Below are 230686 nucleotides of genomic sequence, written 5' to 3' on the forward strand. Positions count from 1 at the left end.
GACTTTCTTACCTTCTTTCTTTTCCCCGATAAATTTGGGATAACCCTTGCTTTCATTCCATTCGCCTTTGATATTCCTTGTTTTATGCTTTCCTTTATCATAGAAGCCTATTGATTCAAATTTTTTATCGAATGTATTTATAAAATTACGGTAGTCCTGTCCTTTCCAATATAAATAAATCAAAGGCATTGCGAGCGGAAAATATAAAGCAATATCTGCTACCATTCTGTATTGCAGAGGTACATGAATGGCTATTCTATTTCTTAAATAAAAAATAGCTGCTCCTATGGCAGCATTGATAGCAAGAAAAATGAAATTACTTGTTTTCTCCGGCAACTTTCGAATCCCCACACTAACATCAACAAAAAAGTCGAATACACCTTTTACAAATCCTATGATAAATTCACCTAACATTTCGACCTGCTTATCTCCTGATGATGACAATCAAAATCACTCCTTCAAATATATTTCTGTTGTGGAAACGGTTTCGTGTCCTAATTCCTTCTGAACGGTCTTTTTGGCTTGTCTCTGAGTTTGCCCGTCACTTACTTCATCCTTAAAACGGTTTCTTGCATTATGCCTTCTGAGATCATGCGACTCAAAACCATATTCAGCCGCTTTTTGTTTTAAATATGATCTGCTGTAAAAAAGCCTACCATCATCGGACTTCTCAGCAAAATCTTTCAGGCGTTCATACAGGTACGGATCTTCCCGAACATGGACATCTCTGGATTTACGTCCCTTTCCGCTTCTTATATGTATTGTGATTTGCCCGTTATCGTCAAAAGAGATATCTTCCTTTGAAAGGTCAGATATCTCTTTAACACGTAAACCACTTTTATGTTGAAGTCTGAATGCCAGCTTCAGTTTTTCATTTCTGATTGCATTGATTTTTCTAGCCACCGTTTCATCTGTTATTCCTGATCCGGCTGCTCTTGTATTACGGGGAATCTCTTTAAAATGATTGACTAGATTAATGTACGACTGTCCGAATAAGATTGATTCAGATTGTTTCAACACATATGTCTCATATTTTCTTATTGCGGATACATACTGTGAAAATTGCCTTTCATCCTTCAGCTTGTCTACAAGAAAAGCATTCAATGTATTGATATCAATTTTTCCGTCAGTATGCTTACTAATCTGATTTATACAGGACAAATATTTTACTGCGGTATCCTTGGTGATTTTCTTTTTACTGACAAGCTCCTTCAGAGCCATATCATAAACCTCAATGTCTATGTACCACATTTTCCTTCTTCCTTTTCCATATTCAATAAAAGTTCATATGCTGTTTTCTTCACCGCAACTACTTTCATTACCCTACTATCAATCTTTTGGGTTTTCGTAAATCTGGTTCGGTCTTTATCCGTTGAAATAAGCCCCAGAGTCTTGTAAATGTTAAGGTATTCTTCAATTTTTTTATTATATTTGCTGCTTTCGGGAGTAAACCTAGATAGTGCTGTCCTGAAAGATTGAGGCTTAAATAATATGTACTCTCCCTTTTCTATATACAGCTTTTTACCATTGGAAGGTACTTTCACTAAATAGCTTACTGTTTTTGTAAATGTATTCAAAGCCTCTATGATTTTCAAATTGGTGCCTCCCCCTCAACATGTATTTGTTTTACGAATGCCTATTCTTCCTTATCATCAGCCACTATATCAGCTAATTTTTCTTTATCCTCTGTAAGAATATAATTATCCTGTTTCTTTATCATACATTATGTAGATTCCTCTTTTTCTTAGTTGTTTGAAAACAAAATACACAAATTTTATACGTTTTACATTTTATTACATTTTTTACACATTTAATATGATACCATTCTTTCATTACATAAAAGAAAGGTGGTTCTTACCATGAAAAGATTTACAAAAAAGATGTTACTTTTTATCTGTGTTTTATCTCTAGCAATGGCAACGAGCATTCCAGCATTTGCACACTGCCCAACCGACCCAAATAACTGCAATAATTTTATTCCTGTTGGAACTGATAGTCCCAGTGGATGGTGGAGGGGCTTTATATTTGAGAATAATCTTTACCTCCCAAATGACGGCCCACTTTTTTTAGGTCAAGCAGACAATGAATTGAATTGGAGACTAACACAAAATGGAAGGCTAAGTATTAGTGCAGTTTTTACCACAAATTCAAATTATCGTCTTTTAGTTACATCTCCTGACTATATGAGGGCTTACTATGATAATACCTTTTCAAATGTTTCCAGTGTATATGCTAACGTATTTAATCTAAGCCCTGGGGAGTACCGTATACTTGTTTTTGATACTAACAATAATGCAATGTATGGGTTATATCAGTATACAATATGGGGCGCATATAATTAAATTTAGGAATGGGCTGTCTAACTATGGCAGCCCATTCCTATTCAAATGTCCTCATTGTTAGTCTAGTTGTCTAAAATATACACCTATTTATATATCTGTTCCAACTATCGTATATTCGCTCTTGTCTATATCTTTCCAAAATACTCCTTTCCATATGTAACATCAGCTAACTTACTACCTTTCTCAAAATATAAAGTAACGCTTTTTTTATTAATCCTGAATTGCATCCATAATGCGCCGTATAATAATTTCTTCTGCTCCAAAGTTTTTCACTTCCTCCTGGTACGTATTTGACTTATGATATGATATACTTTTTCTCATTTTCAATTTAATCAATTTACTTCCCCCTCTCATATTAAGCGCACAAAAAAGACAGCCTAATTTTCAAGCTGCCTTTGTGGCTCAATTCCCAAATAAAAAGAGATGTTATTTTTTTGTGTTAATCCAAGTAAATGGTGGGGCTTTTGGTGGGGAACTATTTATTTCTAACCATTTTATTGCCTTTCAAAAAAGGGAAAGCCTTTTGATTAGGCTTTCCCCTTTCAATTTAACTTACATATTTATTCCCACTCAATAGTAGCCGGTGGCTTCGAAGTGATATCATACACAACTCTGTTGATGTGTTTTACTTCGTTGACAATACGAGTAGAAACCTTCTCCAGAATATCGTATGGGATTCTTGCCCAGTCCGCTGTCATAAAGTCTGTAGTAGTTACCGCACGAAGTGCCAAGGTATAGTCATACGTTCTTTCGTCACCCATTACGCCAACACTTCTCATATTTGTCAAAACTGTAAAGTATTGGTTGATTTCTCTACCAAGTCCGGCAGCTTTGATTTCTTCACGGAAAATGTAGTCTGTATCTCTTAGAGTATCCAGCTTTTCTTTTGTCAAATCACCGATAACTCTGATAGCAAGTCCAGGCCCTGGGAATGGCTGTCTCCAAACCAAATCTTCAGGAATATCAAGTTCCTCTCCGGCCTTTCTTACTTCATCCTTAAAAAGATTTCTGAGAGGTTCTATAATCTCTTTGAAATCAACATGATCCGGCAAACCGCCTACATTGTGATGGCTTTTAATAACAGCTGCATCACCAAGTCCGCTTTCTATAACATCAGGATAAATTGTTCCTTGCACAAGGAAATCAACCTTTCCAATCTTCTTTGCTTCATCTTCAAATACTCTTATAAATTCCTCACCAATAATCTTTCTCTTGGTTTCAGGATCAGAAACGTCTTTGAGTCTATCCAAAAATCTATCTTCGCAATTTACACGAACAAGATTAATATCGTACTGCTTTCTGAATATTTGTTCAACCTGATCTCCCTCATGTTTTCTCAAAAGACCATGGTCAACAAATATACAAGTCAACTGCTTACCAACAGCCTTATGAATCAAAACTGCTGCAACAGATGAGTCAACACCACCGGACAATGCACACAATACCTTCTTGTCTCCAACCTTCTCACGAATTGCCTTTATTGAGTTTTCAACAAAAGCAGACATTTTCCAGTCGCCTTTGCAATCACATATATTGTAAAGGAAGTTTCTCAGTATTTCTTTTCCTTTAGGAGTATGCATTACCTCAGGATGGAACTGAACAGCATAGAGGTTCTTATCAACATGCTGCATTGCACCAGTAGGACAATTAGCTGACTTTGCTATTATTTCAAAGCCCTGAGGAGGGGTATCAACATAGTAAGTATGGCTCATCCAGCAGACTGTATTTTCTTCAATATCATTGAATAAGGGCTGTGATTTATCTAGACAAATTTCAACTTTTCCATATTCACGTTGCTTAGCAGCAGTTACACTACCTCCCAGCATTATACTCATAAGCTGCATTCCGTAGCATATACCCAAAACAGGTACTCCCAATTCAAAAACACCGGGGTCGCATTTTGGTGCTCCTTCATCTAAAACAGAACTAGGCCCCCCTGTAAAAATTATTCCTTTTGGGTTGTATGATTTTATACGTTCTAAAGATGCGTTATAAGGAATTACCTCGCAATAAACATTTGCTTCTCTTACACGACGTGCTATCAGCTGATTGTACTGTCCGCCGAAATCGAGAACTAAGACCATTTCATTGTTCAAAACTAACCGCTCCTCTTTATAAAAAAATTTTATATATACATTAATATACTTTTTTTGCACAGTATTTTTATATTATATCGAATTTTATCTTTTATGCATAGCAAAAAGTAATAAATTTAATCCTTAAACCTTTCTAAGGCACTTCCGTTCAAATAGTTAAACAACCTTCCCTGATAACTGCCATTTTCCACCATTCTAGCCTCTATTGTATCCTGAATTTTCCACCAACTAGTTGACCAGTTGCAAAATACAGTCCGTTCTGCAGGAGCCCTTCCCATTAATCTTTGTACAACTATCTGAGGCTTCAGGTATTCCAGAAAGGCTATCGTCCTGTCAATAAACTCCTCCATTGAAACAGGTACTATTTTACCTTGAGAATACATCTTTTCGAGAACGGTGTCCTTCAAAATATACAAGGAATGGCACTTAACCTGTTGAACACCCAGAGCGGACAGAATTTTAGCACCTTCAATAACATCCTCAATACTATCTGTAGGCAAATCAGTAATATAGTGGGCACAGACTTCAAGGTCGTATTTTTTTATTCTTATAACCGCATCTATAAATTCAGCCAAAGTATGCCCCCTTTGGAGAATTTTCAGTGAATGGTAATTAACTGTCTGAAGCCCCAGTTCAATTACAATATCAACGCCCTTTTCCTTTTTTATATCAGCAAGAAATTCCATATATCTGTCGTTAATACAGTCCGGCCTTGTAGAAATATATATTGCTACTATGCCTTCCTGACAGGCCTCAATAATATTTTTTCTGAATTCTTCAAAAGGAAGATATGTGTTTGAATAATTCTGAAAGTATGCAATGAAAATATCACTTCCATAGTTTTTGCCTATGTACCTGGCATTTTGCGCAAGCTGTTGTGATACCGACATTGTGCAGGAAAGGTTTTCAAAGCCTGCTCCCTCTTCACCGCAGAAAATACAGCCGGATATGCTGAGGCTTCCGTCCCTGTTGGGACAGGTAACGGGAAGATTCAACGGAAGCTTGTACACCTTGGAGCCATATCTTTTTTTAAGGTAATCAGAGAATTTATTGTACAGCAATATCGTAACCTTCCTGCTTGTATTTTTCATTTACCAATTCATATACTTCCTTTATGGGCATACCTGTTTTAAGGGCAATGCTCCTGCAATCTTCATATTCAGGCGCAAACTTCATTATGTCTCCGATATTTGCAACCTTTACACGAACGTCTCCATACTGAGTATTAACCTTTACCAGCTCCCTGTCCATGCAGAATCTTTGTGAATGGCTTATTCTGATGCCAAGGGTAGACGTTTCGCTGAAAATTATATCTGAAATCTTTTTTTCTTCTCCGCATTTAACCAGTACCGTCAGCATTGCTGAAGGCCTGCTTTTTTTCATATAAATAGGAGTATAGTAAACATCAAGAGCTCCGCTGTCAAGTAACTTTTCCATTGTGTAGCCCATGATTTCGGGAGACATGTTGTCTATATTGGTTTCCAGTATGCTTATTTCATCATTTGGAATCATATCCTGCTGATACAGACTTCCCATGACTACTCTCAGAGCATTAAACCGACCTGTTTCCCTTTTACCCATACCATAGCCTGTTTTTTCAATGGACATGGGAGGCATTTTACCAAACCCCGAAGATATGGTTTTAATAATAGCCAACCCGGTTGGAGTAACCAGTTCAAAGGGGATGTCTTCTGTGATAAGAGGAATTTTACTGCTGCACAGCATTTCCATTACAGCCGGAACAGGAACAGGCAGAAGTCCGTGGGCACACTTTACAAAGCCCTTTCCTTCATGAAGCTCCGAGGCAAATATTCTTTCAATCCCCAGCAAATCAAGGCATATACATGAACCTACAATATCCACAATAGAATCAACGGCCCCTACCTCATGGAAATGAACTTCATTAATACCCTTACCGTGAACCTTTGCTTCTGCTCGTGCTATCTCTCTGAAAATCTTTGTACTCATTGACTTTACTCTTGGCCTAAGCTCACTGTGATTAATAATATTCTCAATGTCCTCAAGATTTCTCTCGGAATTGTGTGTATGGGTATGCTCATGTTCTCCATGGTGATGGTGGTCAATATGGTGTATTTCACCGTACTGATGCTCTTCATCGTCTTCATGATGCCCTGTTTCTTCTAGCACTACATGTACATCAGTACCGCTTATTCCGTTTTTTAATTTATTTTTTATCTCAATAGAATAGCCGTCAACCTTCAATTTCTCAAGTTCTGCCAGAAATGCAGCTTTATCAATGCCAAGATCAAGCAGTGCGCCTAAAGTCATATCTCCGCTTATGCCTGAAAAGCAGTCGAAATATAAAACCTTCATTAGCTCCTCCTAATTTACATAAATAGTTTCATATATTAAACGGGACACATGAATATGTCCCGTTATAAGTTAAAGTTTGTTAATATTACTTGCAAGATATCCTGCCCCGAATCCATTATCTATATTCACTACTCCGATTCCACTGGCACAGCTGTTGAGCATAGTGAGTAAAGCTGACAGTCCGCCGAAGTTTGCACCGTAACCAACACTGGTAGGAACAGCAACAACCGGCTTGTCAACCAATCCACCTACTACGCTTGCCAATGCGCCTTCCATTCCGGCCACAACTATAATTACATTTGCCCGGGAAATCACATCCATCTTTGACAAAAGTCTGTGAATCCCCGCAACACCTACATCAAAAATTCTGTTAACCTTGTTTCCCAGTACTTCTGCGGTGATTGCAGCTTCCTCTGCAACAGGAATATCAGATGTTCCTGCCGTAATAACCGCAATTTCTTTTTCTGAAACAATAATCTTTTTTCTCTTTACAACAACAATCCTTGCAGCCCTATGGTATTCTGCATCACAGGTAATTTCGCTGATTGCATCATAAACCTCACGAGAAGCACGAGTAGCAAGAATATTGTTATTTTTTTTCATTAGCTTTTCAACAATTTCAACTATCTGATTAATAGTTTTTCCTTCACAGTATATTACCTCGGGATACCCGTTTCTTATAGCCCTATGGTGATCAACTTTTGCAAAGCCCAAGTCTTCATAAGGTAAATCTTTAATTTCCTTATACGCATGTTCAACATCAACAGAGCCGTTTTTAACATCTTCAAGCAACTTTTTAAGCTCATTTGAATTCATATTTTCACGTCTCCTATCAAGGCTTCATAGAATTATCAGATTTCTCCATTGAAAGGTATGCATTGATAAACCCATCCAGTTCACCATCCATGACCGCATCAACATTTCCTTCTTCATAATTGGTTCTATGGTCTTTTACAAGAGTATAAGGACAGAAAACATAGGACCTTATCTGGCTTCCCCATGCAATTTCCATCTGAACCCCTTTTAAATCCTCTATTTTTTCCTTCTGTTCACGTTCTTTCAACTCAAACAGCTTTGCTTTCAGCATTTTCATTGCAGTATCCTTGTTCTGGAACTGGGAACGTTCTGTTTGACATGAAACAACTACACCTGTTGGAATATGTGTTATTCTGATGGCTGAATCAGTCTTGTTAATATGCTGTCCTCCGGCACCGCTGGCTCTGTACGTATCAACTCTTAAATCATCCGGATTAATGTTTATCTCTATAGTATCGTCCAGTTCAGGCATTACATCTGCTGACGCAAATGACGTATGTCTTCTTCCTGACGAATCAAAAGGAGATATTCTTACCAAACGGTGAACTCCTTTTTCAGATTTAAGATATCCATATGCATTCTCACCAATTACGTGAATGGTTACGCTCTTTATACCTGCTTCGTCCCCATCAAGGTAATCAAGAATCTTTACTTCATACCCCTTTGCTTCTCCCCACCTTGTAAACATTCTCAGAAGCATTTGCACCCAGTCCTGAGCTTCAGTTCCTCCTGCTCCCGCATGCAATGTAAGAATGGCATTATTTTTGTCATAAGGCCCGGTAAGAAGAGTTTCAAGCCGCAGTGCTTCCAAATTGTGTTTAAGTAGTTGAAGACCTTCACCTACTTCGGGTATCACACTTTCATCCTGCTCTTCGAGTCCAAGTTCTGACAGTGTAAATAAGTCCTCCCACTGTGAGGTTATATTATTAAACCTATCTATCTTCGTTTTCAGAATTTTAGTCTTCTGCAATATCTTTTGGGAATTCTCCATATCATTCCAGAATTCCGGCTCAGAAGCTTTATGCTCCAACTCCGCTATTTCATCACTTATACTAGCGATGTCAAAGTGAAGCCCTCATTTCCTCTAAATTGCTTTTCAAGCCTTGAAGCTCCAGCTTATATTCTTCCAGTTCAAGCATTTAATCATCCCTTTCAAATTAAGTAATACTTTTATTATATCCGACATATCAATTTTCTGCTATTATTTTTATCCAAGAATAAATTTTTCTATTGCCTTGGCTACCCCATCTTCGGTATTTGTCGCAGTTATATAATCAGCTGCCTCTTTTGCACAGTCTTCTGCATTTCCCATTGCAATTCCAAGGCCTGCAAAATTAAACATAGGAATATCATTTTCATTATCCCCGATAGCAATCATTTCCTGAGGCGGAATCTTCAGTACCTCAGCCAAACGTTCAAGAGCCTTTCCTTTGTTGACACCCTTATTAACAACTTCAAAATTATTATAGTTAGAACTTGTTACGTCAACGGTTTCAACAACAGACAGTTTCTTTCTTACCGTTGCTAACAGTTCGGAGTCATCAGAAACCGCAACAAATTTAAGTACTTTACCGTCCAACTCCCTGAGCTTCCTTTCCATATCCGTAACTATGTCAATTTCCACTCTGTCCTTTTTAGGAAGAGCCTTGTTCTTTTCATAGTACTTTAGAGAGTTATAATCAAGTCTTTCAGTCAACATGGTTTCTCCGGCATATACATGAAAATATATGTTGTTCTCATGAAAAATATCAAGTATTCTAAGACAATCCCCTGTATTCATGAAATCAGAGTAAATCACCTTGCCATCAGTATTTTCCCTTATAATTGCTCCGTTGCATGCTATTATGGGATCCATAATACCCAGCTGCTTTGCATAAATCCTTGCACCTGAGTATACTCTTCCCGAGCATATAACTATCTTTACGTCCTTTTCCGTTGCCATATGTATAGCAGTCTTATTTCTCTGTGAAATTTCCTTGTTAGTATCCAGCAAGGTTCCATCCAAATCAATTGCTACCAACCTGTACATTTCATCCTCCGACTCCTTTGTACCTCTGCACAAATCAATATTTATCAGCAAAAGTCCTAATTCTTTTCATAGCTTCAATTATATTTTCCATTGACGAAGCATAACATGCACGCACATAACCTTCCCCACATTCACCGAAAGCTGTTCCCGGCACTACAAGCACTTTTTGCTCAATAAGAAGTTTTTCGCAGAAGTCCTCAGAACTAAGGCCTGTTTTCTTAATACATGGAAAAACATAAAATGCTCCTTTAGGCTCATAGCATGAAAAACCTGCTTTTCTGAAACCGTCAATTGCTACTCTTCTTCTCCTGTTGTATTCCTTTGACATCATATTTACATCATCTTCACTGTTCCTAAGTGCCTCAATAGCAGCATCCTGAGCAGTTGTAGGCGCACACATGATAGCGTACTGATGTATTTTCTTCATTTCATTTATTAAGTCCTTATGTCCGCAAGCATATCCCAAACGCCACCCTGTCATTGCGAAGGATTTGGAAAATCCGTTTATTACAAGCGTCCTATCCTTCATTTCAGGAAAACTTGCAATGGAAGTATGCTTTCCTTCGTAAGTTAATTCACAGTAGATTTCATCCGACAAAACCACTATATCCCTGTCCTTGAGAACCTGCACAAGTTCATAAAGGTCTTCTCTGCTCATTATCGCTCCGGTTGGATTGTTGGGAAACGGTATTATAACTACTTTTGTTTTTTCTGTTATTGCAGCTTCAAGCTGCTTTGCGGTTAATTTGAAATCATCTTCCTGCTTCAGTTCAATGGTAACCGGGGTAGCTCCTGTAAAACCTGTACACCCCTTGTAAGCTACAAAACTCGGTTCAGGAATTATTACTTCGTCTCCGGGGCCTACAAGAGCTCTCAATGCAGCATCAATTCCCTCACTTCCTCCTACCGTAACCAGAATTTCGTCTTCCGGGTTATAGTGGAGGTCAAACTTGTTGCTGAGATATTTGCCGATTTCCTCTCTCAGTTCAATAAATCCCGCATTTGAGGAATATTGTGTGTGTCCGGTTTCAAGAGAGTAAATACCCGCCTCTCTGATATTCCAGGGAGTAATAAAATCCGGTTCCCCTACACCAAGAGATATGACATCTGTCATTTCATTAATCAGGTCGAAGTATTTTCTGATACCTGAAGGCGGTACTTTTTTTATTTTATCCAAAATCATATCCTTCATTATCATAGGAATATCTGCTCCCTTCTATCTACAGTCTTTTCCTCAAAAATTGTACCTTTGTCCTTGTATTTTTTCAGAACAAAGTGAGTTGCTGTACTAAGGACAGATTCCAGAGGGGCAAGCTTTTCCGAAACAAACAAAGCTACCTCTTTCATAGTTCGTCCTTCAATAATAACTGTAAGGTCAAATCCCCCTGACATCAGGTAGCAAGCTGTAACCTCCGGATACTTGTAAATCCTGTCGGCAATTTTATCAAACCCAAGACCTCTTTGCGGTGTTACCTTTACTTCTATAAGAGCAGTAACCTTTTCTTTTTGAGTTTTATCCCAATTAATCAAAGTACTGTAGCCAACTATTACTTTGTCGGCCTCATATTTCTTAATCGCCGCCGCTACCTCTTCAACAGGCAGACCCAGCATAACCGCTATCTCATCCGCACTAGCCTTGCTATTATGTTCTAATATTTCCAGAATTTCTTCCATGAAAATCTCCCCTTTTCTTATTTTTTTAGAAGCCCAGCGGCTTAATCTTTTTTAGCAATAAAAAAAACCCGTGTCCTTGTATAAACAGGGACGAAGGTTTCCGCGGTACCACCCTAATTAATGCTATGTAGCATTCTCTTAAATAAAGTGCGGCAACATAAAAAACTATTGCTTACACCATCAGCCTGTAACGTGGCCTCAACGTCTTTTTCTACTAACAAAATATTGTGATAACATTCTGCGTTGGAAAAGCTACTCCAGGGCTGCCTTCAGTAATATCAGTACCGGACTCTCACCCACCGTTCTTTAACGGCCGCCGGCTCTCTTAAATCTGATGAATACTTACTCTTCCCATTCACAGTATTTAATTTATTCATATATGTATTATATTAATACACATCAAAAAGTTTACACCTAAAAAAGCTATTAGATAAATTATAGTTTAGTTTAATTCATTATTCAAGTTTTTTCTTCCTTGATAAAATCAGAAAGCTGACCTTCGTATTTTTTCAGTGTACCAACAACTTCAACTTTCAGAACCTTTAGCTCTTGCTTGATATCCACAAGCTTTTCTTTTTCCTTCTCCACCTGCTGCTCAAGCTTTTTCTTTTCATCAACAGCTTTCTTTTTGGCTTCTTCTATAATATTCTGTGCCTGCTCCTGAGCTGTAATCAACGCATTTGCCACTCTCTCACGGTTTTCTTTTATTTCAGAGAGACTTTTACTGATTTCGTCATACTTGTTTTTCATATCCCTATATTGGGTTTTTATATCAACAATTTCTCTCTCTTTTACTTTTAGTTTATCTTCGTATTCTTTGTTTATTTTTTCAAGATATGAATTAACATCCTTTTTGTTGTAACCAAAAAATGAGGTTGAAAATATTTTTTCTCCTGACATAAATTTTATCCCCCTGTTATATGGAAAATACTGTGTATATTGGTACTTATTCCATAATAACATGAAATGTCCTTCATTATCTACTAATTTTTTAGAAAACGAAAAACACGCCCCGAATCAGATAGCGTGTTTTTTATTGTATATTATATTATTTTTATAAATGTTTTTGAATTAATTCTGCAAATTCGTCTTTTGACCTGGCACCAACTATCTTCTCAACTGCTTCTCCACCCTTGAATACCATAACCGTAGGTATGCTCATTATCCTGAACTGAGCTGCAAGTTCGCCCTCTTCATCAACATTAACCTTTGCTATTTGGGCTTTTCCGTCAAATTCATCTGCAAGTTCTTCCATAATTGGAGCAACCATTCTGCAAGGGCCGCACCATGATGCCCAAAAGTCTACAACAACCGGTTTATCTGACTTTAAAACATCTGATTCAAATAACTCCTTTGAAATATTAGTAATTTTATCTGACATAAATTATACCTCCATCAATATAAATATTTCTTAAAACTTAATTTAATAATACCCTATTATTCAGGAAATAAACATAGATATTTTAGTATTCCTTCAAAGACGTAATATTAACTTTATTTTCGTCCTTTGATACAAGAACTCCTTCCAAAATCTCAATAAACTCACCTCTATACGAAGCCTTGAGATCATTTTTCAGGTTTATGACCTTGTTTTCATTTTTATTATTAATATATATATTTCCGTTTCCTGTGACAACAATATTTTCAGGAGATTCTGTTTCTTTCATACTGATTTTTGTCCATTTATCAGTTAGCTCACTGTTGTCTTCAATCTTCTGTGAATAAATCTCGGTTACCATGCCATTATCGTCCAATCCACCGATGTACAAAGTATCATTCAGATCAATTCCCAAGACTGTAACGTTTTTTACGTCTATAGGAACTTTGTTATTTGATTTCTTTATTCCGTCGTATATATTTATCTGTTTTCCTTTTTCCTGATAAACAAGTTTGTTTGTGTAAGTGCACTCTTTAATAACAATACTTGAGTCCACAGTCATAACACGAGCGTATTGACCCATTACATTAAACCTGATTATCCGCGCCCTTGAATCCGAAGTTTGCACCTTTGCATAAACCATATTTGTATAAGGTGAAAGTTCGATATCCTTTACCTGGCTTTTTGCAGGGAGTCCTGACAACTCAGGATAATCTCTCGACGTTTCTGAATCAGCTTCATATGTGGAAACCTGAACTGTACCGCTCTGTCCGCTTTTTGTATCTGAAGAGTAAATTACCATGTCTCTGTCAGGAAGCCAACGGAAATAGGTAATCTTGTCTTTTCCCGTTCCTGCCACAGTTTTGCTCTTTCCTTTGTCTACATCTATTACACGAAGTTCCCCGTCAATCAAATATGCTCCGAACTTTGCATTAAAGGACAGGCTAGTCCTTTGTGCTCCATCAGGCACTTTAAACTCACCTGTGGCAGGTTTTTGCTTTACAACCTTGTTTTCAGACACACTTACGTCAATATTTGTAGATAAAAAAACATTATTCATATACAATAACACTCCAAACTGGAATATCACTGCAAGGAGTATCCATTTATACCATTTAGCTATATTTTTCACAACGTTTTCTCCTTTTCTAAGGCATTACAACAAATGCCGTAGCTACTGTTCTTTCCCCTAAAGCATCCGACGGGGTATTTACAACTTTTCCGTCATAGAACATGGTTGCTGACGAACCTCCATCAAGGTTTGCAGCATTTACTGCTCCGTGTTCCAACATAATATCCTGAACTTCTTTTAACGTTGCTCCAAAGGACTTGAGGCTTCTTCCGTCAATAACCAGAAGCATTACCGAGCCATCCTCTTTTTGACCTATTGCAGTTCTTGGAGATATTCCCCAACCGCCGTCACCTTTGTTAATAGTAGGCTTTCCGTTTACAATCAATGGCGGGCCGAAACTTATTCCCTCTTTAACATTATATTTAGTTAATTCCGCTTGGGAATGTTTTCCTACAATCAACATCCCCTCTTTAGTAAATGCTATGGTATCTCTTTTTGTATAGTTATTTGTCAGCTTTCCGCTGATATATTTACCATTGTTTATTACAAAGCCAAGTGCAACTCCTCCGGTTCCTGCCCAACCTGTATCAATAAAGCCTCCTCCATTAATAGCGGCCACTGCTCCGGTTCTTCTTGCAATACTGCTGGTGGTTTCTCCTGCCCTCGGCATTTTGCTTGAATAACCAACCTTGATACGCGTAGGGTCATCAACTATAATCATTTTCCCTCTGAAATTTCTGCTCTCAACATCAAAGTATTCAAGATTGCTGTTATGTTTTACACCGAAGTTCAACATTTTTATGTCTTCAGTATTTACATTGGAGATTGCATATCCGTCGCCAAGTATATTTGCAATAGCTTTATCGGACAAAAAGGTTTTAGCTATAACCTGTTTTGTCATTGAATTCCACACCATTCCGGTGGCGGTTCTTTTTACATTATCAAAAGGCCCGTAGAATATTAACAGCGGTGTTGTTATTGACATAAAGATAAACTCAAATATTAAGAATCCTAAAAGACTTCTGAGCCTGCCTTTTTTCTTTTTCTTGTTATTGGCAGACTTCTTTTGTATGGTCTTTACCTGCTTTTCGTTTAAAGAAATAGTATCGTAATTCATTAGTCCCCCTAGATTAAACTCAAGCTTTAAATAATTCTCCAGCTTGAGAATATCAAATTCTCAATAATTCCCCTCACAACAAAAAAGTATACACATATTTAGTGTATACTATAGTTATACTAATTTTATATTATAATCCGCAAGTGTAATATTTTCAAACATTTAATATAAATGTAATATTTAAATTCAGTTTCTTTGTTTAATAACCACTCTATCTAGGATTCTATGAATCCTTTCAAAAAGCAATCCTGCTACAAACCATGCAGGTGCATAGTCTATCCGAACCAGCCCCTCTACGGCAAATTTTCCATAATACCTCCAAGGGTATACATGAAGTAGACTCAGCAATATCTTGCCTGTTGAATATTCTATTCCCCATATTATTACAACCCAAATGATACCTCTCAAAAATATATTCCAGCTTCGGATAATATCATGCAAAGGTTCCAGGAAAATAGCACTTCCATATATAAAAAACATCCAGAGGCTTGTATAAGCCTCAAGACTGGCATTACCGTGTGTCAGGGAATATAGCCCTGTCCAGACGATTTCCATGCTCCAGCCAACCATTCCATAAATAAAAAATCTCTTAATCATGCTATTATTATTTTCACAAACAGGTATTTTATTTATTATTTTTATACTTTGCAGCATGTATTATTTTCCATATACTTGAAAGGTTAATTTTTTGTAAATACTACCAATACGGGTTTCAATATGTTATGATAACAAATAAACATTTCTGGAAAACAGTACTTAGGTTAGGAGGATGAGTATGTATCTAGTCGGTAAAATCAACGTAATATCTACCTTACCAGAAAAATTCAAGAGATTGAATGATATCGCTTATAATTTGTGGTGGACATGGAATTCGGAGGCAATTGATCTTTATAGAGAAATTGATTTGGAGCTGTGGCAAAAGGTTGACAAAAACCCTGTTCGTTTTTTACAGGAGGTAAGTCAGAAAAAACTTCAAGCAAAACTTTCAGATGAGGAATATTTGAGCCGTCTTGATAAAGTAGTTGCTTCCTTTGACAGCTATATGTCAGAAAAGAACACATGGTTTTCTCAAAATCATTCGGAACTCACCGATAAAAAAGTAGCATATTTTTCGGCTGAATATGGTTTAAGTGAGGTTCTTCCCATATATTCAGGGGGTTTGGGTGTTTTGTCAGGAGACCATTGTAAGTCTGCAAGTGATTTGGGAATACCATTTACAGCAATTGGACTGTTTTATAAGCAAGGTTATTTCAGCCAGAGGATTAACAGAGATGGCTGGCAAGAAACCTGCTTTAACGATTTAAATATTTCTCAGCTGCCCATGCTTCCAGCTTTAAACGCCAACGGCGAACAGGTTCGTATAAGCATAACCTTTGCAGGCCGCACTGTGTATGCAATAGTCTGGAAAGTACAGATTGGCAGAATAAACCTTTATCTTATGGATACAGATGTTGCTGAAAACAGCCCTGCAGACAGGTCTCTGACCTCCAGACTGTATGGCGGAGATCAGGAAACAAGAATCCAGCAGGAGATTTTCCTTGGTATAGGCGGTATCCGTGTACTTGATGCTATCGGCATACAGGCAAATGTGTTTCACATGAACGAAGGACATTCCTCCTTCATGGGACTTGAATTAATAAGAAAACTGATTAACGAAAGACATCTTAATTTCAATGAGGCAATGGAGGTAGTGGCAAATTCCTCAATATTTACTACCCATACCCCTGTTCCTGCAGGAAATGATGTTTTTCCTTTGTTTATGATGGATAAATACTTTGGAGATTTCTGGGGTCAACTGGGCCTCAGCAGATATGATTTTCTTGAACTTGGTCTTAAAAATCCTGAAGATCAGAATTTCAACATGACTGTTCTGGCACTTACCCTTGCAGGCAGAAAAAATGGTGTGAGCAAACTTCATGGTGCAGTATCAAGAAAGATATTCGGTGACGTATGGCCTGAAGTACCCGAGGACGATGTTCCAATAACCTATGTCACTAACGGAATACATACACTTACATGGCTTTCACCAAAAATTAAAGCTTTATATGATAAATATCTGGATAGAGACTGGCAAAAGAAAATTTATTCTGAAGAAACCTTTGCGAATGTAAATAGTATCCCCGACGAGGAATTATGGGCTACTCATGTTGAACTAAAAAACAAACTTATAACCTTTATAAGAAACAGATTGAAAAAACAAAAGCTTGCCAATGGTGAATCCATGGAAGCTGTAAGACAGGTAGACAACTTTTTGGATCCAAACGCACTTACAATTGGTTTTGCCCGACGATTCGCAACTTACAAACGTGCCAATCTGATATTCAGAAATCTGGCAAGAATACAGAAGATTCTGAATGATCCTGAGAGACCAATGCAGATTATTTTTGCAGGAAAGGCTCACCCTGCGGACGGTCCTGCCCATGATGTCATTAAGAACATAAATGATATTGCCAAAATGGAAGGCTTTTACGGTAAAGTAATCCTTCTTGAAAACTACAATATGACGGTAGCCAGAAATCTGGTGCAAGGTGTTGACGTATGGATGAACAACCCCAGAAGGCCTTTGGAAGCCAGTGGTACCAGCGGTCAAAAAGTTTGTATAAACGGAGTTATAAACTTCAGTATACTGGACGGCTGGTGGTGTGAGGGCTACAACGGTGAAAACGGTTGGATAATCGGCGATGAATCCGAATTTGATAACGAGAACATACAGGACAATACAGACAGTGAATCTATTTATGATACACTTGAGCATAAGATTATTCCTCTTTACTACAATGTAAATGAAAATGGTATTCCTACCGAATGGGTACGCTTTATGAAGAACTCTATAAGTTCTCTTTCATGGAATTACAGTACCGACAGAATGGTAAAGGAATACACCGGCAGCATGTATGTTCCTGCAATAACAGGAAATTCAAAAATATGTGACGATAATTATAGCCTCGCAAGGTCCATGTGCGGGTTTAGGAGCCATTTAAATTCAAACTGGCATAACGTACAGCTCTTTGCAGAAAAATCAGCAGGCGACCTTAAATATTATAAAACAGATTCATGTCAGGAGATATATCTCTCAACAACTGTTTGCCTTGGTTATATAGACCCGTCAAATGTAATTGTTGAGGTATACTATGGTACATTGTCAAACGGCAAAATAGAAAATGCTCAAACTGCAGAAATGCATTGTGACGAAAAGACAGGTGAAGGTACCTACAGGTATTCGATTAATCTTAAAATCTTTGATGGAGGAGAATATGGCTATACCTTCCGTATAACTCCAAAACATGAGCATTTAATAAACAGATTTGATACAGGACTGATAAAATGGATTAGGTAAACCAATTCATGAAAAGGGAGTGTCGCAAAACTACTTAGAAAGTAGTCAGTGATGCTCCTTTCTTTTGCTCCAATATATATTATTGCTAAATTGTTGATTATCCTGTAGGATATTCCTGATTTTATTGAATTTGAGCGCACTTTAATAGGCCTATTAGATTTCGTTGGAATTTTAGCAGGCTTTTATTTCATGAAGTTCTTTTCCACATCGGTCATTTTGAATTTTGGAGTGTAGCTTGTTTATGTTATAGCCAAAACACAACAGCATAAATTCCGTTTTGACACTGGTTCTCCCTCTAGTTAAAAATCGTTTAAAATTATAGTCACTTTTTAGAACCCCAAAGGCTCCTTCAACTTGGATGGAACGATTTACTCTTAGAAGAATGCCTTTTTCCGTCAAGATGTTTTCATAAGATTTTTGTCTCTTTTTTACAAATGTTTTAGATACCTGCATTTTGCGATTTCCTTGGGCTTTTGTACACTTAGACTTATAGGGGCAATTACTACAATCTTCACATTCATATATGCTAATCTCGGAACGATATCCTGTTGCAGATTTTCTATGAGTTGTTCCTGACATTTTTAATTGTTTTCCATTATGGCACGTATACTCATCTTTATCTTCATCATATTTCATATTTTCACGTTTGCTGATATCTTTCTTGAAACTTTTCTTCTTCCATATCTTGTATGTTTGAGGTTTTATGTAGCTTTGCTGTTGCTTTTCTTCCAAGTACAGATAGTTTTCTTCGCTCTCATAGCCAGAGTCTGCAATTATATTTTCATAACACCTTCCTAAGTTTGATTCCATACTTTTTAGAAACGGGATCAGTGTAGCAATGTCATTCCTATCCTGAAAGACTCCAACGCCGGTAACATATTCGCTTTCTACACCAATCTGTACATTGTAAGCAGGTTTTAGCTGAGCGTTACGCATGTGATCATCTTTCATGTGCATGAATGTTGCATCAGTATCCGTTTTAGAATAACTGTTTCTCCCCTCGAACAGCCGGTTATGAGCATTGTATTTTTCCTGACGTTCTTTAAATTCCTTAAGCTGCTCTGTGAATTTCTGTACTTGAGTTTTACGTTTACCGATTCCATGAACGAATTCTATATTGTCTTCTTTTTGCTTATCCTTTAAATATTTAAGGACTTGCTCTAAATCCGCCAGTATACTATCTTTTGATACTGAAAAGTTAGTTAAATATGACTGGTTTATATCCACTAAGCAAGCTTTGATTTTCTCAAACATCTTTGCTTCGTTTTTATTGACTACTTTCTTCCATACAAAGGTATAGCGGTTTGCATTTGCTTCAATTTTAGTACCATCCACAAACAGGTTTTCGAATTTGACTTCTCCTATAGAATGCAGGTGCTGAACCATTTGATAGAATAGGTCTTCTATTGCTTCTGGAAGATAATCCTTGCGAAATCTGGCTATAGTTGAGTGGTCAGGCTTTGATTCCCCTTGGAGCAGCCACATGTAATTAATATCTCTTTTACATGCAGTTTCAATTTTTCTGCTTGAGTATATGTTATTTGAGTTTGCATATGTTATTATCTTGAACATAGTCTTTGGGTCAACTGCCGGTTTTCTTCCCGTAGAAGAGTAAGCCTTATACAACTTTGTGTAATTCAATCCCTCCAATATTTGGCTTAGCAGTCTGACAGAATCATCTTCAGGTATTAACATCTCCAAATTTAAAGGCAAAACTAATTGATAGTATCCGTTAAATCCGGTATAATTTTTATGTTGGATAAGTTTTTTCACAAATTAAATTATACAACACTTGCGGGCCCTACGGGACCCGCATTTTACTATTTTAGGTACAAAAAGGGGACTGCTGCACAGCGAATAAAATTTATTCATTGTGCAACAGCCCCTTTTATGTTATGTAGTTCTACTTTTCTGTATCCTTTTTAAAAGTAATTTCGCCTGTTTTAACAAAAGTCCCTTTAAAATCATAATACTTGCCTACACTGTCCTTTTTACCTTGTACGGTCAATACTACTTTTTCGATGTCAGGAACATTCTGAAGTGTAACAACAAATTCGTATGTCAAAGCATCTGCTAATCTCTTATTAGTTTCAAGCAAAGATGCAACTTTTTGAGGAAGGTCAGCAGTTATACACTTATTTTCCTTGTCAATTGCAGCGCTAAGCAAGTACAGCTCATCTGAAGCAAAAACTTCATTTAAAACATTTAATGTATCATTTTCTAACTTTTCTTTATCAAAAACTAACAACTCTGTTTGTGCAGGTTTATCTGTAACACCAACATCATATTTGTACAGTCTGACATTAACCTGCTTTGAAACTGCGTTTGTGTCATCTTTGGAGTCAGAGCAAGCAGTAAACAATGTAAGACTGACAGTTATTAAAACAAAAAGCAAAGCCAATGCCTTTTTTTTGTTAATTGTCATATGGTCCTCCTTTCAATTTAAGTTAATAATTTTATTTTATAACAAAATATGGACTTTTAAAAGTATATTTGACAAGAAATCCAATAGATTAAATAGTTATAGCCGGGAAACCTTACTCTCCCGGCTATAGTTTTAAAATTTTCGCTATGGTAATCTACACGGCTGTCCCGCTCCATTTTCCGCATCTGTCACCCCAGCACGCAACCGGGCTGTCATCCATTATAATCTGAACTATTTCGCACCCGTTGGAACAACCGTCACACTCAAGGCTTTTGGCGGTATAATCTCCCATGAGTCTGTCAAAGCCTGCAAACCCTGTTTTTTCATAGCTGCTTCCTAACCCTTCATGCGCAAGTATGGCAACCCCATATGCACCCATAACATCGTGATTTTCCGGAATAACTATTTTTGTACCCAATGCCATTTCAAAGGCCTGAATTATTCCTATATTAGCTGCTACACCCCCTTGAAACACCACCGGGCCTTCAAGTTTTTTGCCCTTTCCCAGATTTGCAAGGTAATTTCTTGCAAGTGCATCACACAAGCCTCTTACAATGTCTTCCCGTGAATAACCCATCTGCTGCTTATGTATCATATCACTTTCAGCAAATACGGCACATCTTCCGGCTATTCGCACAGGACTTTCTGACCTTACGGCGTACGAGCCGAAATCCTCAATAGAAATTCCCAATCTGGCTGCCTGTCTGTCGAGAAATGAGCCTGTACCGGCAGCACAAACTGTATTCATTGCAAAATCATGCACTACATTATTTTTCAACAAAATTATTTTTGAATCCTGTCCGCCTATCTCAATAATTGTCTTCACATCAGGAATTTCTTTCTGGGCTGCCACAGCATGAGCGGTTATTTCATTTTTTACAACATCAGCACCCACTATAGCTGCGGCTAACTGTCTTCCACTGCCTGTTGTTCCTACACCGATTATCTCAATACTTTGACCTAATCTCTCATACATATCCGTCAAGCCTGTCCTGATAGATTCTATAGGCTGACCGTCGGTTCTCATATAGAGTTTTTCCAACAAATTATTGTTCTCATCAATCAAAGTTATATTTGTGCTTACAGAACCTACATCAATTCCCATAAAGCATTTTACTCTGCCCATTCAAATGTTCGTCCCTTCTCTTTTTAAGTAAATCAATAAATGCTTCAACTCTTGTTGCAAATCCTGCTTCCCCAGTCATTTCATCCCTTATTACAGTCATAATAGGTATGCCGTAATCTTCCTCAATCTTCGGCAGAATTGCCTGAGATACTATTTCAGGCATACAGCCTAAAGGATAAAGGTGAATTACCCCGTCAAAGCCGCGCAAAGCATTCAAAACACTATTTCCGACAGTGTGCTGTGCATGTCCTCCAACCATGTGAGGCATATATTTCTTTGCAGCCTCTTCATATTTATTATCTTTGAGAAATGGCAATCTTTTTTTTACCATTTCATTAATAATCCATCCGCTTACAGTCACAGGCCTTGTAACCATTACTCCCATTTCGCCCAGCATTTTTTCCACCCTGAAATTCGCATATGGCTCAATTGTAGTAAATATTTCACCAACAATTCCTATTCTGAGAGGTTTTAAGTCCATGTTGACATCTACCTTATTTAATGCAAGCTCTGTATCTTTTATAAGCTTTTCTACTTGCTCTGAGCCTTTTACATTGAGAACATCCCTTTGAAAGCCTTGATAAATCTTGTCAACGCTCCCTCTCACCCTTTGAACTGCACGTTTTTCCCTTGCAAGCTGCTCCAGACTATCCAGCCTGACAGCAATATTTTTGGCAGAATTAATTACTCTGGCTATATTTAATACATTTGATGTTCCGCTTACCCTCCGAATACGTGATGCAAGCTCTTTTAAGCCCTGATCCGGTACCTCCAGCGTAATTAAATCCATCTTTATGCCAATATCTTGCGCCTGTTTTTTCAGCATCTCCCCGAAATAGCCAAGTCTGCATGGCCCGCAGCCTCCTGTAATAAGCATGGTGTCTGCTCCCATTTCATAGGCTTGTACCATATTTCCCACGAATAGCTTAAAAGGAAGACAATGAGCTTCCGCACAGTATTTCAGACCTATTTCCAGTGTTTTGTCACAATTTAGAGGAGGAACTACAAATTCTGCCCCAAAATCATCCAGAAAGGATTTAGCAATTATATAAGTGTTTCCCAGATGTGGAAATGTAAAAACCATTATCACGCCTCCTTACAATCATATCTATAAACGCCTCAAGTCTGGTTAAAAATCCGGCTTCTGCAGAATGCTCGTCCAGTACCAGTTTCATAAAAGGTATATCGCTTTCCTTTCTAATTTTGTTTTCAACAAGCTCATCTACAAAGCTGTCTACCCCACAGCCAAAAGATGTAAGTGCCAAAATACCGTCTATTCTGCCGCTCTTGATTAACTGTATGGCACCACCGTATGCCCTTGTGCCGTAATCCCAGAAGAATTGCTTATCCAATTCCTTACAGCTGTCTTTAGATACCAGATAATCCAGCATATCAAGCGTCACCACTTCTGCACCATATTTGTTCAGCTTTTTCGAAAGTTCCATATTGAGAAAGGTATCATAAACAGTGTAGCTGTGACCTATTATTGCAATAGTCAATTTATTCTTTTCCAGAGTTGAACCAAACTCCGTATCAGCAAATTTCAAGGCTCTTCTTTTGCCTTTATATTCATTTAAAGCATCCTTGTAAGCACTGCTTATTTTCTTCCTGTCCCCAGTCAAAAACTCCCCTGTGTAAAGAGCCGCATGCCATGAGTTTTTGGGAGAATCCCTTAAGTTTATTTCAGTATCGATTATTTTCGGAAGTTCTTTTACTGAATTACGTACCATGTCAGTTACTCCGCAAACTTCGGGACATATATACTGCTTCTTTGCAACACTGGTAAATCTTGGCATAAATATATAATCAACTTTGCCTATCAATTCCATTACGTGACCAAAATATGCCTTAATAGGAATACATGCTTCTGAAACACATGTATTTGAACCATTTGTCAGTATTTTTTTGTTGGTAGTATCAGAAACTATTACTTCTGCATCCAGGTTGCGAAAAAATGTTTCCCATAGTGTTGAATATTTGAAATAATATAATCCTTTTGGTATACCCACTCTTTTCATAAAAAAACCACCTCAATACAATTATTGACGTGGTTTAATTCTGTTATACAGGGATTGTTTTTTCTTCCCGTTTATTATTATCTTATTTCGATATTGCATTTGTATACGTCCAGTTTTCAATAGCTTTTCCGATAGAATTACCTATTTTAACCTGATTATTGTAATCCGCAAGCCATTCATACTCGGCAGGATTGGACATAAACCCTCCCTCAATAAGAATTGCAGGAGCTTGAGTAACAGTGCACACTGACAGGCTCTGCCATCTGTAGCCGTCGTCCTTCCTTTTGAGGTCAGTTATCAACTGGTCTTTTATATATCCTGCGGCTGCCTTTGAGCTGTCTTTCGAATACAGCACCAGCAAGCCCGTATGCTTTGTATAGTCAGCGGTTACATCCATTGAGTTATTATGGATTGAAACGGCAATATCAGGCTTTTCTTTCCTTATAAGATTAGCTCTGTCATTAAGGCTGACAGTCTTATCCGAAGTCCTTGTCATAACAACTGTTGCACCAAGAGATTGCAGATATTTTCGGGCATTTAGAGTTATTGAGAGATTTATCTGTTTTTCATATAGTCCGTATTTACCTATTGGCCCCGTGGCACCTGATTCCGAACCTCCATGTCCTGCATCAAGTAATACCTTTAAGCCCGTTAACGGTTTTGAGCCCATCCCTGAAATTCTAGGGGAGTTTTTAACGGAAAACACAAAGGAGCCATTTTTGTATTCTGCATAATAACCATAAAAAGTATTGGCTGATTTCAGCACAAAAGTATATTGTGCTCCACCGGAAACAGCCTTGTACTTAACAGAGGAAAAGGGTGCATCGGATGGTATTGATTTATTAACATTCATCCCTGACGTATTGTACAGAGTCAATGTAAAAGAGTTTGACTCAGCCGCCACACCAAACACCGTATTTACAGGCATCTTAAAGTTAACATCAATATAGCTTCCGTTTGAATTTACAGATATTGCTGAAATTTTGTTGGCCGTAAGTGCCTTATCGTTTACAACTTTTACATTACTTGTTGCTGTCCAGGCTCCGCTCTTTAAAAGGTAAAAACCGTTTTGCTGACCTACTATATGGTCTGTCGCACCATTTATCAACGGTGTTATTCTTGAATAACCCGTTGACGGTCCTGAACGAGCTACAACTTCTGCATCTTTTGTACTGACAACAGCATATTTATAGTATCTTGACGATTGTATACTTATTGTGTTGCGTTGCTTTGAGGTAATTTTTTTACCTTTGTATTCCATTACAAAAATCGGATTTCCAAGGCTTAAAATACGCTCTTTACCGGAGACTCCCGGCATAGTAAAGGTTCCTGAATATTTTGCAGGTGTCAGAGTTCCTTTGTTTGCGTCAACTGTAGCTGTCTGTTTCAACTCTGCCTTATAGCCTCCCATTTCAACCCATACCTTTGAACCTGAAGGAGCCTGACAGGAAAATACAATCTTTTGTCCTGTCTGCATAGTCATACTCTGCGTAGGAGAAAAGTAACCGTTTCTGAATTCAACCTTTGACATCTTGTACGTGCTTGAGGTTGTTTTCCCATTGCGTGTTATATTTAATACAGTTTGCTTACCTTTATGGGTAAATACAAATTTGTTTTCTCCGACTTTCAAATCAACATATACAGTAAAATAACCGTTACCTGAAACCTGAATTTTATTGCCATTAAGATATATTGGCTCTTTAGGGTCACCGCCACCCAAAATACTTATCTTTGACGCTGAAGTCTTATAACCGTTAGAAGGAGAAACTATATAAAGCTGTCTGTCCTCCGGTACGCCACTGCCGGGGTCTTTGCCGGATACAAATATTCCTCTGAGCTTGTCCTTTATACCAAGTGTATTATCTCTCAATTTTGCATATCCATAGAATATACTTCCGGCTACGGCATTGCTCTTCCTGTTATATGCAATTTGCTTTGGAATTTGCAAAGGATCAAGCCAGTCATTTGACTGTGTAGTATCATTTATTTTGTACGCTGCATGACCAACATACAGCTTCACTTTTGTACCGCTGCAAACATTTTTCCACCAGTTTACCAAAACAGAATAATCTGCAATTTTAAATCCCATATTCCAATAAATCTGAGGTGCTATGTAATCAATATATGCTTCCCTTACCCACTTTTTAGAATCAGCATAGTGATCATAATATGTTGATATACCGCCCTGTGTACTTGAACCTTCTATATTCCTGTCCTTGTTAGACCATATTGCAAATGGGCTTATACCGAACTGAACCTTGTTTTTTATATTTTTTACTGTATCATAGGTATTTTTAACAAGAGTGTTTATGTTATTGCGTCTCCAGTCATCCTTGTTTTTAAAATTACCCTTATATTTTGCAAAAGAGGCCGAATCGTTAAAATCAACACCCTTAGTTTCCGATTTAGAAGGATAGAAATAATCATCAAAATGTATACCGTCAACATCATAATTTTTAACTATTTCGGCAACCCCATCAGTTATCAGCTTTATAGCAGCCGGATTCCCCGGATCAAGATACAACTGCCCTGTAGGAGCCGCAACAACTGCGTCAGGTATTTTTCTGGCAGGATGATTAGCTGAAAGTACACTTACATTTTTGTCAGGTTTAGCCGTTGTCCCCATTGTAAGTCTCAGTGGATTAAGCCACGCATGAACCTGTATGCCTTCCTTATGTGCCTGTTTTATTATGTATGCCAAAGGGTCAAAACCACCATCATTTTCTTTCCCCTGTTGTCCCGTTAAGTATTTTGACCACGGGAAAATAGATGATTTATAAAGGGCATCCCCTGTAGGCCTTACTTGAAAAAAGATAGCATTAAGTCCCATATATTTGGTATTACTTATTATTTCATCCAATTCCTTTTTTTGTTTGTCGGCACTGATACCCGGCTTTGACGGGAAATCTATATTTGCAACTGATGCAATCCATACTCCCCGTAAATCCTCATTTTTAGATACCGTTTGTGCATTGGAGATATTTCCTTCGTAAGTTTTATCTGCAAACAGCCTGTAGCCGGCGATTGGCAGAATCGTTAGAAATACCAGCAAAATACATACTGCCACGATTTTTTTATTCATTTTAACCCCCAAAAACCCCCAATAGTTTAGAAATAACCAAAAATAAAACAATATTCTATATATTTCATATAATAAATATATAGCATTTATAGCAACATTAACAACAAGTGTACCAAAATTTAATATTCTTTTAATACTAAATAATTCTAAAAAAAATTGTATTTATCTTAAAGTTAATTTAAGGGACTTTTTGGGGCATACTTCCTCACACTTTCCGCACAAAATACATTCAACATTGTCAATTCTTTTTTTATTACTGCTTACGATTTTGCTGACTTGTATACTCATAGGACAATTGCTGTCACATTTTTTACAATTTACACATGACGATGAATCAATTTTTACATGTAAAGACGGATATCCTAGTCTGTTTTTAATTTTGCTCCCCAAAACCATAAATGGTGCCATCCAACAGACTGAGTGACAAAAGGATCTTTTTCCAAAGTTCAAGGATATTACAGCAATGAATATTACTACAAAAACATATATTATACATCCGTGAAGACTTGAGGCAGAAACACCATAGTCTGTCAAAAATACAGGATTGAATTCTTTTATTCCTCCTGCTGATATGAATCCTGCTATTACAGAGGTAAGCCATGGTACCCATATAAAGTATTTAATTAATTTCTGCTTTCTACCTACAGCTTTGTTATTAATATGTACACAACAATCCTGTACAGCTCCGGCAGGACATATCCAACCGCAATAGGCTCTACCAAAAAATAATGAAAAAAGAAATAATGCTAAAAAAAACAATGCACTTCCTGAAACAATCCCTGCAAAGCTTCCCTGTACAATAAGATATGGAGAGAAATAGTTCAGTGTTACAGGAAAAAGCAGCATGGAAAAAAGCAATAATGTATTTCTTATTTTTTGACGTCTCATTTTTAACACCCCTTGTCGTTGTCTTGATTTATATGATTTTTCAATAGTTTTTCAGCTTCATCCGCCCACTCAATATATGCTTTGTATATAAATTCTCCGAACAAAACCGTCAAAAAGTAGTATAAGTGATCGTCTTCTTTCTCAATAACCTTTTCCAGATTCGTCTTATACATCTGAATCATTTTCAAATCATTTATATGGCGCTCTTTGAAATTTTCTATTCTCTCAACATTCTCCCTGTAAGAAACCATGTTCCCAAAAAAAAGCTTCAATAGTATTTCATATTTTGTGTATTCCTTTGCTCCCGGTACACTAAGCCACTCCTTCAAAACCTCCCGGCCTTTTGCAGTAATAGAATAAACACTCTTTTCAGGGCCCTTTGAGTTTTCTCCCGTACGTTTTGTTACCATTCCGCCTTTTTCAAGCTGACTGAGGGTGGGATACAACTGGCCGTACCCAACCTCCCAAAATCTGCTTATCATATAATCAATTTTTTTCTTTAAGTCATACCCGCTGGAATCCTCGTGATTTAGTAACCCCAGTATTATAAAAGAGGTTGTATTTTCTTTCGCCATAATATCCTCCGTATGTATCAACATGATATAGTCTGATTATATCATGTTGATACAGATATAACAAGGGTTACTATAAATCACGATAAAATAAAAACCCGATTTGATTATTTGCAAAAACAAATAATCAAATCGGGTTTTCTTACTTAATAAATAATATTTTATTTATTAAGCTTTACCGTCACATCCAAGAACGTTAACAATCTTGTTCTTTACAAGACCCTTTATAGCCTCTCTAGCTGGCTTTAAATATTGTCTTGGATCGAAGTGATCAGGATGATCATTGAAATACTTTCTTATTGAACCTGTCATAGCAAGTCTCAAGTCAGAGTCGATATTTATCTTACATACTGCCATCTTAGCAGCCTGACGGAGCATATCTTCAGGAATACCTATTGCATCAGGCATTTTTCCGCCATTGCCGTTGATCATTTCAACAAACTCTGGGATAACGGATGATGCACCGTGGAGAACTATTGGGAAGTTAGGAAGTCTCTTTGAAACTTCTTCCAATACATCAAACCTCAACTGTGGCTTTGTTCCTGGTTTGAATTTGTATGCGCCATGGCTTGTACCGATTGCGATTGCCAATGAATCAACACCGGTTTTTGTAACGAATTCTTCAACTTCAGCAGGATTTGTAAATGCTGCGTCAGCCTCTGATACGTTAACTGCATCTTCGATACCTGCAAGTCTACCAAGTTCAGCTTCAACAACAACTCCTCTTGGGTGAGCATATTCAACAACCTGTTTTGCAAGTGCTATGTTATCTTCGAATGAGTGGTGTGAACCGTCTATCATAACGGAAGTAAATCCGCCGTCGATACATGATTTACAAAGCTCGAAAGTATCACCGTGGTCAAGGTGCAGACAGATTGGCAAACCTGTTTCTATAATAGCAGCCTCAACTAATTTCATAAGATAAGTATGGTTTGCATACTTTCTTGCTCCTGCTGATACTTGAAGAATAAGAGGAGCATTTACTTCTTTTGCTGCTTCAGTTATTCCTTGTACAATTTCCATGTTATTAACATTGAAAGCTCCTATTGCATAGCCGCCTTCATACGCTTTTTTAAACATTTCGGTAGAAGTTACTAATGGCATATTTATGCACTCCTTTATAAGAATAATTTTACCTTTATATTATATATTGTTTATCCAATTTTATCAGAAAACAATAAGGTAATTCTAATATTAACCAACATAAAAACTCACCGTTACTATTTTATGCAATATTATCTTTAAAATCAAGGGATATTTTGATATTTTTTTGACAAACCTAGGTAATGTATAATTGCATTTTCCAACTTGTTATGCTATATTTTAATTTGATTGCGGATTGTAATATCAGTCCTATTGAAGAAAGGTCTGGTAAGAGCAACGTATATATTAATAAATTAATATAAATATCAGGAGGTATATAAAATGACTGTTTTAAAAGGCGCCGCTATTTTTGGACAATCAGGTGGACCAACATCAGTAATTAATGCCAGTGCATGCGGAGTATTTCAGGAAGCATTAAAGCAAGATGCAATAACAGCTGTATATGGTGCAGCTCACGGTATCAAAGGTATTCTTGATGAAAAATTCTATGACATGAGCAAGGAAGATGCTTACGAGCTTGACTTATTAAAGACTACTCCTTCTTCAGCTCTTGGTTCTGTTCGTTACAAACTTAAATCAGTAGAAGAAGACGAAACAGATTACAAGAGACTTGTTGAAGTTTTCAAGAAATATGATATCAGATATTTCTTCTATAACGGTGGAAATGATTCAATGGATACTTGCAATAAGGTTAGCAAGTACATGCAGAAAGTTGGCTATGAATGCAAAGTAATGGGTGTTCCAAAGACTATAGATAATGACCTTTTCGGAACAGACCACTGCCCTGGATATTCAAGTGCAGCTAAGTATATCGCTACTTCAACTATGGAAGTTTACCATGATGCAAGAGTTTACAACACAGGTATGATTACTATACTTGAAGTTATGGGAAGAAACGCAGGTTGGTTGACAGCTGCAACTGCTCTTGCTGCTTACAAGGGTGCAGGTCCTGACTTGATATACCTCCCTGAAATTGATTTTGATATGGATCAGTTCCTTGCTGACTGTACTAGAATTTACAAAGAAAATGGAAACTGTATCGTTGCTGTTTCAGAAGGTATTAAGGACAAAAACGGTAAGTACATTTCAGAATACGGTTCAAACCTTGCTGATCAGAAAGATTCTTTCGGACATGCTCAGTTAGGCGGACTCGCTGCTACTCTGGCTGCAATTGTTAAGGAAAAGACCGGAGCAAAGGTTCGTGGAATCGAATTCAGTCTTCTTCAAAGATGTGCTGCTCACTGCGGTTCTGCAAGCGACGTAAACGAATCCTACATGTCAGGTCAAATGGCAGTAAGATATGCAGTTGAAGGTATGACAGACAAGATGGTTGGCTTTAAGAGAGCTGAAGGAAGCGAATACAAATGTGAAATTCAGTTACTCAATTTGGACGATGTTGCAAATACTGAAAAGAAGATTCCTAGAGAATGGATTAATGAAGCTGGAAATGGCTTAAAGCAAGAGTTTATTGACTATGCTTTACCATTAATTCAAGGTGAATCCACTCCTCCTAAGGAAGATGGTCTTCCTAGATTTGCAAAACTCAAAAAAGTTTTTGCAACTAAATAATAAAACTTACAATTATGACCACCCGTAAAACTGGTGGTTTGTGTTAGCTCTATAAGGGCTTATTACCGGCCAGCGTCTAAAAGACGCTGGCTTTTACTTTGCTAAAAACAACTATTGCCTGCACCGCCCCCTGCATGGCCAACCCACTATAAACATACTTGGAATATATCCAAATGAGTGAACATTTTGTATAATATAACCTATATCTACTAAGTTCTGAGATAGCGAGGAAAAATGAAAAGGAATCTGGCATTCAACAAAACAATTTTATCGGTAATCATACTCAATGTTGCTCAGGTAGCAATATTAATAGGCATAATGGTATTCCAGTATTTGAGGGATGCATCTGTTTTTATAACTTTTAACAGTGAAACCATTTCATATATAACAATTGTTTTGATTTCCTTTCTAAATACCTTTATCAATATAAAAGATATTCAACGTCTAGGGCAGATAAACTCTAAAAATGATACTCTTGTGCAAACACTGTTTCAGCTTGAGGAGCTGAACAAAACCCTGAGAGCACAGAGACACGATTTTATGAACCATCTTCAAGTGGTCTACGGACTTATTGAACTGGAAGAATTCAGTGACACAAAAGATTATATCGAAAAGGTTTATAACGATATTCAAAAGGTAAGTCGTGTCATGAGAACATCAAACCCTGCTTTTAACGCCCTGTTGCAGGCAAAAGTTCTTGCCGGAGAAAAAAGAGGGATTGAAACCAGACTAACGGTAAACTCCAGATTTGATAAAATCAAGATTCCCACTTGGGAGTTTTGCAGGGTCATAGGTAATATTATAGATAATGCCATTTATGCACTTGAAAACTCTCAAGGTAATAAATATATAGAAATTATTCTCCATGAAGACATTAAATACTACTATTTCACTATCAAAGACAATGGTTCCGGAATGCCACAGGATATTATCGACAAAATATTTGAAACAGGTTTTACAACAAAAGGCAATAAAGGTGAAGGCATGGGACTGGCTATTACAAAGGAAACCCTCCTTAATTACGGCGGAAGCATAAATGTACGAGTTGATAACGGTGAAACCATATTTGAAGGGCAAATACCAAAGTAAACTTTTGATGATGTAAACCGACATTTGTGACTATTTAATGTACTTTACGGCAATTACCCATTACTTATAGTAATTAGAACAATATAATATTACCAAAAGCATAAATAAATATGCACAAAAAGGGGGCAGTCTAATGTGGAAATATTGGATTTCATTGTACAAATAAGTTTTATACAGGGGCTTATACTGATAATAGGGGTTATACTTGTAATAGTAGAGATGTTTCATCCTGGGTTTGGCGCTCCGGGAATCACAGGTGCTATTCTGATAATCATAGGAATTATTTTTATAGCATCAACCTTCCAGCAGGCTTTGATTCTGATAGTACTTGTACTGGCAATTCTGGGAATTGCGCTTAGTATTATACTTCACTCGGCTACCAAAGGAAAATTGTCAAGGTCGTCTCTTATACTAAAGCACTCGCAGCAAAAATCAACCGGGTATATAGGTATGGAGGATCTGGAATTTTTTCTTGGCAAAGAAGGCATCAGCTACACTGTTTTGAGGCCATCCGGAGTAGTGGATTTTGATGGAGTTAAAATTGATGTAGTATCAGAGGGTTCATTTATTCCCCAAGGCAAAAAGGTAAAGGTAATAAAAGTTATCGGTAGGAGTATAGTAGTTCGTGAAATTTAGCTTTTCATTATAATGTTGCTCAAACGAAAAGGAGAGATTGTTATGAATTTAACAGGTTTTGTTATTATATTGTGTGCACTGGCACTGTTCTTTGCTTTGTTTTTCAGTCTGGTGCCCGTGGGTTTATGGATATCAGCTTTGGCTGCAAATGTAAAGGTCAGTATCTTCAACCTTATTGGTATGAAGCTTAGAAGGGTGAAGCCCTACAAGATAGTAATGCCTCTCATAAAAGCAGTCAAAGGCGGCATAGATCTCAATGTAAACCAACTGGAAGCGCATTACCTTGCAGGAGGAAATGTAGATGTTGTTGTTGATGCACTAATAGCTGCTCACAGGGCAAACATGAATCTTCCCTTTGAAAGAGCTGCTGCTATTGATTTGGCAGGCCGCAATGTACTGGAAGCAGTTAAGATGAGTGTAAACCCAAAAGTTATCGAGACCCCTAATGTTTCAGCGGTTGCAAAAGACGGTATTGAACTTCTGGCAAAGGCAAGAGTAACAGTCAGGGCCAATCTGGACAGACTCATAGGCGGTGCGGGAGAAACTACCGTCCTTGCCAGAGTCGGTGAAGGTATTGTAACAACTGTAGGTAGCTCTTTTTCCCATAAAGAGGTACTTGAAAACCCTGATAAAATATCCCAAACAGTTCTGTCAAAAGGTCTGGATGCAGGAACTGCCTTTGAAATTCTTTCAATTGATATAGCTGACGTTGATGTCGGCAGAAATATAGGCGCCCAGCTGCAAACTCTTCAAGCAGAAGCAGATAAAAACATAGCACAGGCCAAGGCTGAGGAAAGAAGAGCAATGGCTGTTGCAAAAGAACAGGAAATGAAGGCTGCTGTTCAGGAGATGAGGGCAAAGGTTGTTGAGGCGGAGGCTCTTGTACCGGATGCTATGGCTACAGCTCTCCGTGAAGGAAAGATTGGTGTAATGGATTACTACAATCTTCAGAATATGATAGCTGATACCCAGATGAGGGATGCCATTTCTAAGGCAGGTAACCCTGATGTTCCTGAAAACATTGATATAAAATCGTAGGATACCGGGAACGTTTATCAAAAGGAGTGAAGTGAAAATGGAACCAATTTACAAACTAATGTATTCAGCTCTTGGAGTTCCTATGAAATCCAGCGGCTCACAAGCCGCTGGTACACCTGTGACCGTTGAATCTGATAGTAGTAATTCACCGGAGGTTACTGAGAACCTCCAAAATGAAACTTCATCAGACTCTTTTATATCAGATAATGCTGAAAAACCTGAACCTGATGGTACGAACAGTCCTTCAGAAGATATTATAAAATCGGATGCATCAAAAAATTCCAACAAAGAAGTGAGTCTGAAAATTGACTTCAGCGATAACGGCCTGATACAGGGATTTATCATGTCGGAAATACTTGCTCCCCCAAAAGCGATGAAACGGAGAGGAAATACCCTATGGAACTCAAGGTTCTGATTGTTGATGATGATGATGGAATGAGACTTGTTCTAAAAAAGATAATTGAAAAAAACGAGGGTTTTGAGTTGGTTGGCGAGGCTAAAAGCGGAGAGACAGGCTTAGGCCTCGTTGAAGCCTTCTCCCCTCACATTGTTTTTTTGGATATTGAAATGCCCGGCATGGGAGGCATTGAGTGTGCCAAAAGAATAATGGATATTGCACCCAAAACCTTTATTATATTTGCTACTGCCTACGAAAACTATATGCCGGAAGCCTTTGAGGTATATGCATCGGATTATCTGATTAAGCCCTTTAAAATAGACAGAATACTGACTACCCTTCAACGCATAAAGGAGATATTTGTTAACAAAGAAGCTGATGCAGTTTCCCCCCCTCAAATCAACAGATACAGCCTTTCGAAGCTTATAATAAAGAGCAAGGAAGGCATCAGCTTCATTGACTGCAAGGATATAATATTTATTGAGCGTGAAAATCGGAATACGGTAATTCACACCCTGACAGAAAGCTTGACTACCTCTGAAGGCTTAAGCGAAATAGAGGAAAGGTTGGACAATTCGCACTTTTTCAGAAGCCACAAGTCTTACATTATAAATCTTTCCATGATTTACAAAATCTATCCATACGGGCGTTGGACATATACCGTCAAGTTCAAGGGCACAGACAAGGACGCTCTTCTCACACATGACAGATATGGTCAACTGGAGAAGCTCTTCAATGCATAGACTCCATTTGAAAGGTCTATCTGAATTTATCAATAAAATTAACCTCTTGACATATCCTAAAAATATTCTATACTAAAGTTATAAACTATTTTACAAGAACAAACTGTCATACAACTGGCGGACGTGGAGATTACCACAGGGAGTATGACTTTAAAAGCCGGCCGCCTGGGCATCATAACTGCTCAGGCGGCATTTGTTTTGTTGTTTCCACAAACATACAAAAAAGTGTTTCCTGGGGAGAAATTTTTCCGAGGGGGTACTAAATTATGAATTTAAACATTTCTGATTTCAAACCTGGTAAATGGCAGAGTTCCATAGACGTTCAGGACTTTATCCAGACAAACTACACTCCATACGATGGTGCCGAAAACTTTCTTTGCAGCGCCAGTTCAAAAACAAAACAGCTCTGGGATACTTGTAAGAGTCTTTTGGTTGAAGAGCATTTAAACGGCGGAATTCTTGATATCGACACAGAAACAGTAGCAAGTATAACAAGTCATAAACCCGGCTTTATTGAAGAGAAATACGAAGTAATAAAGGGGCTTCAGACCGATACACCTCTGAAAAGAGCTTTTCTTGCTAAAACCGGCTACAGAATGGCTAAACAGGCCTGCCAGCAGTTTGATACCGCACCATCACCTGACATTGATAAAATTTTCAGTAAAAGCATAAAAACTCATAATGATGGTGTTTTCAGCGCATATACTGATGAAATGCGTAAGGCAAGAAAATGCGGAGTTATAACAGGGCTTCCCGATGCATACGGCAGAGGCCGTATAATAGGCGATTACAGAAGAGTTGCCCTATATGGCACGGATTATTTAATAAATCAAAAACAAAAGGATTTGGACAGTCTCGGCGGCACTATGACCGATGTTGTTATAAGGCTTAGAGAAGAACTTCACGATCAGATTGCCGCACTTAAGGATTTGGGTATTCTGGGAAATTCTTACGGCTTTAATCTGAAGCGTCCTGCACAAAATGCCTTTGAGGCTGTTCAGTGGACATATCTGGCATTTTTAGGTGCATTAAAAGAAACCAACGGAGCTGCAAATTCTTTAGGCAGGCTCAATGTATTTTTTGATATATTCATTGAACGCGATATAAATAACGGAACCATAACAGAAACAGATGCACAGGAGCTGATTGACCAGTTTGTTATAAAACTCAGATTTATAAGGCACTTGCGTACCAAAGAGTATAATGAACTTTTTGCAGGAGACCCTGTTTGGCTGACTGAGTCCTTAGGTGGAATCAGCAGCGACGGAAGACATATGGTTTCAAAAACCGCCTACAGGTTCCTTCAAACTTTGAAGAATCTGGGAGCTGCACCTGAACCAAATCTCACAATATTATGGTCAGTCAAGTTACCTGAAAATTTCAAGAGGTTTTGTACCCAAACGTCTATTTCAACAAGTGCAATTCAGTATGAAAATGATGATATTATGCAGCCCCAGTACGGTGATGATTATGGCATCTCCTGCTGTGTATCGGCTATGCGTCTTGGAAAGGATATGCAGTTTTTTGGTGCAAGATGTAATCTTGCAAAATTGCTTCTATTGTCCTTAAACGGAGGACGTGATGAAATAAGCGGTGATCAGGTTGCACCTGAAATAAAGCCATATGAAGGAGAGTACCTTGACTATGACGAGGTTATGGAAAACTTTCTAAAGCTGCAGGATTGGATGACAGGCTTATATGTTAATACCATGAATATTATACATTATATGCATGATAAATACGCTTACGAGCGTCTTATGATGGCTCTTCATGATACAGATGTTAACAGACTTATGGCCTTCGGTATATCCGGGCTATCAGTGCTTGTGGATTCTTTGAGTGCCATTAAACATACCCGTGTCAGGGTAATAAGAGATGATCGCGGTATTATTACAGACTTTGATTTAGAAGGCAGTTATCCTCAATACGGAAACGATGACGACAGAGCCGACAGTATTGCTAAAGAAGTGGTTACAAGCTTCTATGAAAGCCTTAAAACTCATCCCACCTATCGCAATGCAAGGCATACTTTGTCAATCCTGACCATAACATCAAATGTTGTGTACGGTAAGAAAACAGGCTCTACTCCTGATGGCCGTAAAAAAGGAGAACCTTTTGCCCCCGGTGCCAACCCGATGCACAACAGAGATAAGTCAGGTATACTTGCAATGATGAATTCAGTGGCAAAGATACCCTATAGTGCGTGCAATGACGGTATATCCCTTACACTATCAGTTATTCCTAATGCTCTGGGCAAAGAAATAATCACCAAAACTGCAAATCTTTCCGCCATTATTGACGGTTATATTATGAGCGGTGGTCATCATATAAACATTAATGTACTTGATAAAGAAACTCTGGAAAATGCCATGAAGGAGCCTATGAAATATAACCAGCTTACAGTTCGTGTGTCCGGCTACGCCGTACATTTTATAAAGCTTACCAAGTCACAGCAATTAGAAGTAATATCAAGGACATTTCATGAAGCTATGTAAATTATAGAACGGAAAAGCCTTATGAAGGGGTTTTCAGCCACTTCATAAGGCTTAGTTTTACTAATCAATTAAATCTATTTTTGGTTTCTCTTGAGATTCTTCTTTTTGGTTATAGAATACCCGAAATAGCCCAAAGAATTTCCAAGGGGATAGTATTCACCATGTGAATAACAAATTAATTCGGCTTTATGTAAATCCAGTTTTCCCTTTTCATCCAACAATGATTCTTCAACATTTGTAGCTACTATTTCAGCCAAAAACAATACATGAGAACCCAGCTCTATTGACTGTTTCACCACGCACTCAAGATTCAAGGGACATTCCTTTATAAGCGGAACTTGTATTTTAGAAGCAGTTTCAGCCGTCAACCCCATTGTCTCAAATTTATCAATATCTCTGCCTGACTTAACACCGCAATAATCAGTTGCAAAGGTCAGCTTTTTAGTAGGAAGATTAATTACAAATTCGCCTTTTTCTTTTATGAGTTCATAGGAATACCGTTCTTTTCTTACCGATATTGAGACCATTGGAGGGTCAGAGTTAATAGTCCCCGTCCAGGCAAGAGTAATTATATTTGGTTTTCCCTCATTATCCGTACATGATACCATTACTACCGGTACAGGATTTAACATGGTTGATGGTTTCCAAACTTGTTTAGCCAAAGTCGTAACCTCCTTAAAGTCTAAAATATTTCTTTTTAATACCAATATACTATGAATCACTTTTTATTTTGATACCTGTTTAGCAATTTACTTATTTGAGTTTAAATAGCTTAAAATAAAAATCGCTGAGGAATTCCAGTAGGTAGCAACCTCATTTGTTGAAAAAGAGCCAACATCATCTATATAACACTCCGCAGGAGATTTACCCGATAGCTTGCTTTTAGCTACATCATCCTCTAAAGCCGAATCAGGTCCCCCTACCATTAAGCCGGGAACAGGTTTTAATGCAAGGTCAGCCGCAGATGGTCTGTGATGGGGTTTATTAACCTGTTTCGAACCAAAACCGGTTATATAGCTCTGGTTAAGTGTATTTCTGCCCAGCAGATAATGCGTACAGTCATCGGCTGACTGGGTATATTTTTCATCGGTTTTGAGTTTGTCGGCTATAAGCAGGTGCATGGCATGGGTTGCAACATTCATGTTACTTCCCCAGTTATACTCCATTTTATGCATTGCAACCAGATATCCGTCTTTTTCACCTGTAGCTGCAAACATATCTGCTTTTGCAAGCCATGACTTTTTAATTTCATCGGCTTTTTTCTGGTCTGTTCCAGATACATCTGAAAACATATATGCAATTGCTGCAAATCCGCTTACATTCTGCCATCCAAGTCCAAAGCCTTCAACTTGATAATTGTCTGTAAAATATTTGTTGTATTTCTCATCTCCCGTAGCTCTGAAAAGTTCAGCAGCTGCCCATGCCTTCTCATCTTTCCCTGAGCTGTCTCCATACTTTCCTGACGCCACATCTGAAGGATTCTTGAAGCTAACGAAATCCTTATTTTCTTCAAGCCATTCCCAGGCTTTTTTGGAGGCCTGCAAGCAATTTTGTGCAAATACGGGATCTATAGTCATATATATTCTTGAAGCCATTGCCGCAGTTGCTGCAAAATCAGCTGTAGCATTAGTAGATATGGGCATTACAAGCTGATCGTCAACATCTTTATCAGGCATTGTTGTCATTTCCGGAAATGCCCTTGATGTGACCTTGTGATATACCCCGCCAGACTCACTGTCTTGCATTTTGAGAAGCCACTGTATCCCATATTTTGCTTCATCAAGAACGTCCGGTATCTTATTGCCGCTTTCCGGAATACGTGTTGTATCCGTAAAAGCTTGCGGATAAAGCTCATATGCCAAAAGTAAGCCTGCTGCTGTGACAGATGCAGGTACAACGTATCTTCCGTAATCTCCAGCATCATGCCAGCCTCCGCTTACGTCAATTGTTTTTGTCTCATCGTTATATAATTTAGCTAATGCTTTGTGACAAACCGCATGACTGTATTCACCTGCAAATTCAGTTGTCAAAGCTGTTCCGCAACGTTGATAATACAGTGCTTTTTGCATAGAATCACCAAGCTTTGTATATACATTGTTATCTACTAAAAAATCAAATGATTTACCTAATCCTGATATTGAGATAAAGTACTTACCGGGTACTGTAATCTTACTAAAGTCTGCATAGCATACAGTATCTCCGCTGGAGTCATCATTTGAGCTTTCAGTCAAATCTCCTGTTAAAACCGCCACACCTGTTTTACTGTCAACCACCTGAAACTTTTTATATTCACCCTTAATTATAGCTATTTTTTTTGCCAGGGTTTTATAACCCAGCTGATCTACATGAATTTCATCACTTAACTCATTTTCCGTTTTTATGTTTTGTGATACTTTTGCTGTTGCTTGTGCAGTTTCCTCTGAAACATAGCTGCTTACGGGCCTGGAAGCACAAGAACTCATGGTAAAAATAAAACTGCCTGCCAGAGTAAGGCTTATAATTGTATTTTTCCAATTCATTATTTAACACTCTTTCTCATTTTGTATGTAAAGCAATATCTATTATATATTATTCGGGAAGAGAATGTATTAATTTTTTATTAATTAGGCTAAAGTTGCACAACTCTAGTTATGTTTTGTCTGCTTTAGCTCAACATTCTTATATTTCTTGGCGGTATTTTCCAAAGAAGCAGATGAATCTCCCAATAAATATTTATTAAAGAATGTTAAAGTAAAATCATTAATTATTTTGTGTACATCGTGAGGATTATAGTTAATAGCTAATAATGGGGTAAAAAGGCTTAAATCGGTATAGCTAAGGTGAATTATTTTATTTATTAAAAGAGAATACCCTCCATTTGCAATAGCGTTACTTCTTACGTTACACATTTTTGTATTTTGCTCTATAAATCTCTTACGTGAATCATCACTTACTCCACATTTGGTCAAATATTTGTCAAAATCCAGTCTATTATTCATAGTCACTTCAGCGTCCATCATCATGAATGGCTTCCCTAAACCCTTTTCAGAAATAGGAGTTCCCACAAAATCCCCATCCATGTTTATGCCCGCTTTAATTCTTGAGTCCTTCATAATAATCTGTCCTGCTGTTGCACCTCCATACGAGTGTCCGAACATACCTATTTTATTCAAATCAATCCTTCCGCTAAAAATATTAAGAGGATCTTTTTTATTAACTTCCTCAATTTTATCAAGTACAAATTGTACATCTTTAACCCATACTTTATTATGAGAATCCATGAAATCTATAAAGTCTGCCTTTAGCATTTCTTCATTTTTGTAGGTATATTTAGCAACCCTTCCGTTTGAAAATACTGTAGCCGCCGAATCGTAAGAGTGGTCAATTGCGACAACAATATAACCATGACTTGCTAATTCTTCCACTTCAAATGTGTTTATGTTTCTAAGAAGCCCAAAGCCGTGGGAGAATATCAGAAGTGGATATTTCTGCTGTTTAACAGAAATCTTTGCATTTACATAGGAATGACTTTTTACATATTTTAAATGACTAAATAGTAAGGATGGTATACCAGATTGCTTCTCAAGCCCTTTCGCTACCTCCGGGAGATCTTTTATATATGGTGCCCTTTTCAAGCTGTCAGATTTTTCAGAAGGGTACCACACCTGTACCATTAATTCCCTTTTATCATCTGGGTCTTTTGTTGCCTCTTCTAAACGGTTTTCATCAGTCCAATCATATGTAATTGTTCCTACTTGGTATGGCCCGGTTGGTTTTTCAAGAGAAAAAACAGGCAAAAGTACCGGAAATGCAACAGCTATTATAAGAAATAAAAGTGAAAATATTGACCCAAGAACAAGTTTCCAGGTTTTTCTGGGTTTTCTGCCTTTACGAAAGAAAATCAGTACATTTAAAAGAAGGCAGATGTATGCCGGTAACATTTGTATACGGTATCCTTCTGCAATTAATTGTATAAGTGTTATTACAAATGAAATTCCGAATAAAATACAAGGTATTTTATTTGCATTCTTTTTACTAAACAACAGCCATCCTAGCGTAAAAAAGTTAACAAAAATAAGTACTGTTTCAAATAACCTCAATTTATAATCCTCCTAACAAATTTTTTAACATAAAATTATTACTTACTGTAATTATATGTCACAACTATTTGTAATTCCATGGTATTATTGTAATAAATTTGTAAGTATAGTGGTTAAAAGTGCATAAAAAAGGCAGAGTATTAAGCTCTACCTGATTTATGCATTATATTCAAGAATTTCTTTTTCCCACTCATAATATGAAGAATAATCATTCTTATTTTCTAGAATCCTCTTTATCAATTCTTGTATTTCTCGTTTATCAAGGAGTTTGAACACACTTTCATATTCCCCCTCAAAGAAGCATTCACTTAAAACCTCTTCTAAATCCTCCAGACTTTTTACACTTTGCAAGACCATTGCAATTTTATCCTCTAAAAATCTGCAAGCTTTCATTTCATCAATTAATACTCTTAAATCTTCATCTTCCATTTTATTACCATCAACATATCCCGATATTAAGATTTCATCTTCCTCCTCGTATAGCGTTACAAAGACTTTGTCCAGCTTCCCCAAGTTTATATTATGTTTAACTCTTGAGATAATATTTTTTAAAGTTATTTTGAAATATTCAATAGTATCCTGTGATTCCACTTTGATAAATGACAATACTTCATAAAAAGCTTCCTCCATTTTTTTAACAAGTTCCATTTCATCGGTCTTTTTAAGTTGTATTAACAGCCACTCCCTGTCTTCCTCATTTATATCCAGTTCTTGGAGATTATAACCCAGCATTCTCCTTCCAAGTAAATTTGAAAGTACCAACTCAAATACATTTAGCAGGTCTTCTCTGAAATATTTGCTATAGCCCCTCATAAGACTATCTAAGTTATGGGCATCATACCTTGAACACAAAACATTCTCCATATCTAGGTGAGTTAAATATTCATGTATATACTCTATACCACTTAAATCCATTTCATCATAGGAAAGAGGATAATCCAAACTGCCATTTATCTCGTGTGCAGAAAATCTGTAGTCATACCAATCAAAAAATTCCTTCATTCCCTTGAATACAGTATCATTGTAAGCCAAATTACTGATTTTCGGACCTTCTGACTTTATTTTTATCCAAATACTTTTTGCATCCTCAAAATAATATCTGATTACCTCATTTCCTTTATTAAATAATTCTTCAATACTCTCATGTTCAAGCAATTCTGATGCAATAACAACGTTGTCCTGACTCTTCAATGCCATACTTATAGAGAAGCAAATTGATTTGAGCAAATTTGCAGCAATCTCTTCCGTTACAGAACTGCTTTCCCCAAAAGTAAACTTTTGTATTTGCTTTGAAAGCAGACCTAGCAGCCCCATTTGAATTTTCTTTGACTGCTCGCAACTGATTATACCCTCTTTTGCTGCACCCTGTAAAAGAGACTGAAAGTACTCGCTCCTCACAGTTTGTATATGCTGATATTTCTGTATTACGTCCATAACAATCTGTCCTCCTTTGGAGTTATTCTAATTCATCCTCGTAAGTATCAAAATACTTATACGCCTCCTGTCCGTATCTTATGCTTCTGCACACATCCTCCAAGCTAGTCTCCCTCAAGTATTCAATTGAACCCTGACACTCATTATCAAAGCTCTTGCGCATGTAGCGTATCAGTTCGTCATCTGTAAATTCATCAAGGGATTCGTTTTTAAAATAGTAAAATATGTCCTGTAGGTCAGACAAAGTATCCATATAGTTTTCCTGCCAGATAAACGGAGAATCGCAAAACTCAAAAATCAGTTTATCTAAAATGCCCTTTCCCAGTTCTACTCGGCCATACCTCTTTAGTGTATTATATCTCTCTTCTGAAAGAGTCCGGATTTGTGCATTTGTAAGCACTAAACCAAACTTTGACGAAAATTCATTGCATTTCTCAATTTGATTAATTTCGGACTCGTTCTGCGATAATAGTTTTTGGATTTGTAAAAAATCTTTCATAAAAATCCTCCTTTTATTAAAAAAGCCCTTGACAGCTATTTGCTTTTATGATATAGTATAGTTGGATAGTTTTGCTTGCAGATTAACCGTTTGCTAAATTTAATAATATAACTTTTTATATATTTTGTCAATAAAAAAAGATGCCGCAACTTAGGCGGGGCATCATAGGGACAAAAGGTGAATCGGGTATAAATCCCTGTGAAGGGGCAGACAGTTTCGGCTGTCTGCCCCTTTTCTTGCTTATGCGGCGGGAATACTTCTGTGATTTTTCACCCGCCACGATCCTTTCAATGAACAATTGCAGGGATGTAGGGTCAATTAAGGCTTGGACGGAAAAGCGTAAAGATGATGACGTTTTCAAGGTTTTACCGCTGCGAGTACAAAAAGCGCTTTAGCTGGATTAAGGCAGGGAGATTCGTAATGACAATACCACACATTTTAGCGTGTTTATTACACGCTAATTTTTTTACCTGTATTGGTAACATTTTGAATGGCTCAGGGGTGTTTATGGTGAAAGGAGGAGGATTTTAAATATGAAGCTACAATCATTGCGTACGGATGATTGTGTTGGAGATGTCATAAAGTTCTATAGCAATATGGTATACCGCCTTGCCTTTGCACGAACAGGGACAAGACACGATGCTGACGAAATTTTTCAGGAAGTCTTTTTTCGGTATATAAAAAAACAGCCGGTTTTTGAAAATGAAGCCCACAGAAAAGCATGGTTTATCAAAGTAACTGTCAACTGTTCCAAAAAGCTGTGGGGTTCTGCATGGAAAAGAAAAATTATTCCTTTGGAAGAAACCCTGCAATTTGAAACAAAAGAAGACATAGATCTTTACAACGAATTACAGCAATTGCCTGCAAAATATCGAGAAGTCATTCATTTATTTTACTATGAAGATATGACTACTGAAGAAATCGCTAAAGTATTAGAGCGGAAGAACACCACGGTAAGAACTCAGCTTACCCGTGCAAGGGTACTACTCAAAAATATTCTGAAGGAGGATTACGATGTTTAAAGAAAGATATAGCCATATGAATAATCAAATTCATCCAAGAGATCAGTTGCTGCAAGATATTTTAGATTCGGCTCATGATGGTGATTGCAGCAAGCGCATTGAGCCTTTGCGACTGAAAAGGCCTGTTGTGGCTCTGGTTGCCTTGTGTATCTGCCTGACGATGGCAATGCCTGTACTTGCAGCAACAGTAGAACCCATCTATCAGCTGATGTATATGGTCTCTCCAAGCGTGGCACAATTTTTTATGCCGGTACAAAAATCCAGCGAGAGCAACGGTATAAAGCTGGAGGTGGTTTCCTCATATATTCATGACAACATTGCCGAAATATATGTTACAATGCAAGATTTAACTGGAGACCGCATTGATGGAACCACTGATCTCTTTGACAGCTATTCCATCAATCGTCCCTTTGATAGTTCGGCCCATTGTCAATTGATAGGCTATGAACAAAACACAAAAACGGCTACCTTTTTAATTACGATAGATGAGTGGGGGAGCCAAAACATTGCTGGTGATAAAATTACTTTTTCTGTGCGGGAATTTTTAAGCCATAAAAATAAATATGATGGTCTGGAGATTCCAGTCGAGCTTTCCAGCATTCTTACTGCCGAGCGAACTCAAACCGTATCGTCCAACGGTGGCGGCGGCAAGGACTATCAAAGCTATTTGGACTTTGAGAGGAATCCCATTGCTTTAATTCCTTCTGACCCTATGGAAGCGTTTCCTGTTGACGGCATTGACCTAACCGGAATTGCCTATATTGGCGGGAAACTGCATATTCAGACTGCCGTAAAAGAACCGCTGGACAATGATAATCACGGTTCATTTTATTTAAAAGATGCAACGGGCACTGACATCAGCTGCAATTACAGTTTCTCCTTTTCTAATCAATATGAACAGCCGGGGCGCATTGATTACCATGAATACGTCTTTGACATTCCTCAGGAGTATGTTTCAAAATATTTACTGTATGGAGATTTTGTGACATCTGGAATGAAAACAAAAGGCGACTGGCGAGTTACGTTTCCGTTAGAAAGTACCGAATAACCAAATTATCTGCTTGTGTACCATCTCCGGCAGACTGTCGATGACGATGATTTTCCGTTTCACCGCCGTGTCTATTATAAATTCCGAGGCCGTTCGGCCTGCCAGTTTTGCTCTGCCGAGAATCGCCTCCTTTTCCTGAGGCGTCATTCGGATGTTGAATTATTCGCTTTTCATGGTTCATGCGCTACTTTCGTTCCACGGGGTGTGGGGCAGCACCCCGGTTTTTATGCTGTGTATCGGACTCACCTCCTGCGTAATAATGAATCGTAATTTGAAATTTTCCATTCACAGTGCTATCATTATCGTACAGACAAAATCCAGAGTACACAGGGAGCGCAAATGATGGGTTTTATCGAAATTTGATTATTTGCAGAAAGAAAAAAACATGGCGCAGTATCCATATATCCGGGTCTTATACGGCAGCGACGGACTGGTGCATTTAAGGTGGATATCGACACTCTGCGGGATATCCATGACTGGAAGCTAACCGAACAGGAAGACCTGCCGGAGATTATGCATTAGGACGTCAAGGGTGTAAGTCTGATGCCCTATTACCTGATCGAATATCTGGATGAGATGCTGTTCTTTGAATTTGCCGAGATGCTCAAAAACGGGCAGTATTTCGTGCTGTCGGATAAGCGAAAGCGGAATTTTTGCGACAGACCGTTTGAGGGCAAGCGAACCTGCAAGCAAGTGGGAGCAAAGCTGTTTTTTGAAAAAGGCGTTGAAGCTGACACGTTTTTATTGCAATATCTCATCGAGTACAACAAGGTCTATTCCCGCCGATACCGAGCGGCGGGGAAATATGCCGGGGAGCAGTTCAAGTCTTGGTCTGCCGCCGCCAGTCAGGCCAGGCGTGACTATGTGGAGGGTAAAATCTCCGGGGTGGAAATGCTGGCAAGGGTACGAGTGGATTAAAGCCAGAGAAAAACAGGTATGTAAGGATTCATTACACATCTGCCGCCTTAGCTTGGTTTTAATATTTGTAATCAAGGCTACAAGGCAGAACTATGGGGGTTAGACCACAATTCAGAATATTTAAGAAGTTATCTACTCTACTCCCCCTAATTTGGATGGGAACGGAAATGATACAATAGAGGACGGTGAGAACTTGGCTAAAATACTGATTGTAGAAGACGAAAAGAGCATAAGCGATGAGCTTGCCATTCTATTACAAAACGCGGGATACGATACGGCAGTCATTGAAGATTTTGCGGATACAGAGGCACAGATTAAAAAAACCATGCCCGATCTTGTTTTGCTAGATATTGGGCTGCCAGGACAGGATGGCTACCGTATCTGCACGGAACTTCGGAAAACCTCTCAGATCCCAGTTATCTTTGTCACCAGCAGGAACACCTCCATGGACGAGCTCAGAGCGCTGAGCCTCGGCGGCGACGATTTTATCTCCAAGCCATATGACCTGCCGATCCTGCTGGCCCGTATCCAGGCGCTTCTTCGCAGGAGCGGCCAGGCCGAAAAAGATATCTTGACGGTGAATGGACTGACCCTTTCGTTACCCAATTGGGAGATTGAACACAACGGGCAGCGTGCGGATATCACGAAAAACGAGGCAAAAATCCTGTCCTGCCTGATGAAAACACCCGGTAAAATCGTTTCCCGTTCCGACTTGATCGAATATCTCTGGGATAATCAGGTCTATATTGACGACAATACACTCAGCGTCAATGTCACGCGCCTGCGGGGCAAACTGAACAATATCGGACTGCCGGACTATGTTAAGACAAAGCGCGGATTGGGGTATAAAATATGAAGATTGGGGAGTTCATCCACGACCGGATTATGTCCCTGTTGCTGCACTTGTTTTGTATGCTAGCTCTTTCTGCCTTCCTGCTCCTCACAGGGACAAGCTGGGGAGTTGTTTTTATTATTCTGATTGTATGGGCAACCGGCCTTTGTGCAGTGACTGTGGCCGCTTATTTCAGGCAAAGGAATCACATTCGTGAGCTAAAGTCCATCATGGACGGTTTGAATCAAAAGTATCTCTTTATGGAATGTGCTCCCAAGCCAAATGATTATTTTGGGCGCAAAATCTTCGAGCTTTTCAAGTGCTCCGGAAAGTCGATGATCGAAGCCGTGTCTAATGCGGAGGAAAAGCAGCGGGATTACCGAGAATACATTGAAAACTGGGTGCATGAAATCAAGGTTCCCATTACGGCGATTGAACTCATCTGTGAAAACAATAAATCTGAAACCAGTCGGAAAATCCGTTCTCGGCTGGCGCTTATCGAAGGTCATGTGGAGCGTGCTCTTTACTATGCGAGGCTCGATTGCGTGGAGAAGGATTTTATTATACGGGAGACTTCCCTTGCAGAAACCGTTAAGAAGGCACTGTCGAGGTATCGCTTCTTACTGACACAGAAAAATATGCGAGTCGAAACTGAAAATTTGGACAAATTCGTTTATACCGACGGAAAATGGGTGGAATTTATGCTGGGACAGTTTTTATCAAACGCGGTCAAATACAGAAGTGCTTCACCGGTAATCCGCATCTGTGCGGAAGAATCTCACGGTAGAACAAGACTGACGATTAAAGATAATGGAATCGGTATTCCCATATCGGAGCTGCGGCGAATCTTCGACAAGGGCTTCACAGGCAGTAACGGCCGTGCGCTTGGAGGCTCTACGGGCATGGGGCTGTACCTTTGCCGAAAGCTTGCCGAAGCCCTGGGTGTATATCTGGAGGCTGATTCAAGAGAAAACGAATACACGGCGATTGCCATTTGCTTTCCGCGGCCGCTATCTTACGAAAATGAAAGATAGCGGAAAGAAATATCGCTACATCAAAAACTTCTTCTGTATTATCATAATGGAGGAAGGAGCGAATAGATTATGCTGAGAGTTTCACAGATTGAAAAATATTATGGCAGTAAAAATAACGTAACAAAAGCGCTGGATCGGGTCAGCTTTGATGTGGAGAACGGCGAATTCATTGCCATCATGGGTGCGTCTGGCTCGGGAAAGACCACACTACTCAATTGCATCTCCACAATTGACTCAGTAAGTGCGGGAAATGTATATCTGGACAGTGAGAACATCTCCGAAATACCGGAAGAAAAATTGGCGAGATTCCGCCGTGAAAAGCTCGGGTTTGTATTTCAGGACTTCAATCTGCTGGATACTTTGACTATTGAGGAAAATATCGCCATCACTCTGACGATAAACGAATATCCCCCTGAGCAAGTGAAGGAAAAAGTGAGAAGCGTTGCAAGGCAGCTTGGAATCGATGATATTCTTTCCAAATTTCCATATCAGGTATCGGGAGGTCAGAAGCAGCGCTGCGCCTGTGCCCGTGCTATGGTGTTCGGTCAGAGCCTGATTTTGGCCGACGAACCCACGGGAGCGCTGGACTCCAAATCCTCTAAAAACCTGCTGGAGTTGATGGGAAAAATCAACAGGGAAAACGGGACCACTATTCTGATGGTGACCCATGATGCGTTCAGTGCCAGCTACGCTCACCGCATTATCTTTTTGAAAGATGGGCGGCTTTTTAACGAACTGTATCATGGCGACAAGCCGCGCAGGGAATTTTTCCACGAGATTCTTGATGTGCTCTCCGTTCTGGGAGGTGACACAGACGATGCTCTCTAAACTCTCTCTGCGCAATGCAGCCCGGCAGATGAAAGACTATTTTATTTACTTTATCACCATTGCCATTGCTGCCTCGCTGATCTTTGCCTTTAACGCCCTTGTTTTTTCGCAGGAAATAAGAAGCCTTTCCAAACTTCTGGACACCTTGCCTTTGATGATTGGCATCGCCAGCTTTGTAGTTGTGTGCATCATCGGCTGGCTTGTCTTTTACACCATGCGTTTTATGATGAAACGCCGCAGCCGGGAATTCGGCACTTACCTCTTACTTGGCATTGAGCGAAAAAGAATCGTTAACCTGTTTTTCATGGAAAACCTCATCATCGGGGCAGTGGCTCTGCTAATTGGTTTGCTCACCGGGAACCTCCTATATCAGGGGCTTCGGGCGATGCTGCTGCGCTTATATGAGATACAGTACCACTTCAGCTATGTGTTTTCCCTGTCCGCAGCGCTACTCACCTTTGTTTATTTTGCGGTGATCTTTATAGTGGCGCTTTTTTTGAATCGGAGAAAAATCAAGAAATCTAAAATTAGCGACCTGATTTATATGGATCAATATAATGAGAAAGAGCTTGCTCCCGACAGCAAAAAACGTAAGAAGCTCTTCGTCGCTTCGATGACGAGCGGAGTTGCCGGAATCGGACTGCTGATCACCTACGATGCAACGCTTAGCCTGATCGGGGCCTTTGTCATCATCTTTTTCCTGTTTACTTTTTACATCAGCTTTTCTTCTGGAATAGCGGCCTATTTTGAAAAGCATGAGAGGAAGAAGTACGGCGGTAATACTCTTTACGTCTTTCGCTCTCTTACGTCTAAGGTCGGCAGCATGGGAATTACGCTGTCGGTTATATCCATCTTGCTGACCGCAACGCTGATTGCAGTTGGGACCGGCTTGTCCTTCAACCAACTTTTTATGCGAAATGCGGAGCTTGAAACCGCTCACAGCATCTATATAGGCTCGGAACAAGCAACGGATTTTACCGATTACAGGAAATATATTGATAGGAATCTTAATGTAAAAAGCGAATGGCAGTACAATGTTTACAAGCTGGATAGCGACTCTGTAACCCGGTATGTCGGTCCTTACCGGGATGACTTCCGTGCCTATGATTACGATACCATAATAGCGTTTTCAGACTACACCAAAATCAGGGACATGCTTGGATATCAAAAAGTTGCGCTGCCTGAGGGAGAATATATCATCCAGTGTCTGGATTATCTTGCAAAGCCTTTAGAACAGTATAACGAAACTGTCCAAATCGACGACAGAACGCTGGTCAGGGGCTCGGTATATCACGAAACTTTTACCCAGCAGAGCTGGAATGGAAACGGCAGCGGTTTTATCCTTGTGGTTCCCGATGAAATCGCAAAAACGCTGCCGGTATCTCACAGTGCCTATGTAGCTATGACCGATGTTCCCGTAACCACGACTGAGTACAAGACGCTGGACACGATACGCATGGACCGGCATGAAAACAATCACGATGTCGGTTATGATATGATTTACTCCAAAGAAGTTGTGAAGGAGCAGAACGCGTCGTTATACGCGGTCATTGTCTTTCCGCTGTTTTATGTGGCGCTGGTGCTGCTGATCGTCTCGGCGACCGTTTTGGCGTTCCAGATCCTCAGCGAAATGAAAAGCTATCAGAACCAATATGCCACTCTACATATGCTTGGAGCTGATAAAAAGTATTTAAACAACGCGCTTCGCAGGCAGTTTGCAGTATATTACGTACTGCCCATATTTCCCGCTGTGGTAATCAGCAGTATCTTCATATTTTTTCTGTGCATGGCTTTAGACCCCGGTGTGTTTCAGGGTATCGCTCAGATTTTCCTTGTTGTCGGCGCAACGCTTGCCATATTCTTTTCGGTGTTTGCCATCTACATCGCAGCCTCGTATGTAAACTTAAAAAGAAACGTTTGCCGGGCGCATAAAGATCCTTCTTCATAAGTTTAGCATTAAAAGCAAAATACGACGCTGTCAGATTCCCCTTTACCGGAGAAGTCTCAAGTTGCTGGACAAATAGTCATGACCACCCGTAAAACGGGTGGCTTGTGATAGCCCTATAAGGGCTTGTTACCGGCCAGCGCCTAAAGACGCTGGCTTTCACTTTGTTCAAGCTATTATTGCCCTTGCCGCTTTTGCTACCCCTGAAGGGACAAACGTACTACTGGCTACCCCTTAAAGGGGTCTTCATACTCTTTCACGCTTAGTTTATCTACCATAATATCGTGCTTTTCTTGCTCTTGTATATACTTCTTAATAGTTGCCTCATTGAGTCCTACAGTACTCACATAAAATCCCTCTGCCCAAAAGTGTCTATTTCCAAACTTATATTTTAAGTTTGCATGCATATCAAATATCATTAATGCACTTTTTCCTTTTAGATATCCCATGAAACTTGATACACTTATTTTAGGCGGTATACTTACTAACATGTGTATATGGTCTGGCATTAGATGCCCTTCTATTATTTCAACTCCCTTGTAATTGCACAGTCTCTTTAATATTTCTCTTATACTTTGCTTGTATTGATTATAAATTACTTTTCGTCTATACTTTGGAGTGAACACAATATGATACTTACACATCCATTTGGTATGTGCTAAATTATTTTGTTTTATTGCCATTGAAATCACCTTTCTTTAGTTAAACTAGTAGCTTGAACAACTCTATTTTAACGGTTAGGTGATTTTTTTGTATAACTTTTTGTCGCCACCCGCATAGCAGGTGGTTTATTGTTTCGCATGACTCATTTCTCTTGCGAGAAACTCGCCTAATGCTCAACAGGCTAAAGCCCATAATAAATGAAAATGCCTCATTCCCAGAAGGCTTCTTGGGAATGAGGCATTTTCTCTCCGTATTCAGTTCGCCTTATGTGGCAGGTTCATAATTTGTCCTTGTGACTTCCTGCCTTTATGTCCGGCATCTTTTTTGTATCTAATTTTTAATCCTTAACTGGATAATTTTCCCTTGAAATATAATGTGTGTGCAAAACTTCATGTGCCTTATGGCTTCCCGGTTTTCCGAAATATTTGTCATACATTTCTTTGATTACAGGGTTTTCATGTGACTTTCTGATTGGAAGACTTGCATCTTCTTCATAAATAGCCTTTGCACGTTCTGCACGCAAGTCAGTCCAGCTTCTTACCGAAGAAGGCTGTATCGGCTGTCCACCACCGTTTACGCATCCACCGGGACAGGCCATTATTTCAACGAAGTCATAGGAAGCTTCCCCTGCCTTTATACTGTCCAGCAGCTTTCTTGCACTACCGAGGCCATTTGCAACTGCTGCTTTAACTTTCATATCTCCTATAGCAACTGTTGCTTCCTTGATACCTTCTATACCTCTTACAGCAGCATATTCAATATCATCAAAGGATTTACCTGCAACTATTTCAGATACTGTTCTCAAAGCTGCTTCCATAACTCCTCCGGTTGCACCGAATATTACTCCGGCTCCTGTTGCATTACCCATAGGATCATCAAAATCCTTGTCTTCCAGATTGTTAAAATCAATACCAGATTCCTTTATCATTCTTGCTAGTTCTCTGGTTGTTATAACTACATCTACATCCGGCAAGCCTGTTGCGGAAAGTTCTGGTCTTTGTGCTTCAAATTTCTTTGCTGTACATGGCATTACTGATACTACAAATATTTTTTTGACATCTATACCCATTTTTTCAGCATAGTAGGTTTTTAACACCGCACCAAACATCTGGTGTGGTGATTTACAGGAGGATAGGTTTTCAAGGAATTCCGGATAATTATGCTCACAGAACTTTATCCACCCCGGACTACAAGAGGTTATAACAGGGAGCTTTCCGCCGTTTTTAATTCTGTTTAGCAGCTCAGTGCCTTCTTCCATTATTGTAAGATCTGCAGCAGTATCTGTATCAAATACCTTTGCAAATCCCATATGGTTCAAAGCAGCAACCATTTTTCCGGTTACTCTTGTTCCTATTGGAAGTCCGAATTCCTCTCCCAGAGCAACACGAACCGCAGGAGCTGTCTGTACTACAACATGAAGTTCCTGGTTGGCCAGTGCAGACCACACTTTTTCAGTGTCATCCTTCTCTCTCAAAGCTCCGACAGGACAAACGCTTATACATTGTCCGCACATTGTACATGGAACTTCTTCCAACGATCTGTCGAAAGCACATGAAATAGCTGATTTAAAGCCTCTTTCAGTTGCACTGATAACAGAGACAGTCTGAATGTTTTTACACATGCTTACACAACGTCTGCACAGTACACATTTATTTGGATCTCTTACGATAGAAGGTGAAAAATCGTCTAAAGGAAGATTTGTAGAAGCACCTTCAAATCTGATATCTTTAATATTTAGTTCTTCAGCTAAGCTTTGAAGCTCGCAGTTTTTACTTCTTACACAGGTAAGACATTTCTTGTCATGGTTGGAAAGGATAAGCTCCAAAGTTACCTTTCTTGCTTCTCTCACAGCCGGACTCTGAGTATAAATTTCAAGACCTTCTGCTACAGGATATACACAAGACGCCTGTAATGCTCTTGCACCCTTTATCTCAACCAGACACATTCTGCATGCACCTATTTCATTGATATCCTTGAGGAAGCAAAGTGTAGGTATCTTTATACTAGCCTGTCTGGCTGCCTCTAATATTGTTATGCCTTGTTCAACCTGAAGTTTCTTACCGTCTATTGTAATATTAACAGTTGACATTTTATTTCACTCTCCTCCCTTATCCCTTTGAAATTGCCTTGAACGGACATTTTTCCATACAGACGCCGCACTTAGCACATTTTGTATTATCTATAACGTAAGGAACCTTCTTTTCACCCTTTATACAGCTCATAGGACAAACCTTTGCACAGATTCCGCAGCTCTTACACTTACTAGCCTCAACAGTGTACTTCATCATTGATTTACAAACACCCGCAGGACATTTTTTGTCAAATACATGAGCCTCGTACTCGTCTCTGAAATATTTCAATGTACTCAAAATCGGGTTAGGAGCGGTCTGACCAAGTCCGCAAAGAGCAGATGCCTTAATATTTTTAGCCAACAGTTCAAGCTTTTCAATATCTCCTGCTTCACCCTTACCTTCAGTTATTCTTTCCAATATTTCCAGCATACGTTTTGTTCCTATACGACATGGCGGACATTTACCGCAGGATTCATCAACCGTAAATTCAAGGAAGAACTTAGCGATATCAACCATACAATTGTCCTCATCCATTACTATAAGTCCACCTGAGCCCATCATAGAGCCAAGGGCAATAAGTGAATCATAATCAATAGGAGTATCCAGATGTTCTGTAGGAATACATCCGCCCGAAGGTCCTCCGGTCTGTGCTGCTTTGAATTTTTTACCTTTAGGTATACCTCCACCTATATCGTAAACTACTTCTCTCAAAGTAGTACCCATAGGAACCTCAACCAATCCTGTGTTGTTTATTTTTCCTCCAAGAGCAAATACCTTTGTTCCTTTGCTCTTTTCAGTTCCTATGCCGGAGAACCAATCAGCACCTTTTAATATAATAACCGGTACATTTGCATAAGTTTCTACATTGTTCAGAATAGTAGGTTTGCCCCATAGTCCTTTTACTGCCGGAAATGGAGGTCTTGGTCTTGGTTCACCTCTATGACCTTCTATTGAGGTCATAAGTGCAGTTTCTTCACCGCAAACAAACGCTCCCGCACCAAGTCTTATTTCAAGATTAAACTTATGTCCTGTTCCCAGTACATTGTCTCCTAAAATTCCGTATTCTACAGCCTGATCAATTGCCATCTGCAATCTCTTAACTGCGATAGGATACTCTGCTCTTACATATATATATCCTTGTGTTGCTCCAATGGCGAAACCTGCTATAGACATAGCCTCTATTACAGAGTGGGGGTCACCCTCTAAAACACTTCTGTCCATAAATGCTCCCGGGTCACCTTCGTCGGCATTACAGCATACATATTTCTGTTCAGCTGTCTGTTTTGCTGCAAAATCCCACTTCATTCCTGTTGGGAAGCCTCCGCCCCCTCTTCCTCTGAGTCCTGACTTTTTCATTGTATCTATTACAGCTTCAGGAGTCATTTCAGTTAATACTTTTTCAAGTGCCTTATATCCGTCAAAAGCTATGTATTCGTTGATATCCTCAGGATTTATACGCCCACAGTTTCTTAATGCAATACGCATTTGTCTGTTAAAGAAATCCACACCTTCCAGTGATTTGGAAATATCTTCAGATTCCTTTTCACCAGCCAGTAGACGCTTAACTATACGTCCCTTCAACAGATGCTCTTCAACGATTTCTTTTGCATCAGAAACCTCAACTCTTGTGTACATTGCTCCTTCAGGATATACAACTACTATAGGTCCTTCAGCACAAAGACCGAAACAACCTGTTTTAACTATCTTAACTTCACTTTCCAGCCCGTTGCTTGCAAGTAGTGCTTCCATTTCATCCATAATTTTCAGGGAATTTGATGATGTACAACCTGTACCTGCACAAACCAGAACATGTGCTCTATATAATTGCATCTATAAAAACCTCCTTACAGTTTTGAGTTATATACTAAGATTTAATTACACGCCCTCCTGGGCACCTATGGTCAGGTCAGTACATACGTTACCGTTTACAATATGCTCAAGCACTACTCTTTCAGCTTTTTCAGGAGTCATATTTACGTATGTTACCTTTTTATCGTCTTTGTCAAGTATTTCCACTACAGGTTCCATTTTGCAAACTCCAATACACCCTGTAATAGATACGGTAACGTTTTCCAAATTCCTTTTGTTTATTTCTTCAATAAATTTGTTCATTACCGGTCTCGCTCCGGCTGCTATTCCGCAGGTTGCCATTGCAACGACTACTTTGATGCCTTTTTCATTGGATCTGACAGATAACTGGTTTAAAGTAATCTTTCTGATCTCATCCAATTCAGCTATCGACTTCATTAAGTACACCTCCAAAAATATTCTTTATACCTTCATCAATATACTCTTTCAACCATATAAGGATATCAAACTCCGTAATACTCACATCTCCAAGGGTTTTGGTCACCTCATCAGTATCAAGTCTGAAAAGATTTTTTCCGTTATTCAAATCCAAAACAAATGAAATCTTTGGGTTTGATGATATTGCTGCTATCATGGTTTCACCTATTTCCCCTATGGGAAGCCTGTCAATGTGATTTATTAAAAATGCAGCTAATATTTGTGTTCCTCCATTTTTTTCAGAAATGATGTTGAAATTTCCATTGCACTTTATTGCAGATTCTTTTAATAATGGTATTCCAAGCCCAACTTTTCTTGTGGTTCTTGACGTAAAAAAGGGATCCTGTGCCTTGAGTAAAATATCAGAATCCATCCCTGCCCCGTTATCACTAATATTGAGTAGTAGATAAACTTTTTGGGAATCTATGGAAATATGTATTTTGATTTTTGTTGCCTGAGCAGTGATTGAATTTTGAACTATATCAAGAATATGAAGTGATAAGTCCCTCATGTAAACCTCGTACTATATTATAAGTCCTTGTATTTCGCCAGTATTGCATCGACATCATCAGGCACCAATCTGCCATGAACATCATCGTTTATCATAATTACAGGTGCAAGTCCGCAAGCGCCTATACATCTGCAAGCATCCAACGAAAACTTTCCGTCTTCGGTACACTGTCCTACATCGATTCCCAGTTTCTGCTTAAATTTGTCAAGAATATCTCCTGAACCCTTTACATAGCAAGCTGTACCCATACAGATATTAATTTTGAATCGACCTTTTGGATTTAATGAGAATTGAGTATAGAAAGTAACTACTCCATATATTTCAGCTAGTGAAACATTAAGCTTCTCGGAAATTTCCTTCAATACATCTTCCGGTAAATAACCATATACTTCTTGAACTTCATGAAGTACCGGAATTAAAGCACCTCTTGTTTCTTTGTACTTATCAATAATTTTTCCGAGTTTCAAGCTATTTTCATCTGTGCAGCCACAGCAGCACTTGTTTTCACTCATTAGCCAAACCTCCCTTTAGTATGTGTTAATATATTCACAATATATGTTAATATTATAACAAAACCAGACAACATATTCAACAAGATTGTTAAAAATTTAATTAATTATGGATACGGTAAAATTTATTGGATTTTAGGGCCAAAAAAAAGTACCCTGAGCATTGCGCGGGTATTCATAAGGATACTTTATGAACCACCTAAAATGCGGGGTATAAGGCGGACAGTTTCGGCTGTCCGCCTTTTGTTATGCCTTAAATTGCAGCTGGCAGCTCATCATCAAACATCATTTCATCGTCGATTCCGTAGAACTTTTCCATGGATGGAATATCGAATTCTTCTTTGACATCGTTCAGCATCCCAATATCACGATAGTGAATCCAAATATCTTGCGGAGCAGTGCGGGAGTATTTCTCAGCCTTTTCGCCTACCACAACTTTTGCAATAAACATCCGAAGTAGTTCCGGCGTCAGTTCGGTAATGTCGGTATACTTTTTCGCCTTTTCAATAAACCTGTCCACGTTGGTAAGGGCGTTCTTGAGTTTATCCATTCTCACTTCAGCCTTTGGCATACGTTCCCGCAGGGCTTTCTGTTCTGCGGTGTACTCATCGGACAGGGTTCTATAGTGCTCATCCGGTATACGCCCCAGCACATTGTCCTCATAGAGTCGTTTGAAAAGTGCGGTAAGCTCCAAATCCCTTTTGCGCATAACCTCCAGCTCTTTTTGCAGCGCAGTGATTTCTTTTCTCGTATCGACAGTGTTTTTGCGGTTGATGCACTCTGCAAACAGCATTTCGTCTTGCCTTGCAAAGTGGGTAACACGCTTCAGGTCATCCAAAATCACCGTAGCAAGCTGGCTTTCCCGGATGTAATGGGCTGAGCAGGTTTCCTTGCCATACTGCTTGTAGGTGGAGCAGGCGAAATTGTTTTTGCTCTCGTCCATGGTGTGAGCACGATGCAGAACCAAAGGCTTTCCACAATCGACGCAGAATACAAGTCCCGAGTAAGGGTTGGGGTTCTCCATATGCTTTCGCGGACGCTTTTTGTGTTCCCGAACCGTATGGGCGATGTCCCAAATTTCTTGATCGATGATGCCCTCATGGGTGTTCTCAAACCTCAGCCATTCGGATTCCGGGCGGATAATCTGCTTTTTGTTTTTATAGGATGCGGTAGTGTGCTTCATGCTGACCGTGTGTCCGAGATAGGTTTCATCGTCCAAAATATTGACGATGGAGTTATCCCTCCACCTGTAAGGCCTGGTGGTATCCAAGTTCGTCAATGCCACTCCTGTCTGATTAAAATAGTAATTGCTTGGATTTACCACCTGTTCTTCCGTGAGTTGCCTTGCGATTTGCTTGGGCCCTCTGCCCTCGGCACACATCTTGAAAATATGCTTGACAACTTCAGCGGCTTCCGGATCGGGAACAATCTTTTTGGGATTGCTCTCGTCTTTTTTATACCCATAGGGCGGTCTTGTTCCAACTCGTTCTCCGCGCTCAGCCTGTGCTTTCTTCACCGATCGAATCTTTTTACTGCAGTCCTTTGCATAAAAATCATTAAATAAGTTCCGGAACGGCGCAAAGTCGTTGTCCCCATAGAGCGTGTCCACCGCATCATTGATGGCAATGAACCGAACATTGTGGTTGGGAAAAGTATGCTCCATGAGAAAGCCGGTCTGCAGATAATCCCTGCCCAGGCGGCTCATGTCCTTGACAATGAGGGTTTCCACCTGCCCGCTTTCAATCAATTCCATAATCTCATTCCACGAAGGACGATTAAAGTTTGTTCCGCTGAAACCGTCATCGAACAGAAAACGAATATTCTCGAAGCCCTTTTCCTCTGCGTACCTGGTGAGAATCAGACGCTGATTCTGGATGCTGTTGCTTTCGCCTTCCCGGTCATCCTCCTGGCTCAGTCTGCCGTACAGTATGGTATATTTTTCGTTGTTTGCCATCATATAAAAATCCTCCTTCTTGTTGTGGCAAACTGAATACGGTAACCTAAGCATACCGCAACAGGTTCCACAAGTCTATTGAAATCAAGCGTTTTTAAGCGCTTTTTCGAGGTCGCTTTCAATCACCGAAAGCATCTTTTTTGTGGGAGTAGAAACACTTTTTACCGGGAACACGGAATGTACACGGAACACTCTGTCCTCCACCACCATATCCCGTTCAATGGTGTGAGAGGATTCGTCTGTGTAAACAAAGCTGTCTGCAAAGGTGCGGTGAGAGGTGCCCTCGCTGTCGCTTTGCCAAATGATATCGGCGGTTTCGTAAGCGCCGAGAATATTGGTTTTCAGATAATGCTGTGCCGCTAATTTCTCGTTTGTCATATCGCATCTCCTTTACATCTTCATTTCAAAATCGTGCCCGCTGTGGTCATCTTCCTTTTGACCGACCGCTAATTTCTTCTTCCTGCCGGTATGCTGCGGTGGTTTCGTGGAGGCATTCTTTAGGGGAACAGGGTTGTCCAGCCGTTCCAAAGCGCGCCCCAGCTGAACCACACTGCCGCCAATGCCAGCAAGGTCAAGGGAATGACGATCCACAGCGGCGTCCATGTCAGGTGCGGCAGCCGCAGCTTCGGCAGAGAAAAATGCTTCTCTTTCTGTTTCCCAGCCTGTGACAACGTCTGCTGTATCTGCAGTAGGCTCTTGCTGATTTGCTCCAGCTCCGACCCCGCAGGTAGACTGTTCAGTTGGGTTTTGATGCTGTGGAGCTGCTGTTGTAAGGTTTTCTGCTGTTTCTCCAAGTTCTCGATTCCATCCCAAATCAGTCCTTGATTGTAGAACAGGTTGTCCAGCTTCTCCTGTGTCAGAGGACAAGACGGGCTGTTCTGCAATGGCTGCTGGGGAATCGGTTCGACTGGCTGCGAGCCTGCGTTGCGCTGTTTCAATTCTTCTAAACTCAAATTCACGCTCCATCATCTCCTTTAAATAGCGGGCGTCATGGAGCTTCAAATCCCGGCAGGACATGGTGTTGGGGCAGGTGTAAGTGATGTATTTTCTGCTGTTCTCCCATCTAACGGCATAGCCCTGTCGCTCCATATTTTCAATAAAATCTTTTTTTGTGCTGCTGATTTTCATCGCAGTATCAATTGCGTTCATCAACGAAAACTTCCAACTCTGTCCCTTGGCGGCAGCGCGGTATTCCCGGGAGGCGAGACTTTGGGCCTTGCCGCCTGTGTACGGTTCCAGAGTAGTCAGCCCATATTGCTGACAAATTTGGTCTGAATATGCCCGAAGCTTTAATAGTGTTTTGGGGCCTTGATGCAATTTCTTTCCTGTTTTAAAGCTGACCGAGTTGATAATAAAATGAGAATGCAGATGCTCATTATCTACGTGAGTGGCGATAACCACCTCAAAATCCGGATAATTATCCTCCGCAAATTTAACAGCAATCTCATGAGCGGTTTTGGGTGAGATGGTTTCGCCATCCTTAAAGGCTTGGTCGTAGTGATAGAACATGGTTTGGTCAGCCTTTTTAAAGCTGTTCTTGGTTGCCATGAATTCTTGAAACGCTGTTTCGGGACAGCAATCCTTGCCGGAGATTAAGCGGATACAGCCGGTCTTATCCGCATCGGTGGAATAGGTTTGGTAGTTGACGGTGTGGTCACAATTGAATTTCTCCGGTTCGATGCACACCTTGAAATCCTGCAAAATATATTCGATTTCATTTCGCATGGAGAAGGCATTTTGCTTTTTACAGGGGATGAAGTTAACCGTTGCCATTACCGATTCACCTGGCAAAGTGCGGACAGCTTTTCATAGATATCGCTTAGCTGTGCCTTGGTTTCGGAGAGATAAACGATATTTATCCTATCCATATTAGCCAGAGTGGTAAGCTGATTGAGGTTTCTGCCGATGGCTTTTAGCTCATTAATGAGCTCCTGTACTCCATCTACTACGACAATATCTTTATCGGTTATGGCTCGTTCTAAAAATTCCGTCATGGTAACATGGCCACGCTTGGCTTTTCGTTTCAGGGATTGATAGGTGCTTTCGCTGATGCGAAAGGCAAAGGGTTTCTTTTTCATTGGCGGTTCTCCTTTGAATTTTCATTGCGCCAACGGCGCTCCATAAAGTGGGGGCCGGGGCTTCTGCCCCGAGCGAGCTGTGGCGGGCGTATAGCCCGACGCTCTGCTCGCCTCACCCAAGGGGTGAGAAATGTAGCCGAAACGCCCTCGTTTTATCTGAAATAAGTGCAAATCCGAAGTTGTCCCGGGCAGTGGCTCAATTTGCGGTTTTATTCGGGTTAGGTGGAGTTATCCACTCCGCCGTCATTCTCGCCACACAGGGGCGAACAGGGGGCAACGGTAGCGAGATTGCAGCCCTGTGACGGTGCTGACGGCAAAGACGGCAAGTTTTGGGGGCTTGATTCTACCGTCATATCGTCATTGCCGTCATAGCAGAGAGTGAACTCTCGTCGCTCAAAAGTCCTGTTCTCGGAATAATGAATTCTATTTCTACCCAGATGCTCCATGTGCTTAATGATTCTCTTCTTCAGAATTGCGGGGCTGCAATCCAGATTCAAGTTTTCTATCAGCTCGGTTGCCGTCCCGGTGAAGCTGCCTGCCGATTTTATAAAATCACAGAGAAGAAAAATTTCATCCGGTATGATCAGCTGCTCTATTTCAATCGGTTCCAGCAGCTCCCATAAAAATTTGTTCTTGTTGAACTCCAAGAACAGTTCCCGCCCCTCAATATCTCTGCCCGTGCAAATCAGCTTTGCCGTGTTTTCAGTTCGCTTGTCTTTTTGCAGTACAAAGTTTGTATCTGCACCACCTGCAATACCGCTGGTGCCCGAAATCATATTGAGCGGATCAGCATCGCCTGTTTTTCTAAGATGATGTACGAGCAGGATGGCAAGATGGTGACGGTCCGCAATTTGCTTCAGTGCGCTGATGTCATCATAATCGGAGGCATAGGGATTGACATTTGCGGAAACGGTTTTGCGAACCTTTTGCAGGGTGTCAATCACAATCAATCCTATGTCGGGATGCTCTTTGATAAAGTTTTCAATCTGATGTTCCAAACCATGGCCGATAGCATCGCTCATAATGGCAAAGTGAAGTGTCGCCGGTTGAAGTGTCGCCGGTGCTTCATCGGTAATTTCAAACAGCCTGCTTTGGATACGGGCGAAGCTGTCCTCTAAGCAGAGATACAGGACTTCGCTTTTCAGAGTTTCAAACCCCCATACCTTTTCGCCCTTTGCCACCTGTAAGCAGATCCACAGCGCCAGCCAGCTCTTGCCTATTTTCGGTGAACCTGCCAGCACATGTAGTCCTTCGGGCAACAGACCGCTGACAATGAACTTCAGCGGCTCCATGGGTGTGGTCATCAAAGTTTCCGCATCCATGGTTTCTAACTTTTTTGACATTTGCGATTCCTCCTCTTAATTCAATTTGCTTTGAGATGTGCAATAAATCGAATATTGAAAACTTCTATTCCTTGTGATACCATTGTCCTATATCCAGAAACAGAAATACACAGCGAATCGCAGAAATGCCGTTTTGCAGAAAATCGATTATTTGCGAGAGGAGTGCCTATGGAACAGTACCCACTGATTAAAATTTTCGAGGGAAGTGATAAGCTGATTTACTCCATGGCTTACGCCTATCCGGACAAGGTGACTCAGTACGCGCAAAAGTTTATTGGGAATGGGCTAATTGAATTTGTAGAAATGGATTTAGAAGAATACACAACACTGTTCACTGAAACGAAGTCCATTCCGCTCACTATGGCGAACTATCAGACAATCAGAAGCAAAATATTTGATGTTGCGCAAACTATTGCGGGCAAGCACCGCTATGTCTATTTCTTCTTGGTGGGCTTGCTGAACAACATTTTAAAAGAACCCATCTATGCCAAAGACGAATTTGAGGCTGCCTTGCTCAGACCCCTTGCAATTTGCATAGAGGAATTGGAACACATTTTAGAACTACAGGAGGTATGCACGAAAGCGGTCACCACCTGTTTGGATAAAGAAAGCCGCTCGGACAAGGAAATGTCCCAGCGGCTTTGTGAGTTTGTATCGGAGTACCCCGGCTTTGCCGAGGCTGCTGTGAAAATAAAATACGAGCTGCTGCCGAAGAAAAATGGCAAGGTGGATATGGATACGCTTAAGGATATCCATGATTGGAATCTACGGGAAACAGACGAGCTTTTGGAAATCATGCACCAGGATGGTGAGGGTGTCAGCCTGATGCCATACTATCTCTTTGAATATCTGGATGAGCTGCTTTATTTTGAGTTTACCGAGATGCTTAAAAATGCACAGTTCATTAAGCGATGCAAACTGTGCAGCCGCTATTTTGTATTGACCGATAAACGTAAGCGGGATTTTTGCGACCGGCCTTATAATGGTAATTGTACATGTAAACAGGTTGGAGCAAAGCTGTTTTATGATCAGGGCATGCAGGGTAACGATTATTTGCTTGCGTTTCTGACCTTGTACAACAAGGTTTACTCTCGCCGTTACCGTGCGGACAATAAATTGCCGGAAGAGTTTAGCGGCAAGGACATGTCCTCGGAGGAATATGCCCAGTGGGCAAAGCTGGCGCGGCAGGCTCGGAGCGATTATCTTGATGGGAAAATTACGGGTGAAGAAATGCTGGAGAAAATCAAGGTGGATTAATGGGGTACGTGTTTAGCAATTCTCTATGCAAAACAACAAAGACTGCTCCCGTTGGAACAGCCTTTGTTGTGGGATAGGATAGAACACTTGCCTTCGCTTCTAATCCATACGCCCCACCATTTTATTGATGTCACCATCACCGTCCACGAAAATTGCAACATTGGGCTCATCGTTATCATCAATCCAACCAAAGCCGAGAAAGTAGACCTGCTTTTGACCATCCATTGTGCGAGTGTCACCCATCCTTGGCTCCCATGCCGTTGCCGTCACTGTGTTTTTCGATGTTACCGGGGTGGGGGTAGGGTCGTCCCTCAAGGTGTTGCTCTCGGTCAAAATCTCCGTGGTGTCAGATGGGTTTAGCGGCTCAAAATCGATTTCTGTGTGGGTGTTGTCCTGCGGTGGAATTTGGGTGCTGATTTCGGCGCTTTCTTCGCTTACAAGAGCTTTGTTTTCTGCGGGCAGGGTGTTATCCCTAATGGTCACAGGTGCTGACACAGGGCGAACCTTGGGAACGAGTGGCTCTGATGTAGCTTGGTTGAACAGTGGAATTATTAGCAGAGAAATAATTGCTAATGCGGACACTGCTGTAATAGTTTTAGCTTTCTTTTTCATCATCGGCTTCTCCCTTCGGCATAAAAAATTGACCACAGTCATTGAGAACCTCCTCAAGACTGTGGTCATAATTTTTCAGTTCCGTTGTAAGTTCCATTCCAAGCCCGAAGCCTTGGATGAAGCTCGCCTTGCTTTGATAGTTACAAATCATTCCCAAGGCATCAATGATTCGCAGCACTGTTTTTCTATCTTCCTTTGACAGACGGTCAATCAAAATTTTGTGGTTTTCCTCCACGGATAATCTAAGCTCATTAAAATCCTGTTGCTTAAAAAAGCTATGGTACAGGTCGTCTAATCGTTTTGGCATATTCCCGCCCTCCTTTAGCAACACAAGATACCACAATTAGAAAATCATAGCTACAAGAAAATATATAAACCCCAGAAGATTGACAGTATGCACAATTATTTGCTATAATATGTATGTTGTAAGTTTACAACATACATATTAGAAAGGAGGTGTTTCCTTGAAGATAGCCCGAAAAGACAAAGTGAAGTTTGGTGCATTGGTAAATAAATTTCGGCAAAAGATGCCCCGTGATATGAATCCACTTCGCAAAGTCGCCGCCGAGTGCGATATGAACTTTTCAACACTTAATGACATTGAAAAAGGTGATGGTTTTCCTACAGAAGCGGTTGTGCTGCGGCTATCCGAAAACTTGCTTTTATCTGAAAAAGACAAGCATGGTCTTTTGGACAAATACTCGGATATTGCAAAGGTTGCACCCCCTGATATTGATAGATATCTAATTGCAGAAGACGGAAAAGCGTGGTGGGACGTCCTCCGATTAGCAGAAGGAAAAGATATCCCCCCTGACACATTTAAAGAAATCAAGAAAATAATAACCGCATTGGAGGATAAAAAAGATGAGCCAACAGAACAGCCTGAATATTAATGAGTATACAAATTTTATTTGGAAAATTGCCGATTTGCTCCGTGGTGACTATAAGCAGAGTGAATATGGTGATGTTGTTTTACCCTTTACCGTGCTTTGCCGTTTGGATAGCGTTTTGTTGGCAACGAAGGACAAGGTTTTAGAAATTGACAAGACCTCCAACTTTGGTGACAAGGTCAAAGAAAAATTGTTTGAACAAGCCACCGGCATGAAGTTTTACAACAAAAGCAACTTTACTTTCAGAAAGCTAAAAGACGATGCACCCAATATTGCAGAAAATCTGCGTGACTATATAACCTCTTTTTCTGCCAATGTGCAAGAAATTATGGAGGCATTTAATATTTATGCCCAGATTGAACGGCTTGATAAAGCCGGGCTTCTCTATATGATCATTTCCAAGTATGCCGATGAAATTGATCTGAGTCCGGAAAAGGTACCCAATGACTTGATGGGTTATATCTTTGAAGAATTGATTCGCCGTTTTTCGGAAATTTCCAACGAGACAGCCGGTGAACACTTTACCCCTCGTGAAGTTATTCGGTTAATGGTATCGCTTATTTTTAACGAGGACGGTGCCGAGCTTTCCGAAGATGGTAAAATGACCTCCCTGTACGACCCTGCGGCCGGTACGGGTGGCATGCTGGCGATTGGTTCTGATTATTTGAAGTCGCTTAATCAAACAATTTATGTAGATTGCTATGGGCAAGAGCTTAACCCGATGACCTATGCTGTTTGCAAATCGGACATGCTGATTAAGGGGCAACAGTATGACCGCATTTATCGTGGCAACAGTTTTACTGAGGATGGTACTGCCGGAAAAACTTTTTCGTACATGCTCTGCAACCCACCCTTCGGCGTGGAATGGAAGAAGTATGACAAGGCAATCAAAGAAGAAAACGAAAAGCTCGGTTTTGCCGGACGCTTTGGCGCAGGCCTACCTCGTATTTCTGACGGTTCGTTCCTATTTCTCCAACACATGATTAGTAAAATGAAGCCTGTTGATGAGGGTGGCAGCCGTATTGCCATTGTTTTTAATGGTTCTCCACTATTTACCGGTGATGCCGGTAGCGGTGAAAGTGAGATTCGCCGTTGGATTATTGAAAACGACTGGCTGGAGACCATCGTCGCTCTGCCTGACCAGATGTTTTATAACACCGGCATCTCCACTTATATTTGGATTGTCACCAATCGAAAAAGCAAACTGCGTCAAGGAAAGATACAGCTGATTAACGCTGCAGATTTTTCAGAAAAGATGCGTAAATCCTTAGGCAGCAAACGAAATCAAATTACCGATACACAGATCAATGAGATTGTTGGTATTCATAAAGACTTTTTACCCAATGAGTACAGCAAGATTTTTGACAACGAGGATTTTGGATACTGGAAAGTTACGGTCGAACGCCCTGTCCGATACAACTTTTCCTGTTGCGAAGACCGTGTTTACAGTTTGCCTATTGTCTTTCAGAAAAAGAAAAACTGTACATGGAGCTGGTCACAAAATGATTTAGATGGTCAGCCAATGCCACAGGATTTGATTGACCTTAAAAATGATTTGGTCGCCTTGGGCAATGAAGTTTACAGCGATGAAAAGCAATTTAAAGCATTAATTGCGCCAGTGGTAAAAAAGCACAAGCTCACTGCTATGCAGCAGAGAACACTGCTTTACAATGTGCTTAGTGCAGAGGATGAAAACGGTACCATTTATTTGGACGCTAAGGGAAATCAGGTTGCAAATACATCTCTGCGTGATTATGAAACCGTCCCTTTGAAAACGGATATTCAGGAGTATTTTGCGCAGGAGGTTCTGCCCCATGTGCCCGATGCATGGATTGATGAGAGCAAAACAAAAAAGGGATATGAAATTCCCTTTACACGGCAGTTTTATAAATATGTTCCGCTGCGTGCAAGCAGTGTAATTTTAAGTGAAATAAAAGCACTGGAAGATAAGATACAGGCTGATATTGCAGACTTGTTCGAGTAAGGGGGTGAAAATGTGGAGCGAAAAAGTATTAAGTTAAAGTATTTGTTTAAATTTGGAAAAGGATTAAGCATTACAAAAGAGAATCTGAGCGAGACGGGTATCCCATGTGTTAGCTACGGGCAAGTACATTCAAAATATGGTGTGATACTTGATATGTCAAAGCATGTACTTCCATTTGTATCTGAAAGCTATTTAGATACATCATCGCAAGCCCTTATTAAAAAGGGGGACTTTGTATTTGCAGATACATCGGAAGACAAAGGTGGTTCTGGTAACTTTACATGCCTTGTTAGCGATAGCAGTATTTTCGCAGGATATCATACGGTGATAGCACGCCCCGTTTCCAAAGATGTGTTTTATAAATATTTTGCGTATTTGTTTGATTCGCAGAATTTCAGAGCACAAATTCAGCAGGCCGTAAGTGGAATCAAAGTTTTTACAATTTCTCAAGGAACGCTCAAAAATACTATAGCCTCATTCCCAAATATTGATGCGCAAATTGTTATTGCAAATTACCTTGACCGAAAAACCACCCAAATTGACAGCATTATTGCTGACAAAGAAAAGCTGATTGAACTGCTGAAAGAAAAGCGGCAGGCAATTATCAGTGAAGCGGTTACACGAGGACTTGATCCATCTGTACCGATGAAAGACAGTGGAGTTGATTGGATTGGACAGATTCCTGAACATTGGGAGGTAAAGCCTTTATTCACAGTAGCATTTGAAAACAAGGCCAAGAACAGCGGAAACCAATGTGTCAACCTTTTGAGCTTAAGCTACGGAAAAATTGTTAAAAAAGATATTGATACTAACTTTGGACTGCTGCCCGAATCATTTGAAACATATCAGATTGTTGAGGGTGGATATACGATTTTGCGGTTAACTGATTTGCAGAACGATAAGCGTAGCCTGCGCTCTGGATTTGTACGCGAAAAAGGTATTATTACTTCTGCATATGTAGGTCTAATCCCCTCTGATGAGGTTGATGGGTTATTCCTTTCTGATTTGCTTCACGCTTACGATTTGATGAAAATCTTTTATAGCTTAGGAAATGGCGTTCGCCAGTCCATGAATTATAAAGATTTAAAACGACTCCCTATTCTGTTGCCGCCTAAGTCTGAGCAAAAGCAGATAAGCAATTACTTGAGAAATAAAACGGCGGAAATTGACGACTTAATATCCACCACCGAACAGCAAGTTTCTTTATTCAAAGAATACCGTCAATCCATCATTAGCGAAGCGGTAACGGGAAAAATCAAAGTTGCTGATTCCGAAATAGTAGCAACAGTAGAGCAACCAAAAGCCAAAACAAATGGTGCCAATATTCATTTCAAGCGGCGTGTGCTAGCTGCACGAATACTGGATAAGCTATGTGCTGAACCAACACTGGGACATGTTAAGTTGGAAAAATTATTGTTTCTGAGTGAATACTGCGCCCAGTTGGATCTGCACACCGAGTATGCTCGTCATGCTGCCGGGCCGTATAATCCGCAGGTGCTTCGTTCCATTGATGCCCAACTCCCAAAGGCAAAGTGGTTTGGGTACAACAAAAATAATCATGGCAGCAAATATAGTAAACTTGAAAAAAGTCTGGAATATGTGCCCTATTTCGAATCAAACTTCAGTCAGGAACAGAGCGATTGCATCGACAGAATTCTTGGCTTGTTGCGCACTTTGGATACCGAGCATTGCGAAATTATCGCCACGCTCTATGGGGCATGGAATGACTTTTTGATTGAAGGACAGACCCCCGGCGATGATCAGATTGTCGATGAAGTGCTGACCCATTGGAGCGAAGAAAAGAAACGAATTGACAGAGCCCGCTGGTTGAAAGCGTTGGAGTGGATGAGGAAAAACCATATGATCCCATGCGGATACGGTAGTAAAACGAAGAGGAGGGATAGCTAATGGCACTGGATACCAGAGAAAAAATATTTGAAACAGAAATTGAATATAGCCTTACAACCTTTGGCGGCTATGAGAAAGGTAACCCCTCCGATTTTAGTGCATTGCTTGGTATGGACGCAAAAACAGTCTTGCGATTCATTCAAAATACGCAGCCGAAGTCTTGGGAAAGTCTTTGCAAACGGCATGGAGACTGTGTACCGCAAAACTTTATTAAGCGCCTTTCGGACGAGCTAAAAAACCGGGGCACACTTGATGTGCTACGCCATGGTGTAAAAGATTTGGGCGTAGAGGTTGCTTTGTGCTACTTTAAGCCCGCCAACCAGATGAACAAGACTACCGTTGAGCGTTACCAAGCAAACATTCTAACGGTTATGAGACAGGTGCATCACAGCGTTTCCAAGCCTAAGGATTCTGTGGATACAGTCCTCTTGCTGAACGGCCTGCCTATCGTTACACTGGAGCTGAAAAATCCACTTACTGGTCAAAGCTATTCCAACGCCATCCAGCAGTATGAGGAAGACCGCAGCAACAAAGACACCTTGTTTGCTTTCAAGCGAGGTGCATTGGTGCATTTTGCGGTTGATACCGAAGAAGCATATATGACCACTAAACTTGCAGGAAAGGGTACTGTTTTTCTGCCGTTCAACAAGGGAAACAATGGTGGTGCAGGAAACCCGGTCAACCCTAATGGCTTCCGTACTGCTTATTTGTGGGAAGAAGTTCTTGTAAAGGATAGCTTGTTGGACATTATCGAACGATATCTCCACCTCAAAAAAGAGGAGGACACAAAAACAGGGAAGTTGAAAGAAAGTCTGATTTTCCCTCGTTATCATCAGCTTGAAGTCGTTCGCCTTTTAATTTCTGATGCAAAGGAAAACGGTGCTGGGCATAACTATTTGATTCAACATTCTGCCGGTTCGGGCAAATCAAACTCAATTGCGTGGTTGGCACATCATTTATCCACGCTGCATGATAGTGAAAGTCAGGTAGTATTCAATAGCATTGTTGTCATTACTGACCGGCGAGTGTTGGATCGGCAGTTGCAAGATACCATTTATCAATTCGAGCATGTAGACGGTGTTGTGGCACGGATTGATGAAAAAAGCAGTATATCTAAATCAAAGCAGCTTACCGATGCCCTGAATAACAATGCTAAAATTATCATCACCACCTTGCAGACCTTTCCGTTTATTTTGGATAAAGTGGAGCACTCCTCAGAAAAGAAATTCGCCGTTATTGTAGATGAAGCTCATTCCTCACAAACAGGCAAGGCGAGTGAAAAGCTCAAGGAAGCTTTAGCGGAAATTGAAACAAAGGGAGATGATGAGATTGAAGAAAAGCTCCATCAATTTGCAGAAACAGAAGCTCGCATTGAGAGCCAGACAGATGACAGTGAAGATGAAGTAGCCAGAGAGATGGCAAGTCACGGCATTCAACAGAATCTATCCTTCTTTGCCTTTACTGCAACGCCCAAGCAAAAAACACTGGAGATTTTTGGCACTCGCGGGACAGATGGCTTACCGCATGCTTTTCATGTGTACAGTATGAGACAGGCGATTGAGGAAAATTTTATCCTTGATATATTGGAAAACTATACGACATACCAAACATATTTCCAAGTGGGCAAAAAAATTGCGGACGATCCTCTCTATGGTAAAAGCAAGGCAAATAAGGCTTTGGGTAAATTTTTAAGTTTGCATCCACACAATTTAGCGCAGAAAACAGAAATCATCATTGAGCATTTTCGCAGTGTTACTCAGCATGAAATTGGTGGCAAAGCTAAGGCTATGCTGGTTACCGGTTCAAGACTTCATGCTGTTAGATACTATTTTGAGTTTCTGAAATACATAAAAAAGATGAAGTATAAAGATCTCGGTGTGTTGGTCGCCTTCTCCGGAATAGTTAAGGACGATGGTGCGGATTATACTGAGTCAGGGCTCAACAAGTTTGCAGAGAGCGAATTGCCAGAGCGTTTTGAGGGTGAAGAATATCAAATCCTATTGGTAGCAGAAAAGTACCAAACTGGGTTTGACCAGCCGCTGCTACACACCATGTATGTGGACAAGAAACTGTCCGGTGTAAAAGCGGTGCAGACACTTTCGCGCTTAAACCGTATGTGCTATGGTAAAAGCGATACGTTTGTGCTCGATTTCGCCAACACCAAAGAGGAGATTTTCGAAGCGTTTCAGCCTTATTATGAGCGCACCGATGTGGATGACATTACCGATCCAAACTTGGTCTATGATTTAAAAACCACTTTGGATGGCTACCGCATTTACACGGAGTCAGAAGTTAAATCCTTTGCAAGAATCTTTTTTAAAGATTCTGCAAAGCAAACCGAGCTGGACTTCGGAAAGCTCAGTCCCTATCTTGATCCCGCGATAGACAGATATTGTGCAATGGAAAGCGAACTTGAACAGAAAGAATTCAAGGTCACCTTGAGGAAGTTTATCCGTCTGTATTCTTTTATCTGTCATATCATTAAGCTTAATGATTCTGACCTACACAAGTTTAGTGCCTTTGCAAAGTGTTTGCTCCGCAAGCTTCCTGCGGATGGTAAGAGCAAAACTCCAAACTTGGATAATGACGTAGCTCTACAATACTATCGTTTGCAGAAAATCTTTGAAGGCAAAATACAACTTGAAAATCAAACTGGAGTCTTACCAGGAGGTAGACACGGTGCAGGGCTGCCGCCAGAAGAAGAAAAGGCTACCCTTAGTGAGCTCATTGCTAAACTCAATGAACGTTTAGGCACAACATTTACAGAGATGGATAAGGTTATTGAGCAGTTTGTCGAGGACATGGCTAAAAACCCAGAAATGCAGCTCCGTGCAAAGAATCCAATGGATATGTTCCAAGTAGCCTATGAAAACAATATCATGGATGTGGTCATTGCTCGACTGCAGCAAAATCAAGATTTCTGCACAAAGTATATTGAGGATAACGATTTCCGTTTAGAGATAGACAAAATAGTCCTGCCTCTTGTGCATGAACGCATTGCAACACAACAACTATAAAAGCAACCGCACAGGATTTTGTCCTGTGCGGTTGCTTTTTCCGTATTCAGTTTACCTTGAACCTCGGTTCACAAGTTGTCTTTATGACTACTCCTCTTTGGTTGTCAGGGTACTTTTTTAGGAATTTACATTGGTTATAATTTGAACTTCGATACAATATCATAAAGCTCTTTTGCACTGTCTAAGTTTTCTACCGCTTTTTCATCAACCTCTTCTGTCTTTACAACAATGGAAGATGTCTTTATAGCGATATCCTCAATTCCTCTGGCACTTTCAACAACAGTCTGTGCAACTTCGTTTATTGCGGTTGATACATTTGTTATTGTTGAATTAAGCTCTTCTGAAGTATGAATGAAGTCGGACATTAATCCATTAACCAAGTTTGAATCATTATTATACTGTTCACTGATGTCTGCTAATTTCTTATAATCCCGAAGAACTTCCTTGTCAACAAAAGATAGTATGGCAGTTGAACTTTCATTCATATTCTTGACCGCCTTATTCACTTCTTCAACCATTCTCTGTATACCTCCCACAGTCTGTGAAGATTGCTCTGCCAGTTTTCGGATTTCATCAGCAACTACTGCAAAACCTTTTCCTGATTCCCCGGCTCTTGCCGCCTCTATGGCAGCATTAAGTGCCAATAGGTTTGTCTGCTCGGTAATCTGAAGAATAGTATCGGCCAAAATGTTTATTTGTTGCGTACTCTTAGATTGCTCTATTGATTCCTCTATTTTCTGCTTTACATCCTCATATATTGATTTTGCCTTTTGACCGGAAATAGTAGCGTCTTCCTTTAGTTTTAATGCTTTATCCGTTATTTGCCTGCACACATCAGCCCCTTCTTTGGTCTTTTGAGCAATTGTATTTACATTATTTTCAACCTCATTAATAGAAGCTGAAATTTCCTCGGTAGATGCGGCAGACTCTTCTGCTCCTGCCGACAGCTCTTGTGTGGTTGCTGAATTTTCCTGTGAATTCATTTTCACGTCATTTGCCAGGGTACTGACATACTGTGCATTGTCATTTATCTTTTCAGATACTTCAATCAATTTACCTGCCATGCCACGCAGAACCTGTCGCATTTCTGCTACAGCTCTGGTTATAGTACCTATTTCGTCCTTACCCTTTAGATATATTTCAAATGCGTTATTATATGTTAAATCCAGCTTGGAAGTATTATGGATAAGATGCGTTAATCTTTCTATAGGCCTAGAAATGCGTATTGCAATGAAATATCCCACCGCAGAAGCAACTACTATCATTATCAGACTTAGTGTCAAAATAAAGACTTGCATTGCGTCCACGGGTGCAGTAACCTCATCAATTGTGCCTGTTAAAATAAGTAACCAGCCTGTTTGGTTAATAAATTTATAGGCTGCTATTTTCCCTTTTCCTTTATAATCATAATTTATTACGTCTGATATTTTGCCTTCAGGTTTGCTTATGATATTTTTTATTTGGGGGGTCTCTATGGGTTCTCCGATTTTATTCTTTTCCGGATGATATAAAATATTACCTGATTTATCTACTAAAAATACATAGCTTGATTTAGTACCAAGAATCCTTTTATCTTGAAGATATCCGCTAAAAGTGTCCGTATAAACTGCTGCAGCAACATACCCTATCAGTTTACCAAAATCGTCTCTTACGGGATATGTAAAGACAGAAATGTTCTTATTTGTTGCTTTTGATTTAAGAGCATCGCTTGTGATAGGTTTTCCTTCTGATAGAGTCTGCAAGGAGTAAGCACGGTCTGATATGTCTTGGCCTAAGGTGTTTGTGTTTGAATCGGCAATTATTAAGTTATTGGTATTAACGATAAAAACATGTTCCAAATTCCATTCTTGTTTTTCAGTATTTTTTAAAAGCTTATTGCATTCCTTTTCTATCTGTATACTTTGGTCTGTTTTGTTACCTGACTTGGACTGCTCAAGTAATTCAATAATGCTCCTCTGAGATGCAAGTGCACTTACGACTGCGTTTTCTTTTTCAATTAAACTGGAAATATTGTCTGCATATGCCGAACTTAAATCCTTTGCCATTGTATTTGTTTGAGTTATTATTATGTCTTTGGACTTTAAGTAAGATGATATTTGTGTAACTGCGATAGAAAGAATTGCTAACCCTGTTACAAAAATAGTAAGCTTTTTCCTTATATTCATATTTTTCTCCTTTGAATCTTAGAGTATGGTTAGGTGAGTACTTTTTATGAAGGTTAACATAATTTAATTACATTTTACACTACTTTTTATAGTTATGGAATATTAAAACTAAATAAATAATAATAACTTTGAGTTAATACCCATATTGTATACGGGAAATATAAAAAGGACCACAGCCTAGCAAGCTGAAGTCCTGATTATTTAAGGGTTTATCTATTCACATTTAATCTGAGCATTGATTACTCATCAAAATCGTATTCGTCTTCCATTCTGGTTTTGAATTCTTCAAATACTCTGTTAAGTTCTTCTTCGTCATCAACAGTAATAAACGAGTCATCGCCATCATCATTGTGTTCAATTTTCAAAATAACAACTTCATCTACTTCTTCGTTTTCCTGTTCTTCAAGGGGGAGCAATATTACATACTCGTTACCTTCCATTTCTATGGTATCGAGATGTTCGAATTCAACTTCTTCTCCGTCCTCTCCTAACAGTACAACAATATCATCTCTTTCTTCATCGTTCATATATACTTCCTCCTAGTATAAGTCTTTGAATGCCCAAAAATGTATCAAAAATCTGAATACATTTATTTTATAATAACACACATGTAGATGTTTTCCAATATCAACTTTTTTTATTACCTGCCATTCTATCAAGATAACCTTGAAGAATTAATACCGCTGACATTGTATCCACAATGTCCTTCTTTTTTGAAGCTTTTATGCCCAATTCGTTCATAGTTCTGTGCGCTGACACGGTAGTAAGTCTCTCATCCCATTTTATTATATTAAACTCACCAAAATCAGAAATCTTTTTTATAAATTCTTCGGTTCTTTCAGTTCTTGGCCCTTTAGTACCGTTCATATTGATAGGATACCCTATAACTATGTCTGTAACACCATATTCTTTTATTATTTCTGATAAACGTAAGACAGCTTTTTTCAAACTTTCCTTGCTCTTAATCATTTCCAAGCCCTGTGCTGTCCAGCCCATAGGGTCACTTATGGCTACACCTATTCTTGAATCTCCATAGTCAATTCCAAGTATTCTCATTCTTGCCTCCGTTAGCAGATAAAATTAACAGGCACTCTCATTTGAGAGTGCCTGTTTTAATCAATTATTCAGGTACGTCATTATGATTTTCCAGATAAAATTTAAGGACTTCTTCCAGTAACTCATCTCTCTCAAGTCTTCGGACAATACTTCTGGCATTTTTATAGTTTGTGATGTAAGTAGGATCACCAGACAAAATATATCCAACCATCTGGTTTATCGGATTGTAGCCTTTTTCTTTTAGTGCCTGATATACAGAAACTAAGATTTCTTTTGCTTCATTCTCTTTTTCATTATCCACTTTAAACATCATAGTCTCGTTAATTCCCATTTATATCACCTTCCCAGTTACCTCTAATCAATATCCAACTTTTCCTTAATTTTCATAAGGCTATATACCATAATATTACCTCATTTATCAGGCTTTTGCAACAATTTTTCCTTCAAATAACACTCCATTAACTTTTGACAATTTTGTTTCTGCCAGTTTGCCTTTAAGACTAATATCACCTTTTGCCATTACCCGAATATAATTATTTGTCAACCCTTCAATATAGCCGTCTTCACCGTGCATCTCCTGCTCGTATAAAACTTCCATATCCCTTCCCACATACTTTTCCAGATATTTTTTTTCAAGCTCATCCGAGAGAGCCAGCATTATTTCGCTTCTTCTTTCCTTTTCCTCGGGGCTTACCTGGTTTTTCATTCCTGCCGCCGGAGTTCCCTTTCTTGGCGAATATTTGAACACGTGGATTTTGGAAAAACCGATTTCTTCCGCAAAATCACGGGACTCTGCGAAATCCTCTCCCGTTTCACCGGGGAAACCCACCATCAAGTCGGTAGTTATTGCAACATCAGGAATATTGTTTTTAAGCAGCTCTACACTTCTTCTATATTCATCAGTGTTATATTTTCTGTTCATTTCTACAAGGGTTTTATCACAACCGCTTTGCAATGACAAATGAAAATGCGGACAGAGCTTTGGCAGCCCCACGGCAGCTTCAACAAATTCTTTTGTAATTGTGGTAGGCTCTATAGAGCCCAAACGTATTCTTTTAATGCCGTCAATACTGTGTATTTTACGAATAATATCCAGCAGGCTGGTATCCTCCAGTTCTCTGCCGTATGAAGCAAGATGGATACCTGTCAATACTACCTCTAAAAATCCACTGTCTGCAAGCTGTCTTACTTCTTCTATTATATCATCCGGCTTTCTGCTTCGTATAGGCCCCCTCGCATAAGGAATTATACAATAGGCGCAGAATTGGCTGCACCCTTCCTGTATTTTCAGGTATGCCCTTGTCCTCTCTTTAAATGTACTTAATTTAAGCTCTTCAAAAGACCTTGATGCCATTATATTGTCCACAGCATTTATTCTGCATTCACCTGCTTCAATTCTTTCTACGTACTCCAGAATTCTGCCGCGATCCTTTGTACCTATAACCATATTAACACCGGGAATCTTTAAAACTTCTTCTGAGGATGTCTGTGCATAACAGCCCATAACAATAACTATAGAATCCGGATTTGTTTTCTTCGCCTTTCTTATAGCCTGTCTGGATTTTCTGTCACTCAGATTTGTAACAGTACATGTATTTATTATATAAACATTTGAAACCTGTTCAAAAGAAACTATTTCATATCCGTTTTGCTCAAATATTGAAGAAACTGCTTCGGACTCGTACTGATTAACTTTACAACCCAATGTATAAAAAGCTACTTTTTTCATTAATGCCTTCAATCCTCATTTTTTATTTTATTCATTTTATATGATTTCATATATATTAAAAAAGTATAACATTAATATCGTATTGATTTCAACACAAAGCTTACTGATGAGGTTGTGGGCTGATTAGGATATTATCGGTCTACTTCTCGGCAGCTTTCATTCTAAACAACATACGGTGATAAGCAAAATAAGTTTTGTAAAGCACAATAAATGGAATAAAGAAAACTACATAGAAACGTTTTGCTTTAAATCCATAAGATATTACTTCAACAATGGATTTAATATAATTTTTTGCGTATATCGGTATACTTTTCAGCAAACCTCCGTTTTCTTTCCACTGTTGATTGTTTACATCCTCAGGACTAGCGACAGGTTTTGCCCAGGACTTTCCATGTCCCATAAATTCACGAAATGTATCCCTGTTAATGTGAAGAACTTTGGCTTTAGGCTCAAAATACAGTCCATATCCACCAAATGCAACTCTTAAGCAAAAATCAACGTCCTCTCCGGTTTTCAAATCCTCATTGAACACGCCTATTTCCTCCACGAGACTTTTGGGGACGCTAATATTGGCAGAAGGGAAATAGCTGTTGTTTATATGATTTTTTAAAGCAGGATGGTATGCTGACCATGAACAGAAGTCATCACATACTGCCCAGAAATTCTTGTTATAACCGCCTATTCCCCCTCCTACCATTTTTACTTTGGGATTGCTTCTTTTGAAATTTAGATGAGCGTTAATATGATTCATAACAAAATCACTGTCCGCAAGACAGTCGGAATCTGTAAAAATCAGATATTCTCCGGTTGCAATTGATATACCCTTGTTTCTTGAAGGGGATGGTCCTTTTTTCTCATTAAATACATACCTGACGTTAAAAGATTTGATTATGTCAGCCGTATTGTCCGTTGAATTATTGTCCACAACAATAACTTCAATTTTTTCTTTGGGATAATTTTGGTTAGTTATACACTCAAGACACCTTTCAATATATTTTTCCGCATTGTATGCCGGAATAATAACAGATACAAAAGGCAAATTAAATGCATCCGAGCTGTACAAAAACTCGTTTTTCATAAAATTGCACCTCCTTTAATGTTAGTAGGTTTTAACAATCTTAGTTTGTTTGTCATTTTTTTGATATTTATGTTCAAATTAATACTATATATTCTATTATTTTACAATTAATATTATATCAAATGAGCTGCTGAATGGCTATAAATTTCACTACCAACCTAACATTAAACCAAGCATATAATTCTAGAAATTATTGAATGAAAACATTGCCCAAACTTTGTAAGAAATGCACAACAATCTTCCAAGCCCTTTATATAGTGGCACTTCGTGGCATTTTTCTGTTAAGTTTTACCGTATCTTCAAACATCTTCATTGACTAATATTTGAAAAGCGGTTAATATTAAAATGTAAAAAAAATAATTGTTTTTTACCTTAATTATAAGGAGGATGGATAATATGAAATCATTTGATATTTCTTTAAAATCTATTAACGACGTAAAGGATTTCGTAAATATCGTTAACAAATATGACTTTGATGTAGATTTATCATCAGGACGTTACATCGTAGACGCAAAGTCAATCATGGGAATCTTCAGTCTTGACCTCAGCAAGCCTATTAAAGTTGAAGTTCAGAACGATGACAGCGAAAAATTCTGTGATGAAATTAAGCGTTTTGTAGTTTAATTTATTATTAACGAGTACAAACTATTGATAATAGACAAAAATAAAAGCGAGTTTTGAAACTCGCTTTTTGTTATTTTGACATAACAACTATTTCGCAGAAAATTCTTCTTCAGTTATTACTTCAAACCCATTTCTTACTAAAAGTTCTGCAGTAACTCCGTTACCTTCAGTTAGCTTTCCGCTGAAGGTTCCATCATATATTTTCCCAACACCGCAGGAGGGGCTTTTTGATTTTAGTATTGCTTTTTTTATGTTATAGAGTCTGCCTACCTTTAGTGTTTCTTCAGCACCTTTTAAAAATTTTTCTGTTTGATTTTGTCCTTTTGAGTCTATTATTTTTGACTTCCCTTCAAGGACGTCTCCTCCGACTCCGCAGACAATCTCACAAGAGTCCCTTGGAGTAGGTAGCCCTCCCATCTGTTCAGGGCATACCATAATTGCTTTGCCTTCTCTGACAAGTCTCTCTATATACTCGTTATAGTTGCTTTTACCGTTATATTTACTGTCCAGTCCTGCTAAACATGCACTAACCAGTATCATTTGACCCTACCTTTTTTTCCTTTTCCTTTTTCCCATTATTTTTTCATAAACCTTTTTATCTATGATTTTTCCCTTTTTGCCGGGTTTATTGCCGGAAGAAGTACTCCTTCTGCCCTTATCATCAGCCTTATCCTTATCCGGTTTTGTACTCCGGCTGGTTCTCTTAACAGCTGAAGGTTCTTTCTTGCGCTTTGTAAATATTATTTCATCTTCAGTTTCCTCGTCAATGCTGTCAAAATCATCATCAGACTCAACCAGTATAAACTCAATTTTCCTTGCAGATATGTCGGCTTTTGCAAGAATAACCTTGACTGTATCGCCTATTCTGTATATTTTGCGTGTTCGTTCACCTACAAGACAGTAATGAGCTTCGTCATAGTTATAGTAGTCATCTTCCATGCTGCTCATTCTGACCAGACCTTCTATGGTGTTGTCAAGCTCTATGAACATACCAAAGGAAGTTACATTTGCAATAATACCTTCAAATATCTCTCCTTCATGAGCTTTCATATATTCTACCTTTTTCAGGTCTTCACTTTCTCTTTCAGCCTCATCTGCTCCTCTTTCACGCTCAGAGCACTGTTTTGCTATTTCAGGCAGTATTCCTTCTAATTGGCGGATTTTTTCCTCACTCATTCCGCCTTTCAGATATAGCTTCATTATCCTGTGAATTATCAAATCCGGATATCGTCTGATAGGCGATGTAAAGTGACAATAGTATTTTGCAGCCAAACCGAAGTGTCCTGTACTTTCATTGCTATACCGGGCTTTTTGTAAGGATCTTAGCATAACCGTACTGATTATTCTCTCGTGTCTGGTTCCTTTAACCTTTTCCAAAAGGTCCTGTAAGGCTCTGGGATGAATTTTATTTATGCCCTTTATGCTGTATCCCAGATTGTAAAGAAATTCGTTCAGATTGTGGATTTTTTCTTCATCAGGGTCTTCGTGTACTCTATATACAAAGGGTGTATTTGTCCAGAAAAAATGCTCCGCAACAGTTTCATTGCAGGCCAGCATAAATTCTTCAATTATCTGGTTTGCAATGGTTATTTCATATCTTTTTACGTCAATAGGCCTGCCCTTTTCATCCAGTACTACCTTTGCTTCATCAAAGTCGAAATCAATAGCACCTCTCTGGAATCTTTTCTTCCTTAATATAAGTGCAAGTTCCTGCATTTTGTAAAAATCAGGAGCAACATGACTGTAGCGTTTTATAAGCTCCTGGTCATTATCCGCCAGTATCTTATATACGTTGGTGTATGTCATTCTCTCATCTATATTAATTACACTTTCAAATATCTCATGGTTATATACTCTTCCGTTTTTATCTATGTCCATAATTACGGTAAAACTCAGCCTGTCAACATGTGGGTTAAGGCTGCAAATACCGTTGGACAATTTTCTAGGAAGCATTGGTATAACCCTGTCCACAAGATATACACTTGTCCCTCTGTCAAGTGCTTCAATATCAAGAGGAGAGTTTTCCGTAACATAGTTGGTTACATCTGCAATGTGAACACCAAGTCTGTAATTCCCGTTTTCCAGTATTTCAATTGAAACCGCATCATCAAGGTCTTTTGCATCTTCTCCGTCTATTGTAACCATGCGGAGTCCCCTTAAATCACGCCTTCCCTGTATCATTTCCTCTGTTACTGTTTCACTTACGGAATTTGCCTGATTTAGAACATCCTCAGGGAAATCCTCTTCAAGGTTATAGGATTTTATTATGGAAAGGATATCGACCCCTGTTTCATTCCTGTCGCCTATTATTTCAATTATCCTGCCTTCAGCATTTCTTCTGGCTTCCGGATATTTTAGTATCTCAACTACAACCTTCTGTCCTTTTTTTGCACCCTGAAACTCGCTCTTTGAGACAAAAATATCTCCTGAAATTCTCTTATTATCAGGAACCACAAAACCGAAGCTCATACTGTTTTCAAAGGTTCCTACCAAAGTGGTATTAGCCCTTTTCAGAATACGTATTATCTCGCCTTCCATTCTCCTGTCTGTTGAACTTTTCTTATTTACCCGTGCCACAACTCTGTCATTATGCATAGCTCCGTTAAGGCTGTCTGCAGGGATAAATACATCTTCCATAAGCTCATCATCGGGTATGAGGAAGCCATATCCCCTTTCATGCCCCTGAATCCTTCCTGTCACCAGATTTAGCCTTGTCGGTACACCATACCTTTTTCCATGGGTCTTAAATATTCTTCCTTCTTCTTCAAGTTCATCAATTACCTGTGTAAAGAGTTCAATATCTTTTTCCGGCACGTCAAGAACCATTAAAAGTTCCTTAAATAAAAGAGGTTTATATGCTTTATCCCTCATAAATGCAACAATTCGTTCTTTACGTTCTTCCAAGTCTGCCATGTATTAAATTACCTTTCCATCTTCTTTTTAAAGTTAACGCACTTCTCCCTTATACTAATATATTATTCCAAGTATTTCAATTAAAATTCACCGTTGTCATTGCTATTGTCAAAAGCTGTTTCCGAAAATTCCCCCCACATATCGGCATACTTTCCGGTGGCCCATTCTGTCATGATAATGGACTCCCCTTCTTTAAGGGGTATTTTAAGCAGCTGCTTGCTTATGGCATTCTTGTTTTGAACAGTATATACAATTATATAATCTTCAGATACCAACATGGCAATATCTTTATTAGGCGACATATAAGCATCCTTTGTCCACGGTACTCTGGATTTAATTTCATTCCATGGAATATTCATTTCATCATAATGTATTAACTTTGAAGGCACCATTTGCTTTACGTCAAAATCTTCATACTTTCTATCAGCCGAAGAGTCCTTATAATAAAGACGGCTTTTCATGATCCAATGTCCGTTTCTTCTCTGTAAAGTAAAATTGTCTTCCTGAGGCTGGCGGTTCAGCCCGTCCGCCCTTTTGCTATCCAAAGAGGATATAAACACCTCTGCTGATTGCTTTAATGTCTTGGTAGAACCGCCTTCAATTATATCCGACAGCAGCACGGGCTTTTTAGTAGCAAGATTGTCTATAGGTAAAACCCCTAGTCGCATGTCGCTTTCAATACCTATATAGTCGTTTCCGACAAAAAGTATTTTTGAATTAGGCTTTTTGTTAATCATATTTATTCTGCTTACCAACTTTGTTTGGTGCTTTTTGGATAGTTCTGCAAAAGGCTCCGCATATATATTCATCTCATTATTAGTAGGTATGAAACCGATTTCCCAGAATCCTTTTGCCCTTGGAACTATCAGCTGATTTGTATACAATTTAGCCTTTGTTTCACGATTTTTGAAATAAAGCCATAGTGTATGGTAAGTATTATCGGCAGATCTAATTCCCAGAAGAACTCCTGACCTGAGCAAGGGGTCTTCCTTATAATCTCCGCTATCTATATCCAAGCCCACACTTCCAAGACTTTCTGCTCTGATTTTTTCATCTATATCCACAGAAATTCTTTTCAATGCCAAAAAACCACCTTCCATGTAGACATATGCAGTATTCGCATCTGTAACTATAAGCTCATGAAAAAGCTGGTTATCTGTTGTTATTGTGACTACATTCACATTCTCAGTAGTAATACCAAGAACATCTTCACTCACACGGTATTTATTTTGTATAAAAGCTCCTGCGGATGTTCTAATACTTTTATATTGGGGATTAATACAGACATCTTTGAAAATAGCACCGACTTCATTGTCAAAAACAGCTTCCTTCCCGATAAACTGCTCATACTTCTCCTGTTTCTCAGGTGTCAATGAGCTATTGTCAGTTAAAATATAATTCTGTATTTTCCATGTACCTTTTACGGCAATATTTTTGCCTTCCGGGGGCTTTATTGTATCCTCGATACTGAAATTGATACTGCTGCAGCCTGAAAATAAGGATGCAGTAATTAATAATAATATTGTTAAAAGTACTCTTATTTTCTTTGCCAAAATATCAGCCTCCAATAGGAATCCTCACTGTTACAATTGTTCCTTTATCCAGTTCGCTTTCAATGCTCAGACTTCCATTGTGCAGCTTTACTATCTCATCGCAGATTGAAAGCCCCAGTCCCGTATGAGAGTTGCTGCTATTTCCCTTGTAGAATTTCTCCGTTACCAGAGGTAATTCCTCTGGGCTTATACCACAGCCGGTATCCTCAACCCTGAAAACAACATTCTCATTCTCCCAAAATGAAATTAATGCTACCCTTCCGTTCTGAGGTGTAAAATTGAAGGCATTTCCCAACAGATTAATCAAAAGCTGAGTAATTCTGTTTCTATCTAAATCAACAATAGGGATATTTTCACATTTAGCAACAAAGCTAATTTTTTCTTTTTTAGCTCTATCACTCATTTGTTTTTGTATGTAGTCAACAATGGAACTAACGTCTGTCTTTTCCTTTTTTAGCTCAACATTTCCCGAAACGAAACGAGAAAAGTCCAAAAGTTCCTCAACCATGTCTGTGAGCCGATCACTTTCCTTTACAATGATATTCAATCCGTCACTAAGAATTTCTCGGTCACTGTAATCATCATCAATTATGGTATTTGCCCAGCCTTTTATTGATGTCAGAGGTGTTCTGAGTTCATGCGAAACCGTAGATATAAAATCGTTTTTGATTCGTTCTCTTTTTTGTATTTCTGAAGCCATGTAATTGAGAGTATCCGAAAGCTTACCAATCTCATCATTTCTGCTTTTGCATATTCTAACATCGAGATTTCCCTCTGCCATTAATTCGGCTGCTCCCGTTACATTTTTGATCGGATGAATGATACTATGTGCCAGAGCTATACTAATAGTACCTGCAACCAGAATAACAACAATTCCGATTATTATAAATATCATGGAAATATTAAATATAATTCTGTCAACATCTTTTAAGGAGGTTATAAACCTTACTACTCCAACCTGCTCAGTATCTGATTTGAGGGGGTAGGATACAATCATAATCTGCTCACTGCCATTGTTGATTCTTCCCACCCACACACCTTTTTTGCCCTGCTGGGCCAGCTTGAAGTCATTGCCGGACACATATTCTCCCGACTCAAGTCCCTGGGAATCCAATAACACTTCCCCGGTGTTTCCTACAATCTGAACCTGTCCCGTAGTTTGTTTCCAGAATAAATCGGCATTGTCCATAATGTTAACATCCAAAGGGACATCAGAAAAATATCGGGTATAAAAGTCAGAAGCAGTCTTAATCTGATTTGTTAAAATACTCTCAATATTATTGTAGAAATAAAAACGCGTGAAATACACAAGCAGTGCTTCAAAAGCAAGAACGCTTATAAGAATAATCAGTATAAAATTTCTTACCAATCTGGCCTGAATACTGCCTTTAAATGTCATAGACATCATTCCTTCCGCCATCTGTACCCGATACCCCATACTGTTTCAATAAACATACCGTGGGAATCCTTATCTTCAATCTTGCTTCTCAGTCTCCTTATATTGACATCAACTATCTTGGTATCTCCCATGTAGTCATAGCCCCATATCTTGTCCAAAAGTTCATCTCTGGTAAAAGCTTTGTTTTTATTTTCCAGAAAGATTTTTAGTAAGAAAAATTCTTTTGGTGTAAGCAGAATCTCCTTATCTTCCTTAAACACTCTTTGAGAATAAAGCTCCAGCTTGAATACACCGCTTTTTAGCGTATCCTCTTTACTGTCTGATGTACCCTTTCCCACCAATCGTCTTAAAAGGGATTTTGCCCTCAGAATAAGCTCTGTAGTATTAAAAGGTTTTACAACATAGTCATCCGCACCATACTCCAAACCTTTTATTTTATCTATATCCTGTCCTCTGGCAGTCAGCATAATTATTCCGACTCCGGGCAACTCTTTTCTAAGTGTTTCACACACCTGAAATCCGCTTATTCCGGGCAACATAACATCCAAGAGCACAACATCCGGATTTTCTTGTCTTGCCTTTAATAATCCCTCTTCTCCTGTAGCTGCTTCTATAACAATAAAATTATGCTTTTTGAAGTTTATTTTTAAGAAACCTCTTATACTTTCTTCATCTTCTATTATAAGAACCTTACTTTCCATTATAAAAGAATTCCTTCCTACTTTTTCTTGTAAGCACTGCTATATACCTGTCCACTCTCAAGCTTTACTCCTCTGGCAGCAAAAAGTTCATCAATGGTAACTAGTTTAAATCCCTGCGAAGACAGTTTTTGTATTATTACCTCTGCTGCCTGAGCGGTGGGTTTATACAAATCATGCATCAGTACAATGTCTCCGTCCTTTACCTTACCAACTACATTATTTACTGTTGATGCCTTATTCTTTGTCTTCCAGTCTAAAGTATCTATGGACCAGAGAATTAGCGGAGCACCTGAGCATGTTTTTACTCTGCTATTTACACTTCCATAAGTCGGTCTTATTATAGACGGTTTTCTTTGAATAATGTTCTGTATTATATCAGATGTTTTGTTTAATTCTTTGTTAATTCCGTCGTTATTTAGCGTTGTTAATTGTTTATGACTGTAGCTATGATTACCAATTTCATTTCCGTTGTTATAGATTTGCTTTATAACACTGGGAAAACTCTCAGCTCTGTTTCCTACAACAAAGAAGGTTGCATGTCCATTATATTTTTTTAGAGCATTTAATATCAGTATTGTGTTCTGCGGATGAGGCCCGTCATCAAATGTAAGTGCAACCATAGGTTCGTTTTTGCCCGGAAGGGTCTGTTTCGCTGTATCCTTTCCCGGCTCTAAAGGTTTTTTATCCTCCGGCTTTTTTGTAGTATCAGAGGGAGCTACTGTGTTAGACTGCTGAGACGGTCCTTTTTTACTATCGTTAGCATTTTTTTGACTTTCAGATTTCGTTTGAATACTGATATTATTGTTATTATTCAGTATTTTGCCTTCTTTGACGCATATTGTTGCCACTAAAACTATTAATGCTAAAACTGCAATTGTTACCCCAAAAAATTTTTTCAATTTACTTCACCCATACCCCTTATTTATATTATTGTTATTTCATCTATCTTTATTTTATATTTAATTATTTTTTCAGTAGTTACAAAACTACAAAAAAAAAGTTACAAATAAGTAACCTTTACATTTTTGTATTGTCAAAATTCTTTTGCATTGCATTTAAGGTTATTTCCACAAATTCTAATAAAGTAATATTCAATTCTATATAATGCTTTATATGTTCAATGTTTATTCCTTCAATATCTGACTTTGAAATATTTTCAAGTACCATTTTAGGTGTAACATCTGAAAGGTTATTGTCCGGCAGTTTATCAGCACAGTAAGTTATTAGGTGTGTAAGATGATTTGCAGCATACAGTACTTTATCCATTTTTCTTTTTCTTGGTATTGTATGGTAATCATTTTGAGATCGGATGCAATAAATAATTGATTCGTCTATGTCAAAATTTTCAATTATTTGAGCAGCTACAATACTATGCTTTTCAGGATCGCCTGCTGTTTTTTCAATATCTATATCGTGCAAAAGACCGGCCAGGCCCCATATCTCAACGTCGGCATCATAATATCTCGCAAATTCTTTCATTACTGCTTCCACTGCTAAGGAATGTCTAAGAATATCTTTATGGTTCAATCGGATTTTGAGTTCTTCAAAAGCCTCATCTCTATTCATAATAAACCTCCAGAAGCCGCAAATATAGTTATAAAATATAAATAAAATACATCCTACAACTCTTTAATATTAGCATAGTATTATCTGGAATATCAACCAGTATATTATACCTATATTATATGCAAAAAAATATCCAACATGCAAAAAGCCCAAGTGTACGATATACACTTAGGCTTAATTTTATAAGTACAAATTAACCAACTCTATCTATCAACAAGTAAAGAGCAATAGATGTAATGAGAAATGCAATCGCAGCAAAAGCAGTATACTTTCCAAGCAATGCATCAATAGTACGACCCTTGTTCTTGCCGAAGAATGTCTCTGCTCCTCCTGCTATTGAGCCTGACAAACCAGCCTGTTTTCCTGACTGTAACAATACAATAATAATTATTGAAACAGCAAAGATAATGTGTAGTATATTAACAATCCATTTTGCAGCTTCCAACTTAAACACCTCCTAAAATAGACAAGTCAAATTTTATCATACTTAAATGGAAAAAACAAGTCCGGAGACTTGTTTTTCTAATTTATTTTATAAAAACACTCTTACCAAAAAATTTGTGGGGTACAGGCTTAGCTCTCATATTTTTCTATGATATATGATTTTCACTTAGCATTTCTCTTTACCTTTAATGGCTCAATTAATGGTTCGATTTAGAAGGCATAAAGAAAGTGTTTTTTGCTAAGCCGTACCCCGAAAACTAGGAAGGATATGTTTTGTATCTGGCTTTTAAATAATGTTATTTTAGGTTAAACCATGCTTTTATTCCCGGAAATTCTGCAACTTCTCCTAATTCTTCTTCTATTCTTAATAATTGATTGTATTTAGCAACTCTGTCTGTTCTGGAAGGTGCTCCGGTTTTTATCTGACCTGAATTTGTTGCTACTGCTATGTCAGCTATAGTTGCATCCTCTGTCTCTCCTGATCTGTGAGATGTAACAGCAGTATAGCCTGCACGGTTTGCCATTTGTATTGCATCAAGTGTTTCTGTAAGTGTACCTATCTGATTTACTTTTATCAGTATAGAATTTGCAACACCCATCTTTATACCTTTTTCAAGTCTCTTAGTATTGGTTACAAAAAGGTCATCACCTACCAGCTGAATCTTGCTGCCCAGTTTATCTGTCAGCAGTTTCCAACCTTCCCAATCCTCTTCCGACACACCGTCTTCCAGAGATATTATCGGGTATTTATTAACAAGGTCAGCCCAGTACTCTACCATCTCTTCTTTGCTTTTTCTAATGTTTGTCTTCCAGAAGAAATAAGAACCATCCTCTTGATACATCTCTGTTGCAGCAGCATCAATGGCTATTCTGAAATCATCTCCCGGTTTGTAGCCGGCTTTTTCAACTGCCTCCAAGATTACCTGAATTGCCTGTTCATCTGTTTCAAGATTTGGTGCAAAACCACCTTCATCACCTACTGCGGTACTAAGACCTTTACTATGCAAAACTTTTTTAAGATTGTGGAATACTTCAGCACACATTCTAAGAGCTTCCTTAAAGCTTTCAGCGCCAACAGGCATTATCATAAATTCCTGTATATTTACGCTGTTATCGGCGTGCTTTCCTCCGTTTATTATATTCATCATAGGCACGGGAAGTGTCTTTGAATTTACTCCTCCGATATACTGGTACAGTCCCAGTCCCAAAGCCTCCGAAGCGGCTTTTGCAACAGCCAGGGATACACCGAGTATTGCATTGGCACCCAATCTCTCCTTGTTAGGTGTACCATCAAGATCAATCATAAGTTTATCTACGGCAACCTGATCAAATACATTCATCCCCTCAACTTCAGGTGCTATAGTATTATTTACATTGTCTACTGCTGTTACCACGCCTTTTCCCATGTACCTGTCGCTATTCTCATCTCTCAGCTCAATAGCCTCGAAAGCACCGGTTGATGCGCCCGAAGGTACAGAAGCACGTCCGACAAAACCACCCTCGGCAATAACCTCGACTTCAACAGTCGGATTTCCTCTGGAATCAAGAATCTCTCTGGCGAAAACGCTTTCAATTGGTATATATTGTTTCATACTTAATTCTCCCTTCAAGGTAGTTATTCTTAATTAGGATACCATTCGACTTACTTTATTGTAAAATATTTCCCCAAACATTATTTACCTATCGTCCCTTATTATATGTAGCTGTTCAAAAAAAATACAAAATATAACTTAACATTAATTGGTATCCTTATTAAAAATTTTTAATTTATATATACCTACCACCGGGAAAGATTTTGAAACACTTCAAAAAAATAAGCGAAAACAGTGCCTGTCAAGAACACTGCTTTCGCCTGACTAAGCTTTTCCTTTATAAATTTATCTCCTTTACAGGCCTTGCCTCAATATATCCCCTATATCCCATCGGAGCAAGCTGAAATCTTGGAGCTTCATCGTCCGCCCACTGAAATCCATGTTTTTCAGGGTTATAGTTTTTTATTGCTTTCCAGAGATGTGAAATAGATTCCTCAAACTTTTCATCTTCGTAAGGCTGTCCCTGAAAAATCATCATCTTGCAAGGATTTAAGTCTATTATCTCAAATCCCTCAGGAATTTCTCCGGAATAGTCCAGGGGTACTTCAACCCCCTGAACATATAGTGACGTACCGGCTTAATCATTTTTCCCGGCAGCCACATTCCTGTGGGCTCGTAAACTGCCTCCTTTATACCTGATAATATATCCCATATACCGTAACCAACTTCTTCAAAACATTCAAAGTAACTTTCCGCTTTTTGTCCTCTCTTTAATACAAGCTTTATAGCAGGTCTTTCAACAAATCGTACAAATACGGTTTCGGTACATGAGTTTGGATTCTCAGCCATATATTATCCACTCCTTTTTGATTTCAAGGTAATATCCACGGATTTCTTCCGGAATAAAGAATTTTATTTCCGGTTTTGTTTTTGAATACTGTTTCGGAGTTATGCCAAACTGCTTTGAAAAGGCTCTGGTGAAACCTTCATATGAGTCAAACACAAAGTCAAAAGCAGCATGATTAACTTTGATATTATCATTTCTGAGTTTTTCAGCAGCCACATTCAATCTTAACAACCTAATATACAAAAAGGGAGCTTTACCGGTAAGCTCTTTAAATATCCTCGCAGTATACCAAGGGGAGTATCCCGCTTCTTTAGCCAGCATGTGAAGCGAAATAGGTTCTAAGATGCACTTCTCAATGTAGTTTTGCATTTTTTCTATGGTTTCTATCTTACTCCATGTATCCATTTTAATCACCTCATATAAAAGGATATCATCAGGTACAACGGATTTCTTGACCTTCTTTGCAAAGAATAAACCACAAGTATAAATTTGAGGTTTTTCCTTACACTGATATTATATCGCACATTTTGTTCTTTTTCAACACTTTTATGGAATATTTTATTCTATTTTATTAAATGATTTTTTTTGCCTGTTATATTTATTATTGGAGGCGTACTATGAGATTTGGTGACAGATTAAGGGAATTAAGGGAAGAACGAGATATTACCCAAAAGAAATTGGGCGAATTAATAAATGTTTCTACCAGAGTTATTGGTTACTATGAAGCTAACGACAGATTTCCAAAAGATGAGAATGTATTAAAAACCCTCGCGGATTTCTTTAATGTGTCGGTGGATTTTCTTGTTGGCCGTACCGATATCAGAAATTTTTCCGATGATTTTGTTGCAGAATCAAAAATCCCTTATAATTTGGACCTTAAGGGGCTTCCTGAAGAAGCTCTTAAAAAGGTTGAAGATTATATTGACTTAATCAAAACCAAATATAATTCTCCTAAACAAAATTAAAGCTCCCGCAAAGTCATTATATCGCATATTTTGTTCTTTTTCAATATTTTGCAGAATGATTCATTCTGTTTTCCTAAATGTTTTTTTATGCCTGTTATATTTATAGTTGGAGGCGTGCTATGAGATTTGGTGACAGATTAAGAGAATTAAGGGAAGAACGAGATATTACCCAAAAGAAGTTGGGCGAATTAATAAATGTTTCTGCCAGAGTTATTGGTTACTATGAAGCTAATGACAGATTTCCAAGAGATGAAAATGTATTAAAAACCCTCGCTGATTTCTTTAATGTGTCGGTGGATTATCTTGTTGGCCGTACCGAGATAAGGTTTTCTTCCGATGATATTGTGGCAGAATCAAAAATCTCTTATAATTTGGACGTCAAGGGGCTTCCGGATGAAGCTCTGAAAAAGGTTGAGGATTATATTGACTTGATTAAAACCAAATACAAATCCAATAATAATTCTCCTAAGAAAAAATAAAAACTCCCGTAACGCACTCGGGAGTGAACCATATTTTATTATTTTTTTACTATGTCATTAGCATCGAATTATTTTTAAATATTCTCAGTTCCCTTTCATACTCGCTTATAAGCTGTTGTCTTCTGTCTTCAAAAGTACCGTGATCCTGGATAAAATCCGTATCTTCATGGAAGAATCCAATGTTGTCTGCATTTGTGTTAGTCCCTTGGGGCAATATGTGAATTATTTTCCCCATAGTGTTGCTCATACTTACCCATCCCTTCCAAATAACTCTTTCTTCTTTCTTTACTTTTCCTTAGTATATCAAACTTTTTAATTAGTACATTAAACAATTCATCCCTATAGTAATTAACCATAAGAATATGTACATACGCCATGAATGGCTTTACAAACTCCCTGACTTCCTCCGTAGTTCTTCCTAACAGATGTTTTTCAGATATTTCTATCTGTAAAAGAGAAACTAATCCCTCATTTTCACAGAATATAGGAATAGCAATATACTGCTCAATATTCTTATCATTACATTTTTTACCGTATACATATTCTTTCTTTATCTCACTTGCATTTTTTAATATATGTATATCATTCTGCTTATCATTAAATATTTTTACATGGTAATAACTCAAATCACTGTCAAGATAAAAGTGTTTATCAAATATACTTGGCGAAATCTGATTTGAATTACCATAGCTTATCATTTTAATGTATTCCCTGCCTGTTTTTTTCTCCTTGAACCTGTGCATGAGAGAAACCTGGTGCGTATCCTTCTCCGTTGAAATTTTTATTGCATCATAAATGTTGTGGCATACCAGAGAGGCTATATCCTGATAGCTGAGAGTGCTAAAATCAGCTTTTGAAGGTATTATAACCGCTTTAGCACATACACTTCTGGTTATGTCGTTAAGTTTTCTGCTAACTGTCTGATTGATAACGGCTTCCCTGTTTATAACTTCCTTCAGGCATTTCACTCTTCGGTCCTTGTATTTCTGATAATTATCAATAGTTATTGTTATCCAATTGTACAGGATAATAAACACGAATGTTACCAGTATATGCAGCTTATCTCGGTAAAATTCCTTTTCGTAGATATTATATGTCTTAAAATCGGTAAGCTGCATCTGAAAAGCAAATACAAAAGTGAAAAGAAAGTTTACAAAGGTTCTGAAATACGAGGATTTGAGCAGTCTATAAAAGTAATAAAGCACAGAACCTAGCTTTTTGTAGTTATTAGAGAACTTTTTAAGCTGCAAAATCACTTTCGAAGGTTTTTTCATTTAATTGCACCTCCCTTTTACATAATATATTCTATATATGTAAATTTTATCCTTTATGAAGAAATAAAAAATCCACCGTTTTTTTATTTACCGTCGGTGGATTTTCCTGAAATATAGTTATAACAGCACTTTGAACCATTATATTTTTTATTTTTGAAGAAGTGAAATTCCTGTCATTTCGGCAGGTTTATCAACACCCATTATGTCAAGCATTGTAGGTGCAAGGTCAGCAAGTCTTCCTTCTTTTAGAGCAGCATTTCCCAAACCTATACCGATAAGTGGTACTACGTTTGTAGTGTGTGCGGTGAAGGCTCCTCCATTTTCATAATCAACCATCTGCTCTGCATTTCCGTGGTCGGCAGTTATCAATACTACTCCACCCTGTGCATTAACAGCATCAACTACTTTTCCTACACATTCGTCAACTGCTTCAACAGCAGCCTTTGCAGCATCAAATACACCTGTGTGTCCGACCATGTCGCAGTTAGCAAAATTAAGGATTATTACGTCGTATTGTTTTGAGTCAATTCTCTTAACCGCTTCTTCAGCAACTTCATAAGCACTCATGTCAGGTTTCAAGTCGTAAGTAGCTACTTTCGGTGAAGGTATAAGTGCTCTGTCTTCTCCTTCGTATTGTGTTTCAACACCGCCGTTGAAGAAGAAGGTAACATGTGCGTACTTCTCAGTTTCAGCAATTCTCAACTGTCTGTAACCAAGTCTGCTTATATATTCTCCGAAGGTATTATCCAGAGTCTGAGGCTTAAATGCAACTACAACATTCGGCATTGTCTTATCATACTGAGTCATGCAAACAAAGAATAGTGGGAAGAAACCTTTTGCTCTTTCAAATCCTTTGAATTCAGGGTCAACAAAGGTTCTTGTTATTTCTCTTGCTCTGTCAGGTCTGAAATTGAAGAATATTACTGAGTCATTTGCATCTATTGTTGCAACAGGTTTACCATTTTCCATTATAGCTGTTGGTTTTACGAATTCATCAAATTCTTTCTTTGCAAAAGATGCTTCTACTGCTTCAACTGCTGAATTTGCAGTTAAACCTTTTCCGGATACCATTACATCATATGCAAGCTGTACTCTTTCCCAACGGTTGTCTCTGTCCATGGAATAGTATCTTCCCATTACAGATGCTATTTTACCCACTCCGATTTCTTTCAGCTTTGCTTCAAGTTCTTCGGTGTATACCTTTGAGCTGTCCGGCGGAACATCTCTTCCGTCGTAGAAACAGTGTATAAATACGTCTTTTAAACCGTTTCTCTTCGCCATCTCAACTAAACCATATAAATGTGTATTGTGGCTGTGTACTCCTCCGTCAGATAAAAGTCCGAACAGATGAAGCTTGGAATTATTCTTTTTGCAATTTTCTACTGCTTTTAGGAATTCTTCTTTTTCAAAGAAATCTCCATCTTTTATTGATTTTGTTATTCTGGTTAATTCCTGATAAACAATTCTTCCTGCACCAATATTGGTATGTCCAACCTCAGAGTTTCCCATCTGACCCTCAGGCAGACCTACGTCCATACCGCTTGTATGAACAACGGTATTTGTATATTTAGTAAGATATCTGTCCAGATTCGGCTTATTTGCAGCCTGTATGGCATTCCCTTCTTGTTTCGGATTGTTTCCGAAGCCATCAAGGATCATTAATGTTACTAATTTCTTTTCCATATGGTTATCTCCCTCTTTCAATGTTACTATAGTTAGACCCTCCAGTACTAACCGGAGGGTCAGATAAATCAACTTTATACTAAATCTGAATTATTTACATACAGAAAATTTATGCTTTTGCTATTATTGAGAAATCCTCAACCTTTAAGCTTGCTCCGCCAACAAGTCCGCCGTCTATATCAGACATTGCAAATAAGTCAGCAGCATTCTTTGCATTTACGCTTCCGCCGTACTGAATTCTAACCTGTTCAGCTACTTCTGAGCCATAAAGTTCTACAATCAACGCTCTGATAACTGCGCAGACTTCATTTGCCTGTTCATTTGTAGCAGTTTTACCTGTTCCAATAGCCCAGATTGGTTCGTATGCAATAACAAGCTTGCTAACCTGTTCAGCAGTCAAGCCAAGTAATGCTACCTTTATCTGATATCTGATATGGTCAGCTGTAACTCCCTGCTCTCTCTGTGTGAGTGTTTCACCGCAGCATACGATTGGAGTCATGCCATATTTGAATATTGCATGAGCCTTTTTATTAATCATTTCATTTGTTTCTCCGAAATATTCTCTTCTTTCGGAGTGGCCGATTATTACATAATCAACGCCAAGGTCTGCAAGCATTGGACCGGAAACTTCTCCTGTGTAGGCTCCGTTTTCTTCCCAGTGCATATTCTGTGCTGCAACCTTTATGTTTGAACCTTTAGCAGCTTCAACAACTCCAGGCAGGCATACAAATGGAACACCAACTACTACTTCATTTTTTGCATCAGCAACAGCAGGCTTCAATGCATTTACAAATGCAACAGCTTCTGAAGCAGTTTTATTCATTTTCCAGTTACCTGCAGCAATTACTTTTCTTGGGTTTTTATCCATAAGAACTGCAATACCCGGAAGCTCTTTACCTTCTAAGAATTCAAGAGAAGCTCCTCCACCTGTAGAAATATGTGTGATCTTGTCAGCGTAACCGAGTTGTTCAACTGCAGCAGCTGAATCCCCGCCACCAACTATTGAAAGTGCTCCTGATTCTGCAACTGACTTTGCAATTTCCTTTGTACCTATTGCGAAGTTAGGGAATTCAAATACACCCATAGGTCCGTTCCAGATAACTGTCTTTGCTTTCATTATTTCTTTTGCAAATTTTTCTATTGTAAGTGAACCTATATCCATACCCATCCATCCGTCCGGCATTGCATCTGATGGAACGTACTTGATTTCTGTATCGTTCTTAAATTCCTTAGCTACCATACTTCCTATTGGAAGCATCAAATTAACACCCTTTGCTTCTGCTTTTTCCATAAGAGTCTTAGCAAGGTCAATTTTTTCCTCTTCACAGATTGAATTTCCGATGTGATATCCTTTTGCCTTTAAGAAGGTATATGCCATACCGCCACCGATTATCAATGTATCAACCTTGTCAATGAGGTTTTCGATAACTGCGATTTTGTCAGAAACCTTTGCACCACCCAATATTGCTACGAATGGTCTTGCAGGGTTAGCCAATGCCTTACCCATGAATTCGATTTCTTTCTTTATAAGGAATCCGCATACAGCAGGGAGATAATCAGCTAATCCTGCAGTAGAAGCGTGTGCTCTGTGAGCAGTTCCGAAAGCATCGTTTACAAATATTTCAGCCATGCTTGCAAGTTCTTTTGCAAAGTTAGCATCGTTCTTTGTTTCTTCCTTGTGGAATCTTACGTTTTCAAGCATAAGAACTTCGCCGTCTTTTAATGCAGCAGCCTTTGCCTTTGCATCTTCGCCTACAACATCTTTAGCCATTATTACTTCTTTTCCGAGAAGTTCGCCAAGTCTTACAGCTGTTGGCTTCATGCTGAATTTATCTTCAAAACCTTCCTTTGGTCTTCCTAAATGGGATACAAGTATAGTCTTAGCTCCCTTTTCAACAAGATATTTGATAGTAGGAAGTGCTCCAACTATTCTCTTGTCATCAGTAATCTTTCTGTCTGCGTCCAGTGGCACGTTAAAATCAACTCTTACTATTACCTTTTTGCCGGCAACATCAATGTCTTCAATTGTTTTTTTGTTCATCATGCTCATAAGTTCACGCTCCTGTATATATTTTTATTTATTTAAAAGATGAGTCAAAATTTAGGAAATGATTGCAATATGTATAATATCCAATTTTCCATCCAAATAACCAAAGTAATTTTACCTCTTTTTACTTGCTATTTCAATACTTTGTTAGTAAATTAACATATTTGAGACGTTTATTGAAGGAATGAAAAATATGTTTTAGTTTTACCCTTTATCTTCGATTTAACGTATTATACATTTTACTTATTATATTTTGAATACTTTATCGCCAAAAGAAGTTTAACATTAATTGACATTATTTTTACTATATGTTAATATATGTCAAGTTGATCAACTTAATAATTATTTTGAAAGGGGTTATTTATGCTCACAAAAGTAAATATAGGTAAATTAATAACTACAATTTTATCTCTTTCAGTAACTTTCTCTATTCTTGCTTACTGCTCAGGTGCAGCAACGTTTAGTCATTCCTGTTCTAGTTCAGACAGTAAAACCTTTACAGACAACGGCAGTACATATTATCTTAAAGTATCGTATGATTATGGCTCTGCCTTCCCATACGATGATGCTCTTTGTACCGCAACAGCTGGTGCTGAAACATATAAAGCCCGAGAGGCTTACGCTTACTTAGCTAATGGCTCTGCCACAACAGGAGTACAAAGACATGCCTCCTTCAGTGCAATTGGAAGCGGAATTCAAAATATTTCTGTTTCCGCAGAGCTATCAGGGTATGACCATGCCACCGGCTATGCCTATGCAGCCACATATAACGGTTATACCTTCCAAAACGGGTATGATCCTACATATGGCCAAACTATAAATAAGGACTCAAGACTGAATATTACTTAATAATTCTAAAAAAGGCAGCAGATTTACTGCAATGCATAAACTGCTGCCTTTAAAAAATCTATTATATTCTGGAGCTCAATATGAAAAAGAATATGTATTTATTGTTTTACAAAACAATTTCACTTATTAAAAACAATCGTCTGATATTTATGGTGCTTCTGCTAGTTCAGATTATCACAATCCTGTCCATGATATTTTTCTTTACTACAGTGGTAAAATCCAGGGCATCATATGTGGCTGCATATAAGTCAATGCGTACAATAACCGTAAATATGTCAAACGGAAAATATTATACTAAAAGCCATGACATTGCAGCCGATATAAAGAATAACGGAATAGCACAAATAGAAAATATTGAATTCCATTTTCTTGATAACATCTCATCAGAAAAACCTCCAAGAGAATTAGTAGCTTATTTACATCCCGAACTTTGCAGCGAAGATGTATTCGGAACCCCTATTTCACAGGAAGATATTAAAAAGCTTGCAAAAGCGGTGGTACCGAGCAATCAGAATAAAGAGATTAATCCTGATGCTGAAGAGTATCAAATCGGGGATAACATGAAAATTGCAGGGCTCAGCTTTAGGGCCTCCGGAATCCGCCAGGGCGGATATTTGGATGAAATCCCGTATACAACAGGTCTTAATGTACTAAAGCTTTCATCCTTCCGGGTAATTATTCCCACGGATGTTTCTCAAAGACAAAAGGAGCAGCTCCAGCAGTATTTTGAAAGTACATTTCAAGGGACCGTGCGTCTTCCCAAACCGGTGTCTCAGAAAACTATATCCAGCTTATTCTTTCCTTTGATTGCAAGTGTTTTTATCGGAATTATTGCAATATTAAATTTTATATTTATATATAAATATATGATGAAAAAATGCAGAAAGGATTATATTATTCTTCGTATTTGTGGCTGCTCTCGTTTTAAGAGCATTCTTTTGATATTCGCCCAGCTTGTTCTCATTTTTTCGTTTTCATATTTGATCAGCATATGCCTGCTTTTCCTCTTAAAACAATCGTGTTCAGGAAAATTTATCTTTGGTAGTATTTCTGTAACATTTCAAGACTGCATTATTATTTATACCTGTTTTGTATTAATAATCCTTACAATTATAGCTCCATTTGCTTTAAGCTTTTTTCGAAATTCATTAATTTCAAGTCAGAAATTCAATACATGATTATAGGCGGTGAAATATGAAAACACTTTTTTTGGCATTCAAATTATTCGGCAAAAACAAGTTTTTGAATATTGTTCTTGTTTTTGAGCTTGCTGCCATTGGAATAATATTAGTGGTAGCATCAAATATGTCTCAATACAGTACCAGCAGCATCAATACATTTAAGAACAGCAGCGACAGGATTATATACTGCATGGATCCCAACTGGTATAAGAAAGACAAAATAACATTTAATTTTTATTCCGAGTTGCGCAATAAAACAAAGGATTTAAAGTATTTTAAAGGTATTTCTGAAATAGGTGGAACTTTTATATATTTTAACAGAAAGCAACTTGAGGACAAATTACCCGCAAATGGTAGGGAAGCTTCCAATGTGATTTTATACGATGACGAAACCTCTAAAGCAATTAGATATCCCTTATCCGAAGGAAAATGGTTCAGTACAGAAAAAGTAAACGGTTATGTCCCCTGTGTCGTAGGAGGAATTTATGCCAAAAACTATAATGTAGGAGATAAAATTATCGGATATACTTTTATTGATAATAATTATACAATTCAAAATTGCAATCTGGTTATTACAGGGAAGCTTGCAAAGCCCGAAAAGGTATTGATTCTTGACTATTCCTCCATTAATATAGATTTGCCTGTTTCAAAGCTTTACATAAACATGATAGAAAACGAGCTTTTTTTGATAGCCCCGAGGTCTCAATTACAAATTCCTTCCGAATTAACTCCGAATGTTCTTCTTTATCTTGACAACTCCTGTCCCGAAAGTGAAATTGCAGGACTGCGGAAAAAGCTGACATTTTCCTATACCAAAACGGATACGGAATTACTTGAAGCTGAAAGGAATGAAAATTCTCAGCTTGTAGCAATTGTACTGCCCTTTGTATTCATGCTGTTTCTGATATCACTGTGCGGTATTGTTACCATGTGCCTGCTTACAACACTTAATAATATGGAAACCTTCAGCATCTATTATCTGACAGGCTGTTCCAGGAAAAGAACAATTTTCATCACCGGCATCTATTCTCTTTTATACATTATTTTTGCCGGAATCTTGTTTCTCATTGGACTATCCGCTTTTTATCACAGCAATAATGCCAGAATTGTGAATGTGTATTTTATTATGAATTCCAAAAGTATTCTGTTTACAGCGACAGCATGCATACTACCGGCCTTGCTTTCTTTTATTATTCCATTCTATGCATTAAGAAAAAACAATCCTGTGGAAATGCTTAAAATAGATTAAGGAGACTTATATATGATTGTGATTAATAATTTATCAAAGAAATTCAATATTGGTAAAAAAAATGAACTGACTGCTATAAACGATATATCCTTAACCATAAATGACGGAGAAATGGTAGCAATTATGGGAAGGTCAGGTGCCGGAAAATCAACCCTTATGCACATTTTAGGTTGTCTGGATAGTCCTACCAGCGGCTCTTATTTTTTGGATAAAGAGCAAATAGACGGTTTATCTGAGGGGCAGCTTGCAATAAAAAGAAACAGGAAAATAGGGATTCTTCTACAGGATTTTGCTCTTGTTAATAACGATACAGCCCTGCAAAACGTAATGACACCATTGTTTTTCAGTAAAGTGCCAATACTAAAAATGAAAGCAAAAACAAGAGAAGCACTTTCATTGGTGGGCATTGAAGCCTTAGCCAATCAGAAGGTCGGAACAATGTCAGGAGGTCAGAAACAGAGAGTTGCTCTTGCAAGAACTCTTGTAAATAACCCGTCAGTTATTCTAGCCGATGAACCAACAGGAGCACTTGACAGTAATACTGCCGATGAAATTATGCTCCTTTTACAGGATTTTAATAATAAAGGCGTTACTGTTGTAATCGTAACTCATGATATAAAAATCGCAGGCTACTGCAAAAGAATAATTGAGATAGCCGATGGTGTGCTAAGCAGCGATAAAGTATTGGAGGAAAACCGTATTGATAATGAATAATTTCTCTAAAAAGAAGAAAATAATTAGCGGAAGTGTGTTACTTATTGTATCTGTACTATTAGTCTACATACTAGTCGACCAGTTTACATTTTTTACCAATAAATCAGAAATTACAGGATTTATAAGTAAATATATGCGATCCATTGAGGGAATAAATATGCTGTCTGCGGATTGTCTTACTACTGATGATAAGGGAGTAAAAAGAATAGGAGATAAGAAAAAAAAAGATTTTCGTGATTTCTATAAAAAATATTATTTTGCTAACGACAGTAATAAAGAAAAACTCAAATATACTTTTAATACATATGATTCAGGTATACAAAATATCCTCGATAAAAAGGGTGCACTAAAACAATTCAACCTTAAATCGTTTAAAATAATTTCAACATTCAAAATACCCTTTGCATCTCATATAACAGCTAAAGTGTCTTACACAATAGATTATAAAGCAAACGGTTCTATCTGTTACTTTGATGGTACAGACATTTTGGCCATCCAATCCGGCTCCATTGATGAAGAACTTTCAGCTTCGAATCATATACAAGCCACTTTTTACTTAAAAAAAGTAGATAGCGATTGGAAGATATCAAGAATCCCCCGTTTAGAAAGTACAAATATAAGCGATTAATAGTTTCAGAGCAGCTCACGTTGAATAAAACTTTGCTTGATGCTATACTTTTTTAGTAAAGTACCTAAACAGGAGATTTAACAATGAAATTACAAAAGCCTAAGATACCTGACAAATTAATACAATCAGAAAATATAAATGAAATAGTTATGAGCTTAACCTCTTCAGGTTATGATATCGAAAACTACCACTTTAAAAGCTGTTCTCTCAATGACATTTCTTCCATTTCCGTAGAATTCAGTAAATGTATTATTGAAAAATGCAGTATTAAGAAATGCGATGTGCAGAACTTTGTGTTCGACAATGTTATATTCAGGGATTGTGATATTTCAAATATGGATTTCAGTGATGCGGTATTCAGAAACACCGAATTTGTAAACTGTAATCTTACCGGTATCATACTTTCTCACACAAGACTCAGCGATATATCTGTCAGCTCCTGCAATATGCAGTACTCAAATTTAACGAACTCGCATATCTCCCGGAGCCGCATTGAAAAGTCCAACCTTTCTAACAGCTACATATGGGAAGCTCAGCTAAAGGATGTGGAATTTGAACAATGTACTCTGGTTTCAGTAGAATTTACCGGAACCCTGCTAAAAGATATTGATTTTACTTCCTGTGAATTGGAGGGTCTGCTTATCAAAGGGCCTGAACTAAAGGGAGCCATTGTCAATGAATTTCAAGCCCTATCCTTGTCAAAGCTGTTGGGCATAGTCATTAAGGATTAATATTGCCGCTGATTGCCTTTTCTATTTTGCCAAGTGCTTCTACATACCCGCAAAGGCTGTCCCAGGCTTCCTGTGCTGCTATTTTGTAATTTACTTCTGCTTCCTTCAAAGACAGCTCTGTTGCAAGCTTGTAGTTATATTTATTGAGCAGGATTATATACTTTTGGTAAAGTGCATTTGCCTTTTTTTCTTTTATATTAACTTCATAGTATTTGCTTTTGTATTGAGAATAATAATTCTGGAGCAATGCTCTTCTTTGAATAAGCCACTTTCTTGCTTCTAGCTCTGCCTGCTTTTTTTCGTTAACAGCAAGCTTTATCTCATTGGAGGAATCCTTATAATATTCCTTTAATATACTTATTTTCCCATCCAATATTCTAACCTTTTCCCCCATTTGCATATTTTTGTAATCATTTAAGTAAAAGCTTTTCTCTACCTCAGAAAAATTTTTAAGGGGAATAGCTCTGATAGATGCTACAGGTACACTGATTGTTACCGCCTTTGTAGTGTCCATTGCGCTGCTGCTTAATACATTTTCCGTATTGGTATTAACTTGCTGTGTAAGCAACTCCTGCTGACTGATGTAATAGTCATAATCAGCATTATGTAAGTCAATATCTGACTGAAAGGCCATATCTTTTGATTTATTTATTTCCTCTGAATTTCCTTGGAGTCTGGCGTATTCAGCCATTGTTTTCTGAACTAAGCCTTTTTCGTACAAAAGCTTCATATTATATATGTCGTCTCTGAATAAGGATAATTGTGCAGTACGTTGAATATTCCGATACACAGATGAGTTATTATACGTAATAATGCTGTTTTCCTTATTTGAATACATTTCTGACTTTTGTGCTGTTAAATCAGCCAACTGCTTCTGATATTCTGCTGCGTCCTTATTTTGGTCGATGAGTTTTTTTATGTTCACTATATCATTATTGATTTTATCAAACTCCAGAGAATACTTCTGGTAAAGCAAATTGCTGTTTTCTATATCCATTTCTGTGCTTTGGACATTGTAGTAATTATTCAGATACAAATTCTGGATTTCGCCATATGTGTACTTTACTGAATTTCCCGTACCGTATACAAGGTTAAAGCTATCTCCCATACTCCAGTTCCCAAGGGATACAACAGAAGCAGCAGCAGCGGTGCTTATAGCTGCTGTCATCAGGGATAATGCTAAAAATACCGTACAAAGTTTTTTTATTAACATTTTATTCGCTCCTATGATAGATTTTAAAGCCATGCTACATCAATCCAGCAGATTTATTTTTTCAAGGAAATATCGTAAAAAGCTCTTTTCCTTGGTTATTACATTTGCTTCACATATCATTCCTGCCTTTATTTCTCCCTGTCTTCCGGAACTTCCAAGCATTTTTGTAACCGGAACCGTTGCTTCAACAATATAATAGCTTTGTCCCTCTGGATTATTCACTGCGTCCTTTGATATACTTGTTATTTTTCCTTGTGCCTGTCCGTATTCTCTGTACGGCAGTGCTGCAAAGTTGTATTTCACCGTATCCCCTGTATGTATTTCACCAATGTCTTTATTACTTACTGTTATCTGCATTTTAAAAGCTGAATTGGTGTCGGGTATTATTGTTAATATTTCCGCTCCTGCTGCCACCAAGTCCCCCGGGTAAATGTCCTTTATTATGTTAACTTCTCCGTTTACACCGGCCTTTACAATGGCATTGTCAATACTCAGTTGCAGTTTTTTTACGTTTTCGTTAACACCTGTAATACTATCGGTTATTGCTTTAATCCTTTCATCGGCAGCAACTACCTCCTGAACCTTTGTTCTCTCCACCAGAGAGTAATTAAGAGAGTCATCATTATTGCCATCGGCATCTGTTATGGTCTTTAGTTCTGCATCGGAAAGCACATTTTTTTGTCTTAATGTCCCGACGGTGTTGGTTAAACCGTCTATTGCCTGAGCTGCATCGTTCCGCTCCTGTAAATACAATGCTTTTAAGTTGTTTTTTCTGTCCTTCTCATTTAAATCAAGAAGACCCTGTTTGCCCTGTGTACCTGAAAGTTTGCTTTCCTTTTCCTTTATGCTTATTTCAATATCGTTTATGTTTTTCTCCAATTCTGATAAAAACTTACTTTTGTATGAAGTGTATTCACCTTGGGAATTCTGCATTTGTGAACGTGCATCCTCCAACTCGGCTTTTGTAATGGCTATTCCGCTTAGTGAAAGGTATGCCTCGTATATTCTTTTTTTCTCATCATATGTATTTTTCAGCAGATTCAATTTATTTTCATAATCTGAGTAAAGATAAGAATACCTGTCTCCGGACAAAAAGCTATTTTTTGACTCGCTGACACTCTTTTTCAGTGTCTGATATGCCTTTAACTGAGATTTTTCCTCTTCAAACGATTGTTTCATGGCATCTGGGCTGTTACTCTTTATTTCATCAGCCTGTCGGTCGTATTTTCTTTGTATTTCTGTTTTAGCTATAAGGTATTTGTCATATTTTTGTTTGAATTGCTTTTCCTGTTCCTCTCCCGAATCTAAATAATTTTTATTGTTGTCCAAGGATTTTATATACTTTTTCAAATATTCTATTTCTGCAAGGCTCTTATTGAGTTGTGTACTGTTAAGAAGCTTTTCTTCACTAAGCTTTGTAGTTTTATATGCCGTGTCTGTTTGAGAAAATCTAATGTCCATGAGAAGCTTTCTTACCTTTTCAAAATATACAGGCTCTTTTACGGAATCGAAACTATTTTCTTCCGTAGTAATGCATTTTCTATATATTTTCAGGTTATCCAAATCTTTTTCCAATTCGTTAAGCTTCTCTTCTGCCGACTCTTTTTCCATTAACAAATTGTCGTGTTTGATTACGTATAGAACATCACCGGCCTTAACTGCCATACCTTGTTTTAAATTAGTGCTTTTCAGTTCTCCCCCAACAATGTTCCTGACAGTACTTATTCCTAATTCGGGCCTTACCTGTCCGGGGGCCTTCACCACTATTTCCTTCTTGCCAAAAGCTGCCCATATTACAGCCGTTACAACCAATCCAATCAAGATATATGTAAATATCCACACAAAGGGATGAGGTTTTGAATGATACATTTCACGGCTTTCTGTAAGTTCATTTATATCAATTAATACTTCCTTCATTCTAAAGCTCCCCTCCTGTCATGGAATATGCGGGTGTTTCAGGCAGCTGTCCCTTCCATAACTCAAAGTATTTACCTCCGAGTTCCATAAGTTCCCCATGGCTGCCCTGTTCAATAATACTGCCTTCCTCCATTACATAAATCCTGTCACAACGTTTAATAGTGCTTAATCTGTGGGCTATTATAATGGTTGTTACACCGCTGCAAACGGTATCCAGTGTTTTTTCTATTGCCTTCTCAGTAATTGAGTCCAGATTACTGGTGGCTTCATCCATTATAAATATGTCAGGTTTTTTTAAAATAGCTCTGGCTATTGCAAGCCTTTGCTTTTGTCCTCCCGATAAATTTGCACCATTTTCTTCAAGATAAGTTTCATAGCGCAGTGGAAGCTTGTTTATAAAATCATGTGCCTGTGCCATTGAACAGGCTTCTATTATTTGCTCCATATGAGTATTTTGGCTGCCCAAGGTAAGATTTTCACGGATTGTTCCGCTAAACATAAAAATATCCTGAGAAATGTAGGCAAGCTTTTCTCTGAGAGGCTCAAAGGATATATCCTTTATATTATAGTCTTTTATAGTAATTTCGCCCTTTTCCCATGTATACAGGTTCAATAAAAGCTTGACTAATGTAGTTTTTCCAGAACCGCTTTCCCCTACCAATGCAATTTTTTCGCCCTGCTTTATTGTAAAATCAATGTTTTTTAATACCAAAGAACGTGTTCCATACCTGAAATCAACATTTTTAAAAGAAATATCTCCCTTTAAATCAACAGGTTTTATTTTTTCACCTTCATTTTGGCTCTTTTCCAACTCCAGGTCAAATATTTCTCCAAGTCGGTCAGAAGCTACTATTGCGGTTTGCAACATAGGTTGCAGATTTATAAGGTTTTTTATGGGGTCAAGGAAATATACCAACAGAGCATTAAAAGTTAAAAGCTGTCCTACGGTCATGTGGCCCTTTATAACATTCCACGCACCAGCCCACAATATAACTATGCCTCCGGCCAGAGCAGCAAAGGAGGTAATTGATGTACGAACGTTATTAATTATACCTCCTTTAAATATAGAGCGAAGCAGCTTTATAAACCTTGTCTCAGTTTTCAGCGATGCTTCACCCTCGGCATTAAAGGCCTTTACCGTTTCAATTCCATTTAAGGATTCCACAAGATATGAGGTGAGCTGTGAATTCTCTTCCATTTGCTCCTGATTAATTTTCTTTATTGGTTTATTAAACACAAAAACAATAATCCCGTATATTGCCCCTATAATGGCTGCTATTATAAAAAGTGCAGAATTCTGCGTATAGAGTATAACTGCTCCTGCCAGTGCCATGAATGTGTCAATCATAATTGTAAGAGTAGCACCTGAAATTGCATCCCTTACCTTTGATGCATCCATAAATCTTGAAACAATTTCTCCCACCTTCCTTGTACCGAAGAAATTCATAGGAAGTCCGAGAACATGCTGGTAGTAGCCTAATATTAGAGGTATATCTATTTTTTGTGACAAATATAGTATCATATGAGCCCTGAAAGCACCCAATAAGGTCTGAAAGAGGTATAGCAGAATTATACCTATAGAAATTACATGAAGGGTTTTTTCAAGGTTGTATTGCAGAATATCATCAAGTAAAAACTTAAAATAAAATGAGCCCAGAATTCCTAACACCGTGTATACTAAGGATGTTAAGAAAATATTTATTAAGAGCTTCTTTTGTGGCAGAAGCAAACTGAAAAATCGTGAAAAAAGACCTTTTGTTTCATCCCCCTTGTTAAAGGAAACATTAGGAACCATTAGCACAAGTACGCCTGTCCATATCTTAAAAAAATCCTCAGGTGTATACTCAACAATACCCTTTCCCGGGTCAGCAACCAAAACCTTTTTTTTAGTTATTTTATGTATTACAACGTAATGCAGTAATGTTCCGTCAACTACAACATGGGCTATACACGGTAATGGAAACTCAGAAAAAAAGGCCTCCTGATTGCCCTTCACTCCTTTTGCTGTGAAACCCAGACTTTCAGCTGCCTTTATCAATCCATATGCATTTGTACCTTGTTTGTCGGTGCCAGCCGTTTCTCTTATCTTTGTTATTGATGTTTTAAATCCATATTGCTTACTTATAGTTGCAAGACATGCTGCACCGCAATCTGTGATGTCATGCTGCTTGACACAATAAAAATGTTTGAATGGGATATTCATTTATCGACTCTCCAATTTTACTAATTAATTACATAGTTTAACATATTTGATGAATGTATAGAAGGAAAACTTATAATTTTGTATAATTACTAATTGAAAGATGAAAGGCATTCAGCTTCTATTATTAGAAACCTGAACGCCTTTTCAAAGAATACAATATAAGTTGTAAATAGAAATGAATATCGGTAACACCGATACTTCGGAAAAGCTTAATAAATTAAAAACATCATATTTAAAGATACATCATATTTCAAGCAAGAAGGAAATCCTTTTGCTGTGAGTTCCTGTTTAGTTTGTCATAAATATTCCAGCACAAAAAGTTATGGATTTTGCTTGTTTCTTTTTCACTATCTTTTGAAATACATACCGCATTTACCATATGAAAAATAGGCTTAAAAACATAATCACCAGATGTGGTTACCCTTTTTGATAGCGGAACAAGTATTTCCATGTCTATCAAAGGTAATCCATCGTGCATTTCAATTGAAAATGTTACCGTTGTTATGGCTCCATATTGTTTTAAGTTATTATCTTTAAGAAATTTTTTTATCTTAATAATTTCAAAAATGACCTGTTTACTTGTCATTTTTTTTCTTAAAGTAATAACATTTCTCAATCGATAATCCTTTTGTACTGATGATAATGCCATTTAAATTCTCCTCTGAGCTTAAATACTTTCATTTGTAAAATTTATTTAATGCTCCTATTATCACATTGATTATTGCGGCAACCAAAAATATACTGGAAAGTATAATACCTACAACCGCCATCCATCTTTTAGTGGATTTCATGCCTAGAATACCCAATATCAGCCCTACAATTGAAACCGGAATTCCTACAATAGGTAGCAACCAAGCCAAGGTATCAACTATGCCCAATATAAATGAAGTACGAGCTTTATCCATACAATCCGGTTCATTATTTGAAAAAGACAAACCTACAATTTATTCCACCTTCTATTCCTACAAAAATTAATAGACATTAAAAATAATTTATAATTTTAATAATACCTATAATAATAGTTGTAACGCATTGCCTCGGCGAATCGATACCGCCATCTACACACATAGCCTCATCGTTTTCCAAAACTTCAAATTGATCTGCCTTAATATCCATACAAACGTTTTTCTTACCCATAAAATCCTCCTTAAAAAAAACTGTATTTGGCAATGTCTCAACTTCAACCAAATACAGTTTATTATATTTACAATAATATTCAATATTTTTTGCACAACATGTCTATATAATGTCATAAAATGTATACATTCACATTTTTATATTGAGCAATATTTCCAATTTAAATACTTTGTTTTCACATATGGTGCTCAGACTGCCACCATATTTCTCTACGCTATCATTAATATTTTTCAGTCCAAAACCGTGATGTTCCTTGTTTTGTTTTGTAGTTTCAATCTCTTTTCCTGTAATTTTTATATCTTTTTCAACTGAATTTTCAATTAGAATAAATAAGCACTTACCCTGTATGTATGTAGCAATTTTTATAAAGCGCTGAGAATCTTGGGATTTCACAGCTGCTTCTATGGCATTGTCCAGAGCGTTTGAAAAAATAGTACTGATATCAAAAGGGTTTATAAAGTTCTCCCTTGGCAAAATACCTGAAAACTCAAATTTTATTCCCAGATTATGTGCCATCTTGTTCTTTTCGTTTAATATTGCATCAGTGATACTGTTGCCGCTGCTTATTTCAAGGTCAAGTCCACGCATGGTGTCCTCAATTTCGTCAAGCAGTTCCTTTGCTTCATCAATATCATTATTTTCAATGAGAGTCCTAATCAATCTTAAGTGATTTTTCATATCATGCTTCAGTTTTCTGGTTTCCTGATTTTTACTCGTTATCTGCTCGTAATGATTAAACTGTGTTCGCAGTTGGGCTTCAGACATTTCATTGAGATGCTTATATTTCTTATTAAGAATCATCTTATCAATCAAAATCATTACTATTACGTTGTATATTATTGTACATAAAGATGCAATTAACAAAAATGCAGAGGTATTTACCGGAACCTTTACGAAATTCCTTACTCCCCAGTCAAGAATTGTGATTGAGGCAAAACTGAAGGCAGGGAGCATAATAAGAATCAATGTCTGAACAGATGATAGTATGTTTATTTTTAATGTTGTGTTAGTAGCAAAGTTCCTCATGAGAATATATACAAGTATAATCAATATGATTTTTATTACAGTAACCCATATTCCTCTTACCCCTCCGGATAAAGTACTAAAAAATAAATTATAGTTAAATCCCATATTTGTAAAGGAAATTATAAAAATATCTAAAACATAGTTAAGACAAACTGCCGTGCAAAATGCAAATATCTTGTGTGCAAAGTTCCCTTTAAAAGCCGTAAATACAAAAAAGAGTACAAATAAAGAAGTGATGAAATCAACTATAAACAAAATAGGAAAAATAATTTTAGCCACTTTAAGTAATCCGTATATAGCAAAATATAGTATTACATTTTTTTTTGCTCTTTCGGTAAAGTCTAAAAATATTGAAATCATAAAAACAAAAATTAATATTTCAAATATACTTGAAATCAAGTCAATTAGGCTGTTTCCCAAAAATCCTAGCATCTTATATTTCCTTTCATAAACGCCTTGAAAGCCTCCTTGAATGAATTAATCTTTAGTCTGCTAATTAAAACTTTCTGGTTATTTGTTAAAATAATCTCATTGTTTGAAAATTCACAAACATGCTCAAAATTTACAAGATATCCCTTATGACATCTGAAGAACTGCTTGTTTTGGAGGGAGGCTTCTATTTGATTCATTTTACCTATAATCGTAATAATTCCGTTTTTTGTATGAATATCAATTTTTCTCCCGTTGCACTCAAAGTAATAAATATCATCTATTTGAATTCTGAAAGTATGATTGTTACTTACCGCTTCAAAATGTGTAGTTTTCCTGTCTATAACTTCATTTATGGCATTTTTGAGAATACGGTTGACTTTGTCTATGTCAATGGGTTTTACAAAATAATTATACGGCTTAACCTGAAAAGAATCAAAAACCATTTCCTTGTGAGACGTAAGAAATATAATCATTCCCTCATAACCGCCCTTACGAAGCTCCAGGGCTGTTTCTATGCCATTTATTCCTGTCATTTCAATATCCAGTAACACAATATCGTTATACAGATACTTACTGTCAAGCAAGTTCTCTCCACAATCATAGGAATATACTTCTATATCAGGCCTTATGCCTTTTATGTTATCGGATAATGTTCCGGTAATATGGTTTTCATCATCGCATAGGGAAATTCGTATCATTCAATCACCTGCATAAAAATATTATGTATATTGTACCATAATTTTCTATCGTTCTGAATAGTTTTTATATCACAAGATAAAGATGCATTTATAATCTGCTGAATATTGAGAAATTTTTTACCTTGATACTGTCATTAATTATATAAGTCCAAGTAGCCGAAGGGGTTTTCAGGCCCTTATCAGCCAGCTGGCTGTCATTCATTGAGAAGTCGGTATTTTCCAAAGTTTCAAGAATTCTTTCCTTCATTTCTTCCTGAAGCTGTTCAAATTTGCTGATACTGAGTCTGTTAAACTCGTCCACAGGTTCTTTTCTTCCTGCCAATACCAGATTTATTCCTTCCTTTATGTTTTCGCAGTATTCAAGAAAGTCATACCAAAGTTCGTCCATACAGTTAAGAGACATTTTTCTCTGAATTTCATCAACTCTTTCTTTTCCATACCGGCTGCACAATTCATCATACAGCTCTTTTTTCTCTGTGGACAAAAGCCCTGGGGCGCCGGAGGACAATACTTCAAACCTTTTTTTCATAAATGCCCTTCTTTGCCATTCAAGGAGATATGAATACTTCCCCAATGTTTTTCTTATCTCAAAATTCTGACCGTCCACCACTCTCTGTATATGGCATATTAATGACAAAAGCTTTCGGTCATCAAGCCTCTCCTCTTGCCTGAATCCATAATATTTTGAAGGTATATCTTTTTTTAAGCCGAATTGTACCAGTAAATCGTCTTCCAAGCTTATAAAAAAGCGTGAAGAACCGGGGTCACCCTGCCTGCCAGCTCTGCCCCTCAACTGATTATCTATCCTGACACATTCATTTCTGCTGACGCCGATAACATAAAGTCCTCCCAATTCCAAAACTTTTTTTCTTTCTTCGGGAGAGTCTTCTCCGCCCAACTTTATGTCTACTCCACGTCCAGCCATATTGGTAGAAACTGTGACAGCTCCAAACTTCCCGGCAAGAGCAATTATCTTGGCTTCCTCTTCGTCATTCTTTGCATTTAACACCACACACTCTATTCCCTGTTGCCTGAGCAAGGCTGCCACCTGCTCTGACTCCTTTATGCTGGAAGTCCCTATCAGTACCGGACGCCCCATACTATGAGAGGTACATACCTCTTTAACTACAGCGTTGTACTTTGCTTCTTTATGAGTGAAAACATAATCATCGTAATCAATACGGATACATTTTTTATTTGGGTGGACAACATATACATCATGTTCATATGTACTACCGAATTCGTCCTCAGATGACTTTGCCGTAGCAGTCATCCCTGACATTTCAGGATATAGGCTTATAAAATTTTGAATTGGTATTTTGCCGAGTATTCTGTTACTGGCCGTACATTTAATTCCGTGAAGAGCTTCTATGGCTATCTGCAGCCCATAATCCCATTTTCTTCTGTCCGCAACTCTCCCGGTAAATTCGTCAATAATTTCAATTCGGCCGTCTTTTATAATATAATCTATATCTTGTTTTAAAAGAACTTTTGCATGAAGAAGATTGTTTATGTCCGTAAGTGTTTCAACATTCTTACGGCTATACAGATTCCCGCAGCTCAGGTATTTCTCCGCTACAGAACTTCCTTTTTCAGTTAAATAAACATTTCTGCTGTTCTCATCAGTCATGTAATCAATATTCTGCCTTAATAACCCCACCAGTTCTAGAAGTCGGTTATCTATTTGGTGCTGATCGCCGATATTCCCTGCAATAACCAACGGCGTTCTGGCCTCATCTATAAGAATTGCATCCGCTTCGTCAACAATTACACAGTTGAAGAGCCTATGTACAGTTTCACTTTTTTCGTAGACTATGGAGTCCCTTAAATAATCAAAGCCTGCTTCTTTTGGTGTAACATAAGTTATGTCTGCCAGATAGGCTTTCCTTCTTTGAGGCCTGTCCATGTTTTCCTGAATATATGCTGCTTTTAATCCCCAGAATTCATATATTCCCTGCATCCATTGGGCATCTCTTTTAGCAAGGTAGTCATTAAATGTTAAGACATGAACTCCTTTTCCGGTAAGAGCATTTAAAACTGCCGGAAAAACTGCCGCAAGGGTTTTTCCCTCTCCTGTGGGCAGTTCCGCAATTTTCCCAAAACATAACGCTATTCCCGTCAATAGTTGTGATTCGTAAGGCTCCAAACATAATACTCGCCTGCATATCTCTTTTGTAATTGCATAACACTGAGTCATATATCCATTAGCAAATTGCTTAGTGTCACGAATATTGGAATTATTATCAAGATACCGTAAATAATTTTGTTTATAGGTATTAATTATTTGCTTCAACTCAGAATCAGAAAGTTTAGTAAAGTCTTTTTGGTTTATTATATTGACCAACTCTTTGTACTGTGCCGGCCTTATACCTTTTTTTCTTTTTAGTAACATAAAATACCCCCGTTATATTATTTTAGGAGTTATCTCTGAGGTACCATATCTTGAATCAGCATGTCCATCCTTGTGAGGCTATAGCCTGCCTTCTGAAGCAATATGCTACTCCTGCCTGATAGTTTTCCCCATTTCAATTCCTTTGCCTTCTCAAGGTCGTTCAGGCCAATTTCCTGTCTCCCCGGCATAATTCAATAGCCTTTCAATCTCATAAGCAGGATTAATCAATACTCTGCCTCCTTTTGACTGATTGTTTATTTAATTATATATCACTATATCACTGTTTTATAGAATAAATTAGAAAAAAAGCATAAAGCCGGAAAGCCTGCACCATGCAGAAATATACCGGATTTATGCTTTTTAACAATAGTTTAGTCTATGCCCTCAATACTTATATCTATATCAACATCGGCGTTATAGTCAACACCTTCAAATTCAAAACCAAAAAGTCTGAAAAACTCTTTTCTGTAGCTTTCAATATCAGTGATGTCTTTTACATTATCGTTATTAGCTTGATTCCAGAGTTTTGTCACCTCAGCCTGAACTTCAGGAAGCATTTCCAAATCATCCATACGGATTCTGCCCTTGCTGTCCAGTTTCAAGTCCCCGGAATAGAGCCTGTCATTGAACATTCTGTACATTTGCTCAATACAACCCTCATGAATATTTTTTTCTTTCATTACTTTAAATAATGCACTAATATAAAGGGATATAACAGGTATAGCAGCGCTGGCTTGTGTTACAACCGCTTTATTGATGGAAACATAAGCTTTTGTGCCGATGCCTTTAAGATTCTCGTTAATTTTTGTCACAGTAGCCTCAAGGTCATCCTTGGCTTTTCCGATAGTTCCCTCCCTGTATACAGAATGAGTCATTTCAGGGCCTACGTAGGAATATGCAAGGGTAATTGCATTTTCCTCAAGAGCATCGGCATTTTTCAGGGCGTCCATCCACATTTCCCAGTCCTCTCCGCCCATTACCGCAATGGTTTGTCTTATTTCATCTTCGTTGGCAGGCTCAATAGTTGTTTCAGAAACAAGCTGTGTATGAAAGTCTACTGTTTTTGATGTATAAGTTGAACCAATTGGCTTTATAACTGAATTGAATACCTCACCGGTTACAGGATGTGTCCTTCTTGGAGAAGCCAGACTGTAAACTACCATGTCTATCTTACCAAGGTCTTTTTTTATCAAATCTATAGTTTTCTGCTTTATTTCATTTGAGAAGGCATCCCCGTTTATACTTCTTGCATACAGTCCGTCTTCTTTTGCTATTTTTTCAAAAGCAGCTGAATTGTACCATCCTGCAGAGGCCGTTTTATTTTTAGACCCAGGCCTTTCAAAGAATACACCGATTGTAGCTGCTCCGCACCCGAAGGCAGCAGTTATTCTGGATGCCAATCCATAACCTGTGGAAGCTCCAATAACCAATACTTTTTTAGCACCATTTACCTTTTTCTGATTTTTAACATACTCAACCTGTTTCCTGACACTATATTCACAACCTGCAGGGTGTGATGTTGTACAAATGAATCCACGGAATTTAGGTGAAACTATCATAAAATCCTCCTTGAATATCAGCTTTATATATTATAAGCCGGATTACTGCTTAACATATTTTTTAGTCTACACTATATTATAGCACAGTATGAAGAATTTTAAAATTAGATATTAATACTTGGTACTAATTATTACCCCTTACTTATTCAAAAGACACATAATAGTTTCCACAATTGCCCCCGGGCAGCATAAATTTAACGTTAGCAATTTGTTCATACCCCAACTCCTCTATCCAGAACATACCCGTTGTAATCTTTTCACCAACAATCCAAGGGCCATTGTTTACGCTGTAAACCAGTGTTGCATATGACCTGTCCTGACTCCACTTGGGACTTATTATTATTTTCTTATTAGCAGCATTGTTTATCGTCATGTTGTAAACAACACCATAGTTTCCGGCGTGATATTTTGAAGCTCCGGTTTTTGATTTTACTACACCGTCGTACTCATATGTATTAAGGGATTGAGGCCATTCGCAAAGGTTTGTATTATTGCTCGAATCCGCATCAAGTGTAATATTTTTCTCCGAATAGCTAAGTTCACCGCAAAAGCCATATCCTACACCCTTTATGGGGAGAGGTTCTTTGAAAACCTCCTCAGCAGTTTTTGTTTGTCCTGCTGCAAATACTCTCATTCTAACTCCGGAATTCTGATTGGATTTAAACTGAGCTCTGCCATAAACAAATTCGGAAAACCCGGGTGTAAATCTGAAGTCATCTGACCATACTATTTTCTTTTCTCCGGGATTAAGCGTTACAGTTTGATATTCCGCATTCTGAAAGTTTTTCAGCACTTGAGCTGTATCTTCAATAACAGCAAAATTGTATCCGTCCAGTGTTGCAGTACAACTTCCCTTATAAGTTATTATTGCAGGTTCCGACCCTTTGTTGGTTATTGCAACTCCCACTCTGCAAGCTCCTGCATTTGACCAAGAGTTATACAAATGGTGATAAAATTCAACGTCTTTATATGAATTGTCCAGATCTGTACCGTACAAATATATCAAATCCCCGGAATTGAGGCCAAAGGACTCTGGATTATTGACATAAATTAAATGGTTTCCACTGCTTGAGAAAGTTGAACCGGTTAATGCATATGATGTAAAGCTAAAAAATAAACATAAAGGTAAGATAGTAAAAATAAATCTGATTAAGTTTGATCTTTTCATTTGTTCCTCCTGCATCGGCAAAGTTTAAGCCTAGCAGGCAGATGCCTGTAGGCTTATTAGCTCTGAATCCGTATTCATTAAATAATTATGTTAAGTATAAGCAAAAAATGGAAATTTTACAAGTTATATATTCTGAATTATTTTCTATTATAAGAGATTACGACAGCAATGCTCTTTATTCCGACATAGTATACAGGATAACGGGTAAAAGACCAGCGATACACATAGCTCTAAGTCATGACCACCCGTAAAACGGGTGGCTTGTGATAGCCCTATAAGGGCTTGTTACCGGCCAGCGCCTAAAGACGCTGGCTTTCACTTTGTTCAAGCTATTATTGCCCTTGCCGCTTTTGCTACCCCTGAAGGGACAAACGTACTACTGGCTACCCCTTAAAGGGGTCTTCATACTCTTTCACGCTTAGTTTATCTACCATAATATCGTGCTTTTCTTGCTCTTGTATATACTTCTTAATAGTTGCCTCATTGAGTCCTACAGTACTCACATAAAATCCCTCTGCCCAAAAGTGTCTATTTCCAAACTTATATTTTAAGTTTGCATGCATATCAAATATCATTAATGCACTTTTTCCTTTTAGATATCCCATGAAACTTGATACACTTATTTTAGGCGGTATACTTACTAACATGTGTATATGGTCTGGCATTAGATGCCCTTCTATTATTTCAACTCCCTTGTAATTGCACAGTCTCTTTAATATTTCTCTTATACTTTGCTTGTATTGATTATAAATTACTTTTCGTCTATACTTTGGAGTGAACACAATATGATACTTACACATCCATTTGGTATGTGCTAAATTATTTTGTTTTATTGCCATTGAAATCACCTTTCTTTAGTTAAACTAGTAGCTTGAACAACTCTATTTTAACGGTTAGGTGATTTTTTTGTATAACTTTTTGTCGCCACCCGCATAGCAGGTGGTTTATTGTTTCGCATGACTCATTTCTCTTGCGAGAAACTCGCCTAATGCTCAACAGGCTAAAGCCCATAATAAAACAGCACTGTACTTAGATGGATTTATCACATCTAAGTACAGTGCTGTATATATTAAAACTTTAATTATTTAGCGTCAACTTCAGCCATGTGTTGGATAAGGTTAACAACTTTGTTTGAATAACCCCATTCATTATCATACCATGATACTAACTTAACGAAGTTTCCGTTCAATGCGATACCAGCGCCTGCATCGAAGATTGAAGTACGTGCATCATGAACGAAGTCAGTTGAAACAACTGAATCTTCAGTGTATCCGAGGATACCCTTGAGGTTAGTTTCTGAAGCAGTCTTAACAGCTGCTTTGATTTCTTCGTAAGTAGCTGATTTTTCAAGACGAACTGTGAGGTCAACAACTGAAACGTCAGCTGTAGGAACTCTGAAAGCCATACCAGTTAATTTTCCGTTCAATTCTGGAATAACCTTTCCAACTGCTTTTGCAGCACCGGTTGATGAAGGAATGATGTTTCCGAGGATTGATCTTCCGCCTCTCCAGTCTTTCATTGAAGGAGCATCAACAGTCTTCTGAGTGTTAGTAGCAGCATGAACTGTAGTCATAAGACCTTCTACTATACCGAAGTTGTCGTTGATAACCTTTGCTAAAGGAGCCAAGCAGTTAGTAGTACATGAAGCGTTTGATACAACTGTCATGTCCTTAGTGTACTTGTCATCGTTAACGCCCATTACGAACATTGGAGCGTCAGCAGAAGGAGCACTGATAACAACTTTCTTTGCTCCACCCTTGATGTGAGCTGAAGCTTTTTCAGTAGTAGTGAATACACCTGTTGATTCAACAACGTAATCAGCACCGCAAGCTCCCCAAGCTATAGCTGTCGGATCTTTTTCTGCAAATACTGCGATTTCTTTACCGTTAACAACTAATTTGCCATCTTTTACATCAACAGTTCCTTCAAATTTACCATGAACTGTGTCGTAAGTAAGCATATATTTCATGTACTCGAGATCGATGAATGGATCATTGATTCCCTTTACTTCTACATTAGGGTTGTTTATTGCAGCCCTGAAAACAAGACGTCCAATACGTCCAAAACCATTAATACCCATTTTTACTGCCATTGGTGTTACCTCCTAAGTTTTTTTATTAATTAAGTCAAGCAAATTAATGCTTATCGACAAAACAATTGGTTTCCTTTTCCTAAACCAAAATAATTCTATAATATTTCAAAAACATTTTCAATAGTATATACGCTTAATTTAATAAATATTTAACAAACTTCTATTGTGTATTTTTCTATCAAGTGATCAGGATTATAGGATAATTTGGCCTTTCTTAACCCCGCAATTCCCATATCCTGTTCCCTGTTTACATACTCCAAATGAAGCCATTCATTGTTTATAAACTGCTGATTTATCACTGTGTAAATGCCGTGAATTTCAGCGTTTGCCTTTTCAACATGAATTACTGCGGTATTTTTATTAAGCTGTTCTCCGACCGTAAAAGCCTCTGTTTTACCGTTAACTCTGATTAATCCGCCCTTTAAACCAAGTATTTCGTAATTATCCAGGAGTTTATTGTTTGCAATTCTTTCATTGGAAAGACTTTCGTCACCTGATTGTTCCCTCAGTTGGTACCATTTTTCTACTATATTTTTGCAGTCCTGTATATTAGCAGGTGTTATTTCTTCATACTCATAGCTATAAAGTTTCTTAAACTTGTTAATATGGTTCCTCTTACCGTCAAGCTTCTTACCGGCCAATGTTGATAAACTTTTTACGGTGTATACATAATCCGCATTGTCTCTATCCTCTATTGCGTTATATGCGATTCCAATTTCATCAAGAATTTCCTTTTGTTGTTTGGTAACTCTTGAGAATATTAAATTCCACCCCTCTTGGTCAAAGTAATCCTTTATTGCGTATATAGTCTTTTTTAAGTCTTCTCCTTTTTTGTAATCTCCTACCGGGAAGAAACAAAAAGGTTTCGACTCATCTCTTACTGACATTATGCATAAAAACTCATATATTATTCCGAATCTTATTTTATAGTGGTCCTTCCACATGAAAAAGTTTGTAAAATTCATTTCAGATGCAAGGACATGGGATGTTTCAAAGTATTTATCGAAACATTCCTTGTCGTTAATAGATATTTCCTTATCTATTAAAATAGTTTGCAACATATATATCCCCCTGTTAGCTGCCTGTTTGTCAGTTATTTGACGTTTTGTATAATTGCAATAAGATAAGTAGTGGCATCTATCATATCCTTTATTGATATCTGTTCTTTAACACTGTGTACATTGGTCATTCCAATGCTCATATCAACAGCTTCAATTCCTTTTGAATTAATAATATTTGTGTCGCTGCCGCCTCCGGTAACTACTGTCTCAAACACAATACCACAGTCTTCTGCGGCTGACTTCATTATACCCAAAACTGCTGAATCCGCCGGTAAATCGTATGCAGGATATTCCATTTCATAGTCAAAATCAACCTGTCCTCCAAACTTTTCTGCCGCCTGTACAAAACAGTCCCTTATATGCTCAGTCTGGGCCTGCAGCTTATTCTGCTGTCTGCTTCTGGCTTCCCCTTCAAGCTCAACCCTGTCACATACAATGTTTGTAGCTGTTCCGCCATGAATTATACCAATGTTTGCCGTTGTTTCCTCGTCAATTCTTCCAAGTTTCATGTTTGTTATAGCATGTGCCATAATTGTAAATGCGCTTATTCCGTTTTCAGGCTCCATACCTGCATGAGCTGCTTTACCTTTTATTACTGCGTTTATCTTGTTGTGTGAAGGAGCTTTTACGGCTGCACAGCCTATTCTCCCGTCGCTGTCCAGAATAAATCCGTATTTTGCTTGTATTTTGCTGTAGTCCAGATTTTTTGCTCCAAGTAATCCGATTTCTTCAGCTACAGTAAATACTATCTGTATATCACCGTGAGGAATGTTTTCTTCTTTGAGAATCTTCAATGTCTCCAGTATAATTGCTATTCCGGAAGCATCATCTCCTCCCAGAATTGTTAATCCATCGGTTTTGATTATATCTCCGTCCACAATGGCTTTTTTACCTATTCCGGGAACTACAGTGTCCATATGTGCCCCCAGCATAATAGCAGGAACCTTCTTGTTTCCCTTAACGGTGCACACTATATTTCCGCTGTTTCCTCCGATTTTCTCTCCTGCATTGTCCTCCACAGGCATATATCCCATATTTTCAAGCTTTTGCTTCAGTAAATCGCACATTTGCCTTTCTTTTAGCGATAAACTGTCTATTTTGACCAATTCCAAAAATTCATCAACAAGTCTGGTTCTATTAACCATTTTAACCCTCTCTTAGTCCGTACTTTTTTATTATACTTTTTTAATATACCCATTTTTTGAAATTAAACACCATAATATTTTTACCACTCGTATTTTACCATATGTCCTTCGAGTCTCATTTCTTTAAAATTCTGCTGTCTTAGAGCTTCATATAAAACAATTGCAACTGAATTTGAGAGATTTAGGGACCTGATGCCTTTTTTCATAGGTATTCTTATGCAATACTCCTTATTATCTCTCAACAGTTCCTCGGGAAGGCCTGCTGTTTCTTTTCCGAACAGAATAAAACTGTCATCTTCAAACTGTACGTCACAGTAGTTATTTACTGCTTTAGTGGTTGAATAATAAAAGGTTTTTCCCGGAAACTTTTCAAAAAACTCGTTAATGTTGTTGTAATACCTCACATCTGCCTCATCCCAGTAATCAAGCCCGGCTCTTTTAAGATATTTATCTTCTATTGAAAATCCAAGAGGCCCCACAAGATGCAGCACAGTTCCCGTTGCTGCACAGGTTCTCACTATATTTCCTGTATTCTGTGGAATTTCGGGTTCTACCAGTACTATATTAAATGCCATATTTAATCACAGTCCTTTCAGTAACATATCAAAGAATCTACTAAAATAAACATACAATAAAAAGATGGTTAGTAACCATCTTTTTATTGTATGTTTATTTTACTTTATCATTTTACTTATAATTTCTCAATCCTGAACGGATATATCAATTTCAAGAATCTCATTATCCGACAGATATAAAGGTATACATATTGTCTTCATTTTAGACTGGGAAATTTGCAAATTTTCACCAAGCAGCAATGAAGGAGGAGTAATTTCTATACCGATTCCTTTATTATAAAGTAAAGTGGCTGTATTGCCCAATATCATATTTGTGAGCTCGGACAATGCACTCTTTGCTATTTCATTTAATTCGTCAACCGGCATACCCATCATCATAGCTGAAGCAATTTTAAACGCTACTCCCTTGGACATCGTAAAAATGGCTTGTCCACGAATTTTACCAGTAATTCCCACAATTATAAGTATAGATTCTCCTTGATAAGGAGAATTTTTCAAAAACACTTTTCCCAACCTAGCATCAACGTTCACAACTTGTTTAAGAACTGTCTGACTTGCTTCAATAAATGGGTTTATATACTCTATATTCATAATTCATCCACCTTGTTTATATGTATTGTTCTTCTACATTCCAAATATCGTTGATGAGTATAAAAAAATCTTCTTCAATTATAAACAATTTTAAGGTAAAATTCCATATATTTTTTTAAAAAGTAAAAAAAGAAGAATATTTAGTTCATCAAAACTAACCAATTACTTTAGCCTTGACCTTAAATATTCTTCTAACTTGTTTATTTTTTTGCTTTTGGTTTAAATATTGCAGCCATCATGAACCCGAAAAATACAGCAGCGGCAAGTCCTGCAGCACCTGCTTTAAATCCTCCCGTAAATGCTCCCAGCAGTCCTGTTTCATCCACATCCCTGAATACCCCTTTTGCCAGACTATATCCAAATCCGGTTAAGGGAATAGTGGCACCTGCCCCTCCTATATCAACTATTTTTTGATATATCCCAAGGGACGCCAATACTACTCCTGCTACAACATAAACAACCAATATCCGTGCAGATGTTAATTTTGTTTTGTCTATCAATATTTGACCGATGGCGCAAATTATCCCACCGACTATAAAAGCATTTAAGTAAGTCATTATTTCACCTCATCAGTTTAGTGTTCTGTGAATAGCCACCGCGTGTGCAATACCCGGTATAGATTCCTTTTGCTGAGAACTTATGGGACTCATTAATGCCCCTGTAGCAACAAAAAGCACTCTCTTTAAGTTCCCTTGAATCAGCTGCTTGTATATATGCCCTGCAAGCACCGTTGCCGAACATGCACATCCGCTGCCTCCCGCATGTGTGTCCTGGGTTTCTCCGTCAAATATCATTACTCCGCAGTCATTGAATCTGGATTCTATATTAAGCCCGTTGTCCTTCAGCATTTCCTGACAAATTTGCTTTCCCACCTTGCCTAAATCACCTGTTACAATAAGATCATAATAATCAGGCTGAAGTCCTGTATCCTTAAAATGAGCGAATATGGTATCTGCTGCTGCCGGAGCCATAGCCGCTCCCATATTATTTGCGTCTTTTATGCCCAAATCATTAATTTTCCCGGTTGTAATATGCTTTATATATGGACCTGCACCATTCGCAGACAGTACTACCGAGCCTGAGCCCGTTACAGTCCACTGTGCAGTGGGAGTTCTCTGACTTCCCAATTCAAGAGGAAACCTGAACTGTCTTTCAGCCGAGCAAAAATGGCTGGAAGTCATACAGACTATGTTTTCCGCAAAGCCTCCGTCAACCAACAAACTTCCAATACTCATTGATTCAGCCATGGTTGAACACGCTCCATACAAGCCAAAAAATGGAACTTCAGTTTCTCTAAGTCCATAGCTTGCTGCAATGCACTGGTTCAAAAGGTCTCCTGCCAAAACATAATCTATTTGATCATTTGTGAGTTTTGCCTTCTGAATAACTTTTGCAAAAACCTCTCTTACAAGCTTGCTTTCAGCTTTCTCCCAACTGTCTTCTCCCCATAATTCATCGGGAATAATAAAATCAAAATCGTTTTTTAAAGGGCCCTTACCTTCCTTTGGCCCAACAAATGATGCCGTTGCCTTAATGGAAGGTGGGTTTTTTAAGAATACAGTTTGCCTTCCGATATGCTTTTCTGCCATGTTTATTTTGTCAGCCTCCTTTAGCCACAGCTATTTTTTTGTTTTCGGTTATTAAGAAATAAGGTAGTGTATAATACCTGCGATTATTGATGTACAAATTCCGTATACTATTACAGGCCCGGCAACAATAAACATTTTTGCGCCCATCCCAAGGACATATCCTTCGGACTTAAATTCCATAGCAGGGGATACTACTGAGTTTGCAAATCCCGTAATTGGTACTATGGAGCCTGCTCCGGCAAACTTGCCTATTTCATCATAAACGTTAAGTCCCGTTAAAAGTGCTGCCAAAAAAATCATTATAATACTGGTTATGGCGGATACCGCATCATTGTCCAAACCTCTATTTTTCAGTAAATTAATAAATAGCTGTCCAATATCACATATAATACCTCCAACCAGAAAAGCCTTTAAAACATTTGTAAAAATTTTAGATTTCGGCGAGACTTCTTCAACGTATTTTGAGTATTGATCCTTGGTAAAACTCTTTTTCATAAAAGACCTCCCATATGAACATAAAAAAATGAAAATGCAATTTGTTATAATTAATATACTTTGCATTTTCATTCTATTTATTATGGTAAATTTTTTTTATGTTACAATCTTAATTCAATAAGACCTTGGTTTAATACATAAACGCCCTTGTTGTGTACTTTTTTTGATGACGGGAAACCCGTGAGTAGCAACACAATTATGATAGCTCCCAAAATCAAAGCAGCTATGACTGCAATAATAGCTTTGGTTTTTAAGAAAGCAATTTTCCCTGTTTTAAAGTTGTTAATCATATCAAAATGCCACCTCTTATGATGTATAAACCCTTGACTTTAATTATTGTTTGCAATCATTTTAGATTTAATATCTCTCAGTATCTTCTTTTCAATTCTGGAAACTTGTACCTGAGAAATCCCCAGTAGTTTTGCTATCTGCACCTGTGTCTTTTCCTTGAAATATCTTAATATGATTATCTGTCTCTCTCTGGTATCAAGTGTATCCAGTATTTGACGTATGGCTATTTTGTCAATAAGATCTACTTCGCAGTTATTGTCGGCTGCATCTATTCTGTCTATAAGCAGAATGGGCGAATTGTCTCCATCTCCTATAGTACTGTACAGAGACTCCGGAGTACATCCGGCTTCAATTGCCATGACAAGTTCTTCAGGTGAAATATTCATACGCTGTGCTATTTCATTAATCGTAGGCTCTCTACCAAGTTCTTTGCTCATAATCTCCTTGGTTATACGTGCTTTAGAGGAAATCTCCTTGAGAGATCTGCTTACTTTTATTATTCCGTCATCTCTGATAAATCTTTTTATTTCACCGATTATCATAGGAACAGCATATGTAGAAAATTTGACATCATAAGATGTATCAAACTTGTTTATAGCTTTGATTAATCCAATGCTTCCTATTTGAAATAAATCGTCAACTTCATATCCTCTGTTTTGAAATCTCTTAACAATGCTCCATACAAGGCCTACATTCCTTTCAACGAGAACGGATTGGGCTTGTTTGTCGCCAGCCTTGGCCTTTATTATAAGAGTTAAAACAGCATCATCTGATGTTTCCTTCATATTTTCTGCCTAAACCTTTCTGTCACAAATTTTGCCTGTCGCAGGCCGTATCTTATTTCTTGGGGAATGAAATCTTATATAATCTAATTATTGGCTGTAATTTATATTTTTATACATAAGTTCTAATTATTTACATATGAAAGTAAAAAACTCCAACCCCCGGAATTATTTTTTATCTTAAATAATAACTAAGATTTTAATTTTTTAAACATTGTGACAGTTGTACCCATGTTGGGTTCAGAAACTATTTCGACGCTGTCCATAAAACTCTCCATAACTGTAAAACCCATTCCTGAGCGTTCCATGTCCGGCTTTGAAGTGTAAAGAGGCTGGCGTGCCTGCTCAATGTCTTCTATCCCTTTTCCTTTATCTGATATGATTATCAAAATACCTTCGTCATATAGTCTGCAAATCATTTCTACTGTTCCTGACGAATCTTCATAGCCATGTATTATGGCATTTGTCACAGCCTCGGAAACAGCCGTTTTTATATCCGCCAGTTCCTCTACAGTAGGGTCAAGCTGAGACGCAAATGCCGCAGCAACAACTCTTCCAAAGGATTCATTATTGGATTTACTCATAAATTCAAGCTTCATCTCATTAACCAGTTGCATTTTTCTTCCTCACTCTCTTTAACATGATGTTACAATATTAACCGCACATGCTTGAAATAGCTGTATCCAAACTGTTGTACACAGGAATAATCTTTAATACGCCAGACATCTCAAATATTTGCAATACTTTTGGATTTGCATTTACTATAGCCGCCTTGCCGTTCAACTTGCATACATTTTTGTACCTACCTACAACAACACCTATACCGGAGCTGTCCATGAAGTTTACATTTGTAAAATCAAATACGATATTTTTTATAGTTGCCTTGGTAATTTCATTGTCTATCTTTTGTCTGAGATACTGTGCCGAATGATGGTCCATATCTTCCATTATTCTAACAACAAGGGTTGTCCCTTTTTTTGAAAGTTTAACATCCAAACCTGTTTCCTCCTATTTATTTATTCACAGTATCAATTCTATATTTCCCTGAATTTACCTTTCATTATTTTTTCTAATTTCGTCAGCAATTTCATCCAGCTTTCTCAGCCTGTGGTTTACGCCTGATTTTCCAAGCTTGGGGTGAAGCATTTCTCCAAGCTCTTTGAGGCTGGCATCGCTGAATTCCAGCCTTGCTTCTGCTATCTCTGCAAGGTTCTCGGGGAGCTTGTCTATTCCTATTGTGGATTGAATATACTTTATATTTTCTATTTGTCTGATGGAAGCGTTTACGGTTTTCTCAAGATTCGCAGTTTCGCAGTTTACAATCCTGTTTACGCTGTTCCTCATATCTTTTAATATTCTTACGTTTTCCAGCTCCATGAGAGCTGTGTGAGCACCAATGATATTAAGGAAATCCACTATCTGCTCACCTTCTTTTATATAAGCCACAAAGCTGCCTTTGCGTTTGATTATCTTTGTGTTTATATCATAATCATTTAACAAATCTTTTATTATTTCAGCAGACATATTATTGTGAGTTGCTATTTCCAGATGATACGTCTTTTCAGGGTCGCTTATTGAACCTCCCGAAAGAAAAGCAGCTCTCAAAAAACTCTTTCTGCAACATACCTTTTCAAGTGTACTTGCAGTTGGAATATATTCTTCTCCGGAAAAAGCGCTGATTCCAAAGTCATACAGTATCCTGTTTATCATCTGGTTCGGTACCAGAGTAAGAGAATACGATATATGCTTTTTGAGTTTACTGCTTCTTCTGATAGCAACCTCCGGGCATATACCGTATATTCTACGGAATATTGAATATATTCTCCTGGCAAAAGCAGCGTTCTCAGTAACCACTTTTGTATTTCTTAATACTTTTTCATGGGAAAAAAGGTTACCTGTAAGAATAACCCCTAAAATTTCGGATTTCATGCAACATTCCTCATGCAGCTCAATCCTGCAAAGCTCATCTTTTACTACAGTTGAAAAAGACACTTAACAACACTCCCGCACACTAATAATTTATTTCTTTATCCAAGCTGGTCAATACCTATGTCTTCAACAGCAGCCCTCAGTATCTCAGAAACACTCCAAGCCTGTGCAAAGCATCCTCTGGGATAGTGTGGATTGTCCCCGTCAAATATTTCAGAAATACTGCCCAATCCTCCATCTTTAACATGTTCCAAAAACGGGTATACAAATTCCAGGGCATTTCGCCGAGCCTGTTCTGTTCCGCCATTTATGTGAATGTATGCTTTTATAAACCTTCCCAAAGGCCATGTCCAGACTGTACCCTGATGGTATGCACCGTCTCTTTCAAGCTGGGTTCCGCAGTAAACTCCTTTGTATCCACTGTTATTACGGGATAATGACCTGAGTCCATAAGGAGTGTATAGCTCTTCCCACACCTTATTCAATATTTTCTCAGCCCTTTGTCCGTCAACAACGGGATAAGTAAGTCCTATGGCAAGAATCTGATTTGGCCTGATATCTGCATCTTTACCGCCAGAATTAATTACATCATACAAACACTCATCCTTTTCATTCCAGAACTCCTTCTGAAAGGACTCCTTGGTTTTGGAGGCTATAGCAGAATAGCTGTCAATATCACCGAATCTTTCTGCAAGGGAGGACATAATCATTAAAGCGTTATACCACAAGGCATTTATTTCTACGGCTTTTCCATGACGGGGTGTGACTACCCAGTCTCCTACCTTTGCATCCATCCATGTCAGCTGTGTATTTTCGCTGCCTGCCGTTACGAGGCCATCCTCCGTCATTTTAATGTCATAGATGGTTCCGTTTATAAATCCGCTGCATATATCCTTGAGACAGCCGTATATATTATTCTGAATAAAATCACTGTCCTTCGTATAAGAAATATAGCTGTTAACTGCCTCAAAATACCACAAAGCAGCATCTACACTGTTATACGCCGGTTCGTTCCCGTCATCGGGAAACATATTTGGTATAAGTCCATAGTTAACATATTTTGAGAATGTCAGCAATATATCCTTTGCATCCTCATATCTGCCCGTTGCCAATGTAAGTCCGCTAAAGGCAATCATTGTATCCCGACCCCAATCTGTAAACCATGGATACCCGGCTATTACAGTCTTTGATTTTGTTGATTCTCTGTATACTATGAAGCTATCAGCAGCAAGTACCAATCTTCTGCATAACTGATTTTGAAGACCTGCCCTGTCCAGAAGCTCTTTTAACCGTTCTTCTTGGGATTGAATAACCTCTGTGGCATTTATACCCTCTAAGTCATAGGTTTCAATTGTTGCAATAAAAGAAACTGTTTTTGTTTCCCATGGTTTAATTTTTATACTGTAGCAGCCCGGTATAAAATGGTCTTCTGTACAGTCCAACCCTCGTTCTCTCTCAACCTCATAAAGCATGTCATAAAAAAAGCAGTCATTATAGCTTTTAAATTCTCCGCCATCAACCAGAAACCTGATTTCCGATTCTCCATCTCCTGATATACGGATTACATTTGCTTCATGTTTTAAGCTGAATTTAAAATGACTGCTTTTACTGGTATGATGATGGTCTCTGTTGTTTATAAGGGGAGTAAGCTTGAACACCGCTTCTTTATGTCCGTTTCGCACCTCATACTGAACAATTACTGTGTTATCGCCCTGCTTCATTGATATTTTCTTTTTAATAAAAATATCTTTATAGGAAAATACAAATTCCGGAAGAAAATTGTATTCAACCCTTTGCAGATGTGTATACCCGTTATTTATGTAACCACTGCCTGTTTGAAAGGAGCTGAAAGATACGGTATCTCCATCTTCAAAGCTCATGTTTTCGAGAATGTTGGAGAGAAAAAGCTGCCTTTTGGTGGGAGGTACTGATACAGAAACCAGTAAACCGTGGTATCTTCTGTTATTGGAACATATCAAAGACAAGGAAGAGTAACCTCCGATGCCGTTTGTGAGTAACCATTCTCTTTGACAGCCTTGCTGGTAGCTGTACCAACTGCTTTTTCCAAAGTCCATGTTATCAGCCTCCGATTTTATTTATTTTATCTTTTGCATAATAATAGTCAAGTATTCTGTCTCCGTCATTTGCCAGAACAAGCTCAGTTACCAGTTCCATAATCTTTTTTGACAGCTTGTTGGAGTCATGCCTTACAAAACCATTATTAATACTCTTAAAATCTCCGGTAATTATCTCAATACCCATTTTCTTTACTACGTCAAAGTCAACCTTGACAAGCTCAGCTCCGTCGTTTCTATATCTTTCTGCCATTTCTTCAGGAATCGTGGATGTATTTACTATACAGTAATCAATCAACCCCCTGTGAGAGTGTTTTTCAATCGCCTTTATATGATCACTTAATTTGTAGCCTTGAGTTTCACCCGGCTGTGTCATTACATTACAAACATATACTATAACAGCCCTTGTTTTTCCCAGTGCATCACATACACCATCAACCAAAAGATTTGGTATTATGCTTGTATAAAGGCTTCCGGGGCCCAACACAACAATATCCGCTTCCATGATGGCTTCAATTGCTTCATTCAAGGGCTTAACCTTGTTGTGATTGAGAAAAACACGGTTTATTCTTGATTTATCGCCGTCACTTCTGTGGCCTATGTTAAACTCCCCAAGAATTGTGTTTCCATTGTCTGTTTCGGCACATAACCTGACATCTTCCAGTGTAATAGGCAATACTGTTCCTGTTACCGCCAGAACATCGCTCATTTTTTTAACAGCCTCTTCAAAGCTGTCAGAAATACCATCCATAGCAGCCAGAAACAGGTTTCCAAAGCTCTGTCCTTTTAACATTCCATCCTGAAATCTGTATTGAAGGAGTTTTTGCATTATAGGCTCCGTATCTGCCAAGGCAAGTATACAGTTTCGTATATCACCCGGAGGCAACATACCAAGGTCTTCACGTAATACCCCTGAACCGCCTCCATCGTCTGCTACGGTAACTAATGCAGTAAGATTTGACGAATACTGTTTAAGTCCTCTCAACATGGTAGAAAGGCCTGTACCGCCTCCTATTGCCACTACCTTAGGACCCTTGACAGATATTTTCTTTTCATGGAGAAGGCTGCTTATATCCTGTCCGTTCATTGATTTACCTGTAAATGTTTTCACAAGAAGTTTGAACGCTGCAAAAACACCGACAAGACCCAAAAACGCCAAAGTAGCCATTTCAATAATGTACGGGACTCCCTTACCGTAATTATAAATGGTAAATAGTATACTGAAGCATATTAAGGCTATACCTGCCGAAAGCAGTACTATCCACCTTTTGATTCTGGCACCAGGCTTCATCCAACTGAAACGACTCATTTTCCAACCCCTTTACCATCTTTCTCAATATCCCTGTGTTCAATTACAACCCTATGTAATTTTTCTTCCAGCCTTCTATATATTTCATCTGCTATTGCAACAGACCTGTGTCTTCCTCCCGTACAACCTATTCCGATGTCCAGCTGGGATTTTCCCTCTTTTATGTAATTTGGAATTAAGAAATCCAGCATATCATCCAGCCTGGATATAAACTCCTTTGTTTCCGAAGCATTTAGTACGAATTCTTTAACCATCAGGTCTTTTCCTGTTTGCTTCTTCATTGGAGCTATATAATATGGATTAGGTATAAACCTGACATCAAAAACAAGGTCGCAGTCTGTTGGAATCCCGTATTTAAAACCAAAGGATACCACATTGATTACTATTCCCTTGAAAGTCTTGCCTTCCAAGAATATGCCGTTTATCTCCTGTTTAAGTTGTCTGGTTACAAGAGTTGATGTATCTATTATATAGTTTGCATTTGATTTTATGGTCTGAAGGGCCTTTCTTTCTTCCCTGATTCCCTTAATAAGACGACCTTCAGGTGCTAAAGGATGCTGTCTTCTGCTCTCCTTATATCTTTTTACAAGAACATCGTCATCTGCTTCAAGGAAAAGTATTTCGTAGCTGAAACCGGATTCTTTGACCTCTGCCAAAGCAGGGAAAAGGTCGTGTAAAAGTTCACCGCCTCTGATATCTATAACCAGAGCAATTTTTTCCATTTTCCCCTCGCTCTGGGCACTGATTTCGGCAAATTTGGGAATCAGTGCCGGAGGAAGGTTATCAACGCAGAAAAATCCTATATCCTCCAAATAATTGGTAACAAGGCTTTTGCCCGCACCTGACATTCCCGTAACTATTACAAATCTCATCCTAATCCCCCAAATCTTTTGTATGTGTATTCTTTATCAGTTAAAGTCTCCTATAATCCTTAGTTCAGGCTCTAACTGAACTCCAAACCTCTCATCAACAGTAGTTTGTATATGCTTTATCAAGGCTAAAACATCACTGCATGTAGCGCCTCCACGATTTATAATAAAGCCGCTGTGTTTGTCTGATATCTGTGCCCCGCCAATTCCGTATCCTCTGAGTCCGCAATCATCAATAAGCTTGCCCACAAAATATCCCTGTGGTCTTTTGAAGACACTACCTGCACTGGGCCATTCCAAAGGCTGCTTATCCCTTCTCTTAAAATTGAACTCATCCATTTTTTCCTTTATATTTACACTGTCACCCTTTTGAAGTTTTAATCTTGTTTTAAGAACTATCCCCTTGGATTTCTGTATGATACTGCTTCTATATGAAAAGCAATGTTCATCCCCGGTTATAGTTATGATATTTCCTTCTCCATCCATATACTCGGTCTGGTGAACTACCATACACATTTCACCGATATAGGCTCCTGCATTCATGGTTACTGCCCCTCCCACAGTGCCGGGAATACCTTCTGCAAACTCCAGCCCTGTAAGTGAATATTCAAGTGCCAGCTTAGAAGCCTTTGAAACAAGCATTCCTGCTTCAAGCTCGATTGTATCATTGTCAACCTTAAAGGCTGCCAGATTGTCATATATTTTAATTACAACACCCCTGATTCCCTTGTCTGACACCAGAAGATTAGTACCATTTCCCATAACCATATATGGAATATTGGATTTCACGCACTCTTTTACTATATTCACTAATTGATTGCTGTTTCCCGGGTAAGTCATTATATCAGCAGGACCGCCTATTTTAAAGGAGGTATGATTAGCCATAGGTTCATTAACTGACACTCCGTCCTTTCCGGCAACATAAACCAGCTTCTGCACAAACTCCTCATTCTGTAATATAACCCATTCCTCCTTCACTGGAATATCTATTTCTCAATACGTTTTTTCCTTTCAGACAAATAATTTTCCATCTTCTCAACAGAAGTAGTAATAACCAGTTCTTCCGGCATCTCCACTTCTTTTAAAATCTTCATGACATTATCAAATCTGCCAATACTAAAGCTAATGTGTGAATCAGTCCCTGTTGTTATCCTTACACCATATTTTTTACACATTCTGGCTATTTCCCAGCAATTATCTTCACTTCCCTTACGAACATTAAAGGAATGATTGTTCAGCTCAATAAGTTTATTGTAATCCCTGGCGGTTTTAACCACCTTCTCAATGTCTATCTGGAATTGGGGATTTCCGGGATGAGCAAAGATATCTATATATGGATTTTTCAATATTTCAATAGCTGCATTGGTATGATTTTCAACGGTAGACGGTTCTATACAGATATCATGAAAGCTGGCCAGAACCAGCTCCAACATTTTTAAGTATCTCTCCGGCATATCAACCGTACCATTATAATCTGTTATATTAGCTTCTACTCCACGAATAATCCTTACCCCATACAATATATCCGGTATGACTCGAAGATTCCCGAAATGATATAGAAATGGAGCTCCCTTCATCGCAGGGCCGTGGTCTGAAATATTAATCATGCTAATTCCATTTGCGTAGGCTTCTTTTGCGTTTTCCTGTACTGTACTGTATGCGTGTCCGCTTGAAACTGTATGTGTGTGCGTATCAACAACTATATTCAATAATCCTACCTCCCCAACCGGGTTTTAATTGTATTTATATATCTTTATTTATATTTCCCAGTACTCTTTCGCTAAGTGCTTTTGCAGCATTGTATCCCATTTTCTTCTGCCTGTTGTTCATGGCAGCTACCTCAACTATAATTGCCAGATTTCTTCCGGGACTCACCGGGATATTAAGACAGGGAACTGCAAGACCTAATATTTCGGTAAATTCATCTTCAAGGCCAAGTCTGTCATATATTTTCTTATCGTTCCAATGTTCCAGCTTTATTACTAGGTTTATATTCTCTGTCATTTTAACAGAGCCTACACCATAGAGGTTTTTTACATCAAGAATACCGATACCTCTTATCTCTATAAAGTGACGTATTATGTCAGGAGCAGTACCTACAAGGGTCTTATCCGAAACCTTTCTGACTTCAACATTATCGTCAGCTACAAGCCTGTGTCCCCTTTTTACAAGTTCCAGAGCTATTTCACTTTTTCCAACTCCGCTTTCTCCCAGTATCAGTATACCTTCGCCGTATACTTCTACAAGAACGCCATGCATGCTTGTTCTTGGTGCAAGCTGAAGATTCAGATATCTTATAACACCACTCATAAATCTGGATGTTACATCATCAGTCCTTAAAACCGGAATTTTATATTTACGGCCTACTTCTATCATTTCAGGGAAAACCCCTAATCCTCTTGCTACAACCATACACGGAAACCCGCATTTAAAGAAGTTTTCCAGTCTCTTATACCGTTCTTCCTCTGTCAGCTGCATCAGGTAGGCAGTTTCACCTTTACCTATTATTTGCATTCTGTCCGTTCCAAAATATTCCATATATCCTGCAAGCTGTAATCCCGGCCTGTTAACATCGGCTGATGAGATTTCCACATTCTCGTAGTCCGGGGTTCCGGTTAATTCTTCGAGCTGAAACTCTTCCATTATCTCTCTTATGGTTACAGAAAACATCTGAAACACCTCAATTCATTGTATATTATACTAACACAATACACCTGTTATTTTGTTTTTGATACATACCTTATTATTATATTATAATGGAGATAAAAAGGAAATGGGCTGTAGCAAAACTGTGCCTTGACCGTATGTTTTCACCAATGTATTCTCATTCAACCTCTCTTATACCCACAAAAGCAAAAAAATCCTATATATTATTTTATAGAATATGGATTGCCTTCATTCGGATTTTTATGATTTTCTCGCTGAAGTAGCTCCTATAAGATTATTACATGTGAAACTACATGAAAAAGGAGTTGTCTTAAAATTAATTTTTATCTTTCTCCTGTACTTAAGGAGTATAAATTATATCAATGGAAGCTTGGTTAAAGATATTTGCATTTGTTTATCGGCGAAGTGGGATATTTTACCAAAAAACCTGCACGAGGTAGGTTTTAGCGACACAATGAATCATGGACGATGAATGTGAGCGACGGTAAAATATCCTAAGCTGAGCCGCAAGAAACTCTTGCTTAACTATTGTAAATCATCAACCATAGTATTTTCCTGTAATATCTAATATCTGTACTTTAATAACCGCTGTTCCTGCAACCATATTTTCCGGCAAAACAGTGTCCGACAACTGTGGTGTGTATTTTTTTACTATCTCCATCAGAATTTCTCTTTTATAATCAACCTCTGTAATTATGGCAGCCACACCCGAAATAATTACACTTTGATATTTTGTGTTGGTATCACAGGCATTGCCCTTCGGATCTAGCAGTAAGCTGTCCATCTCATAGGCAGTAATACTTACTCGGGGGTTTGCTTTGATATTGTCAATCTTTGTGCCTTTGGGCAGGCCATGCATATATATGTAACCATTGTGAAAGATATGGTGCATTGGAGTAACATAAGGTGTTCCATCCGCATTCAATGTAGCAATACTGCATGTTGTGGTTCGATTCAGCAAATACTCAATTTTTTCCTTGGTCATCATGTGGGTTTTCATTCTGTGTTGCATTGTTTGTATCCTCCTTGTTAAAAACTTGATTTTTCTCTTGCAGTATACTGTAAAATTGTTACTATTAAAAGTGACAATTACTAAAATATAAATAGGTACAATTCAGAGGTAAACAGATGCTAATTATAGACAAGTACTCATATAAACCGTTATATATACAGATTTATCAACAGATAAAAGATAAAATTGTATCAGGTGATTTATGTGAAGGAAGCGTGCTTCCACCAATCAGAACAATGGCGAAGACTCTCATGGTTGCCAGAAACACTGTTGACAGTGCATATCAGCAGCTTTGTTCTGAAGGCTATGTTCTTGGCAAGGTTGGTAGCGGCTATACAGTGCAAAAGATAGACATACCCAATATGATAAGCCCAAACACTAAACTGCTTGATTTCACAAGCAATACTGAAGAAGTTCAGCCATCGGAGGCTGCAATGTTTGATTTTCAATATGGTAAATTGGATATTGCAAACTTTCCTCTTCGTATCTGGCGCAGACTACTTAATCATGTATTGCTGTCCGATGAAATTAGAGGACTCACAGATTACAATGAAAAAAATGGTGATTTGTTACTTCGAATTCAGATTATGAAATATCTTCATGAATCAAGAGGTGTTATTTGCAGTCCGGAACAGATTGTTCTTTGTTCCGGAGCAATGTCTGCGGTGAGCCTTATTTGTAAATTAATTGCTACAAAAACTGTTGCAGTAGAAGAACCGGGGTTTGATAGTGCAAGGGAGACCTTTATCAACAACGGCTATAGGCTTAACCCCGTCCCCCTTACAGGGGAGGGTATTGATTCTGACAAGTTAAAATTATTAGAGGCAAAGCTTTTATACACTACTCCATCACACCAGTTTCCCACCGGAATTGTCATGCCTGTTAATAAACGTCTTCACCTTTTAGATTGGGCGAACCAAAACGCTGCATACATTATCGAGGACGATTATGACAGCGAACTACGTTATAACAGCAGACCTATTCCCTCCATTCACTCACTTGACCAAAATGGCAGAGTGATTTATATCAATAGCTTTTCAAAAGCCTTGGCCCCCGGCCTCAGGATGGGCTTCATTGTTTTACCTCAAACATTGTTAGAAATATACCTATCCAAATTTTCACATTGTAACTGCTCTATCCCTTGGCTTGAACAGAAAACCATGTATCACTTTATGGAGCAAGGACATTGGAATAGGTTTCTGAATAAAATATCGGTAATTAACAAACGAAAGCATGATACATTAATCAGTACCTTAAATAGTCAGATGGGTAAACGTACAACTGTACATGGCAAGAATGCCGGTCTGCATATTCTACTAGAAGTAGATAATGGTATGTCGGAACAAGAGCTTATAGAGGCTGCCCGAAAGGTCAAGGTCAAGGTTTATCCTGTATCAAATTATTGGATTAATGTACAGAATTACTCCGATAATATGGTTCTAATGGGATACAGCAGTTTGTCAGAAGAAAAAATCGTGGAGGGTGTCTCTCGCTTGAGTTCCGCTTGGTTTTAATATGTGAGTATACAATAATAGCTAAAACAATAAAGAGACTCAAACCATAAGGTTTGAGTCTCTTTATTGTTTTAATGGAGCGGGTGATGGGAATCGAACCCACGCAATCAGCTTGGAAGGCTGATGTTCTACCATTGAACTACACCCGCAAATAGTGGAGCGGGTTACGAGATTTGAACTCGCGACTTTCACCTTGGCAAGGTGACACTCTACCGCTGAGTTAAACCCGCATCACTGACTGCAAGAGATATTATACCTAGCAGCAATTGATTTGTCAACACGTTTATTGAAAAAAAGTAAATTTTTCTACATAAAAAGCATTTTTATTATGTAGTAAAAAACAGGTATAAAAACAGCCGGAAGTAAATTTCCTACTTTTATCTTCTTTATCTCTAAAAGATTAATACCTATTGCAAATATTAATACTCCTCCTATAAGGGACATCTGAGAAATTACAGCATCTGAAAGCCATGGTTTTATTACTCCCGAAAGTAGAGTTATTCCACCCTGATAAACTAATACGGGTATAGCCGAAAACGCAACTCCAATACCTAGTGTTGAAGCAAATACCAAAGATGTAACCCCGTCAAGAATAGATTTTGCAAATAATGTTGAAGGGTTCCCGGAAAGGCCGTCTTCCAAAGCCCCAACTATAGCCATTGCACCTACACAGAAAACAAGACTTGCAGTCACAAAGCCGTCGGAAAAAGAACCTCCTTTGTCAGGAATCCTTTTTTGAAACCATGTTCCCAAGCTTTCAAGCCTTTTCTCTATTCTCAGGAACTCACCCACCAGACCACCTATTACCAAGCTGAAAATCATAAGCATTATATACTGCCTGTCCAACTTATTGCCATCGACTATAGTTACAATTTCCTTAATTGTACCCGATATACCTATAAAAACTACCGAAAGACCTATGGCCTGCATTACAATCTTCTTGTATCTTTCAGATATACCATTTCTAAGCAGCGTCCCTGCCAATCCCCCAACTATTACAGCGCCTGCATTTACAATTGTACCAATACCGTACATAATCGCTCCCCTAATTCATATGCTTCTTCGCAAGTTCCAATAATTTTTGTTTTTCATTAAGCTCCGGACATTCCAATACACAATCGCATAAATAATCCAGCATTTCTCGTATTTCTATGCCTGGTTTCATTCCAATCAGCAGTATCAAATCATCTCCGTTAACAGCCATGTCCTTTTTATTCAAGCATTGCTGTTCGCTTTTTATATCTGAATAAATTTTCTCTATTTTTATCCACTTAATAATCCGCTCAGGAAGAAAATCCGGATTCTGAGCCATTTTATCAGCTTTCTGAACCTTTAGCAATAGGGGAAACAATTCATCACCAATTTTATTTATTGCCTTCCTTATGGATTTCGGATTATCCTCTATATCCATATCATGGTGTTTTACAAGTAAAACAATCTTTTTTATAGATTCCTTGTCAAATCTCAACCGATTAAGAACTTTTTCCGCAATTTGACTACTTACTGCCTGATGCCCGTAGAAATGGTCTATTCCTTTTGCATCAGTTGTTTTTCTTGGTGGTTTTCCCACATCATGCAAAAGCATTGTCCACCTGAGGATATGGTCATTATCAATACTTTTTACCGCAAACATTGTGTGGTCAGCTACATTGTAAACATGATAAGGATTTACCTGTTCGGTTTTGTAGCATCTTTCAAACTCAGGAAGAATATATGGCAATATCCCTGTCTGGTGGAGGTAGTTGAAATGCAAAGGATGCTGTGACACCAAGGTTTTATTCAGCTCATCCCTTACCCTTTCACTACTGATATTGGCTATAAGTGCCGAATTGTTTTTTATAGCTTCAAATGTAGCTTCTTCAATGGAAAAGCCCAACTGTGCACTGAATCTTATTGCCCTCAGCATACGCAAAGCATCTTCCCTGAACCTCTGCTTCGGGTCACCAACTGCTTTTATCACCCGCTTTTTTAAATCCTTTAACCCTCCGAAAAAGTCAACCAGACCATGTTCGGGATGATATGCCATAGCATTAATGGTAAAATCCCTTCTTGCCAAATCTTCCTTAAGACTGGATGTAAACTCAACCTTTTCCGGGCGACGAAAATCTTTGTAATCTCCATCAATCCTGTAGGTTGTAACTTCAAGACTCATTTCACCTGAAAGAACGGTAACTGTACCATGCTTTATCCCTGTATCATAGGTTTTGTCAAATAATTGCTTTATATCGGCAGGTAATGCATTTGTTGTTATGTCCCAATCATAGGGTGCCTTGCAAAGGATACTATCTCTTACACAGCCTCCAACAAAATAAGCTTCGTATCCGGCTTCGTTGAGCTTATTTATAACATGTCCCGCATTTTCGGGGAAATCAAACTTTTCACATAAATTCATACATTTACCTTTTTAACGTAATTTTAATATATTAATAGTAATTGTATCACAATATTCAATTTCTGATACATTATAACTTACCCATTGCTTCATATACTATTATGTACAAAGGCAGTTACTGCTTCAAGAGGAATCTCAGCCATTGTCCCTATTGATTGGTTGTAAGGACAAAGAGTGCAGAACAATAAATTAACATCCTTAGCGCAGCAAGCGTTTCCTAAAGAGCATTGGGGCGGTGCTGACGGCAATATTAACAGTTTTAAGTATAAATCAGTTTGTAGAAGCAAAACCCCTGTAAACCCATTTCCGGCGCCTCCACCTGAATTTACAAATACGGTTACCGTCTGTCCTTCATATTCGCTGTAATTTATATGTTGCTTTTTTATGACTGGACTTTTCTCAGGAGCTGTAATCTGAAGGTTTTCTGCTTTGCCCTTTCTCCTCTTTCTTCCAATTAAACTCATACATACCTCCTGTATACCTTAAAGAGTTTTATATTTCATTATATTTTCTTTAACGTATAATGCTAATCAAATTATTAAATGATGTGTAACACAATTTATCTGCAATGAATACTATGTTATTAGCCATTTAGTTACCAAGCTAAAAAGTTTATCATTAATCTTTGGAGGGAGTTGTATACCTATGTCTAACAAAAAAGGTTTCTTTGGTGGATGTGAATGTATCGACGAAAGAGTAATATGGGGTCTTGTTATTGTTTTCATTATTGCGTGCTGTTGCGGAAATAAGCATGACTGCTGATGAAAATGGCCTAAGGAGCTACATAAGCTTCTTAGGCCATTTAATACATTTTTAAAGGTCTACTTTTTTAAGTTCAACTTCTTTTTTCTTGTTATCCTCGCCTTTCGACTTAAATACAGAGAAAATTACGCTGCCTACCAATATTGCAAATATTGTAAGCAGTGAGGCAACTATCGGTATTTCAAGGTCAAAGTATAAAATACCAAGTTTTACACCTGTAAATACAAGTATGAGCGCAACACCATATTTAACATATTTGAATCTTTCCTGTAATGCCCCAAGAACAAAATATAAGCTCCTGAGTCCCAAAATTGCAAATATATTAGAGGTATATACTATAAACGGGTCAGTAGATATTGAGAAAATAGCAGGTATTGAATCAATGGCAAAAAGGATATCTGAGGATTCAATAAGTACAAGTATCGCCAGCAGAGGAGTTGCATATTTCTTACCATTTTCTACGATAAAGAATTTCTCTTCATGCATCTTGTCTGTCATTGGCAAAAACTTACCCATTATTTTTAGTACTTTATTATCCCTGTGATCAACAGGTTTTTCGTGACCAAACATCATCTTGAAACCGCTGATTATCAATATTACTCCGAAAATATACAGAATGAAGTGAATCTTGTTAACAAGAGTTATTCCCAGAACTATAAATATAAATCGTAGAACAATAGCTCCAAATATTCCGTAGTTTAAAACTCGCCTCTGATAAGCAGGCTTTATTCCAAAACTTGAAAATAAGATAAGGAATAGGAACAGATTATCAACACTAAGACTTAATTCAATAACATACCCGCCAAGGAATTGCGATGCTTTGGCAGGGCCCTCAATCAGCAGAATTCCGATATTAAATACTATGGCTAATGCCATCCAGAATCCAACCCATTTCAGTGCTTTTTTAGTAGACATTTTTTACCCCCTAGTTAGTTTTTAATTAATATTGCCAGTCTATATATACTTCATACAATTTATATGAAAAATATAGTGTAAACAAAAAGACCCTGAATGTATACAAGCATTACATTCAAGGTCTTGCTTCCCATGTGGAGAATAAAGCCAGGCTCTTTTTTAAAGCCGGTTGTTGACTTTATCGCTTACAAGCTACTCCCCTTTACTTTAAATGTAGTTTATCAAAGTATGGGTATTTAGTCAACAATTTATCCATAAAGTTACATTAAAAGAGGCCGCCTACAGAAATATATATTTCAGGGAGACAGCCTCTTAAACTAGATAGCTGCACTTTTTTATATGTTTTATCATATAAGCTTACTCTGTAAGCAATGTGCGGCAGCAAAAGCACAATATTTAAATGATTTCTATATTTACAAAATCACTTTTAACTAATTTATCAAGAATAATTTTTATATCCTTATAATTCAGCTTTGAGTTAATATAGCTATCCTCTTTTTTGTCGAGTAAACTCTTTACCTCTTCCTTCAACCTGTCATAAGGATTTTCATTCTTGTGAACAAACATATCCAAACCAATAAGTTCATTATTAAGAAACATGCCTTCTGGCGTCTTTCTGGCCTTTAACTTAAAGGTAGTCTTTTCATATTTTATAAGTTTTACGGCAAGATTTCTGCTACCAAGTTCATCCATGCTATAACTGGCTCCACAGGTGGTGCATATAAACAGTGTTTCTGAGAACCTGTTTTTTCTGGTGTTGCTTCCGCACACACAACATGTATGGAAAATATCTACAGAACTTACTTTTGCAGGAACAGGCAATCCCTTTTGCGGAAGCTTGTAATCCAGCACTCTTACAAGGTCATTGTACATTTTACAACCGTATGCAGGTTTATGCACAGTCCCTTCTTCCCTCCAGCTGAGTTTGTCGCCCTTACCCACAAGGTTCTGAAGAATTACCATCGATTTGTTTTTCAAGGCTATATCTGCTATGGTGTTTGCCATTTTACAGATAATTTGTTTTCTATCCTTTGTATTTTTGCAGTTTTCAAGGCTTCCCTTTGTAATAGAATTTCCTTTTTCATCTGCGATTGTGTAATTAATATCGTTTCTGATACCCCTGCTGACGCCCATAAACGTTGTAGTTTTTATCTCCTGCTCCTCTGGCAGGTTAATACTCATACTCAGAAAGTACTCATTATTTTTCCACAACAACCGTGCCGTCCGAAGTATTTCAGGTCTCTCAACTGCTTGACTAAGCATGTCCTCCTGCCATTTTCCGAATGAAAGGGGAACTATTATGAAGGTTTCCCTTTTTAAACTTTTGGCAGGCTCCGGGCTTTTTGATATATATATAAGTTCCCTGTTATTAGCGGCTATTTTACGTACTTTGGCATTTTTAATATTCATCAGGAACAGTTTAGCAAAGTACTTGTTGCTGTCAGGATCATAAAGTAAGCAAAAACTTCTTTTTGTGTCATACCTGCAAAAATAAATAGGTCTTAGCTTTTCATTTACCTGAACATTATCTTGTCTGAAATTCGGAAACACCATATCGGGTTTTGTTTGTTTCTGAGCAAAATAACTTGCCATCGTCATCCCAAAGTCAAGCTTCAAAGAATCCTTAAACGGCTGTACATCAAAATTGTTCAATTCGTTTGATATTCTACTGTCTATCCATTTTGAAAGAGACAGTGTACTGTAGGTCCCCTTTGGGGATTTATAATTACTCTCAATGTCATCTATATTATCAAAAGCAGTTTTTAACAAATAATTAAATGCATTATTATAATTTTCAAATGCCTTTTGAATTATTTCACGTTTAAGCTTACCGGGTTTGTGAATTTTTAAATGTATTGTCCGAAGACCCAAGAAAGCTCCCCCTCCCTAGCAATACTCTATACTGATATGTTTTCCCGTATGTGTAAGCAATGCGGCCAGTTCTTCCACCAGCTTGAATTTCATACCCATGTTAAGGGGAAATTCAGGATTCTGATGTGCCGGATTCATCGCCCTTCCAACAAAGAAATATATACTTGTACTCTCCTCAAGGAGCATTTTTGCCAGCCTTGAAGCACCATCTTTTTTATTTAGCTTCAGCATATCTCCCATACCACTCTCAGGTGAAACGCAGGCTTTCAACAAATCAAGTGTTTTCCTAAGGGTAAGTACACCTTCTGTTGTCAGGTTTATACCTTCTATCTCTGCCGTAGGAGGAACCGCAGGATTAAAGTACTCTATAGATGTCTTAATTTCCTTCCCCAAAACTCTGGCAACAATTTGAGACGTAGTACCGCCGCAAATAACTTTTTTTCCTTCGTTTCCTATAAAACGAGATACAATCTCATCATCCCGTGTAGAATCCACAGGCGGCCCTATCATCAGGTTCAGCTTAACAGGTTTTTTTGCTTTAAGGGTAACAACTGTAGTGTCGTCACCGGGTTCATGTGAATAAAGGTTATCACAGGCTGACAACAAAAGTTTTGCAAGTGTCTTCGAGGATGCATCCTTTTTATAGGTCTTTTGTATATATTCACTGACATTATCCCACTGCCACCCCAAATTTAGTGTCTGTCCTATTCCCGCATGGATAACTCCATCGCTTATCATTACAAATAAGTCGTCAGGACTGACTTTGAATCTGGCTTCCTTTATAAGCTTATCGTTAACGACCCTGCTTTCTGTCTCCAGATTCAGCATCTTACCTTTTCTAAGCCTTACTACTGAAGGATTATCAAATTCGGCCAAGTAACCTTCACCGTTATTGAATATTTGTATTATGGAGAAAGTTGAGTAAGCAACTCCTCTCTCTTTGCAGACAGGGAGAGTTTTTGCAACCGTATTAACAGCCTCTTCTATATCCAGACCATTCGACATAATTGTACCTATAATCTTAGAAGTAAGAGTTGCAAGTATGTTTGCTTTTACACCACTTCCCAGACCATCAGCCAAAACCACTACCACTGAATCAGGGCTTCTGATTATTTCTACCTTGTCTCCGCATAATTCTTCTCTATATTTATTTATACTTTCGTAACTTACATCAATATACAGGCTCACTATAATTCACCCATCTCTGACATAATGGATTTTTTAAGCTTGGTTAAAGCTACCTTGGTTTCGGCAGTAGTTTCACCAAGCAGACTTGCTATCTCCTGAGCCACTGTCATTTGTTTTTCCATAATTTTCTGAGCAATATCTATATTCTGAGAACGACTTTCCAGAATTTTCTGCCTCTGGGCCTCCTCTTTCGTAATATCATTTATTATAACTATAACAGTATTATGTTGTTTTACTTTTATAATGGACTGTTTTACTACCAGACCGTAACTTTCGTAAACATATTTTTCATCATACACACTTTCTGAACCTTCTAGCACCTGTTCAAACTCATCACAGGGAAGAATTTCTGAAATACTTTTTCCATTCATGTTTCTGGCTCCCAGATTGAACATTTGCTGCGCTGACTTGTTAAGCTCCTGTATTTTAAGGCCTTCATCAAGAGCAAAAATTGCATAAGGTGTATAATTTATAATTATGTTTGAAATAGATTCAGCCCTTTCCCTCATATAGGGAAGACACATATGAACCTGAGCTTTGCCGTGGAAAACGGCTGTAGCCTTTTCCCTGCAGGAGTGATAACCGCAGGCTCCGCAGTTGAGTTCTTTGTCCTTGCTGAATTTTCCAATGCTGTTCAATATACCTTGTATTACCGCCTCTGACGGTACATCCAGCTTCTTTGACCTGTCAACGAATTTCTTCTTTAAGTCAACCTTAGTCAAAGCCATTACAGTGTTGGTTAAACCTGAATCAGTTTGAATACCTGTTCTTTTAGCATAGTTCAAAAGCCTCTCTCTTGCAGTGAGAAATCCTCCCGGCACATGCTTCATACAAGGGCCGCCTAAACATCCTCCCTTACAACTGCTCATTTCAATCAGGTAGTTTTCAATATCCCCTTCTACTATGGATTGAAGAACATCCATGCATCGTTCAACACCGTCCACACTAATGGATCTGTAGTTCTTTTTATATTTTCTGTCAATGGTCTTCAGAATTCCGCCGGGTACGGGATATATTCTCGCTGACGTATCAAAGTTTTTTAATCCGTCAATGATTTCATTTGACTCGTACAGTCCTTCTTCTTCAAACCACTTGTCCAAATCATCAAAAGTCACTACAGCATCAATCTGATTGCCGTTTTGAAGGTCATTAAATTCTTCTTTCTTTGAAATACAAGGACCTATAAATACTACTCTGATTCTTTGTCCGTATGTTTCCCTGAGCATTTTAGCATGAGCTATCATGGGAGAAACCACAGGAGCAAGCTGATCCAACAACTGAGGATAATATTTTTCTATAAGTAATATTATTGATGAGCAGCAGCTGGTTATGATATTTTTCATTTTCTTCTGCTTCAAAAGACTCTCATACTGTCTTGATACCTGATAAGCACCGTTAGCTGTTCCTTCGATGTGTGTAAACCCAAGCTTTTTCAGAGCATAATAAACCCACTTTTCATCATGGTCAAATGCAGAAATAAATGAAGGTGCCAGACTTACATAAACTTTTTCACGCTTCTGTATAAATTTTTTGACTTTTTCAACATCGCTGTTAACGCTTTTTGCATTCTGAGGACATACCGTTAGGCAATTTCCACAGAGCATGCACTCGTCATGTATGATTTCAGCCTGATCGTTTTTAAATGCAATAGCGTTCACAGGGCAGCTTCGTATACATTTATAACAGTTTTTACAGTTCGCTTCTTTAAATTGAATTACGCTCATAAAGTCGCCTCCATAGCCATGACGGCTCTTATGCAGTTATTAGTATATTCTGCCTGTTGCCCTACGTAAATTTTAATAATTTACACTATACCAACTTGCCTTCAATTGTGTTGATTACTTTCTCTTTAAAGAAGCTTTCGGCACTTATAACGCCTACGTCTCCATAAAAAGTATCGCCTATTTTAACGCAAACACCTGTTGTGCAATGCCCCATACAAAAGGACGCCTTTAATTCAACTCTGCTTTCAAGATTATTATCCTTTATCATTCTTTGAAAACAGTTGATTATCTGATAAGACCCCTTCAAATGGCAGGAACTACCAACACAAACATATATATCAAGCATATATTCCACCGCCTATGTTTGTTAAACAAATAACAATATAATTGTAAATTATATATTTTTTTATGTCAAATCCATATAGTTACTTAAAATCTGATTATATATATGAAGGTCTTTAATTTAAGCTTATGGTCTATTTACGTCCTGAAAATGCAGGTACCAAACCTAAAAATAGCGGGCTTAATTGACAATAGGATTTATTACAGCTGTTACAGCAATACTCCATATCTGTTTTTGCTTCATCAACCATCATTAACTTCAGGCAAGTATTTATATCATTGCCTGCTACGTCACACAACATTTTATTTTCGTTATTCATCATGATGTCCTCCCTTTGCCTTATTGGCTTAAAATTTATTTTTTTATTCTTTAATATATGAATGAATATCTGAGATTTTTAAAACAGATGGGGCCAAAGACCGTTAGCCTTTGTGCCACATCTGTAAATATATTATTTTAATGTTTTCCATCTCTGTGGAGAATATGTCTGTTGCTGTTCAGAACGCCGTTATACAAAGCGTCTATAGTTGGATTGTCATCTGAACGTTTGATTGGCAAGGACTTATCTACCTTGTATATACCTTTTGCTCTTAATTTTCTTACATTTTCATTCTGAGGAATAGGCTGTCCTGCACCGCCTATACACCCTCCCGGGCAAGCCATTACTTCAATAAAGTCGAATTTTTCTTCCCCGCGCTTTATTTTTCTGATTAGCTTTTCAGCATTTTTAAGTCCGTGAACTACTCCGATTCTTACGGTTCTCCCGTCAATTTCAGCTGTGGCTTCTTTGACGCCTTCCATACCTCTGACTCCTGAATATGAGATGCCTTTCAGGGCTGAAGCGTTTCTTTCCTTGTAGTAATAACGAAGTACTGCTTCGGATACACCTCCGCTTACACCGAATATTACACCTGCTCCGCTGGTAAATCCAAAAGGCATATCAATAGCTTCGTCTTCGAGCTCATTAAACACGATACCGTTTTCCTGTATCATAATAGCCAGTTCCTGTGTGGTTATAACCATATCTACCTGTCTTTCACCGTTTATAGCGTTTTCAGGTCTTGCTGCTTCATATTTCTTTGCTGTACACGGCATTATGGCAATAACTATGTTTTCTTTTTCTTCGGAAAACTTTTCTTTTTTAAACTGTTCTTTTATAACTGCTCCGAACATCTGCATTGGAGACAGACAGGAGGACACATTTTCCATAAGTTCAGGATGCTTTTGCTCTGCATATTTGAACCACGAAGGGCAGCAGGAGCTGAACAAAGGCAGTTTTTCCTTTCTCTGAATTCTGTCCATGAGCTCTTCCGCTTCTTCTATAACAGTCAAATCGGCACCAACCGCTGTGTCAAATACCTGATCAAAACCAAGCTTTCTGAGTGCTGCAACAATCTTACCCATTGATATCTGTCCGGGTTGAAGTCCGAAATCTTCTCCGATTGCAACACGTACTGCAGGCGCTATCTGAGCTATTACGCGCTTGTTTTTGTTCTGAAGTGCCTCATATGCTCTGTCAATATCTTTCTTTATCATCAATGCTCCGGTAGGACAAACTACCCTGCACTGACCGCAGTTAACGCAATCCACTTCCTGCAATGATTTATTGAAGGCAGTTGTTACCTGAAGATTTGATCCTCTGTAAGCAAAATCCAGTACCCCAACGCCTTGAATTTCCTGACACGCTCTTACACAGTCTCCGCAAAGTATACACTTGTTTGGATTTCTGATTATAGATGGCCCAAGGTCATCTATAGGCATCTCTTTCTTTTCCTGCCCGAACCTTACTTTCTTTACTCCAACCTTTAAAGCTATTTCCTGCAGCTTGCATCTTCCGCTCTTTTCACAGGTTGTACAATCTCTGTCATGATTGGCAAGGAGAAGCTCTAATATCATTTTTCTGTGCTTCTTGAGCTTATCTGTATTTGTCCATACCTCCATACCATCCTTAGGAGGCGTTGAACATGAGGTTATGGTGCTGCCCCATTTATCCTCAACCATACACATTCTGCATGCACCGTAAACACTGAGCTCTGAGTGGTAGCAGAAGGTAGGAAGCTCAATGCCTGCTCTCCTGATTACTGCCAGTATATTTTTTTCATCTGTATATTCAACCAGTTGACCGTCAATTATCATAGTTCCCATTGTTATTTACGCCTCCTTTATTGCTGCAAATGGACATGCTTCCAGACAGGCACCGCACTTGATACATTTTGACTGATTAATTGTGTACGGCTCCTTAATCTTTCCTTCAATTGCCTGAACTGGACATATTCTGGCACATTTGCTGCAGCCCTTGCATTTTTCCTTTTCTATTACTATATAAGCCAGAGCTTTACAGGTATGTGTTTTGCACTTCTTATCTATAACATGTTCCAGATATTCATCTCTGAAATATTTCAAAGTACTTACAACAGGGCTTGCAGCTGACTTACCCAGTCCGCATAATGCCGTGCTGCTTATGGTATCTGCCAACTCCTCAAGTAAATCAAGGTCTTCTTTAGTACCTTTGCCGTTTACTATCTTTTCAAGGATTTCAAGCATTCTCTTGGTTCCTTCACGGCATGGCACACATTTTCCGCAGGATTCGTTCTGTGTAAAGTTCATGAAGAACCTTGCTACTTCAACCATACAGGTGTCTTCATCCATTACAACCAGTCCGCCTGAACCTATCATTGCTCCTACTTTTTTAAGTGAATCAAAGTCCAAAGGTAATTCCAGATGTTCCTCTGTGAGACATCCTCCTGAAGGACCTCCTATCTGAACTGCCTTAAATTTCTTGTTGTCCTTGATACCTCCACCGATATCAAATATTACTTCCCTCAAGGTTGTTCCCATTGGAACTTCTATCAACCCTGTGTTGTTAACGTTTCCGGTTATGGCAAATGCTTTTGTTCCGGGACTGTTTTCAGGCCCAATACCTTTATACCATTCACTTCCATTTATTATAATTGAAGGAACATTGGCATATGTTTCTACATTGTTAAGTACTGTCGGCTTTTCCCAAAGTCCTTTTTCAACCGTTCTTGGAGGTTTTACCCTTGGCATTCCTCTTTCGCCTTCTATTGACGCGGTTAATGCACTTCCCTCACCACATACAAAAGCTCCTGCACCTTTGTTTATATTTATATCAAATGAAAATCCGGAATTTAGTATGTTCTCACCCAACATTCCGTGCTTTCTAGCATCTTCAATAGCTATTCTTAATCTTTCAACTGCCAGAGGATATTCTGCTCTGACATATATATATCCTGAAGTACTTTTGGTTGCATACCCGGCTATAGTCATACCTTCGATTACACCGTGAGGATCACCCTCCATAATACTTCTGTCCATGAAAGCTCCGGGGTCGCCTTCGTCTCCATTACAGACAACGTATTTAATTTTGCTGTCCTGCTTTAACACTTGCTGCCACTTTCTACCTGCCGGATAACCTCCGCCCCCTCTTCCTCTGAGGTTGGAATCCAGTATTGACTGACATACTTCCTGAGGCTCCATATCAAACAGTACTTTGCCAAGAGCCTGATAACCGCCCTTTGCTACATATTCGGCAAAGGATTCTGCATTGATGCTTCCGCAGTTTTTAAGTACCATTCTTGTCTGCTTTTTATAGAAAGGGATGTCTTCATGTGCCTTATATACCTTATTGTCTGCTGAATACATTAGTCTTTCAACAGCTTCGTCGTTTATAAGGGTTTTAGCTACTATTTCTTCACAATCTTCTATCTGAACTCTCAAGTACAAGTAATTTTCAGGTTCTATTCTTACCAAAGGTCCCATTTCACAAAAACCGTGGCAACCGCTCTTTTTAACTCCTATGCCTTCTTTTTCATAATCCAGTTCAAGGTCCACTAAAAGCCCTTTTTCATTTATAAGCTCTTTGATTCTGTTGTATATCTCTAAAGCTCCTCCGGCTACACAACCTGTTCCCGCACACACCAGAACCTTCTTTTTTTGCTTTTCCAGTGCTTGTATTGACCTGTCAGAAAAGGCTTTAAATTCTTGCAAATCATTAATTTTCATTATCCTTCACTCCTCAAAGTCTTTATTATTTCAATTGTTGAATCAGGCGTCATTTTAGCGTATACCTTATCATTTATTGTAATAACCGGTGCAAGTCCGCAGGCTCCCAAACAGGAAACTGTTTCAACTGTAAACAGCTTGTCATCTGTAGTGTGTTTGCTTTCAGACAGGCCCAGTTCTTTTCTCATTGCATTTAATATAGGAATTGATTTTCTTACGTGACAAGCTGTACCGTCACATACTTTAATAATGTATTTTCCCTTAGGCACCAAAGAAAAGTTTTCATAAAACGTAGCTACACTGAATATCTTTGAGAGATTAATCTCCAGCTTTTCAGCTACATAATTCAAAACATCCTCGGGCAAATATTTGTATTCGTTCTGGATTTCCTGTAAAACTGCTATCAGGTGCGATTTATTGTTGTCGTGCTTATTTAAAATCCCGTTAACCAGACTGCATTTGCAATCATCCATCTTGTTTTCCCTCCTCAAGTACTTATAAAGTGCATTCACTTATCAGATATCTTTGTTATTTTTTTGACAATATAATTCTAGCCAGAGGAATACCTTCTGCCAATGTTTATATAGAAATACAATGTCTGAAATTCAGTTATAGATAAGGTTTTTGGAATTTATTTCAAAAAATGATAAGGATAATTCGTTAAAAGAATACAAAAAATCAGCAAATTGCAATGTTTAATTATTGCAATTTGCTGATTTTATATGCGTTAATTCAAAAATGCCAAGTTTAACGGTAATATTAGCTTATTTACGGGTGTCCTCAAATGTACTGATTTCTTTCAATCTGCCTATTATCGGCAGGTGCTGTGTACATTTTCTTTCGCACAAACCGCATTCTATGCACTCGTTAACATCCTCTTGCTTTATGCCCCAATGCCATTTGATATTGTCTAAAACATCCTGAGTATTGCCAAGAATATGGTTGTTGTATGACAGCATGTATTTTGACACAGGTATCATCTTTGGGCAGTATTCGCAATAACGACAGCCTGTACAAAGCTTGTCCATGGAATTAAACAGCTTTCCTTCTATTTCCTTTAACTTTGATTGCTCAAGTTTAACAAGGTTATCACCAACTCTACAGTTTTGAACTACCTCATCAATACTTCCCATTCCGGCTAATACAGTGGTTATTTCATCATGGGAAGCATTAAATCTCAATGCAGCATCAACTACGTTTTTGTCATCTTCACTTCTGATAAAATCAAAATAATCAGCCTTTTGTGGAATCAGACCGCCTCCCAAGGGATTCATGGTAGCAATACCCAGACCCTTTTTATAGGCAGTTTCCAACCCTTTTTGTCTGAAGGGAAAGTTAAGTATATTGTAACCCACGGTCATTCCCTCAAAGCAGTCTTCATTTACTATTGTTTCAATCTCGTCTCCCGTACAATGGGTTGAAAAGACAATATGCTCTATAAGTCCTTCTTCTTTTGCCTTTAAAGCAGCTTCATAAGCACCATCTTTTACCATCCTGCTTCTGTAGTCATCCAAACTGAGAATACACCATATGTGGAAAAAATTAACTTTTTCAAGATTCATTCTCTTTAGAGATGTCTCCAACTGTTCACGTAGTTTTGAGCCATCCTTCTGACTGCTTTTTGTTGAAACATAAAAAGGCTTCTTCATATTCTTAAAAGCATGGGACATAATGAATTCGCTATGGTCATCGTTATATCCCGGGGCAGTATCAAAATAATTTACACCAAGTTCATTTGCACGTACTACTATTTCTGCACATTCATCATAGTCATAGCTATCTCCGTTTTTTGGAAACCTCATTCCTCCAAATCCAATTGCGGATATATCCTTGCCTGTGTTGCCGTATTTTTTGTAAATCATTTAAAAATACCTCCGGGTCTCGATTAGTTTATATTATTTTTAGTAATTATATCATAAGTAGTATTACGTTAAAATTATACTTTTATAAAACTAAATTTCAATGTATAATCTTATCTTTTTTACATGTAATTTTATAACTATTTTTATTCAAAGGATAAAGTACAGCCATTTTCCTTTAGCCATTTTCTGTAAACTTTATAATCCGGCATAACAGCTTCAACAAGTCCCCAAAATCTCCCTGAATGATTCATTTCTTTCATGTGACACAGTTCATGTATTACTACATAATCAACTACCGGCAAAGGTGACATAACAAGTTTCCAATTAAGATTAATGTTACCTTTTGAACTACAGCTTCCCCATCTGGTTTTCTGCTCTTTGACAGTCACTTTTTTGGGTGATACACCAACCACAGATGAGTATATTCTGATTCTTTCAACAAGAAGTTCTGCTGCCTTTGATAAATACCAGCTTTTTAGTGAAGATTTAATTTTTTCCTTATCATCGGCTCTGGATATTTCTAAAACTATTAGTTCATCTTCAAAGTGTAAATCTGCTTTTTTGGTAATACTTTTTTCAACAATTTTAAGCCTGTATGATTTTCCCAGATAATAAAATAAATCACCGCTCTCAAAGGATTTATCTATAACAGCAGGAGATTTTTCACGGATTTCTTCCAGTTTTTGTACTATCCACCTCTCTTTTTCAGACAGAAGCTTCTCAATGTATGTAAAAGGAGTTTTTAACGGACATCCTACAATAATCTGTCCGGTATTTTTTATCCTAATAGTAATTGTTCTTCTGCTGCTTCTTTTAAGTGTATACTCCAGTTCTTTTCCGTTAAGGTTAATACGAGACAAGGTTTCTACACTTCTTTGAGATTTATTCAATTTAACAATTCCTCCGCAAGCACTAAATAACTGTATCCCCATATTAGCAAAGCAATTTGTGCAATGTCAATCGGAAAATTTTATATTGAAATATTATTTAAAGACTTTGAATACACATATAAAAGTAACGCTATTTGTTTAAATTTCATAGCATGATATTAAACAAAGCCAATAAGAGAGTTGCATTTATGAACTATAATGTATCGAAACATTTGGTAAGGGTCTATGATGTTTTTCTGTGCTTTATTATATATTCTTTCTGTGGGTGGTTAATGGAAACAGTTTATATGTCTGTTTATCACTGGCATTTTATAAAAAGAGGTTTTCTCATAAGCCCTTTATGCGGGATTTATGGCGTAGGTACAATTTTGGTTGTATTTCTTCTGGACAAATTAAAATCCCGCCCCGTTCTTGTATTTTTGGGTGCAATTGTTATTACTACTGTTCTGGAGCTAATTACAGGACTTCTCTTTCACTATGTACTAAAACATGAACTATGGGATTACAGTGGAGATTCTTTAAATTTTCTTGGAATAATATGTTTGAGGAATACCCTTATTTGGGGAATAATGTCCCTTATAGCAGTTTATGGCATCCATCCCATAGTAATGAAGAAAATAAAAGTGCTTTCACTTCGTAACAAGACTTTAATCAGCAATATATGCTTTGTATGGATTTCGGCAGACTTAAGCATTTCCGTCTTTACAAGCTTCAACGGCATAAATAATATTACCTGGGTATCCGGCTTGGTGTTGCACAGGCTCAAATACATTGAAAGTATGACTGTTAAGGTAGTTTATTACATAAGGCATTAATACTCTATTCCCATTGATTCCATATATCAGGCTGAAAACCCACTGTTGCCTGTTTTCCATTTCTTACTATGGGACTGTTAAAGAGCTTGGGATTTTTTAAAAGAACCTCTTGTGCAACTTTCCCCACTCCCAGATTTCTCATATTGAGTTTATCATATTCCTTTGATTGTGTATTTATCAAATTACTTATACCAACGGCTCCTTTTACACTTTCGAATTCGCCCTTGCTCATTCCGTATTTAAAGAGGTCTATATACTGATAGCTGATTTTTCGTTCTTTAAAATATCGCTCTGCTTTTTGTGTATCAAATCCTTTTGCCCCATAAATCTGTATATTCATAAAACTCCTTTGCATCTTATTATTTATAATGATTATTTATTTTAACATTGAAACCAGTAGCTTGGGAATATTCTCAAGGGAGGTCTGCTTTTCCACTGCTCCGATATCATATGCAACTCTTGGCATACCGTAAACAACACAGGACTTTTCATCCTGTCCGATGGTCCTGGCGCCTTTTCCTCTCATAGTAAGCAATCCTTTTGCTCCGTCAGAACCCATTCCTGTTAGTATGACCCCAACTGCCTTGTTTCCGGCTTCCCTTGCCACTGATTCAAATAGAATATCCACAGAAGGACAATGTCCGTTAACCTTTTCGCTCTGAAATACTTCTGCTCTGTAACGTTCTCCTGTTTTTTTGATTCTCATATGGTAATCCCCCGGTGCAACAAGTACTTTTCCTTCTTCAATATAGTCACCGTTATTAGCCTCTTTAACTTTTAAGCCTGTTTGATTATTGAGTCTTTCGGCGAACATACGAGAAAACATTGGAGGTATATGCTGAACTATAACTATACCCGGAATGTTTGGAGGCAACTGTTTAAGAATGTTGAAAACAGCTTCAGTTCCCCCTGTTGAAGCACCAATTGCTATAATTTTACTGCTGTCAAATTTCATATCAGAGGAAACTGTTTCACCTATAATTCTGACTCTCTCCGGCAGTTTGGATTTTTTCGCAACCTTTACTTTAGTTATCAGTTCTTTTATAAATTCTTCTACGTTTTTGGATATTTGCATATCAGGTTTCAGAATAAAATCCACTGCTCCGGCTTTTATTGCATCGAAAACAGCTTCACTAATAGAGCTTACCACAATAATCGGAATCATGTGCTGAGGCAAAAGCCTGCTTATAAATTCAATGCCATTCATTTTTGGCATTTCAATGTCGCAAATCATAACATCAGGGTCATATTCTTCTATTTTATCTCTGGCATCAAAGGGATCCACCGCCTTAGCAACCACTTCTATTTCCGGGTCCAGAGTTATTCCTCTTGAAATTACTTCACGAAACAGTAAACTGTCGTCAACCACCAGCACTTTGATTTTTTTCATACCATATAACCCTTCCTGTATATTCATATGTTTAGTATGTTCTACATTAAAACGCCATACCCCTTTTTTTTAGAGGTATGGCGTTATTTAAAACTATTAGCTTACTGGTTTTCAGGTAAAAATGTAGCACAATCTGTTTCCTGGGTATCTCTTGCATTTCTAGGCTGAACTTCTATCTGTTCAGCGGTACAGTGATCACCATTCATATAATAGTGACATGTATTAACAATGCATTTTATACCAGTATTGGGCTGACTCATTTTTTTAACAGACATTGTGTATTCCTCCTTTGAAATTGACTTTCCTAAAGTATTATTTGCACAAATTTCGTTTTAATTCATTCAAGATTTAAGCAAAATTTGCATCATCTACCCTTTTATATACAAAGAAGGCATAATGTATCTGAAACCTGTTTTTTCTCGGCTAATTGACTCAGAATGACCTATAAATAAATATCCGCCATACTCCAATATATCATAAAACTTTTTAATAAGTGTATTTTTTGTGATATTATCAAAATAAATCATGACATTTCTACAAAAAATCACATGTAACTTTTTTCTAAAAGGAAAATTATCCATCAGATTAAACTTTCGAAATATGATATCCTCCTTTATTAAATCTTTTACAATTGAACACCGGCTGTTATACTTTTTCAAATAATTTGTTTTCCAGTACATCGGAAGAGAAAGAAGTTCCTCATTATTATATATGCCCTTTACTGCAGTTTCCAGTACTTTTTGTGATATATCTGTAGCTAGGATTTGGGTATCCCAATTTACTTTTTCATTTCCAAAACAGTCACGATTTATCATTGCCAAAGTGTAGGGCTCCTCACCCGTAGAGCATCCTGCACTCCATATTCTTAAATCTCTGCTTTTTACATTCCTCACCAAATATGGCAGTATCTTGTTTTTGTAATATTCAAAGTGTTCAGCTTCTCTCATAAAAAATGTATGATTTGTTGTAATCCTGTCAATTAATACTTGTTCTGAATTCTCTGTTCTGTCACTGATAACATGGGTGAAATAATCAGTGAAGTTGTCAATATCAAGGGAATTTAAGACATTTTGGAGTCTTCCCATTACAAGAACCTGTTTCTCCGGCCTCAGATTGATGCCATATTTATATTCAATATACTCCGATAACTGTTTAAATTCCTTTTCTGTAATAGAAATCATTAAAACTTTCCCACCAGACCATAATTTTTAATATTTGCCAAAATCTTTGTCGTTTAAGTCGATTGTTTTAGTTCTTACATTCCGTGTGGTATTTTTGCTTTTGTCACTCATTTTATTAAGAATTTTTAAAATGTCAGGGTTAATTTCCCCATCTCCTTTATAGTTATCTGTTGAACGTACAGCCTTCTTCAATGTAAATCTTTCCACCTGTTCGCTCAAAACCTCTGCCTGACTGGAAAGCTCCTCACTTGCAGCAGCGCTTTCCTCAGAGGTTGCCGAGTTAGCCTGAATTACCTGAGACACCTGCATAATACCCTGATTTATTTGTTCAATTCCGGCTGCCTGCTCATTTGATGCTTCAGCAATATTACCTACAAGATCCGCAGCCTTTGCAACACCATCCACAATCAGCCCCAATGCTTCTGCCGTCTCATTTGCTATTTTTGTTCCCCCTTCTACCTTACGTATTGAACCCTCAATCATATCGGTAGTTTCCTTTGCGGCATTTGCTGAACGAGCAGCCAGATTTCTGACCTCCTCTGCAACTACAGCAAAACCTTTTCCGTGCTGTCCTGCTCTAGCTGCTTCTACTGCCGCATTAAGGGCAAGTATATTTGTCTGAAATGCAATCTCATCTATTACCTTGATTATCTTTGAAATATTACTTGATGAATCATTAATGTCATCCATTGCATTTAGCATTTCCTTCATATGCTTATTGCCATTTAAGGCAATTGTTTTTACATTTTCCGCAAGACTGCTGGCTTGTGCTGCATTTTCAGCATTTAATCTTGTTTGTGTTGATATTTCTTCAAGGGAGGCAGTTAACTCTTCTATGGAGCTGGCCTGTTCAGTTGCACCCTGAGAAAGTTCCACACTTGAATCAGATACCTGTCTGGAGCCTGCGGATACCTGTTCGGCAGCTGAACTGATGCTTGATATTACATCATTCAAATTATCCGACATCCTTTTAAAAGCTGATGCAAGCATTCCTATCTCATCTCTGGAATTTTGCTTAACATCCACATTCAAATCACCATCTGCAATTTTTTCAGCAGCAATAACAAGCCTGTTTACCGGTACACTAATTATTCTGGAAATAAAGATTCCCAGAATTACTGCTGCAATCACGGCTATCACCACAACAGCAAGCATCATGTAAACTGTATTGTTAGTATCTCCGGCATATTCATCTGCTCTCTGCACTCCACCGGTTTGCTTTAGGTCAAATAATTCATCTATGTACTGTTTTGCTAATTTTGCAGGTTCTGCTCCTTCTTTATAGAATAGAGCCCGAGCTTCATCATTCTGTCCTGCAATTGACATATTAATTACTCTGTCTCTGATTTCATTGTACTTGTTCAGATTCTCATTAAGTGCTGTATATACTTTTTGTCCGTCCTCAGTCTTCAATGAATTGTACAGGGCTTTAAGGTTTTTTTGAATATCTGTGTCCAAATCCTTAATCAGATTGTTATAGTTTTTCCTGTCTTCTGCACTATCACTAAGCAATATATCTCTGGTTGCTGCCCGTATACTGTTAAAGTCTGTACTTGCCTTTCCTATATTGGCGGTTGCTATACCGAAGTTTTCATAAAGCTCTGTATAGTTTTTATTTACCTGTTTGATATTGAATATACCTACTATTCCAACTACTCCCGCTAACAGTGCCACAATTACAAATGTTGATACAAGCTTTGCTCCTATTTTTAAGTTGTTAAACCATTTCATAGTGAAAGGCCCCCTAATTATTAAAATTAATTAACATTTCTACATCATTTTCATTCAGTAATTTCTCACAATCCAGCAGCATTTTTACATCATTATCTACCTTGCCTATGCCTTTAATAAATCTGTTACCTGTTTTATTAAGTTCCGGTGGCGGAACTATATCCGATTCCGGTATAACAATAACTTCGGACACACTATCTACAATCAGTCCTGCCGAAAGGTCGTCAATGTCAATAACAATAACACAAGTCCTGTCATTATACTCCTTGAAAGGCTTCTTAAACCTTAATCTTACATCAATTACCGGAATTATCTTTCCTCTTAGATTAATGATACCCCGGACGTACTCCGGCAGTTCAGGAACCTCAGTTATAGGTTGTATCCCTATGATTTCCGTCACATGCCTTATTTCTATTCCATAGAATTCCTTTCCCAACAGAAATGTAAGAAACTTGTCTTTCTGAGTATCTTCATCCTGCTGGTGCATTTCTTGACCTACTGCATTTTCCATAATTCCAGCTCCTTTTTATTAAGCTTTATAGTTTATTTGTCATAATCAGCCGGGATACATCAAATATAAGACTTATATTTCCGTCCCCCAGCAAAGTACATCCCACAAAATCAGACTTCTGATATATTTTCTTAATATATGGAGGAAGTGCTTTAACAACCACCTGCTGCTGGCCCAGCAATTCATCAGCAAAGATGCATATGGATCTGTCATCCTGTTCAACCATTAACAATATTCCTCGGTCAAATTCAGTTATTTCTGTTTTTATCTTATAAATGTTGTGGAGTCTGTATATGGGATAACATATTCCTCTTACCATTATCATCTCGTTTTGGTCAGGGTCAGTAATTAAGTCTTTTTTACCCGGTCTGAAAGACTCCTTGATAGCTGTTGTAGGAATTGTAAACCTTGAGTTGCCTACCTTTATGTTCATACCATCAATAATTGCAAGGGTAAGAGGAATTTTAAGCGTAATTATGGTACCTTTACCTTGGGTACTGTCAACAGACACACTTCCTCCAACTGCTTCAATATTCTTTGCAACTACATCCATTCCCACACCTCTGCCTGAATATTCAGTGATGTTATTGTTTGTAGTAAAACCGGGAAGAAAAATCAAATTGTATATTTCCCTATCCGACATTTCATTTTCAGGTTTGTGTATAAGACCGTTTTCTCTTGCTTTATTCATTATTGAGTTTTTATCAAGTCCTTGACCATCGTCTTTCACCATAATCAAAACATCACTACCGGAATTTTTAGCTTCAAGGGTTATAGTACCCATCTCCGGTTTTCCTGCCGACAATCTGTCCTTGGCCGTTTCTATTCCGTGGTCTATGGAATTTCTTATGAGATGCATTAATGGGTCAGATATATGCTCAATGATATTTTTATCAACTTCTGTGTCTTCTCCGATTAACACCAGATCTGCCCTTTTATCAAGCTTTTTGCACATATCACGTACAATCCTGTGCATTTTGTGAAAAGAAGTTCCAAAGGCACCATTCTTATAGACATTACCATTTGCTGAATTTCATTATGTATTTTCCGCATCTGTCTTGCTGCCTTATAAAAATCCGGCAGCTCTAAATTATTTAAATCAGGATTTTGCGTAACCATTGCTTCGGCAATAACCATCTCTCCTACAAGGTCCATCAGTGTATCAAGCTTTGAGACACTGACACTTATCATACTTTGATGTGTGTTGTTACATGTTTTCATTCCTTCTTGGGATTTGCAAATTGTCTCGTCATGCTTTCTGCAATCTCGACTATTATTGTGAACCAATTCCAAATCTTTCAGAAAAATTATTTGACTGAAAAAATTTTGTAATTCTTCATATGTCTTGTCTGAGTTAAAGAATATTTTGAAACCGTTTTTATGTATAATATTGGAGCTGTTATCATCGTCTATAATGTCTTGCGGTATATAATAAAAATCCTCTGTGATCTGCTTTAGATTATGAATAACCGAATATGCACGGATATTCTCCATTTCACAGCCATCTTCAAATCGGATTACCGCCTGAAATTCTTTTGTACAAGTGCTTTCTAACGCATTTTCCTGCTTTACATAAACGCTATCTTGATTTACCGATTCTTTAACTTTACTGTCTCGTTTAATGTAACTTAAAAGGTCTCTTATACCTGATATAAGATTATCCGCCTTCCCATCAGCAGTTTCGTTTCGTTTAATCTTTTGAAGTTCAACCTTAATAAAATCCACACCATCGAGAACTATATCAGAAATGGCAGAAAAATTCACATATTGATTTCTTTCTTCACGGATAAAATAGAACAAATCCTCAAGAGCATGTGCCAAAGTTGATATATTATTGAATAGCATCATCGCAGAAGAACCTTTTATAGTATGCATTATTCGAAATATTTCATTTATGGTTTCACAAGTATAATTACCGACTTTTTCACTTTCAATTATAATAGTTTCAAGCTGTTCTATAAGTTGGTCTGACTCATACAAATATATCTCAAGCATTGGTTCATTACTTGGTTGCTCTGACATAATGTACCTCCACCCGTAATTGCGGGTACAAATTAATGATATTATTTTCTTTAGTAAAATAAGGTGAATAAGTTAAAAAAGAGAGTTACAATTCAACAATTTTTCTTAATGTGTTAATAACATTCTCGTCTTTATATGGCTTAACAATAAAGCTTATAGCTCCATTTAATATGGATTCTCTTACCTGAGCTTCCTGTCCCATAGCTGAAACCATTACTACCTTTGCGTTGGCATTGATTTGCCTTATTGCTTTCAAAGCCTGCAAACCGTCCATTTCCGGCATTGTAATATCCATTGTTACCAAATCGGGCATAAATTCCCTGTACTTATTAATAGCTGCAAGACCGTTGTCAGCTTCACCTACAACCTCAAAATCATTTCTTTCAAGTAATAGTCTTAATGAAGTACGCATAAAAACAGTGTCATCAACAACAAGAACTTTTTTTCTCATTTTATGTATCCTTTCATTTAAGACGAAATTCATAAATGAATTTCGCCTGATAAATAAGTTATTATTTAATTACATAATTAGTTTACCATTAACTTTATACGGTTTACTAAATTTAACTTATGTTTACATGCATATTATAGTTTTATCCAATATTTATGTCAACTATTTAGTTTTTAACAAAAGATATAAATTTTTCAGAAAAGTTTCAGACACGGTCCGTGACCAGGCATCAGATAATTTAAATGCAAGGCTGAAAGGTCTCTTTTTAGCCGTTCCAGAGCTTCCTGAGACGGTACCTTGTGTAAGTTGATATTTTGAATTTCCTCATTTATTGCTGAATTCTCCATGGACTTTTGGATTGTACCGGTTCTGATAAATAAATCACTGCTGTACAGTATTCCCTGATTTGCTTCGACCATAATTAAGCCCTCCCAAAGATGCATTTCTGAAGGGTATGATATGAATTCAAACAAGCTGTCTCCGATTTTCATTTTATCCTGAGGATTAACAACTGCAATATTTGAAGTAATGCCAAAGCCCATCAGCTGTCTTGCCGTTATCTGGGAACATATAGCTTTTATTTGGGGATAGTAATTTTTTAAAAGGGCCAGACCGCCACACTCATCTGATTCAAAATGTGAAATAAACACGTATTCTAAAGGACTACTTCCTATCACTTCCTGAATTTTGGGAATTAACACTTCAGTTCTGTCAATGGCTCCTGTATGAATCAACATTGGAATTGGAGTTAAAACAAGAAACTGATTGAATGACAGATCGATTGCATCAACATAACTATTAAAAAGGTATACGTTATCCATTACTTTGTATTCTTTCATAATAATCTCCCTATTTGACACTTATTTTTAATGAATTAATATTAGTGTACATAAATTCAATAAAAAATATTGGTATAAACTATTTCCAATACCAATATCCAATAAATCTGTTCTTATATTTATTACATACTAAAACTTAAAACTTGCACTTAGCAAATGTCTGTACATAATCTCTTTTTCACTGAGTATAAAAGATGTTAATTGATTCTGTGTAGCATACATAGAATTTTTATCTCTGTGCATCAGCTGTATACCGTACTCACATCTTCCGAAATTAACGGTTTTTCTGACTATGGTTGCATCATATTTAATTACACTATTACTAAGGAATGCACTAATCTCAACCTCATCGTCTTTATTGAACTCATCTTTAGAATATATGCACATGCCTGCATAGCTGAAATCCTTTATGCATATGGGTTCTCGTTTACTGGAATTTACAAGCTTTATTTCACCTGTCAGCGAAGTAGGGAATCTCTCGTATTGTCTTCTTTCAGTTTCAAAAGCTATATTTTGAGGATTATTGGCGTGGATTATGTATTCTTCTTCTTTTGGTATGGCACCTACTATATTTCCGCCGCTTAAATAAAAAGACTCGTCACTATTAAGAAAACCAATAAGCACGGGATCTCCTTTTAGAATTTCAGCACCATTTTTTTCATCTTCACCTATCTTAACAGTGAATACTTTTTGGGTATCACCACTTACAATGGTACAGTGCATAGGCTTGACCTTATTATAATGTCTTAATACCAAGTTTAACTTTTCCATACTATCCTCCAGTACAAAAATACATAATATTAAGTTTAGGATTGTAAATTTTTGATACACTACTTCTACTTATAAAAGAATAGCATATTCTAATTTCTTGAACAAGACTATTTATGGAAAATATATTATTTATTTACATAAATTAGGATTAAATTTGTACTTTATGAAAACTATTTTATAAATTTGTATTATAAAACCTCATCTGATACAACAAGATTTCTTCCATTACGTTTTGCTTTGTAAAGAGCCTCATCAGCCCTTTCTATTATCTGTGTTATATCTGTGACTGTTTCTGGATAGGAAGATATGCCAATGGATATTGTTACATTAATCTTCCTGCCGGAGGAAACCTCAAACTCATTGTCAGCAATTATTTTACGGATTCTTTCAGCTATCTCAATAGCCATGCTGTTTGAAGCATTTTCCAGTAAAATAGAAAATTCTTCACCTCCGTTTCGCGAAATATTATCATCTGTTCTACAATTTTGTTTTAATATTTTTCCTATTTCTTTTAAGACCTTATCTCCTGACTGATGCCCATGCGTATCATTTATATTTTTAAAAAAATCTATATCTATTAAAAGTAAAGAAAATTTTTGATTATTGCTCACTGCCTTCTCTATTACAAGCCTGAATAATTTATTAAACTCTCTTACATTATTAAGTCCTGTCAGATAATCCTTGGTTGATTCCTCTTTTAGCTTTCTGAATAATAAACTCATGTTATTAAGATATATCATATACTTGTATACTGTATAACTAACGATAACAGTGCCAAGAATAAAATATGGAAATACTATTAGTAGGATTGAAATGTCTTTTTGAAAAATATAAAAGTAAGCTCCACAGCTTACAATGGTCATGTATATTGTAGAAAGGAGCCATTTTCTACCCAAGGATTTTTTCGTTTTGAAAATAAGCAGTATTCCTACTGTTACCAATGCAATAACTACTGTGCCGGTTTTAGAATACATATTGACTCCAAAATATTCAATTCTGAAGGCTCCCATTACAAGGCCTGATACAATAACAGATAATCCGCCCCCCTCTGCAGCAGCCAATAAGGCCGCTATATTTCTGAAATCCAACAGTGTCTTGTTTTGGATTCTAAAACTATACCACATTAGTAATATACCTAAAGTTCCACATGCAACACCTGCCACAAGCTTAAAAACAGGGCTGGATTGCATTACTAAATCCCGGTCCCGATAGAATTGGTTTGCTATGCTTAAAAAGGAAATAAGTATAGCTGCGTTTATTATAAGATCACTGAACATCCTTTATTCCTTCCTTATGTATATCTATTGTATATAGTTGTAGTCCCAATGAATTTCCACATTAATTTCGTTATGTAAATTTTTATTAAAATATATATTTTCACCATAACCTAGTATTTCTTCATATGAGTTCAGATATTCTTTAAGCCGTTTAGTTATTTTATTGTCAGCAATAATTATAATTATATCAAAAATTAAGCCCGGATAAAATCATCCGGGCTTTTGAATTAGTAATATTTATTTTTGTTAGCTCTATATAAGGTTTGACTCGGTTAATAATTTATTGATTACCGATGCCGTTTCAGCACGTGTAAGGTTATCTTTTGGTGCAATTACTGTCAGACTTTTACCTGACACGATTCCGGCCTTAACGCAGGCAGCAGTTGATTTTTTTGCCCATAGGGCCAAATTGTCAGAATCATTGAATTCTTTTAGTGAATCAGCTACTTCCTCGGCGGTATAAGAAGTCTTTAACCCGGTAAGCAGCATTGCTTTTGAAACTATAGTCATAGCTTCCTGACGTGTTATGTTACTCATAGCTCCAAATTCACCGTTCCCATAGCCTGAGATTATACCGTATTTATGTGCTATGGCTACAGCATCATGGTATCTGCTGCTGCTTGTTACGTCTGAAAAAATGTCTTCTCCCTCTCCGATACGATAAAGGCCCATAGCCTTCACCAAAGAATCAATGAATTCGCCTCTGGTGATAGCCATATCAGGATTAAAGTTATCATTATCATATCCTTCCATGATAAGCCTTGAGGCAATATTACCCACAGCTTTCTTTGACCAATGATTTTCAGTATCTTTGAAAGTCTTTGTACTTGATATAATTGCATATGTACTGTTTGTCAAGCTGTTTATTTTTACATAGTTTTTACCGTCTTTGCTTACTACTGTTGTAGGTACATGTGAGAAGCTGCCGTCTTTATTAAGCACTACTCCTGTTATAATCTCACCCGGTATTAAGCTGTCCTTCAATTCAATTGTTCTTGTAACATACCCGCTAAATTTGGAAACTTCAACGGTTTTAGTATCATTTGAGCATGTCACGTTAAATTCTACCGGATTAGAAGCCAACTTATAATTATTTTTATCTGAGGTCTCTTTTACAGTATTTTTAACAGCATCAGCCACTCCTGAGATACTTACATTTACCTTAATATCAGTATTGCCTTCAAATGCAGAAGCAATTTTATTAATGTCTAACCTTGAAGCCGGAAGTGTATATGTAACGTTGTCACTTTTTATCTCCAGAACCGCTTCCTTCTCGGCCATATTTTTTATGGTTTTAGGAGTTAACTGTGCGGTTACGATATCAGCTTTTGAAATTGGCTCTAATACAATTACTGTCTTTTCACCAAGGACTTCTGCAACCTTACTTTCATCTAAAACAATACTTATAACTTTTTTCCCGTCTTTATATTCATTAACAGCTTTTGCAATGGATACTTCTTTTCCGTTAACCTTACCCTTCACAGTTTCCGAAGCAGGTGTGTCATTAGACTGTGATGACGGTGCTGGTGCGCTGTCATCGCTTAGTATAAGCTCACCGTACACAGAAGTATCCTTATAACCAACTCCCGTAGTGTCATTCCAATTTCTATATCCTGTACGTGTCCCATCCTTTGCATCATTAATCTGAGCATCAAATCCGATTTTACTATTTTTTGACGGGATAATAGTTTTAAACGGTATTTTCATTTCAACAGTATAACTTGTACCTGACACTTTAACAGACGATTGGAAGCCTTCTTTTATTTGGTCAGGATTAAATGAGGTCTCATTGTTAAAGTTTACTCGGTACTGTCCGTCATCTTTCTCATATGAGGCGGTTTTACCGTTATTTTCATCAACAAATACTTCTACAGAGTCATGCTCCCAAGGATTTGCACTTGATTTGTCCAGTATTGAATCATATACCTTTATTAATACATACAGATTTTTATCATCCCAGAGAACCTGTGCGTTTCCTTTTGCTGTCTCCCATGCAGCATTTGCTTTGTCTATTGGTATTACCTTCGCCTTATCCCAAATACTGTCAACAAATCCATCTATTACAGGTGTACCCTTCGCAGCTGTTCCCTGCTTTATCTCTACCGTAGCCGGTGCCTCATGCTCAGCCATGTATTTATCAGGGTCAATTATTGCGTAATATGCACTTTTTGCCTGTAAATCACCGTCAAACGGCAGTGGACAATTTTCCTTTCTCCAGCTGTTACCGTCATCAAGTCCCCAAATTGTAACACGGCTTATTTTATCAGCATGAGCCTTATAGATTTTCATGAGCTGTGCATACAAGTAAGCCTGAGCATTTATCTCATCGCTGCTCTGCTTTTGGTCGCTTCCTGCGGTAATGTCCAACTCGGTAACACACACATCTACTCCCAAATCAATAAATCTTTTAAGAGATGCCTCAACATTCTGTGGTTTTGTAGAAGTATTGTAGTGTGCCTGCATACCTATGCCGTCTATCAGCAGCTCTCCTGGGTGAGTTTTCCCATAGTTTGTATTGATTTCATTTACCATGTTAGCTATAGCTTTAGATTTATTCTGATCATCATCGTTATAGTCATTATAATAAAGCTTTATATCCTTCAGATTATTCTTTTCAAGAACTTCCTTTGTAATCAGAAACGCTTGCTCTACATAATCATCACCTATGGACTGGTACCACATTGAATCTTTACGTAAGCAATTCTTCCAGTTTGAAGAGTCACCGATTCCATCTGACATAGCTTCATTAACTACATCCCATGATATAACGTCGTTACCGAAATGCTTAACAACATTTTCTATATGGGTTCTCATGTTAAGCAGAGCTTCTTCACGGGATATTGTAATATTTTTTCCAGTTTCATCTTTTTTATATTTTGTTGCATCAGCCTCATCCTGTACTCCATTCATCCATACAGGTGTTTGTTGATGCCAGACCAATACATGCCCGTGTACCTTTATGTTGTTATCTTTTGCTTTTTGTATCATTGCGTCAGCAGTTCCAAAGCTGAATACTCCTTTGCTCCGCTGCAGTGCGTCCGGCTTCATATCATTGCCCGCAGTAATAACATTGAAATGCTGCTTTAACAGCTCGAAGCTTTTTCCTGCAAGCTCACTTGGGGCTATGGCATTTCCAAAAAGAAAGTCATCTTTGTATATGTCCTTTATAGGAGTAAGGTCAGTTTGGACTGGTAGTGATACAGAACCTGAATTAACCACACTGATATCATCAATATAAAACTCCGCTTCTTTGTTATCACTTTGTAAATATACAGTTATATATCCGCTTGAAGTATCATAATAACGTTGTTTACCCTCAAACTTTACCCATCCGTCAGTGTCGGTAATTTTCTTTTTAGATAATGAAGGATATTCAACAGCACCCTCTTTATTTCCAATCTGCGAGCTGAGATCTATTTCTGCACTGCCTGAACCTGATGCCAGCTTTACCCAAACTGTCACTCTATATTCACTGCCTTGATCTATATATTTCTCTACACGCAATGACGGGCCACAGTAAGCATTTTCTCTGCCTCCGGCTACTTTAAGAGAATATCCGCCGACATCAGTATGATTGGCTTCATCAGTTACACTAAGAACTTCTTTTCCAATTCTCGGAATAAAGCCACTTTCCTTCCCGTCCTCGAAGTCAATGGTTTTCATTGAAGGTGCAGGTCCGGTTACAAGTATATCACCTATGTAAAAAGGTACTGTTTTTCCTTCATCGTTTGACTGGACTCGTACCCTGTCGTCTTTACTTGTATCTACCGTATACTTACCTTTTAATACAAAAGGTTTTCCTTTTACATAATTTGTACTTGAAATTACACCAAAACTGTTTATGCTTTGTAGAAACGCCTGTGCCCCCTCCGGTACATCAGTATCTGAATCCACATAGCCTATTACTGTTATTTCGTAAGATTTTCCGTTCTCCAGTCCTATGTCACTGAAAACAAAATCCGCACCATCATAGTTATTAGCCCTCGTATCCACATATAAAGCAGCTCCGTCTTCATTTAGCACCGTTTCGTCAACATCACCTGTAGGAAAGGTTTTTTCGGTAACAGTTGTCAGAGTAGCACCCCCGGCTTGTGTGGCTGTTCCTTTTCCGTTTGAAAAGGTTTCGTGATATATTGCTTTTACAGGTGCAGGTGCCGATGATTTTTCACCTGTAACCGTTATCTCTCCAATATAAAAAGGTACTTTTGCTCCCAAATCATCTGATTGGATTCGTATTGCAGAATCCTTACTGGTATCAACTGTATAAGTTCCTGTTAAGGTAAATTCTTTTCCAGCTACAAAATCAGCACCTGCAATCCAAGCATAGCTGTTTACAGCCTGAAGAAATGCCTGTGAACCTGATTTTACTATTGGATTTTCAGGGTCAGTTTCAGCGTCAACATAGCCCTTAACTGTTATGGTATATTTATTCCCTTCTTTCATTCCTAATTTTTCAAATGAAAAATCAGCTCCATCCCAGTTGTTCTTTCTGGGATTTACATATAAAGCGGCTCCGTCTTCATTGCCGATAAAAACTTTTCCAGTAATAGGTGTCAGGGTTGCATCTCCGGCCTGTGTAGCTGGTCCCTGTCCATGGGTAAAGTCATCATGATAGATTGTTGTAATTTCTGCTTTTACCATATTATTTAAAGGCATTACCGAAAAAAGCAGGGCTATAATCATTACAACTGATAAAACTCTTTTCCATTTTTTATTATTCCTCAAGTAAATGCACCTCCATAAAAATAGATTACCAAATATGCTGTTTGTTCTATAAATGTTTTTTCAAAGCAAAAGCCGACCCCTAAACTTTTACGGAGCCGGCTCAAAGTGAAATTCAATTATTATTTTGCGGACAATTTCTTTACTATTGCTTCTGTTTGTGAAACAGTTATATTTTCTTGTGGTGCCAACAGCTTTCCGCTTTTGCCGGATACAATTCCTGCTTTAATACAAGCAGCAACAGAACCTTTTGCCCAACCGGCAACTTTATTTGAATCCTTAAATTCCTTGAGGATTTTATTTATGTCAGCAGCTGAATAATTAACATTCTTTCCTGCTGCCTTCATTGCCTTTGCAATAATTGTCATTGCTTCCTGACGAGTAATCGTGGACTGTGGCTTAAATTCTCCGTTCCTGTATCCTGATACTATACCTTTCTGGTAAGCAACACTTACGGAAGCGTAATAGCTTGCATCCTTAGCTACATCTTTAAAGGAGTCTTTAACCTGAACATTTTTATTCAGACCCAAAGCTTTAATGACAGAATCAATAAATTCTCCTCTTGTAATGTAATTAGCTGTGTTGCTGCTTTCAGAGTTACTGAGGGTGAGAACACCATATACTGATGTATCCTGATATCCTGTTCCTGTAGTATCATTCCATGATGCAACACTCTTACGTGAACCGTCTTTAGCATCATTAATCTGAACGTCAAATCCTATTTTCATATTGTTTGATGGAGTTACTGATTTTAGAGGAATCTTCATTTCAACCGTATAATTTTTTCCTGCAACCTTTGTTGCAGATACAAATCCTGCTGAAATTGCTGCCGGATTAAATGAAGCCTCATTATCAAAGTTAACTCTGTACTGACCGTCATCATTCTCATAGTATGAAGTCTTTGCGTTGTTCTCATCCACAAATACTTCAACTGAGTCTTGTTCGTATGTGTTTGCACTCTTTTTATCAAGTTCGGAGTCACTTACCTGAACAAGTACATACAGGTTTTTATCATCCCATAAAGCCTTTGCGGTTGCTGTTGCTCCCTGCCATGCCATTTGATATGTATTAACAGGTATAGCCTGTGCTTTACTCCATACACTATCTACAGTACCGTCTATTACAGGTGTTCCAAATTTAGCTGTAGCAGATTTTGCACCTTTAGGTGTTTGCGGTTTATGTTCAGCCATGAATTTAGTTGGGTCTACAACTCCCGTAAATGCAGGTTTTGCTTGAAGATTTTTGTCAAAAGGCAAAGGATTTGTGGAGGATCTCCAGCTTGTACCGTCATCCAGTCCCCAAATAGTAACACGGCTTATATTTGCTGCGTGCTTCTTATAGATATCGAATAACTGTGCATATAAATATCCCTGTGCGTCTGCAACTTCATCTGTTAACTTGAAGTCGCTGCCTGCCTGAACATCAAGCTCTGTTATGCTTACTTCAACACCCAGAGAAATAAATCTCTCCAAGGAAAGTTCAACGTTAGAAGGATTTGTTGACATGTTGTAATGTGCCTGCATTCCTACACCGTCGATGAGAAGCTTGCCCGGGTGAGTTTTTGCATATTTTTCGTTTAATTCTTTTACCATATAATAAATAGCTTTTGATTTATTTTGATTATCATCGTTATAATCATTATAATAAAGCTTTACATCCCAATTAGGATGAGCATCCAGAACCTCTCTTGCCGCTAAAAATGCCTGTTCCATGTAGTCAGGGCCAATTGCCTGATACCACGGGCTTTGACGTAATGCAGCCTTCCAGTCTGAAGGGTTAGTAGGATTGTCATTCATACCTTCATTAACTACGTCCCATGATATTACCTTGTTGCCGTAATGCTCAACAACTGTTTTAATATGAGTTCTGAGATTTGTAAGAGCTTCCTCACGTGACAATGGTATGCTATTTCCGCTTGCATCAACCTTTGTATTTAACCATGCAGGTGACTGCTGATGCCAAACAAGGGTATGTCCGTGCATCTTGAAACCCTCTGACAAAACCTTGTCAACAAGTTTATCTGCATCAGCAAATGTAAAGTTACCCTTTGTAGGCTGTAATGCATCCGGCTTCATAGCGTTTCCTGCGGTCATTACGTTAAAGTGCTTCTTTAGAAGGTCAAGTCTTATACCTTCCATATCCTCTGCTGCTATTGCATTTCCAATAAGGAAATCCTTTTTATATACATCTTTAATAGATTTCAAATCATTTTGAATTTTAATTGGTTCTGAACCTGTTTTCTCAAGACTGATATCATCAATATAGAAGGAAGCATTGGCACTGCTCGCACTTTCTATATACATGGTAATGAATCCGCTTGAAACATTGTTGTAGCGATATGTACCCTCATACTTAACCCAACCGTCAGAAGTACCTATGGTCTTTGCTGCAAGACTCACATAAGACGCACTTCCGCCATTTCCAACCTGAGTTGAAAGTTGGAGTTGTGAGCTTTCAGGACTGATAAGCTTTACCCATGCAGTAATCTTGTATTCACTGCCCTGACTTACAAGCTTTTCAATATTCATGGAAGGGCCATGCCAGGACATGGTTCTGTTTTCTACCTTTAAAGCATATGAACCGCCATCTGTATGGTTAGCTTCTTTTGTTACGGTCAGCTTTTCTGAACCGTCTCTTCCTACAAAGCCTCCGGCTGTGTTATCTTCAAATGTTATTGTTTTAATAACTTCTGCCTTTGGTTTGTTGGAATCTTCCGGTGCTGCTTCAGAAGCCTCTTCTGTTATTGAAATGTCTCCAATATAGAACGGAACCTCTTTTCCTTCATCATTGGATTGAACACGCACTCTATCATCCTTTGAAGTATCAACAGTATACTTTCCGTTTAACGTGAAAGCCTTTCCTGCAACGAATTCTGCACCTGCCAGCCATGAGTAGCTGTTTGCAACCTGAAGAAATGCCTGTGCGCCTGCAGGAACTTTTGCATTGGAATCAACAAAACCTTTTACGGTTACGTTATAAGTCTTACCGTTTTTTAATCCGATATCTGCAAACTTAAAATCAGCAGCATCCCAGTTATTTTTTCTGTTGCTTACATATATTGCTGCTCCGTCACTATTACCATCAAAAACCTTACTTCCAACCTTTTCAATACTGGCTCCGCCGGATTGAGATACTGCTCCCTTTCCATCTGCGAAAGTTTCATGATAAGTAGTTTTCGTGTCTGCCATTACTGAGCTAAAAGGCATAACGGAAATGAGCATTGCAATGGCTAGAAGCAATGCTAAAACTTTATTTCTGTTTCTGTACATTAAATCGTCCTCCTGATTTTAAATGTTTTTAATTGCTAAAAAGCGTGCTGCTTTTCTATAGAATGATTTTTGCGGCACTATCCCCCTTTCTAAATGTAAAGCTACTTTATTAATTACTTTTAACAATTCCTTAAACTAAATGGTTATAGCAAATTCTTTTAGTGTGATATAACTTCAGAAATTAGTGTATTATTGGTATGTAATACTATATTAAAAATACTACTATTGTTTTTACAAGTCACGACTGATTTTACATAATTAGTACTGAAAAATCTTATATCTTTTTTCTGGCATTATTTTATTAATGGAAATTCAACATGAATTGTCAGTTGATTTTTGTACAAGTCTGCGCTTACATGCCCGCTCATTTCTTCTGCAAGAATTTTTACAATTGCAAGACCAAGACCTGTTGTTTTGCTTCTCGATTTGTCTCCTGTATAAAAGCGGTCAAACAGACGTGTTACATCTATCTGGGATGTGTTTTCTACAGGATTTTTTATGGATATGGCTGCCCTTTGAAATGCTGTTAGTTCAACTTCAACATTTCCGGCAGAATGTGTAAGACAATTCCTTAAAAGGTTTTGAATAATGCGAAATGTTATCTCTTTATCAGCCATAATAAATATGGGAGGTGTCTTCGTGAAGGACACTGTTAGTCCGTGTTCCTCAAAGGAGGACACACAACCTGCAAGACATTCCGTTACAAGATTTGTGAGATTAACTCTTTCAAGTTGGGGTTTGAGTTCTGAATTTAAAAGATATGAGTATTCAAAAAAATGGTCTATCAGCTGTCCAAGCTGCTGGGCATGTTTTTGTGCAATGCCAAGTCTCTTTCTCTGTTCTTCTGTCAGCTGTCCCTTTTCCATCAGTTGTTGATAACCTCTTATTGCCGTAAGAGGAGTACGTAAATCATGGGATAAATTTGCTATTAGTTCTTTAAACTGTTTCTCCTCTCTAACGCAGTCAAGACGGAGGGTTTCCTCCGCCTTTAAGCACTTATTTATATTTGAAGTCAATTGACTAAGTTCATGGTTAATCAGTTCAACTCTGACAGGCTGTCTTGTATCACCCGAAAGTCTGTTCTCCAACTGGCGGTTGATTCTCCGTAACTGAGTCTGAACAACCATAATGTAAAGAATCATCAGTAAAACTATGATTATAAGAATTCCAATTGTAATTGCCACCGCTTCACCTGACCTTCTATTACTTTATCTCCGTTTTTCTGAAAATACCACAAGTAATTATAATTACTGCAATACCAAAAATTATACTTACTGCAAACGTCTCAAGGAGTTCTCCTCCACCGGAATGTACCGTCAAAAACATTCTATTCCCTCCAAATGGAGTCAAAGAAAAAATATTGTTAACAACCTCTGACCGTGATGCTAAAGATGATATTTGTCCGCTAAGAATGGAAATAGCATAATATATTGCCACCACTAAAACAGGCTTTTTAACCGCAAATGCAATGGGCAGGCATAAGCTCAGCTGTGACATATGAACCAATATCAGCGTCCCTGCTGCTGCTATTAGCTTTGCAAAAACAGAGGCACTAATTTCAGTACCTGATTCTTTTGATAATATATTTAAAAATCCAATTGATACCGAACTCATATCAAATTTATTTCCGGAACATACTGCAATAATTGTTACCAGTGCATAAGGAAGAATAATAAACAAAACCGAGCAAAAATATACAATGGATTTACTGACTATTATCCTGCCTCTTGAGCTCCCATCAGCTATAGTGTTATGAATGGTTTTATTTTCAAAATCTCCGCAAATAAATACTCCGGCAATTACAGCTCCAAGTATACTTATAGTATTCATGTCTGAAAACATAAAGCCAATTCCCGAATATTCCCCTCCCAGATTACCCTTGTTTATAAGGTATGCAAATAATACCATCATTAGGGAGCATAATAATGTAATTGCAAATAAAACCTTTATTGCTGTTGATTTAAAAATTTTATATAAATCAGCTCTAATCATGTTAACCATTCTGTTCACCGCCAATCACTGAAATAAAGTAATTTTCAAGAGTATCCCCCTGTATTGAAAATTCAGTTATCAAAATATCATTATCGAAAATTGCCCTTGCTACTGCTTCTCTGTTATCAAGGTAATCATAAAGCTTTATTCTCTTATCCGGCATTACCTTGTAGTTAGTTGTACCTAGCCGGGTTTCCAGAACACTTGCCAGTTTTTCAGGCTGGTCGCATTCGATATAGATATGATGTTTACACTTTTCTTCCAGTTCCGACTGTGTAACAGCCTGTTTCACGACTCCCTGATGCATTATTATATAGTCGGTAGCGACCTGATAAAGCTCCGGCAGATTGTGACTGGATATCAGAATGGTCATATGCCTTTCATCACACAGTCTCTTAAGGAGCTTTCTTATTTCTACTACTCCCAAAGGGTCAAGCCCATTAATAGGTTCGTCCAGAATCAGCAATTCCGGCTCCCCCAATAATGCTATGGCTATTCCCAAGCGCTGCTTCATTCCAAGGGAAAAATTTTTAGCCTTCTTTTTTCCTGTATCAGACAGACCTACAAGCTCAAGTAATTCCTGCTCTGCGCTAACATTTGGAATACCCTTAATTATCCGATAATATCTGAGGTTTTCCTGTGCGGACATGTAAGGTATGAAGCCGGGATATTCAATCATGCACCCCATTCTTTTTCTTTGGGACTCAAGCAGCTTATCTCCCTTCTTTCCGAACAACTCCACATGGCCTCCGGTGGGAAAAGCAAGTCCGGCTGCTATTCTCATAAATGTCGTTTTACCGGCACCGTTTCTGCCTATCAATCCGTATATTCTACCTGCCTCTATAGCTACGGATATATTATCCAGTACTTTTACACCATGATAACTTTTAGACAGGCTATCTGTTTTCAATACATATTCCTTCATTTTATCACTTCCCTTTCTGCACCTTAACAGCCCATTTTTTTATACCTTTAAGAAATGTTCTGACTATGTTTTTAGTATAAAATCCAATGGTTTAGAAAAGGTTAAGTCAGGAAACAAAAATGTAAGGTTTTTGATAAGTTTTACTCTTTGTACAGGCGATAACCAAGTCCCCACACTGTTTCTATATATTCTTGCTGAGCATTTGCGGTTTTAAGTTTACTTCTTAGATTGCTCATATGAGTTTTAACTGCATTATCATCTCCAAGATAAGCTTCCTGCCAGATAGTTTCATAAAGATTTGCTTTGGTAAATACCTTATCCCTGTTCTTAATGAGTAATTCCATTATCCCGTATTCCTTGGCTGTCAAATCAAGCTCCTTGCCATTTACAATTATCCTTTTTGAATCAATGTCAACAGCCACATCTTTGTAATGTAATATTTTTTCTGACTGCGCCTTTATACGGGAGCGCCTGAGATTTGCTGAAACTCTTGCAACAACCTCACCTAAGTCAAAAGGCTTTGTTACATAATCATCCGCACCCATTTTAAGCAAATCAATTTTTAGTCCAATAGTATCTTTGGCTGAAATGACAATGACAGGTACATCTGAAAATTTACGGACTTCTTTTAATATCTCATCACCACTTTTATAGGGAAGCATAATATCAAGGAGAATCAGATCATACTGATTCTCCTTGATTTCTTTAAAGCCATCGGTTCCGGTATAAGCTGAAAATACTTCAAAGCCTTCCTCTGTAAGTATTTCCGATAACATTGAATTTACGTCTTTACTATCTTCAATAACGAGTATTTTTTCCATATTTTTTCTCCATATATTAATACTCTTAAAATTATACCAAACCTATAATATATTAACTATTCTTTTCTTTCCTACATAAAGCAGTATATCCTTAACAGCCTGTTCGGGACCACCTGCATTTATGAAAGAGTCCCTCATCCTGAGCGCATTCTCACGGTAGGAATTGTCAGTCATTATTTTTTGTACAGACTCTTTTAGTAAGTCCGAGTTTGCTTTAGATTTTTTCAAACAAATTCCACATCCCGTTCTGACAACCTGCATTGCTACATGAGCCTGTTCCTGCTGTTGAGGTATGATTATTAATGGAACTCCGTAGAATAGACCTTCCTGGGTACTGTTCATCCCTCCATGAGTCATGAAAATACTACACTCTTTTAATATTTCCAACTGGGGAACTTCAAAATAGTATTTTACTGTAAAATTTTCCGGAATTATCAAAGTGGATATGTCAATGCTCTTTCCTACTGACATTAGTACATCTATTTCCATGTTTTTGAAAGCCTCAGTGCAAGTATTGAAAAAGTCTATGTTGTTGTTGAATATGGTTCCCATGGATATGAAAAGCAGTTGTCTTTTAGTGTTTCTGTTTAGCTTTAGTTCAGGTACATTCTCTTTTCTGTACATACTGGATGGTCCTACAAACTTGTAACGTTTCATAAGTTTTTCAGATTTTGGCTGAAATTCCTTTGAGGTATATACTAAGTTTATTTCTTCCTTATTCAGCATAACATCCATCATACTGTGTACTTTTATATTATATTTACTTTCGATTGCTTTTTTTATTTTACGTACTTTTATCATGTTAGGAATATTTTTTACTGTATTAAAAGCCAGTGCCAAAACAAAACCGGCAGTCAAAATAAATCCGTCGGGCTCCAATGCTATAGTTGTAAAAGTATTAATTGCAGGTATATTTGTAATTTGGGCCAAATGTTTTCCCCAAGGACACATAGTATCATGTATTATATATGCAGGTTTATCTCTTTTCACATCCTCTATTAATTCATCCAGTATTAATTCACTCAAGTCAAGATGAACTCTGAACAAATCCGTAATATTATATGTCACATAATTTTCATCAAGATAAAATTTACTGCTGTATCTTCTGAATACAGCTCCTGTACTTTCAATCTTTTCTCTGAAACTATCAAGGTTATAATATATAACCTCCTCCCCGTTTTTCACCAACTCCTGTACGAGTCCTAAACTGGGATTTACATGGCCATGAAAAGGAATGTTGAAAAAAAACACCTTGGACATATCTATTTTCCTCCTTTATAGCCTGTTTCAAATTCCCTGCAAATCTCCCTTAATAATTCTTCTTCACTATTTCCAGCCGTTCTTATGGTTTCTATTACTTTCTGAAATGAAGCCATTAAATCCTCAAAGTTCACTTCAGCCGGATTAAAATTAAACCTCAACATTTTTTCTAAATCAAAGAATGTAAGCCTTGCAGTATTCATCTTCTCCACCAGTTTATTAAATTTATTCAATAAGTCCTCTAATTTTGCTGATGTGTAGTATTTCCCTGTAATATATTTAAACCTGTCATAAAGTCCTTTTTTATGTTCGTATAATAAATGAATACTTCTATAATCAATTGCAGGCATTATGTCCCCTAGCATCTTTTCCTTAAACTGCTCTACCATCCCCTTAACATCCAATCCGTGTAGAATGTCTCTGCCAAGCTTTTCAAGGCTTTCAACCATTGCGTTGTATATTTTGGGGCCATAAATCAAATCAGTACACATTTGCTGTTCTTCCAAAGGTATAAGTTTTTCAATTCTGGATTTATCCAGATTTGAGCCATCCAAGTATTTATATATTTCTTCCATAAATTTATTTAAATCAAATTTGTATTCCCCTACCGTTGACTTTGGTGTCAGCAGTTGTATTGCTTCCGTCTCTGCCCACGGTGCAGTTAGCTTATAATTTGTCTTAGCCGATTCGTATGCTTTGGCAAAATCATCGTAATCAAATTCAAGTTCTTTGAACATCATATTTGTGTCAAAACCCAGACCCATTAATTTTCTTTCTGCTTTATCGTAGCCAAAAACCATTGATTGGTGAACATAGTGATGTTCGTTGAAGCTGCCTTTCTGAGGTAAGTAATACTCATCAAGATTTATTGTAAGATATGTGCCTGCGTCAACGCTCTTTTCAACAAAATCAAGAATATCAGACTGTTGGTCAGCATATGTAAGGTATTTTTCGTCAAATATATCTTCAAAGTTGTTTTTTGGCTCCAAAAACTCTAATCTTGAAAAACTGTTATTGTATGTAATGAAAAATAATTGAATATAGTGTTGATAAAACCATGTATAATACCTTTCGTCAGATAAAATAGCACATAGGGGAATTGACCGATGCAAATATGTTGTTATATCCCTTTGATATTTTATTTTCAGTTTTTTTCCTTGTGTTTTATGGAGCATAACTGTGACTTTTTCTATATCTCCAGCAGTATGCATATTTTTGACTATTTCTGAAATTGTCCTATGGTTAAAAATGTCGTTGGGTGTGACCTGAATACCCTTTTCCAAACATATGTCCGTTATCATTTCAGCTTTAAATGAGTCTCCTCCCAAATCAAAGAATCTGTCATTTACGTCTAATGTCTTTACATGCAGTACTTCCTTCCAGATGTTTGCCAGTATCTCCTCAATTTGCCCTACACTCTGTTTTTCTTTCATAAATATCCAACACCCTTTCTCTAAAATTATGTCATCCTATCAATGCTTTTTATATAAGAAAATATCTCCTCCGCCGCTTGTTCCGGCCCGCCTGCTTTTAAAAATGAAGCCTTCATTTTATCAGCATTTTTAACATAGGAATGGTCAGAGGTTATTTTTATATAACTTTCTTTTAATGACTCCGGTGTAACTTCCGACATATCAAGATAGATTCCGCTTCCTGTTTCAGCCACTCGCTTAGCCATATGAGCCTGCTCCAACTGCTGTGGTACAACAATCAACGGGATTCCATTCATTAGTCCTTCATGGACGCTGTTCATTCCACCGTGTGTAATAAACACATTACATGCTTTTAGTACTTCTAATTGGGGTATCTCATAAAAATGCTTCACGGTAAAGTTTTCGGGAATTGTAAGGGAAGATATATCTATTTTCTTACCAACCGACATGACAACATCCATATCCATGTTGCCAAAAGCCTTTATACATTTTAAAAAGAACTCCCAGTCATTATTAAACACAGTACCAAGAGAAATAAAAAGTAAAGGTCTGCCTTCCGACCTGTTTAGTCTGAAAGCTTTTATTTTCTCCTTCCTATACATACTTACAGGCCCTACAAATTTGTAATCATCCCCAAACTTTTCAGAATACGGTTGGAAAGTTCGCGACGTAAATACCAGTGTTAAAGCCTCTTTATTGTCAATAATATCAATTAAACCTTTTGTTTTAATATTGTATTTCTTTTTTAACCTCCCGGAAATTTTACGGATATCTATCATTCGTGGAATATTTTTGAGTATCAAAAATGCAACTGCCAAAACTAAACCAACTGTCTTTAAAATGCCTTCGGGTCTTTCTACAAATGTTGTATATATATTGACAGCAGGTATATTATAGGCCTGTGCCGCATGTTTTCCCCAAGTAGACATAAAATCATGGATTATGTAATCAGGCCTGTCCCGTTTCATATCGTTATAAATTTTTTCCATTATAAGTTCACTTAACTCCATGTGAACTCTCAATATTTCAATATTGTTATGTGTAACAAAATCATCATTCAGGTAAAATTTATCTCCGTAACTTCTGAATACAGCTCCCGAGCTCTCAATCTTTTCCCTGAAGCTGTCAGTACAGTAGTATATGACCTCTTCCCCTTTTTCCACCAGTTCTTTGGCAAGTCCCACACCGGGATTAACATGGCCGGAAAATGGTATGCTGAAAAAAAATACTTTTGACATATTAGCCTCCAATTTCAGATACAGAAAAATGTATTTTCTTCTGTTTTACGTATGTAAATATCTCCTTGACTCCTCTTTCAGGGCCTCCGGCATCAATAAAGGAATCTCGCATTTTCAATGCATTTTCCCTATATGAATGGTCGGACATAATTTTTTCTACCGATTGTTTAAGCAAATCCGGTGTGATTTTGGAATTTTTCAGGCAAATGCCGCTTTTAGTTCTAACCACCTGCATTGCAACATGAGCCTGTTCCTGTTGCTGAGGTATTATAATCAATGGAACACCATTGTAAAGGCCTTCATGAGTACTGTTCATTCCACCATGTGTCATGAAAATACTACATTCTTTAAGTACCTCCAACTGTGGAATTTCGTTATAGGGCTTTACTTTAAAGTTTTCAGGAATTGAAAGAGAAGGTATATGAATGCTCTTACCCACAGACATTAGCACATCCATCTCCATATTCCCGAAAGCCTCTGTGCATTTATCAAAAAATTCCCTATTGTTATTGAATATTGTACCCATGGAAATAAACAATAAAGGTCTGTTTCCTCGTTTGTCAATATTAAACTGGGGAATTGCTTCTTTTCTGAACATACTTGTAGGCCCTATAAATTTATATTCATTGCCCAGTGCCTGCCGATTGGGCTGGAATAGGTCAGATGTGTAAACCAGATTCAGACCCTGCTTGTTGCATAAAATATCAACAAGGCTTTCGATACGTACGTTATACTTATTCTTTAAATCTTTTCTTATTTTTTGTATTTTTAATACGTTTGGTATATTGGTTATCATAGCCATAGCAAAACTTAGAATAAAGCCAATGGTAAGTAAAAATCCGTCAGGTGCCAGTACTAGTGTAGTAAAAGTGTCAATTGCAGGTATACCCGCAGCTGCTGCCGCACATTTGCCCCATGTTGCCAAAGAGTCATGTACTATGTAATCCGGCTTGTCTCTTTCAATGTCACATAGCAGTTTATCCATTATTAATTCCGTGAGTTCCATGTGAACTTTGAATAATTCAGTCAAGTTATAGGTTACAAAACTATCGTCCAGATAAAATTCATCTCCGTAGCTTCTGAACTCTGCCCCTGTACTTTCAATCTTTTCCTTAAAACTGTCTATTCCGTAATATATAACTTTCTCTCCCTTTTTCACCAGTTCTTGTGCCAGTCCCAAACTTGGGTTAACGTGTCCGTGAAAAGGAATATTGAAAAAGAACACTTTTGACATACTTATCTTCCTCCGCTAAGGTTGTTCTTTATTTCTGTATAAATCTGCCTGAGTAATATCTTTTCTTCGTCTCCCGCTGACTTAACGGCAGACGTCATTTGCAAAAAGGACTGGAACAGCTCATTAAAATCTGTTGTACTAGGATCAAAGCCGGCGTTAAACATACTCTCTAAATCGAAGAATGTAAGTCTTGCAGTATTGAGTTTTTCTATAATCTTCATATACTTATCCGTGAACCGATTTAACATTTCCGAAGAAGCAAAATTATTAATAATATATCTTAATCTGTTGTAAATACACTTTTTATGCTCATAAAGCAGGTGCATGCTTCTATAGTCCATAGAAGGCATGATATCAGCCACCGCTTTTTCTTTGCACTGCTCGATAATATTCTGTACGTCCAGCCCCTTCATAATATCACCGCCCAGCTTTTCGAGGCTTTGCACTATGACATCATATACTTCAACACCATATTTTAACTCACCAAAAGTATTCATTTCATCAGAAGCCACCAGCTTATTAATTTTATCGCTGTTTACGGGCGAGGAAGTCAGGTAGTTGTCAATACTTTCAAGCACACTTTCAATGTCTAATTCATAGTCTTTGTCAAATTCCCTGGGAATAAGCAGTTGTACTGCTTCCGTTTCGGCCCAGGGTGCAAATACTCCATAATGTACCTTTGCTGATTCATATGCATCAACAAAATCCTTGAAATCAAAAGTAATTTCATTAAATATCATTTCAGAGTCAAACCCTATTGCCATAAGCTTTTTTTGTATATCGTCATAGCCGTATATAAGAGAGGGGTGTACAAAGTGATTTTTTCCGTAACTCCCCTTCTGTGGAAGGCAATATTCGTCTATATGTACTGAAACATACACCCCTGAGTCAATTTTATCCTTTATAAATTGCAGAATATGAGGTACTTCCTCAAATTTCAAAAATACCTCTTGAAATACGTCATTGTAATTATTTTTTTCTTCAAGAAATTCGAGTCTGGAAAAACCATTTTGGTATGTTATTGAGAATATTTCAATATAGTGCTGATAAAACCATTTGTAGTTTTCTTCACAAGAAAGTATGGCGCATAGAGGCAGCGACCTGTGTAAATAGGTTGTTATCTCACGCTGAAGGTTTATTTTCAGCTTTTTAGTGCCGACCTGTTCATTAAAAATAGTATCTGTGTTTACATGATTATCACACTTTATTGTATCAAAATTAACATTTTGCACTATTTTTGCAACGGTTTTGTAAGTAAAAATATCCTTTGCAGATATCTTTATCCCTTTTTCTAAACATAATTCAGATATTTTCACGGCTTTCATGGAATCTCCGCCAATGTCAAAAAATCTATCATTTACTCCTATTTTTTCTAAGCCCAATACTTCCTGCCAAAGGGCTGTAAGCTTTTCTTCTTTAATGTTAGCAGGTGCTGAGTATTCCACTCCTGTATCTATATTTTTTGTATATTTGGCAAGTTCATTTCGGTCTGCCTTTCCGTTTTGCATCAGCGGAATTTCAGGAAGGCCTATATATTGCGAAGGTATCATATATTCCGGCAGCATACCAGATAGGTAATCTCTGAGTTCTACAGCAGTCAAATCCCTGTCCGAAACAATATATGCACATATGTATTTGCTGCCTTTTGTATCATCATTGACCATTACAATACATTCCCTGACAGGCTCATAGCTTAACAGACTGTTTTCTATCTCACCCAGTTCTATTCTGAAACCTCTCACTTTCACCTGATAATCAGCTCTGCCCAAAAACTCAATATTCCCGTCATCAAGCCATTTAGCCAAATCGCCTGTTCTGTAGATAGTAATTGAAGCATTATTAATTGGTATAGAAATAAATTTTTCTTCAGTTAATTGCGGACGTTTTAGATAACCTCCCGTAATACCTGCACCTGAAACACATAATTCACCGGGAACACCCACAGGAACAAGGTTTAAATCCTCATTTACAATAAATACACTATGGTTTGCTATAGGCTTTCCAATAATCGATGTAGTGTCACGGGTCATTCCTTTATATGATGTAGAGGCAATTGTATTCTCAGTCGGGCCATATTCATTGGATATCATAATTTCAGGATTTATGTAATTACTCATATCTATGAGACTCTCGTCGGCCTTTTCCCCTGCAAGAGTAACAAATCTGATATTACTTAGCTGTTCTTTCTTTGCCCCATCAAGAATAGCTCTGTACATAGATGGTACAAGACACATATTTGTTACTCTTCTATCCTGTAATACAGTTCTTATAAAGCTGTAATTCATCCTGCTATCTTCTTCTATAATTACAAGTGTCCCGCCGGACAACAGACTGGAATAAAAAATAGAACCAAAGCCGTCAAAGGCAACCGACAGCAGTTGAAGGGATACATCCTTTTTATTGTAGTTATAATTTCTAATACGCCAATTTGCGAAATTTACCATGTTCCTGTGTTTTACCAGTACACCTTTAGGTGTACCTGTTGAACCTGATGTATATATAACACATGCCAAGTCCTCTGGCTCGTTTACTTCCTCAAGGTCTTCATCATTTACAGGATACAGCTCATCATTATCTATATGTATAATTTCTCCATTAAATTGAACCTTATCTGCAATATCACTATGTGTTAATAGTATATCGGTTTCACTGTCTTCCAGTATCAGGTTTATCCTATTCTGAGGATAATCGGGGTCAATGGGAAGATATGCTCCTCCTGCCTTTAATACAGCCAGTATGCCAACTACCATCTCATAGGATTGGCGAGGCATTATAGCTATAATACTGTTGGGCCTAACTCCTTTTTTCCTTAGCAGCCTTGCCAGTCTGTTGGATTTTTTATTTAATTCTTCAAATGTGATATTTTGTGCAATACATTTGCCCTCGTACTCTGAAACACAGCTTACTGCCGTATTATCCGGTGTAAGTGCAGCCTGCTTTTCAAACATCTTATAAAGAGAAGTATTACTTTCTTGGTATATTACTGTGGTATCATTAAAAGCTTTAACTATTTTTTCACGTTCCTCAGCTGTAATAAGTTCTATTTCAGCTATTGGGACATTCTGATTTGAAAGAAGCTGTTCCAATATGTAAAGATAGGATTTTTGAAACAAAATTGCACTTATATCCTTAAGCTTGCTTGAATTATATGTAATCTGTACATTTATACAGTCATCAGTTTTATAAAAACTAAAAACAAGGTCATTTTCTACGCAGTTTACTATTTCGTTTTCATTAATAGTGTGCATGTTTTTGTAAATTAATACAACTTTTAACAAAACCCCACTATCCACGGGACAGTACCGTTTTTTACAATTTGCAGTTATTTCCTGAGTTATATTTTCCAAATAATCTGCGATAGTCATTTTACCCTGTACACAGGAATAAAACTCATTTATCCCCTCCAAAAGAGGTATACCCACAAGAATATCTTTTTGATTGATGTATTTATAAAGAAGGATATTTATAGCTGCCGTGAGTTTTGTGAAAACATTAATATCTTTATCTTCTTCAACGCAGCATAGTTTATAAGTCAACTCTCTGCTTATTTCAAATTGAAATCTTTCTCTTCTGTTACCCGTTTTTCTTTCTAAAAGCTTTCCTGATACCTTCTGTTCCATTTGACAATTACCCGCCTTCCTTATAAACTGCCAATTTGAGATTTTAACCCGGTTTCTATGAACAGCTTGTTTAATCTGTCCTTCTGTTCATTATCCGGTAACAATTTTGTATCTAATATTTGTTTTAATAAATGAAGAGCCTCTTCTATATGTTCCTCGGTGGGCTGTGTACTTTCTTTTATCAACTCTTCTTTTAGCGCAACTAATTTCCGGTATGACTCTACTACACCTTTTTGATACATATTTTCATCCCAGTTTCGGTTTTTTGTGCTAACCGCAGTTGCTATACAGCGGGTTATAAACATCATACCGTTGTTTACCGTCTCCGTTTCTTTTTCCGAAATCAGTTTTTTCTTCAAATGCAATATATCTTCCGTTGTTTCTGAGGAAAAGATTGATATTGACGTATTGCTCCGCAAAAGGTTTTTCAGAACAGCTTTTGGCCCCATTTCAACAGCTTTATTAATGCTGGAATTCTGTAAATACTCTATAGTAGACTGCCATTTTACAGGGTTTGTTATTTGCACAGATAAATAATCAATAATCTGGTCTTTGCTGGGGTATGGCTTTGCCGTTACATTTGAGATTACCGGCCATTCCATTTCGCAGAAGTTATACTTTTTCAGTTCCTCTCTAAAGCTGTCAGACGCGGGCTGCATCAACGGACTGTGAAAGGGCGCGCTTACTTTCAGATAAACTACTCTTGCACCCATGGACTTCAACTGCTCTCCCACAGCATTAACTGCTTTTACATGCCCTGATATTACTATTTGCTCCAATGAATTATAGTTGGAGACCACAACAATATTCCCTTCTTTTGATACTAGATAACATTCCTTTTCTATAATCTCCTTTTCAACACCGCTTACGGCAGCCATACTGCCAATTCCTTCCGGAACCGCTTGCTGCATAAGCCTTCCTCTCTGCCTTACAAGCCTTACAGCATCTGCAAACTGAATACCTCCTGCACAACAGAGTGCAGAAAGCTCTCCAAGGCTGTGTCCGGCGGTATAGTCAGGCTTGATGCCTATCTCTTGCATATATACTTTGAATGCTGCAACACTCGCAGTCAGTATGGCAGGCTGGGTATTTTCTGTTTTTGTCAATTCATCCATACTTCCTTGGAGGCACAGTTTTTTTAAGTCAAAGTCAAGGGCTTCATTTGCTTCATCAAAGACCTGTCCCGCAACCGAAAAATTTTCACAAAGCTTACTGCCCATACCAATATATTGAGCCCCCTGCCCCGGGAACAAAAATGCTAGCTTATTCATACCATATCCAACTCCTTTTGAAATTTGCTTTCTAAACCCAAATTCGTAATTTCATAAAGATATTTTTTAAATTTATTAATCAGTTCTTTCATAGTGCTTTCGTAATATTGATGCTTGTTGTAATGCAAAGTAACATTCAAGTTGCCGTCCAGAATCATAAGTTCAATAATCAAGGTGTACTTTCTTTCAGACTCAGGACTCTCATTTAGATTTTTATATAGAGGTGATATACCAAAGCCATGAAACTCCTCATTTGTCCTGCCTGCAAAATCACCTGAATAATTAAATAGTATTTCCGGCTGTAGTTTAAGCTTTAATTCCTTTTTATTTTCAGGCAGCGTTACCTCTCTCAAGATTTCATATCCAAGTCCCCTGCCGGGCACATTTCTGAACATATCTCTGATTGATATTATCTGGGAGGTGAGCTCCTCAAGCTTTGACATATCGAGTATTGCAGGAAACTCTGTGGCAAACCAACCCACTGTTCTTGAAACATCAATTCCTTCAAAAATGTTCTCCCTGCCATGAATTTTATAATCTATGAGTATATTGTTATTGCCTGTCCACTCTTTTACGGCTGCCCCGAAGGCCGTCGCCAGTAAATCCTTTATATCAGTATCCAAGCTCTGGTTTACCTTCTTCATCAGTACCTTAGTTTCATTTTCTAAAAGCAGTGTTTCATTTAAGGCAATATCATACTTATGCCTTTCCTCATTAAATACTGTATCCTTAGGGAGCATTGCCACAGGCGTGTTTTCTATTTTTTCCCAATACTTAATTTCTTTTAGAAATTCACTGCTGTTGGAATAAGCATATATTCTCTCTGACCATTCCTTCAATGAAGAAGTTTTGGGAGGAAGAGATATTGTCTCATCTCTTTGCAGTTGATTATACGCTGCTGCTGCATCCTCCAGTATTGTCATAAGTGATAGCCCGTCGCAAAGCAGGTGATGTATCACCAGCAGAAGATGGTCTCCGTCATGGCGTCTGAAAAGTGCCAGCTTTACAAGGGGCCCCTCTGTAAGATTCATGCTCCTGTGCAAGGCATATGCAGTATTATCCATATTGGTTGTATCATCTTTGTCAGCTATACAGTCATATGTACTTATTTCAAATAATTTACCGTCTGTTCCTTTGTTGTATTGGGTTATTTTCTCTCCGTCAATTCTAAAATTAATTCTAAGTGCATCATGCTGTTCTAATATTTTGGTAAAGGCCTTTCTGATAATATTCTCATCAAGCCTGTCTTTTCTGAACATCATTACAGATATGTTCCAGTGGTTTATTTCCGTCCTTGTTTTTCTGAAAAATCCTTTCTGGGTTGGAAGTAAGCCTATTTCTCCGGTAACCGGCTGCTCAATGTCAATCTTTACTGCAAACTTTACCAGACTGCTGAGATTTTCTATTGTCTGTCCTTCGAACAAGTCTTTTATTTCAAGTTGTAATCCCTGCTTTTTCAGTAGTATGATTGTTTCCATTGCCTTCAGGGAATCTCCGCCAATATCAAAGAAGTTGTCCTTTATTCCAATCCTGTCTATGCCTAATATTTTCTGCCATATATTTGCCAACTGTTTCTCCGTATCGTTTCTTGGCGCCGTATAAACTCTGTCTGTTGCAATGACAGGGGTAGGAAGTGCCTTCCTGTCTATTTTCCCGTTGAAGGATAGAGGCAATTTTTCCAGAAAAACATAGATTCTGGGAACCATATATTCCGGGAGACTCTTTTCAAGGAAGGACTGAATACCAACTTGCTCCACTCTCATACTGTTTTCGCATACTACATATGCTACAAGCTGTATATCACCCTCGCCTTTTTTCCATGCAACTACTACACATTCTTTAACATCCGGGTGAATCAATAACTTCTTTTCTATTTCCCCAAGTTCAATCCTCAGCCCTCGTATTTTAACCTGAAAATCCATTCTCCCCAAGTATTCAATATTTCCATCCCGTCTCCACTTTGCCAAATCACCGGTGCGGTAAAGTCTCTCGTGTGGTTGATATGGATTTTGTACAAATTTCTCGTTTGTCAGTTCAGGTTTGTTCAGGTATTCTCTTGCAAGACCGATGCCCCCGATACACAGTTCTCCTGCTATCCCAACAGGCTGCAGTTGCATATTTTTGTCCAGTACAAGGAGCTTTGTATTATCAATAGGCTTACCAATAGGAATAGAATCCGGTTCAACCTCTGTGTCACAGTCAAAATATGATACATCTATTGTTGCTTCAGTAGGCCCGTAAAGATTTGTAAGTCTGGTTCCATTTTCAAAAAGCAAATCCTTAAAAGCTTTTACCTGTGAAGTTATTAAGGCCTCTCCGCTGGCAAAAATCTGTTTTAGTCCTGCAACTCTTGGTGCCTCACCCGTTTGTTTAAGATATTCCAGAAAAATCCCCAGCATCGACGGCACAAAATGAATAACTGTAATATTGTTTTTTTCAATAGCTTCAACAATCTTTTCCGGGTCTTTTTCAGCTCCCGGCTCAAGAAAACACACCTTAGCTCCCGTCATAGACCACCAGAACATTTCCCATACAGATACATCAAAGGTGTAAGGAGTTTTCTGGAGAATAATATCATTTTTATCTAAAGGATATTTTTTCTGCATCCAGTTTAGCCTGTTGACAAGAGACCTGTGTTCTATCAGCGTTCCTTTGGGCTTACCTGTGGAGCCTGATGTATATATTACATATGCAATACTCTCAGGGGTTGCTGTCAAAGGCAGATTTAATTTTTCTCCATCAGATAAATCAACAAAATCAAGATTTATCTTTTTTATGTTTTGCGGGATTTTAAAGTCTGTATACTCCTTATGTGTCAGCAATATCCCTGTTTGACTGTCTTTTAGTATATAATCTATTCTTTCGACAGGAAAATGAGGGTCTACCGGGAGGTATGCTCCTCCTGCTTTTTGTATAGCCATTATTGCTATTATCATCTCAAGTGAACGTTCCATCATTACTGCTATAATACAGTCTTGTCCTGCTCCTTTTTCTTTCAGAAGCCTTGCAAGGCAGTTTGCCCTGTCGTTGAGTTCACCGTAGCTCAATTTCTTATTTTCAAATATTACCGCAGTATTCAAAGAATCTTTCGCAGCCTGTTCCTCCAAGTATTGATAAATAACCTTGTTATCAGGAAAGTCTGCCTTTGTATTATTAAAGTCCGATAATATCTGTATCTTTTCTGTTTCTGTAATGTATTCAAGTCTGGAAACCTTCTCATTAGGCCTTTGGACTATATTTTCAAGTAGTTTAATCAAATGCATTGATATTTCTTTAACTGTTTCAGGCTCAAATAGGGATATGTTATAGTCAAACCCGCCTTTTATACCTTTTTCTGTCTCTGTAAGCTGCAATCTTAAATCAAAAGGTGCCATATTGCTTGCTACATCTATTTCAGTTATTTTCATTCCGTCAAGCTCCAGTTCAGCTTTCTTATTGTTGTGGAGTATAAACATAACCTGAAATAACGGAGCCCTGCTGAGGTCGCGTTCCAGTTTCATTTCTTCAAGCATTTTGTCAAAAGGCAGTTCCTGATGTTCATATGCCTCAAGGGTAGTTTTTTTTACTTTTGAAAGAAGGCTTAAAAAGTCTAAATCCTCCTCAAAATCAGTTCTGAGCACCAATGTATTTATGAAAGGCCCCACTGTATTTTCAATTTCAGCTCTATTCCGGTTTGCAACTACTGTACCCGTAAAAATGTCATTTTGCCCTGAATACCTGTGCAATAATGTCTGGAAGGCTGCAAGAATAAGCATAAACAATGTAGCTCCCAAATCGTTTGAAAGTTTCCTTAGCTCCGGCACCAGCTTTTCCGGAATTACAACGCTCTCAAAACAACCTTCGTATGTGCGGTTTTTAGGCCTTGCCTTATCGGTGGGAAGTTCAAGAGTTGTTGGATTTTTAAGCTGGTTTTTCCAGTATCCCATGAGCTTATCCAATCTTTCCCCTGAAAATCTGTTCCTTTCCCATATAGCATAATCTGCAAACCTTATTGGAAGCGGTTTTATTTCTATGTTTTTTCCTGTGGTAAGCTGACTGTAATTACGTAAAAAGTCCTCTACTATAATCGTATTTGACCAACCGTCAGAAATTATGTGATGCGTTGTCATTGAAAAAATATATTCATTTCCGTTGAGTAAGAAAAGGCAAAATCTGAACAATGGGCCTTTTTCCAGATTGAATATGAATCGTGCCTCTTTCCTTAAAAGTTGTGTGATTTCATATTCATTATCTGTTGTCAGGTGTGTCAGATCAATTTCGTTTATCTCAACATCAATATTGTCATTTATAACCTGCACGGGACTGCCATTTATATTCTTGAATGTTGTTCTTAAAGCTTCGTGGGACATAACTGCATTTTCCAGTGTTTGTTTAAGTATTTCTATATTCAGTCCTCCGCTTATACGTACGGCACTGGACAAATTGAAAACTGCATTACCCTTGTTCAACTGGTCGTAAAACCACATGGACTGTTGTGAAAAGGAAAGAGGAAATTCTTCATTCTCGTCACAAACCCTTAATATATGGTCTTGTGTATCATCTGAATTGTCTGTTTGTTCAAATTCTCCTACCAGTTTTCCCAATTCTGCTATTGTTCTGTTCTCTATAATCCATTGGAGAGGGATATATTTATGAAATCTGTCCCTAAGTCTCGAAATTATGGAAACGGCGGCAAGGGAATGTCCCCCCAGCTTAAAGAAATCATCATTTACTCCTATTTTCTCAACTCCAAGTATTTCCTGCCAAACTTGAACCAGTATCTTTTCAGTATTATTACCCGGTGCTTTATATTGTTGGTTGGTGGTTCCCACAGGTTTTTTGCCAATACCCGACCTATGAACAGGCAGTGCCGTGAGCAGTTTGCCTGAAGCATTTTCAAGAGGTAGCAGATATGCTTTGTGGTGAAGCATTTCACTGTTAACTTCTAAAACCTTCCAGTTATTGTTTTCCAACTTCTTTCCGCCATCTTGTTTTATGTAAACATTCTCATATTTTGATTCTGTTACTGCTTCGGGCTTTACTGTGGACTCAAATTTAGTATCATAGTAACTTTCTACCAGATTTTCATGTTCAGGTATTGCGTTAATATCTAACTGAAACCTAATGAAGCCACTCCCTTCCTCAACACTTTTCCAACCGCTCTTTTCAAGAAATTGCTTAAAGGGCATATTTTTTTCAGTAGGTCGGAACTCGGCTTCAAGTACCTTTGCACCTGTTTTAATACAAAGCTTTTTAAGGCCCACAAGTATTGCATCTTCAATTCTTCTTCCCAATACTCTGCAACTCAGCAGGAATGTGTCTATTAGCAGCTTGTCCCCGTTTTCCTTTGATATTACCTCACCTACAAGCCCGTAATCTCCGAATCGGTCCCTTACTTCTATTACATGGCATTTGAAACCCGGTAAACTTGTCAGAAGCCTCAATTCCTCTTCTGTTCTTCTTATAGTGCTAAGATTAAACTGATTGGTTCTATGTGTGAGTTGGGCTGCTCTTATGTATTGTGAATCCTCAATGAGATTCATGCTCATTTTTAGTTCAAGACCTTGTATAAAACCGTCCAGTGAAGGAACACTTTCCTGCATTTGCTTTCTTTCCTTCTCGGCTATATACATTTGTGTTCTCTGACCATCCTCTGCTGTAACTTTAAACCTGTCAAAGGCCCATACATGCTGAAGATAAGACGGTATTTGTTCTGTATTCTCAGGAAGATTAAGAGTTAACACCTCCGGCAGTTTTGTCATTACCTCACTGCACTCCACAGGACTGTCATCTATAAAAATAAAGCTGTCAATGCCAAGATTAAGCTCATGGGCAATTTCCCTTATATTGTCGGCTTTTGACTGCCAGTTGATTCTCCATGACACAAAATGCTCCTTTTTCAGCAACATTCCCTTGTTGCTGTCAAATACCTCCCATACATCCGCCTCATTGTTTTTGCTGCATAGTGCCAAAAGCATACCTTTACTGTAACTTTCCAGCATGAACTCCTGTAATCTCTTAAAAGGTTCGCTTATTATAACCCCTTGTGCTCCTTCTTCTCCGCATACACCTTTCCATAGGGTGTTGTCACAGTCAAGTACTATAACCTTGAAGTTTTGCTTTTTCCAAGCACATATATTTCTGGCGGCAAATGTTCCCAAAGCACTGAAATACATATCACTAAAAGGCATATGCGCTTCAGTATCTTTTAGTGAGTCAAACACGGTATCAATAATAAACTGTTCCTCCAGATTTTCACAGTCCATTGCATATATATTTTCCATATCCTCTAAAGCCAGTTTCCATCTGTTGTTCATATCTTCTATATAATCACTGACTCTTTGACTGATATTTGAATACTGACCTACAGGAAGCACACCAACAAAATAAGGTATTGTCTTTGCTTTTGATTTCAAAACACTTAAAAGATAGCTATAGTTCTCTTCAAGCTTTTTAATCTGCTCTGCGTCCTCTGACATATTATTTCTTAACCAATCCTCAAAACGGATTAGTAGAATATTGACACCGTCATTTAGTGAAACTAAACTTGTTTCGTCTAAAAGCTGCTGAATTACCTGATTATAGGGTGCAAAAACCACCTCGTTTTTAATGCCGAATTCTTTGCACCACCAATTTATATAATCTTCAATAGGCTCAGCTGTGAAGGTTGCTGTAACAGCTATTTTTAGCTTATGTATTTTTTTAATATCCTCTTGATTGAATATGGGAAGCTGTGTAATTTTCTCCTCGGGATTTTCTACTATACATTCCAATGTGGTAATCAGGTGTCTTACCAACGTTCTGATGGTAGAAGCATCAAAAATTGAAACGTTATAATCAAAGGCACCTTTTAAGCCCTCCTGTGTCTCAGTGAGTTGCAGTCTTAAATCAAACGGTGCCATATCACTTTCTATCTCAAGGGGCTGCATTGTTACTCCCGGAAGTTCTAAGTCTACTTTTTGAGTGTTCTGCAGTATAAACATAACCTGAAAAAATGGATTTACTCCATCCTCTCTGGGTGGTTTCAGTTCCTCTACCATCTTGTCAAAAGGCAGCTCCTGATATATAAATGCGTCATAGGTGGTTTTCTTTACTCTTTCTAATACCTCGGCAAAGCTTATTTCCCCTTCAATTTGGGTGCGCAATGCAAGAGTATTCATAAAAAATCCTACTGCACGCTCAAGCTCTTTTCTGTTTCTGTTTGCAACAACTGTACCTATACATATATCCTGCTGCCTCGAATACCTGTAAAGTAAAGTTTTAAAGGCAGCAAGAATCAATATAAACTGGGTAACACTTTTATTTTTACAAACATTATTTATTTTCGTTGTAAGTTCAGGGGATATTGCCACAGGTTCATATCCACCCTCAAAAGCTCGTACAGTAGGTCTTTCACGGTCAAGGGGAAGTTCTAGAGTGCTTGTATTTGCCAGTTGTTTTTTCCAATAGGATAATAAATTATCCAACACTTCTCCCTGTAATCTGTTTCTTTCCCAGTACGCATAATCCGCAAATTGTAATGAAGGCAGAGGCATTACCTGACCTGTCCCCTGTATTTCGGACTTATATAAAGTAAACAGCTCTCCCACCAATACCGTATTTGACCAACCGTCAGATATTATGTGGTGTATAACCAAAGTTAATACATAGTTATCTGCGCCAAGTATAAATAGGTGAAAACGGAATAATGGGCCTGTTTCAAGATTAAAGACCCGCCTTGCTTCCTCTTTTAAAAGGTCTTTAACACGAACTTCATCAACGGAATTCTCCAAATATGTTTTACAAAGCTCTGTTGTTAATTCTGCTTTTACAACCTGAACGGGATTTCCGTCAATACTTTTGAAGGTTGTCCTCAAGGCCTCATGCCTTTTTACCAGTACATTTATTGCTTTTTCAATGGCATTTATGTCAAGTTCACCTGTTATTTTTACAGCATTTGATATATTAAAAGCAGGATTTCCATTAATAAGCTGGTCATAAAACCACATAGACTGCTGTGAATAGGAAAGTGGAAATTCCGTTTTGCCTTCTCTGGGAGCCTGCGGAATCTGCTCATTATTTGAGGTAGTTTCCATTTTTATTTTTTTGAGAAATTCTATTATTTCAAGCTTATTTTGTGAAATTTCATTAAGTAGTGTTTTATTTACTACTCCTTTTGGAGCCTTATATTTTAATTCATCCTTGTCCAACCATAAATTTACTCCCATATTACGCAGCCTTGACAGAAATTGCATTACAGACATTGTAACCACCTCCAGAAAATTATATTGTGCCGCCTTCCATTTCCTCTTGCGCAGCTGCCGCCTCTTCTTCTCCCTGCATTGCCCAACGGAAGGTTTCAATCATTTCGGCAACATCCGCTATTGTTGTAGCCTCCAAAAGCTTTGTCATTGGAATCTGTATTTTGAATACCTTGCTCAAATCAGCTGCAACGGCGGCAGCAATCAGCGAATGGCCTCCCAGTTCAAAGAAATCGTCATGTATTCCCAGTTTTTCAAAGCCAAGAACCTTTTTCCAGTACTCCGCAATTACTTTTTCAACCTCACTTGAAGGCTCAACATAAGGTACATCCAAATCGGGACGAGGCCTTTTACTAAGCTTCTCAGAGCCATCCATATCTCCGGTTAGTTTTTCCGGCCCTTTTAGTAATAGTGGTGAAACATTTATTTTGCCTTGGAATTCTGAGCACAGCTTTTCAAGTTTAGCTTTAAAAAGAAGAATATCTTCTATTTGCTTTTTCTTTTCAGCTTCATCCAAATCTACTGATATTGATATATTTCCCTTTGTAGCCTCTGTAAGAACCTTTTCGTCAATTTCCGATTTATCTGAAACAGGAAATTCCTGCTCTTTTTTGCTTTCATTTCTTACACCCGGTTCAATCCAATATCGCTGCCTTTCAAAGGGATATGTGGGCAGTGGAATACGGTGTCTATTTTCTTCTTCATATAATTTATTCCAGTCAAGCTTTCCTCCGTAAACCCAAATCTTTCCCATACATTCCATAAATGACTCAGAGGAGCTTTTGCTTTCAAGCTGAACTGCAATAAAAGAAGTTCCTGCTTCCGATGAGAACCTTTTACCGTTGCCGATTTCAACAAAAATCCTTTCATCATCAGACACAATTTCCTGCAAGCCTTGAGCTGATAAACTGCAATTACGCTGTTTCAGCCAGTAATCAGTACTTGTGGCCATGGAATCCTCTATCCATTTTCCACTTACGGATGATACAAAAGGTATCTCAGGTATACTTAAATTGATTTCTGAAAGAATACCCGAAAAATCCTTGTCTTCAGAAGCAGTAATTCTCAATGCATCTTCAAGACCAAAAACTTCAGAAATGCATGCGGCAACATATTCTCCCGTACCTTCACCTATCATACTTTCAGGTTTTATGCCTGACTCCTGCAGGAGTTTTGCCATTGAATACTGTGCAACAAAAGCTGTTGACTTTTCAATACTGCTATTTTTATTACCGGTTCTGTCTGATTCAAGTAAAGTTCTGATATCTGTACCCAATATTGGCAATAGAAAATCAGCACAGTAGTCCACAGTATTTCTGAACTTTTCTTCTGTCCTGTACAATTCACCGCATTTATTTATGTATTTTGTATCTCCAGGTAACATAAATACAACCGGCCTGTCCTTGTGTTTTTGGAAGTATGAGAATACATTTTCACATGTAGTATTACTCAATTTAACTCCCAAATCTTCAAGGTTTTTACATACAACAATTCTGCGGTGATTGAAACTCCTTCTGCCGACATGATGTGTAAAGGCTATATCTGCTATATTCAAGTCAGGATTTTTCTTAATATGTTCAGCAAGATTTTGCGTCATTTTTTCCAGTGCTGTTTCTGTCTTTGCTGATAGTGAAATCAGCTGGTACGGTCTTTGTGATTCTTGGGATGGTTCCGCAGCAGGGGCTTCCTCAAGAATAATATGTGTATTGGTACCGCCGATTCCAAAGGAACTAACACCTGCTCTTAGCGGAAAACCTTCTGTTTCCCATTTTGCAGGCTCACTATTTACATAAAACGGGCTGTTTACAAAATCTATTTTGGGATTCGGTTCCTCAAAATTCAGACTCGCCGGAATTATTCTGTGTTTCATGGAAAGTATTGTTTTTATCATACTTGCCACTCCACCGCCATTTACAAGATGTCCAATATTGGTTTTTGCCGAACCTATGGCACAAAATTCTTTTTTATCGGTATATGCTCTGAATGCCTTAGTCAAAGCGGCTATTTCAATGGGGTCTCCCAGATTTGTACCCGTTCCGTGAGCATCTATGTATGTTATTGTTTCCGGGTTAACTCCGGACATTTCTATGGCCTCAGCAATACATTCCGCCTGACCGTCTACATTTGGAGCAGTATAGCTGTTCTTTGAAGAACCGTCATTATTTATACCTGTTCCTTTTATAACCGCATGTATATAATCTCCGTCGGCAATTGCATCTTCCAGTCTTTTTAATGCTAATATGCCAAGTCCGCTTCCGCTTACCGTTCCATTGGCTTTTGAGTCAAATGCACGGCAGTGTCCGTCTGCTGAACCGATGCCGCCTTCCTGATAAAAGAAGGTCTCGTTTCTTGACACCTGAAAGCTGACCCCACCTGCCATAGCAATATCACACTCAAAGTTATTAAGACTTTGACAAGCGTAATGAACCGCCACCATAGAGGATGAACATAAAGTGTTGACATTTACACTTGGCCCCATTAGATTCATTTTGTAGGACACCTTTGTTGCAAGAAAATCCTGTCCGTTTGCTATCATTATTTTGAAGGATCCCAGACTTTCAACAAGTCCCGGATTGGAATACAGGTTTCTTACCATGTATCCGCTTAAGTTTGCACTTGCATATACTGCAACTCGTCCGTCATACAAATCTGAATTATATCCGGCACTTTCAAGTACCTCCCATGCACTTTCCAAAAACAGGCGATGTTGTGGGTCCATAATTTCGGCTTCTCTGGCAGAATAATCAAAAAACTCTGCATCAAACATGTCCATACCATCCAAAATAGCATCCGCAGCAACATACTTGGGATTATCCAGCAGATGTTCATCTATACCCATCTTTACCAAATCATCATGTTTAAAAAATTTTACTGACTCCACGCCGTTATAAAGATTCTCCCAGAACTTCTCCGTATTATCAGCACCCGGTAAACGGCCTGCCATACCTATTATGGCTATTGCACCGTCCAAAGAGCCGTTTTCTTCAAAATTACTCATTAATGCTTTTCCCCCCTCTGTATCATCAGCCTTTGTTTTCTTTGCTTCATTCTTTCCTGTTGTTTGCTGACCCTCTCATTTATGCGTTTAAAGCTTGGCTTTTCTTCCTGATGGTTATCACCCTCAAGCTTCGAGGCCAGAAGCGCTATAGTATTGTATTTATATAAATCAACAACGGCTAAATCTGTTGTAAACATTTCTTTTATTTTTGTATGTAGCTGTACCAAGAGAAGAGAATCCCCACCCAGTGCAAAAAATTCATCATGAATTCCTACCCCCTCTATGCCAAGAAGATTTTGCCATAGGGGTACAAGTCTTTTTTCAGCCTCGCTTTTAGGTGCAGAATATGCATTGGGAAGATCCGGTCTTGGATGTAATGTCTTCTGTTGGTCAATTTCTGCCACAGTATTTATTTTTTTATTTATATAGCCTGCACTTGCAATAGCTTCTTTAATTTCTTTGGTTGATACAATAACCTGATTGTTAAAGAACTGTCCCGACAGTATCTTTTCAAATGCCTTTCTTCCTTCTGCTGACGTCAGTCCCGAATTCATAATATTGCTGCTGTTTGAAAGGTTAATTAAACTGTTATAGCCTTGAGTTTCTTCGGTAAAGGAATTTAAACTCCGACTTCTGTTCTTAATGTTTTCACTATTCTCCGCTGAAACTTGTCTCATTGAAAAATTCTTTATTTCAATTATCTGAACACCTTTTCCATCTAAAATATCAATATCACAGGTTATTATTTCATTAGGTGCATTGTATTCATCCCTGAAGATCATACGTGCATAAATTTTTTCAGGCAGTTTTTGTTTTACGATTAACTTCTCGTATGAAACAGGAAGAAAATTTCTTTTGGATGCTAATCTTACCGAACCGGTAGCAACATCCAAAAGAGAAGGATGTATATTAAAGTACCTTAAATCATCTATAAATTCCGGGGCTAATTCTATCTCCGCAAATCCTTTTGTACCGTGGAATCCAAGTCTTTTCAGTGTCTTCCACCTGTTCCCGAAAGTTATAAATTCATTAATATCTTTCTTAATGTAATCAAATTTTTCTTCATTGAATATGTTCTCTGCTTGAGAAATATCAATGTTCTTGTATTCAGGGTCAATTACAGCTGTAATTTTACCTTGAGCATGTTCTATCCATGGATTTTCTTCCACATTTGAATTGAGTCTGCTGAATATTTTGAATTCAAAATGTCCGCTGCTGCTTTTCAATATTGTCAGAACATCCTGTTCTTCACTTTCCCTGACTACCATTGGTGTCAGAAAGGAAACATACGAAAATTCAACAGGTTTATCCCCATTTATATCTGCAAAAGCAGCTCTGGCCATTTCAAGGTATGTGGTTCCTGCTATTGTAGGGATTCCCATTACAAGATGTTCACTAAGTACCCAATCCTTCTTAGGACTGAACCGTGATAAATATACCGCCTTATCCGGTGATTCGGATATCTTTCTGTCCAGCAGGGGATGAATGGATTTTTTGTTGCCTGTGGCCATACCTATTCCCGGCCACCTGTCCCAATTAATTGATACAAAACGTGTTCCCTGTCTTGAATCATGAGCAACAGCAAATGCGTCCATGAAATTATTGGCAGCACTGTAATCTGCTTGTCCAAAACCTCCTGTTATGGAGTTGAGTGATGAACTCATAATAAAGAAATCCGGCTTACAGTCCTTTAATACTTCATATAACACCCGTGTTCCAGTAACCTTTGGCGCAAATACATCTTCAACAAAGGTTTCTTCCTTCAGCTGTATCATGCCACCACCCGGATTTCCGGCTGCATGAATCACACCGTCGATTTTTCCGAAGTGATTGTTAATCTGTTGACATACACCAGTCATTTCTTCCATATTGTCTACATTTCCACGGCAGATGAGAATTTCTGAGCCAAGTTCTTTTATATGCTTTAAGGTTTTTATTTTTATAGAATTTTTGTCAGCTATGCCCTTGTTTTCCAACCACTCGTCCCACTTCTCCATTTGCGGGAAGGAAGACCGTCCCAAAAGTACAAGATTTACGTTTTCCCTCTCGGCAAGATATTCTGCCAGAACCAGTCCGATTCCGCCCAAGCCGCCTGTTATGAGATAAGTTCCCTTATTTTTTATTTGAAGTACAGGCTTTTGAGTATTTTGGAGTTCCATTTTATCAAAGCTTTGAATTAAGCGGCTTTCTCCTCTGTACGCTACCGTGGCATCTTCGGAATCACTACAGGCTTCATAAAAAAGTTGCTCCAGCAACTCTCTTTCTAGAGGACTGCCATCTTCACAAAGTATGAAATCCACGCTTCTGCACTTGATATTTTCATATTCTCTTGGAATTACTCTGCAAGGGCCTAATACCAAGGCTTTTTCAGGGTACAGTACCGATTCTCCGAACACCTTTTGCATACCATTTGTGAGAGCAATAACAGTTATATCTTTTTTCAATTCCTGTTTACCCAGTGCTTTTGCAAGGAACAGCATGCTGTAGAAAAGGTCCTTGCCCCGGTTTTCATTTGAAATTCCCAGCATATTAATAATTCTGTCGGGTAATTTACCTTGATTTTTCAGTTCTGTCAGTAATGTGTCATAGTTCTGCTGCTGTTTTGGGTTAGCCACAATGACTTCTGCCCCGGCTTCTTTTAAAAGCTCCGCAAATTTATTTTCAAAGCTGTTTTTTTCACTCAAAGCAAGTATTACTTTGGTATTTTCAGCCAATATCAGCTCTGATGGATTATTGTAAAGGGTCTGTTTCCATAATGGTGAATAGAAATAGTCCTTGATGTCCTTCCTGCCGTCTTTTTTAGATTTTGCCCAGAAGGATTGTCCTTCAAAGGGGTACACCGGAAGACTAACCTTGTTTCTTACCTGTCCTTCATATAAGCTAATCCAATCTATTTTTTCGCCTTGCAGCCAGAAAAGTCCCAATTCTTCCTCTGTGTAATCCTTTAACCTTGCAGCATTATAGCTTTTGTCACTTTTTTCATGTTTTCCATATATCAAATTATCATTTTCTAAAGCTTCTATTGCTTCTTCTCTTGTATTGCAGACAACACAGCACTTGTACTCAAATTCTCTTCGTCCCAGCTTCAGTGTGTATGCCGCATCCGTCATATCAATATCGGGATTTTCTTTTAAATGTAATGCAAAGTTTGCTGTCATTCTCTTTAATGCAATTGGCGTTTTAGCTGAAAATATTAATAAATTCGTTGTTTTTTCAGAAGCTGCATATTTTTTTGCGGGAGCTTCTTCCAAAACGGCATGTGCATTTGTACCTCCGATTCCAAATGAGCTAACTCCTGCTCTTCTGGGTATCCCATCAGTTTTCCATTGGGAGAGTTTTTCATTTACATAGAAATGTCCGTTTTCAAAATTGCACTTTGGGTTAGGCTTATCAAAATTCAGACTTGGAGGTATCATGCCGTTTTTGATGGCTAGAACTGTTTTTATAAGGCCTATTACCCCTGATGCCGCATCCAGATGGCCTATGTTTGTTTTGACAGAGCCAATTGCACAATACTTTTCCTTGTCAGTCTTATCACCAAAAACTTTTTCCAGTGCTTCTATTTCTATTGGGTCGCCAAGTGGTGTCCCTGTTCCGTGGGCTTCAATATATGTAATAGTGTCAGGGCTTATTCCGGCCAGTTCCTGTGCCTTTGCAATAACTCCCGCTTCCCCTTCAATTCTCGGGGCAGTATAGCCTACTTTCAGCGAGCCGTCGTTGTTCACAGCCGTTGCCTTTATTACTGCACAGATGTTGTCACCTTCCGCTATGGCATCCTCCAGCCTTTTTAGAACAACTGCTCCGGCGCCGTTTCCGCCCACAGTTCCTTTTGCTTTTTCGTCAAAGGCTCTGCAATGTCCATCCGGTGACAGTATCATTCCTTCCTGATACAGATAACCTGTTTTTTGTGGAAGCCTTATACTTACACCCCCTGCTAAAGCCATGTCACATTCTTTATTCAAAAGACTTCTGCACGCAAGATGTACTGCAACCATTGAGGATGAGCAGGCTGTCTGAACAGTTAATCCGGGGCCTTCCAGATTTAGTTTATAAGCTACCCTGGTGGCAAGGAAGTCCTTATCGTTATTTATCATTATCTGATAATTATTTGCCACATTTCCAATTTCATCGTCCTCTGTGAGATACTTTATATATGTATTCATACCGACGCTTGCAAAGGTTCCTATAGCACCAATAAACTTTTCGGAATCACAGCCTGCGTCTTCCATTGCCTTCCATGCTTCTTCAAGGAATATTCTCTGCTGAGGGTCCAGTATTTCCGCTTCCCTTGGATTAAAGCCGAAAAACTGTGCATCAAATTTGTCGGCGTCCTCTAAAACACCCCAAGCCTTCACGTATTCAGGCTTTTTTAACAAATCAGGAGCTATTCCCTCTGCAATTATTTCTTCATCACTGAAACGGGTTATTGATTCCCTTCCCTGACAAAGATTTGACCAAAACTCATCTATATTTTTTGCACCGGGTACTCTTGCACTCATACCTATTACTGCTATATCATTGCTTTGTAAAGAAGTCGTTTTTGGCATACTTTTTTTGTTGTCTGTAACGACTGATTTTATGCCCAGCCTTTGTTCAAGATAATCTGACAGTGTGCCGACTGTAGGATATTTGAACAAATCCATAACCTGCAAATTTATATTCATTGCTTTGGCTATTTTGCTGCGTACTTTTGCCAAAAGTAGTGAATGACCACCCAAATCAAAGAAGTTTTCATTGAGTCCTATGCTTTCTCTGCCAAGAACCTCTTTCCAGATGTCTGATACCGTTTTTTGCACCTCATTTGACGGCTGCAATCTGTTTGTATTTTCTCCACGGACTGCTTTTTCAGGTGTTGGCAAAGCTTTTCTGTCTATTTTATTGTTTGGTGTCATCGGGAAGGAATCAAGCTTTACAAAATATGAGGGTATCATATAGTCAGGAAGTCTTTCCCTTAAGTACGTCCTTAACGCACTTGTATCTGTATCCTTGGTTTTTGGGATTACATAGGCTATAATAGCTTTTTCTCCGCTTAATATTTCTCTGCATACAACTACGCTCTGAGTAATCAAAGGATTTTTGTTTAAAAGTGTCTCTATTTCACCTAATTCTATGCGGAAGCCCCTTATTTTAACCTGATGATCACCACGCCCTACAAATTCTATGTTTCCGTCAGGCATAAACCTGACAATATCTCCTGTTTTATATAATTTGGATTCTTTTTTGCTATTAAAGGGGTTTGGAATAAATTTTTCCGCTGTCAGCTCCGGAAGTTTTAAATATCCCCGTGCAAGACCTGCTCCACCTATATATAGTTCTCCCGGTATGCCTACAGGAGTGGGCTTCATTTCATTATCAAGTATATATACCGTTGTATTTGCAATAGGTTTTCCTATGGATACCGGGCCTTCTTTTGAAGCCAAGCGCATCATGGTAGACCATATAGTAGTCTCAGTTGGCCCATAAACATTCCACAGACATGAACATCTGTCCATTAACTCATTCGCCAAATCTCTTGGCAGTGCCTCTCCTCCGCAGAGAATTTTGAGACTGCTGTTTCCCTGCCATTGTGCTTCCACAAGCATTCTCCACGTGGCAGGCGTTGCCTGCATAATAGTAATATCATGCTTATCCATAAGTGCTATGAGTTTTTCTCCGTCTATTACTTCATCTCTTCCTGCCATTACAACTGTGGCACCTGCTACTAATGGCAGCAGCATTTCCAGACCTGCAATGTCAAAGGACAAAGTAGTTACAGCCAAAAGCCTGTCTTTTTCACATATGTTTGTATTTGTACCCATTGAAAGCAGGAAGTTTGTTAATGCATGGTGTTCAATCTGCACACCCTTTGGATTTCCGGTGGAGCCTGAAGTATATATTACATATGCCAGATTATCCGATTTGGCTCTGTTTTCAGGTTTTCCAGCGCTTTGTTCAGATATTTGTTTCCATTGTTCATCTAAGCAAATTATTTTTGCTGTGTTTAAAGGCAGTGTATCCTTAATTGCAGTATCAGTTAAAATGACAGGAACCTGTGCATTTTTGAGCATATACTCCAGTCTGTCCTTTGGAAAAACGGGGTCCATAGGAAGGTACGCTCCACCTGACTTGTGGACACCTACTAAAGCCGTAAGCATATCTATAGAACGCTCCATATATATGCCTACTATGGTTTCAGGGCCGACTCCCTGAGCTGCAAGATAATTTGCAAGCCGGTTGGCTCTTGTGTTCAGGTCGCTGTAGGAAAGCTGTTCGTCTCCCTTTACTACAGCGACGGCATGGGGATTAATTGATACCTTGTCCTCAAAAAGTCGTATCCACAAACCACTCTCAAAATCCATACGGGTATTGTTCCAGCCTTCCAGTAAGGTTTTACTCTCCTCTGAACTTAAAATATCAAACTTGTTGATTTGTGTTTCAAAATTCTCAGTTAAGTTCTCCAATAAATATGTGTAATGTCCTGCCATTCTTTTTATGTATTCTGCATCAAATAAGTCTGTATTAAATTCAAAGTTTACTTCCAGTCCTGACCCACTGTCGTTTATATCAACAGAAAGGTCAAATCTCGCTGTGTCACCCTCTATGTCAATACTTGAAATACTCATGCCGGACAGCCTTGCTTCAGGTACAGGAGTATCCTGGAGGCTGAAAAACATCTGGAAAAGGGGATTGCGACTCATATCGCGTTCCAGATTAAGTTCTTCAACTATTTTTTCAAAAGGAACATCCTGATTAGAGTATGCTTCAAGGGTGACATTTCTTACATTTCTCAAAAGTTCACGAAAGCTGCTGTCTCCGTTGAAAGCTGTCCTAATGACCAGATTGTTTGTAAAGAATCCTATCAGTGGTTCCAGCTCTGAACGGTTCCTGTTTGCAACAGGTGAACCGATGATTATGTCTTCTTGTCCTGTATATTTAAAAAGTAAAACCTTAAAGGCTGCAAGTAACATCATATAAAGCGTGGCACCTTCTTGTTCTGCCCTGGTTTTTAGTTTTTGAGACAACTCCTCTGAAAGTCTGCAACGTAAGTTTGAGCCTCTATAGGTTTGTACTGTAGGCCTTTGCTTTGAAAAGGGCAGTTCCAGTACCGGAAGCTTTCCTCCTAACTTTTCCTTCCAGTAGACAAGCTGTTTGTGTATAGTATTTCCCTTGTATCTGTCTATTTGCCAACAAGCGTAATCCGAATACGAAATTTTTAGTTCAGGCAAGACATAATTTTTGTTTTGCAAATAGGAATTATATAATATTTCCAATTCTTTCAGCAGTATCTTGAAAGACCAGCCGTCAAACACCATATGATGAGCTGCCAGAATCAAAATGTATTGGTCTTTTTCAAGCTGAAGCAATTTTCCTCTGATTAAAGGTGCCTTACTTAAATCAAATGGATAGCTTATTTCCTCTTTTGCAAGAACCATAGCTTCTTTTTTTCTACTGTCTAATGGTATTTCTGTAAGACTAATTAAAGGCAGCTCCATGTGAACTCCTTCCATTACTGTCTGCACAGGTATTCCATCCTCTTCACGAAAAGAAGTTCTCAGGCTTTCATGTCTCCCTATAATTGTATTAAAACTCTTTAACAGTAAGTCGTAATTAATATCTCCCTCAATATTAAGGCATGAATATAACATGTATTGGGAGCTGTTTTCATTCAGTCTGTCAAGAAACCATATCCTCTGCTGAGCATATGAAAGTGGTAAAGCACCCTTTTCTTGTAAACGCCGCACGATATTTTCATCATCTGATTTTATATCTGATTTTTCAATGATGTCAGCAAGGATGTCAAGGACAGGGTTTTCAAAGAAAACTGTCTGTTCAAGTTCAACTCCGAACTCCTCTCTGATTCTGGAGATTGTCTGAGTAAGCTTCAAAGAATCTCCTCCCAATTCAAAAAAATTATCCTTAATGCCTATCTGCTTTACACCCAGTATCTCTTGCCAGATTTTTACCAGTTTTGCCTGTATCTCATTTTCTGGCAGGTCAATTGTTCTGCTGTCTGCTTCTGATTTAAGCAGTAATTCTAATTCATTCTTTATGGTATCAAACTCACCATTAATATAGTTTTCACGGAGCTTGTAACGCTGTACTTTTCCACTGGTGGTTTTGGGAATACTTTTTATTGGAATTACCTGTGACACTTCTATTCCCATTCTCTCACTGATTAATTTTTTCAGAGTACGTACTGTTCCCGTAAATTTATCTGCTTTCATTTTGAACAGCACAAAGAGTATCAGTTCATCAGACTTTATTTTTTCATTGAAGGCTCCCACCGCTACAATCTTGCCCAAATCAATGCCGTCTGCTTCCTGTGCGATACGCTCAATATCATGGGAATAGTAGTTTTGGCCCTTTACAAATATTACATCCTTAGCACGTCCCGTTATAACAAGTCTTCCATCTCTCATAAAGCCCAAGTCCCCTGTATTGAGCCAGCCGTCCTGAGTTATTGCTTTGCGGGTTGCTTCCTCGTTGTTATAGTAGCCCGAGGTTACATTTGCGCCCGATATGCATATGTAGCCAATTCTGTTTTCACCTATTTCATTGTTGTCAATGTCACATATTCGGACATAGCAGTCATATAGGGGATATCCTTCATCAGCAAAGCTGCAGCCTCTGATGTCGTCCTTGGCTACTTCTCTTACAGTATCACCTGTATTCAGGTAATTACGGTCTAAGGTTATAAATCTCATTTCGTCACCAAGGCGTGGAAAGGTTACTGCAATAGTCCCTTCTGCCAGACCGTAAACCGTATACATTGAGTTTCTCTGTAAGCCGTAGGGTGACAGCTTTTCCAGAAATTCATTACACAATTCATAAGATATAGGCTCAGCACCGTTGTATATAAGCCTGACCTTTGACAAATCCCAGTCCTTTTTTACATCCGGCTTAAAGAAGGTCAGAAAATGTTTGTAGCCGAAATTAGGTGAATACAATAGTGTAACCTTATGTTCACTGGCTTTTTGTATCCATAATGAAGGATGTCTTATAAACAATTGTGTTTCAATATTATATTGGTTTATACATGCAATTACGTCCTTTATGTGTGTACCTATAAGGCCCATATCATGGGTCAGAGGCATCCAATTCAACCCCGAGTCCTCAGAATTTATATTTACCCAGCGTATAACCGAGCCTATATCATACAATACATTTTTGTGGGTAATTATTACACCTTTCGGGTCTCCTGTGGAGCCTGATGAAAACTGAATGAATGCAATATCATTTTCCTCAGCAAATTCAATTTGTCCTACACAAGCTGTTTTTTCTAAATTCTCCGGACTCAAGGTTCTGATTTTCATTATGTCAACTTGTTGAGATAACCCATTTTTCTCTCCAAAACTTTTGAGCCTTGAGAAAAAATCGTCGGAGGCAAGCATTTTCGGGTTTTTTAGTATATTCCATATTTTAAACAGCTTTAGTTTGTGTTCATCATTTGTCCCTGTTGTAACAGGAACCGGTATTAATCCTCCAAGTATGCATCCCCAGAAGGCAAACATAAATTGTCTGTTGTTATCTATCTGAAATATAACTTCGTCGCCTTTTTTGAAGCCTGCTGCCTGTAAATTGTATAAAAGAGTCCTTGCTCCATGGTATAACTCACTATAGGATACAAAATTTTCTTCTTCTTCACTTAATATAAATGTGATACCCTTGGCTTTTTCATCCTGTCTGGAAACAATTAAATCTACTAATGTTTTATATGCATACATTCTTTTCACCACCTGTTAGTTAATATTATTGAAATACTGAAATTCTCTCAAAAGTAGGTTTATCAGGTACCTTCAAAGTATTTCTCGGGAAAAAATAAATCTCCAGTGAAAGGGTATCCGGCTGAAATACAGTCATACTCATTGTTGCTTTTGTGTATAAATACCTTGTATCTAGTAAAGCTCTTGGTGAGCCTTTGGTATAAGTCATAATATTTTTGATATCCTCCGTGGAGAATTTTGCTTCCCTGCCGGATAACTGTTCTTTTATGTATTTCCATCTTCGTGTATTGTATTTATTTCTCGTATGGTTGTCCGTATTGCCATCCAGAAGAAATGAATTAACCGATGCAACCGCATCTTTTATTCCCCAAGTTATACCTTTGTTTAGCTTGGATTCATCCGTTCTAACGGCACGCCTGACTCTACCTTCTCCGGTGCCTCTTCCGCTGAAATTATTCTCAAGAATCTTACTCTCATTTGGATCTGAAAATACAATCAGATGATTTACCGCATACTGCTTTTTTTCATCCTGCATAAGACTAATAGTTTTGTCCATATTTTCAGTGTTTTCTAATGCATATCTTAAATCCATGGGGTAGGACCTTTTCCCTACCGAGGAATATGCTGCCCCCGAGGTTGATTCCTGAACTGCAGCGAATATTTTTCTGTCATTAAACCCTGTTATTATTCCCATAAAGCCCATATACCCAATAGAGCATATGCTTCCAGTAGCATTTTTCATTGTAATAATCCCCTGAATTCTGGGAAGCTGGTTCTTATTACCTCCGTACCAATCAAGAATCCTTCCGGTAATTGTTTTCCCCGTTGAACTCTTTGAGCCAAATACTGATACGAAACTGCACTGTGTAGACCTTATGGCATCAAGGAATAAATTAAACAGATAAAACTCGTCCTTTGATATTTTGTTATCTCCCCTTATATTTTTGTCACCGCCGGAAAACACTTCCGACATACCTTCAATTTCTTCTCTGTAATCTTTATCAATCTGCGTTTTTATATCGTCAACTCTCCAGAAAGCTTCATTATATTCACTTTTAAAAAGGTTATCCGCTATGTATGAATCAACCAAAGCTTCATAATCAGGTACAACACAAAGTATTCCTTTGGCAAATTCCTTTCCTATTTCCCTGTGGCTTAATCCTTTTGTAAAATCAAGCGTTACATCGAAATAGTTTCCTTTATCCGTTATAGTAACACCCTTTCCTTTATAATCCGGCGAACCTTTTACAACAGACAGATCCTGTGTGCATGCAGTCTGAAAAACCAATAGAACAATTAATAACCCTGCAAGTAATTTTTTCATTCCTACTCCCCCATTACACATTTACCGACATAATACTGCTGACTATCTTTCCCATGTCCATTTTGATTATCCTATCCGCCTCATCAAAGTATTTATCATCATGAGTGATTGCTATTACAGCTTTTCCTCTTGCTTTGAGCTCAGGAAGAAGGGTCTTGTAGAAGAACTTTCTGAATTCAGGGTCTTGGTCGGAGGCCCATTCATCAAAAAGATATGCGGGTCGATCCTCAAGATAGCTTACCAAAAGGGCAAGTCTTTTTCTCTGTCCCGAGGACAGCTTGAGTGTACTGAATTCCCCGTCCTTTATTTCAACCTTACTGTCTATTCCAAGTATATTAAGATATCTTTCTATGTCACCAAGCTTGTCCTTGTATTCAATTCCATATAACTTTTCAAATAGATGATAATCACTGTAAACTGATGAAAAATATCCTCCCAGTTCCCTTGAATTCACTCTTTGACCGTTGACCAACACCTGTCCTTCATCAGGCAGATACAACCCTGTCAAAAGCTTTGCAAGAGTTGACTTTCCGCTTCCGTTGCCACCCATTATAAAAACTATTTCTCCGAAATTAAAAATATAATTAATAGGACCGACTTCAAAGGATTCCCCGTTTTCATTTTTGTAGGCAAACTTGACACCTCGAAATTCAATGGTGAGGTTTTCTTTGGCGATTTCAATCTCAGAATCCTTATAATCCTCATCTGCTGAAATGCTGTTGGCAAAGCTGTTTATTCTTTTCCAGCTTACTACCACTCTCATACATGTGGGAACAATAGCAAAGAGTGCTTCGTTTATTATTCCTCCCATATACAAAAGGACAAGTACAAAGTTTTGTAAAGTTGAAATTTGTATATCAAACAGTATCGGAAACGTAAATACAATAGCACCAATTACTCCTGTGTAGAGAATTTCTCCTAATATGGTTACATTTGTAAATTTAAAATCTCCTGCTATTCTGGAGTCGCGATAAGCCTCACAGCTGTCTTCTATGTCACGTCTGAACCCCATGCGCTTTCTTGTATTTATATAAAGCTCCTTAAAACCTTCTACAAGGTCCTTTATGTTTTTAAAGAATGTTGTCTGAAAGTTTCTGTTCTGCTCAAAGAATTTTTGAGCACCGGATACAGCCAGTTGGAATATGCCTATTGTGGCAATAAGCACAATCAGGAAGAATAACGTTCCTCTCTTATCAAGAATTGCAAGATATACAAAACAAGTTATCAGTGTAATAACTCCTGTTATACCTGCTACCAGATGCCCAACGAAATTTCCTATGGTCTCAGTATCATTGTTTAATGCCGCATAAATGCTGCCGTCTTCAAGAGATGAGAATTTTATATATGGAGCTTTTAATATTTTGTCTATTATCTGGATACGCTTTTCAAATATTATGTTATTGGTAACAGAAATAAGTTTTTTCCGCACAATCATTGCTGCTACTGTAAAAAGCAGTATTCCGCATATAAAAAATATGTATAACTTACTTTCTATAAGAGCCCATTTTTCTACATCTCCGGCAAGCATTCCAAGTGCTCTGTTTATTATAAAAACTACTATGGAATTACCTATACCGCTGATTATGCTTAGTGATATTACCATAAAATAAGGTTTGTCGTTTGGTTTATAAAAGAATGAAGTTAAAACAAAATATATGTACAAGATAGAAATTACAAAGCTTAAACAAATAATAACCTTTTCAACATTTTCAGGTCCTACTTTCTCCAGACTGTTCCAGGATGACCCGAAAAAAAGAATTTGCGGTACATTGTAAAGGCAATATCCCATACTTCCCATAAATACAAGAGACATTACAAAATTAAACAGTCCTTTAAATCCTCCGCCCTTAAAATACCTTTCTCTACGTATAATTTCTTTTGTTGAAATAACAATATAGAATATCGTTATTAAACATACAACGGCCGAAATACATAGAATTGCCCAAAACATGCCGTCACTTATCATGAAAATCCTACACCCCCCGATGTAATAACACTCTAATATAAACCTGCAAAGTGCCATTCATATCCTTTATTATTTATGTTCCTCCGATGGCTGAATAGGTGGTGTAATGTTAGCTGTGGAAAATCTAATGGTTTTGGAGAAACACTATATAAACACATATATAATTATATAAGCAAGGGGTTAGCTTTTTATGGAATTATTAGTGAAGGTTTTATGAAAGTTTTATGAAAGATTAATGAATTAAAGTTTTTAATTCCGCATTAATCTGTTTATTGCAGACCGGGTATTCATCAGGTGTGTAAATCTTCAAGCTTTCAGTATATTCCTCGATTGCTCTCAATATATACTTACGTTTATTGTTGTCCAAGCCTGACAAAACCTTGTAAATGTCACCCATATACTTGTGTAATTGAGCATACTCCAGAGGGTAGCTCTCTACTGTCATTACAGTCAGAGCTTCTTCATAAGCACACTCAGCAGAGTCAGCGTTTTTTTCCTTGTCTGTAATCAAGGACAAGGATTTGCAGACATTTCCTAAATTATATTGCAGTAATGCCCACATTTCTCCATTCTCCTCTTTATTTACTTTTTTCAGGAGTATTAGGTATTTATTCTGTGCTTTGATAAAACTTTTAACAGCCATTTGATTTTTACCAAGAGAATAATTAACCATACCCGTATTATAGTCGGTTAAAGCACTCTCTACACAGGTATCGTTCAAATAGTCTGATTTTTGTATTTCGGAATAGATTTTCGAAGCAGCGGTCAAATCAGCATTTTTTCCCGTTGCCTCCCACGAATTGAAATATGCATTTGCAAGATTGCTTAGGGTAATAAAGTAGTTTTTGCTCCGTTTATCAGACGAATAATTTCTCAGTGCATTAGTATAGGACGATATGGCATTTTGACTGTTTTTTTGTGCATCTCTGAACTCGGCAAGAATACTATAAGCATTACCCATATTATTTGTAACATGTGAATAGATTATTGGGGTTTCTTTTTCTGATATGTTTTCTAAAATGTTTTTATATTTTTCAATGGCCTCTTCCGGTTTTTTTGCACATAAAAGCACATCAGCATCATCTATCTGATCATATACTGTTTCTATTCCGTAAGGCTCAAATATATTCACAATTAAACCGTCTCCGGCAATTATAATATTGCCCTGACCGCTGACATTTATATTCCCGGTATCCCTGTTTGATAATACTATCAGGTTTTCCTTCCTGTCCCACCTGACTTTTGTTCCGAATTCCTGAGCTACAAACCTACTGCTTACATATGATATACCATTTATAATAACAGGAGGACTGTTTTGTAAAACATAAGTTTTATTAAGAATGGCAATATTACTGCCTATTTTAATTACAAGGGTACTCTCTGCTTTTTGTGCCTGTACTGTCTTGTTCTTTGAATCCCAGGTTATTTTCCATCCAAGAGCCTCAAGTACTGGTTTTATTGGTATAAAGGGTTCTTTATTTATTATTATGGGCTTAGCTTCAAAATCAAAGGAGGGAGTTTGTACTGTGTGAATATTTTCAGCATTTGCTTTTACAGCGCCTGCCCCTGTGGTAAGTAGTAATGTAATTATCATTAGCAGCAGCTTTTCTTTCACAGTAACTCTCCCCTTTGAACTATCACAACTATTTGCTTAAATCATTATTAATCCGTGTTATGTAAATTTTTATTTGCTCTATTTCAGCTTCATTTTTTATATTTTTTATAGCTTTATTATAATACTTTAGTGCCTCTAATAGATTTTTCTGTTTATCTTTAACCTCGGATAAGTCTAAAAAGCAGATACCAAGTTGTTTTTGTATTTTGGTATACATTGCAGGATTATCTTTTTCCTGCAACATGGTTTCAGCCCTTTGATAAGCTTCTATTGCACTTGTAAGGTTTTCCTCCCTATTCTTGAACTTAGATAAAGCATAGTACATATATCCAAGATCCGTATTAAATTCCGGAGCATTTATAGAACCATTTTCATCAATATAGTAAGCTTTCAGTTCCTTGAATATTTCTTGTGATTTATTTAATATATCTTCTGAGCCCTTTAGCTGTGCTAAATTAACGTATAATAAAGCCTGATTAGCTTTGACTTCCATGTATTTACCGGGATTTTCTTCCAAGGTGTACACTTTTAACGCTTCCTGACATGCCTCAACACCCTTTATAATTGCGTTTTCAGAGGGACTTGCCTCAGCAATTGCAATACTTAAATATCCTATACAGTATTGGGAATAGGCATAGTCTAGGGGGTATTTATCCAATGTGTATACCTTCAGAGATTCCTCATAACAATCCCGGGTTTTTGTCAGATTTTCTGCCGTATCTTTGATTTCAGACATCGCCCAGTACGCTGATCCCATATTTATTACTGTATCTGCATACCGTATTGGGTACTTGTCAAAGGTATATACCTTTAATGCTTCCTTGGAAGCTTGTAAGGATTTATTTATTGTTTCTTGGTCATCTAATACATCTCCTATATTCATATAAGTAATTGCCAGATTGCTTTGTATTAAAGCATAACTCATTGGCTGTTTTTCCAAGGTATTCACTCTCAGAGCCTCACTGTACGCTTCTATAGATTTATTCAGATTATCCAGTTTAAGTGTTAATGCGTACAAAGCTCTATAAGCGTTTCCCAAATTGTTTTTTACGTCTGCGTAATACATGGGATAATTCTCAAATGTAAGTATCTTTAGTGCCTCATCATACAATTTAATAGCTTTTTCAGTATTTGCCTGTCTGTCATCTAATTCGCCAAGGCCTTTATAGCATTTTCCCAAATAAGAAGTATTTAAAGAGTAATCTAATGGATATTTGGTGGAAGTATACACTTTTAAGGCTTCATTATATGCATTTATAGCCTTCATAAGATTTGCCCTCTTTGAGCTAAGACTGGCGAGTTTGAAATAGACTGTTCCAAGCCTGTTCTGCGCATCTGCATAATTTAAAGGGTATCTCCCTATTGAGAGAACTTTTAGGCTCTCGTTGCAGGCTGCTACTGCCTTAGTGAGGTTTTCCCCTGAATTTCTTACCTCTGAAAGCTTAACATAGGTAGAACTAAGGCACATATTGGTTACGGCATAGTTAACAGGGTACTCTTCCGGGGTAACAACCTTTAAGGCTTCGTTGTAAGCTTTTATAGCTTTTAAGGCATTCTCTTCACGGTCTCTTATATCAGCTAACTTCCCATAGCACTGACCTATATTGTTTTGCACGTATCCGTATTCATTCGGATATTTATCTATACTGCATACTTTCAAAACTTCATTGAATTCTTCAAACGCCTTGGATATATTTTTTTCGGAATCTGACAGCATTCCCAATCCCGTATAAATTAATCCCAAGGTATTGTGTAATTTAATATTCTTCTGGATATTTTTTTCAGGTGTAAAATACTTTAGTGCCTCATTGCAATACTCCATAGCAGTTTCAAGATTTTTTTGACGATCTTTACTACCTGCCAACACTAAATAAGCAGAACCCAGATTGTTTTGTATTTGAGCATACTCTTGGGGGTATGCATCCCGACTGTATACTTTCATAGCTTGTGAGTATGAATCCAAAGCTTTAGAAATATTTTTTTCAGTATCTCTTACCTGTGCCAGAATAACATATGAATACGCCAAGCCATTTCGGGCGGCCGCATATACCACCGTGTTTTTTTCAGGAGTACTGACTTTAAGTGCGGCCTCATACGCCATAACCGCTTTTTCCGCATTGTCTTCCATGTCAATCATTGCAGCAAGCCTGTTATATGCATTACCTATGTTTACCTTGGTTCTCCCGTATTCCTCAGGATTTTGTGTGCTTGAAATATTCTCAAGGACTGTTTCATACATACCTATAGCTCCGGTAAAATTATTATTTTCCAGAAGCTTGTCGGCATCATTTATCTTATCGTTGATTTCGTTCACTCCGTATTTGTTTGTTATGTTTACCAGAATATTATTTCCTACAGCTATTACACATTCGTTGGAATTCTGAACATTTACATTAATATTATTTTTTGAGCCGGATATGTATAAAGTGTTTTCATTGCTTTTCCATTTAACAATTTTCTTCAGACCGCTTTCAATTGCCTGTACAGGTACATATAACCTTTGCTGATGCAAATATGAAACTGAGCCCAAAGTAATTTTTTTGCCGTCTGCTGTTATCTCTCGGCTGCCAAGCTTGGAGGAAATCAGCTTACCATTCTTCATTGCTATGGCAGTATTTGTATTTTTATCCCAGCTTACACTATATCCGAACAAGGTCATAGTTTCTCTGAAAGGTACAAAAAGCTGATTATTTACAAGTTGCAAAGGCATAGCAAATTCTATTGTTTCATTATCAATTTTGATTTTAAGCTTATCAGAATTTGCCCCTACAGAAGTTATTTGCGCAATAATAATTAACGCAGATACCAATATTCCTAAAATTTTTTTCATAAGATTCTCTCCGACATTTATTTTTATTTTGTTTCTCATTACTTTACATACATTACTGTCTTAGAGGTATAAATTTTGCTGCTTAAATTGTAAAGTTCTATTTTTTGCTTTTATCAGTGGATTGAGCTGATGATGCAGCTGTCTTCCCTTTGGAGCATGAAGTATCTGAAGCCTCATTAGTTTTGTTGTTATTAATTATAATGTTGTTACCTACCCCAATGTTTAAATCAGAACTTCCTGATATATTTATATTTATGTCGTTATTTTTCTGCTCGGTTTGAGTCTTTATATTATTATTTGTTTTTGGTCTGTTTATAGTTTTATTTTTGGATTTATCAACAGAAGCAGGACTTTTTTTCTGATTATTATTCTGGTTTTCCCGACTTGGGTTTGTTTTATTTTCATCCGACTTCTTTGTCGGCACTGTTTTGTCTTTTTTTGCCGCAACTTCCCCTTGAACTGCTTCTACAGGCTTCTTTGACTGATTTGCTGATTGAGAGGCTTGAGTTGGATTTATGTCAGAAGCTACTTTTTTATTATTGTTACTTGCCTGAATAAATGTATAGCTTAAAATAGCAACAATCAAAATCACGGTTAAAACGCTTCTCGCTTCTATAAACTTTTTTGCATTACCAAGTTTGTTTCTTGGTATCACATTGATTTCACTGTTTTTTAGTAGAGAATTTTTCTTATTGCTTGTACTTTCCTGATTATTTTTAATCAGCTCAAGATCAAACTTAACAATTCCTTTATAGCCCCCTTCCAGTCCCTTATCCAACTCCAAGCTGTAGTCATCTTCACTGCCGAGCTTACCGGTAAGTCCGTTACTTATGTCTGCATCAGGTACATCGTAGGACCATGAAGTACATACATTTAAAGATTCTTCGATAAATTCACCAAAGTCTTTTATTTCCGTAAGCATTTGTTTTATTTCTTCTGTAACGGAAGAGCAGTCAATTACAGTTAGTATTTCTTTTCTAATCATTTTACGCTGTACTTTACTTGTTTCTTTTACTGCAAAATCTACAATTCTGTATATATCTTCAGATTTAATTTCTGTTTTGTTATTTTTCCATTTAGATATTATGGAAACTTCTTTAAGTAAATATCTATCTGCCAGTATATTTGCATTTTTTTTTGTTATTTTAAACAAAATACCTAATATGGTTTTAAGATTAAAACAGTTATCTTCCATACAATACTCCTATTAGGGGTTTCTTTTAGAATTTTTATTAAATTTAATACATTTATTAATATTTTACCATAAATTATCAAGTATTGTAATCAAATTACATTCTCTTTTATGGTTTAACGACAAAAAAAGATATTTTGTTGTATATATGTTGATTATATGGTATTATTTGTATGACTTTTAATTATTTAGTCCATGGAGGTGATAGGTGGATAAAAAGTACAAATTAAAGGTTCCTTGAAGTACTTTTCTCATTTATTCCAATTCACAACTTTCATTCCCTTAAATATTTAATTTCCAAAAGAGAAATGTATTAGTATTTTATTTTATTTGGGAGGAAAAAGTATGAAAAAAACAATTAGTTTATTTCTTGTGTTAGTAATGTTTTTGACATTATTAATCCCGTCAGTAACAAAGGTTTCAGCAGCGGAACCCGGTGTGGCAGAGCCCGGTGATGACTGGCTGCATGTTGAAGGCACAAATATTGTAGACAAATACGGCAATAAGGTATGGATTACAGGTGCCAACTGGTTTGGTTTCAATTGCCGTGAAAAAATGCTTTTGGATTCATATCACAGTAATATTGTTGCGGATATCGAAATGGTTGCAGACAAAGGAATTAACGTTGTCAGAATGCCTATTGCAACAGATCTGTTATATGCCTGGAGTAAAGGTGAATATCCTGCTTCTACGGATACAAGCTACAATAATGCCGCTCTGGAAGGCTTGAACAGTTACCAGCTTTTTAACTTTATGCTGGAAAACTTCAAAAGAGTCGGTATCAAGGTTATTCTCGACGTACATAGTGCAGAAACTGACAATATGGGTCATACCTATCCCTTATGGTATAACGGCACCATAACAGAGGATGTGTTCAAGGCAGCATGGGTTTGGGTGGCTGACCACTATAAAAACGATGATACTATTATTGGTTTTGATTTAAAAAATGAACCTCATACAAATGCAGGAACATTGAAAATGAAATCCCAAAGTGCTATCTGGGATGACTCAGCACACGCAAACAACTGGAAAAGGGTAGCACAAGAAACGGCCCTTGCAATAATGAAGGTTCATCCTAACGCATTGATTTTTGTTGAAGGTGTTGAGATGTACCCAAAAGATGGTTTATGGAATGATGATTCCTTTGATACAAGTCCATGGACAGGTACCAATGACTACTACGGCAACTGGTGGGGCGGCAACCTGAGGGGTGTAAAAGATCACCCTATTAATCTGGGAGCTTATCAGAAGCAGCTTGTTTATTCACCTCATGACTACGGTCCTATGGTTTTTGAGCAGGAGTGGTTCAAAGGTGATTTCCCGACCTGCGATGATGCCACAGCAAAGAAAATTCTTTATGAAAAGTGTTGGAAGGACAATTGGGCTTATATTATGGAAAACGGAACTTCCCCTCTGCTTATAGGTGAATGGGGCGGACTCACGGAAGGAGAAGACAAACTTCTGGAGGCCAATAAGAAATATCTTAGAAGTATGAGAGACTACATTTTAGAAAACAAATACAAACTCCATCACACTTTCTGGTGTATAAATATTGACTCAGCGGATACAGGAGGACTTTTTACCCGTGGTGAAGGAACCGCTTTCCCCGGCGGAAGAGACCTGAAATGGAATGACAATAAGTACGACAACTACTTATATCCCGTACTATGGAAAAACAGCGAAGGAAAGTTTATCGGTCTGGATCATAAAATCGTCCTTGGTAAAAATGGTGTATTACTTGGCAGCCCTGATGAACCAACTATATTATATGGAGATGCTAATAAGGACGGACAAATTGATACACTTGATTTGATTGCCTTGAAGTCATATATTTTAGGCATTAATCAGAACATTGACACAAAGGCGGCTGACCTTAACAGGGACAACTCAATAGATGCTTTGGATATGCAAATTCTAAAAGGATATATTTTGGGGCTGGTGACTCAACTGCCTTTAGGGTAATTAGAAACATGTCAAAAGGGAAGTCGTCAAACGACTTCCCTTTTGACATGTTTTCTATAGTACAGGCATACAATGTACTATAATCTTACAAATATTGAGAGGATAAAATGGTAAATATATTTTTATCATGCAGCAGTCACGACCAAACATATATTAAGTATATAATTGCTGACTTGGGAACACTGCCTGAAAAATATAAACTGTTTTACTTTTTGCCTCCTTACAAAAAGAACATCCCCATTGACAATATCCTTGAAAGATTATATGAAATTGACTTGTTCATTTTGTTTATAACAAGTAATTCACTTAACAGCCAATTTGTACAGCGTGAATTGAGTCAGGCAATTTATTTAAATAAATTAAACAGAATTAAAGAAATATGCCCCATTTCATTGGATAGCAGTATTGATGTATCTAAGGACAACCGAATACCGGAATATATCAAAAAATATATTCATTTATCCGAATCGCCTTTAAATACATTGCAAATAGTAAGGAATTTTATAATGAGTTATTAGGTAAACCATATGAATGATAAAAACAGATTTTATGCTAAAAATTATTTATACAGAAACCTTAATTATTATGATAAAAAGGCAGCCTCCAACAAAAAGCTGTACAACCTTTTTGTTGTTCTGGACATAGTTATTTCAGCCTTTATTCCTTTTACCGCCTTATTTAATGATGTATTTTTCCAGACCAAATATATTGTTGCCCTCATGGGTTCATTTATTACTATCCTGTCTGCTTTTAAGACAAGTTTCGGTTTACAAAAAAAGTGGATTGAATACCGTACAACGGCTGAAATTCTGGAATATCACAAACGCCTGTATCTAACTGAATCAGCTCCTTATAACAAGCTAAACAGGCATGAATTGCTGATTTCAAATGTTAAGTCCATAGTTGAAAAGGAAAATAAAGCTTGGAGGTCTGTTGAGCTTAGCATAAAAAAGCCCTCAAGAAACTAATATATTAAATTATTAAACATTTAATATTGTGTAAGTCTTTAAAAAGATATCCTTTTTACATGGATACCTTTCTCCGTCAACTCCTGTTATAATATAGTCTCCCTTGCTGATATAATGCTTTCCCTCCAGCGTTATTATAAACGGAATCTCATTACAAGTATCAGGGTTTACATAATTATCAGTATCCAATCCTGCATTAATAGCAGTCTGAATGTCATCAAAACCGTCTTCTAGCCCTCGTCTGTATTCAATTGCTTCAATTGGTATAGGGTTTTTAATATATTTTGCCAAATTAGCTTCACCTCATGGATATTATCGCTCATTACGATATTTTTTATTCAAATTCGCCATAGTCCTCAATACATAATATGTAAAAAAGTATAAAATGCTATAATTAATTAAAATTGTTCAATATTCTTTACTTTATGTTTATGGTAAAATTATCATATATTTTTTATTGTGGGGTGAATCTCAATTAACGATTTTATTGAAATCAAAAATGCAAGAATACATAATCTTAAAGGAGTAGACATAAAAATCCCTAAAAACAAACTTACGGTTATTACCGGAGTATCCGGCAGCGGAAAATCAAGTCTGGCTTTTGATACCCTTTATGAAGAAGGCAAACGTCGCTATCTCATGTTTTCAGGTACTCAGTTTATGATTGACAGCACACCCACCTTTGACTCAATAACGGGCCTTTCTCCTACTGTTGCAGTTGAACAGAGAATTATCCGGCAGTCCAACCCACGCAGTACGGTAGGTACACGTACAAAAATCAGCAATATCCTTGCCATGTTATTTGCAGCTTATGGGACTAGTGACAGCAGCTTTAATGACGGTCTTCCACTGTCTATGGAAATGTTCCAGAAGAATTCTCCTAAGGGTATGTGCGTTAAATGCCTGGGGTCAGGAATTGTAAAAAAAGTAGATGAAGGAAAGCTTTTTGGAAACTTGTCTTTAAAGGTTGAAGATGTTTGTCTGGGAGTTGGCAAACGAGGCAGTACCAAGAAATTGCTGGACAGCTTTTACAAGCACCATAACATATCACCAAGTCAGGAATTATCCTCCCTTTCAGAGGAGCAGTTATTCTCCCTGAAATACGGGGACGGCGGAAAGTCCTCTTTTATGGGATTTATTCCATGGATATTCCATGTTACAAATGGTGCATTTTCAACTAATAGTCGTCTTTCCTATTTGCTCACGGAAGCAGGCTACATGACAAATTCCTCTTGTCCGAAATGCGGCGGTACGGGGCTTGGGGTGCACGCCTCCAGCACTACCATAGGAGGTAAAACTATATCTGAACTTGATAGCATGTACATTAAAGACCTGTTTGAGTTTCTCGGCAGTGCTCCTTTAAAAAGCTCGCCTCTCCTAAATGAGATAATAAGCAAGCTTTCTTGTATGGTTGACGTGGGACTTCACCACCTCTCCCTCTCCCGTCCGGTACCAACTCTGTCCGGGGGTGAGATACAAAGATTGTTTCTGGCATCATACATTATTGCTGAAATGGACAGTATAATATTTGTTTTTGACGAACCCACAATTGGTCTCCATGAAGTGGAAAAAGAAAAGCTTATTTCAATAATAAGTAATCTTGTAAACCGTGGTAATACGGTAATAGCTGTAGAGCATGACGAAAACTTCATGCGTTGTGCCGATTATATTATTGACCTTGGCCCCCTTGCGGGAATAAACGGCGGAGAGCGGATTTTCCAAGGGAGCTTTAAAGAATTTCTGGATTGTAACAGTTCAAACACATCACCCTATTTAAGAGATAACGGCCTTTTAAATATAAAGCAAATCTACAGAACAGTTAATTCTGACAAAACACTCAAAATTGAGAATGCAAATATTCATAATCTTCATAACGTAAATGTCACCATTCCCTTAGGCTTAATGGTAGGTGTTGCAGGAGTATCCGGCAGCGGAAAATCCAGCCTTATTTCAGATACCCTCGTTCCTAAGTTAAAAACTTTGCTAAATGATAAATTTGTTGGGAGCGAAGACGAGGAAAGTGAAGAAATTTCGGAAGATAATTCTGCTATAACTGGATGGGAGCAAATTAAAAAATGCTTGGTAATAGACCAAAAGCCTATCGGCAGAAGCCGCACCTCTTGTCCTGCTACCTACACAGGAGTTTTTGACCGAATCCGCACTTTATTTGCAAAGGAAAGCGGTATGCCTTCCGGGCTTTTTACCGTTAATTCTGAAGGTGGCTGCAAGATTTGCAAAGGTGACGGTGAAGTACATTATCATGTGGGGTTTGGGAATTTTATTGATACCCAATGTGATGCCTGCAGTGGAACAGGGTTTATACCCCAAGCTCTTGAAGTAACTTTGGACGGTAAAAATATCAGAGATATCCTTTCCCTCACCGTAGATGAAGCGGTAGCCTTTTTTAAAGGCAAGGATAATCAGATAGATAAAATACTTGCTACCCTCCAAAGAGTAGGTATGGGTTATATAACTCTTGGACAAAAGACACCAACTATTTCAGGAGGTGAAAGTCAGCGTATAAAGCTGGCAAAGGAACTTTCAAAGGGACAATCAGCTAAGGATTCTGTTTATGTACTGGATGAACCTACAACGGGCTTGTCTTTTCACGATAGTGTAAGGCTTATGAAGCTCATGGAAGAACTTGTAGAAAAAGGCAATACAGTTATTGTCACCGAACATGACCCTTATATATTGTCTAACTGTGATTACATAATTGAAATGGGACCGGGTGGTGGAAGTGACGGTGGAGAACTTATTGCAGCAGACTCTCCCGCAGCTTTGAAAAACAACCAAAACTCCATAATAGGAAGGTACTTGAAATGAACAACAAGCTCTCACAACATATAGACACTTATATAAAGCAAAAGCAATACAGACTTATAAACAGTATTCTTCTGTTTAAGGATGGTCAGCCCATTGTGGAAAAGTATTATAATAAATTCACTAAAAACAGCCGTAATAATATAAAATCCATATGGAAAAGCATTTTATCTGTTTGTACGGGAATATGTCTTGATAAGGGTTACATAAAAAGTATTGATGAGCCTGTTGCAAATTATTTAAGTGAATTTGCTGCTGACAATCATCCCTATCACAAGCTGATTACCATTAGACATCTGCTGAACATGTCTTCCGGCATTTACTGGAACGGCGGAATTCATTATCACTGCCCCATGCTTGAGCAGCTCTGGCGTTCTGATAATTGTCTGGAGCATTTGGCTGATATAGCAATGGCAAATGTTCCGGGAGCAAAATTCGTCTATAAGGAATGGGACGTCATTTTACTCTCTGCAGTTATTTCCAAGGCCGCCAAAATGGATACCTACGAATTTTGCAAGACTTATTTGTATGAGCCTCTTGGAATAACAAGCGACGAATGGGCAAAACTGCCGGGAGGTATAAATTACAATATAGACAGAGATTTCGCTATTGAGGCTCACTCCGATTTATCTGCTAATGATTTGGCCAAGCTTGGTTTTCTGCTTCTAAATAAAGGTAACGATATTTTAAGCGAAAGCTATATAAATGCTGCTGTTCAGCCTTCTCCTAACGCACAGGAATACGGCTCTCTTTTCTGGCTTTTTGAAGGTGGCTTTGCCTGCAGGGGTTACGGAGGTCAAGGGATAAATGTAGTCCCCGGCAAAAATATTGTATATGTAATTCAGGCAACTCCTACAAGCAGCAGCAAAAGCTATGAGGATGTATTCAGGTTGTGTATGGATTACTTGGACAAGGGAAGTATAATGTAATAAACTTCAAATAAAATACACAGGTGGAGGTTTAAGATGAAACAAAATATACAACATAATTACAGAGCAGGAGATTCAGATGAAATCACCCGCCACTACTTTGATTCCCTTCTGATTGAAATGCGTCACATAGATTCTGTACTACCGTCTACTGCACTGGAGCTTTATGGCGAAAATTTTTCTTCACCTATTATGACCGCTGCATTGTCTCATCTCAAAATCGATGGAAACAACGGAATGGTAGAAATGGCAAAAGGTGCAAAGGCTTCCAATGCAGTCATGTGGACAGGCATGGGTGATGAAGCTGAGTTGGAAGCAATAACAGCCACCGGTGCCAAAACAATTAAAATTATTAAGCCTCATTCTGATAATAATATAATTTTTAAGAGAATTGAACATGCTGAGAAGTGCGGAGTACTCGCCCTTGGCATGGATATAGACCATTCCTTTAACAGTAAAGGAGATTTTGACAATGTTTTGGGCTTTCCTATGTCTGGTAAAACCCTTGATGAAATCAAAGAATTTGTAAATGCCACAAAACTGCCTTTTATAATTAAAGGTGTACTTAGTGAAAAGGATACCTATAAATGCCTTGAAGCAGGTGTTAAGGGTATAGTAATCTCTCATCACCACGGAATTATAGATTATGCAGTTCCTCCACTTATGGTACTGCCTAAGATTGCAAAAATGGTAAAACGCAGTATACCGATTTTCGTAGATTGCGGTATTGCCAGCGGTATAGACGTATTTAAGGCATTGGCTCTTGGTGCTGACGCAGTTTCCGTTGGTCGTACCTTAATCCCTCACCTGAATAAGGACGGCGCCGACGGGGTGCGGAATATAATCGAAGAAATGACTAAAGAACTTGCAGGTGTAATGGCAAGAACTTGTTCAAAGGACATTGCCTCCATTGATGCTTCCGTGATTTGGCAAAGATAATTTAAAGGGTAGCTGTAAAACAGAAAGTTTTCTTTTTTAACACAGGTACTCCCGTATAAAATTGTATCAATGATTGCTTCCAAGATATTTGCAAGAGTTTATATCGGCTCATCTTAGGATATTTTACCGTCGCTCACATTCATCATCCATGATTCATTGTGTCGCTAAAACCTACCTCGTATAGGTTTTCCGGTAAAATATCCTCATTCGCCGATAAACAACTGCAAATATCTTTAACCAAGCTTCCATTGATACAATTTATACTCGCGTACAGGTAAAAAAGATAAAATTTAATGCTACAACAACACCTTCAGCTTGTAGACTTATGCCTATCTACCTGATTATTCCTTCTTGAGTCTCTATTTTATTCACAAAATCCATATTGTAACGTACAGCACCATGGTCTTTAATTACAGTACATCTTGTAATGCGGATAGCTAAAATAACGCAGTTTTCATTCTTTTCATCATTTGCGTGGTCGTACCATTCGGCAAATGTCTTACGAAGTTTAGTCCTTATTTCAGCATTTTTGGGGTCTAATACCCATCCGAGGTTTTCGCCAATTCCATTTCCTGAAAACCACCCCAAACAAACCGAAAATGCAACCTCATTATTTTGAGCTATCTGCTGCATCTTTGTTGATGCGCCCCAAGTTGTAACATAAAACACGCCATCCTCATAATAAGCATCTACATCACGGACATATGGACGGGATTTTCCTTCGCTGTTTGGTTCCATTGCGATAGTTGAGAGAGAGATGATATTATCTTTTCCGTTGCCGCATCTTTCCTCGATTAATTTTAATCCTTCTTCGTACCTGCCCAATTTTAACTCCTCCTACTGCTAAATTTATCAACATATTACAGCTTGAGCCACAAGGCAGGACGAACACCGCCTGTGCATCTGCCGTCGCTGATGTTGCCCTTTAATATATTGTTGCCTTGGATACCTATATTACCGTCAGTCCCGTGGATGTACACTGCTTTTACGTTTATGCGGCCGGGGGACCGAAGCCACCACCAACTACCCCATTCTGTACCCTGAATTCTTGCTATTCGCTTACTGTTGTTTTCATCTTTTCTTTCAAACCAATACCTCTGATTTTTTCCCGGATTATAAAGTTTTGAAAGGCTGTTACCGAAGTACTTGCAAACCTCCTCAACACTTAATAAAAAAATACTGTCTTGGGTATCTTCTCCGCCTTTTGATTTATACCACTGATTGTCAGGATTATTATTTAGTACCTGAATTATTCTTGATTTATCAGCTGCGGTGAATTTGTCATAAAATTCACTGTTGAGATACTCTCTTAAGGAGCATTCAGCCCATGTTATATCTATATAAGCGTTGTGGTAAGAACGCTGCTCTATAATATATTCGGTTATAACCAAAGCCCTATCGTTTATTATGTCAAGTACTCGCCAATCATAACTGCCAAATGATATTTTATCTCCTACTTGCATATTTAACCCCATATCTAATATAAATTTTCCGTGTTTTACAATATTCGACATTATTTAATCGTATTATAGCATAGTTAGTCTGGTGAAGCTACCAAAATATAAAATATTGATATTGTTTTATCTCTACTCCACCGACTTCAGTGATTCTATCATATCAATCGTCTGCAATTTGAAATAAGTTACTACTTGCATAACCACAGAGAATATAACTGTGAGTAGCGATGCCAGTAAAAAGCTAAGCCATTTTATTTTTTTGAACAGCACCATTGAATTTTCTCCAATTACGTCTGTTACCAGACCGTGGATATAAATTCCCAATATCAAGCCCACCCCAATACTGATTAACGTAAGGATAAAGGCTTCACGGTAAATATAACCGTTTGTTTCTTCATCAGTAAAACCCAGCACCTTCAGCGTTGCAATTTCACGGGTTCGCTCACTGATATTGATGGAGGTCAGGTTATAAAGAACAATAATTGCTAAAAGCGAGGCAACTACCACAAGCAACAGAATTATGCTGTTAAGGCTTTCATTACTGTCAAGAACTTTCTTTATCAAGTCACCGTTAAATACCACATTTAAAACAAAGCCACTGTCAATAAGCCTTTCTGCAAAAGCCTTTTCATCTGCTTTATGATTTGACACAATAGCGTTATAGGATGCAGCTTTACCAAAAATCTTATGGTACATATTATTGTTCATATAAATATAATCAGCTGTATAGTTTTCTGCAATACCGCCAACGGTCAGCTTATATGAATTATTTTCAGCATCTTTTACTGTAATGGTATCGCCTTTTCCTGCATTATAAACCTCTGAAAGTTTTTTCGTAATAATGACGCCACTGTCATTCAGGGTTAACTGATTTTTGTCAGAAGAAGTTCTCAGATTAAAATATTTATAAAAAGCCTTCTCATTAGCAGGCACTATTAAAAAAGCGTCGTAGGTTTTGCTCTTTGTTTCACATTTCAAGGCAGTCTGCTTGATTAACAGTGGTTCCGTTACCTGTTCCTTTGTTAAAAGGTTTTCCAAATCGCCTTGTATATTTTTTACTTCGTCTTTTAAAATAAACACATTGTCATAACGGAAGATTTCACCATACTGCTTTTCCGCAACACCATTCATACTGTCCCTCAGACCAAAACCGACAAGAAGAAGGGCTGTACAACCTGCTACTCCAACAATAGTCATTAAGGCTCTCTTTTTATACCTGAACATATTTCTCAAAGTAACCTTCCACGTAAAGGACAAGCGGCTCCATAGAGGTTTAATTCTTTCCAGAATAATTGTTTTACCGTTTTTAGGGGGAACCGGGCGCATTAGTGCCGATGGCTTCTGCTTCAGCTCTTTGTAGCATGACATAACCGTTACTATGCTCATAAGGACAAAGGTAATAAGTAAAATTAACGAAAATGTTCCCATGCTGTATTTAATAGCAAGAGGCGGCAGATTAAATCTGAAGGTTGAATAAATCAACGGGGGAATAATACCACAGCCGGTGAAGAATCCTACAGCAGCTCCCAAGCCTGAAGCAGACAGTACATAGAACAGATAGGTTGAAATTATACTTCTGTCTTTGTACCCCAATGAGGTTAACGTACCCAGCTCGCTTCTCTCTTCCTCTATCATCCTGACCATTGAGTTTGATGCCATGAGCATTACAATGAGTATGAAAAAGAATGGAAAAAGTGCTGCAACGGACGAAACCACGTCTATACCGGATTTTAGTTCCCTATATCCTACGGCTGCTTCTCTGCCAAATATATGCCATTTTGGCTTTTCAATATCAGAAACGTCTTTTTCTGCATTACTTATCTTCTCTTGCGCATCCGTTATTTCCTTATTAAACTTTTCCAGATTTTTATTATACTCCGCATACCCGTCCTTCAATTTTTTTTCATTCTCAGCTAATTCTATTTTACCCTCTTCTATTTTCTTTGCAGCTTTAGCAATTTCACCGTTAAAGGTTTTAATCCCCTTATCTAACTTTGCTTCCTGAGTGGTCAATTCAGTTATTGATTCTTTGAGCTTTATCAAGCCTTTTTGCATTTCGGAATATTGATTTATAGTGGCATTGAGCTTTATATATTCCGGACTTTCCGCGGGAAGCTGGCTTAACTGTACCTTCATTCCCCCAATGGCGGAATTCAGCTCACTGATTTTTGTGTTTAATTCTTCTTTCTTTAATTTATTTTGATTAAGTGCATTATTTATATCCTTCCAACCCGTGGATATCTTTGCTTTTGCCGAAGCAAACTCCGCATTTTGCTTTTCGGTATTTCTTTTCAATTTAGCCTCGTTGGCTATAAGCTCAACTTTTCCTTTTTCCAGTTTTCCGGCATTTTCATCAAGGGTAGCTTTTGCGTCAGCCAGCTTCTTTTCGCCTTTTTCCTTCTCATCCTTCAATTTGGTTTCATTTTTTCTTATTTCACTGTCAGCTTTTGTATAAATCTCCTGATATCTCGCATTTTCTCTGTCCGACTTTATTTTCAGAAGTTCGTCTTTCAGCTTTGAGGCTTCAGTATCATACTCTTTGGAATATGCCGCTGTTTTTACGGTACCTGCTTCAATAAGATATATTTCCGTATACGCATCTATAATAAAATTATCCTTGTTAATAAAAGCAAAGGAGGACAGCTTTCCGTCACCTATAGTGGTGTTTCCATAGTCTTCGGCAAGGTAAAGCGCTGTTTTTACTGTGCCTGTAACGGTATATTCCTTGTTTTTCAGCTTTTTGTCCGTATCGCTTGTAATTTTTATTTTCTCCCCTGTTTTGTAGGTTTTGCTGTCTGCAATACACTCGTCATCTTTTTCAGGCATTCTGCCGTCCTCAAGTTTAAAGCTATTAACCCCCTCTTCTATTGCATGAACCCTAATAGCCTTATCTTTATTCAAAACATCCAGTGAATAGCTTGGTATCACTGTACTTACATTTTTAAGTTTCTTAATAGCATTAACATCTTGGTCAGTCAAACCCAATGTACTGACTATTTTAAAATCAAATAGATTATTCTCTTTATAGTATTTATCTGCTATGTCTGTAATATCAGGTGTCGTGGCTTGTATCCCTGCAAAAAAACCAACACCTATCATTACTATAATAAAGAGGGATATATATCTTCCAAAGGATTTCTTTATTTTTTTAAGAGTATTTTTATACAGCATATTAATCACCACACAATCTCTGCGGCTTTTTTAGGATTATTGTTTTTAATAACATCCACAACCGTGCCATTTTTTATTTTTATTATCTTATCTGCAATATCTGCAATGACTGCATTATGAGTAATTAAAACTGTAGTCATACCCATTTCCTTACAGTTTTTTTGCAAAAGCTCAATAATCCTCTGACCTGTTACGCTGTCCAAGGCACCTGTTGGTTCATCACACAAAAGCAGCTTTGGATTTTTTGCAATTGCCCGTGCTATAGCTACTCGCTGCTGCTCTCCTCCTGATAGTTGAGTTGGGAAACTCGCCATTCGGTCAGCTAACCCAACCTGTTCCAAGACCGTTTTGGGGTCCAATGAATCTGAACATATCTGACAGGCAAGTTCGACGTTTTCCAGTGCAGTGAGATTCCCTACAAGGTTATAGAATTGAAATACAAATCCTATATCCTTACGTCTGTAGCTTACAAGCTTTTTTTTGTTGTATTTATGGATTTCGTTGCCATCAACAATAAGTTTACCGTCGCTGGGACTGTCCATACCACCCAGAAGATTTAAAACTGTAGTTTTACCTGCGCCTGACGGACCAAGTATGACAACCAGCTCGCCTTTTTCTATTGAGAAAGTACAATCATCAACTGCCGTAATCTTAACGTCACCTACTGCATATTCTTTTTTAATATTTTCAAACTTTATAAGCGCCATTCTCTGCCTCCGATTTATTAAACACTGTGTTGACAATCCAACTTAGATATATTATATTGACAGTGTGAAACTAATACAACAATCAGAATTTTAATAAATGTAAGTTACCCAACAAATACTAAAAAAATGTTTAGTATTTAGCAAAACTAATTTTTGGTACGGGGAGGCACTTATGGAAACAAAGAATTCGGACCGCCGTGTAAAATACACCAAGATGGTTATTAAAGACAGTTTTGTAAAGTTTTTAAAAGAAAAACCTTTATCAAAAATTACAGTTAAAGAAATCTGTGAAGATGCGGATATTAACCGAGCAACTTTTTACGCACATTATACTGACCAGTATGATTTACTTCAACAAATTGAAAATGAAATTATTGGCGATATTAATCTATACTTAAATGAATACAATTTTGAAGAAACCAATTTAATTGACGTTAGAATTATAGAGAGAATTCTTGATTATATTGCTGATAACGCCGAACTTTTTGACCTTTTGCTCAATTTAAACGGGGATATGAAGTTTCAGCAAGAATTCATTATTATTATAGGGCAGCAGCATTTTCTTCCTATTCTCGGAAGCAACTCAGTAAATAAAGATGATGCAGAATATTTATTCCACTTTTTAGCCTCAGGTGCTGTGGGCGTCATTCAAATGTGGCTCAAAAGCGGAATGAAAAAATCAGCCAGAGATATATCAGAATTAATACTAAAAACCTCAAATAACGGCAGGACAGCTTATATGCCGCAATAAAAAAGTGGCCCTTGCAAAACAAAATCAGTTTTGCAAGAGCCACTTTTCATGTATATAAAATATTAGTCATCTTCGGCAGGAATGTTATCGACAGTAATTTTTTGAGTCTTTGTGATGTCACCGCAAGTTACAGTGATAGTAGCTGTTCCTGCACCAACGGATTTAATAAGGCAAAAGCCTTCCTCATCAGGTTGTGAAACTGTAACAACCTTAGTGTCTGATGAAGTAACAGTAATGGTTCCCGGTGCGTTAGAAGGATATTTTGATATATATAACTTAACCGGAGCATCACCTACATACAATTCTGTTTCATCAAAATCGCATTCGAGATCTTCCAATACAACCTCTTTAACAGTTACCTTACAGGTTCCAACCAGCTTGTTTTTATCAGGAGTAGATGTATTTTCATATATTGTTATATTTGTAGTTCCTACTTTTAATCCTTTTAAATAAACGGTTTTCTCCTCACTATACGTGTCAACAATTTTTTCGTCTTGAGAAACAAACAGGTAATTAACATCTGACCTATAATAATTCATAAGATCAAATGCCCACATTCTGGAGCCTAAATCTACTGATGTGTCACCTGCCATTGTTGCTTTTTTTACAGTATACTTAATTGTACCAACTGTTCTGGTAACTTTATTATAGGTTTCTTTAACAGTTACGGTATAAGTTCCGGGTGCTTTTGCAGTAAAAGTGCGTGCAATGAAATTCATATCATCAAATTTACTCAAAATTTCTTTCATGGAAAAATTCTTATTATTTGAAACGTATGTATATGTTGCATTATTATTACGGTAAGAGAAATCAACAGGCTCACTGGAAGAACTTGTTCCCATTGGTATATTAGGTATAAAATCCTGTGATACAGTTGAACTCTTTACTGTAACAGTACAAGTTCCGACTTTTGTTGTTTTACCGTTTAATTTCTGATTACAAGTAATAATAGCACTTCCTGCCTTTACTCCTGTCAAATATGCAGTAGTTCCACTTGCTGCTACTTTTACTATATTATTGTTATTTGACGTAAAGCTATAAGTGGCTTTTTTTACCGGATTTGATACAACGAAAGTATACTTAGCATCTTTAGAATAAAAATCAATACTACTAACAAAACTTCCTGCCCCAATAGTCATTTTACTTGGAATTGACGTCTTTGCAGCAGCATTTGCTGCATTTGTTGCTAAACCTGCAGGCAGAATCATGGTCATAACCAACATCATACAAATAAAAATTCTTGCAATTCTGTTTCTTTTCAATTGGTACATAGGTTTAAACCTCCATATATTTTTTTGTATTGCAACATTACAGGAATTTATTACCTTTCTAACTTTATTTTACTACAATTATATCATAATTCTGCCTTTTTTCATCACTTTTTCCTATTTTAATCGCAATTTACCATGGTGTCGTAGAAGTTAGTATAATCCTCTCTTTTACTGTCTAAAAAAGCGATTGCTTCACGGGGATGCTTATTCATAAGCCCTGTAAGCATATATGCCACATCAAATCCCCAATTATTTTGCTTTTTTATTGCAGGTATATGCTTTTCAATGCATTCAATAATCGGTCTTAAATCATATTTTGGGTTCTTTAAAAATCCCAGAATCAACTCTATAGGACAGTTTCCGGCACCTCTGCCCAATCCCGCTATTGTTGCATCCACAAATTCAGCCCCATGGCCAATGGCTTCAATAGTATTGGAATAGGCTAACTGTTGGTTGTTATGACAATGTATACCTACTTTTTTTCTATCTGCTTTTGCATACTGCATATATTTATTTACCAGTTTATGTATGTCATTTGAGTAAAGAGAACCAAAGCTGTCAACAATGTAAATAACCTCTGCTTCTGATTTTGATAACTGCTCCAGAGTACTATTCAATATACTTTCGGTAAGTAGTGAAACTGCCATAATATTGATAGTAGTTTCATATCCTTTGTCATGAGCATCCTTTATCATATCAATAGCTGTGGGTACTTGATGCGCGTAAGTTGCTACACGTACCATGTCAATTACACTATCAGTTTTTCTTAATATATCAGTGTGATAATCTGTTCGTTCTGCATCAGCCATTACAGAGATCTTTAATCCTGTATTGTTGTCTCCTACTATCCTGCGTATATCGTTTTCATCACAAAACTTCCAAGGGCCATACTGATTACCTGTAAATATTTTTTTATCTGACTTGTATCCTACTTCCATATAATCTATATGTGAACCAACACATGTGTCATATACAGCTCTTACAAAACCATCCTCAAAACTAAAATTGTTAATCAGTCCGCCATCTCTTATGGTACAATCCAATATTTTTACATTGTTATTGTATGACATGATATTACTTCGCCCCTCTCTACTATCTTTAGTAAACAGATTTTTGTATAGAGTATACTGCATTTATCTATAGCTTAAAATTATACATTAAATCCTCATTTAAATCCATATATTGTATAATTTTTTATTTATATCCAGTAGAAAATATGGTATAAAACTAAATTTCTTGTTTTTTCCGTCTGAAATTTATGAAAAACAGAACTAATGAAACCAACGAAACTATTAAGATAAATGTAATTGAAATGTATGAACTGATTTCATTTCCATTCCAGTCAAGAACCACTCCAAAATCATGGGTATAACTTTCACGCACTGATACAGGTGCATTCTTAAAGCACAAATCAATGGATTCTTGCATAAGTACCCGTCTGAAAAGTGAAGCAACATGGCCAAATGGCAGGCACTTTAATACACTTTGAATTGTTTCAGGCAATGCTCCCATTGGTACATAAAGGCCATTAATAAAACCTATTACTGTTCCTATTATCAGACTGGCTGAGGAATATGCACTGTTTGTTGAAAAAAAGGAAACCAAAAAACCCATAAATGCAGCATTCATCATAGCTGACAGGCAAATCAATCCAAGGCATTTTAGAATCATTCCGATGCCGAATAAGTACCCTGTTCCAAAATAAATGTAAGCGCCATAAACTACAAATGATATAACACTTATAATAGCTCCCACTGCAAAGGAAGTTATTACACAAGAAATCGGATATGTCATTGCTGATAGCGGTGAACTTTTAAAGTCCATAACAATTCTGTTCGCCCTGTCATTTACCATCGTGCCTAATGCGC

192 protein-coding genes, 2 tRNA genes, 1 pseudogene, 1 riboswitch and 1 other annotated feature (2 of these 197 running past the window's edge) are annotated in these 230686 nt (G+C 37.8%); of the genes and pseudogenes, 40 read left to right on the plus strand and 155 right to left on the minus strand.

What is annotated here, in order from left to right; translation table 11 throughout:
• The 3 genes in view from P0092_RS14900 to P0092_RS14910 are tightly spaced (at most 6 nt apart) and all read right to left on the minus strand, a layout consistent with a single transcriptional unit that may run on beyond the window.
• A protein-coding gene (locus tag P0092_RS14900; protein ID WP_004621585.1) for an FtsK/SpoIIIE domain-containing protein crosses the window boundary here: on the minus strand, positions 1-444 show its 5' portion. Its footprint begins 1134 nt before the window's first position; the window shows 444 of its 1578 coding nt (coding positions 1-444); the start codon lies at positions 442-444; its stop codon lies off the left edge, out of view.
• Positions 445-450: 6 nt separating this feature from the next.
• The gene (locus P0092_RS14905) at positions 451-1251 is read right to left on the minus strand and encodes a tyrosine-type recombinase/integrase (RefSeq protein WP_004621584.1); all 801 of its coding nucleotides are present in this window, start codon (positions 1249-1251) and stop codon (positions 451-453) included.
• A complete protein-coding gene (locus tag P0092_RS14910) occupies positions 1239-1595 on the minus strand; it encodes a hypothetical protein (protein ID WP_004621583.1) in 357 nt (118 codons plus the stop codon). Before P0092_RS14910 ends, P0092_RS14905 begins: the two co-directional genes overlap by 13 nt.
• A gap of 264 nt (positions 1596-1859) precedes the next feature.
• Between P0092_RS14910 and P0092_RS14915 the strand changes: the two genes are divergently transcribed.
• Positions 1860-2342 carry a hypothetical protein gene (locus P0092_RS14915; protein ID WP_004621582.1) on the plus strand — a complete coding sequence of 161 codons (483 nt, stop codon included), beginning with the start codon at positions 1860-1862 and terminating at the stop codon, positions 2340-2342.
• A gap of 210 nt (positions 2343-2552) precedes the next feature.
• Here P0092_RS14915 and P0092_RS14920 read toward each other — a convergent pair whose 3' ends face one another.
• The 14 genes from P0092_RS14920 to P0092_RS14985 form a co-directional block, all read right to left on the minus strand.
• Positions 2553-2678, minus strand: a complete 126-nt coding sequence (locus P0092_RS14920) for a hypothetical protein (protein WP_276186955.1) — start codon at positions 2676-2678, stop codon at positions 2553-2555.
• Positions 2679-2902: 224 nt separating this feature from the next.
• Entirely contained in the window at positions 2903-4426 is a 1524-nt protein-coding gene (gene guaA / locus P0092_RS14925; RefSeq protein WP_479692062.1) for a glutamine-hydrolyzing GMP synthase, read from the minus strand.
• Between the two features lie 128 nt (positions 4427-4554).
• Positions 4555-5499 (minus strand): tRNA modification radical SAM protein MnmL/YtqA, encoded by a 945-nt coding sequence (gene mnmL, locus P0092_RS14930; protein ID WP_004621580.1) that lies wholly within the window; start codon positions 5497-5499, stop codon positions 4555-4557.
• Positions 5486-6772 carry a nickel pincer cofactor biosynthesis protein LarC gene (gene larC, locus P0092_RS14935; protein WP_004621579.1) on the minus strand — a complete coding sequence of 429 codons (1287 nt, stop codon included), beginning with the start codon at positions 6770-6772 and terminating at the stop codon, positions 5486-5488. Before larC ends, mnmL begins: the two co-directional genes overlap by 14 nt.
• Positions 6773-6841: 69 nt before the next feature.
• On the minus strand, positions 6842-7588 hold the full coding sequence (larB, locus tag P0092_RS14940; protein ID WP_004621578.1) for a nickel pincer cofactor biosynthesis protein LarB: 747 nt from the start codon (positions 7586-7588) through the stop codon (positions 6842-6844).
• A gap of 16 nt (positions 7589-7604) precedes the next feature.
• Positions 7605-8727 (minus strand): peptide chain release factor 2 gene (prfB, locus tag P0092_RS14945; RefSeq protein ID WP_004621577.1). Its coding sequence is split into 2 segments (ribosomal slippage): positions 7605-8651 and positions 8653-8727, totalling 1122 coding nucleotides; the frame shifts between segments, so codons are not numbered across the junction.
• A gap of 68 nt (positions 8728-8795) precedes the next feature.
• Positions 8796-9617 carry a Cof-type HAD-IIB family hydrolase gene (locus P0092_RS14950; RefSeq protein WP_004621576.1) on the minus strand — a complete coding sequence of 274 codons (822 nt, stop codon included), beginning with the start codon at positions 9615-9617 and terminating at the stop codon, positions 8796-8798.
• 34 nt (positions 9618-9651) lie between these two features.
• Complete coding sequence (locus P0092_RS14955; protein ID WP_004621575.1) at positions 9652-10815, minus strand: pyridoxal phosphate-dependent aminotransferase; 1164 nt, start codon at positions 10813-10815, stop codon at positions 9652-9654.
• Positions 10812-11291 carry an Lrp/AsnC family transcriptional regulator gene (locus tag P0092_RS14960; RefSeq protein WP_004621574.1) on the minus strand — a complete coding sequence of 160 codons (480 nt, stop codon included), beginning with the start codon at positions 11289-11291 and terminating at the stop codon, positions 10812-10814. Before P0092_RS14960 ends, P0092_RS14955 begins: the two co-directional genes overlap by 4 nt.
• Positions 11292-11374: 83 nt before the next feature.
• Positions 11375-11659 (minus strand) — a binding site (T-box leader).
• A gap of 91 nt (positions 11660-11750) precedes the next feature.
• Positions 11751-12191, minus strand: a complete 441-nt coding sequence (locus P0092_RS14965) for a DivIVA domain-containing protein (RefSeq protein WP_004621573.1) — start codon at positions 12189-12191, stop codon at positions 11751-11753.
• A gap of 154 nt (positions 12192-12345) precedes the next feature.
• The gene (gene trxA / locus P0092_RS14970) at positions 12346-12672 is read right to left on the minus strand and encodes a thioredoxin (RefSeq protein ID WP_004621572.1); all 327 of its coding nucleotides are present in this window, start codon (positions 12670-12672) and stop codon (positions 12346-12348) included.
• A gap of 82 nt (positions 12673-12754) precedes the next feature.
• A complete protein-coding gene (locus P0092_RS14975) occupies positions 12755-13801 on the minus strand; it encodes a hypothetical protein (protein ID WP_004621571.1) in 1047 nt (348 codons plus the stop codon).
• 16 nt (positions 13802-13817) lie between these two features.
• Positions 13818-14858 (minus strand): phosphodiester glycosidase family protein, encoded by a 1041-nt coding sequence (locus P0092_RS14980; protein ID WP_004621569.1) that lies wholly within the window; start codon positions 14856-14858, stop codon positions 13818-13820.
• A gap of 186 nt (positions 14859-15044) precedes the next feature.
• A complete protein-coding gene (locus P0092_RS14985) occupies positions 15045-15455 on the minus strand; it encodes a putative ABC transporter permease (protein WP_040759322.1) in 411 nt (136 codons plus the stop codon).
• Positions 15456-15633: 178 nt separating this feature from the next.
• Here P0092_RS14985 and glgP point away from each other — a divergent pair, with 178 nt between their 5' ends.
• Positions 15634-18195 (plus strand): alpha-glucan family phosphorylase, encoded by a 2562-nt coding sequence (gene glgP / locus P0092_RS14990; protein ID WP_004621565.1) that lies wholly within the window; start codon positions 15634-15636, stop codon positions 18193-18195.
• A gap of 171 nt (positions 18196-18366) precedes the next feature.
• On the opposite strand, the gene P0092_RS14995 is transcribed toward glgP, so the two are convergent.
• The 9 genes from P0092_RS14995 to fba form a co-directional block, all read right to left on the minus strand.
• Positions 18367-19956 (minus strand): IS1182 family transposase, encoded by a 1590-nt coding sequence (locus P0092_RS14995; RefSeq protein WP_117407395.1) that lies wholly within the window; start codon positions 19954-19956, stop codon positions 18367-18369.
• Between the two features lie 142 nt (positions 19957-20098).
• Positions 20099-20620, minus strand: coding sequence for a hypothetical protein (locus tag P0092_RS15000; RefSeq protein WP_004616802.1), 522 nt, complete (start codon positions 20618-20620; stop codon positions 20099-20101).
• A gap of 154 nt (positions 20621-20774) precedes the next feature.
• Positions 20775-21746: an acyl-CoA dehydratase activase gene (locus P0092_RS15005; protein ID WP_004616800.1), complete on the minus strand. Its 972-nt coding sequence runs from the start codon at positions 21744-21746 to the stop codon at positions 20775-20777.
• Positions 21715-22830 carry a 2-hydroxyacyl-CoA dehydratase gene (locus P0092_RS15010; protein WP_004616798.1) on the minus strand — a complete coding sequence of 372 codons (1116 nt, stop codon included), beginning with the start codon at positions 22828-22830 and terminating at the stop codon, positions 21715-21717. The genes P0092_RS15005 and P0092_RS15010 overlap by 32 nt, the downstream gene beginning before the upstream one ends.
• Positions 22784-23764 (minus strand): acyl-CoA dehydratase activase-related protein, encoded by a 981-nt coding sequence (locus P0092_RS15015; RefSeq protein ID WP_004616796.1) that lies wholly within the window; start codon positions 23762-23764, stop codon positions 22784-22786. Before P0092_RS15015 ends, P0092_RS15010 begins: the two co-directional genes overlap by 47 nt.
• 82 nt (positions 23765-23846) lie before the next feature.
• Positions 23847-26846 carry a family 10 glycosylhydrolase gene (locus P0092_RS15020; RefSeq protein WP_004616794.1) on the minus strand — a complete coding sequence of 1000 codons (3000 nt, stop codon included), beginning with the start codon at positions 26844-26846 and terminating at the stop codon, positions 23847-23849.
• Between the two features lie 162 nt (positions 26847-27008).
• The gene (locus P0092_RS15025) at positions 27009-27734 is read right to left on the minus strand and encodes a 4Fe-4S binding protein (protein ID WP_004616792.1); all 726 of its coding nucleotides are present in this window, start codon (positions 27732-27734) and stop codon (positions 27009-27011) included.
• Positions 27735-27736: 2 nt separating this feature from the next.
• Entirely contained in the window at positions 27737-28309 is a 573-nt protein-coding gene (locus P0092_RS15030) for a PadR family transcriptional regulator (protein ID WP_004616791.1), read from the minus strand.
• Positions 28310-28474: 165 nt separating this feature from the next.
• Positions 28475-29410, minus strand: a complete 936-nt coding sequence (gene fba / locus P0092_RS15035) for a class II fructose-1,6-bisphosphate aldolase (RefSeq protein ID WP_004616789.1) — start codon at positions 29408-29410, stop codon at positions 28475-28477.
• A 321-nt stretch (positions 29411-29731) separates the two neighbouring features.
• Here fba and P0092_RS15040 point away from each other — a divergent pair, with 321 nt between their 5' ends.
• The 7 genes from P0092_RS15040 (at position 29732) to pflB (ending at position 37377) form a co-directional block, all read left to right on the plus strand.
• Entirely contained in the window at positions 29732-30979 is a 1248-nt protein-coding gene (locus P0092_RS15040) for a 6-phosphofructokinase (protein WP_004616787.1), read from the plus strand.
• Between the two features lie 234 nt (positions 30980-31213).
• A complete protein-coding gene (locus tag P0092_RS15045) occupies positions 31214-32068 on the plus strand; it encodes a sensor histidine kinase (RefSeq protein ID WP_004616785.1) in 855 nt (284 codons plus the stop codon).
• A gap of 135 nt (positions 32069-32203) precedes the next feature.
• Positions 32204-32704, plus strand: a complete 501-nt coding sequence (locus P0092_RS15050) for an NfeD family protein (protein ID WP_004616784.1) — start codon at positions 32204-32206, stop codon at positions 32702-32704.
• A 42-nt stretch (positions 32705-32746) separates the two neighbouring features.
• On the plus strand, positions 32747-33742 hold the full coding sequence (gene floA, locus P0092_RS15055) for a flotillin-like protein FloA (protein ID WP_004616782.1): 996 nt from the start codon (positions 32747-32749) through the stop codon (positions 33740-33742).
• Between the two features lie 37 nt (positions 33743-33779).
• Positions 33780-34157: a hypothetical protein gene (locus tag P0092_RS15060; protein WP_004616780.1), complete on the plus strand. Its 378-nt coding sequence runs from the start codon at positions 33780-33782 to the stop codon at positions 34155-34157.
• The gene (locus P0092_RS15065) at positions 34139-34882 is read left to right on the plus strand and encodes a LytR/AlgR family response regulator transcription factor (RefSeq protein ID WP_004616779.1); all 744 of its coding nucleotides are present in this window, start codon (positions 34139-34141) and stop codon (positions 34880-34882) included. The genes P0092_RS15060 and P0092_RS15065 overlap by 19 nt, the downstream gene beginning before the upstream one ends.
• 100 nt (positions 34883-34982) lie before the next feature.
• Positions 34983-35060, plus strand: a riboswitch (ZMP/ZTP riboswitch).
• Positions 35061-35148: 88 nt separating this feature from the next.
• Positions 35149-37377, plus strand: coding sequence for a formate C-acetyltransferase (pflB, locus tag P0092_RS15070; RefSeq protein ID WP_004616777.1), 2229 nt, complete (start codon positions 35149-35151; stop codon positions 37375-37377).
• 74 nt (positions 37378-37451) lie between these two features.
• Here pflB and P0092_RS15075 read toward each other — a convergent pair whose 3' ends face one another.
• The 5 genes from P0092_RS15075 to P0092_RS15095 all read right to left on the minus strand — a co-directional run bounded on the left by P0092_RS15075 (position 37452) and on the right by P0092_RS15095 (position 43389).
• Entirely contained in the window at positions 37452-38039 is a 588-nt protein-coding gene (locus P0092_RS15075) for a flavin reductase family protein (RefSeq protein WP_004616775.1), read from the minus strand.
• A gap of 87 nt (positions 38040-38126) precedes the next feature.
• Entirely contained in the window at positions 38127-39896 is a 1770-nt protein-coding gene (locus tag P0092_RS15080) for a glycoside hydrolase family 9 protein (protein WP_004616773.1), read from the minus strand.
• Positions 39897-40001: 105 nt separating this feature from the next.
• On the minus strand, positions 40002-41456 hold the full coding sequence (locus P0092_RS15085) for an alpha/beta hydrolase family protein (RefSeq protein ID WP_004616770.1): 1455 nt from the start codon (positions 41454-41456) through the stop codon (positions 40002-40004).
• Positions 41457-41612: 156 nt separating this feature from the next.
• A complete protein-coding gene (locus P0092_RS15090; protein ID WP_004616768.1) occupies positions 41613-42890 on the minus strand; it encodes a DUF6179 domain-containing protein in 1278 nt (425 codons plus the stop codon).
• A 22-nt stretch (positions 42891-42912) separates the two neighbouring features.
• Entirely contained in the window at positions 42913-43389 is a 477-nt protein-coding gene (locus P0092_RS15095) for a DUF6323 family protein (RefSeq protein WP_004616766.1), read from the minus strand.
• Between the two features lie 140 nt (positions 43390-43529).
• Here P0092_RS15095 and P0092_RS15100 point away from each other — a divergent pair, with 140 nt between their 5' ends.
• From P0092_RS15100 to P0092_RS15110, 3 genes are all read left to right on the plus strand, one after another.
• Complete coding sequence (locus P0092_RS15100) at positions 43530-43784, plus strand: hypothetical protein (RefSeq protein WP_276186957.1); 255 nt, start codon at positions 43530-43532, stop codon at positions 43782-43784.
• Positions 43785-43922: 138 nt separating this feature from the next.
• Positions 43923-44411 (plus strand): RNA polymerase sigma factor, encoded by a 489-nt coding sequence (locus P0092_RS15105; protein WP_004616764.1) that lies wholly within the window; start codon positions 43923-43925, stop codon positions 44409-44411.
• Positions 44404-45459, plus strand: a complete 1056-nt coding sequence (locus tag P0092_RS15110) for a hypothetical protein (RefSeq protein WP_004616762.1) — start codon at positions 44404-44406, stop codon at positions 45457-45459. Before P0092_RS15105 ends, P0092_RS15110 begins: the two co-directional genes overlap by 8 nt.
• Here the strand turns inward: P0092_RS15110 and P0092_RS22165 are convergent.
• Positions 45442-45606, minus strand: a complete 165-nt coding sequence (locus tag P0092_RS22165; protein ID WP_117407365.1) for a plasmid mobilization protein — start codon at positions 45604-45606, stop codon at positions 45442-45444. The two genes, P0092_RS15110 and P0092_RS22165, sit on opposite strands and share 18 nt — an antisense overlap.
• A 396-nt stretch (positions 45607-46002) precedes the next feature.
• On the opposite strand from P0092_RS22165, the gene P0092_RS15115 reads away from it, so the two are divergent.
• The 5 genes from P0092_RS15115 to P0092_RS15135 all read left to right on the plus strand — a co-directional run bounded on the left by P0092_RS15115 (position 46003) and on the right by P0092_RS15135 (position 51019).
• Positions 46003-46377, plus strand: coding sequence for a DUF6076 domain-containing protein (locus P0092_RS15115; protein WP_004616760.1), 375 nt, complete (start codon positions 46003-46005; stop codon positions 46375-46377).
• A 193-nt stretch (positions 46378-46570) separates the two neighbouring features.
• The gene (locus tag P0092_RS15120; protein WP_040758241.1) at positions 46571-47233 is read left to right on the plus strand and encodes a response regulator transcription factor; all 663 of its coding nucleotides are present in this window, start codon (positions 46571-46573) and stop codon (positions 47231-47233) included.
• Positions 47230-48243 carry a sensor histidine kinase gene (locus P0092_RS15125; protein WP_004616757.1) on the plus strand — a complete coding sequence of 338 codons (1014 nt, stop codon included), beginning with the start codon at positions 47230-47232 and terminating at the stop codon, positions 48241-48243. The genes P0092_RS15120 and P0092_RS15125 overlap by 4 nt, the downstream gene beginning before the upstream one ends.
• 69 nt (positions 48244-48312) lie before the next feature.
• Positions 48313-49071 (plus strand): ABC transporter ATP-binding protein, encoded by a 759-nt coding sequence (locus P0092_RS15130; protein WP_004616756.1) that lies wholly within the window; start codon positions 48313-48315, stop codon positions 49069-49071.
• Entirely contained in the window at positions 49061-51019 is a 1959-nt protein-coding gene (locus P0092_RS15135; protein ID WP_004616754.1) for an ABC transporter permease, read from the plus strand. The genes P0092_RS15130 and P0092_RS15135 overlap by 11 nt, the downstream gene beginning before the upstream one ends.
• 224 nt (positions 51020-51243) lie before the next feature.
• On the opposite strand, the gene tnpA (P0092_RS15140) is transcribed toward P0092_RS15135, so the two are convergent.
• The 11 genes from tnpA (P0092_RS15140) to P0092_RS15190 form a co-directional block, all read right to left on the minus strand.
• Positions 51244-51699 (minus strand): IS200/IS605 family transposase, encoded by a 456-nt coding sequence (gene tnpA, locus P0092_RS15140; RefSeq protein WP_004616633.1) that lies wholly within the window; start codon positions 51697-51699, stop codon positions 51244-51246.
• A 317-nt stretch (positions 51700-52016) separates the two neighbouring features.
• On the minus strand, positions 52017-53768 hold the full coding sequence (locus P0092_RS15145; RefSeq protein WP_004616751.1) for an NADH-dependent [FeFe] hydrogenase, group A6: 1752 nt from the start codon (positions 53766-53768) through the stop codon (positions 52017-52019).
• Between the two features lie 19 nt (positions 53769-53787).
• Complete coding sequence (nuoF, locus tag P0092_RS15150) at positions 53788-55581, minus strand: NADH-quinone oxidoreductase subunit NuoF (protein ID WP_004616749.1); 1794 nt, start codon at positions 55579-55581, stop codon at positions 53788-53790.
• Between the two features lie 45 nt (positions 55582-55626).
• A complete protein-coding gene (locus P0092_RS15155) occupies positions 55627-55998 on the minus strand; it encodes a (2Fe-2S) ferredoxin domain-containing protein (RefSeq protein ID WP_004616747.1) in 372 nt (123 codons plus the stop codon).
• Complete coding sequence (locus tag P0092_RS15160) at positions 55982-56548, minus strand: ATP-binding protein (protein WP_004616744.1); 567 nt, start codon at positions 56546-56548, stop codon at positions 55982-55984. The genes P0092_RS15155 and P0092_RS15160 overlap by 17 nt, the downstream gene beginning before the upstream one ends.
• Before the next feature lie 17 nt (positions 56549-56565).
• Entirely contained in the window at positions 56566-57060 is a 495-nt protein-coding gene (gene nuoE, locus P0092_RS15165) for an NADH-quinone oxidoreductase subunit NuoE (RefSeq protein WP_004616742.1), read from the minus strand.
• A gap of 250 nt (positions 57061-57310) precedes the next feature.
• Positions 57311-59014 (minus strand): recombinase family protein, encoded by a 1704-nt coding sequence (locus P0092_RS15170; RefSeq protein WP_004616739.1) that lies wholly within the window; start codon positions 59012-59014, stop codon positions 57311-57313.
• Between the two features lie 81 nt (positions 59015-59095).
• On the minus strand, positions 59096-59389 hold the full coding sequence (locus tag P0092_RS15175; protein ID WP_004616737.1) for a hypothetical protein: 294 nt from the start codon (positions 59387-59389) through the stop codon (positions 59096-59098).
• A 12-nt stretch (positions 59390-59401) separates the two neighbouring features.
• Complete coding sequence (locus tag P0092_RS15180; RefSeq protein WP_004616735.1) at positions 59402-60784, minus strand: relaxase/mobilization nuclease domain-containing protein; 1383 nt, start codon at positions 60782-60784, stop codon at positions 59402-59404.
• Positions 60784-61089 (minus strand): plasmid mobilization protein, encoded by a 306-nt coding sequence (locus P0092_RS15185; protein ID WP_004616733.1) that lies wholly within the window; start codon positions 61087-61089, stop codon positions 60784-60786. The genes P0092_RS15180 and P0092_RS15185 overlap by 1 nt, the downstream gene beginning before the upstream one ends.
• 218 nt (positions 61090-61307) lie before the next feature.
• On the minus strand, positions 61308-62432 hold the full coding sequence (locus P0092_RS15190) for an AAA family ATPase (RefSeq protein WP_004616731.1): 1125 nt from the start codon (positions 62430-62432) through the stop codon (positions 61308-61310).
• A 168-nt stretch (positions 62433-62600) separates the two neighbouring features.
• Here P0092_RS15190 and P0092_RS15195 point away from each other — a divergent pair, with 168 nt between their 5' ends.
• Positions 62601-63689: a DUF6076 domain-containing protein gene (locus P0092_RS15195; protein WP_004616729.1), complete on the plus strand. Its 1089-nt coding sequence runs from the start codon at positions 62601-62603 to the stop codon at positions 63687-63689.
• Positions 63690-63788: 99 nt separating this feature from the next.
• Here P0092_RS15195 and P0092_RS15200 read toward each other — a convergent pair whose 3' ends face one another.
• Together P0092_RS15200 and P0092_RS15205 are read right to left on the minus strand one after the other, a co-directional pair.
• A complete protein-coding gene (locus tag P0092_RS15200; protein WP_131451603.1) occupies positions 63789-64304 on the minus strand; it encodes a DUF6550 family protein in 516 nt (171 codons plus the stop codon).
• The gene (locus P0092_RS15205) at positions 64285-64608 is read right to left on the minus strand and encodes a DUF6809 family protein (RefSeq protein WP_004616725.1); all 324 of its coding nucleotides are present in this window, start codon (positions 64606-64608) and stop codon (positions 64285-64287) included. Before P0092_RS15205 ends, P0092_RS15200 begins: the two co-directional genes overlap by 20 nt.
• Before the next feature lie 157 nt (positions 64609-64765).
• Here P0092_RS15205 and P0092_RS15210 point away from each other — a divergent pair, with 157 nt between their 5' ends.
• The 4 genes from P0092_RS15210 to P0092_RS15225 are packed head-to-tail and all read left to right on the plus strand — an operon-like array spanning position 64766 to position 72100.
• Positions 64766-65194, plus strand: a complete 429-nt coding sequence (locus tag P0092_RS15210; RefSeq protein WP_004616723.1) for a hypothetical protein — start codon at positions 64766-64768, stop codon at positions 65192-65194.
• Complete coding sequence (locus tag P0092_RS15215; protein WP_004616722.1) at positions 65166-67175, plus strand: type I restriction-modification system subunit M; 2010 nt, start codon at positions 65166-65168, stop codon at positions 67173-67175. Before P0092_RS15210 ends, P0092_RS15215 begins: the two co-directional genes overlap by 29 nt.
• Positions 67176-67187: 12 nt before the next feature.
• Positions 67188-69083, plus strand: a complete 1896-nt coding sequence (locus P0092_RS15220) for a restriction endonuclease subunit S (protein WP_004616720.1) — start codon at positions 67188-67190, stop codon at positions 69081-69083.
• A complete protein-coding gene (locus tag P0092_RS15225; RefSeq protein ID WP_004616718.1) occupies positions 69083-72100 on the plus strand; it encodes a type I restriction endonuclease subunit R in 3018 nt (1005 codons plus the stop codon). The genes P0092_RS15220 and P0092_RS15225 overlap by 1 nt, the downstream gene beginning before the upstream one ends.
• Before the next feature lie 134 nt (positions 72101-72234).
• On the opposite strand, the gene P0092_RS15230 is transcribed toward P0092_RS15225, so the two are convergent.
• The 6 genes from P0092_RS15230 to P0092_RS15255 all read right to left on the minus strand — a co-directional run bounded on the left by P0092_RS15230 (position 72235) and on the right by P0092_RS15255 (position 78128).
• The gene (locus P0092_RS15230) at positions 72235-74265 is read right to left on the minus strand and encodes a methyl-accepting chemotaxis protein (protein WP_004616716.1); all 2031 of its coding nucleotides are present in this window, start codon (positions 74263-74265) and stop codon (positions 72235-72237) included.
• A gap of 239 nt (positions 74266-74504) precedes the next feature.
• Entirely contained in the window at positions 74505-74792 is a 288-nt protein-coding gene (locus P0092_RS15235) for a DUF1292 domain-containing protein (protein WP_004616714.1), read from the minus strand.
• A gap of 100 nt (positions 74793-74892) precedes the next feature.
• Complete coding sequence (ruvX, locus tag P0092_RS15240; RefSeq protein ID WP_004616712.1) at positions 74893-75321, minus strand: Holliday junction resolvase RuvX; 429 nt, start codon at positions 75319-75321, stop codon at positions 74893-74895.
• Positions 75322-75385: 64 nt separating this feature from the next.
• Entirely contained in the window at positions 75386-75652 is a 267-nt protein-coding gene (locus P0092_RS15245; protein ID WP_004616710.1) for an IreB family regulatory phosphoprotein, read from the minus strand.
• Between the two features lie 87 nt (positions 75653-75739).
• Complete coding sequence (mtaB, locus tag P0092_RS15250) at positions 75740-77050, minus strand: tRNA (N(6)-L-threonylcarbamoyladenosine(37)-C(2))-methylthiotransferase MtaB (RefSeq protein ID WP_004616707.1); 1311 nt, start codon at positions 77048-77050, stop codon at positions 75740-75742.
• Positions 77051-77189: 139 nt separating this feature from the next.
• Positions 77190-78128, minus strand: a complete 939-nt coding sequence (locus P0092_RS15255) for a glycosyltransferase family 2 protein (protein ID WP_004616704.1) — start codon at positions 78126-78128, stop codon at positions 77190-77192.
• Positions 78129-78524: 396 nt separating this feature from the next.
• Between P0092_RS15255 and P0092_RS15260 the strand changes: the two genes are divergently transcribed.
• On the plus strand, positions 78525-78752 hold the full coding sequence (locus P0092_RS15260; RefSeq protein WP_004616702.1) for an HPr family phosphocarrier protein: 228 nt from the start codon (positions 78525-78527) through the stop codon (positions 78750-78752).
• Between the two features lie 87 nt (positions 78753-78839).
• Here P0092_RS15260 and P0092_RS15265 read toward each other — a convergent pair whose 3' ends face one another.
• The 12 genes from P0092_RS15265 to P0092_RS22065 all read right to left on the minus strand — a co-directional run bounded on the left by P0092_RS15265 (position 78840) and on the right by P0092_RS22065 (position 90112).
• The gene (locus tag P0092_RS15265) at positions 78840-79292 is read right to left on the minus strand and encodes a 2-thiouracil desulfurase family protein (protein ID WP_004616698.1); all 453 of its coding nucleotides are present in this window, start codon (positions 79290-79292) and stop codon (positions 78840-78842) included.
• A gap of 6 nt (positions 79293-79298) precedes the next feature.
• Complete coding sequence (rnr, locus tag P0092_RS15270) at positions 79299-81665, minus strand: ribonuclease R (RefSeq protein WP_004616695.1); 2367 nt, start codon at positions 81663-81665, stop codon at positions 79299-79301.
• A gap of 80 nt (positions 81666-81745) precedes the next feature.
• Complete coding sequence (locus tag P0092_RS15275) at positions 81746-83218, minus strand: hypothetical protein (RefSeq protein WP_004616693.1); 1473 nt, start codon at positions 83216-83218, stop codon at positions 81746-81748.
• Between the two features lie 4 nt (positions 83219-83222).
• A complete protein-coding gene (locus P0092_RS15280) occupies positions 83223-84638 on the minus strand; it encodes a sensor histidine kinase (RefSeq protein WP_117407363.1) in 1416 nt (471 codons plus the stop codon).
• The gene (locus P0092_RS15285) at positions 84623-85318 is read right to left on the minus strand and encodes a response regulator transcription factor (protein ID WP_004616689.1); all 696 of its coding nucleotides are present in this window, start codon (positions 85316-85318) and stop codon (positions 84623-84625) included. The genes P0092_RS15280 and P0092_RS15285 overlap by 16 nt, the downstream gene beginning before the upstream one ends.
• A gap of 17 nt (positions 85319-85335) precedes the next feature.
• A complete protein-coding gene (locus P0092_RS15290; RefSeq protein ID WP_004616687.1) occupies positions 85336-86217 on the minus strand; it encodes a polysaccharide deacetylase family protein in 882 nt (293 codons plus the stop codon).
• A gap of 118 nt (positions 86218-86335) precedes the next feature.
• Positions 86336-86884: an HDIG domain-containing metalloprotein gene (locus P0092_RS15295; protein WP_004616685.1), complete on the minus strand. Its 549-nt coding sequence runs from the start codon at positions 86882-86884 to the stop codon at positions 86336-86338.
• Positions 86885-87077: 193 nt separating this feature from the next.
• Positions 87078-87329: a preprotein translocase subunit SecG gene (gene secG, locus P0092_RS15300; protein ID WP_004616683.1), complete on the minus strand. Its 252-nt coding sequence runs from the start codon at positions 87327-87329 to the stop codon at positions 87078-87080.
• Between the two features lie 295 nt (positions 87330-87624).
• Complete coding sequence (gene eno / locus P0092_RS15305; RefSeq protein ID WP_004616681.1) at positions 87625-88920, minus strand: phosphopyruvate hydratase; 1296 nt, start codon at positions 88918-88920, stop codon at positions 87625-87627.
• Positions 88921-89197: 277 nt separating this feature from the next.
• Positions 89198-89398, minus strand: a complete 201-nt coding sequence (locus tag P0092_RS22055) for a hypothetical protein (protein ID WP_338054716.1) — start codon at positions 89396-89398, stop codon at positions 89198-89200.
• 20 nt (positions 89399-89418) lie between these two features.
• Positions 89419-89709 carry a hypothetical protein gene (locus tag P0092_RS22060; protein ID WP_338054717.1) on the minus strand — a complete coding sequence of 97 codons (291 nt, stop codon included), beginning with the start codon at positions 89707-89709 and terminating at the stop codon, positions 89419-89421.
• Positions 89702-90112: a helix-turn-helix transcriptional regulator gene (locus P0092_RS22065; RefSeq protein ID WP_338054718.1), complete on the minus strand. Its 411-nt coding sequence runs from the start codon at positions 90110-90112 to the stop codon at positions 89702-89704. Before P0092_RS22065 ends, P0092_RS22060 begins: the two co-directional genes overlap by 8 nt.
• Positions 90113-90324: 212 nt before the next feature.
• Between P0092_RS22065 and P0092_RS15315 the strand changes: the two genes are divergently transcribed.
• Together P0092_RS15315 and P0092_RS15320 are read left to right on the plus strand one after the other, a co-directional pair.
• The gene (locus tag P0092_RS15315) at positions 90325-90672 is read left to right on the plus strand and encodes a helix-turn-helix domain-containing protein (protein ID WP_004616679.1); all 348 of its coding nucleotides are present in this window, start codon (positions 90325-90327) and stop codon (positions 90670-90672) included.
• A 119-nt stretch (positions 90673-90791) separates the two neighbouring features.
• Entirely contained in the window at positions 90792-91151 is a 360-nt protein-coding gene (locus P0092_RS15320; RefSeq protein WP_004616676.1) for a helix-turn-helix domain-containing protein, read from the plus strand.
• Between the two features lie 49 nt (positions 91152-91200).
• Here the strand turns inward: P0092_RS15320 and P0092_RS15325 are convergent, their stop codons facing one another.
• The 4 genes from P0092_RS15325 to tpiA form a co-directional block, all read right to left on the minus strand.
• Entirely contained in the window at positions 91201-91386 is a 186-nt protein-coding gene (locus P0092_RS15325) for a hypothetical protein (protein ID WP_276186959.1), read from the minus strand.
• Positions 91349-92425 carry a hypothetical protein gene (locus tag P0092_RS15330; protein ID WP_004616672.1) on the minus strand — a complete coding sequence of 359 codons (1077 nt, stop codon included), beginning with the start codon at positions 92423-92425 and terminating at the stop codon, positions 91349-91351. The genes P0092_RS15325 and P0092_RS15330 overlap by 38 nt, the downstream gene beginning before the upstream one ends.
• A 147-nt stretch (positions 92426-92572) precedes the next feature.
• Positions 92573-94108, minus strand: coding sequence for a 2,3-bisphosphoglycerate-independent phosphoglycerate mutase (gene gpmI, locus P0092_RS15335; protein ID WP_004616670.1), 1536 nt, complete (start codon positions 94106-94108; stop codon positions 92573-92575).
• Positions 94109-94217: 109 nt separating this feature from the next.
• Positions 94218-96158: a triose-phosphate isomerase gene (gene tpiA / locus P0092_RS15340; protein ID WP_004616668.1), complete on the minus strand. Its 1941-nt coding sequence runs from the start codon at positions 96156-96158 to the stop codon at positions 94218-94220.
• Between the two features lie 360 nt (positions 96159-96518).
• Here tpiA and P0092_RS15345 point away from each other — a divergent pair, with 360 nt between their 5' ends.
• The 6 genes from P0092_RS15345 to P0092_RS15370 all read left to right on the plus strand — a co-directional run bounded on the left by P0092_RS15345 (position 96519) and on the right by P0092_RS15370 (position 101507).
• On the plus strand, positions 96519-97004 hold the full coding sequence (locus P0092_RS15345) for a hypothetical protein (protein WP_004616666.1): 486 nt from the start codon (positions 96519-96521) through the stop codon (positions 97002-97004).
• An 80-nt stretch (positions 97005-97084) separates the two neighbouring features.
• Positions 97085-98182 carry an ABC transporter permease gene (locus P0092_RS15350; RefSeq protein WP_004616664.1) on the plus strand — a complete coding sequence of 366 codons (1098 nt, stop codon included), beginning with the start codon at positions 97085-97087 and terminating at the stop codon, positions 98180-98182.
• Between the two features lie 16 nt (positions 98183-98198).
• The gene (locus tag P0092_RS15355) at positions 98199-99434 is read left to right on the plus strand and encodes an ABC transporter permease family protein (protein ID WP_004616662.1); all 1236 of its coding nucleotides are present in this window, start codon (positions 98199-98201) and stop codon (positions 99432-99434) included.
• Between the two features lie 12 nt (positions 99435-99446).
• Positions 99447-100148: an ABC transporter ATP-binding protein gene (locus P0092_RS15360; RefSeq protein WP_004616660.1), complete on the plus strand. Its 702-nt coding sequence runs from the start codon at positions 99447-99449 to the stop codon at positions 100146-100148.
• On the plus strand, positions 100141-100776 hold the full coding sequence (locus P0092_RS15365) for a hypothetical protein (RefSeq protein WP_422784819.1): 636 nt from the start codon (positions 100141-100143) through the stop codon (positions 100774-100776). Before P0092_RS15360 ends, P0092_RS15365 begins: the two co-directional genes overlap by 8 nt.
• An 83-nt stretch (positions 100777-100859) precedes the next feature.
• On the plus strand, positions 100860-101507 hold the full coding sequence (locus tag P0092_RS15370) for a pentapeptide repeat-containing protein (RefSeq protein WP_004616657.1): 648 nt from the start codon (positions 100860-100862) through the stop codon (positions 101505-101507).
• On the opposite strand, the gene P0092_RS15375 is transcribed toward P0092_RS15370, so the two are convergent.
• The 33 genes from P0092_RS15375 to P0092_RS15535 form a co-directional block, all read right to left on the minus strand.
• Positions 101497-102720, minus strand: a complete 1224-nt coding sequence (locus P0092_RS15375) for a hypothetical protein (RefSeq protein WP_004616655.1) — start codon at positions 102718-102720, stop codon at positions 101497-101499. The two genes, P0092_RS15370 and P0092_RS15375, sit on opposite strands and share 11 nt — an antisense overlap.
• 39 nt (positions 102721-102759) lie before the next feature.
• Positions 102760-104637, minus strand: a complete 1878-nt coding sequence (locus tag P0092_RS15380) for a beta-barrel domain-containing protein (protein ID WP_004616654.1) — start codon at positions 104635-104637, stop codon at positions 102760-102762.
• A gap of 1 nt (position 104638) precedes the next feature.
• A complete protein-coding gene (locus P0092_RS15385; protein ID WP_004616652.1) occupies positions 104639-106840 on the minus strand; it encodes a peptidase domain-containing ABC transporter in 2202 nt (733 codons plus the stop codon).
• Between the two features lie 250 nt (positions 106841-107090).
• Positions 107091-107489 (minus strand): hypothetical protein, encoded by a 399-nt coding sequence (locus P0092_RS15390; protein WP_004616650.1) that lies wholly within the window; start codon positions 107487-107489, stop codon positions 107091-107093.
• Between the two features lie 28 nt (positions 107490-107517).
• Positions 107518-107775, minus strand: coding sequence for a hypothetical protein (locus tag P0092_RS15395; RefSeq protein WP_004616648.1), 258 nt, complete (start codon positions 107773-107775; stop codon positions 107518-107520).
• 46 nt (positions 107776-107821) lie between these two features.
• Positions 107822-107977: a hypothetical protein gene (locus tag P0092_RS15400; RefSeq protein ID WP_004616647.1), complete on the minus strand. Its 156-nt coding sequence runs from the start codon at positions 107975-107977 to the stop codon at positions 107822-107824.
• 129 nt (positions 107978-108106) lie between these two features.
• Positions 108107-109435, minus strand: coding sequence for a sensor histidine kinase (locus tag P0092_RS15405; RefSeq protein ID WP_004616645.1), 1329 nt, complete (start codon positions 109433-109435; stop codon positions 108107-108109).
• Positions 109429-110133, minus strand: coding sequence for a LytR/AlgR family response regulator transcription factor (locus P0092_RS15410; protein WP_004616643.1), 705 nt, complete (start codon positions 110131-110133; stop codon positions 109429-109431). Before P0092_RS15410 ends, P0092_RS15405 begins: the two co-directional genes overlap by 7 nt.
• A gap of 88 nt (positions 110134-110221) precedes the next feature.
• Positions 110222-112525, minus strand: a complete 2304-nt coding sequence (secA2, locus tag P0092_RS15415) for an accessory Sec system translocase SecA2 (RefSeq protein WP_004616640.1) — start codon at positions 112523-112525, stop codon at positions 110222-110224.
• A 29-nt stretch (positions 112526-112554) separates the two neighbouring features.
• The gene (locus tag P0092_RS15420) at positions 112555-112713 is read right to left on the minus strand and encodes a hypothetical protein (RefSeq protein ID WP_004616638.1); all 159 of its coding nucleotides are present in this window, start codon (positions 112711-112713) and stop codon (positions 112555-112557) included.
• Positions 112714-112896: 183 nt separating this feature from the next.
• Entirely contained in the window at positions 112897-114084 is a 1188-nt protein-coding gene (gene fabV / locus P0092_RS15425; RefSeq protein ID WP_004616636.1) for an enoyl-ACP reductase FabV, read from the minus strand.
• A 142-nt stretch (positions 114085-114226) separates the two neighbouring features.
• The gene (locus tag P0092_RS15430) at positions 114227-115252 is read right to left on the minus strand and encodes a hypothetical protein (RefSeq protein ID WP_004616634.1); all 1026 of its coding nucleotides are present in this window, start codon (positions 115250-115252) and stop codon (positions 114227-114229) included.
• A gap of 383 nt (positions 115253-115635) precedes the next feature.
• Complete coding sequence (gene tnpA, locus P0092_RS15435; protein WP_004616633.1) at positions 115636-116091, minus strand: IS200/IS605 family transposase; 456 nt, start codon at positions 116089-116091, stop codon at positions 115636-115638.
• A 242-nt stretch (positions 116092-116333) separates the two neighbouring features.
• Positions 116334-117344 (minus strand): type I glyceraldehyde-3-phosphate dehydrogenase, encoded by a 1011-nt coding sequence (gene gap, locus P0092_RS15440; protein ID WP_004616627.1) that lies wholly within the window; start codon positions 117342-117344, stop codon positions 116334-116336.
• Positions 117345-117493: 149 nt separating this feature from the next.
• Positions 117494-118405, minus strand: a complete 912-nt coding sequence (locus tag P0092_RS15445; RefSeq protein ID WP_004616625.1) for a DUF2156 domain-containing protein — start codon at positions 118403-118405, stop codon at positions 117494-117496.
• 32 nt (positions 118406-118437) lie between these two features.
• Entirely contained in the window at positions 118438-119550 is a 1113-nt protein-coding gene (locus tag P0092_RS15450) for a M20/M25/M40 family metallo-hydrolase (protein ID WP_004616623.1), read from the minus strand.
• Between the two features lie 80 nt (positions 119551-119630).
• Positions 119631-120125 (minus strand): tRNA (uridine(34)/cytosine(34)/5-carboxymethylaminomethyluridine(34)-2'-O)-methyltransferase TrmL, encoded by a 495-nt coding sequence (trmL, locus tag P0092_RS15455; RefSeq protein WP_004616616.1) that lies wholly within the window; start codon positions 120123-120125, stop codon positions 119631-119633.
• Positions 120126-120251: 126 nt separating this feature from the next.
• On the minus strand, positions 120252-120716 hold the full coding sequence (locus tag P0092_RS15460) for a chemotaxis protein CheX (protein WP_004616615.1): 465 nt from the start codon (positions 120714-120716) through the stop codon (positions 120252-120254).
• A 200-nt stretch (positions 120717-120916) separates the two neighbouring features.
• Complete coding sequence (spoVAE, locus tag P0092_RS15465) at positions 120917-121273, minus strand: stage V sporulation protein AE (protein ID WP_004616614.1); 357 nt, start codon at positions 121271-121273, stop codon at positions 120917-120919.
• A 12-nt stretch (positions 121274-121285) separates the two neighbouring features.
• Positions 121286-122305 carry a stage V sporulation protein AD gene (gene spoVAD, locus P0092_RS15470; protein ID WP_004616613.1) on the minus strand — a complete coding sequence of 340 codons (1020 nt, stop codon included), beginning with the start codon at positions 122303-122305 and terminating at the stop codon, positions 121286-121288.
• A gap of 51 nt (positions 122306-122356) precedes the next feature.
• A complete protein-coding gene (gene spoVAC, locus P0092_RS15475) occupies positions 122357-122800 on the minus strand; it encodes a stage V sporulation protein AC (RefSeq protein WP_004616612.1) in 444 nt (147 codons plus the stop codon).
• Between the two features lie 101 nt (positions 122801-122901).
• Positions 122902-123090 (minus strand): hypothetical protein, encoded by a 189-nt coding sequence (locus P0092_RS15480; protein ID WP_004616611.1) that lies wholly within the window; start codon positions 123088-123090, stop codon positions 122902-122904.
• Between the two features lie 39 nt (positions 123091-123129).
• Complete coding sequence (gene sigF, locus P0092_RS15485; protein ID WP_004616610.1) at positions 123130-123876, minus strand: RNA polymerase sporulation sigma factor SigF; 747 nt, start codon at positions 123874-123876, stop codon at positions 123130-123132.
• A 188-nt stretch (positions 123877-124064) separates the two neighbouring features.
• On the minus strand, positions 124065-124490 hold the full coding sequence (gene spoIIAB / locus P0092_RS15490; RefSeq protein WP_004616609.1) for an anti-sigma F factor: 426 nt from the start codon (positions 124488-124490) through the stop codon (positions 124065-124067).
• A 37-nt stretch (positions 124491-124527) separates the two neighbouring features.
• Positions 124528-124869 (minus strand): anti-sigma F factor antagonist, encoded by a 342-nt coding sequence (spoIIAA, locus tag P0092_RS15495; protein WP_004616608.1) that lies wholly within the window; start codon positions 124867-124869, stop codon positions 124528-124530.
• 54 nt (positions 124870-124923) lie between these two features.
• On the minus strand, positions 124924-125865 hold the full coding sequence (gene whiA, locus P0092_RS15500; RefSeq protein WP_004616607.1) for a DNA-binding protein WhiA: 942 nt from the start codon (positions 125863-125865) through the stop codon (positions 124924-124926).
• A 35-nt stretch (positions 125866-125900) separates the two neighbouring features.
• Positions 125901-127877 (minus strand): amylo-alpha-1,6-glucosidase, encoded by a 1977-nt coding sequence (locus P0092_RS15505; RefSeq protein WP_004616606.1) that lies wholly within the window; start codon positions 127875-127877, stop codon positions 125901-125903.
• Positions 127878-127881: 4 nt separating this feature from the next.
• The gene (locus P0092_RS15510; protein WP_004616605.1) at positions 127882-129186 is read right to left on the minus strand and encodes a gluconeogenesis factor YvcK family protein; all 1305 of its coding nucleotides are present in this window, start codon (positions 129184-129186) and stop codon (positions 127882-127884) included.
• Positions 129183-130058, minus strand: coding sequence for an RNase adapter RapZ (gene rapZ, locus P0092_RS15515; protein ID WP_004616604.1), 876 nt, complete (start codon positions 130056-130058; stop codon positions 129183-129185). The genes P0092_RS15510 and rapZ overlap by 4 nt, the downstream gene beginning before the upstream one ends.
• A gap of 36 nt (positions 130059-130094) precedes the next feature.
• Entirely contained in the window at positions 130095-130994 is a 900-nt protein-coding gene (gene murB, locus P0092_RS15520) for a UDP-N-acetylmuramate dehydrogenase (protein ID WP_479692042.1), read from the minus strand.
• Between the two features lie 47 nt (positions 130995-131041).
• On the minus strand, positions 131042-131764 hold the full coding sequence (locus tag P0092_RS15525; RefSeq protein ID WP_004616602.1) for a phosphatase: 723 nt from the start codon (positions 131762-131764) through the stop codon (positions 131042-131044).
• A 34-nt stretch (positions 131765-131798) separates the two neighbouring features.
• Positions 131799-132725, minus strand: a complete 927-nt coding sequence (gene hprK, locus P0092_RS15530; RefSeq protein WP_004616601.1) for an HPr(Ser) kinase/phosphatase — start codon at positions 132723-132725, stop codon at positions 131799-131801.
• A 535-nt stretch (positions 132726-133260) separates the two neighbouring features.
• Complete coding sequence (locus P0092_RS15535; RefSeq protein ID WP_004616600.1) at positions 133261-133734, minus strand: pyridoxamine 5'-phosphate oxidase family protein; 474 nt, start codon at positions 133732-133734, stop codon at positions 133261-133263.
• Positions 133735-133850: 116 nt separating this feature from the next.
• Between P0092_RS15535 and pdxR the strand changes: the two genes are divergently transcribed.
• A complete protein-coding gene (gene pdxR, locus P0092_RS15540; RefSeq protein ID WP_004616599.1) occupies positions 133851-135248 on the plus strand; it encodes a MocR-like pyridoxine biosynthesis transcription factor PdxR in 1398 nt (465 codons plus the stop codon).
• Between the two features lie 75 nt (positions 135249-135323).
• On the opposite strand, the gene P0092_RS15545 is transcribed toward pdxR, so the two are convergent.
• From P0092_RS15545 to P0092_RS15620, 16 genes are all read right to left on the minus strand, one after another.
• Positions 135324-135397 (minus strand) — tRNA-Gly (locus P0092_RS15545).
• 6 nt (positions 135398-135403) lie between these two features.
• Positions 135404-135478: transfer RNA gene (locus P0092_RS15550), tRNA-Gly, on the minus strand.
• Between the two features lie 76 nt (positions 135479-135554).
• The gene (locus tag P0092_RS15555) at positions 135555-136283 is read right to left on the minus strand and encodes a DUF554 domain-containing protein (protein WP_004616598.1); all 729 of its coding nucleotides are present in this window, start codon (positions 136281-136283) and stop codon (positions 135555-135557) included.
• Between the two features lie 10 nt (positions 136284-136293).
• Complete coding sequence (locus P0092_RS15560; RefSeq protein ID WP_004616597.1) at positions 136294-137640, minus strand: CCA tRNA nucleotidyltransferase; 1347 nt, start codon at positions 137638-137640, stop codon at positions 136294-136296.
• A gap of 89 nt (positions 137641-137729) precedes the next feature.
• Positions 137730-138104, minus strand: coding sequence for a hypothetical protein (locus P0092_RS15565; RefSeq protein ID WP_004616596.1), 375 nt, complete (start codon positions 138102-138104; stop codon positions 137730-137732).
• 349 nt (positions 138105-138453) lie between these two features.
• Positions 138454-139317 (minus strand): TerC/Alx family metal homeostasis membrane protein, encoded by an 864-nt coding sequence (locus tag P0092_RS15570; protein WP_276186961.1) that lies wholly within the window; start codon positions 139315-139317, stop codon positions 138454-138456.
• 396 nt (positions 139318-139713) lie between these two features.
• Positions 139714-141189: a zinc ribbon domain-containing protein gene (locus P0092_RS15575; RefSeq protein ID WP_276186962.1), complete on the minus strand. Its 1476-nt coding sequence runs from the start codon at positions 141187-141189 to the stop codon at positions 139714-139716.
• A gap of 15 nt (positions 141190-141204) precedes the next feature.
• Positions 141205-142377 (minus strand): SpoIIE family protein phosphatase, encoded by a 1173-nt coding sequence (locus P0092_RS15580; protein WP_004616592.1) that lies wholly within the window; start codon positions 142375-142377, stop codon positions 141205-141207.
• Positions 142377-144101 carry a [Fe-Fe] hydrogenase large subunit C-terminal domain-containing protein gene (locus P0092_RS15585; protein ID WP_004616591.1) on the minus strand — a complete coding sequence of 575 codons (1725 nt, stop codon included), beginning with the start codon at positions 144099-144101 and terminating at the stop codon, positions 142377-142379. Before P0092_RS15585 ends, P0092_RS15580 begins: the two co-directional genes overlap by 1 nt.
• An 85-nt stretch (positions 144102-144186) precedes the next feature.
• On the minus strand, positions 144187-144447 hold the full coding sequence (locus P0092_RS15590) for a (2Fe-2S) ferredoxin domain-containing protein (RefSeq protein ID WP_004616590.1): 261 nt from the start codon (positions 144445-144447) through the stop codon (positions 144187-144189).
• Between the two features lie 130 nt (positions 144448-144577).
• Entirely contained in the window at positions 144578-144766 is a 189-nt protein-coding gene (locus P0092_RS15595; RefSeq protein WP_004616589.1) for a hypothetical protein, read from the minus strand.
• Between the two features lie 134 nt (positions 144767-144900).
• On the minus strand, positions 144901-146589 hold the full coding sequence (locus tag P0092_RS15600; protein ID WP_004616588.1) for a [FeFe] hydrogenase, group A: 1689 nt from the start codon (positions 146587-146589) through the stop codon (positions 144901-144903).
• Positions 146590-146595: 6 nt separating this feature from the next.
• Positions 146596-148467: an NADH-quinone oxidoreductase subunit NuoF gene (locus P0092_RS15605; protein ID WP_276186963.1), complete on the minus strand. Its 1872-nt coding sequence runs from the start codon at positions 148465-148467 to the stop codon at positions 146596-146598.
• Entirely contained in the window at positions 148467-148940 is a 474-nt protein-coding gene (locus tag P0092_RS15610) for a complex I 24 kDa subunit family protein (protein ID WP_004616586.1), read from the minus strand. Before P0092_RS15610 ends, P0092_RS15605 begins: the two co-directional genes overlap by 1 nt.
• 291 nt (positions 148941-149231) lie before the next feature.
• A complete protein-coding gene (locus tag P0092_RS15615) occupies positions 149232-150329 on the minus strand; it encodes an aldo/keto reductase (RefSeq protein ID WP_004616585.1) in 1098 nt (365 codons plus the stop codon).
• Positions 150330-150472: 143 nt separating this feature from the next.
• Entirely contained in the window at positions 150473-151261 is a 789-nt protein-coding gene (locus P0092_RS15620) for a M48 family metallopeptidase (RefSeq protein WP_276186964.1), read from the minus strand.
• A gap of 146 nt (positions 151262-151407) precedes the next feature.
• Here P0092_RS15620 and P0092_RS15625 point away from each other — a divergent pair, with 146 nt between their 5' ends.
• Entirely contained in the window at positions 151408-152034 is a 627-nt protein-coding gene (locus P0092_RS15625) for a putative ABC transporter permease (RefSeq protein WP_004616583.1), read from the plus strand.
• A gap of 4 nt (positions 152035-152038) precedes the next feature.
• On the opposite strand, the gene P0092_RS15630 is transcribed toward P0092_RS15625, so the two are convergent.
• From P0092_RS15630 to P0092_RS15780, 31 genes and pseudogenes are all read right to left on the minus strand, one after another.
• On the minus strand, positions 152039-152374 hold the full coding sequence (locus P0092_RS15630; RefSeq protein ID WP_004616582.1) for an arsenate reductase family protein: 336 nt from the start codon (positions 152372-152374) through the stop codon (positions 152039-152041).
• Between the two features lie 36 nt (positions 152375-152410).
• Positions 152411-153424: a protein-glutamate methylesterase/protein-glutamine glutaminase gene (locus P0092_RS15635; protein ID WP_004616581.1), complete on the minus strand. Its 1014-nt coding sequence runs from the start codon at positions 153422-153424 to the stop codon at positions 152411-152413.
• Positions 153425-153525: 101 nt separating this feature from the next.
• Entirely contained in the window at positions 153526-153699 is a 174-nt protein-coding gene (locus tag P0092_RS15640; RefSeq protein ID WP_004616580.1) for a DUF1540 domain-containing protein, read from the minus strand.
• A 93-nt stretch (positions 153700-153792) separates the two neighbouring features.
• Positions 153793-154605: a CheR family methyltransferase gene (locus tag P0092_RS15645; protein ID WP_004616579.1), complete on the minus strand. Its 813-nt coding sequence runs from the start codon at positions 154603-154605 to the stop codon at positions 153793-153795.
• A gap of 27 nt (positions 154606-154632) precedes the next feature.
• Positions 154633-156336 (minus strand): methyl-accepting chemotaxis protein, encoded by a 1704-nt coding sequence (locus tag P0092_RS15650; RefSeq protein ID WP_004616578.1) that lies wholly within the window; start codon positions 156334-156336, stop codon positions 154633-154635.
• 13 nt (positions 156337-156349) lie between these two features.
• On the minus strand, positions 156350-156847 hold the full coding sequence (locus tag P0092_RS15655; protein ID WP_004616577.1) for a chemotaxis protein CheW: 498 nt from the start codon (positions 156845-156847) through the stop codon (positions 156350-156352).
• A 25-nt stretch (positions 156848-156872) separates the two neighbouring features.
• Positions 156873-158869: pseudogene (locus P0092_RS15660) on the minus strand (chemotaxis protein CheW).
• A gap of 85 nt (positions 158870-158954) precedes the next feature.
• Positions 158955-159353, minus strand: coding sequence for a response regulator (locus P0092_RS15665; protein ID WP_051131985.1), 399 nt, complete (start codon positions 159351-159353; stop codon positions 158955-158957).
• A 161-nt stretch (positions 159354-159514) separates the two neighbouring features.
• Positions 159515-160159 (minus strand): MBL fold metallo-hydrolase, encoded by a 645-nt coding sequence (locus tag P0092_RS15670; protein WP_004616574.1) that lies wholly within the window; start codon positions 160157-160159, stop codon positions 159515-159517.
• A gap of 129 nt (positions 160160-160288) precedes the next feature.
• Entirely contained in the window at positions 160289-160930 is a 642-nt protein-coding gene (locus P0092_RS15675; protein ID WP_004616573.1) for a PilZ domain-containing protein, read from the minus strand.
• Between the two features lie 188 nt (positions 160931-161118).
• Positions 161119-162207 (minus strand): GGDEF domain-containing protein, encoded by a 1089-nt coding sequence (locus P0092_RS15680; protein WP_004616572.1) that lies wholly within the window; start codon positions 162205-162207, stop codon positions 161119-161121.
• A gap of 252 nt (positions 162208-162459) precedes the next feature.
• Positions 162460-166932: an endo-1,4-beta-xylanase gene (locus P0092_RS15685; RefSeq protein ID WP_004616571.1), complete on the minus strand. Its 4473-nt coding sequence runs from the start codon at positions 166930-166932 to the stop codon at positions 162460-162462.
• 119 nt (positions 166933-167051) lie between these two features.
• Entirely contained in the window at positions 167052-170198 is a 3147-nt protein-coding gene (locus P0092_RS15690) for a glycoside hydrolase family 10 protein (RefSeq protein ID WP_004616570.1), read from the minus strand.
• Between the two features lie 293 nt (positions 170199-170491).
• Entirely contained in the window at positions 170492-171382 is an 891-nt protein-coding gene (locus P0092_RS15695) for a sensor histidine kinase (protein ID WP_004616569.1), read from the minus strand.
• 19 nt (positions 171383-171401) lie between these two features.
• Entirely contained in the window at positions 171402-172109 is a 708-nt protein-coding gene (locus tag P0092_RS15700; protein ID WP_276186965.1) for an ABC transporter permease, read from the minus strand.
• Positions 172110-172191: 82 nt separating this feature from the next.
• Positions 172192-173115, minus strand: coding sequence for an ATP-binding cassette domain-containing protein (locus P0092_RS15705; protein ID WP_004616567.1), 924 nt, complete (start codon positions 173113-173115; stop codon positions 172192-172194).
• A gap of 140 nt (positions 173116-173255) precedes the next feature.
• Positions 173256-173936, minus strand: coding sequence for a response regulator transcription factor (locus tag P0092_RS15710; protein ID WP_004616566.1), 681 nt, complete (start codon positions 173934-173936; stop codon positions 173256-173258).
• Between the two features lie 42 nt (positions 173937-173978).
• Complete coding sequence (locus tag P0092_RS15715) at positions 173979-175196, minus strand: macrolide family glycosyltransferase (protein WP_004616565.1); 1218 nt, start codon at positions 175194-175196, stop codon at positions 173979-173981.
• Positions 175197-175198: 2 nt separating this feature from the next.
• Entirely contained in the window at positions 175199-176629 is a 1431-nt protein-coding gene (locus P0092_RS15720; protein ID WP_004616564.1) for a phosphopantetheine-binding protein, read from the minus strand.
• A 26-nt stretch (positions 176630-176655) separates the two neighbouring features.
• Positions 176656-177867, minus strand: a complete 1212-nt coding sequence (locus P0092_RS15725) for a macrolide family glycosyltransferase (RefSeq protein ID WP_004616563.1) — start codon at positions 177865-177867, stop codon at positions 176656-176658.
• Position 177868: 1 nt separating this feature from the next.
• A complete protein-coding gene (locus P0092_RS15730) occupies positions 177869-179101 on the minus strand; it encodes a macrolide family glycosyltransferase (RefSeq protein WP_004616562.1) in 1233 nt (410 codons plus the stop codon).
• Between the two features lie 2 nt (positions 179102-179103).
• Entirely contained in the window at positions 179104-182721 is a 3618-nt protein-coding gene (locus P0092_RS15735; protein ID WP_004616561.1) for a non-ribosomal peptide synthetase, read from the minus strand.
• Between the two features lie 20 nt (positions 182722-182741).
• Complete coding sequence (gene fabD / locus P0092_RS15740) at positions 182742-183992, minus strand: ACP S-malonyltransferase (RefSeq protein WP_004616559.1); 1251 nt, start codon at positions 183990-183992, stop codon at positions 182742-182744.
• Positions 183989-192214, minus strand: coding sequence for a non-ribosomal peptide synthetase (locus P0092_RS15745; RefSeq protein WP_004616558.1), 8226 nt, complete (start codon positions 192212-192214; stop codon positions 183989-183991). Before P0092_RS15745 ends, fabD begins: the two co-directional genes overlap by 4 nt.
• A gap of 19 nt (positions 192215-192233) precedes the next feature.
• Positions 192234-195209, minus strand: a complete 2976-nt coding sequence (locus P0092_RS15750) for a type I polyketide synthase (protein WP_004616556.1) — start codon at positions 195207-195209, stop codon at positions 192234-192236.
• Entirely contained in the window at positions 195209-204913 is a 9705-nt protein-coding gene (locus tag P0092_RS15755; protein ID WP_004616554.1) for a non-ribosomal peptide synthetase, read from the minus strand. Before P0092_RS15755 ends, P0092_RS15750 begins: the two co-directional genes overlap by 1 nt.
• Positions 204914-204938: 25 nt before the next feature.
• A complete protein-coding gene (locus P0092_RS15760; RefSeq protein WP_004616552.1) occupies positions 204939-206237 on the minus strand; it encodes a C45 family autoproteolytic acyltransferase/hydrolase in 1299 nt (432 codons plus the stop codon).
• A 13-nt stretch (positions 206238-206250) separates the two neighbouring features.
• On the minus strand, positions 206251-208203 hold the full coding sequence (locus P0092_RS15765; RefSeq protein ID WP_004616550.1) for a cyclic peptide export ABC transporter: 1953 nt from the start codon (positions 208201-208203) through the stop codon (positions 206251-206253).
• Between the two features lie 232 nt (positions 208204-208435).
• The gene (locus tag P0092_RS15770) at positions 208436-209818 is read right to left on the minus strand and encodes a copper amine oxidase N-terminal domain-containing protein (protein WP_004616548.1); all 1383 of its coding nucleotides are present in this window, start codon (positions 209816-209818) and stop codon (positions 208436-208438) included.
• Positions 209819-209846: 28 nt separating this feature from the next.
• On the minus strand, positions 209847-212648 hold the full coding sequence (locus P0092_RS15775; RefSeq protein ID WP_004616546.1) for a stalk domain-containing protein: 2802 nt from the start codon (positions 212646-212648) through the stop codon (positions 209847-209849).
• Positions 212649-212745: 97 nt separating this feature from the next.
• Positions 212746-213843: a hypothetical protein gene (locus P0092_RS15780; RefSeq protein ID WP_004616544.1), complete on the minus strand. Its 1098-nt coding sequence runs from the start codon at positions 213841-213843 to the stop codon at positions 212746-212748.
• Positions 213844-214185: 342 nt separating this feature from the next.
• On the opposite strand from P0092_RS15780, the gene P0092_RS15785 reads away from it, so the two are divergent.
• The 3 genes from P0092_RS15785 (at position 214186) to P0092_RS15795 (ending at position 216770) form a co-directional block, all read left to right on the plus strand.
• A complete protein-coding gene (locus P0092_RS15785) occupies positions 214186-215802 on the plus strand; it encodes a cellulase family glycosylhydrolase (RefSeq protein WP_004616542.1) in 1617 nt (538 codons plus the stop codon).
• 107 nt (positions 215803-215909) lie between these two features.
• Complete coding sequence (locus tag P0092_RS15790; protein WP_004616540.1) at positions 215910-216320, plus strand: TIR domain-containing protein; 411 nt, start codon at positions 215910-215912, stop codon at positions 216318-216320.
• A 9-nt stretch (positions 216321-216329) separates the two neighbouring features.
• Positions 216330-216770, plus strand: a complete 441-nt coding sequence (locus P0092_RS15795; protein ID WP_004616538.1) for a DUF4231 domain-containing protein — start codon at positions 216330-216332, stop codon at positions 216768-216770.
• A 12-nt stretch (positions 216771-216782) separates the two neighbouring features.
• Here the strand turns inward: P0092_RS15795 and P0092_RS15800 are convergent, their stop codons facing one another.
• Positions 216783-217061, minus strand: a complete 279-nt coding sequence (locus tag P0092_RS15800; protein WP_004616535.1) for a hypothetical protein — start codon at positions 217059-217061, stop codon at positions 216783-216785.
• A gap of 183 nt (positions 217062-217244) precedes the next feature.
• Between P0092_RS15800 and P0092_RS15805 the strand changes: the two genes are divergently transcribed.
• Genes P0092_RS15805 through P0092_RS15815 form a run of 3 tightly spaced genes read left to right on the plus strand, consistent with a single transcriptional unit; the run spans position 217245 to position 221461 of the window.
• A complete protein-coding gene (locus P0092_RS15805; protein ID WP_004616534.1) occupies positions 217245-219596 on the plus strand; it encodes an ATP-binding cassette domain-containing protein in 2352 nt (783 codons plus the stop codon).
• Complete coding sequence (locus P0092_RS15810; RefSeq protein WP_004616532.1) at positions 219593-220522, plus strand: serine hydrolase domain-containing protein; 930 nt, start codon at positions 219593-219595, stop codon at positions 220520-220522. Before P0092_RS15805 ends, P0092_RS15810 begins: the two co-directional genes overlap by 4 nt.
• A 36-nt stretch (positions 220523-220558) precedes the next feature.
• Positions 220559-221461: an alpha-hydroxy acid oxidase gene (locus tag P0092_RS15815; RefSeq protein WP_004616530.1), complete on the plus strand. Its 903-nt coding sequence runs from the start codon at positions 220559-220561 to the stop codon at positions 221459-221461.
• 333 nt (positions 221462-221794) lie between these two features.
• Here P0092_RS15815 and P0092_RS15820 read toward each other — a convergent pair whose 3' ends face one another.
• The 4 genes from P0092_RS15820 to P0092_RS15835 all read right to left on the minus strand — a co-directional run bounded on the left by P0092_RS15820 (position 221795) and on the right by P0092_RS15835 (position 226796).
• Positions 221795-222286 carry a hypothetical protein gene (locus P0092_RS15820; protein WP_004616528.1) on the minus strand — a complete coding sequence of 164 codons (492 nt, stop codon included), beginning with the start codon at positions 222284-222286 and terminating at the stop codon, positions 221795-221797.
• A 35-nt stretch (positions 222287-222321) separates the two neighbouring features.
• A complete protein-coding gene (locus P0092_RS15825) occupies positions 222322-222924 on the minus strand; it encodes a DUF6273 domain-containing protein (RefSeq protein ID WP_199398931.1) in 603 nt (200 codons plus the stop codon).
• Positions 222925-223047: 123 nt separating this feature from the next.
• Positions 223048-226089: an FtsX-like permease family protein gene (locus P0092_RS15830; RefSeq protein ID WP_276186967.1), complete on the minus strand. Its 3042-nt coding sequence runs from the start codon at positions 226087-226089 to the stop codon at positions 223048-223050.
• Positions 226090-226094: 5 nt separating this feature from the next.
• Positions 226095-226796, minus strand: a complete 702-nt coding sequence (locus tag P0092_RS15835; protein WP_004616520.1) for an ABC transporter ATP-binding protein — start codon at positions 226794-226796, stop codon at positions 226095-226097.
• A gap of 172 nt (positions 226797-226968) precedes the next feature.
• Here P0092_RS15835 and P0092_RS15840 point away from each other — a divergent pair, with 172 nt between their 5' ends.
• Complete coding sequence (locus P0092_RS15840; protein WP_004616518.1) at positions 226969-227547, plus strand: TetR/AcrR family transcriptional regulator; 579 nt, start codon at positions 226969-226971, stop codon at positions 227545-227547.
• 62 nt (positions 227548-227609) lie between these two features.
• Here P0092_RS15840 and P0092_RS15845 read toward each other — a convergent pair whose 3' ends face one another.
• From P0092_RS15845 to P0092_RS15855, 3 genes are all read right to left on the minus strand, one after another.
• Positions 227610-228818, minus strand: a complete 1209-nt coding sequence (locus tag P0092_RS15845) for an Ig-like domain-containing protein (RefSeq protein ID WP_004616516.1) — start codon at positions 228816-228818, stop codon at positions 227610-227612.
• 119 nt (positions 228819-228937) lie between these two features.
• The gene (locus P0092_RS15850; RefSeq protein ID WP_004616514.1) at positions 228938-229888 is read right to left on the minus strand and encodes an aldolase catalytic domain-containing protein; all 951 of its coding nucleotides are present in this window, start codon (positions 229886-229888) and stop codon (positions 228938-228940) included.
• 157 nt (positions 229889-230045) lie between these two features.
• Positions 230046-230686: the 3' portion of an ABC transporter permease gene (locus P0092_RS15855; protein ID WP_004616512.1), read on the minus strand. The gene runs 244 nt beyond the window's last position; the window shows 641 of its 885 coding nt (coding positions 245-885); its start codon lies off the right edge, out of view; it ends in the stop codon at positions 230046-230048.

The organism is Ruminiclostridium papyrosolvens DSM 2782, from assembly GCF_029318685.1.
In the GTDB taxonomy this organism is placed as follows: domain Bacteria; phylum Bacillota; class Clostridia; order Acetivibrionales; family DSM-1351; genus Ruminiclostridium; species Ruminiclostridium papyrosolvens.

Coding starts and splice junctions, on each gene's coding strand:
- P0092_RS14905 (WP_004621584.1), bottom strand. CDS start 1,251: ATGTGGTACATAGACATTGAGGTTTATGATATGGCTCTGAAGGAGCTT.
- P0092_RS14915 (WP_004621582.1), top strand. CDS start 1,860: ATGAAAAGATTTACAAAAAAGATGTTACTTTTTATCTGTGTTTTATCT.
- guaA (WP_479692062.1), bottom strand. CDS start 4,426: ATGGTCTTAGTTCTCGATTTCGGCGGACAGTACAATCAGCTGATAGCA.
- larC (WP_004621579.1), bottom strand. CDS start 6,772: ATGAAGGTTTTATATTTCGACTGCTTTTCAGGCATAAGCGGAGATATG.
- larB (WP_004621578.1), bottom strand. CDS start 7,588: ATGAATTCAAATGAGCTTAAAAAGTTGCTTGAAGATGTTAAAAACGGC.
- P0092_RS14950 (WP_004621576.1), bottom strand. CDS start 9,617: ATGTACAGGTTGGTAGCAATTGATTTGGATGGAACCTTGCTGGATACT.
- P0092_RS14955 (WP_004621575.1), bottom strand. CDS start 10,815: ATGATAATGAAGGATATGATTTTGGATAAAATAAAAAAAGTACCGCCT.
- P0092_RS14960 (WP_004621574.1), bottom strand. CDS start 11,291: ATGGAAGAAATTCTGGAAATATTAGAACATAATAGCAAGGCTAGTGCG.
- P0092_RS14965 (WP_004621573.1), bottom strand. CDS start 12,191: ATGTCAGGAGAAAAAATATTTTCAACCTCATTTTTTGGTTACAACAAA.
- trxA (WP_004621572.1), bottom strand. CDS start 12,672: ATGTCAGATAAAATTACTAATATTTCAAAGGAGTTATTTGAATCAGAT.
- P0092_RS14980 (WP_004621569.1), bottom strand. CDS start 14,858: ATGAATTACGATACTATTTCTTTAAACGAAAAGCAGGTAAAGACCATA.
- P0092_RS14985 (WP_040759322.1), bottom strand. CDS start 15,455: ATGATTAAGAGATTTTTTATTTATGGAATGGTTGGCTGGAGCATGGAA.
- glgP (WP_004621565.1), top strand. CDS start 15,634: ATGTATCTAGTCGGTAAAATCAACGTAATATCTACCTTACCAGAAAAA.
- P0092_RS15000 (WP_004616802.1), bottom strand. CDS start 20,620: ATGACAATTAACAAAAAAAAGGCATTGGCTTTGCTTTTTGTTTTAATA.
- P0092_RS15005 (WP_004616800.1), bottom strand. CDS start 21,746: ATGGGCAGAGTAAAATGCTTTATGGGAATTGATGTAGGTTCTGTAAGC.
- P0092_RS15010 (WP_004616798.1), bottom strand. CDS start 22,830: ATGGTTTTTACATTTCCACATCTGGGAAACACTTATATAATTGCTAAA.
- P0092_RS15015 (WP_004616796.1), bottom strand. CDS start 23,764: ATGAAAAGAGTGGGTATACCAAAAGGATTATATTATTTCAAATATTCA.
- P0092_RS15020 (WP_004616794.1), bottom strand. CDS start 26,846: ATGAATAAAAAAATCGTGGCAGTATGTATTTTGCTGGTATTTCTAACG.
- P0092_RS15025 (WP_004616792.1), bottom strand. CDS start 27,734: ATGAGACGTCAAAAAATAAGAAATACATTATTGCTTTTTTCCATGCTG.
- P0092_RS15030 (WP_004616791.1), bottom strand. CDS start 28,309: ATGGCGAAAGAAAATACAACCTCTTTTATAATACTGGGGTTACTAAAT.
- fba (WP_004616789.1), bottom strand. CDS start 29,410: ATGCCATTAGTAACTTCTACCGAAATGTTTAAAAAAGCGTATGAAGGC.
- P0092_RS15040 (WP_004616787.1), top strand. CDS start 29,732: ATGACTGTTTTAAAAGGCGCCGCTATTTTTGGACAATCAGGTGGACCA.
- P0092_RS15045 (WP_004616785.1), top strand. CDS start 31,214: ATGAAAAGGAATCTGGCATTCAACAAAACAATTTTATCGGTAATCATA.
- floA (WP_004616782.1), top strand. CDS start 32,747: ATGAATTTAACAGGTTTTGTTATTATATTGTGTGCACTGGCACTGTTC.
- P0092_RS15060 (WP_004616780.1), top strand. CDS start 33,780: ATGGAACCAATTTACAAACTAATGTATTCAGCTCTTGGAGTTCCTATG.
- P0092_RS15065 (WP_004616779.1), top strand. CDS start 34,139: ATGGAACTCAAGGTTCTGATTGTTGATGATGATGATGGAATGAGACTT.
- pflB (WP_004616777.1), top strand. CDS start 35,149: ATGAATTTAAACATTTCTGATTTCAAACCTGGTAAATGGCAGAGTTCC.
- P0092_RS15080 (WP_004616773.1), bottom strand. CDS start 39,896: ATGAATTGGAAAAATACAATTATAAGCCTTACTCTGGCAGGCAGTTTT.
- P0092_RS15090 (WP_004616768.1), bottom strand. CDS start 42,890: ATGGACGTAATACAGAAATATCAGCATATACAAACTGTGAGGAGCGAG.
- P0092_RS15095 (WP_004616766.1), bottom strand. CDS start 43,389: ATGAAAGATTTTTTACAAATCCAAAAACTATTATCGCAGAACGAGTCC.
- P0092_RS15100 (WP_276186957.1), top strand. CDS start 43,530: ATGCCGCAACTTAGGCGGGGCATCATAGGGACAAAAGGTGAATCGGGT.
- P0092_RS15105 (WP_004616764.1), top strand. CDS start 43,923: ATGAAGCTACAATCATTGCGTACGGATGATTGTGTTGGAGATGTCATA.
- P0092_RS15110 (WP_004616762.1), top strand. CDS start 44,404: ATGTTTAAAGAAAGATATAGCCATATGAATAATCAAATTCATCCAAGA.
- P0092_RS22165 (WP_117407365.1), bottom strand. CDS start 45,606: ATGACGCCTCAGGAAAAGGAGGCGATTCTCGGCAGAGCAAAACTGGCA.
- P0092_RS15115 (WP_004616760.1), top strand. CDS start 46,003: ATGCCCTATTACCTGATCGAATATCTGGATGAGATGCTGTTCTTTGAA.
- P0092_RS15125 (WP_004616757.1), top strand. CDS start 47,230: ATGAAGATTGGGGAGTTCATCCACGACCGGATTATGTCCCTGTTGCTG.
- P0092_RS15130 (WP_004616756.1), top strand. CDS start 48,313: ATGCTGAGAGTTTCACAGATTGAAAAATATTATGGCAGTAAAAATAAC.
- P0092_RS15135 (WP_004616754.1), top strand. CDS start 49,061: ATGCTCTCTAAACTCTCTCTGCGCAATGCAGCCCGGCAGATGAAAGAC.
- tnpA (WP_004616633.1), bottom strand. CDS start 51,699: ATGGCAATAAAACAAAATAATTTAGCACATACCAAATGGATGTGTAAG.
- P0092_RS15145 (WP_004616751.1), bottom strand. CDS start 53,768: ATGTCAACTGTTAATATTACAATAGACGGTAAGAAACTTCAGGTTGAA.
- nuoF (WP_004616749.1), bottom strand. CDS start 55,581: ATGCAATTATATAGAGCACATGTTCTGGTTTGTGCAGGTACAGGTTGT.
- P0092_RS15155 (WP_004616747.1), bottom strand. CDS start 55,998: ATGAAGTCGATAGCTGAATTGGATGAGATCAGAAAGATTACTTTAAAC.
- P0092_RS15160 (WP_004616744.1), bottom strand. CDS start 56,548: ATGAGGGACTTATCACTTCATATTCTTGATATAGTTCAAAATTCAATC.
- nuoE (WP_004616742.1), bottom strand. CDS start 57,060: ATGAGTGAAAACAAGTGCTGCTGTGGCTGCACAGATGAAAATAGCTTG.
- P0092_RS15170 (WP_004616739.1), bottom strand. CDS start 59,014: ATGATGGCAAACAACGAAAAATATACCATACTGTACGGCAGACTGAGC.
- P0092_RS15175 (WP_004616737.1), bottom strand. CDS start 59,389: ATGACAAACGAGAAATTAGCGGCACAGCATTATCTGAAAACCAATATT.
- P0092_RS15180 (WP_004616735.1), bottom strand. CDS start 60,784: ATGGCAACGGTTAACTTCATCCCCTGTAAAAAGCAAAATGCCTTCTCC.
- P0092_RS15185 (WP_004616733.1), bottom strand. CDS start 61,089: ATGAAAAAGAAACCCTTTGCCTTTCGCATCAGCGAAAGCACCTATCAA.
- P0092_RS15190 (WP_004616731.1), bottom strand. CDS start 62,432: ATGTCAAAAAAGTTAGAAACCATGGATGCGGAAACTTTGATGACCACA.
- P0092_RS15195 (WP_004616729.1), top strand. CDS start 62,601: ATGGAACAGTACCCACTGATTAAAATTTTCGAGGGAAGTGATAAGCTG.
- P0092_RS15200 (WP_131451603.1), bottom strand. CDS start 64,304: ATGATGAAAAAGAAAGCTAAAACTATTACAGCAGTGTCCGCATTAGCA.
- P0092_RS15205 (WP_004616725.1), bottom strand. CDS start 64,608: ATGCCAAAACGATTAGACGACCTGTACCATAGCTTTTTTAAGCAACAG.
- P0092_RS15215 (WP_004616722.1), top strand. CDS start 65,166: ATGAGCCAACAGAACAGCCTGAATATTAATGAGTATACAAATTTTATT.
- P0092_RS15225 (WP_004616718.1), top strand. CDS start 69,083: ATGGCACTGGATACCAGAGAAAAAATATTTGAAACAGAAATTGAATAT.
- P0092_RS15230 (WP_004616716.1), bottom strand. CDS start 74,265: ATGAATATAAGGAAAAAGCTTACTATTTTTGTAACAGGGTTAGCAATT.
- P0092_RS15235 (WP_004616714.1), bottom strand. CDS start 74,792: ATGAACGATGAAGAAAGAGATGATATTGTTGTACTGTTAGGAGAGGAC.
- ruvX (WP_004616712.1), bottom strand. CDS start 75,321: ATGAGAATACTTGGAATTGACTATGGAGATTCAAGAATAGGTGTAGCC.
- P0092_RS15245 (WP_004616710.1), bottom strand. CDS start 75,652: ATGGGAATTAACGAGACTATGATGTTTAAAGTGGATAATGAAAAAGAG.
- mtaB (WP_004616707.1), bottom strand. CDS start 77,050: ATGAAAAAAGTAGCTTTTTATACATTGGGTTGTAAAGTTAATCAGTAC.
- P0092_RS15255 (WP_004616704.1), bottom strand. CDS start 78,128: ATGAAAAACGAGTTTTTGTACAGCTCGGATGCATTTAATTTGCCTTTT.
- P0092_RS15260 (WP_004616702.1), top strand. CDS start 78,525: ATGAAATCATTTGATATTTCTTTAAAATCTATTAACGACGTAAAGGAT.
- P0092_RS15265 (WP_004616698.1), bottom strand. CDS start 79,292: ATGATACTGGTTAGTGCATGTTTAGCAGGACTGGACAGTAAATATAAC.
- rnr (WP_004616695.1), bottom strand. CDS start 81,665: ATGGCAGACTTGGAAGAACGTAAAGAACGAATTGTTGCATTTATGAGG.
- P0092_RS15280 (WP_117407363.1), bottom strand. CDS start 84,638: ATGGCGGAAGGAATGATGTCTATGACATTTAAAGGCAGTATTCAGGCC.
- P0092_RS15285 (WP_004616689.1), bottom strand. CDS start 85,318: ATGGAAAGTAAGGTTCTTATAATAGAAGATGAAGAAAGTATAAGAGGT.
- P0092_RS15295 (WP_004616685.1), bottom strand. CDS start 86,884: ATGAATAGAGATGAGGCTTTTGAAGAACTCAAAATCCGATTGAACCAT.
- eno (WP_004616681.1), bottom strand. CDS start 88,920: ATGAAACAATATATACCAATTGAAAGCGTTTTCGCCAGAGAGATTCTT.
- P0092_RS22055 (WP_338054716.1), bottom strand. CDS start 89,398: ATGATGATTTTTCAGGGACAGCCTTACGAAGATGAAAAGTTTGAGGAA.
- P0092_RS22060 (WP_338054717.1), bottom strand. CDS start 89,709: ATGGCTGAGAATCCAAACTCATGTACCGAAACCGTATTTGTACGATTT.
- P0092_RS22065 (WP_338054718.1), bottom strand. CDS start 90,112: ATGGATACATGGAGTAAGATAGAAACCATAGAAAAAATGCAAAACTAC.
- P0092_RS15315 (WP_004616679.1), top strand. CDS start 90,325: ATGAGATTTGGTGACAGATTAAGGGAATTAAGGGAAGAACGAGATATT.
- P0092_RS15320 (WP_004616676.1), top strand. CDS start 90,792: ATGAGATTTGGTGACAGATTAAGAGAATTAAGGGAAGAACGAGATATT.
- P0092_RS15325 (WP_276186959.1), bottom strand. CDS start 91,386: ATGGGGAAAATAATTCACATATTGCCCCAAGGGACTAACACAAATGCA.
- P0092_RS15330 (WP_004616672.1), bottom strand. CDS start 92,425: ATGAAAAAACCTTCGAAAGTGATTTTGCAGCTTAAAAAGTTCTCTAAT.
- gpmI (WP_004616670.1), bottom strand. CDS start 94,108: ATGGAAAAGAAATTAGTAACATTAATGATCCTTGATGGCTTCGGAAAC.
- tpiA (WP_004616668.1), bottom strand. CDS start 96,158: ATGAGCATGATGAACAAAAAAACAATTGAAGACATTGATGTTGCCGGC.
- P0092_RS15345 (WP_004616666.1), top strand. CDS start 96,519: ATGCTCACAAAAGTAAATATAGGTAAATTAATAACTACAATTTTATCT.
- P0092_RS15350 (WP_004616664.1), top strand. CDS start 97,085: ATGAAAAAGAATATGTATTTATTGTTTTACAAAACAATTTCACTTATT.
- P0092_RS15355 (WP_004616662.1), top strand. CDS start 98,199: ATGAAAACACTTTTTTTGGCATTCAAATTATTCGGCAAAAACAAGTTT.
- P0092_RS15360 (WP_004616660.1), top strand. CDS start 99,447: ATGATTGTGATTAATAATTTATCAAAGAAATTCAATATTGGTAAAAAA.
- P0092_RS15365 (WP_422784819.1), top strand. CDS start 100,141: ATGAATAATTTCTCTAAAAAGAAGAAAATAATTAGCGGAAGTGTGTTA.
- P0092_RS15370 (WP_004616657.1), top strand. CDS start 100,860: ATGAAATTACAAAAGCCTAAGATACCTGACAAATTAATACAATCAGAA.
- P0092_RS15375 (WP_004616655.1), bottom strand. CDS start 102,720: ATGTTAATAAAAAAACTTTGTACGGTATTTTTAGCATTATCCCTGATG.
- P0092_RS15380 (WP_004616654.1), bottom strand. CDS start 104,637: ATGAAGGAAGTATTAATTGATATAAATGAACTTACAGAAAGCCGTGAA.
- P0092_RS15385 (WP_004616652.1), bottom strand. CDS start 106,840: ATGAATATCCCATTCAAACATTTTTATTGTGTCAAGCAGCATGACATC.
- P0092_RS15390 (WP_004616650.1), bottom strand. CDS start 107,489: ATGGCATTATCATCAGTACAAAAGGATTATCGATTGAGAAATGTTATT.
- P0092_RS15400 (WP_004616647.1), bottom strand. CDS start 107,977: ATGGGTAAGAAAAACGTTTGTATGGATATTAAGGCAGATCAATTTGAA.
- P0092_RS15405 (WP_004616645.1), bottom strand. CDS start 109,435: ATGCTAGGATTTTTGGGAAACAGCCTAATTGACTTGATTTCAAGTATA.
- P0092_RS15410 (WP_004616643.1), bottom strand. CDS start 110,133: ATGATACGAATTTCCCTATGCGATGATGAAAACCATATTACCGGAACA.
- secA2 (WP_004616640.1), bottom strand. CDS start 112,525: ATGTTACTAAAAAGAAAAAAAGGTATAAGGCCGGCACAGTACAAAGAG.
- P0092_RS15420 (WP_004616638.1), bottom strand. CDS start 112,713: ATGCCGGGGAGACAGGAAATTGGCCTGAACGACCTTGAGAAGGCAAAG.
- fabV (WP_004616636.1), bottom strand. CDS start 114,084: ATGATAGTTTCACCTAAATTCCGTGGATTCATTTGTACAACATCACAC.
- P0092_RS15430 (WP_004616634.1), bottom strand. CDS start 115,252: ATGAAAAGATCAAACTTAATCAGATTTATTTTTACTATCTTACCTTTA.
- tnpA (WP_004616633.1), bottom strand. CDS start 116,091: ATGGCAATAAAACAAAATAATTTAGCACATACCAAATGGATGTGTAAG.
- gap (WP_004616627.1), bottom strand. CDS start 117,344: ATGGCAGTAAAAATGGGTATTAATGGTTTTGGACGTATTGGACGTCTT.
- P0092_RS15445 (WP_004616625.1), bottom strand. CDS start 118,405: ATGTTGCAAACTATTTTAATAGATAAGGAAATATCTATTAACGACAAG.
- P0092_RS15450 (WP_004616623.1), bottom strand. CDS start 119,550: ATGGTTAATAGAACCAGACTTGTTGATGAATTTTTGGAATTGGTCAAA.
- trmL (WP_004616616.1), bottom strand. CDS start 120,125: ATGGCATTTAATATAGTACTGGTAGAACCCGAAATTCCACAGAATACA.
- P0092_RS15460 (WP_004616615.1), bottom strand. CDS start 120,716: ATGAATATAGAGTATATAAACCCATTTATTGAAGCAAGTCAGACAGTT.
- spoVAE (WP_004616614.1), bottom strand. CDS start 121,273: ATGACTTACTTAAATGCTTTTATAGTCGGTGGGATAATTTGCGCCATC.
- spoVAD (WP_004616613.1), bottom strand. CDS start 122,305: ATGGCAGAAAAGCATATCGGAAGGCAAACTGTATTCTTAAAAAACCCA.
- spoVAC (WP_004616612.1), bottom strand. CDS start 122,800: ATGAAAAAGAGTTTTACCAAGGATCAATACTCAAAATACGTTGAAGAA.
- P0092_RS15480 (WP_004616611.1), bottom strand. CDS start 123,090: ATGATTAACAACTTTAAAACAGGGAAAATTGCTTTCTTAAAAACCAAA.
- sigF (WP_004616610.1), bottom strand. CDS start 123,876: ATGAAGGAAACATCAGATGATGCTGTTTTAACTCTTATAATAAAGGCC.
- spoIIAB (WP_004616609.1), bottom strand. CDS start 124,490: ATGCAACTGGTTAATGAGATGAAGCTTGAATTTATGAGTAAATCCAAT.
- P0092_RS15505 (WP_004616606.1), bottom strand. CDS start 127,877: ATGGACTTTGGAAAAAGCAGTTGGTACAGCTACCAGCAAGGCTGTCAA.
- P0092_RS15510 (WP_004616605.1), bottom strand. CDS start 129,186: ATGAGTCGTTTCAGTTGGATGAAGCCTGGTGCCAGAATCAAAAGGTGG.
- rapZ (WP_004616604.1), bottom strand. CDS start 130,058: ATGAGATTTGTAATAGTTACGGGAATGTCAGGTGCGGGCAAAAGCCTT.
- hprK (WP_004616601.1), bottom strand. CDS start 132,725: ATGTTTTCTGTAACCATAAGAGAGATAATGGAAGAGTTTCAGCTCGAA.
- P0092_RS15535 (WP_004616600.1), bottom strand. CDS start 133,734: ATGCAACACAGAATGAAAACCCACATGATGACCAAGGAAAAAATTGAG.
- pdxR (WP_004616599.1), top strand. CDS start 133,851: ATGCTAATTATAGACAAGTACTCATATAAACCGTTATATATACAGATT.
- P0092_RS15555 (WP_004616598.1), bottom strand. CDS start 136,283: ATGTACGGTATTGGTACAATTGTAAATGCAGGCGCTGTAATAGTTGGG.
- P0092_RS15560 (WP_004616597.1), bottom strand. CDS start 137,640: ATGAATTTATGTGAAAAGTTTGATTTCCCCGAAAATGCGGGACATGTT.
- P0092_RS15565 (WP_004616596.1), bottom strand. CDS start 138,104: ATGAGTTTAATTGGAAGAAAGAGGAGAAAGGGCAAAGCAGAAAACCTT.
- P0092_RS15570 (WP_276186961.1), bottom strand. CDS start 139,317: ATGTCTACTAAAAAAGCACTGAAATGGGTTGGATTCTGGATGGCATTA.
- P0092_RS15585 (WP_004616591.1), bottom strand. CDS start 144,101: ATGAGCGTAATTCAATTTAAAGAAGCGAACTGTAAAAACTGTTATAAA.
- P0092_RS15590 (WP_004616590.1), bottom strand. CDS start 144,447: ATGCTTGATATATATGTTTGTGTTGGTAGTTCCTGCCATTTGAAGGGG.
- P0092_RS15595 (WP_004616589.1), bottom strand. CDS start 144,766: ATGATGAATAACGAAAATAAAATGTTGTGTGACGTAGCAGGCAATGAT.
- P0092_RS15600 (WP_004616588.1), bottom strand. CDS start 146,589: ATGGGAACTATGATAATTGACGGTCAACTGGTTGAATATACAGATGAA.
- P0092_RS15605 (WP_276186963.1), bottom strand. CDS start 148,467: ATGAAAATTAATGATTTGCAAGAATTTAAAGCCTTTTCTGACAGGTCA.
- P0092_RS15610 (WP_004616586.1), bottom strand. CDS start 148,940: ATGGATGATTGCAAATGCAGTCTGGTTAACGGGATTTTAAATAAGCAC.
- P0092_RS15615 (WP_004616585.1), bottom strand. CDS start 150,329: ATGATTTACAAAAAATACGGCAACACAGGCAAGGATATATCCGCAATT.
- P0092_RS15620 (WP_276186964.1), bottom strand. CDS start 151,261: ATGGGGATACAGTTATTTAGTGCTTGCGGAGGAATTGTTAAATTGAAT.
- P0092_RS15625 (WP_004616583.1), top strand. CDS start 151,408: ATGAACTATAATGTATCGAAACATTTGGTAAGGGTCTATGATGTTTTT.
- P0092_RS15630 (WP_004616582.1), bottom strand. CDS start 152,374: ATGAATATACAGATTTATGGGGCAAAAGGATTTGATACACAAAAAGCA.
- P0092_RS15635 (WP_004616581.1), bottom strand. CDS start 153,424: ATGAAAAAAATCAAAGTGCTGGTGGTTGACGACAGTTTACTGTTTCGT.
- P0092_RS15640 (WP_004616580.1), bottom strand. CDS start 153,699: ATGTCTGTTAAAAAAATGAGTCAGCCCAATACTGGTATAAAATGCATT.
- P0092_RS15645 (WP_004616579.1), bottom strand. CDS start 154,605: ATGATTTCTATTACAGAAAAGGAATTTAAACAGTTATCGGAGTATATT.
- P0092_RS15650 (WP_004616578.1), bottom strand. CDS start 156,336: ATGAAATGGTTTAACAACTTAAAAATAGGAGCAAAGCTTGTATCAACA.
- P0092_RS15655 (WP_004616577.1), bottom strand. CDS start 156,847: ATGGAAAATGCAGTAGGTCAAGAAATGCACCAGCAGGATGAAGATACT.
- P0092_RS15665 (WP_051131985.1), bottom strand. CDS start 159,353: ATGAATTTCGTCTTAAATGAAAGGATACATAAAATGAGAAAAAAAGTT.
- P0092_RS15670 (WP_004616574.1), bottom strand. CDS start 160,159: ATGAAAGAATACAAAGTAATGGATAACGTATACCTTTTTAATAGTTAT.
- P0092_RS15675 (WP_004616573.1), bottom strand. CDS start 160,930: ATGGAAAAGTTAAACTTGGTATTAAGACATTATAATAAGGTCAAGCCT.
- P0092_RS15680 (WP_004616572.1), bottom strand. CDS start 162,207: ATGTTCAGTGATCTTATAATAAACGCAGCTATACTTATTTCCTTTTTA.
- P0092_RS15690 (WP_004616570.1), bottom strand. CDS start 170,198: ATGTACAGAAACAGAAATAAAGTTTTAGCATTGCTTCTAGCCATTGCA.
- P0092_RS15700 (WP_276186965.1), bottom strand. CDS start 172,109: ATGATGGTATTATTTGCATACCTTATAAACAAGGGTAATCTGGGAGGG.
- P0092_RS15705 (WP_004616567.1), bottom strand. CDS start 173,115: ATGAAGGAATATGTATTGAAAACAGATAGCCTGTCTAAAAGTTATCAT.
- P0092_RS15710 (WP_004616566.1), bottom strand. CDS start 173,936: ATGGAAAAAATACTCGTTATTGAAGATAGTAAAGACGTAAATTCAATG.
- P0092_RS15715 (WP_004616565.1), bottom strand. CDS start 175,196: ATGTCCAAGGTGTTTTTTTTCAACATTCCTTTTCATGGCCATGTAAAT.
- P0092_RS15720 (WP_004616564.1), bottom strand. CDS start 176,629: ATGAAAGAAAAACAGAGTGTAGGGCAAATTGAGGAGATACTGGCAAAC.
- P0092_RS15725 (WP_004616563.1), bottom strand. CDS start 177,867: ATGTCAAAAGTATTTTTTTTCAGCATACCATTTTCCGGCCATGTTAAT.
- P0092_RS15730 (WP_004616562.1), bottom strand. CDS start 179,101: ATGTCAAAAGTGTTCTTTTTCAATATTCCTTTTCACGGACACGTTAAC.
- P0092_RS15735 (WP_004616561.1), bottom strand. CDS start 182,721: ATGGAACAGAAGGTATCAGGAAAGCTTTTAGAAAGAAAAACGGGTAAC.
- fabD (WP_004616559.1), bottom strand. CDS start 183,992: ATGAATAAGCTAGCATTTTTGTTCCCGGGGCAGGGGGCTCAATATATT.
- P0092_RS15745 (WP_004616558.1), bottom strand. CDS start 192,214: ATGTCTGTAATGCAATTTCTGTCAAGGCTGCGTAATATGGGAGTAAAT.
- P0092_RS15750 (WP_004616556.1), bottom strand. CDS start 195,209: ATGAGTAATTTTGAAGAAAACGGCTCTTTGGACGGTGCAATAGCCATA.
- P0092_RS15755 (WP_004616554.1), bottom strand. CDS start 204,913: ATGTATGCATATAAAACATTAGTAGATTTAATTGTTTCCAGACAGGAT.
- P0092_RS15760 (WP_004616552.1), bottom strand. CDS start 206,237: ATGAAAAAATTACTTGCAGGGTTATTAATTGTTCTATTGGTTTTTCAG.
- P0092_RS15765 (WP_004616550.1), bottom strand. CDS start 208,203: ATGATAAGTGACGGCATGTTTTGGGCAATTCTATGTATTTCGGCCGTT.
- P0092_RS15775 (WP_004616546.1), bottom strand. CDS start 212,648: ATGAAAAAAATTTTAGGAATATTGGTATCTGCGTTAATTATTATTGCG.
- P0092_RS15780 (WP_004616544.1), bottom strand. CDS start 213,843: ATGGAAGATAACTGTTTTAATCTTAAAACCATATTAGGTATTTTGTTT.
- P0092_RS15785 (WP_004616542.1), top strand. CDS start 214,186: ATGAAAAAAACAATTAGTTTATTTCTTGTGTTAGTAATGTTTTTGACA.
- P0092_RS15790 (WP_004616540.1), top strand. CDS start 215,910: ATGGTAAATATATTTTTATCATGCAGCAGTCACGACCAAACATATATT.
- P0092_RS15795 (WP_004616538.1), top strand. CDS start 216,330: ATGAATGATAAAAACAGATTTTATGCTAAAAATTATTTATACAGAAAC.
- P0092_RS15810 (WP_004616532.1), top strand. CDS start 219,593: ATGAACAACAAGCTCTCACAACATATAGACACTTATATAAAGCAAAAG.
- P0092_RS15815 (WP_004616530.1), top strand. CDS start 220,559: ATGAAACAAAATATACAACATAATTACAGAGCAGGAGATTCAGATGAA.
- P0092_RS15825 (WP_199398931.1), bottom strand. CDS start 222,924: ATGCAAGTAGGAGATAAAATATCATTTGGCAGTTATGATTGGCGAGTA.
- P0092_RS15830 (WP_276186967.1), bottom strand. CDS start 226,089: ATGCTGTATAAAAATACTCTTAAAAAAATAAAGAAATCCTTTGGAAGA.
- P0092_RS15835 (WP_004616520.1), bottom strand. CDS start 226,796: ATGGCGCTTATAAAGTTTGAAAATATTAAAAAAGAATATGCAGTAGGT.
- P0092_RS15840 (WP_004616518.1), top strand. CDS start 226,969: ATGGAAACAAAGAATTCGGACCGCCGTGTAAAATACACCAAGATGGTT.
- P0092_RS15845 (WP_004616516.1), bottom strand. CDS start 228,818: ATGTACCAATTGAAAAGAAACAGAATTGCAAGAATTTTTATTTGTATG.
- P0092_RS15850 (WP_004616514.1), bottom strand. CDS start 229,888: ATGTCATACAATAACAATGTAAAAATATTGGATTGTACCATAAGAGAT.